This window comes from Candidatus Kinetoplastibacterium sorsogonicusi (assembly GCF_003072465.1).
GTDB lineage: Bacteria > Pseudomonadota > Gammaproteobacteria > Burkholderiales > Burkholderiaceae_B > Kinetoplastidibacterium > Kinetoplastidibacterium kentomonadis.
Genome location: NZ_CP025628.1, coordinates 265,172 through 495,857, shown reverse-complemented (window position 1 = coordinate 495,857; position 230,686 = coordinate 265,172). Strand labels below are relative to the sequence as shown.

210 protein-coding genes, 7 tRNA genes, 1 other RNA gene and 1 pseudogene (2 of these 219 cut by a window edge) are annotated in these 230,686 nt (G+C 24.2%); 127 read left to right on the top strand and 92 right to left on the bottom strand.

Annotation, left to right across the window (positions count from 1 at the left end):
- Together CKSOR_RS02355 and CKSOR_RS02350 are read left to right on the top strand one after the other, a co-directional pair.
- Positions 1-1,295, top strand: partial view of a complex I subunit 4 family protein gene (locus tag CKSOR_RS02355; RefSeq protein WP_108673990.1) — the 3' portion only. It extends 175 nt beyond the left edge of the window; only the last 1,295 of its 1,470 coding nucleotides appear in the window; its start codon lies off the left edge, out of view; the stop codon is at positions 1,293-1,295.
- Between the two features lie 33 nt (positions 1,296-1,328).
- Complete coding sequence (locus tag CKSOR_RS02350; protein ID WP_108673989.1) at positions 1,329-2,774, top strand: NADH-quinone oxidoreductase subunit N; 1,446 nt, start codon at positions 1,329-1,331, stop codon at positions 2,772-2,774.
- A 6-nt stretch (positions 2,775-2,780) separates the two neighbouring features.
- Here the strand turns inward: CKSOR_RS02350 and mfd are convergent, their stop codons facing one another.
- Positions 2,781-6,230 carry a transcription-repair coupling factor gene (mfd, locus tag CKSOR_RS02345; protein ID WP_108673988.1) on the bottom strand — a complete coding sequence of 1,150 codons (3,450 nt, stop codon included), beginning with the start codon at positions 6,228-6,230 and terminating at the stop codon, positions 2,781-2,783.
- 47 nt (positions 6,231-6,277) lie between these two features.
- On the opposite strand from mfd, the gene CKSOR_RS02340 reads away from it, so the two are divergent.
- Together CKSOR_RS02340 and ispF are read left to right on the top strand one after the other, a co-directional pair.
- The gene (locus tag CKSOR_RS02340; protein ID WP_108673987.1) at positions 6,278-6,967 is read left to right on the top strand and encodes an IspD/TarI family cytidylyltransferase; all 690 of its coding nucleotides are present in this window, start codon (positions 6,278-6,280) and stop codon (positions 6,965-6,967) included.
- Positions 6,957-7,448: a 2-C-methyl-D-erythritol 2,4-cyclodiphosphate synthase gene (gene ispF, locus CKSOR_RS02335; protein ID WP_108673986.1), complete on the top strand. Its 492-nt coding sequence runs from the start codon at positions 6,957-6,959 to the stop codon at positions 7,446-7,448. The genes CKSOR_RS02340 and ispF overlap by 11 nt, the downstream gene beginning before the upstream one ends.
- A gap of 16 nt (positions 7,449-7,464) precedes the next feature.
- On the opposite strand, the gene CKSOR_RS02330 is transcribed toward ispF, so the two are convergent.
- Together CKSOR_RS02330 and CKSOR_RS02325 are read right to left on the bottom strand one after the other, a co-directional pair.
- Positions 7,465-7,983 carry a carboxymuconolactone decarboxylase family protein gene (locus CKSOR_RS02330; protein ID WP_108673985.1) on the bottom strand — a complete coding sequence of 173 codons (519 nt, stop codon included), beginning with the start codon at positions 7,981-7,983 and terminating at the stop codon, positions 7,465-7,467.
- 10 nt (positions 7,984-7,993) lie between these two features.
- Positions 7,994-8,542: a peroxiredoxin gene (locus CKSOR_RS02325; protein ID WP_108673984.1), complete on the bottom strand. Its 549-nt coding sequence runs from the start codon at positions 8,540-8,542 to the stop codon at positions 7,994-7,996.
- 245 nt (positions 8,543-8,787) lie between these two features.
- On the opposite strand from CKSOR_RS02325, the gene tsaB reads away from it, so the two are divergent.
- The 4 genes from tsaB to ligA all read left to right on the top strand — a co-directional run bounded on the left by tsaB (position 8,788) and on the right by ligA (position 12,846).
- A complete protein-coding gene (gene tsaB / locus CKSOR_RS02320; protein WP_108673983.1) occupies positions 8,788-9,549 on the top strand; it encodes a tRNA (adenosine(37)-N6)-threonylcarbamoyltransferase complex dimerization subunit type 1 TsaB in 762 nt (253 codons plus the stop codon).
- Between the two features lie 7 nt (positions 9,550-9,556).
- Positions 9,557-10,027 carry a GNAT family N-acetyltransferase gene (locus CKSOR_RS02315; RefSeq protein ID WP_108673982.1) on the top strand — a complete coding sequence of 157 codons (471 nt, stop codon included), beginning with the start codon at positions 9,557-9,559 and terminating at the stop codon, positions 10,025-10,027.
- Positions 10,028-10,046: 19 nt separating this feature from the next.
- Complete coding sequence (locus CKSOR_RS02310) at positions 10,047-10,733, top strand: uracil-DNA glycosylase (protein ID WP_108673981.1); 687 nt, start codon at positions 10,047-10,049, stop codon at positions 10,731-10,733.
- 67 nt (positions 10,734-10,800) lie between these two features.
- Positions 10,801-12,846, top strand: coding sequence for an NAD-dependent DNA ligase LigA (gene ligA / locus CKSOR_RS02305; protein WP_108673980.1), 2,046 nt, complete (start codon positions 10,801-10,803; stop codon positions 12,844-12,846).
- A 9-nt stretch (positions 12,847-12,855) separates the two neighbouring features.
- Here ligA and CKSOR_RS02300 read toward each other — a convergent pair whose 3' ends face one another.
- The 6 genes from CKSOR_RS02300 to fdxA are packed head-to-tail and all read right to left on the bottom strand — an operon-like array spanning position 12,856 to position 15,896.
- Positions 12,856-13,116 (bottom strand): BolA family protein, encoded by a 261-nt coding sequence (locus CKSOR_RS02300; RefSeq protein WP_108673979.1) that lies wholly within the window; start codon positions 13,114-13,116, stop codon positions 12,856-12,858.
- 10 nt (positions 13,117-13,126) lie between these two features.
- A complete protein-coding gene (locus CKSOR_RS02295; RefSeq protein ID WP_108673978.1) occupies positions 13,127-13,639 on the bottom strand; it encodes an inner membrane-spanning protein YciB in 513 nt (170 codons plus the stop codon).
- A 15-nt stretch (positions 13,640-13,654) separates the two neighbouring features.
- The gene (gene nth, locus CKSOR_RS02290) at positions 13,655-14,275 is read right to left on the bottom strand and encodes an endonuclease III (protein ID WP_108673977.1); all 621 of its coding nucleotides are present in this window, start codon (positions 14,273-14,275) and stop codon (positions 13,655-13,657) included.
- Positions 14,276-14,283: 8 nt separating this feature from the next.
- Entirely contained in the window at positions 14,284-14,811 is a 528-nt protein-coding gene (locus CKSOR_RS02285) for an RnfABCDGE type electron transport complex subunit B (protein ID WP_108673976.1), read from the bottom strand.
- A complete protein-coding gene (locus tag CKSOR_RS02280) occupies positions 14,808-15,551 on the bottom strand; it encodes a ferredoxin--NADP reductase (protein ID WP_108673975.1) in 744 nt (247 codons plus the stop codon). Before CKSOR_RS02280 ends, CKSOR_RS02285 begins: the two co-directional genes overlap by 4 nt.
- 18 nt (positions 15,552-15,569) lie before the next feature.
- Positions 15,570-15,896, bottom strand: coding sequence for a ferredoxin FdxA (gene fdxA / locus CKSOR_RS02275; RefSeq protein ID WP_108673974.1), 327 nt, complete (start codon positions 15,894-15,896; stop codon positions 15,570-15,572).
- 121 nt (positions 15,897-16,017) lie between these two features.
- Between fdxA and pncB the strand changes: the two genes are divergently transcribed.
- The 4 genes from pncB to CKSOR_RS02255 all read left to right on the top strand — a co-directional run bounded on the left by pncB (position 16,018) and on the right by CKSOR_RS02255 (position 20,210).
- Positions 16,018-17,184: a nicotinate phosphoribosyltransferase gene (pncB, locus tag CKSOR_RS02270; protein ID WP_108673973.1), complete on the top strand. Its 1,167-nt coding sequence runs from the start codon at positions 16,018-16,020 to the stop codon at positions 17,182-17,184.
- Between the two features lie 100 nt (positions 17,185-17,284).
- Positions 17,285-18,481, top strand: a complete 1,197-nt coding sequence (gene trpB, locus CKSOR_RS02265) for a tryptophan synthase subunit beta (RefSeq protein ID WP_422666645.1) — start codon at positions 17,285-17,287, stop codon at positions 18,479-18,481.
- A gap of 14 nt (positions 18,482-18,495) precedes the next feature.
- Positions 18,496-19,356 (top strand): tryptophan synthase subunit alpha, encoded by an 861-nt coding sequence (gene trpA / locus CKSOR_RS02260; RefSeq protein ID WP_108673971.1) that lies wholly within the window; start codon positions 18,496-18,498, stop codon positions 19,354-19,356.
- Complete coding sequence (locus tag CKSOR_RS02255) at positions 19,353-20,210, top strand: acetyl-CoA carboxylase carboxyltransferase subunit beta (RefSeq protein ID WP_108673970.1); 858 nt, start codon at positions 19,353-19,355, stop codon at positions 20,208-20,210. The genes trpA and CKSOR_RS02255 overlap by 4 nt, the downstream gene beginning before the upstream one ends.
- A gap of 56 nt (positions 20,211-20,266) precedes the next feature.
- Here the strand turns inward: CKSOR_RS02255 and CKSOR_RS02250 are convergent, their stop codons facing one another.
- Positions 20,267-22,699: an Rne/Rng family ribonuclease gene (locus CKSOR_RS02250; protein WP_108673969.1), complete on the bottom strand. Its 2,433-nt coding sequence runs from the start codon at positions 22,697-22,699 to the stop codon at positions 20,267-20,269.
- 449 nt (positions 22,700-23,148) lie between these two features.
- On the opposite strand from CKSOR_RS02250, the gene CKSOR_RS02245 reads away from it, so the two are divergent.
- A complete protein-coding gene (locus CKSOR_RS02245; RefSeq protein WP_234411219.1) occupies positions 23,149-24,072 on the top strand; it encodes an RluA family pseudouridine synthase in 924 nt (307 codons plus the stop codon).
- Between the two features lie 5 nt (positions 24,073-24,077).
- Here the strand turns inward: CKSOR_RS02245 and CKSOR_RS02240 are convergent, their stop codons facing one another.
- On the bottom strand, positions 24,078-24,788 hold the full coding sequence (locus CKSOR_RS02240; protein ID WP_108673967.1) for an SAM-dependent methyltransferase: 711 nt from the start codon (positions 24,786-24,788) through the stop codon (positions 24,078-24,080).
- A 5-nt stretch (positions 24,789-24,793) separates the two neighbouring features.
- Complete coding sequence (locus tag CKSOR_RS02235; RefSeq protein WP_108673966.1) at positions 24,794-25,381, bottom strand: Maf family protein; 588 nt, start codon at positions 25,379-25,381, stop codon at positions 24,794-24,796.
- 166 nt (positions 25,382-25,547) lie between these two features.
- Here CKSOR_RS02235 and rpmF point away from each other — a divergent pair, with 166 nt between their 5' ends.
- From rpmF to recO, 9 genes are all read left to right on the top strand, one after another.
- Positions 25,548-25,724, top strand: coding sequence for a 50S ribosomal protein L32 (rpmF, locus tag CKSOR_RS02230; protein ID WP_108673965.1), 177 nt, complete (start codon positions 25,548-25,550; stop codon positions 25,722-25,724).
- Positions 25,725-27,069: 1,345 nt separating this feature from the next.
- Positions 27,070-27,303 (top strand): acyl carrier protein, encoded by a 234-nt coding sequence (acpP, locus tag CKSOR_RS02220; RefSeq protein ID WP_108673963.1) that lies wholly within the window; start codon positions 27,070-27,072, stop codon positions 27,301-27,303.
- A gap of 785 nt (positions 27,304-28,088) precedes the next feature.
- Complete coding sequence (locus CKSOR_RS02215; RefSeq protein WP_108673962.1) at positions 28,089-28,277, top strand: hypothetical protein; 189 nt, start codon at positions 28,089-28,091, stop codon at positions 28,275-28,277.
- Positions 28,278-28,576: 299 nt separating this feature from the next.
- On the top strand, positions 28,577-30,076 hold the full coding sequence (locus CKSOR_RS02210) for a Do family serine endopeptidase (RefSeq protein WP_108673961.1): 1,500 nt from the start codon (positions 28,577-28,579) through the stop codon (positions 30,074-30,076).
- A gap of 75 nt (positions 30,077-30,151) precedes the next feature.
- Positions 30,152-31,945, top strand: coding sequence for a translation elongation factor 4 (lepA, locus tag CKSOR_RS02205; RefSeq protein WP_108673960.1), 1,794 nt, complete (start codon positions 30,152-30,154; stop codon positions 31,943-31,945).
- 18 nt (positions 31,946-31,963) lie between these two features.
- Positions 31,964-32,803 carry a signal peptidase I gene (lepB, locus tag CKSOR_RS02200; protein WP_108673959.1) on the top strand — a complete coding sequence of 280 codons (840 nt, stop codon included), beginning with the start codon at positions 31,964-31,966 and terminating at the stop codon, positions 32,801-32,803.
- Between the two features lie 4 nt (positions 32,804-32,807).
- Positions 32,808-33,488, top strand: a complete 681-nt coding sequence (rnc, locus tag CKSOR_RS02195; RefSeq protein WP_108673958.1) for a ribonuclease III — start codon at positions 32,808-32,810, stop codon at positions 33,486-33,488.
- Between the two features lie 5 nt (positions 33,489-33,493).
- Positions 33,494-34,390, top strand: coding sequence for a GTPase Era (gene era / locus CKSOR_RS02190; protein WP_108673957.1), 897 nt, complete (start codon positions 33,494-33,496; stop codon positions 34,388-34,390).
- Positions 34,390-34,992 (top strand): DNA repair protein RecO, encoded by a 603-nt coding sequence (gene recO, locus CKSOR_RS02185; RefSeq protein ID WP_108673956.1) that lies wholly within the window; start codon positions 34,390-34,392, stop codon positions 34,990-34,992. The genes era and recO overlap by 1 nt, the downstream gene beginning before the upstream one ends.
- A 32-nt stretch (positions 34,993-35,024) precedes the next feature.
- Here recO and CKSOR_RS02180 read toward each other — a convergent pair whose 3' ends face one another.
- From CKSOR_RS02180 to CKSOR_RS02165, 4 genes are all read right to left on the bottom strand, one after another.
- Positions 35,025-35,723 carry a Bax inhibitor-1 family protein gene (locus tag CKSOR_RS02180; RefSeq protein WP_108673955.1) on the bottom strand — a complete coding sequence of 233 codons (699 nt, stop codon included), beginning with the start codon at positions 35,721-35,723 and terminating at the stop codon, positions 35,025-35,027.
- A gap of 74 nt (positions 35,724-35,797) precedes the next feature.
- Positions 35,798-36,253 (bottom strand): DNA polymerase III subunit chi, encoded by a 456-nt coding sequence (locus CKSOR_RS02175; RefSeq protein WP_108673954.1) that lies wholly within the window; start codon positions 36,251-36,253, stop codon positions 35,798-35,800.
- A gap of 10 nt (positions 36,254-36,263) precedes the next feature.
- Positions 36,264-37,748, bottom strand: coding sequence for a leucyl aminopeptidase (locus CKSOR_RS02170; protein ID WP_108673953.1), 1,485 nt, complete (start codon positions 37,746-37,748; stop codon positions 36,264-36,266).
- Positions 37,749-38,158: 410 nt separating this feature from the next.
- Positions 38,159-39,760 carry an electron transfer flavoprotein-ubiquinone oxidoreductase gene (locus CKSOR_RS02165; protein ID WP_108673952.1) on the bottom strand — a complete coding sequence of 534 codons (1,602 nt, stop codon included), beginning with the start codon at positions 39,758-39,760 and terminating at the stop codon, positions 38,159-38,161.
- Between the two features lie 192 nt (positions 39,761-39,952).
- Between CKSOR_RS02165 and CKSOR_RS02160 the strand changes: the two genes are divergently transcribed.
- Genes CKSOR_RS02160 through eno form a run of 3 tightly spaced genes read left to right on the top strand, consistent with a single transcriptional unit; the run spans position 39,953 to position 43,792 of the window.
- Positions 39,953-41,617: a CTP synthase gene (locus CKSOR_RS02160; protein ID WP_108673951.1), complete on the top strand. Its 1,665-nt coding sequence runs from the start codon at positions 39,953-39,955 to the stop codon at positions 41,615-41,617.
- Positions 41,604-42,443 (top strand): DAHP synthetase I family protein, encoded by an 840-nt coding sequence (locus CKSOR_RS02155; protein ID WP_161539539.1) that lies wholly within the window; start codon positions 41,604-41,606, stop codon positions 42,441-42,443. The genes CKSOR_RS02160 and CKSOR_RS02155 overlap by 14 nt, the downstream gene beginning before the upstream one ends.
- A gap of 59 nt (positions 42,444-42,502) precedes the next feature.
- Complete coding sequence (gene eno / locus CKSOR_RS02150; protein ID WP_108673949.1) at positions 42,503-43,792, top strand: phosphopyruvate hydratase; 1,290 nt, start codon at positions 42,503-42,505, stop codon at positions 43,790-43,792.
- Between the two features lie 22 nt (positions 43,793-43,814).
- On the opposite strand, the gene CKSOR_RS02145 is transcribed toward eno, so the two are convergent.
- From CKSOR_RS02145 to CKSOR_RS02135, 3 genes are all read right to left on the bottom strand, one after another.
- Positions 43,815-45,143 (bottom strand): THUMP domain-containing class I SAM-dependent RNA methyltransferase, encoded by a 1,329-nt coding sequence (locus tag CKSOR_RS02145; protein ID WP_108673948.1) that lies wholly within the window; start codon positions 45,141-45,143, stop codon positions 43,815-43,817.
- A gap of 176 nt (positions 45,144-45,319) precedes the next feature.
- Complete coding sequence (locus tag CKSOR_RS02140) at positions 45,320-46,312, bottom strand: malate dehydrogenase (RefSeq protein ID WP_108673947.1); 993 nt, start codon at positions 46,310-46,312, stop codon at positions 45,320-45,322.
- A 74-nt stretch (positions 46,313-46,386) separates the two neighbouring features.
- Positions 46,387-48,681 (bottom strand): NADP-dependent malic enzyme, encoded by a 2,295-nt coding sequence (locus CKSOR_RS02135; protein WP_108673946.1) that lies wholly within the window; start codon positions 48,679-48,681, stop codon positions 46,387-46,389.
- 510 nt (positions 48,682-49,191) lie between these two features.
- Between CKSOR_RS02135 and CKSOR_RS02130 the strand changes: the two genes are divergently transcribed.
- The 4 genes from CKSOR_RS02130 to trpS all read left to right on the top strand — a co-directional run bounded on the left by CKSOR_RS02130 (position 49,192) and on the right by trpS (position 55,902).
- Positions 49,192-52,044: a 2-oxoglutarate dehydrogenase E1 component gene (locus tag CKSOR_RS02130; protein ID WP_108673945.1), complete on the top strand. Its 2,853-nt coding sequence runs from the start codon at positions 49,192-49,194 to the stop codon at positions 52,042-52,044.
- Between the two features lie 61 nt (positions 52,045-52,105).
- On the top strand, positions 52,106-53,311 hold the full coding sequence (gene odhB, locus CKSOR_RS02125) for a 2-oxoglutarate dehydrogenase complex dihydrolipoyllysine-residue succinyltransferase (protein ID WP_108673944.1): 1,206 nt from the start codon (positions 52,106-52,108) through the stop codon (positions 53,309-53,311).
- 82 nt (positions 53,312-53,393) lie between these two features.
- Positions 53,394-54,821, top strand: coding sequence for a dihydrolipoyl dehydrogenase (gene lpdA / locus CKSOR_RS02120; protein ID WP_108673943.1), 1,428 nt, complete (start codon positions 53,394-53,396; stop codon positions 54,819-54,821).
- Between the two features lie 73 nt (positions 54,822-54,894).
- Complete coding sequence (gene trpS / locus CKSOR_RS02115; RefSeq protein ID WP_108673942.1) at positions 54,895-55,902, top strand: tryptophan--tRNA ligase; 1,008 nt, start codon at positions 54,895-54,897, stop codon at positions 55,900-55,902.
- A 3-nt stretch (positions 55,903-55,905) separates the two neighbouring features.
- Here trpS and bamD read toward each other — a convergent pair whose 3' ends face one another.
- Positions 55,906-56,583, bottom strand: a complete 678-nt coding sequence (gene bamD, locus CKSOR_RS02110; protein ID WP_108673941.1) for an outer membrane protein assembly factor BamD — start codon at positions 56,581-56,583, stop codon at positions 55,906-55,908.
- Between the two features lie 62 nt (positions 56,584-56,645).
- Between bamD and CKSOR_RS02105 the strand changes: the two genes are divergently transcribed.
- On the top strand, positions 56,646-57,626 hold the full coding sequence (locus tag CKSOR_RS02105) for an RluA family pseudouridine synthase (RefSeq protein WP_108673940.1): 981 nt from the start codon (positions 56,646-56,648) through the stop codon (positions 57,624-57,626).
- Positions 57,627-57,635: 9 nt separating this feature from the next.
- Here the strand turns inward: CKSOR_RS02105 and ssrA are convergent.
- The 3 genes from ssrA to CKSOR_RS02090 all read right to left on the bottom strand — a co-directional run bounded on the left by ssrA (position 57,636) and on the right by CKSOR_RS02090 (position 59,406).
- Positions 57,636-58,017: a transfer-messenger RNA gene (gene ssrA / locus CKSOR_RS02100) on the bottom strand.
- Positions 58,018-58,053: 36 nt separating this feature from the next.
- Complete coding sequence (gene ubiG / locus CKSOR_RS02095; protein WP_108673939.1) at positions 58,054-58,797, bottom strand: bifunctional 2-polyprenyl-6-hydroxyphenol methylase/3-demethylubiquinol 3-O-methyltransferase UbiG; 744 nt, start codon at positions 58,795-58,797, stop codon at positions 58,054-58,056.
- A gap of 27 nt (positions 58,798-58,824) precedes the next feature.
- Positions 58,825-59,406 (bottom strand): OmpA family protein, encoded by a 582-nt coding sequence (locus CKSOR_RS02090; RefSeq protein WP_108673938.1) that lies wholly within the window; start codon positions 59,404-59,406, stop codon positions 58,825-58,827.
- 324 nt (positions 59,407-59,730) lie between these two features.
- Here CKSOR_RS02090 and gyrA point away from each other — a divergent pair, with 324 nt between their 5' ends.
- The 12 genes from gyrA (at position 59,731) to rplS (ending at position 72,985) form a co-directional block, all read left to right on the top strand.
- Entirely contained in the window at positions 59,731-62,304 is a 2,574-nt protein-coding gene (gene gyrA, locus CKSOR_RS02085) for a DNA gyrase subunit A (protein WP_108673937.1), read from the top strand.
- Between the two features lie 6 nt (positions 62,305-62,310).
- Positions 62,311-63,405 (top strand): 3-phosphoserine/phosphohydroxythreonine transaminase, encoded by a 1,095-nt coding sequence (gene serC / locus CKSOR_RS02080; protein ID WP_108673936.1) that lies wholly within the window; start codon positions 62,311-62,313, stop codon positions 63,403-63,405.
- Positions 63,398-64,486 carry a prephenate dehydratase gene (gene pheA, locus CKSOR_RS02075; protein WP_108673935.1) on the top strand — a complete coding sequence of 363 codons (1,089 nt, stop codon included), beginning with the start codon at positions 63,398-63,400 and terminating at the stop codon, positions 64,484-64,486. The genes serC and pheA overlap by 8 nt, the downstream gene beginning before the upstream one ends.
- 59 nt (positions 64,487-64,545) lie before the next feature.
- Entirely contained in the window at positions 64,546-65,454 is a 909-nt protein-coding gene (locus CKSOR_RS02070; RefSeq protein ID WP_108673934.1) for a prephenate dehydrogenase, read from the top strand.
- A gap of 10 nt (positions 65,455-65,464) precedes the next feature.
- Positions 65,465-66,784, top strand: coding sequence for a 3-phosphoshikimate 1-carboxyvinyltransferase (gene aroA / locus CKSOR_RS02065; RefSeq protein WP_108673933.1), 1,320 nt, complete (start codon positions 65,465-65,467; stop codon positions 66,782-66,784).
- A 17-nt stretch (positions 66,785-66,801) separates the two neighbouring features.
- A complete protein-coding gene (gene cmk, locus CKSOR_RS02060; protein WP_108673932.1) occupies positions 66,802-67,467 on the top strand; it encodes a (d)CMP kinase in 666 nt (221 codons plus the stop codon).
- A 109-nt stretch (positions 67,468-67,576) separates the two neighbouring features.
- Positions 67,577-69,295, top strand: a complete 1,719-nt coding sequence (gene rpsA / locus CKSOR_RS02055; RefSeq protein ID WP_108673931.1) for a 30S ribosomal protein S1 — start codon at positions 67,577-67,579, stop codon at positions 69,293-69,295.
- 228 nt (positions 69,296-69,523) lie between these two features.
- Entirely contained in the window at positions 69,524-69,724 is a 201-nt protein-coding gene (locus CKSOR_RS02050) for a LapA family protein (protein ID WP_161539538.1), read from the top strand.
- A gap of 196 nt (positions 69,725-69,920) precedes the next feature.
- A complete protein-coding gene (locus CKSOR_RS02045) occupies positions 69,921-70,520 on the top strand; it encodes a bifunctional heptose 7-phosphate kinase/heptose 1-phosphate adenyltransferase (protein WP_108673929.1) in 600 nt (199 codons plus the stop codon).
- A 304-nt stretch (positions 70,521-70,824) separates the two neighbouring features.
- Positions 70,825-71,574 (top strand): electron transfer flavoprotein subunit beta/FixA family protein, encoded by a 750-nt coding sequence (locus CKSOR_RS02040; protein WP_108673928.1) that lies wholly within the window; start codon positions 70,825-70,827, stop codon positions 71,572-71,574.
- 2 nt (positions 71,575-71,576) lie between these two features.
- A complete protein-coding gene (locus CKSOR_RS03640; RefSeq protein ID WP_108673927.1) occupies positions 71,577-72,512 on the top strand; it encodes an electron transfer flavoprotein subunit alpha/FixB family protein in 936 nt (311 codons plus the stop codon).
- A gap of 107 nt (positions 72,513-72,619) precedes the next feature.
- Positions 72,620-72,985: a 50S ribosomal protein L19 gene (rplS, locus tag CKSOR_RS02030; protein ID WP_108673926.1), complete on the top strand. Its 366-nt coding sequence runs from the start codon at positions 72,620-72,622 to the stop codon at positions 72,983-72,985.
- Positions 72,986-73,026: 41 nt separating this feature from the next.
- On the opposite strand, the gene rsgA is transcribed toward rplS, so the two are convergent.
- On the bottom strand, positions 73,027-73,893 hold the full coding sequence (gene rsgA / locus CKSOR_RS02025) for a ribosome small subunit-dependent GTPase A (RefSeq protein WP_108673925.1): 867 nt from the start codon (positions 73,891-73,893) through the stop codon (positions 73,027-73,029).
- A gap of 100 nt (positions 73,894-73,993) precedes the next feature.
- Between rsgA and orn the strand changes: the two genes are divergently transcribed.
- Positions 73,994-74,563 carry an oligoribonuclease gene (orn, locus tag CKSOR_RS02020; protein WP_108673924.1) on the top strand — a complete coding sequence of 190 codons (570 nt, stop codon included), beginning with the start codon at positions 73,994-73,996 and terminating at the stop codon, positions 74,561-74,563.
- A gap of 14 nt (positions 74,564-74,577) precedes the next feature.
- Here the strand turns inward: orn and CKSOR_RS02015 are convergent, their stop codons facing one another.
- Together CKSOR_RS02015 and CKSOR_RS02010 are read right to left on the bottom strand one after the other, a co-directional pair.
- Positions 74,578-75,978, bottom strand: coding sequence for an MATE family efflux transporter (locus tag CKSOR_RS02015; protein ID WP_108673923.1), 1,401 nt, complete (start codon positions 75,976-75,978; stop codon positions 74,578-74,580).
- A 183-nt stretch (positions 75,979-76,161) separates the two neighbouring features.
- A complete protein-coding gene (locus CKSOR_RS02010) occupies positions 76,162-76,422 on the bottom strand; it encodes a type B 50S ribosomal protein L31 (RefSeq protein WP_108673922.1) in 261 nt (86 codons plus the stop codon).
- A gap of 162 nt (positions 76,423-76,584) precedes the next feature.
- Here CKSOR_RS02010 and ispH point away from each other — a divergent pair, with 162 nt between their 5' ends.
- On the top strand, positions 76,585-77,538 hold the full coding sequence (gene ispH / locus CKSOR_RS02005) for a 4-hydroxy-3-methylbut-2-enyl diphosphate reductase (RefSeq protein WP_234411218.1): 954 nt from the start codon (positions 76,585-76,587) through the stop codon (positions 77,536-77,538).
- Here the strand turns inward: ispH and CKSOR_RS02000 are convergent.
- Together CKSOR_RS02000 and CKSOR_RS01995 are read right to left on the bottom strand one after the other, a co-directional pair.
- A tRNA-Thr gene (locus tag CKSOR_RS02000) sits at positions 77,526-77,601 on the bottom strand. The two genes, ispH and CKSOR_RS02000, sit on opposite strands and share 13 nt — an antisense overlap.
- A 71-nt stretch (positions 77,602-77,672) precedes the next feature.
- Positions 77,673-77,749: transfer RNA gene (locus tag CKSOR_RS01995), tRNA-Met, on the bottom strand.
- 282 nt (positions 77,750-78,031) lie between these two features.
- On the opposite strand from CKSOR_RS01995, the gene CKSOR_RS01990 reads away from it, so the two are divergent.
- The 9 genes from CKSOR_RS01990 (at position 78,032) to CKSOR_RS01950 (ending at position 90,882) form a co-directional block, all read left to right on the top strand.
- Positions 78,032-79,306, top strand: coding sequence for a pseudouridine synthase (locus CKSOR_RS01990; protein WP_199919607.1), 1,275 nt, complete (start codon positions 78,032-78,034; stop codon positions 79,304-79,306).
- 207 nt (positions 79,307-79,513) lie between these two features.
- Positions 79,514-80,065 carry a ribosome maturation factor RimP gene (gene rimP, locus CKSOR_RS01985; protein WP_108673920.1) on the top strand — a complete coding sequence of 184 codons (552 nt, stop codon included), beginning with the start codon at positions 79,514-79,516 and terminating at the stop codon, positions 80,063-80,065.
- The gene (gene nusA / locus CKSOR_RS01980; RefSeq protein WP_108673919.1) at positions 80,022-81,497 is read left to right on the top strand and encodes a transcription termination factor NusA; all 1,476 of its coding nucleotides are present in this window, start codon (positions 80,022-80,024) and stop codon (positions 81,495-81,497) included. Before rimP ends, nusA begins: the two co-directional genes overlap by 44 nt.
- 34 nt (positions 81,498-81,531) lie before the next feature.
- Positions 81,532-84,393, top strand: coding sequence for a translation initiation factor IF-2 (gene infB / locus CKSOR_RS01975; protein ID WP_108674222.1), 2,862 nt, complete (start codon positions 81,532-81,534; stop codon positions 84,391-84,393).
- Positions 84,393-84,761: a 30S ribosome-binding factor RbfA gene (gene rbfA / locus CKSOR_RS01970; RefSeq protein ID WP_108673918.1), complete on the top strand. Its 369-nt coding sequence runs from the start codon at positions 84,393-84,395 to the stop codon at positions 84,759-84,761. Before infB ends, rbfA begins: the two co-directional genes overlap by 1 nt.
- Before the next feature lie 30 nt (positions 84,762-84,791).
- Positions 84,792-85,517, top strand: a complete 726-nt coding sequence (gene truB / locus CKSOR_RS01965; protein WP_108673917.1) for a tRNA pseudouridine(55) synthase TruB — start codon at positions 84,792-84,794, stop codon at positions 85,515-85,517.
- 14 nt (positions 85,518-85,531) lie between these two features.
- Complete coding sequence (gene typA / locus CKSOR_RS01960) at positions 85,532-87,355, top strand: translational GTPase TypA (RefSeq protein WP_108673916.1); 1,824 nt, start codon at positions 85,532-85,534, stop codon at positions 87,353-87,355.
- Positions 87,356-87,376: 21 nt separating this feature from the next.
- Positions 87,377-90,061 (top strand): DNA polymerase I, encoded by a 2,685-nt coding sequence (gene polA, locus CKSOR_RS01955; RefSeq protein ID WP_108673915.1) that lies wholly within the window; start codon positions 87,377-87,379, stop codon positions 90,059-90,061.
- 38 nt (positions 90,062-90,099) lie between these two features.
- Positions 90,100-90,882, top strand: a complete 783-nt coding sequence (locus CKSOR_RS01950) for a ZIP family metal transporter (RefSeq protein WP_108673914.1) — start codon at positions 90,100-90,102, stop codon at positions 90,880-90,882.
- Between the two features lie 28 nt (positions 90,883-90,910).
- On the opposite strand, the gene CKSOR_RS01945 is transcribed toward CKSOR_RS01950, so the two are convergent.
- The gene (locus CKSOR_RS01945) at positions 90,911-91,552 is read right to left on the bottom strand and encodes an epoxyqueuosine reductase QueH (protein WP_108673913.1); all 642 of its coding nucleotides are present in this window, start codon (positions 91,550-91,552) and stop codon (positions 90,911-90,913) included.
- Positions 91,553-91,574: 22 nt separating this feature from the next.
- Complete coding sequence (gene rho / locus CKSOR_RS01940; RefSeq protein ID WP_108673912.1) at positions 91,575-92,831, bottom strand: transcription termination factor Rho; 1,257 nt, start codon at positions 92,829-92,831, stop codon at positions 91,575-91,577.
- A gap of 341 nt (positions 92,832-93,172) precedes the next feature.
- Between rho and CKSOR_RS01935 the strand changes: the two genes are divergently transcribed.
- The 7 genes from CKSOR_RS01935 to trmD all read left to right on the top strand — a co-directional run bounded on the left by CKSOR_RS01935 (position 93,173) and on the right by trmD (position 99,803).
- Positions 93,173-93,943 (top strand): FAD-binding oxidoreductase, encoded by a 771-nt coding sequence (locus tag CKSOR_RS01935; RefSeq protein ID WP_108673911.1) that lies wholly within the window; start codon positions 93,173-93,175, stop codon positions 93,941-93,943.
- Positions 93,944-93,958: 15 nt separating this feature from the next.
- Complete coding sequence (locus CKSOR_RS01930; RefSeq protein ID WP_108673910.1) at positions 93,959-95,212, top strand: D-amino acid dehydrogenase; 1,254 nt, start codon at positions 93,959-93,961, stop codon at positions 95,210-95,212.
- Between the two features lie 20 nt (positions 95,213-95,232).
- Positions 95,233-97,866, top strand: coding sequence for an alanine--tRNA ligase (gene alaS, locus CKSOR_RS01925; protein ID WP_108673909.1), 2,634 nt, complete (start codon positions 95,233-95,235; stop codon positions 97,864-97,866).
- Positions 97,841-98,107, top strand: coding sequence for a sulfurtransferase TusA family protein (locus tag CKSOR_RS01920; RefSeq protein WP_108673908.1), 267 nt, complete (start codon positions 97,841-97,843; stop codon positions 98,105-98,107). The genes alaS and CKSOR_RS01920 overlap by 26 nt, the downstream gene beginning before the upstream one ends.
- A gap of 104 nt (positions 98,108-98,211) precedes the next feature.
- Positions 98,212-98,481: a 30S ribosomal protein S16 gene (gene rpsP / locus CKSOR_RS01915; protein ID WP_108673907.1), complete on the top strand. Its 270-nt coding sequence runs from the start codon at positions 98,212-98,214 to the stop codon at positions 98,479-98,481.
- 9 nt (positions 98,482-98,490) lie between these two features.
- Positions 98,491-99,096 carry a ribosome maturation factor RimM gene (rimM, locus tag CKSOR_RS01910; protein ID WP_108673906.1) on the top strand — a complete coding sequence of 202 codons (606 nt, stop codon included), beginning with the start codon at positions 98,491-98,493 and terminating at the stop codon, positions 99,094-99,096.
- The gene (gene trmD, locus CKSOR_RS01905; protein ID WP_108673905.1) at positions 99,096-99,803 is read left to right on the top strand and encodes a tRNA (guanosine(37)-N1)-methyltransferase TrmD; all 708 of its coding nucleotides are present in this window, start codon (positions 99,096-99,098) and stop codon (positions 99,801-99,803) included. Before rimM ends, trmD begins: the two co-directional genes overlap by 1 nt.
- A 35-nt stretch (positions 99,804-99,838) precedes the next feature.
- Here the strand turns inward: trmD and CKSOR_RS01900 are convergent, their stop codons facing one another.
- Positions 99,839-102,733 (bottom strand): valine--tRNA ligase, encoded by a 2,895-nt coding sequence (locus CKSOR_RS01900; protein ID WP_108673904.1) that lies wholly within the window; start codon positions 102,731-102,733, stop codon positions 99,839-99,841.
- A gap of 139 nt (positions 102,734-102,872) precedes the next feature.
- Here CKSOR_RS01900 and ndk point away from each other — a divergent pair, with 139 nt between their 5' ends.
- The 26 genes from ndk (at position 102,873) to CKSOR_RS01770 (ending at position 129,521) form a co-directional block, all read left to right on the top strand.
- On the top strand, positions 102,873-103,292 hold the full coding sequence (gene ndk, locus CKSOR_RS01895) for a nucleoside-diphosphate kinase (protein ID WP_108673903.1): 420 nt from the start codon (positions 102,873-102,875) through the stop codon (positions 103,290-103,292).
- A 7-nt stretch (positions 103,293-103,299) separates the two neighbouring features.
- Positions 103,300-104,433, top strand: coding sequence for a dual-specificity RNA methyltransferase RlmN (rlmN, locus tag CKSOR_RS01890; protein ID WP_108673902.1), 1,134 nt, complete (start codon positions 103,300-103,302; stop codon positions 104,431-104,433).
- A gap of 64 nt (positions 104,434-104,497) precedes the next feature.
- A complete protein-coding gene (gene ispG, locus CKSOR_RS01885) occupies positions 104,498-105,763 on the top strand; it encodes a flavodoxin-dependent (E)-4-hydroxy-3-methylbut-2-enyl-diphosphate synthase (protein WP_108673901.1) in 1,266 nt (421 codons plus the stop codon).
- A gap of 34 nt (positions 105,764-105,797) precedes the next feature.
- Positions 105,798-107,105 (top strand): histidine--tRNA ligase, encoded by a 1,308-nt coding sequence (gene hisS / locus CKSOR_RS01880; RefSeq protein ID WP_108673900.1) that lies wholly within the window; start codon positions 105,798-105,800, stop codon positions 107,103-107,105.
- A complete protein-coding gene (locus CKSOR_RS01875; RefSeq protein ID WP_108673899.1) occupies positions 107,102-107,731 on the top strand; it encodes a YfgM family protein in 630 nt (209 codons plus the stop codon). The genes hisS and CKSOR_RS01875 overlap by 4 nt, the downstream gene beginning before the upstream one ends.
- Positions 107,728-108,846: an outer membrane protein assembly factor BamB family protein gene (locus tag CKSOR_RS01870; RefSeq protein WP_108673898.1), complete on the top strand. Its 1,119-nt coding sequence runs from the start codon at positions 107,728-107,730 to the stop codon at positions 108,844-108,846. Before CKSOR_RS01875 ends, CKSOR_RS01870 begins: the two co-directional genes overlap by 4 nt.
- Positions 108,847-108,864: 18 nt before the next feature.
- A complete protein-coding gene (gene der, locus CKSOR_RS01865; RefSeq protein ID WP_108673897.1) occupies positions 108,865-110,217 on the top strand; it encodes a ribosome biogenesis GTPase Der in 1,353 nt (450 codons plus the stop codon).
- Positions 110,210-111,286, top strand: a complete 1,077-nt coding sequence (gene hisC / locus CKSOR_RS01860) for a histidinol-phosphate transaminase (RefSeq protein ID WP_108673896.1) — start codon at positions 110,210-110,212, stop codon at positions 111,284-111,286. Before der ends, hisC begins: the two co-directional genes overlap by 8 nt.
- Positions 111,287-111,375: 89 nt before the next feature.
- Complete coding sequence (gene hfq, locus CKSOR_RS01855; protein ID WP_108673895.1) at positions 111,376-111,594, top strand: RNA chaperone Hfq; 219 nt, start codon at positions 111,376-111,378, stop codon at positions 111,592-111,594.
- Between the two features lie 38 nt (positions 111,595-111,632).
- On the top strand, positions 111,633-112,718 hold the full coding sequence (gene hflX / locus CKSOR_RS01850) for a GTPase HflX (RefSeq protein ID WP_108673894.1): 1,086 nt from the start codon (positions 111,633-111,635) through the stop codon (positions 112,716-112,718).
- Between the two features lie 18 nt (positions 112,719-112,736).
- Positions 112,737-113,909, top strand: coding sequence for an FtsH protease activity modulator HflK (hflK, locus tag CKSOR_RS01845; protein ID WP_108673893.1), 1,173 nt, complete (start codon positions 112,737-112,739; stop codon positions 113,907-113,909).
- A 53-nt stretch (positions 113,910-113,962) separates the two neighbouring features.
- Entirely contained in the window at positions 113,963-114,808 is an 846-nt protein-coding gene (gene hflC / locus CKSOR_RS01840) for a protease modulator HflC (protein WP_108673892.1), read from the top strand.
- 62 nt (positions 114,809-114,870) lie between these two features.
- On the top strand, positions 114,871-116,034 hold the full coding sequence (locus CKSOR_RS01835) for an ATP phosphoribosyltransferase regulatory subunit (RefSeq protein WP_108673891.1): 1,164 nt from the start codon (positions 114,871-114,873) through the stop codon (positions 116,032-116,034).
- A gap of 36 nt (positions 116,035-116,070) precedes the next feature.
- Positions 116,071-117,366, top strand: coding sequence for an adenylosuccinate synthase (locus CKSOR_RS01830; RefSeq protein WP_108673890.1), 1,296 nt, complete (start codon positions 116,071-116,073; stop codon positions 117,364-117,366).
- Positions 117,367-117,526: 160 nt separating this feature from the next.
- Positions 117,527-117,739 (top strand): 30S ribosomal protein S21, encoded by a 213-nt coding sequence (gene rpsU, locus CKSOR_RS01825; protein ID WP_108673889.1) that lies wholly within the window; start codon positions 117,527-117,529, stop codon positions 117,737-117,739.
- A 19-nt stretch (positions 117,740-117,758) separates the two neighbouring features.
- The gene (gene dnaG / locus CKSOR_RS01820; RefSeq protein WP_161539537.1) at positions 117,759-119,579 is read left to right on the top strand and encodes a DNA primase; all 1,821 of its coding nucleotides are present in this window, start codon (positions 117,759-117,761) and stop codon (positions 119,577-119,579) included.
- Positions 119,580-119,738: 159 nt separating this feature from the next.
- Positions 119,739-121,922: an RNA polymerase sigma factor RpoD gene (gene rpoD / locus CKSOR_RS01815; RefSeq protein WP_108673887.1), complete on the top strand. Its 2,184-nt coding sequence runs from the start codon at positions 119,739-119,741 to the stop codon at positions 121,920-121,922.
- A 36-nt stretch (positions 121,923-121,958) separates the two neighbouring features.
- Positions 121,959-122,036 (top strand) — tRNA-Ile (locus tag CKSOR_RS01810).
- Positions 122,037-122,096: 60 nt separating this feature from the next.
- Positions 122,097-122,978 (top strand): DMT family transporter, encoded by an 882-nt coding sequence (locus tag CKSOR_RS01805; RefSeq protein WP_108673886.1) that lies wholly within the window; start codon positions 122,097-122,099, stop codon positions 122,976-122,978.
- A 33-nt stretch (positions 122,979-123,011) separates the two neighbouring features.
- Positions 123,012-123,941 carry a polyprenyl synthetase family protein gene (locus CKSOR_RS01800; RefSeq protein ID WP_108673885.1) on the top strand — a complete coding sequence of 310 codons (930 nt, stop codon included), beginning with the start codon at positions 123,012-123,014 and terminating at the stop codon, positions 123,939-123,941.
- A gap of 24 nt (positions 123,942-123,965) precedes the next feature.
- A complete protein-coding gene (gene dxs, locus CKSOR_RS01795) occupies positions 123,966-125,834 on the top strand; it encodes a 1-deoxy-D-xylulose-5-phosphate synthase (protein ID WP_108673884.1) in 1,869 nt (622 codons plus the stop codon).
- Between the two features lie 41 nt (positions 125,835-125,875).
- Entirely contained in the window at positions 125,876-126,685 is an 810-nt protein-coding gene (gene folE2 / locus CKSOR_RS01790) for a GTP cyclohydrolase FolE2 (protein ID WP_108673883.1), read from the top strand.
- Positions 126,686-126,847: 162 nt separating this feature from the next.
- A complete protein-coding gene (gene rpsF / locus CKSOR_RS01785) occupies positions 126,848-127,219 on the top strand; it encodes a 30S ribosomal protein S6 (protein ID WP_108673882.1) in 372 nt (123 codons plus the stop codon).
- Between the two features lie 63 nt (positions 127,220-127,282).
- On the top strand, positions 127,283-127,567 hold the full coding sequence (gene rpsR, locus CKSOR_RS01780) for a 30S ribosomal protein S18 (protein ID WP_108673881.1): 285 nt from the start codon (positions 127,283-127,285) through the stop codon (positions 127,565-127,567).
- A gap of 16 nt (positions 127,568-127,583) precedes the next feature.
- Positions 127,584-128,045 carry a 50S ribosomal protein L9 gene (gene rplI / locus CKSOR_RS01775; RefSeq protein ID WP_108673880.1) on the top strand — a complete coding sequence of 154 codons (462 nt, stop codon included), beginning with the start codon at positions 127,584-127,586 and terminating at the stop codon, positions 128,043-128,045.
- A 102-nt stretch (positions 128,046-128,147) separates the two neighbouring features.
- Positions 128,148-129,521: a replicative DNA helicase gene (locus CKSOR_RS01770; protein ID WP_108673879.1), complete on the top strand. Its 1,374-nt coding sequence runs from the start codon at positions 128,148-128,150 to the stop codon at positions 129,519-129,521.
- On the opposite strand, the gene pdxA is transcribed toward CKSOR_RS01770, so the two are convergent.
- Both pdxA and CKSOR_RS01760 read right to left on the bottom strand, forming a co-directional pair.
- The gene (pdxA, locus tag CKSOR_RS01765) at positions 129,518-130,516 is read right to left on the bottom strand and encodes a 4-hydroxythreonine-4-phosphate dehydrogenase PdxA (RefSeq protein ID WP_108674221.1); all 999 of its coding nucleotides are present in this window, start codon (positions 130,514-130,516) and stop codon (positions 129,518-129,520) included. The two genes, CKSOR_RS01770 and pdxA, sit on opposite strands and share 4 nt — an antisense overlap.
- Before the next feature lie 19 nt (positions 130,517-130,535).
- On the bottom strand, positions 130,536-130,928 hold the full coding sequence (locus tag CKSOR_RS01760) for an Mth938-like domain-containing protein (protein WP_108673878.1): 393 nt from the start codon (positions 130,926-130,928) through the stop codon (positions 130,536-130,538).
- Positions 130,929-131,119: 191 nt separating this feature from the next.
- On the opposite strand from CKSOR_RS01760, the gene CKSOR_RS01755 reads away from it, so the two are divergent.
- Complete coding sequence (locus CKSOR_RS01755; RefSeq protein WP_108673877.1) at positions 131,120-132,436, top strand: homoserine dehydrogenase; 1,317 nt, start codon at positions 131,120-131,122, stop codon at positions 132,434-132,436.
- A 49-nt stretch (positions 132,437-132,485) separates the two neighbouring features.
- Here the strand turns inward: CKSOR_RS01755 and CKSOR_RS01750 are convergent, their stop codons facing one another.
- The gene (locus CKSOR_RS01750; RefSeq protein ID WP_108673876.1) at positions 132,486-133,499 is read right to left on the bottom strand and encodes a class 1 fructose-bisphosphatase; all 1,014 of its coding nucleotides are present in this window, start codon (positions 133,497-133,499) and stop codon (positions 132,486-132,488) included.
- Positions 133,500-133,601: 102 nt separating this feature from the next.
- Positions 133,602-133,847, bottom strand: coding sequence for an aminopeptidase N C-terminal domain-containing protein (locus CKSOR_RS01745; RefSeq protein ID WP_108673875.1), 246 nt, complete (start codon positions 133,845-133,847; stop codon positions 133,602-133,604).
- 635 nt (positions 133,848-134,482) lie between these two features.
- Between CKSOR_RS01745 and tldD the strand changes: the two genes are divergently transcribed.
- From tldD to CKSOR_RS01725, 4 genes are all read left to right on the top strand, one after another.
- Entirely contained in the window at positions 134,483-135,949 is a 1,467-nt protein-coding gene (gene tldD / locus CKSOR_RS01740) for a metalloprotease TldD (protein WP_108673874.1), read from the top strand.
- Positions 135,950-136,155: 206 nt separating this feature from the next.
- Positions 136,156-137,214 carry a 3-deoxy-7-phosphoheptulonate synthase gene (locus CKSOR_RS01735; protein WP_108673873.1) on the top strand — a complete coding sequence of 353 codons (1,059 nt, stop codon included), beginning with the start codon at positions 136,156-136,158 and terminating at the stop codon, positions 137,212-137,214.
- 84 nt (positions 137,215-137,298) lie between these two features.
- The gene (mnmA, locus tag CKSOR_RS01730) at positions 137,299-138,381 is read left to right on the top strand and encodes a tRNA 2-thiouridine(34) synthase MnmA (RefSeq protein WP_108673872.1); all 1,083 of its coding nucleotides are present in this window, start codon (positions 137,299-137,301) and stop codon (positions 138,379-138,381) included.
- Positions 138,382-138,440: 59 nt separating this feature from the next.
- Positions 138,441-139,244: a sulfite exporter TauE/SafE family protein gene (locus CKSOR_RS01725; protein ID WP_108673871.1), complete on the top strand. Its 804-nt coding sequence runs from the start codon at positions 138,441-138,443 to the stop codon at positions 139,242-139,244.
- Positions 139,245-139,246: 2 nt separating this feature from the next.
- Here CKSOR_RS01725 and CKSOR_RS01720 read toward each other — a convergent pair whose 3' ends face one another.
- The gene (locus CKSOR_RS01720) at positions 139,247-139,843 is read right to left on the bottom strand and encodes a glutathione S-transferase N-terminal domain-containing protein (protein ID WP_108673870.1); all 597 of its coding nucleotides are present in this window, start codon (positions 139,841-139,843) and stop codon (positions 139,247-139,249) included.
- Positions 139,844-140,007: 164 nt separating this feature from the next.
- Here CKSOR_RS01720 and purB point away from each other — a divergent pair, with 164 nt between their 5' ends.
- A complete protein-coding gene (gene purB, locus CKSOR_RS01715) occupies positions 140,008-141,363 on the top strand; it encodes an adenylosuccinate lyase (RefSeq protein WP_108673869.1) in 1,356 nt (451 codons plus the stop codon).
- On the opposite strand, the gene CKSOR_RS01710 is transcribed toward purB, so the two are convergent.
- Positions 141,364-141,440 (bottom strand) — tRNA-Met (locus tag CKSOR_RS01710).
- Positions 141,441-141,517: 77 nt separating this feature from the next.
- Positions 141,518-141,602, bottom strand: a tRNA-Leu gene (locus tag CKSOR_RS01705).
- Between the two features lie 90 nt (positions 141,603-141,692).
- Here CKSOR_RS01705 and rnr point away from each other — a divergent pair.
- The 4 genes from rnr to CKSOR_RS01685 all read left to right on the top strand — a co-directional run bounded on the left by rnr (position 141,693) and on the right by CKSOR_RS01685 (position 144,771).
- Positions 141,693-143,426: a ribonuclease R gene (gene rnr / locus CKSOR_RS01700; protein ID WP_108673868.1), complete on the top strand. Its 1,734-nt coding sequence runs from the start codon at positions 141,693-141,695 to the stop codon at positions 143,424-143,426.
- 6 nt (positions 143,427-143,432) lie between these two features.
- Positions 143,433-144,188 (top strand): 23S rRNA (guanosine(2251)-2'-O)-methyltransferase RlmB, encoded by a 756-nt coding sequence (gene rlmB, locus CKSOR_RS01695; protein ID WP_108673867.1) that lies wholly within the window; start codon positions 143,433-143,435, stop codon positions 144,186-144,188.
- Between the two features lie 143 nt (positions 144,189-144,331).
- Positions 144,332-144,604, top strand: coding sequence for an HU family DNA-binding protein (locus CKSOR_RS01690; RefSeq protein ID WP_108673866.1), 273 nt, complete (start codon positions 144,332-144,334; stop codon positions 144,602-144,604).
- Positions 144,605-144,695: 91 nt separating this feature from the next.
- Positions 144,696-144,771: transfer RNA gene (locus tag CKSOR_RS01685), tRNA-Val, on the top strand.
- 23 nt (positions 144,772-144,794) lie between these two features.
- Here CKSOR_RS01685 and argF read toward each other — a convergent pair.
- Positions 144,795-145,721 carry an ornithine carbamoyltransferase gene (gene argF / locus CKSOR_RS01680; protein WP_108673865.1) on the bottom strand — a complete coding sequence of 309 codons (927 nt, stop codon included), beginning with the start codon at positions 145,719-145,721 and terminating at the stop codon, positions 144,795-144,797.
- 140 nt (positions 145,722-145,861) lie between these two features.
- On the opposite strand from argF, the gene rdgB reads away from it, so the two are divergent.
- From rdgB to recG, 5 genes are read left to right on the top strand one after another with little or no spacing between them, the layout of a single operon-like run.
- Complete coding sequence (gene rdgB / locus CKSOR_RS01675) at positions 145,862-146,497, top strand: RdgB/HAM1 family non-canonical purine NTP pyrophosphatase (protein ID WP_108673864.1); 636 nt, start codon at positions 145,862-145,864, stop codon at positions 146,495-146,497.
- Positions 146,490-147,692: a radical SAM family heme chaperone HemW gene (hemW, locus tag CKSOR_RS01670; protein WP_234411232.1), complete on the top strand. Its 1,203-nt coding sequence runs from the start codon at positions 146,490-146,492 to the stop codon at positions 147,690-147,692. Before rdgB ends, hemW begins: the two co-directional genes overlap by 8 nt.
- Positions 147,693-147,722: 30 nt before the next feature.
- Entirely contained in the window at positions 147,723-148,496 is a 774-nt protein-coding gene (locus CKSOR_RS01665; RefSeq protein ID WP_108673863.1) for a ferredoxin--NADP reductase, read from the top strand.
- Positions 148,497-148,533: 37 nt separating this feature from the next.
- A complete protein-coding gene (locus CKSOR_RS01660) occupies positions 148,534-148,920 on the top strand; it encodes a RidA family protein (RefSeq protein WP_108674219.1) in 387 nt (128 codons plus the stop codon).
- Between the two features lie 26 nt (positions 148,921-148,946).
- Positions 148,947-150,971, top strand: coding sequence for an ATP-dependent DNA helicase RecG (recG, locus tag CKSOR_RS01655; RefSeq protein WP_108673862.1), 2,025 nt, complete (start codon positions 148,947-148,949; stop codon positions 150,969-150,971).
- Between the two features lie 9 nt (positions 150,972-150,980).
- Here the strand turns inward: recG and asd are convergent, their stop codons facing one another.
- Positions 150,981-151,844 carry an archaetidylserine decarboxylase gene (asd, locus tag CKSOR_RS01650; protein WP_108673861.1) on the bottom strand — a complete coding sequence of 288 codons (864 nt, stop codon included), beginning with the start codon at positions 151,842-151,844 and terminating at the stop codon, positions 150,981-150,983.
- Between the two features lie 349 nt (positions 151,845-152,193).
- Here asd and CKSOR_RS01645 point away from each other — a divergent pair, with 349 nt between their 5' ends.
- From CKSOR_RS01645 to guaA, 4 genes and pseudogenes are all read left to right on the top strand, one after another.
- Positions 152,194-154,257 (top strand): carbon starvation CstA family protein, encoded by a 2,064-nt coding sequence (locus tag CKSOR_RS01645; RefSeq protein ID WP_108673860.1) that lies wholly within the window; start codon positions 152,194-152,196, stop codon positions 154,255-154,257.
- A 15-nt stretch (positions 154,258-154,272) separates the two neighbouring features.
- Entirely contained in the window at positions 154,273-154,494 is a 222-nt protein-coding gene (locus tag CKSOR_RS01640; RefSeq protein WP_108673859.1) for a YbdD/YjiX family protein, read from the top strand.
- 70 nt (positions 154,495-154,564) lie between these two features.
- Entirely contained in the window at positions 154,565-156,025 is a 1,461-nt protein-coding gene (guaB, locus tag CKSOR_RS01635; protein ID WP_108673858.1) for an IMP dehydrogenase, read from the top strand.
- A gap of 25 nt (positions 156,026-156,050) precedes the next feature.
- A pseudogene (gene guaA, locus CKSOR_RS01630) lies at positions 156,051-157,641 on the top strand (glutamine-hydrolyzing GMP synthase).
- 37 nt (positions 157,642-157,678) lie between these two features.
- Here the strand turns inward: guaA and CKSOR_RS01625 are convergent.
- Genes CKSOR_RS01625 through tmk form a run of 5 tightly spaced genes read right to left on the bottom strand, consistent with a single transcriptional unit; the run spans position 157,679 to position 161,216 of the window.
- On the bottom strand, positions 157,679-158,461 hold the full coding sequence (locus tag CKSOR_RS01625; RefSeq protein WP_108673857.1) for a lipoate--protein ligase family protein: 783 nt from the start codon (positions 158,459-158,461) through the stop codon (positions 157,679-157,681).
- A complete protein-coding gene (locus CKSOR_RS01620; protein ID WP_108673856.1) occupies positions 158,454-158,744 on the bottom strand; it encodes a lipoate-protein ligase small subunit in 291 nt (96 codons plus the stop codon). Before CKSOR_RS01620 ends, CKSOR_RS01625 begins: the two co-directional genes overlap by 8 nt.
- A 13-nt stretch (positions 158,745-158,757) precedes the next feature.
- Positions 158,758-159,534, bottom strand: a complete 777-nt coding sequence (locus tag CKSOR_RS01615; protein WP_108673855.1) for a TatD family hydrolase — start codon at positions 159,532-159,534, stop codon at positions 158,758-158,760.
- A gap of 5 nt (positions 159,535-159,539) precedes the next feature.
- Positions 159,540-160,583 carry a hypothetical protein gene (locus CKSOR_RS01610; RefSeq protein ID WP_108673854.1) on the bottom strand — a complete coding sequence of 348 codons (1,044 nt, stop codon included), beginning with the start codon at positions 160,581-160,583 and terminating at the stop codon, positions 159,540-159,542.
- A gap of 6 nt (positions 160,584-160,589) precedes the next feature.
- Positions 160,590-161,216: a dTMP kinase gene (gene tmk, locus CKSOR_RS01605; RefSeq protein WP_108673853.1), complete on the bottom strand. Its 627-nt coding sequence runs from the start codon at positions 161,214-161,216 to the stop codon at positions 160,590-160,592.
- 91 nt (positions 161,217-161,307) lie between these two features.
- On the opposite strand from tmk, the gene ygfZ reads away from it, so the two are divergent.
- Positions 161,308-162,291, top strand: a complete 984-nt coding sequence (gene ygfZ / locus CKSOR_RS01600) for a CAF17-like 4Fe-4S cluster assembly/insertion protein YgfZ (RefSeq protein ID WP_108673852.1) — start codon at positions 161,308-161,310, stop codon at positions 162,289-162,291.
- Here ygfZ and CKSOR_RS01595 read toward each other — a convergent pair.
- From CKSOR_RS01595 to CKSOR_RS01585, 3 genes are read right to left on the bottom strand one after another with little or no spacing between them, the layout of a single operon-like run.
- Positions 162,288-162,977 (bottom strand): VIT1/CCC1 transporter family protein, encoded by a 690-nt coding sequence (locus tag CKSOR_RS01595; RefSeq protein WP_108673851.1) that lies wholly within the window; start codon positions 162,975-162,977, stop codon positions 162,288-162,290. The two genes, ygfZ and CKSOR_RS01595, sit on opposite strands and share 4 nt — an antisense overlap.
- Before the next feature lie 15 nt (positions 162,978-162,992).
- Positions 162,993-163,286, bottom strand: coding sequence for an RnfH family protein (locus tag CKSOR_RS01590; protein ID WP_108673850.1), 294 nt, complete (start codon positions 163,284-163,286; stop codon positions 162,993-162,995).
- Positions 163,283-163,720, bottom strand: coding sequence for a type II toxin-antitoxin system RatA family toxin (locus CKSOR_RS01585; RefSeq protein WP_108673849.1), 438 nt, complete (start codon positions 163,718-163,720; stop codon positions 163,283-163,285). The genes CKSOR_RS01590 and CKSOR_RS01585 overlap by 4 nt, the downstream gene beginning before the upstream one ends.
- 46 nt (positions 163,721-163,766) lie before the next feature.
- Between CKSOR_RS01585 and smpB the strand changes: the two genes are divergently transcribed.
- Positions 163,767-164,213 (top strand): SsrA-binding protein SmpB, encoded by a 447-nt coding sequence (smpB, locus tag CKSOR_RS01580; RefSeq protein WP_108673848.1) that lies wholly within the window; start codon positions 163,767-163,769, stop codon positions 164,211-164,213.
- 54 nt (positions 164,214-164,267) lie between these two features.
- Here the strand turns inward: smpB and ppsA are convergent, their stop codons facing one another.
- A complete protein-coding gene (gene ppsA, locus CKSOR_RS01575; RefSeq protein WP_108673847.1) occupies positions 164,268-166,628 on the bottom strand; it encodes a phosphoenolpyruvate synthase in 2,361 nt (786 codons plus the stop codon).
- Between the two features lie 202 nt (positions 166,629-166,830).
- Between ppsA and ppsR the strand changes: the two genes are divergently transcribed.
- Positions 166,831-167,664, top strand: coding sequence for a posphoenolpyruvate synthetase regulatory kinase/phosphorylase PpsR (gene ppsR / locus CKSOR_RS01570; RefSeq protein WP_108673846.1), 834 nt, complete (start codon positions 166,831-166,833; stop codon positions 167,662-167,664).
- A gap of 2 nt (positions 167,665-167,666) precedes the next feature.
- Here ppsR and CKSOR_RS01565 read toward each other — a convergent pair whose 3' ends face one another.
- From CKSOR_RS01565 to rpsB, 11 genes are all read right to left on the bottom strand, one after another.
- A complete protein-coding gene (locus CKSOR_RS01565) occupies positions 167,667-168,461 on the bottom strand; it encodes a TrmH family RNA methyltransferase (RefSeq protein ID WP_108673845.1) in 795 nt (264 codons plus the stop codon).
- Positions 168,427-169,053 carry a ribonuclease HII gene (locus CKSOR_RS01560; protein WP_108673844.1) on the bottom strand — a complete coding sequence of 209 codons (627 nt, stop codon included), beginning with the start codon at positions 169,051-169,053 and terminating at the stop codon, positions 168,427-168,429. The genes CKSOR_RS01565 and CKSOR_RS01560 overlap by 35 nt, the downstream gene beginning before the upstream one ends.
- Before the next feature lie 165 nt (positions 169,054-169,218).
- Positions 169,219-169,755, bottom strand: a complete 537-nt coding sequence (locus CKSOR_RS01555; protein WP_108673843.1) for an OmpH/Skp family outer membrane protein — start codon at positions 169,753-169,755, stop codon at positions 169,219-169,221.
- Positions 169,756-169,803: 48 nt separating this feature from the next.
- Positions 169,804-172,170 carry an outer membrane protein assembly factor BamA gene (gene bamA, locus CKSOR_RS01550; RefSeq protein ID WP_108673842.1) on the bottom strand — a complete coding sequence of 789 codons (2,367 nt, stop codon included), beginning with the start codon at positions 172,168-172,170 and terminating at the stop codon, positions 169,804-169,806.
- On the bottom strand, positions 172,170-173,399 hold the full coding sequence (gene dxr / locus CKSOR_RS01545) for a 1-deoxy-D-xylulose-5-phosphate reductoisomerase (protein WP_161539536.1): 1,230 nt from the start codon (positions 173,397-173,399) through the stop codon (positions 172,170-172,172). Before dxr ends, bamA begins: the two co-directional genes overlap by 1 nt.
- A gap of 2 nt (positions 173,400-173,401) precedes the next feature.
- Entirely contained in the window at positions 173,402-174,235 is an 834-nt protein-coding gene (locus CKSOR_RS01540; RefSeq protein WP_108673840.1) for a phosphatidate cytidylyltransferase, read from the bottom strand.
- 2 nt (positions 174,236-174,237) lie between these two features.
- Entirely contained in the window at positions 174,238-175,008 is a 771-nt protein-coding gene (uppS, locus tag CKSOR_RS01535) for a polyprenyl diphosphate synthase (RefSeq protein ID WP_199919614.1), read from the bottom strand.
- Between the two features lie 53 nt (positions 175,009-175,061).
- Entirely contained in the window at positions 175,062-175,622 is a 561-nt protein-coding gene (frr, locus tag CKSOR_RS01530; protein WP_108673839.1) for a ribosome recycling factor, read from the bottom strand.
- A gap of 20 nt (positions 175,623-175,642) precedes the next feature.
- Positions 175,643-176,359, bottom strand: coding sequence for a UMP kinase (gene pyrH / locus CKSOR_RS01525; protein ID WP_108673838.1), 717 nt, complete (start codon positions 176,357-176,359; stop codon positions 175,643-175,645).
- Positions 176,360-176,426: 67 nt separating this feature from the next.
- Positions 176,427-177,311 (bottom strand): translation elongation factor Ts, encoded by an 885-nt coding sequence (tsf, locus tag CKSOR_RS01520; protein ID WP_108673837.1) that lies wholly within the window; start codon positions 177,309-177,311, stop codon positions 176,427-176,429.
- 31 nt (positions 177,312-177,342) lie between these two features.
- Positions 177,343-178,077 carry a 30S ribosomal protein S2 gene (gene rpsB / locus CKSOR_RS01515; RefSeq protein ID WP_108673836.1) on the bottom strand — a complete coding sequence of 245 codons (735 nt, stop codon included), beginning with the start codon at positions 178,075-178,077 and terminating at the stop codon, positions 177,343-177,345.
- 254 nt (positions 178,078-178,331) lie between these two features.
- On the opposite strand from rpsB, the gene map reads away from it, so the two are divergent.
- The 3 genes from map (at position 178,332) to CKSOR_RS03650 (ending at position 180,535) form a co-directional block, all read left to right on the top strand.
- On the top strand, positions 178,332-179,153 hold the full coding sequence (gene map / locus CKSOR_RS01510) for a type I methionyl aminopeptidase (RefSeq protein WP_108673835.1): 822 nt from the start codon (positions 178,332-178,334) through the stop codon (positions 179,151-179,153).
- Between the two features lie 201 nt (positions 179,154-179,354).
- Positions 179,355-180,044, top strand: coding sequence for a MarC family protein (locus CKSOR_RS01505; protein ID WP_108673834.1), 690 nt, complete (start codon positions 179,355-179,357; stop codon positions 180,042-180,044).
- Entirely contained in the window at positions 179,972-180,535 is a 564-nt protein-coding gene (locus CKSOR_RS03650; protein ID WP_108673833.1) for a disulfide bond formation protein B, read from the top strand. Before CKSOR_RS01505 ends, CKSOR_RS03650 begins: the two co-directional genes overlap by 73 nt.
- Positions 180,536-180,540: 5 nt before the next feature.
- Here CKSOR_RS03650 and purF read toward each other — a convergent pair whose 3' ends face one another.
- From purF to rph, 5 genes are read right to left on the bottom strand one after another with little or no spacing between them, the layout of a single operon-like run.
- Positions 180,541-181,995, bottom strand: a complete 1,455-nt coding sequence (purF, locus tag CKSOR_RS01495) for an amidophosphoribosyltransferase (RefSeq protein WP_108673832.1) — start codon at positions 181,993-181,995, stop codon at positions 180,541-180,543.
- Positions 181,996-182,019: 24 nt separating this feature from the next.
- Entirely contained in the window at positions 182,020-182,496 is a 477-nt protein-coding gene (locus CKSOR_RS01490; RefSeq protein WP_108673831.1) for a CvpA family protein, read from the bottom strand.
- On the bottom strand, positions 182,489-182,956 hold the full coding sequence (locus tag CKSOR_RS01485; RefSeq protein WP_108673830.1) for an SPOR domain-containing protein: 468 nt from the start codon (positions 182,954-182,956) through the stop codon (positions 182,489-182,491). Before CKSOR_RS01485 ends, CKSOR_RS01490 begins: the two co-directional genes overlap by 8 nt.
- Before the next feature lie 20 nt (positions 182,957-182,976).
- The gene (gene folC / locus CKSOR_RS01480; RefSeq protein WP_199919613.1) at positions 182,977-184,266 is read right to left on the bottom strand and encodes a bifunctional tetrahydrofolate synthase/dihydrofolate synthase; all 1,290 of its coding nucleotides are present in this window, start codon (positions 184,264-184,266) and stop codon (positions 182,977-182,979) included.
- A gap of 21 nt (positions 184,267-184,287) precedes the next feature.
- Positions 184,288-185,004, bottom strand: coding sequence for a ribonuclease PH (rph, locus tag CKSOR_RS01475; RefSeq protein ID WP_108673829.1), 717 nt, complete (start codon positions 185,002-185,004; stop codon positions 184,288-184,290).
- Positions 185,005-185,043: 39 nt separating this feature from the next.
- Between rph and CKSOR_RS01470 the strand changes: the two genes are divergently transcribed.
- Positions 185,044-185,964 (top strand): endoribonuclease YicC domain-containing protein, encoded by a 921-nt coding sequence (locus CKSOR_RS01470; protein WP_108673828.1) that lies wholly within the window; start codon positions 185,044-185,046, stop codon positions 185,962-185,964.
- 3 nt (positions 185,965-185,967) lie between these two features.
- Here the strand turns inward: CKSOR_RS01470 and purL are convergent, their stop codons facing one another.
- The 4 genes from purL to CKSOR_RS01450 form a co-directional block, all read right to left on the bottom strand.
- A complete protein-coding gene (purL, locus tag CKSOR_RS01465) occupies positions 185,968-189,963 on the bottom strand; it encodes a phosphoribosylformylglycinamidine synthase (RefSeq protein WP_108673827.1) in 3,996 nt (1,331 codons plus the stop codon).
- Positions 189,964-190,127: 164 nt separating this feature from the next.
- Positions 190,128-190,913, bottom strand: a complete 786-nt coding sequence (locus tag CKSOR_RS01460) for a TatD family hydrolase (protein ID WP_108673826.1) — start codon at positions 190,911-190,913, stop codon at positions 190,128-190,130.
- Positions 190,914-190,924: 11 nt separating this feature from the next.
- The gene (locus CKSOR_RS01455) at positions 190,925-191,614 is read right to left on the bottom strand and encodes an ABC transporter ATP-binding protein (RefSeq protein WP_108673825.1); all 690 of its coding nucleotides are present in this window, start codon (positions 191,612-191,614) and stop codon (positions 190,925-190,927) included.
- Positions 191,615-191,620: 6 nt separating this feature from the next.
- Positions 191,621-192,889 carry a lipoprotein-releasing ABC transporter permease subunit gene (locus CKSOR_RS01450; RefSeq protein ID WP_108673824.1) on the bottom strand — a complete coding sequence of 423 codons (1,269 nt, stop codon included), beginning with the start codon at positions 192,887-192,889 and terminating at the stop codon, positions 191,621-191,623.
- Between the two features lie 56 nt (positions 192,890-192,945).
- Here CKSOR_RS01450 and CKSOR_RS01445 point away from each other — a divergent pair, with 56 nt between their 5' ends.
- Positions 192,946-193,890: a hypothetical protein gene (locus tag CKSOR_RS01445; protein WP_108673823.1), complete on the top strand. Its 945-nt coding sequence runs from the start codon at positions 192,946-192,948 to the stop codon at positions 193,888-193,890.
- A 26-nt stretch (positions 193,891-193,916) separates the two neighbouring features.
- Entirely contained in the window at positions 193,917-195,578 is a 1,662-nt protein-coding gene (recJ, locus tag CKSOR_RS01440; RefSeq protein WP_108674216.1) for a single-stranded-DNA-specific exonuclease RecJ, read from the top strand.
- Here recJ and CKSOR_RS01435 read toward each other — a convergent pair.
- Genes CKSOR_RS01435 through aceE form a run of 5 tightly spaced genes read right to left on the bottom strand, consistent with a single transcriptional unit; the run spans position 195,571 to position 204,198 of the window.
- Complete coding sequence (locus CKSOR_RS01435) at positions 195,571-197,235, bottom strand: NAD+ synthase (protein WP_108673822.1); 1,665 nt, start codon at positions 197,233-197,235, stop codon at positions 195,571-195,573. The genes recJ and CKSOR_RS01435 overlap by 8 nt on opposite strands.
- Before the next feature lie 11 nt (positions 197,236-197,246).
- Complete coding sequence (locus tag CKSOR_RS01430; RefSeq protein WP_234411230.1) at positions 197,247-198,425, bottom strand: mechanosensitive ion channel family protein; 1,179 nt, start codon at positions 198,423-198,425, stop codon at positions 197,247-197,249.
- A 22-nt stretch (positions 198,426-198,447) separates the two neighbouring features.
- The gene (lpdA, locus tag CKSOR_RS01425; RefSeq protein ID WP_108673820.1) at positions 198,448-200,181 is read right to left on the bottom strand and encodes a dihydrolipoyl dehydrogenase; all 1,734 of its coding nucleotides are present in this window, start codon (positions 200,179-200,181) and stop codon (positions 198,448-198,450) included.
- Between the two features lie 15 nt (positions 200,182-200,196).
- On the bottom strand, positions 200,197-201,501 hold the full coding sequence (locus CKSOR_RS01420; protein ID WP_108673819.1) for a 2-oxo acid dehydrogenase subunit E2: 1,305 nt from the start codon (positions 201,499-201,501) through the stop codon (positions 200,197-200,199).
- Positions 201,502-201,513: 12 nt separating this feature from the next.
- On the bottom strand, positions 201,514-204,198 hold the full coding sequence (gene aceE, locus CKSOR_RS01415; RefSeq protein ID WP_108673818.1) for a pyruvate dehydrogenase (acetyl-transferring), homodimeric type: 2,685 nt from the start codon (positions 204,196-204,198) through the stop codon (positions 201,514-201,516).
- A gap of 301 nt (positions 204,199-204,499) precedes the next feature.
- On the opposite strand from aceE, the gene folD reads away from it, so the two are divergent.
- Positions 204,500-205,366: a bifunctional methylenetetrahydrofolate dehydrogenase/methenyltetrahydrofolate cyclohydrolase FolD gene (folD, locus tag CKSOR_RS01410; RefSeq protein WP_108673817.1), complete on the top strand. Its 867-nt coding sequence runs from the start codon at positions 204,500-204,502 to the stop codon at positions 205,364-205,366.
- 260 nt (positions 205,367-205,626) lie between these two features.
- On the opposite strand, the gene CKSOR_RS01405 is transcribed toward folD, so the two are convergent.
- The 6 genes from CKSOR_RS01405 to CKSOR_RS01380 form a co-directional block, all read right to left on the bottom strand.
- Entirely contained in the window at positions 205,627-205,839 is a 213-nt protein-coding gene (locus CKSOR_RS01405; RefSeq protein ID WP_108673816.1) for a hypothetical protein, read from the bottom strand.
- Positions 205,840-205,924: 85 nt separating this feature from the next.
- On the bottom strand, positions 205,925-208,369 hold the full coding sequence (gene pheT, locus CKSOR_RS01400; protein WP_108673815.1) for a phenylalanine--tRNA ligase subunit beta: 2,445 nt from the start codon (positions 208,367-208,369) through the stop codon (positions 205,925-205,927).
- Positions 208,370-208,380: 11 nt separating this feature from the next.
- Positions 208,381-209,400, bottom strand: a complete 1,020-nt coding sequence (gene pheS, locus CKSOR_RS01395; protein ID WP_108673814.1) for a phenylalanine--tRNA ligase subunit alpha — start codon at positions 209,398-209,400, stop codon at positions 208,381-208,383.
- Between the two features lie 105 nt (positions 209,401-209,505).
- Positions 209,506-209,865, bottom strand: coding sequence for a 50S ribosomal protein L20 (gene rplT / locus CKSOR_RS01390; protein WP_108673813.1), 360 nt, complete (start codon positions 209,863-209,865; stop codon positions 209,506-209,508).
- 13 nt (positions 209,866-209,878) lie between these two features.
- Positions 209,879-210,079, bottom strand: coding sequence for a 50S ribosomal protein L35 (gene rpmI / locus CKSOR_RS01385; RefSeq protein WP_108673812.1), 201 nt, complete (start codon positions 210,077-210,079; stop codon positions 209,879-209,881).
- A 147-nt stretch (positions 210,080-210,226) separates the two neighbouring features.
- Positions 210,227-210,481 carry an accessory factor UbiK family protein gene (locus tag CKSOR_RS01380; RefSeq protein ID WP_108673811.1) on the bottom strand — a complete coding sequence of 85 codons (255 nt, stop codon included), beginning with the start codon at positions 210,479-210,481 and terminating at the stop codon, positions 210,227-210,229.
- Positions 210,482-210,723: 242 nt separating this feature from the next.
- On the opposite strand from CKSOR_RS01380, the gene CKSOR_RS01375 reads away from it, so the two are divergent.
- Complete coding sequence (locus tag CKSOR_RS01375) at positions 210,724-210,969, top strand: cold-shock protein (RefSeq protein ID WP_108673810.1); 246 nt, start codon at positions 210,724-210,726, stop codon at positions 210,967-210,969.
- 75 nt (positions 210,970-211,044) lie between these two features.
- Here the strand turns inward: CKSOR_RS01375 and CKSOR_RS01370 are convergent, their stop codons facing one another.
- Positions 211,045-211,629 carry a superoxide dismutase gene (locus CKSOR_RS01370; protein ID WP_108673809.1) on the bottom strand — a complete coding sequence of 195 codons (585 nt, stop codon included), beginning with the start codon at positions 211,627-211,629 and terminating at the stop codon, positions 211,045-211,047.
- 427 nt (positions 211,630-212,056) lie between these two features.
- Here CKSOR_RS01370 and CKSOR_RS03605 point away from each other — a divergent pair, with 427 nt between their 5' ends.
- The 6 genes from CKSOR_RS03605 (at position 212,057) to CKSOR_RS01345 (ending at position 216,208) form a co-directional block, all read left to right on the top strand.
- Entirely contained in the window at positions 212,057-212,224 is a 168-nt protein-coding gene (locus tag CKSOR_RS03605; protein WP_150130248.1) for a Trm112 family protein, read from the top strand.
- A 541-nt stretch (positions 212,225-212,765) separates the two neighbouring features.
- Entirely contained in the window at positions 212,766-213,416 is a 651-nt protein-coding gene (gene adk, locus CKSOR_RS01365) for an adenylate kinase (protein WP_108673808.1), read from the top strand.
- Between the two features lie 16 nt (positions 213,417-213,432).
- Positions 213,433-214,971, top strand: coding sequence for a murein biosynthesis integral membrane protein MurJ (murJ, locus tag CKSOR_RS01360; RefSeq protein WP_108673807.1), 1,539 nt, complete (start codon positions 213,433-213,435; stop codon positions 214,969-214,971).
- Between the two features lie 98 nt (positions 214,972-215,069).
- On the top strand, positions 215,070-215,333 hold the full coding sequence (rpsT, locus tag CKSOR_RS01355; RefSeq protein WP_108673806.1) for a 30S ribosomal protein S20: 264 nt from the start codon (positions 215,070-215,072) through the stop codon (positions 215,331-215,333).
- 11 nt (positions 215,334-215,344) lie between these two features.
- A complete protein-coding gene (gene xth, locus CKSOR_RS01350) occupies positions 215,345-216,124 on the top strand; it encodes an exodeoxyribonuclease III (protein ID WP_108673805.1) in 780 nt (259 codons plus the stop codon).
- Positions 216,125-216,132: 8 nt separating this feature from the next.
- Positions 216,133-216,208: transfer RNA gene (locus tag CKSOR_RS01345), tRNA-Ala, on the top strand.
- A 20-nt stretch (positions 216,209-216,228) separates the two neighbouring features.
- On the opposite strand, the gene CKSOR_RS01340 is transcribed toward CKSOR_RS01345, so the two are convergent.
- Positions 216,229-217,725, bottom strand: coding sequence for an AMP nucleosidase (locus CKSOR_RS01340; RefSeq protein ID WP_108674215.1), 1,497 nt, complete (start codon positions 217,723-217,725; stop codon positions 216,229-216,231).
- Positions 217,726-218,020: 295 nt separating this feature from the next.
- Between CKSOR_RS01340 and gmk the strand changes: the two genes are divergently transcribed.
- Genes gmk through pyrF form a run of 3 tightly spaced genes read left to right on the top strand, consistent with a single transcriptional unit; the run spans position 218,021 to position 219,802 of the window.
- A complete protein-coding gene (gene gmk, locus CKSOR_RS01335; RefSeq protein WP_108673804.1) occupies positions 218,021-218,650 on the top strand; it encodes a guanylate kinase in 630 nt (209 codons plus the stop codon).
- 59 nt (positions 218,651-218,709) lie between these two features.
- Positions 218,710-218,916, top strand: coding sequence for a DNA-directed RNA polymerase subunit omega (gene rpoZ / locus CKSOR_RS01330; protein ID WP_108673803.1), 207 nt, complete (start codon positions 218,710-218,712; stop codon positions 218,914-218,916).
- A 37-nt stretch (positions 218,917-218,953) separates the two neighbouring features.
- On the top strand, positions 218,954-219,802 hold the full coding sequence (pyrF, locus tag CKSOR_RS01325; RefSeq protein ID WP_108674214.1) for an orotidine-5'-phosphate decarboxylase: 849 nt from the start codon (positions 218,954-218,956) through the stop codon (positions 219,800-219,802).
- Here pyrF and CKSOR_RS01320 read toward each other — a convergent pair.
- The 6 genes from CKSOR_RS01320 to ftsY are packed head-to-tail and all read right to left on the bottom strand — an operon-like array spanning position 219,792 to position 224,405.
- Positions 219,792-220,256, bottom strand: a complete 465-nt coding sequence (locus CKSOR_RS01320) for a phosphatidylglycerophosphatase A family protein (RefSeq protein ID WP_108673802.1) — start codon at positions 220,254-220,256, stop codon at positions 219,792-219,794. The genes pyrF and CKSOR_RS01320 overlap by 11 nt on opposite strands.
- 18 nt (positions 220,257-220,274) lie before the next feature.
- Positions 220,275-221,234 (bottom strand): thiamine-phosphate kinase, encoded by a 960-nt coding sequence (gene thiL, locus CKSOR_RS01315; RefSeq protein ID WP_108673801.1) that lies wholly within the window; start codon positions 221,232-221,234, stop codon positions 220,275-220,277.
- A gap of 37 nt (positions 221,235-221,271) precedes the next feature.
- Positions 221,272-221,733 carry a transcription antitermination factor NusB gene (nusB, locus tag CKSOR_RS01310; protein WP_234411229.1) on the bottom strand — a complete coding sequence of 154 codons (462 nt, stop codon included), beginning with the start codon at positions 221,731-221,733 and terminating at the stop codon, positions 221,272-221,274.
- Positions 221,734-221,746: 13 nt separating this feature from the next.
- Complete coding sequence (gene ribH, locus CKSOR_RS01305; protein WP_108673800.1) at positions 221,747-222,175, bottom strand: 6,7-dimethyl-8-ribityllumazine synthase; 429 nt, start codon at positions 222,173-222,175, stop codon at positions 221,747-221,749.
- An 11-nt stretch (positions 222,176-222,186) separates the two neighbouring features.
- Positions 222,187-223,293 (bottom strand): 3,4-dihydroxy-2-butanone-4-phosphate synthase, encoded by a 1,107-nt coding sequence (gene ribB, locus CKSOR_RS01300; protein WP_108673799.1) that lies wholly within the window; start codon positions 223,291-223,293, stop codon positions 222,187-222,189.
- Positions 223,294-223,340: 47 nt separating this feature from the next.
- Positions 223,341-224,405: a signal recognition particle-docking protein FtsY gene (ftsY, locus tag CKSOR_RS01295; protein ID WP_108673798.1), complete on the bottom strand. Its 1,065-nt coding sequence runs from the start codon at positions 224,403-224,405 to the stop codon at positions 223,341-223,343.
- Here ftsY and CKSOR_RS01290 point away from each other — a divergent pair.
- Positions 224,389-224,967: an RsmD family RNA methyltransferase gene (locus CKSOR_RS01290; protein WP_161539534.1), complete on the top strand. Its 579-nt coding sequence runs from the start codon at positions 224,389-224,391 to the stop codon at positions 224,965-224,967. The two genes, ftsY and CKSOR_RS01290, sit on opposite strands and share 17 nt — an antisense overlap.
- On the opposite strand, the gene CKSOR_RS01285 is transcribed toward CKSOR_RS01290, so the two are convergent.
- Entirely contained in the window at positions 224,964-226,898 is a 1,935-nt protein-coding gene (locus CKSOR_RS01285; protein WP_108673796.1) for a SurA N-terminal domain-containing protein, read from the bottom strand. The two genes, CKSOR_RS01290 and CKSOR_RS01285, sit on opposite strands and share 4 nt — an antisense overlap.
- A gap of 150 nt (positions 226,899-227,048) precedes the next feature.
- On the opposite strand from CKSOR_RS01285, the gene CKSOR_RS01280 reads away from it, so the two are divergent.
- Complete coding sequence (locus CKSOR_RS01280) at positions 227,049-227,912, top strand: 23S rRNA (adenine(2030)-N(6))-methyltransferase RlmJ (RefSeq protein ID WP_161539533.1); 864 nt, start codon at positions 227,049-227,051, stop codon at positions 227,910-227,912.
- Positions 227,913-227,915: 3 nt separating this feature from the next.
- Here CKSOR_RS01280 and CKSOR_RS01275 read toward each other — a convergent pair whose 3' ends face one another.
- The 3 genes from CKSOR_RS01275 to tsaD form a co-directional block, all read right to left on the bottom strand.
- Positions 227,916-228,710, bottom strand: coding sequence for a peptidoglycan DD-metalloendopeptidase family protein (locus tag CKSOR_RS01275; RefSeq protein WP_108673794.1), 795 nt, complete (start codon positions 228,708-228,710; stop codon positions 227,916-227,918).
- A gap of 69 nt (positions 228,711-228,779) precedes the next feature.
- Complete coding sequence (surE, locus tag CKSOR_RS01270) at positions 228,780-229,523, bottom strand: 5'/3'-nucleotidase SurE (RefSeq protein ID WP_108673793.1); 744 nt, start codon at positions 229,521-229,523, stop codon at positions 228,780-228,782.
- Between the two features lie 390 nt (positions 229,524-229,913).
- Positions 229,914-230,686: the 3' portion of a tRNA (adenosine(37)-N6)-threonylcarbamoyltransferase complex transferase subunit TsaD gene (gene tsaD / locus CKSOR_RS01265; RefSeq protein ID WP_108673792.1), read on the bottom strand. It continues 265 nt past the right edge of the window; only the last 773 of its 1,038 coding nucleotides appear in the window; its start codon lies beyond the right edge, outside the window; its stop codon occupies positions 229,914-229,916.

The following is a 230,686-nucleotide window of genomic DNA, read 5'->3' as shown; positions in this document are numbered from 1 at the left end:
ATCCATATATGCAATTTACATATAAAGCTAAGTGGATTGATACTCTCAATATTAATTATCATATTGGCATAGATGGTATATCTATATTTTTTGTTCTTTTAACTGCTTTTATTAATTTTTTAGTTATTTTGTATGCATATAGAAAAGATGACAGTATTAATAATATTGCGCAATATTTAGCCTCATTTATGCTTCTTTCTGGTCTTATGGTAGGTGTTTTTGTTTCTTTAGATGCTATATTATTTTATATCTTTTTTGAATCTACATTAATACCAATGTATATTATTATTGGTATTTGGGGTGGTAAAAATAGAATATATGCAGCTTTTAAACTTTTTATTTATACTTTTTTTGGATCATTATTACTATTTATTTCATTATTATATTTATATAAAATATCTGGTACTTTTTGTATAATTGAATGGTATAATCTAAATTTAGATTACAGTTCACAAATTTTGTTATTTATAGCTTTTTTAATAGCTTTTGGAATAAAAATACCTATTTTTCCCTTCCATACTTGGTTACCAGATGTACATGTAGAAGCACCAACTACTGGATCTATTGTATTAGCTTCTATTATGTTGAAGTTAGGTGCATATGGATTATTAAGATTTTCATTACCTATTGTCACAGAAGCTTGTTTAAATTTATCTTGGATTATTACTATAATTTCATTAATCTCTATAGTATATGTAGGTTTAATAGCTATAGTACAAAAAGATATGAAAAAGTTAGTAGCTTATTCTTCTATTTCACATATGGGTTTTGTAACCCTAGGAATTTTTATGTTCAATGATTTTGGAATAGAAGGAGCTTTGATTCAGATGATTTCACATGGACTAATTTCATCTGCTATGTTTTTATGTATAGGTATACTATATTCAAGAAATCATTCTAGAGAAATTTCAGATTATGGTGGCATTACTAATACAATGCCAAAATTTGTAACATTTTTTGTTTTGTTTTCTATGGCTAGTGCTGGATTACCTGGTACAAGTGGTTTTGTAGGAGAATTTTTGATAATTATAGGATCTATGAAAAATAATATTATTATTTCTATAATTGCAGCTACTTCTTTATTAATAGGTGCCTCATATTCTCTTTGGATGCTAAAAAGAATAGCTTTTGGTTGCAATAATGTTGTCAATTTTCAAGATTTAGATAAAATTGAATTTTTCATTCTTGTAGTATTGTCTATATTAGTAATATATATAGGAATATATCCTAAACCAATAAACGAAATTTTTCATAATTCTGTACATAATTTATTAAATAATTTGATCGATAAATAAAAATTTACTAATGTTATTGTTAAAATAAACACTATGATACTATCCTATTTAGATTTTTTGCTCATATCTCCAGAAATTATATTATTTTTATTTGCTTCATTTACATTAATTATTAATATATTTTATGAAAATAAAAAAAATAATATTTTATTTTTTAGTATAATTTTTATTTTAATTATTCTTTTAATGATATTTTACTATCAATATATAAATAAATTATTCGGTACTGCTTTTTATGATTTACTAATTATTGATAAATTAACTTTATTTTTGAAATGTGTAACTACATTAGTAACATTATTATCAATTATTTATGGATATGATTATATAAAAAATAATATTGAAAATAATAAAGGAGAATTTTATGTATTAATAATGTTTGCTTTAATTGGACAAATGTTATTAATATCAGCTAATAATTTGGTAGTTATATATCTAGGTATAGAGTTAATGTCACTATCTTTATACCCATTAATTGTAATTCAAAAAAATAATAAATTAGCTATAGAAGCAGCTGTAAAATATTTTATTTTAAGTTTGTTATCATCCGGTATTTTATTATATGGATTTTCTATATTATATGGAATAACTGGAACTTTAGATATCAATTCCATGTTTACAAATATATCTAATTTTAATAAATTATACAATTTTTCATTTACTTTTATTATTATAGGATTAATTTTTAAATTAGGTATTGTACCTTTTCATATGTGGATGCCTGATGTATATCAAGGTGCGCCTACAATTATTACTTCTATAATAAGTTCTGGTCCTAAAATAGCCATTATAACTATACTTTTTAGATTATTAAATTTATTTATAGAAGTAGATAAAGATTATATTTCTACAATAATATTATATTTGTCTATTGCATCAATTATTTTAGGTAACATATTAGCTGTTATGCAAAGTAATTTTAAAAGATTATTAGCATATTCAGCTATATCCCATATGGGTTTTGTTTTATTAGCATTAGCTAACAATAATATAGAATTTGCTTTATTTTATTTAATATCATATTTATTAACATCTATACCATGTTTTGGAATAATTATGTATTTATCATATAAAAATTTTGAATTCCAAAATATTCGAGATTTTAATAAATTATATAAATATAAACCATTTCTATCATTTTATATTTTAATGATAATGTTATCAATGGCTGGAATTCCTCCTATGATAGGATTTTATGCAAAATTAATAATTTTTAAAAATTTAATTGATTTTGGTTACACATATATAACATTGATTATTGCAATCTCTTCTGTAATAGGTGCTTATTATTACCTGAATATTATTAAAATAATGTATTTTGATAATATTCAAAGTAACTATGATGGTATTTTGAATATTAAAGATAAAAATAATTTTCATTTATCTAAAATAATTTTATTATTGAATTTTGTTTTATTATTAATAATAAGTATATTACCTAATTTATTACTTGTTACTATAAATAAATTATATTTGTAATATATTTTATATATATAATTTTTCTAAAAAGTTACAAATATAATTTACTTGTAACTTTAAATTTTCATTATTTAATAATATTTCTATTTTATTATCTTTCTTAAAATTTAGGTTATATTCTTTATTAAAAGATATAAGCTTAATAATTTTAGTTGATAATGAATCTATATTTGACTCAGATATTTGTATTATAGCTTTATTTTTATTTAAATTAATTTTTAATATACCTAATTTATCTCCCAAAATTCTAATTTGATGTGCAAATAATAAATTATTTGTATATTCTGGAATTTTACCAAATCTATCTATTAATTCATATTTAATTTCTAATATACCATCTAAATTATTTGTATCAGATAATCTTTTGTAAATAGATAATCTTGAAGAAACATCATTACAGTAATTTTCACTAATTAATGTCGGTACATTTAGATTTACTTCACAATTTGATGTAAGTAATATATTTTCGCTGCTAATTGATTTTGTATTTTGTAAATCTTTAATTGATTGATCAAGCATTTCATTATATAGGTATAAACCTATTTCTTGAATATTACCAGATTGCGAGTCTCCTAAAATTTGACCAGAACCACGAATTTCTAAATCATGTATAGCTAAATAAAATCCTGAACCCAAATTTTCCATATTTTTAATAACATCTAAACGTTGTTGTGCTTTTTTATTGATTTGATCATCATCAGGTACAATTAAATATGCATATGCTTGATGATGTGATCTACCTACTCTACCTCTTAATTGATGCAATTGAGCTAATCCTAATTTATCTGCTCTATTTATAATAATTGTATTAGCATTTGGAATGTCTATACCATTTTCTATTATTGTAGTACATAGCAGAACATCATATTTTTGTCTATAAAATCCTTGCATGGTATATTCTAATTCTTTTTCTGGTAATTTTCCATGTACAATACCAATTTTTATTTCTGGCATAATAGATTTTAAAATAGATTGTTGTGCATATATTGTATCTATATCATTATGTACGAAATAAATTTGACCTCCTCTATTTAATTCTCTTGTTAATGCCTCTTTAATATTATCTTTATAATTTTTTCTAATAAAAGTTTTTATAGATAATCTTTTTTTTGGTGGAGTAGAAATAATAGAAAAATCTTTTATTCCTTCTAATGTCATACTTAAAGTTCTTGGTATAGGAGTAGCTGTTAATGTTATTATATCTATATCTTTTTTTAATTCTTTTAAAGTTTCTTTTTGAGCTACACCAAATCTATGTTCTTCATCTATAATTAATAAACCTAAATTTTGAAATTTTATTTTCTTTGATAAAAGTTTATGAGTACCAATAATTATATCTACTTGCCCTTTATTAATTTTAGATATGGTTTCTTGATTTTCTTTTAAAGTTTTAAATCTAGATAGTTCTATAATATTTACAGGCCAATTAGCAAATCTTTCAGTAAAAGTTTCCATATGTTGTTCAGCTAATAATGTTGTAGGACATAAAATAGCTACTTGTTTATTATTAGCTACTGCAACAAATGCAGCTCTTAATGCTATTTCTGTTTTACCAAAACCTACATCGCCACAAATTAATCTATCCATAGGTTTTTCAGATTGCATATCTTGCAATATCGAATCAATTGCTGATAATTGATCAGGAGTTTCTTCAAAACCAAAAGAATCACAAAAAATTTTATAATCTTGATCTGGAATTTTAAATTGAAATCCTTTTTTTATAGATCTTTCTGAATATATACTTAATAATTCAGCAGCTATATCTTTAATTTGTTTTTCAGCTTTTAATTTAGACTTTTTCCATCTATCAGTACCTAAATTATTAATTATTAAAGAATCCTCATTTAATCCTTGGTATCTAGATATTTTATTCAAATTTTGAATAGGCACATATAAATTATTTTTATTTGCATATTCTATTTTAAGAAACTCAGTTTCTTGATTATCTATACTTACATGAACCATACCATTATAAAGTCCTACACCATAATCTATATGTACTATTGGATGACCAATTTGAATTTCTGAAATATCTTTATATATATTACTGTAATTTATTTTTTTAGTATCTTTATTATTATGTATATTTTTTTTATGAAATTTGTTAAATATTTCATATTCACTAACGAATATAATATTTAAATGTTTTAAATAAAAACTATTATAAATATTTAACTTAGATAAAATTACATATTTTTTAGAATTTAATGCTTTTTTGATAGAATCAACTTCTTCATAATCAATATTGTAATCATTTAATATTTTTAAATAAATTTCATATTTTCTTTCAGAAGAAAAAGAAAATATAATTTTTTTACCCTCTTTAGTTATTTCATCAATTTTTTTAATAATATCAATATCTTTAATATCTTTTGAAAATTTGTATTTATCTAATAAATTTTTAATATTTTCATTATTAATATTTTCAAAAATTAATAGTTTAAAACTATATAATATATCTATAAATTCTTGTGTTTGTAAAAAAACTTTACTTGGTTTTAGTGCTGGCAGTTCAATATTATTTTTTAAAAATTCATATCTTGAATTGACATTATCAAGAAATTGAATAATTTTATGTTTAATATCATCATTAACAATACATAATGAATTTTTATTAATATAGTCAAATATTGTTGAAGTATTTTCAAAAAAAAGTGTTAAATAATATTCTATTCCAGGAAAATTATTATTATCACTAATTGATGTATATGGAATTGTTTTGGATGGATTCCAAGAAAATTCTTCTCTTAGCTTAGTTCTAAAATAATTTTTAGAATTATTATCTAAAGGAAATTCATGTCCAGGTAAAATATTTATTTTTTCTATTTTTTTTATACTTCTCTGTGTTTCTATATCAAATGTATAAATAGTTTCTATAATATTATCAAATAGATCTATTCGATATGGATATATTGATCCCATAGGAAATATATCTACAATATTTCCTCTAATACAAAATTCTCCTTGTTCTATAACTTTTTTAGTATGTATATAATTTGCTATAATTAACTGATTTTTTAATAATTCAATATTCAATTTATTGCCAATTTTAAAATAAAAAGTATATTTAGCTAAAAATTCAGGAGGACATAATCTATGCATAGCTGTAGAAATTGATAATATTAATATATCAGTTTCATTATTCATTAATGAATACAAAGTTTTTAAACGATTTGATACTATATTTTTGCTAGGAGAAAATGCTTCATAAGGTAAAGTTTCCCAATTATCTAAATATTTTATATTTGCATCAATAAAAAATAGCTTAATTTCGTCCATTAAACGTATAGTTTCTAATTGATTACTTGTAAATATTACAATTGGTATTTTTTTATTATATATAGATGCAATTTGTGATATTAACCATGAATCTCCTGATAAAGATGGTTTAGAATATGAAAAATGTTTATGTTTTTTTAAATTTAAAATAATATTGCTAACAATTTTATCTTGCATATTAATGATCGATATGTTTATTATAAGGTTTTTTAAATAAAAATTATATGAATAATTCTATAGTTGCAATAGTTCCTGCTTCTGGTATAGGCCATAGGGCTTCAAATGAACAAAATGATATACCTAAACAATATAAAAAAATTGCAGGCATTCCAATTTTACGTCATACAGTTACGAAACTTTTATTAGATTCTAGAATATCACATGTTAATGTAATTATTAAACAGGATGATTGTTTTGCAGAACAAATACTAGATAACTTAAATAAAGTTAATATTATCAAATGTGGTGGTAAACGTCGAATAGATACTGTATATAATGCAATAAATTTAATAAATTTAAATAAAAATGACTGGATTATAATACATGATGCTGTTCGTCCAGGATTTTCTATTAATTGTTTAACTAAATTTATAGATCAATGTTTATATGATAAAGTAGGTGGAATATTAGCTATTCCAGTTATAGATACTATTAAAAAAGGTAGCATTAGAGTACATCATACTATTAATCGTGATGATCTATGGTTAATACAAACACCTCAAATGTTTAGATTTGGCTTATTAAAAAAAGCACTATCTATAGCTATACAAAATAACTTACCTGATATTACTGATGAGGCGTCAGCTATAGAATACATAGGACATAATCCTTTAATAATAAAAGGTAGTATAAGTAATTTTAAAATTACATGGCCTGAAGATTTTGCATTAATGGAGAAATTATATGGATTTTAATATAAGAATTGGTCAAGGATTTGATGTACATAAATTAGTTAAAGGAAGAAATTTAATAATAGGTGGAGTTGATATACCATATCATAAAGGTTTATTAGGACATTCTGATGCAGATGTATTGTTACATGCAATTAGTGATTCTTTATTAGGTGCAGCTTCTATGGGAGATATAGGACAATTATTTCCTGATTCTGATTTAGAATATAAAAATATAAATAGTAGAAAAATACTTAAAAATATATGTGATCAATTAAAAAATAAAGGATTAAAAATTATTAATATAGATGCAACAATACATGCTCAAGCACCTATGATGAAACCTCATATACCTTTTATGATTGAAAATATTTCAAAAGATTTGAATCTTTCTTACAATAATATTAATATAAAATCTAAAACAAATGAAAATCTAGGTTATATTGGTAAAAGTAAAGGAATCGCTGCAAGCGCAATTTCATTGATTTCTTACAGCAATTCCTAATTTTAATAATAAAAAATTATTGCAATGTATTTACATATATAGATAATGATCTTATTACAGCAACAATTCTACCAATATTTTTAAGATTTTCTTTATCTACATCATTAGATTTTATTAAATTATTATAATGAGATATAGTACAAAATCTACACTTACCTATTATTGAAGCTGCAAGAACAAATTGTTCAAATCTATATTTTTCAATATTACTGTTTGATGTATAAGAACTCATTCTAAAATTTGGTTGCCACTGTTCTGTATTATTAGTATCTACCATATGTACATATTCGTACCATGTATTAGTCATTCCCATAATCAATGCAGCATTGATAGCAGCTTTTGCATCTAGTTCATTTAGCTCATCTTGAAAAATTTTAATTAATATTTTATTTCCTATAGTACAAGCAGCAGATAGAGATATACCCATCACATCATTTCTTGGTAAAGATGATCTAAAAACTATAGAATCTAAATTAAGATATAAATCTTTATCAATATTAGGAAATTGAAATTTTATCTTTTCTAATAAGTTCATTATTATATTCTTATAAAGTATTGTCACCTATTTGACGATTGCAAGCACATAATTCTTCAGTTTGTAATCCATCTAATATACGTAAAATTTCTTCTGGATTTCTACCAACACTTAAAGTATTTACTGAGACATGTTGTATAACATTATTGGGATCTATAATGAAAGTTGCTCTTAAAGCTACTCCAGCACTTTTTTCTCTTATTCCCAATTGATCTATTAAATTACCTGTTATATCACTAAATTGATAGTGAGAGATGTTACTTAAATCTTTGTTTTCTCTTCTCCATGCTAATTTTACAAATTCATTATCTATGGAACCACCCATTAAAATTGCATCACGATCATGAAAATTATTAACAAGTTTATCAAATCCTATTATTTCTGTTGGGCAAACAAATGTAAAATCTTTAGGATAAAAATAAATAATTTTCCATTTATCTGGGAATGAACTATCTGTAATTTCTTCAAAAGCAGAGACTCCATTTTCTTCATATTGAAGAAATCCAGGTTTAACACCAATTACTTTGAAAAACTCAAGTTTATCACCAACTGTTTTCATAATAAAACTCCTTTTAAAATTTACATAATATTCTATTAATTATATATAGTTAAATTATATATAGTTATTATTAAAAATACCTAATAATAACTATAACTTTTAATACTGTAGTTTCTACATATGTATCTTTTATATAAAATCAATAAAAATTGTTATACTTATAACTGTTTTTATTAATATAATAAATATCACAATAATATTTATTATATTATCATCTCTTAAATTATAAAATAACAATTTTTAATATGAAATTTAATTTGTTAGCTTTTGAATCATCATCTATGTTTACTAGTGTTGCCTTAATAAAAGGTAATTCACATATTTATCAAGAATTTAATATGTGCAATGATAATTTAATATATAAACATGCAGAAAACATTATTCCAATGGCATCTAAATTATTAAATGATGCTAATATTAATATAAAAGAATTGACATTATTATCTTTTGGAAATGGACCAGGAAGTTTTATAGGTACCCGTATAGCTTGTGGGATAACTAATGGTATATCATTAGCTCTAGATATTCCAATTCTTTCTTTTTCTTCACATGAAATTATGTTAGAGGAAATTCATATTGAAAAAGAATCGATAATTTTTATCGCCTCAGAAGCTGGTAATGATGAAATTTATTTTTCTATCTATAGTGCTTATAAAAATTACAAGCAAAATATATTTTTTAAACAATTACAAGAAATAATATTAATTTCTATAAAAAAAATTAATGATTTTATTCAAAATTTTGATAAAAATAATGATTTCATAAATTTCAATAAAATTATTATTGGTAACGCTTTTAGTAAACATAAAGATCTGTCGTCATTATTTACAAATGCACAGTATATTAATATATATATTCCTAAAGCTAAATATTTAGCAAGATTATCTAAAAAAGTATTTTTTCAGAGTGATAAATTACCTATTAATTCTAATTTACCTATATATATACGTAATAAAATAGCATTTACTATAAAAGAACGTAATGATTTAAAATTAAATCAAATATAAAAAAATAATGAAAAGAAAATCGAAATTTATAATATCTTCAATGGTACAAAATGATATTAATGATGTATTAATTTTAGAAAATAAAATACAAAAATTTCCTTGGAGTAAACAAAACTTTATAGATGCTTTACTATCTTCTTACTATTCTAAGGTTATAAAATATAATGATATAATAATAGGATTTATAATTGCTATGTTTGCACCTGATGTAACTGATATATTAAATCTAGGTATAAATAATAATTTTAGAAGACAAGGGTTAGCAACTAAAATACTAAAATTATGTGAAACTCAATCTTTATTATTAGGTAATAACATTTTAATAATAGAAGTTTGTAAATCTAATTTAGATGCTATTAAATTTTATAAATTTCACAATTTTTTTCATATAGGTACTAGATTTAATTATTATAAATGTAAATTGAAAAATATTAATTATATGGAAGATGCATTAGTTATGAAAAAACTAATTTATTAAAAATTATTTAGGTATTAATATGAAATACATACTAAATGATTTACAAAAATTATGGTTAAAAGAATTAGGTATTTCAGAATATTTTTTAAAAACTAAAAATATTAATAAATCTGCAAAATGTAGTCAGCAATATTTAAAAGAAAATAGTAATAAACTAAAAATACTACAAGAAACTGTTAATCATTGTAATAAATGTCAATTAAATAGATTTCGTAAAAATACTGTTTTTGGTATAGGTTTAATATATAAACCAGAAGTTTTTATTATAGGAGAAGCTCCAGGAGAAAATGAAGATCTTATGGGCTTACCTTTTGTAGGTAAATCTGGTAAATTATTAGATAATATGTTGAAGACTATAAATCTAAGTAGAGATAAAAATATTTTTATTACTAATATAATAAAATGTAGACCACAAAACAATAGAAATCCTAAAGAAGATGAAATACAATCTTGTATTAATTATCTTCATGAGCAAATAAAAATAATTCAGCCTAAAAAAATTTTAATTTTAGGAAAAATTGCTGCTAATAATATTATAAAAAAATATGAAAAAATTTCAAATATAAGGGGAAAAATTTATAATTATGAAATTTCTAAATCATATAAAATACCAATAGTAGTTACCTTTCATCCTTCTTATTTGCTTAGATATCCAGAAGAAAAAAAATTAGCATTATTAGATTTAATTTTATTAAATAAAATATAATGAATATTATAAATTCAATGAAAATTAATCAAAAATAAACTAACATTTTATACAAAGTATTCATAATATGAGCTCAAGTAATAAAAAAATAGATGATTATAAAAGAATAGAATTTCTAAGAAATGAAATTAATAAACATAATATATTATATTATGTTTATGACAATCCTGTTATTGATGATCATGCATATGATGCTTTAATGAAAGAACTAATAGCATTAGAAAGTAAATATCCTGATTCAGTAAATTCATATTCTCCAACACAAAGAGTAGGAGGATCTCCAGTTTCATACTTTAAAAATATTAAACATTCTATTCCAATGCTTTCATTGAATAATGCTTTTAATATAAAAGAAGTAGAATCATTTGATCAACGTATGATGAAATATATTGATCAATACAAGTTTGATTCTAATATAAATAAATATTTTTGTGAATTAAAATTAGATGGATTAGCTATTAATATTAGATATATTAATGGTATTTTGGAATATGCTTCTACAAGAGGTAATGGTTTAATTGGAGAAGATGTTACATCTAATATAAGAACAATCAAATCTATACCATTAAAATTATCTGGAACGCCTCCTAAAATATTAGAAGTTAGAGGAGAAGTCATTATGGAATATAATGACTTTCATAAACTCAATCAATATCAAATTAGTATTGGTAATAAGCCATTCGTAAATACTCGTAATGCTACTGCTGGTACTATAAGGAATTTTGATCCAAATATTACTTATCAAAGATCATTAAAATTTTTTGCTTATGGATGTGGTTTAATTGAAAATAATGATAAATTTTATGTATCTTCAGTAGATGATCAATGTAATTTATTAAATTGGTTATCTTCGTTTGGTATACCTGTAAATGTTAAATACAGTAGCTATGCAAATACTATTGATGAATTAATTAATTTTCATAAAAAAGCTTATGATTTAAGAAGGAATTTACCATATGCAATTGATGGAGTAGTATATAAAATTAATTCTTTAGAATTACAAAATAAAATAGGTTTTTCTTCTCGTGCACCAAAATTTTCAATAGCTCATAAATTTTTAGCAGAAGAAGCAATAACTAAATTATGGAAAATTGAATTTCAGATTAGTAGAACTGGAATAGTAACACCTGTTGCTAAATTAGAACCAATTTTTGTTGGAGGTGTAAATATATCTAGTGCAACACTACATAATGAAAATGAAATTATTCGTAAAGATATTAAAATAGGAGATTTTGTTATTGTTAGACGTGCTGGAGATGTTATACCTGAAGTTGTAGGTCCAGTTTTAAATTTAAGAAATAAAGTAGAAGATTTTCATATGTTAAATTTTTGTCCTATATGTAAATCTAAAATTGTTAAATTTACAGGCGAAAATGTATATCGTTGTACTGGTAAATTATTTTGTAAAGCACAGTTAGTACAACAATTATTACATGCTTCTAGTCGTAATGCACTGAATATAGTTGGGTTAGGTGAAAAAATCATAAGTCAACTTGTAAATAAAAATATTGTGAAATCTATTACAGATATCTTTAATCTTTCATTAGAAAATTTAATACAATTGGATAGAGTATCTAATAAATTAGCAGAAAAAATCTTATTATCTATAAAAAAATCTAAAAATACTAGTTTAAATAAATTATTATTTGCTTTAGGAATTGAACACATAGGTGAACATATTTCTAAAGAATTATCCAAAAAATTTAATAATTTAGATGATATTATTTCTGCAAAAGAAGAGGAATTACTCTCAGTAAATTGTATAGGAAAAGTTGCTAAAGAATCTATTCTTACATTTTTTTCTATACCTGAAAATATTAAAATTGTTAAAGAATTAGAAAAAAATGGAGTAGTTATTTCTAAAATTTCTAATAAAATTTTAAAAAATTCAATCTTTAAAGATAAAATTATAGTCTTGACAGGAAAAATTGAAAATTTATCTCGAGTAGAAGTAGAAAATATTGTAAATAATTTAGGTGGCCGAGTTAATAATTCAATATCAAAAAATACATCTTATTTAATATATGGTAATAATTATGGTGAAAAATTTTATAAAGCTGACCAATTAGGCATTAAAAAAATTTATTACAAAGATTTTTTAAAAATGATTTAGATATATAATTTAAATAATTTTAATAGAAAGAGCATGTATATATTTAGGGAATAAATCAATTAGTGCATTATATACAATTTTATGTTGATCTATAATATTTTTATCATCAAATAATTTTGAAGTTATTTTAATGCAAAAATGACCAGCAATATTACTATTATTTAAATGATTCTTATGTTTAGATGATTCATCTATTATTTCAAGATATGATGGTGATAATTGCTCAAGTCTTTTTTTTATTTGCTGAATAGTATTATTTATATCTTTCATATTAGAATCATTAATTTTTTATTAAAAAATAATATTGTAACATTGTAAAAATTAAAGTTATTAATATAATTCCACAAGTTTTAAAAAATATCCATTGAGATTCACTAAAATAACCAGAAAATGCTATAAATATATTAATTATAGATAATAATATAAAAAAACCTATCCAACTTATATAAAGTTTATTTACTATATGAATATCAATTATATTTATAAAAATATTATTTTTATAAATATAATTAATATATAAATATAAACTTAATAAAATATATATAAAAGTTGGTTTTAATTTTATATATATATGATTTTTTGTATATAGTGTTAAAATTCCAAATATAAGTATGACCGCAAAGCTGATAATATTTAATATATCAAAGGATTTTTTACTAACTAATATAAATAACATTTGACATAATGTAACTAACAAAATTAATTGAGTAGTAATATAAATATCTTGATAGTATTGATAAGATACTAAAATTGTAGTTAAAGGTAACAAATAATTTAAAATTTTTAATGGCATAATATTAAATATAAATTATAATTTATGTTTACAAAATTTTTTTATAGGGCATGATATACATTGTGGCGTTTTTGCTTTGCATATATTTCTTCCAAAATTTAACAAAACATTATGAGCATTTTTTAGAAATTGCTTAGGTACATTATTAATTAAATCTTTTTCGACTTCAATTAATTTATCTGAATCACTTATTCCTATTCTCCTAGATACCCTAAATACATGAGAATCTACTGCAATAGTACTATACCCAAAAACTTCATTTAATATTAAATTTGCAGTTTTTCTGCCAACACCTGGTAATTTTATTAAATCATTAAAATTATTTGGTATATTACTATTAAAATTAGTAATCAATATTTGACATAATTTTATAATATTTTTAGATTTTATATTATATAAACCAACATTTTTTATATATATTTTGAGTTTTTCTTCTCCCAAATTGATTATGGATTCTGGACTTTTATGATAATTAAAAAATTTAGAAGTAGCTTGATTAACTATTTCGTCATTAGTTTTAGCTGACAAAATAACGGCGATTAACAATTGAAATTGATTAGTATAATTTAATCTTATTTTTGTATTATTAAATATATGATTTAATATATAAAATATATTGTATATATTTTTATTCATATTATTAATTAATCTTTTAATAATTTATTTTTCATTAAACTTTGTTGTTGAAAATTTTTTTTCATACGTATTAGTTTATTATTGTACCTAGATCTAGATAAATCAGCATGTTTTTTAGTCCATTTTCTGTTTATGTTTTCTAAATTAATACAACTAACTGGACATTTATCTACACATAATCCACATCCTGTACAATAATCTGTTATTATTATATGCATTCTTTTATTTGCTCCTAAAATTGCATCTGTAGGACATTCAGCAATACATATTGTACATCCTATACATTTTTCTTCATCAATAGATGCAACATTAAAAATTTCAGGACTACCTCTACTTGAATCTAATGCAATAAATTCTTTATTAAGTATTTTAGATATTTTTTTTATAGTATGATCACCACCTGGAGGACATCTATTTATAGATTCTTTATCATTAACTATTGCATTTGCATAAGATAAGCAATTATCGTAACCACATTTAGTACATTGTGTTTGAGGTAATATTTCGTCTATTGCTTTAATTAAAGGGTTTATCATTGCCAATATTTTTCAAAAATTACATGACCTATTTTATTTAATCTACTTGTTTGAAAATTTAAATTTTTAAGAATTAATCTCATATCATTTACTAAAGATGGATTACCACAAATCATCATACTAGTATTTTCAGGAGTAATTTGTTCGTCTAAAAATTTATTTATTTCACCTGTATCAAATAATACTGTTAATCTTTTTTTCATTATAAATGTATTTTTTTCTTGAGTCACTATAGGTTTATATATAACTAATTTTTTATTTACATAAGATAATATTTCTTGTTTATATCCTAATTCATTTTCATACTTTACTGTATGTATAATAATAATTTTTTTAAAATTTGACCATATTTTATTATTTCTTAATATTGAAATATATGGAGATAAACCAGTACCAGAAGCTATAAGTAGTAGATTTCTATTTGGCATAATATTATCTATTGATAAAATACCATATGATTTTTTATCAATAAAAATTTCATCGTTTGGCATCAATTTAGCTAAAAATGGAGTTAAATAACCATTATTAATTACATTATAATAAAATTCTAAATATTTTTCTTTTGGAGAACTTACTATGGAATATGCTCTAAATATATTATTATTTTCAATTGACAAACCTAATCTAGTAAATTGTCCAGGTGTAAATTTATGAAAGTTATTGTTGGTTATAAAAATAGAATATAATTTATTAGGTATCCATGTATATATTTTTTGTACTTTTTCTATAGAAAATTCCATAATATTTCTTATTTAAAATTATTTTTGCTTTAAATATTTAATTTTATCTTCTACCCCATTCCATTTATCAGCATCAGGTAAAGGATTTTTAGATCTAGTAATATTTTTAAACTTTTTAGATAATTGTTTATTAATTTCTATAAAATTAATCATATTTTTAGGTAAATCTTCTTCATGAAATATTGCATTTGCTGGACATTCAGTAACGCATACTGCACAATCTATGCATTCTTCAGGATCAATAACTAAAAAATTTGGTCCTTCACGAAAACAATCTACTGGGCAAACATCAATACAATCTGTGTATTTACAATTAATACAATTGTCTGTTACTACATGTGTCATTTTTAATATGCTCCATTTATTAAAATATAATAATTATTATGTTTATTATTATTATATTGTTAGTATAATTTATATTAGACATTATATTTATACATAACTTTACACTAATTATAATAAAATCATGATAATAAATTCATTATTAGATACAGATTTATATAAATTTACTATGATGCAAGTTGTATTGCATCATTTTCCTGCTGCACATGTTGAATATAATTTCAAGTGTAGAACTAAAAATATAAATCTTGTTCCTTATATTAATGAAATAAAAGAAGAAATACATAATCTTTGCAAATTAAAATTTACTGAAGAAGAATTATTTTATTTAAGTAAATTAAGATTTATTAAAAGTGATTTCATAGATTTTCTACGGTTATTCTATTTACCAGAAAGATGTGTAACAATAAAATCAAATTTATCAGGAGAAATCAATATAATCGTTAAAGGTCCTTGGTTGCATACTATTTTATTTGAAATTCCAATTTTAGCTATAGTAAATGAAGTATATTTTCGCAACAATTTTTATAATATAAATTTATCTGAAGGTAGAAAAAGATTACAATCCAAAATTCAATTAATAAAAAATAATAAAATTTTGCATAATAATTTTAAAATAGCTGAATATGGTACAAGAAGAAGGTTTTCAAAATTATGGCATGAAGAGGTTATAGAAACTTTACAAACGTCTATACCAAATAATTTGTTAGGAACTAGTAATTTACTACTATCTAAAAAATATAATTTGATTCCTGTTGGTACTATGGGACATGAATATTTACAAGCTTGTCAAGCTTTAGGTCCTAGATTAAGAGATTCTCAAGTATTTGCTTTTGAAATGTGGGCTAAAGAATACAGAGGTGATTTAGGTATAGCATTATCAGATGTATATGGTATGAATGCTTTTTTAAAAGATTTTGATATGTATTTTTGTAAACTTTTTGATGGAGCTAGACATGATTCAGGTGATCCATTTAAATGGGGAGATATGTTGATTGAGCATTATCAAAAAAATAAAGTAGATAACAAAACTAAGACTTTAGTTTTTTCAGATGGATTAACTTTTTCAAAAGCAATAGAATTATTTATTTATTTTTATGGAAGATGTAAATTATCTTTTGGTATAGGAACCAATTTAACCAACGATATAGGTGTAACACCATTGCAAATAGTAATGAAAATGACTAAATGTAACGGACAACCTGTAGCAAAATTATCTGATAATCCAGAAAAGATTATGTGTGATGATAATGCTTATTTAGAATATTTACGTAAAGTCTTCAATATGTAATATTTTAATATAATATGTTATATGAAAATAATTTTCATATAACATATTACTGTAAAGAAAAATTTTTTAAATTATTTAATATCTATTAGGAGGTATAGTGATATCTTATAATTATCCTGATGAAAATGGGCATTTTGGTCCATATGGTGGTGTTTTTGTACCTGAAACATTAATTTATGCATTAAATGAATTGCGTACAATGTATGATATTTGTAAATTAGATTCTAAATTTCAAGAAGAATTTCAATATGAATTGAAACATTTTGTTGGACGTCCAAGTCCTTTATATCATGCTGATAGATGGTCTAAAATTTTAAATGGAGCACAAATTTGGTTCAAAAGAGAGGATTTAAACCATACAGGAGCACATAAAGTTAATAATTGTATAGGACAAATATTATTAGCAAAAAAAATGGGAAAAAAAAGAATTATTGCAGAGACTGGTGCTGGTCAACATGGAGTTGCTACAGCTACTGTAGCAGCTAGATATGGTATGGAATGTTGTGTTTATATGGGTAGTGAAGATATTCGTAGACAAGAAACTAATGTTTATAGAATGAAATTATTAGGAGCTAAAGTTATACCAGTTGAATCAGGTTCTAAAACATTAAAAGATGCATTAAACGAAGCTATGAGGGATTGGGTAACTAATATAGAAAATACTTTTTATATAATAGGTACAGTAGCAGGACCTGATCCATATCCAAGAATGGTACGTGATTTTCAATCTGTTATAGGTTATGAATGTTTAGAACAAATGCCTAAAATTATAAATCGTCATCCTGATTACATAGTTGCCTCAGTAGGTGGAGGTTCTAATGCTATTGGAATTTTTTATCCTTATATTAAATATAAAAATGTAAAATTAATAGGAGTAGAAGCAGCTGGAAGTGGAATAGATACAGGAAAACATGCAGCTTCTTTAGAAGGTGGTTCTATTGGAGTACTTCATGGTAATAGAACTTATTTAATGCAAGATCAATATGGCCAAATTATTGAAACTCATTCTATTTCAGCTGGTTTGGATTATCCTGGAGTAGGTCCTGAACATGCATGGTTGAAAGATATTGGTAGGGCAAGATATGAATCTATAAAAGATGATGAAGCCATTAAAGCATTTCATGATTGTTGTAAAATAGAAGGAATTATACCAGCACTAGAATCATCACATGCAATTGCATATTCAGTGAAGATTGCACCTAATCTTCCAAAAGATAATATCATATTAGTAAATCTTTCTGGTAGAGGGGACAAAGATATGCATACGGTAGCTGATTATGATGGCATTAAACTTTAAAATTGGTAAATATTATGTATAACAAACCTGATCGTATAAAATCAACATTTTCAAAAATTCATAATAAATCAGCAGCATTAATTCCATATATAGTGGCTGGTGATCCAACTAGTAGCATTACTGTAGATTTAATGCATGCTATGGTATCATCTGGTGCTGATATTATAGAATTAGGGATTCCTTTTTCTGATCCTATGGCTGATGGTAAAACAATTCAGCATGCTATGGAAAGAGCTATTCATAATAATGTACATTTACCACAAGTATTAGAATATGTAAGACTTTTCAGAGAAAAAGATTATAATACTCCAATTGTTTTAATGGGATATGCCAATTCTATTGAACGTTTAGGACAAATAGAGTTTATTAATCAAGCATCTTATGTTGGTGTAGATGGTGTATTAATTGTTGATTATTCACTAGAAGAAATAAAGCCTTTTGCAAGTGCACTTAAAGAGAAAAATATTGATCCAATATTTTTATTATCACCTACTTCTGACGAAAAACGTATTAAATTAATTTCTGATATTGCTAAAGGTTATGTATATTATGTTTCTCTAAAAGGTGTAACTGGAGCTGGAAACATTAATATAAATGAAATATATAATAAATTAAATCTCATACGTAAATATGTAAATATACCAGTAGGTGTTGGTTTTGGTATCAAAGATATAGAAACTGCTTGCAATATTAGTAAAATTGCAGATGCAATAGTTATTGGTAGTAAAATAATAGAAGAAATGCAAAACTCTATATCTACAACAATGTCACTAGATATAAAAAACAAAATGTCTATAGATGCAGTAAAAAATTTTATTAAAACTATTAAACTAGCAATGCATGCTCAAATTAACTCAAAAAGTAGTACTTTATGAGTTGGTTAAATAAAATTTTTCCAATAAATATTAGCAATAGAAAAGTATCAGAAGATTTATGGATAAAATGTATATCATGTGCATCTATCTTATATAAAGAGGATCTAAAATTAAATCTATATGTATGTCCTAAATGCTCATTTCATATGAAAATAAGCGTTATAGATAGAATTAATTCAATTTTAGAAAAAAATAACAGGTTAGAAATAGCTAATCATATATCTTCTATAGATATTTTAAAATTTACTAATACGAATAGATATACAGATACTAATAGATATACAGATCTTTTAAAAGAATCAATTATAAAAACAGGTAATACAGAAGCTTTAATAGTAATGAGTGGTTTAATATCAAATATACCTATCGTACTAGCATGTTTTGATTTTAATTTTATATATGGTTCTATAGGATCTGCTGTAGGCGAAAGATTTAGATTAGGTGTAGAGTATGCTATATCCAATTTTATGCCATTTATATGCATAATTTCATCTAGTGGTGCTCGTATTGAAGAAGGTGTAATTTCATTAATGCAAATGGTGAAAATTGCCGCAATTTTAACAAAACTTTCTGAAGCTAAATTACCTTATATTAGTATATTATCTAATCCAACTATTGGTGAAGTTACAGCCAATTTTGCTTTTTTAGGAGACATAATTATAGCAGAGCCAAAAGCATTAATAGAATTTAAAAGAAGTAAAACAGTATCACAAATTTCAAAAGAAAAAATATCTAATGAATTTCAAAATTCTGAATTTTTTTTACAAAAAGGAATTATAGATATGATAATAGATAGAAGAGATATCAAATCAAAATTAATTAGTTTATTATCTCTTCTATTAAAATATAACTGATTTAATTAATGAATATGAAAGATAAACGATATCTTTTATGTTCATTAATATTTCTATTATTTATTTAAAGTTTCAATTTGAATAAATTTATCAGATTGATTTATATTTTTATTTTTTTGTTTTCTAGGTCTTCCTAATATAATTGTTTGTTTTTCAATAAGATTTTCATTATCACTTGTTATTTTTGTTTCTATCATTTTTAAATTTTTATTAATTTTTTCGTCTTTTTTAGTATTAACTATTTCATTTTCAATAGATTTTAAGCTATCTTGATTAAAATTTTCAATACTTTCTTTTACAGTATTAATATCATTGTTATTTAATATTAAATTAGATTCAGATTCGTTATTAACAGATTTCTTTTTATTATTAAAATAATTTTTTTTATTAAGATTTTTTTCAATATCTACTTTATTTTTATTAATTTTATTTTTATGTTTTTTTATTTTTTTATCTGTTTCTATAATATTAGATTTATTTAATTTACTATTTTCTTCATAATTATTAATATTATTTTTTGGTATAATATTTTCTATCTTATCATCTATAAAATTTTCAAATTTTTCATCTTTATCTTTATTTAAACTTGCAGATTGTTTAGATGCTAAATTATTACGAATATATTTATATTTATTACTTTTCGTTTCATTATTATTTTTCACTAATATATTTGAATTATTAATATAATTTTTATATGATTTTTTATCATGCTCAGAAATATTTGATGCTGAATGTTTAATATTTTCTATATGATTAATATCAGAATTATTTTTATTTATATTACTAATACCTGTATTATTACAATTAACAGATTTTTTGCGTGTAATAAATGAAAAAACATTTTTTATTTTCTGTATAAATATACTTTTACTTTTATTGATAGGTGCTTGTTTCAAATGATTAATACTTTTAACTAAAGCTTCTTGTTGATATTTAATATCATTTTTTTTGTTATCTTTTAAAAGGTTATTAGCTGAATTTATTAATTCAGAACTAGTTTTGATGTTATCCAAATATGGATCATCATGTTTGATTCTTTCAATTTTATAATGTGGTGTTTCTAGCTGTTTACTTGGAATGAATAATAAATTAACAGATAATTTGTTTTCTATTGCAGATATATCAGCACGTTTTTCATTTAATAAATATGCAGCTACATCTAAAGGTATATAAACATGTACTATTGCAGTACCATCTTTCATTGCTTCTTCTTGTACTAGCCTTAATACTTGCAAAGAACTAGATTCAGCATCTCTAATAATACCTATTCCATTACATCTAGGACATTTAATATGAGATCCTTCAATTAATGATGGTTTCAATCTTTGTCTAGAAAGTTCTATTAAACCAAATTTAGAAATTTTACCCATTTGCACTCTAGCACGATCAAGGCTTAAAGAATCTTTTAATTTATGTTCTACTGCTCTTTGATTTTTATTTTCTTCCATATCGATAAAATCAATAACAATTAATCCACCTAAATCCCTTAATCGTAATTGTCTTGCTACTTCTTCAGTAGCTTCTAAATTTGTACGTAATGCAGTTTCTTCTATATCAGATCCACGAGTAGATTTAGCTGAATTTACATCTATAGCTACTAGTGCTTCTGTTTTATCTATTACTATAGATCCACCTGATGGTAGTTGTACAGAATCAGAGTAAGCTGTTTCTATTTGATGTTCAATTTGAAATCTAGAAAAGAGCGGAATATCATCACTATATATATGTATTTTATTCGCACTATCAGGCATTACTAAACTCATAAATGACTTAGCTTGCTCAGCAATTTCTACTTTATCTACTAATATTTCATTTATATCTGGAGAAAAATAATCTCTAATAGCTCTTATAACTAAACTAGATTCTAAATATATTAATACAGGTGATTTATTATCTAAAGCAGCTTTTTCTATGGCATTCCATAACTGTATTAAATATGATAGGTCCCATTCTAATTCTTCAAGATTTCTTCCAATTCCAGCAGTTCTTGCTATTATACTCATTCCTTGAGGTATATTTAGTTTTTCTATTAAATCCTTTATTTCTTGTCGTTCTGCTCCTTCTAATCTACGAGAAATTCCACCACCTCTAGGATTATTTGGCATCAATACTAAATATCTTCCAGCTAAAGAAATAAAAGTTGTTAATGCTGCACCTTTATTACCTCTTTCCTCTTTTTCGACTTGTACAATAATATCTTGCCCTTCTATAAGAACTTCTTGAATTTTCGGATTTTTAATGTCTAAATTTTTTTGAAAATAAATTTTAGTAATTTCTTTAAACGGTAAGAAACCATGTCGTGTTTCTCCATAATTTACAAAACAAGCTTCCAATCCAGGTTCTATTCTAGTAATAATACCTTTGTATATATTACCTTTACGTTGTTCACGACCAAAGCTTTCTATATCTAAATCTATTAATTTTTGACCATCTACAATAGCAACTCTAATCTCTTCATGATTAGTTGCATTAAATAGCATTCTTTTCATATTAATGTTATTCTCCATTGCTCTAATCTATCAAAAAATTATCCATATTCATGGTCTTTAATCTTTGATTTCAATAATGCAATTTATAGGATTACTTATCAATTTTATTGATTAAATTTTAAGCAATAATTTATTTTGAGAACAAACAACAAAAATGTATAAATCTAATTCATAAATACTGATTAATTTGTATTTATTTTATAATTTTAATTAGTTATTATTAAACATGATGTTGATTTATTCTATTTTTGTATATGAATGTCAACACATTTAACATCCAAATATTAAAATTTTAATTTAGTTATTCTGTTATTATTACTTATATAATAACACATTGTAGAAGTTAAATATTATAATATTGTGATATCTAATAAGTGTTATTTATTTTAAATAATTAAAAAAATTTTTAATTTTAAAAAAATCATGTAAATTTTATAATGAATCTATATATGAAAAATGTTCAATCTGATAGTAATGTTTCTTATAAAATAGTTGATATAGAATATCAAAATCAAAGAATAGATAATTTTTTATTTAATAAATTAAAAAATATACCTAAAGCAAGAATATATAAAGCTATAAGATCAGGTGAAGTTAGGGTAAATAAATCTAGAATTTCTAATACTTATAAAATTCAAACAAATGATATTATAAGAATTCCTCCAATCAAAAGTACAATTAATCTATCTAAAATAAATAATTATGTTGTTTTAGAAAATAAGAATTTACCTAATACTATTTATGAAGATGAATATTTATTAGTGATAAATAAACCTTCTGGATTAGCAGTACATGGAGGTAGTGGTATAAAAATAGGACTTATAGAACAATTACGATCGTTTTATTGTCAATATAAATTTTTAGAATTATGTCATCGCATAGATAGAGATACTTCTGGAATAGTTATGATTGCCAAGAAGCGTAGTTTTCTTTTAAAAATACATGAGTTATTTAGAGAAAATTATATTAAAAAATATTATGTTGCTATTGTAAATGGTAATTGGGTAAATAAAAGACAACATATTAAATTGAAATTATCAAAATGGCTTACCAAAACAGGAGAAAGAAGAGTAAAAGTAGATCATGAAGGAAAATTTTCTCATACAATAGTGAATTTAAGAAAGTCTTATAAAGACTATAGCATACTTGATATTGAACTATGTACAGGACGTACTCATCAAATCAGAGTACATTTGTCTCATTTAGGTTTTCCAATTATAGGAGATGATAAATATAATAAATATGAATCAGATAAAATTAGCAAAAGATTATATTTGCATGCAAATAAAATTTGTTTTACTCATCCAATTTCTGAAAAAAAAATAGAATTAATAGCACCTCTTCCAGAAGAATATAGTAAATTTATCAAATAAATATTCTAATTAGACATAAATAAAAAAATTACAGGCATTTTATTTAAAACTATTTGCTCATAATCATTTTTCCATTCTTTTATAGATTTAGTTTTTATATATTCATTTTCTGAAAGTATATAGCGGGCTATACACAGTTTAGTATCTTCTTTTAAGATATCAATCATTGTTTTAAATATGGATTCGTTTCTGTATGGTGTTTCTATAAAAATTTGAGTTTGATTATTCAATTTAGACTCTTTTTCCCAATTTAATAAAGTTTTAATTCTAATATCTGATTTTATAGGAGGGTATCCTCTAAAACAAAAATTTTGACCATTCATACCACTAGACATTAGTCCAAGTATTATAGAAGAAGGACCTACATGTGGCTTGATTATAAAATTCATAGAATGTGCTACTGATATGATTAAAGATCCTGGGTCAGCTATAGCTGGACATCCTGCTTCTGAAATTAACCCAATATTATGAAATTTTAAATTGTTTAGAAATTGTTTAATTTTTTGATATTCAATAAAGTCATTTATATTGTATATATTTATATCATGTATATTTTTCATTATACCAATTGATTTAAGTAATGCTCTAGCAGTTTTAGGTTTTTCAACAATAAAATGTTCTATTGTTGATATTAAATTTCTAGTTTTTTTTGGCATCCAATATTCAGGTGGTAAATGACTAATACTCATTGGAATTAAATGAATAATGCTTTTCATATTAATTAAATAGCCCTAATGTTGAAATTACTTAATATTTTTATTAATTTAATCATTGGAAGGCCTAATACTGCAGTAGGATCATTACTTTCTATTTTATCAATCAGAACTATACCTAAACTTTCAGTTTTTATGCTTCCTGCTACATCATAAGGATTATCTATTTTTAGGTATTTTTCTATTTCTTCAGTAGTTAATTTTTTTATTTTACATTTTGTCATAACTGTTCCAGATTTTTGCAATTTACCACGTATGACAGTAACAGATGTGTAAAATCTTAATATTTTGTTTGATAAAAATTTTAATTGTGATACAGCTTTATCAAAATCATATGATTTACCTATGATTTTACCATCACAAACTCCAACTTGGTCAGAACCAATTATAATTTGTTCATTTGATAATTTTTTTTGAACAGAATGAGCTTTAGCAATAGATAATATTAATGATAATTTTTTAGGTGATGGGTGGTAAAAAGCAGATTCATCTACATTTGGTAATATTACTTCAAAGTTAAGATTTAATTTTTTTAACAAATTAAATCTATATTGGGAACTAGAAGCTAAAATTAATTTATATTGAGATTTGTTCATTATTATATTAAATATATTAGTTATAGATATTATCTTAATGTATAATTTTAATTAAAATATTATATTTTATATATATGTAATTAAATTTTTTAATAATACATAATTTAGTAAGATTATATATTATTAAAATTGGTATTTATCTACTATTTGAATTTAGGAGTTTTAAATGGCTGTACAACAAAACAAAAAATCACCATCTAAAAGAGGTATGCATCGTTCTCATGATAATTTGAAAATTCAAGCATTATCTATAGATTCTAAAACTGGAGAATTACATTTGCGTCATCATATTAGTCCAAACGGATTATATAAAGGACGTAAAATTATAGAAAAAAAATTTTAACTACTATAAAACATGAGCCTAAACTTAATATTGTAAAATGTCTAAATTAATTATATAGTTTTTAATTTAGACATATATGTTATTAACGATTAATATTGTTTTTATATTGTAAAAACTATTTTAAATAAATTTAATTTATATATTGAAAACAATTTGTATTATAAAAAAATATTTATAAAATATCTATTTTGTAAAATTTTTATATGAAAATTGCTGAAAATTTTTCACAAAATAATCATTATTTTTATAATTATGGTAAAACATATATTTCTATTAAAAAATTTTTATTAAAATCAAACTCACAATTTTTTATAACTTTATTTTTTTATTAAAAATTAGTTCAATACTATTGAATTTAGGTTTTAATATAACAAATAATCATACTAATAAAATTTGAGTTATTATGATTGTTATATCTTTTCAAAAAATTGTTAATATGTTAAAAACATTGAATATTTATTATATGAAAATCAATGATTTTAAGATAATATTAATACTATTAAAAATGCTACATCATAAAAACGATTTAATAAATAATGCTAAAAAAATGTATTACTTATATTATGAAATTGTAACTAAATAGAATTACTAAAATATTATATTTTTATCTAAAGATTCATAATCTCTAAATAAAATTTCAGCAATTCTTAATGATTAATATATCGATTAAAAAGTAAAAAAAGCTTTAGTAACTAAAGCTTTTGGATTCTGTAGCATTAAAATTATTTAAAGTAAGTTGAATAATAGATTAAGCTAAATCTGAAATAGAGAAAAATATTAAATATTCTCAATAACACTGGCTATTGTGTCCAATTTTATTTTTTAAATATATCTTGTGAAAAATATAACAATATTTTAAATATAAATTTATCATCAATATTTCTATCTAAAATAATCTCAAAAAACATGATTTAAAAAAATTATAAATATTTCTTTAATAATAATTTTTATTGAAGTCTTTTTGCTTCAATAAAATTTTTAATTGATATATATAAATCATTTGCTAAGTGATTAGTAGACATATAACAATTATATTGCTCTTATATTATAAATATGATTAAAATGCTAAATAAGTATAATCTATATCAAATAATTTTCAAGAAATTTAATTTAACTATAAAAATTACTAAATCATTATAAATTAGTAGATTTTTTAGATACCAATAATGCTAATTATATTACAGGTAATACATTATAAATTAATGGTAGTATGATATATATCATATCAATATTGTTAGAATAGATAATAATTATCTATTCTTCTAATTATTATTTTGATAGCAAGTATAATTTTATTTTGATATATTTAATATAATTAATAAAATTGAATAATTTGGAGGAATAAATGGAAAGTATTGAGCAGCGAATTAATAATATTGTTGCTGAACAGCTAGGTATTAATAAAAATGAAATTAAGAAAGAATTTTCTTTTGTAGAAGATCTAGGAGCTGATTCGTTAGATATGGTTGAATTAGTTATGGGATTAGAAGATGCATTTGAAATAGAGATATCTGATGAAGATGCAGAAAAAATTACTACTGTACAACAAGCAGTTGATTATATAAAATCTAAAAAATAATTTTAATAAACAATATTGATGATTATTTATGTTTGTAGCACTATTATGTGAAAAAATATGCCGTATCTTTCATAATAAATGGTTATAAAAATCAATAAAATGTCTCATTTTGATACTTTTAATATAAAATAGCAAATAGCTAAAAAAGTAAAAAATTTGAAATTTATTTTCATATATATTACCTTAAAAAAAGTTAATATAGATGGATATATTTATGTATTATGAGCTATTACTTAATCCTTGTTAATAAAAGAAGATTATTAAAATTAATGATCAATCAAATAAAATAGGAGTTATTATTTAGTCTAAAATCATTTGTTTATCCAAAATAAAAAAGATACAAATAATTTAAAAAAGAAATCATTAAAAAATTCCTTTTTATAACTAGTGTGTTTATTAATTTAGATCATATTTATATTAAATATAGCATTAGATATTTTACTTATTTTATTATTGTCTAAGCTTATATCACATAGTTGTATCATATTTATAATTTTAGTCAATTGGTCGAATATTTTGACTTAGATGTAATGACAGGCAGTTCTGAATCCAATATATTACATTTAGGTATTGGTATTTTTTTTCTGCTATAAGAAAATTGTCTATACATAACGAAAATTTATTAACAACCTCTTGTTCATGAAATTTGTTTTTTATAGGAGATGATGAATAAATTTTATTATTAGAATAATATCATCATGCTAAAAAATTGAAATAAAAAGATATTATTAATTGTTAAGATATATTTTTATCATATTAATTATCCTAATAAATAAGATTATTCTATGAAAAATGCTAAAATTAATATAAATCAAATTAATTTTATAACTGTTCATGATACATCTAATAAAATTTATTATAAAAATGAAATTTATTTTATAAAAATAGCATTTGGTAGTTATGCATATGTTTTATTTTTAAGTTTCACAAAATCTATGATTGGTAATGTATTAAGTACAAAGGGATATGTTTAAGAAATGTTTTTAGCTTTTTCTATTTTTAATAAAATATTTCCCTATAATATAAATATATAAATTTTAGTAATGATTATTATTCTAATGCAGTTAGCTCAATGAATATACAGTCAGTTAATGCTAATTTTTTTGATTTTGGCGGAACTAATGGTACTATCATTTTTTCTAAAATATAAAAATTATATATATTAAGTGTAATATAATATTTTTATAAAATATTATATTATTTTATTATGTTGTATTTTATTTTTTAATAAAATTAAATATATGAACTAAATACTATGCTAAGGAATTATTAAATGCATAATTGTAATAATTACTATGGATTTATAAAATATAAAATATTATTTATATTGTTTACAGCTATTTTTTTTATTACTAATAATTTAGTATTAGCTAGTAATATAAATAATGAATCTAAAAGTAAAGAAATTAATAGTGCTATACCATTAGATTTTACTAGTATTGTTGAGAAAGTTGATTCATCAGTCGTAAATATACGTACTATTACTAAAACTAATAAAGAGACAAATTTATTGTATAATGATCCTTATGAAATGTTTCGTTGGTTTTTTGGTCCTAATTTTCCTAATAATATTCCAATTCCTGATAACCAGTATATACAACCACAACAAGAAGAAAAATCTATACCTAAAGGTTTAGGATCTGGATTTTTTATATCAAACGATGGATATATATTAACTAATAATCATGTTATTGTTGATGCAAATGAAATTTTAGTAACTTTATATGATGGACGTGAGTTTAAAGCTACTGTAGTTGGTTCTGATGATCGTACAGATATAGCATTAATAAAAATTAATATAAAAAAATCTAATCCATTAAAAATTGGTAATTCAAATATCTTAAAGAAAGGGCAATGGGTTTTAGCTATAGGTTCTCCTTTTGGTTTAGATTTTACTGTTACTGCAGGAATAGTTAGTGCTATAGGGCGCGATACTGGCGATTATTTGTCTTTTATACAGACTGATGTAGCAGTTAATCCTGGTAACTCTGGAGGTCCATTATTGAATTTAAATGGTGAAGTTGTTGGTATCAATTCACAAATTATTTCACGTAATGGTGGTTTTATGGGTATATCGTTATCAATTCCAATCGATGAAGCTATGCGCGTTGCAGATCAAATAAGGAAAACAGGTAAAGTAGTGAGAGGTAAGATTGGAGTTCAAGTTAGTGAAATAAGTAAAGAGGTTGCAGAAGCAATAGAGTTACCTAGATTTGGAGGTGCTTTAGTAAGTTTTGTAGAAAGAGGAAGCCCTGCAGATCAAGTTGGTATACAACCAGGTGATGTAATTTTAACATTTAATAATTTAGAAATTAAAAAATTATCTGATTTACCTCGTTTAGTAGGTCAAACAAATCCAGGAGTTTCTGCAAATATAGATATATGGCGTCGAGGTAAATTAATCTCTTTTATTGTAAAAGTAGGAGAAATTAAATCAGATACAGTATCGAAAAAAGAAATACATAAGAAAACTATTAATAGTAATAAACCATCTAATATTATACTTGGTTTAGAATTAGAAGAGTTGTCATATGAATTAAAGGCTAAATTGAAAATTAATGGCGGAGTATATATTGAAAATGTTAGTGGAGTATCTCTTAAAGCTGGATTACATAAAGGAGATATTATTACAGTAATAAATAATACTTATATTACTAGTGTTGACCATTTCAATTCAGTATTAGAAAAAATTAATAATATTAAAAAACCTATAGGTTTATTAGTGTATCGTGGTGATAATGCACAATGGATTATAATTAATCCTTATAAATAATCAATTATAATCAACAACTATTGAGCTCATAATTATTTTTATTAAAAGTATGAGCTTACTTTTTTTACTATTAAAATGAAATATATACGTAATTTTTCTATTATAGCTCATATAGATCATGGTAAATCTACTTTGGCTGATCGCATAATACAAATTTGTGGAGGATTAGCTGATAGAGAAATGTCTGAACAAGTTTTAGATTCAATGGACATTGAAAAAGAACGTGGTATTACTATAAAAGCACAAACAGCTGTATTAAAATATTTATCAAAAGATGGTAATTTATATACAATGAACCTTATAGATACTCCTGGTCATGTTGATTTTTCGTATGAAGTTAGTAGATCATTAGCTGCTTGTGAAGGGGCATTATTAGTTGTGGATGCATCTCAAGGAGTAGAAGCACAAACAGTTGCTAACTGTTATACAGCTATAGAACAAGGACTCGAAGTAATACCTATCTTGAATAAAATTGATTTGCCTCAATCTAATATTGATTTAGTAAAAGATGAAATTGAAGAATTAATAGGTATAGATGCTAAAAATTCTATTTTGATTAGTGCAAAAACTGGTCAAGGTGTAGAGGAAGTATTAGAAGCTATTATATCAAAAATTCCTGCACCGTCTGGCAGTCAAGTAGCACCATTACAAGCATTAATAATAGATTCATGGTTTGATAATTATGCAGGTATTGTTATGTTAATCAGAGTCATGAATGGTAATGTAAAACCAAAAGATAAATTATTATTTATGGCAACTAATTCTATTTATTTTTGTGAACATGTTGGGATTTTTACTCCTAAATTAGAATATAAAAATATTTTATCAGCAGGTGAAGTAGGTTTTATAGTAGCTGGTATCAAATCATTAGAACATGCTAAAGTTGGTGATACAATTACTAACTTTAATAAACCTTGCAATATTCCTTTACCTGGTTTTAAAGAAGTAAGACCTCAAGTTTTTGCTGGTATTTACCCTGTAGAAGTATCTGATTATGATCATTTAAGAGATTCATTAGAACGTTTAAAGTTAAATGATTCATCAATTATGTTTGAGCCAGAAACATCACAAGCTTTAGGTTTTGGATTTAGATGTGGTTTTCTTGGGTTACTACATATGGAGATTATACAAGAAAGATTAGAAAGAGAGTTTAAAATTAGTATTATAACTACAGCTCCATCTGTAATATATGAAGTAACATTAAAAAATAAAGAAATTATTCAAATACAAAATCCATTTAATTTGCCTGAACAAAATTTAATTTTAGAAATTAAAGAACCAATAGTTAGATTAAATTTATTTTTGCCTCAACAATATATAGGTGCAGTTATGACCCTTTGTAATTATAAAAGAGGTCAACAAATTAATATTGAATATCATGGCAAACAAGTACAGTTAATGTATGAAATACCATTAGGTGAGATAATATTAGATTTTTTTGATAAATTAAAATCTTTATCAAAAGGTTATGCTTCTATGGATTATTATTTTATAGGATATAAATCAGCAGATATTGTAAAAGTAGATTTAATTATAAATAATGATCGAGTAGACGCATTAGCAATTATGCTGCATAGGGCTAATGCTAGATATAAGGCTAGAAGTTTTGTTAATAAAATGCAAGAATTAATACCAAAACAAATGTATGACGTTGCTATACAAGCTGCAATAGGTCATGAAATTATTGCAAGAGAAAATGTTAAAGCTTTACGTAAAAATGTACTAGCTAAATGTTATGGGGGAGATATCACTCGTAAGAAAAAATTATTAGAAAAGCAAAAAGAAGGAAAAAAAAGAATGAAAAAAATTGGAAAAGTAGATATTCCACAAGAAGCTTTTTTGGCAATTTTACAAATTGAAGATAAATAAATTATCTGGTTTTATTGTATGAATTGGAATTTTTCTATTTTTTTATTTCTAATAATAATTTTAACTGGTATTTCTAGAATACTTTATAAATTATATAATTACTTTCATAATACACGAAATATTTATTATAAAAAAATTTTTTTATATAAATTTTTAAAACAAAATCAAAAATCTTTATTTTATTTAGAACAGTTAAGTTCTTTATTTCCAGTATTACTAATTGTATTTTTATTGCGATCTTTTATAGCAGAACCTTTTAGAATTCCATCTGGATCAATGATGCCAACTTTAGAATCTGGGGATTTTATTTTAGTGCAAAAATTATCATACAGCATAAAAATACCTATCATAAATTATGATATATTTTCTTTTAATACACCAAAACGTGGCGATATAGTAGTTTTCCGCTATCCAGAAAATCCTAAAATTGATTATATTAAACGTATAGTAGGATTACCTGGAGATGAAATTATTTATAGAGACAAAAAATTATTTATAAATGGTATTTTAATTCCAACTAAATTAAACGGTTTATATTATGACTATGATAAATCTTCATTTACTAGTAAATATAAAGAAAATCTTTTTGGTGTATATTATGATATTATTATAGAGGATAATAAATATACTTCTATTTTTCCTATTTGGAGTTTTCCTTGGGTTCATTCTTTTAAATATTCTGAAAACGGTTTGAGTTGTAGAATACCAAATGGTAACTATTTTGTAATGGGAGATAATAGAGATAATAGTTCTGATAGTAGGTATTGGGGTTTTGTTCCTTTTAATAATATAACTGGAAAGGCTTTTCTTATTTGGATGAATTTTAATAATTTTAAACGTATAGGTTTTATAAAATAAAATTGTGAATATAAAGAATTTAGAAGATATTCTTGGATATTATTTTAATAATAAAAAATTATTAAAAATAGCATTAACACATAGAAGTTTTGGTGCTTATCATAATGAAAGATTAGAGTTTATGGGTGATTCTATATTAAATTTTATTATATCATTTTTATTATTTAAAAAATTTCCTAATTTAAATGAAGGTAAATTATCTTATTTTCGTGCTAATTTAGTTAATAAAAATACTTTACTAAAAATTGCAAATGATCTTAAGTTATCTAATTATATTAGTTTAGGAGAAGGAGAATTAAAAAGTGGTGGTATGTTTCGTTCTTCAATATTAGCAGATACTGTAGAAGCAATAATAGGTGCAATCTTTATTGATTCTAATTTTTTAAATACATTGAATATAGTAGAAAATAAATATAGCTCAATAATTAAAGATATTGATTCATTTGATAATTGTAAAGATTCTAAAACTTTATTACAAGAATATTTACAAAAAAGAAAAAAAATACTACCTAATTATAAAATTATTTCTATATATGGAAAAGCTCATAATCAGAGATTTGAAATTGAATGTTCAATAGATCAATTAAATATAAAAACAAAAGCAATAGGAAATACCAGAAAATCTGCTGAACAAGAAGCCGCAAAAATTGCATTAGCAAATTTAGTCAAATTTAAAAAAAATTAATTTATATGGATATAATATCACGCTGTGGTTATATAGCAATAATTGGAAAACCTAATGTTGGAAAATCTACTTTAATTAATGCATTAGTTGATATGAAATTATCAGCTGTATCAAGAAAAATGCAAACTACTAGACATCGTATTAATGCAGTATTATCGTTGAATAATACTCAATTTATATTTGTAGATACTCCTGGTTTTCAAAATAAACATCATAGTTTATTGAATAAAATCATGAATAAAACTGTTTTTAATGTTTTATCTGATGTAGATGTAATTTTACATGTTGTAAATGCATGTCAATGGACACAAGATGATGAAAAAATTTCAAATTTTATATTTCAAAATAATGATATTCAAAAAATTTTAGTAATAAATAAGATTGATAAATTGAAAAATATTAATATATTATTACCATATATAAAAAATATAAATCCAAAATATAACTACAATTCTATTATTCCAATTAGTGCTAATAAAAAATATCAATTAAACACTTTATTAGATAATGTATCTCAATTATTACCATTGAGAAATTTTATATTTGATGAATCATTTATAACAGATAAATCAGAAAGATTTTTAACATCTGAAATTATAAAAGAAAAAATATTTAGGCTTGTTGGTGACGAATTACCTTATAAATGCACAGTATTTATAGAAAAATGGCAAGAAGTAAAAAATGGTATTATAAATATATTTGCATGTATCATAGTTGAAAGAAATTCACATAAAATAATTTTATTAGGCTCTAAAGGGCAACATATAAAGAAAATAGCGAGCGAAGCTAGAAAAGATATAGAAATTTTATTAAATAAAAAAATATATTTGGAGGTATATATTAAAGTATGCAAAGGATGGTTAGACAATAAAAAGTTATTACATGAATTTGGATATGAATAATGATTAATGATATATTTGATTTTCAAGATTGTTATTCTTATACTTTAAAAACTATAAATTGGAAAGAAACATCTTTAATAGCGCACATATTTTCAAAAGATTATGGAATTATAGATGTTATGGCTAAAGGAGCTAAAAAACCTTACTCTTTAGTTCGTCCTATAATTTTCATTTTTCAGCCTTTATCTTTGTCTTGGAAAGGTAAAGGTGATATAAAAATACTTACTAAAGCTAATTCAGAAGGTATAAATAATTTATCAGGTAATTCTTTTATAGTTGCTTGGTATATTAATGAATTAATTATAAATTTTTTGCCAAAACAAGATCCCCATCCAGTAATATTTGAAACATATCACAAAACACTTATTAAATTAAGTTTACACATAGAGCCAATATGGGTTACTTTGTGTTATTTTGAATGGATTTTTTTGAGAGAAATTGGATATGGTTTAGATATAGATTATCCAAATGATTTTAATAATTTAAAAAAATTGAAAATTCAATTGAATAAACACATAGAAACTCATTTATGTGGAAAAAAATTAAAAACAAAGAAAATTTTGACGGATTTATTAAAATTGTATAATAAAAAGCAGAAATAAGATATTTTATTCCTGCCTTTTAATTTTTTAAATTAATCTTCTCTATTATTCATAAATCCAATTAATATCAATAAATTAGAAAATAAATTATATATATCTAAATACAAAGTTAAAGTAGCTGATATATAATTATCTTCTCCATTTTCTATTATGCGTTTTAAATCAACCAATATAAAACCAGAAAATATTATAGTAGACATAATAGAAGTAGTAATCATTATGCTACTCATTTTTAAAAAAATATTAAATAAAGATATAATAAATAAAACTAATAATCCAGAAAATAAAAATTTATGTAAATTTGATAAATCGCTTTTTATTTTATTTGACAATATAGACATTGTACCAAATATAATAGAGGTACTTCCAAATGCTGTCATCACGAGTTGAGACCCATTATGCATACCTAAGATTATTCCTAATAATCTAGATAGCATTAATCCCATAAAAAACGTAAAAGTTAATAATAAAATCACTCCATAACTGTTATTTTTATTTTTTTCTATTTGAAACATTAAAAATATTGTTCCTATAAAAAATAACAAAGATGAAATTCCATTTCCAGCTAATAAGGTATTGTGAATTCCAGAAAAAATACCTATTGCAGCTCCCAGTACAGTTGGAATTAAAGAGATTGATAATAATAAATATGTATTTCTTAATACTTTATTTTTTATAGATCCATCATTCTCTATAATTATGTACTTTTTATTTGTGCTATAATCATTCATTTTAGCTCCCGGTACGATAATTAAAATTTATTCAAAATGTTTAGTTAGATATAAAAAAATTAATCTCATCATAGTTACGAATTTAATATATAATTATTTTTATAACTATTAATTTCGCAATAAGATCTTTGTTTATATTCTTTCCACCTTTTTCTTGCTTTTGATTTATCTGATTCTTCTTTAGATACTATTTCAAATATAGTTTTAAAATTTAAAAAATGAACATAAAAATTTTCAGTTAGATTAATAATAGTATTGTAATTCTTGTAGATGTTTTTATTTATTAATTTAGATTGATCGTTCATTAAAATAATTGGCATAAATTCATCTAAGTTTTCACTAAATATAGCATGAGGTATAAAAGAAATATCATCAAAACTCCATAAAAATTTATCTAATATTTTCATACTTTCATATTCATCAAACACTATTACTATTCTACAATTAATCATTGTATATAAATTATTAACTATTTTGCAAGTTGTTAATTGTTTATTATCAACTTCGTATATAAAATTAACTTTATTCATTTAGCAAAATTTATAATTTATTTAATAAATATTGCATAATAAGTGAAACAGGTCTTCCTGTAGATCCTCTATTTTTGTTTTTTTCCCAAGCAGTTCCTGCAATATCAATATGTGCCCAATTATCTATTTCGATAAAATTAGATAAAAAAGATGCTGCTGTTATTGCTCCTGCATATGGTCCACTAGAATTTGCTAAATCTGCATAGTTAGATTTGATGCATTCATTATAATCTTCATCAAGTGGTAATTCCCACACTGGATCTAATATTTCTTTACCAGCAGTAATTAATTCTTTTGTTAAATTTATATTATTAGAAAATAATCCACTATGTACATTACCTAAAGATACCACACATGCACCAGTTAAAGTGGCTATGTCGATAATAGTAGAAGGATCAAATTGCTTAGCATAAGTTAAAGCATCACATAATATTAATCTTCCTTCTGCATCAGTATTAATAATCTCAATAGTTTTACCTGACATGCTAGTTATTACATCACCTGGCTTATTAGCACTACCACTTGGCATATTTTCACATGCTACTATTATACCTATAACATTAATATTTAATTTTAATTCTGCTAAAGCACGAAAAACACCTATTATAGTTGCTGCTCCACACATATCATATTTCATTTCATCCATTGAATTAGATGGCTTAATAGAAATACCTCCAGAGTCAAAAGTCACTCCTTTCCCTACTAAAACAATTGGCTTAGTATTATTATTTTTGTCACAATTATAATTCATTAATATTAATCTAGGTGGTTCTAAAGAACCTTTTGACACAGATAAAAAAGATTGCATATTTAGTAGTTCTATTTCTCTTTTTTCAAAAAGTTTAGTATTAATTGTTGGAAAATCTTTAGTTAATTTAGAAGCCAATTTTCCTATATAAGTTGGAGTGCAAATATTACTAGGTAAGTCACCTAATAATCTACTTAAATTCATCCCATTTACTATAGCTAAACCTTCTTTTGATCCAATATTTATTTCTTCTATATCAATAGGATCTACTAAATATGAAACATTAAATTCACTATCTATATAATATTTATTATTACATTTTTTGCTATCATATTTATATAAATTATAACCTATAGATATAACATCTATTTTTGCAGTAAGCTTTTTATTTGTTTGATGATTTAGTATTAAAGTAGAGATAATATTTTTAATATTATTAGATAAACAATTTGATATTAAAGATTGAATAACTTTTTTATGTGCTTTATGTGAATATTTATTTTTATCTCCTAATCCAATAAGCATAATTTTTTGACTTTTTAATTCAGAAATCAAATGTAATGTAAGTATATTTCCTAATTTAGGATTAAAATCTGTATTTATTGTTGAAATTAAGTGATCAGAAAAATTTTTTATAAGATTATTTATTTTTTCGTTGAAAGTCTTATCTGAAAATACACCTATTACTAATACCTCTGTCGATAAATTGTCTATAGACATATTAATAGATTTTATACTAAATTTCATAATTTTTATTAATCCTTAGAATTAACGTTATTTATATATTAATATTAGTTTTAACAATTATTTTCATTCTCTCAGTTACTAATTATTAAAAATTAATGTCATTATTTAGAAGCTTTATTAAAAAATAAATATATTCGTAGCTATCTATGTTTGAGTATATTATTATAATTCTTTTTTAATATTAAAAATGTATATTAAATATTAACTTAGTATCTAGAATAATAATTTTTTCTACAATAACAGCTCTATCTATAATATTAACAATTTCTATTTTTATTGCAACTTTTATGAATATTATAGAGTATACATAAATGCTAACAACATTTAAAATATTGTTAGCATTTCATGTGTTGAAATTAGTCTTTACCTTTTCAAAACCTATTTTATTGATTATTAAAATATTCAATAAATCACATATCGTTATATATAGGTCCACTACCTCCATTTGGTGGAGACCATTCTATATTTTGTTGAGGATCTTTTATATCACATGTTTTACAATGAATACAATTTTCTGGAGATATTTTTAATATTATATTATTGTTTTTATTTTCATATTTATAAACACCAGCAGGACAATATCTAGTTTCTAATTGCCCATACTTTTCATTATTTATTTTCGTATTATCTATAATGTTATGTACAATCAAATGATTTTTCTGATTTTTATCATATTTTATATTAGATAAATATATGGAGCTTTCAATATCAAAAGTTGTTTTATTATCATGTATTGGATATTTTATATTTTTATATTTATTTTTGTTTTGTGTAAATAAATGATCACTAATTTTTTTGTGTATATTCCATATAAAAAAACCATTTAAAATTTTTTGCTCTATAAAATTCATAATAATAGCTAATATTGTACCTTTAGAAAACCAATTTCTATAATTTCTAGCTTTATATAGATCTTTATATAAATCAGAATTTATAAAAATACTATGTATCTCTTTGTTGATATCTATAGACTTTAGTTGTAATTTTGAAAAAATACTTTCAGCGACCATTTGACCACTTTCTATTGCACTATTGATACCTTTCATTTTTGCATTATTTAATAATCCAGCATTACAACCTATTAATATACCACCTTTGAAAGTCAATTTAGGTAAAGAAAATAAACCACCAGAAGTAATAGATTTTGCACCATATGAAATACGTTTACCATTTTTTAAAATATTTTTGATAAATGGATGTTTTTTGAAATTTTGAAATTCTTCAAAAGGAGATAACCATGGATTTTTATAATCTAATCCTATAATTGTACCTATAGATAATTGATTGTTACTCATATGATATATAAACGACCCTCCATATGTATTATAATTTAAAGGCCATCCAAATGTATGAATAACATGTCCTGCTTGGCTATTTTTTGGAGAAATTTCCCATAACTCTTTTATTCCAATCGAATAAGATTGAGGATCACTATTTTCATCCAAATTAAAATATTTTATAACTTTTTTACCTAAATGACCTCTAGATCCCTCACTTAATATACTATATTTAGCTAATATTTCTATAGTATTATTAATACCTTCTACTTTAATACCTTTAACACGATTATCATCAATAATAAGGTCTTTAGCAGCAAAGCTAGAAAATATATCTACACCTAAATTTTCTGCATATTGTGCCATCCATTTAGTAAAGTGTGTTAATTTGATCAAATAACATTCTTTATTTTTTAAGCTATTTGGTATAAAAAAATTATTTATTTTAAAAGCATTTTTTTGATTTAAATAAAAAAATTCATCTTTTGTAACTATAGATTCTATAGGAGCACCATATTTTTTCCACTGAGGTATTAGCATATCAATACCTCTTGTTTCTAATAAAGCGCCTGATAAAATATGTGCCCCTATTTCAACCCCTTTTTCTAAAATACATACACTTAAATCTATTTTTTTTTCTAAAGATATTTGTTTAAGCCTAATTGCAGCAGATAACCCAGCAGGACCACCACCTACTATTAAAATATCATATTTGATTTGTTCTGATTTTAACATAACGATAATTAGTTAGTTGTAATAATATTTATTATATTAAATATTAATTTTTTTAGATCATTAAAATAATTAATAGAATTTTATCTTTATTAATGAATAGTATAATATATTATTCAATTATAAGCCTCATCAAATAATAAATTAATTTATAATATAAAAAATTTATATATCAAATATACGGTAAAAATTAATATGACTAAATATATTTTTGTTACAGGCGGTGTTGTTTCTTCAATTGGAAAAGGTATTGCTGCAGCGTCTTTAGCTGCAATACTAGAATCACGTGGTTTAAAAGTAACTATTTTAAAGCTAGATCCATATATTAATGTAGATCCTGGAACAATAAGTCCTTTTCAACATGGAGAAGTTTTTGTAACTGAAGATGGTGCAGAAACTGATTTAGATTTAGGACATTATGAACGTTTTATTTCTATAAAAATGAAAAAAACTAATAATTTTACAACTGGACAAATATATGAATCTGTTATTCGTAAAGAAAGAAAAGGCGAATATTTAGGAAAAACTGTACAAGTAATTCCACATATTACTAATGAAATACAGGAATATATTATTAATGGAGTAAATGCTTCTACTAATAATGATGAAGATAAAATCGATATTGCTATAGTAGAAATTGGTGGTACAGTTGGTGATATAGAATCTTTACCATTTTTAGAAGCTGCACGTCAAATGAGTTTAAAACTTGGTAAAGAAAATTCTGTATTTGTACATTTAACTTTAGTACCATGGATTTCTACAGCTGGAGAATTAAAAACAAAACCTACTCAACATTCTGTACAAAAACTTAGGGAAATAGGTATTTATCCTAATGCTATATTATGTAGAGCAGATAGAAAAATTCCAGAAGAAGAAAAATTTAAAATTTCTATGTTTTCTAATGTACCAGTTAATGCAGTAATATCTATGTGTGATACAGATTCAATCTATAAAATTCCTTCCATGTTACATAAGCAAGGATTAGATTCAATTATATTAAAAATTATGAAGCTTGAAACTAAATTAGCTAATCTTTCAGTATGGGATAATTTAGTACATAATTTAGAAAATTATAAATATTGTATTAACATAGGAATTGTTGGTAAATATATTGATTCTAAAGAATCATATAAATCTTTAATAGAAGCATTATCACATGCTGGGATTCATACGAGTTCAAAAATTAATATTAAATATATAGATGCTGAGGAAATAGAAAATAATGGTTGTCAATGTTTAAAAAATTTAGATGGGATATTAGTTCCTGGAGGTTTTGGACAACGTGGAGTAGAAGGTAAAATTCTATCAATAAAATATGCTAGAGAAAATAATATACCTTTTCTTGGAATATGTTTAGGAATGCAACTTGCTATTGTAGAATTTGCTAGAAATGTATTAGGATTAAAAGAAGCAAATAGTACTGAATTTGATGCAAATACTAAGTACCCTATTGTGTTATTATTAAGTGAATGGGTAGAAACAAATGGCACAGTTCAATTAAGAGATGAAACATCTGATATAGGTGGCACAATGAGAAAAGGTGCTCAAAAAGTTGCAATTAAGCCAGGTACTAAAGCATTTGATATTTATGGTAAAGAAGTTAATGAAAGACATAGGCATAGATTTGAAGTAAACAAAAATTTTTTACATGATTTAGAAGCTAATGGTTTATTAGTAAGTTCTAAAACTAATTTAGATTTACCTGAAATTATTGAAATACCTAATCATTATTGGTTTATAGGAGTACAATTTCATCCAGAATTTACTTCCACACCAAGAAGTGGTCATCCATTATTTTCAAGTTATATTAATGCAGCTATAAAATACAATGTTCAAAAGGCACATTATGAAAATTCATAATTTTGAAATAAATAATCTTTTGACGCCATTATTTTTAATATCAGGTCCTTCCACAGTAGATTCTAAAAATCTTATTTTTGATACAGCTAATTATTTACAAGAGATAACTAATAAATTACATATAAATTTATTATTCAAATGCTCTTTTAATAAAGATAATAATATTTCAAATAATTCCTTTAGATGTTTAGAGCTTGATAAAGGTTTAGAAACTTTATATGAAGTAAAAAATAAATTAAATATTCCTATTATTACAGATGTAAATAATTTATCACAAATTGATTTATTTTCTTCTATAGTAGATGTTTTACAAATTCCAGAATTTTTATGTAAACAAATAGATTTTATATCTAAATGTGTATCTACTTTAAAACCTATAAATATTACAAAAGGTCAATTTTTGTCCCCATATGAAATGAAATTAATAGTTGACAAAGCTCGTAGTATTTCTATTAGTTCTGGTGGTGATGGTAAAAATATAATGATATGTGATAGTAGTGCTATTTGTTGTGGTTATAATAATATAGTCTCAGATATTAGGTCCATTATGATTATGAGAGAAAATAATTGTCCTATTATTTTTGATGCTAATTATTTATTACCAATAAACAATTTTAATACTAATATATTATCTCTTAGTAAAAATATAGAATTCGTCTCTGCATTGTCTCGTTCTGCAGTTGCTACAGGAATTTCTGGTATTTGTATAGAAACAGATATTAGAACAAAAACAGATTCTCTAAATTTTATGCCTTTATCATCAATGGAAACTTTATTAGAATCTTTATTAGAAATTGATTACTTAGTAAAAAATAAATTTTTATAAAAATATATTTGTATTATATACTTTTATATATATCTTATATGATGAGAGGATTTAAGATTATGAATACAATTGTAGATATTATTGGTAGAGAAATTCTTGATTCTAGAGGACAACCTACTGTAGAGTGTGATGTTATACTTGAATCAGGCATAATAGGAAGAGCTTCAGTTCCATCTGGAGCTTCTACAGGATCTAGAGAAGCTTTAGAATTACGAGATGAAGATTCCAATCGTTATCTTGGTAAAGGTGTTTTAAAAGCTGTAGAAAATATAAATAATGAAATTTCAGAATCTTTAATAGGCTTAGATTCACAAAATCAAAAACTTATTGATAATATTTTAATAGATTTAGATGGTACTGAGAATAAGGAAAGATTAGGAGCTAATGCTATTCTTGCAACAAGTATGGCTGTTTTAAAAGCTGCTGCTCAACAATCTAATTTACCATTATATAGGTACTTAGGAGGTATAGGTCCCATAAGCATGCCAGTTCCTATGATGAATATCATTAATGGTGGTGCTCATGCAAATAATAATTTAGATATTCAAGAATTTATGATTATTCCAGTAGGAGCTAAAAGTTTTAGAGAAGCTTTACGTTGGGGATCAGAAATTTTTCAAATTCTGAAAAAAATTATTCACAATAAAGGTCTGTCAACTGCTGTTGGAGATGAAGGTGGTTTTGCTCCTAATATATCTAATCATGATGAAGCAATAAAATTAATTATAAAAGCAATTATTGATGCTGGATATGAGCCAGGAAATCAAATATTTTTAGGGCTAGATTGTGCTTGTTCTGAATTATATCATGATGGGAAATATGTATTAAAAAGCGAAGGTAATTTATCTTTAAATTCAAAAGATTTTGTAAATATATTATCAAATTGGTGTGATCAATATCCTATTATTACTATAGAAGATGGTATGTCTGAAAATGATTGGGATGGTTGGGCATTATTAACTGAAAAGTTAGGTAGCAAAATACAATTAGTAGGTGATGATTTATTTGTAACAAATTCAAAAATTTTAAAGGAAGGAATAAATAAAAAAATAGCAAATTCTATTTTAATAAAAATTAATCAAATAGGTACAATTACTGAAACTTTTGAAGCTATTGATATGGCTAAACGTAATGGATATTCTTCTATAATATCTCATAGATCAGCAGAAACTGAAGATACCACTATTGCAGATATAGCTGTAGGTACTAATGTAATGCAAATAAAAACTGGTTCGTTATCAAGATCAGATAGAATGGCAAAGTATAATCAACTATTACGTATAGAAGAAGAGCTTACTACTTCATCAATATATGCTGGTTATAATGCTTTTTCTAAATTTAAAATTTAAATGTGTTAATAACAATAGAATGCTATCTATTGTTATTAAATATTTTGAATATAAATATATTACATGATATCTTTCCATTATAAACTTGAATTTTTTCATTTGGTATCATTCCTAAATATTTAGGTAAATAATTATCATCTGATAATATAGATAATTTCCAAAGCGGAAATTGATTTTTTAACTTTGTAGACCAATTTTTTAACCATATCTTATCATTTATATTTTCATATTTATCTATATGCATCCTATAACCATATGGAATATTTGTAATTAATAGTCCATTTGAGCATAAATATTTATTATTTATTTGATTAGCATCTTGACATATAAATTTAATATTTTTTTTGACCAAAGCTCTTTCTGCATTTTCATTACATATATCTATAGCTTTGGGATTTATATCAGAAGCGAATATAATTTTATCAGTCTTTTGTAAAATATTAGAATAAGCTTCTTCTTTTATTATTTTCCAATTATAATTATCATGATAAATTAAATTTTCAAATCCAAATGATCTTAAAATACCTGGTGGAATATTTAATAATGATTGCGCAGCTTCAATAGCAATAGTACCACTTCCACAAAAAGGATCTAAAATTATATTTTGATTTGAATAAGACATAGCAAGAAATCCTGATGCTAAATTTTCTTTAATCGGTGCATCTATTTTTGCAAATCTCCAACCTCTTTTAAATAATGGTTCTCCTGAAGAATCTATATACAATGTAGCAATATTTTTATTTAAAAATAAAAATATACGAATTTTAGGATTTTTTTTATCGACATCAGGTCTAACACCTTTAATTTTTCTTAATCTATCACATAATCCATCTTTCACTAAAAGATTACAATATTCTAGATTTTTAATAATAGATGCATGACCAGTAGTATCTATTCTAATAGAATTAGTATGTTCAAACCAATCTTCCCATTTAGTATGATAAGCTAATTCTCTTATATCGTTTTCTTTATTTATTTCAGCAGTTTTAATTTTAATAAATATTTTTGTGGCTATACGAGAGTATAGATTAGCTAACTGAATTCCTGTCCAATCAGATAATAAAGAACATCCTCCAATTTCTATAAAAATATTTGAAAAATTTTTATAAATTTTTTCTAGCTCTTTTTTTAGTACAAGTTCATTACCTATATTACATGATGCAAATACATTAAATGTTTTTTTTATATTTAAAGAATTAAAGGATGTAAAATTATTTTTTTTAATATAATTTGGTTCATTAATATCAAACTTTTTTCTATTATTTAGTAATTTATTTTTTTGATATATTCTAGCACCATTATTTTTATAATAAAAAACATTATTGATTTTATTAAAATTATTTGATGACATTGATATTTAATAGTAACTTTTTAAAAAATAATGTTGAACTTCAAAATTTATGATAAAAAATTATAATCTTGAAAAGCAATAAATATTAAAAAGAAAATTTAATTTTTTATCTAAATTTACCAAAATAAAATAGCTCTAAATATTAATATTTAGATAAAAATAAATCTATTTTATTTTCATTTTATAAAAGATTTAACAGCTTCTTGTTCTTTAAGTAACTCTGCTATATTGGTTTGTAACATAGTTTGAGAAAAATCATCAATAGCAAGATCTTTAACAATAACATAATCTCCTAATGATGTAATCAATGGAAAACCAAATATCATATCTTCTGGTATATTATATGAGCCATCTGATGGAATTCCCATGGTTACCCAATCTGAGTTTACATTACCTATTATCCAATCATGCATATGATTGATTATAGCATTAGCAGCTGATGCTGCAGAAGAAGATCCCCTTGCTTCTATAATAGTAGCTCCTCTATTACCAACACTTGGTATAAAAACATCTTTATTCCATTTTTGATCATTAATAATATCAGAAACTTTGTTATTACCAATAGTTGCAAATCTATAATCAGGGTACATACTTGGTGAATGATTACCCCATATTATCATTTTTCTAAAATTAGTAACTGGTGCATGTATTTTTGATGCTAATTGAGATATTGCTCTATTATAATCTAACCTTAAAAGTGCGCTAAAATTTTTTTTAGGCAAATCTTTTGCAGATTTCATTGTAATATATGTATTAGTATTAGCTGGATTTCCTACTACTAATACTTTAACATTACGATTGGCAACTTCATTCAATGCTTTACCTTGTATAGAAAATATTTCTGCATTTATTGATAAAAGATCTTTCCTTTCCATACCTGGACCTCTTGGCTGTGCACCAATTAGTATTGCCATATCTGCATCTTGAAAAGCTTTTTTAGGATCAGTGTTTATTGTAACATCTTCTAATAATGAAAAAGCACAGTCATCTAATTCCATTAATAAACCCTTTAAAGCTTTTTGTTTTTTAGAATTAGAAACTTCTAATAATTGAAGGATAATAGGCTGATCTTTACCTAACATTTCTCCAGAAGCAATTCTAAATATCATTGAATAACCTATTTGACCTGTTGCTCCTGTAATAGCTATACGCAATGCTTTTTTAGACATATTTATCTCCATTTATCCTTTAATTATTGAATATAGTGTGTAGCACTATATTCAATAATATAATTATTTATCTATTATAATTTTTTAGATATTTCTATACATTCTTGTTGAGCATCTATAACTGCTAATGCAGTCATATTCACTATTCTTCTTACTGTAGTAGTATTAGTAAGTATATGTACAGGTCTGGATGATCCTAATAATATAGGTCCTATAGTAACCCCAGCCCCCCCAATCATTTTTACAAGATTATAAGAAATATTACCTGCATCTAAATTAGGCATAACTAATAAATTAGCTTTTCCAGTTAATTGACTATCTGGCATAGATATTTTTCTAATATTTTCAGATAGTGCTGCATCTGCATGCATCTCACCATCAACTTCTAAATCTGGACTTATATTTTTAATTATAGAAACAGCTAAAGACATTTTTTTAGCAGATTCATTAGATTTGCTACCAAAATTTGAATTAGATAATAATGCTATTTTTGGTATTAAACCAAATTTTTTAACTTGTTTAGCTGCTTGAATAGTAATATTGGCTATTTCTTCAGAAGTTGGATTTTCATTAACATGAGTATCTGTAATAAATAATATTTGATCTTGTAATAGTAGGACATTGAGAGCAGCATAAGTTTGACCATCTTTTTTCTTAATAATATCATCTACATATTTTAATTGATTATCATATTTACTGGAAACTCCACATAATAAAGCATCTCCATCACCTTTGCGAAGAAGCATGGCCCCTATAATAGTATTATGTTTTCTAATCATAGATCTTGCAATATCAGGAGTTACTCCGATTCTCTTTTTAAGATCATAGTAATCTTTCCACATATCTTTGCATTTGAAATTAGTTTCAGGATCTATAATTTTAATGTCTTGATCTACTTTAATTCTAAGACCTAACCTACTAATTGTTGCAGTAATTACATCATTTCTACCAATTAGTATTGGATATGCTAACTTTTCATCTACAATATTTTGTACTGCTCTTATAACTTTTTCATCTTCTCCATCAGCATAAATTACTCTCTTAGGGTCTTTTTTAGCTTGTGAAAAAATAGGTAGCATAGTTTGTCCAGAACGATAAACATATGACATAAGTTTCTGTTTATATTCTTCAATATTTTGTATTGGTCTTGTAGCTACACCTGACTCTGATGCAGACTGAGCTACTGCAGATGCTATATATACTATTAATCTTGGATCAAATGGTTTTGGTATGATATATTCTGGTCCAAAAGTTAGATTTTGACCAGCATATGCTAATGCAACTTCATCATTTTGTTCTTCTTGGGCTAATTTAGCAATTGCTTTTACACATGCTAATTTCATTTCTTCTGTAATATGAGTAGCACCACAATCTAATGCTCCTCTAAAAATAAAAGGAAAACAAAGAACATTATTAACTTGGTTAGGAAAATCTGATCTACCAGTTGCAATTATACAATCAGGCCTTGCTTCTTTTGCTAAATTAGGTAAAATTTCTGGTTCAGGATTAGCTAAAGCCAATATTAAAGGTTTAGGAGCCATTGTTTTAACCATTTCTTGAGTTAAAACTTTTGCTTTAGAGCATCCAAGGAATACATCAGCTCCTTTAATTATATCTGATAGTGTTCTATCAGATGTTTTTTGAGCATAACGTTTTTTAGTAATTTCCATATTACTATCACGACCATCCCATATAACACCTTTAGAATCTGCAACATAAATATTTTCTACTTTAGCTCCTAATTTAACTAGAAGATCTAAACATGCTATAGCTGCAGCACCTGCCCCAGAGCAAGCTATTTTTACATTTTTTAAATCTTTATCTAATACTTTTAATCCATTTAGTATAGCAGCTGAAGAAATTATAGCGGTACCATGTTGATCATCATGAAAAACAGGAATTTTTACTTTTTCTTTTAATTTTTTTTCTATATAAAAACATTCAGGTGCTTTGATATCTTCTAAATTTATTCCTCCAAGAGTTGGTTCTAATGCAGCAATTATGTCTACTAATTTATCAGGATCTTTTTCATTTAGTTCTATATCAAATACATCAATACCAGCAAATTTTTTAAATAAACAACCTTTACCTTCCATTACTGGTTTAGATGCTAACGGTCCTATATCACCTAAACCTAATACAGCCGTTCCATTAGAAATAACTCCAACTAAATTAGCACGTGAAGTGTATTTAGCAGCAGCTATATCTCCATGCTCATAAATTTCCATACATGGTACTGCTACTCCAGGAGAATATGCTAAAGATAAATCATCTTGATTTGATAAAGGTTTAGTAGGATTAACTGATATTTTACCTGAGCTTGGGTACATATGATAATCCAATGCTCTTTTATTTAAGTTATTTTTCATAAATTTATTCGATTAAAAAATTCTTCATTAACAAATTATTGCTTCTTTATCATTGGGAAAAAAATTTATAGATACAAAATACAAGTTTCAAATGCATAATATATTATAATCTGTTATTATTCATAAGAACAGATTTAATTTAAAATCTGATTTGAGATATGTATATTAATCGTATACTCATAGTATTTATAGTTTTATAACATAAACAAATATTCTTCAATACTAAAATTTTATAAACTTGCTGTTTGCTGTTATTATGCAACTTGTTTTACATGATATTAATATAGTATTTTATTTGATATCTTCAAAGGTTTATAATTAATTGATCAATATTGTATATGCATCGTAGCTTTATAAGATTTATAGTGTATATACGTTGTAGTTTTATTTGTGTATTGTATAAATAGTCTAAAATTATATAAAATATTGTTGTAGTTTTACATGTTTTATAAAAATATTTTTTTACACCAAGAATTGCATCGTGGGATGTTCGAAAAGGTGAAGCAAATTATGTCATCAAATAAAGATTTACTTTCAAATTCATATTTATTCGGAACAAATGCGTCATATATTGAGGAACTTTATGAGAATTATATAAAGAACCCTTCATCTGTAAAAGGTGAATGGCGTAATTTTTTTGATAAAATCCAAAATTCTTCTAATAATGAAGAATTAACCAATAACAAAGATATTATTCATTCTTCTATAATAGATCATTTTATTCAAATATCTAAAAACAGAAAAAAATATATTTTCAAAAATACTCATGAATCTGAAATTAATGATAATTCAGAGATTTTCAATTTAATAAATGCATATAGATTACTTGGTCATCATAATGCTAATTTAGATCCTTTAAAAATAAAAATTAAAGATAATTTACCTGAATTAGATCCATTAAATTATAATTTAACAAAAGATGATTTAAATAAACCATTTAATAGTAAAAATACATATTTTCAAAAATCTAAATTATCACTTAAAGAAGCAATAGAATTATTAAAAAAAACATATTGTTCTTCTATTGGTTTAGAGTATATGCATATTTCTAATGCTTCTGCAAGAAATTGGATTCAAGAAAAAATGGAATCTACTTTAGCATCTAAAGAGTTTAATAAAAATGAAAAAATAAATATATTAAATCAATTAACAATATCTGAAGGTTTAGAAAAATTTTTACATACTACATATGTAGGTCAAAAAAGATTTTCACTAGAAGGTGGAGAAAGCTTTATAGTTTCTATGGATGAAGCTGTAAATAGTGCAGCTAAGCTAGGTGTTGAAGAAATAGTAATAGGTATGGCTCATAGAGGTAGACTAAATCTTTTAGTAAATATTATGGGCAAAAGACCTAGAGATTTATTTGATGAATTTGAAGGCAAATATGCTCAAAACTGTACTGATGGAGATGTAAAATATCATAATGGATTTTCTAGTGATGTTACTACTAGATCTGGAAATACTATACATTTATCCTTGGCATTTAACCCATCACATTTAGAGATTGTTAATCCAGTTGTAGAAGGTAGTGTACGTGTACGTCAAGAAAAGAGAGAAAAGGAAAGTTTCAATAAAGTATTACCTATATTAGTGCATGGAGATTCTGCATTTGCTGGTCAAGGTGTAGTTATGGAAACTTTAAATTTATCACAAACTCGTGGCTATACAACCGGTGGAACTTTACATATTATTATTAATAATCAAATTGGGTTTACTACATCTAATATAAAAGATACTAGATCTACAGAATATTGTACAGGTATAGCTAAATCATTTGATGCTCCTATATTTCATGTTAATGGAGATGACCCAGAGGCAGTAGCATTTGTTACACAATTAGCATTAGAATATCGTATGATATTTAATCACGATATTGTTATTGATATTATATGTTTTCGTAAGTTAGGTCATAATGAGCAAGATACTCCATCTTTAACACAGCCAATTATGTATAAACATATTGCTCAGCATCCAGGTACTAGAAAATTATATGCAGATAAGTTAGTTGCAGAAAAAATTTTAGAAAATAATGATGTTGATAATTTTGTAAAAAATTACAGAGATATTTTGAATGATGGTTCTAAAACCATAGTACCTATTATTAGTTCAACTGATAGTCAATATTCTGTTAACTGGTCTTCTTATTTAAATATAGCATGGACTAATGATGCAAATACTGCAGTACCATATGAAAAATTGAAACAATTAGGTCATAAAATAACTACTGTTCCAGAATCTTTTAAATTACATACATTAGTTGCTAAATTAATAAAAGATAGAAGACGTATGATAGATGGTGAAATAAATTTAGACTATGGTATGGGAGAACATCTTGCATTTGCAAGTTTATTAGATGATGGATATCCAGTAAGAATTACAGGTCAAGATTCTGGTAGAGGTACATTTACACATAGACATGCAGTATTACATAATCAAGACAATTCGGATACTTACATACCTTTACAAAATTTATCAGAATATCAGGCAAAATTTAAAGTTGTTGATTCAGTTCTTTCTGAAGAAGCTGTACTAGGATTTGAGTATGGTTATTCATGTTCTGCTCCTAATATTTTGACTATTTGGGAAGCACAATTTGGAGATTTTGCTAATGGAGCGCAAGTTGTAATAGATCAATTTATAAGTTCAGGTGAAGCAAAGTGGGGACGTCAGAGTGGTTTAACAATGATGCTACCTCATGGCTATGAAGGTCAAGGACCTGAACATTCTTCAGCTCGCATAGAACGTTTTTTACAATTATGTGCTGATAATAATATGCAGGTAGTTCAGCCTACAACTGCTGCACAAATATTTCATTTGTTACGCCGTCAAATGGTTAGACTTATTAGAAAACCTTTAGTAATTTTTACTCCCAAATCTCTTTTGCGTAATAAAGATGCAAGTTCTATTTTATCTGATTTTACTGATAAAAATTTTCAGCCTATTATAGGTGAAATAGACAATTCTATACAGAATAGTTCTGTAAAAAAAATTATATTTTGTTCAGGTAAAGTATATTATGACTTATTGCACTATAGAACAGAAAAAAATTTAAAAAATGTTGCGATAATTAGAATAGAACAAATATATCCTATTACTGTTAAAGATCTTAATTTAGAAATTAATAAATATTTCAATGCAGTTGATATCGTTTGGGTTCAAGATGAACCAAAAAATCAAGGTGCCTGGTCATTTATTAATAAATATATATATGATGCTATGCTAAATGGTCAAAAATTAAGATATTCTGGTCGTATAGCTTCATCTTCTCCAGCAGTTGGATATATGTCAAAACATCAAGAACAGCAGAAATCACTCATAGCAAAGGCATTTTCTAACGATATTGAGATTTTTTTATCAAAATGATAATTTAATTATTTAAATGATATATTAGTATTTAATTTTTATAAAATTTATGGAATTTATTATGTCTATAATCGAAGTTGTTGTACCTCAGCTTTCAGAGTCTATCTCAGAAGCAACAATGCTAAATTGGAAGAAAGCAGTTGGTTCTTATGTTGAATTAGGAGAGATATTAATAGAGCTTGAAACTGATAAAGTAGTACTAGAAGTTCCAGCTCCATCATCTGGAATATTGGTAGAAATTATTAAATCTGATGGTAGTGTCGTCACTTCAGGTGATTTAATTGCAAAAATTGATAAATCAGCTACTATAGTTACGAGCAATAAATCTAAAGATACTATTCCTAATATAGAAAACAATCTATCTAACAATGATAAGGATCATCATCAAAAAGAAAAAATAGCTTCTCCATCAGCAACTAAAATATTAGCAGAAAAAAATATAAATATTGATTCAATTAATGGAACTGGTAGAGATGGAAGAATTACAAAAGAAGATGCCTTAAATGCAAATAGTATTTTGCAAACAAATCATCTATCACAGGAAAATATAAATAGTGATATAAATCTTAGAGATGAACAACGTGTTCCTATGAGCAGATTACGTGCACGTATAGCTGAGCGTTTATTACAATCTCAAAGAGAAAATGCTATATTAACAACATTCAATGAAGTTAATATGCAATCTATTATTGAATTGCGTAAAACTTATAAAGATAAATTTGAAAAAAAACATGGTGTTAAATTAGGTTTTATGTCATTTTTTGTAAAAGCTGCTGTGGAAGCTTTAAAACAATATCCTCTTATTAATGCATCTATTGATGGTAAAGATATAATATATCATGGATATTTTGATATAGGTATAGCTGTTGGAAGTCCTAGAGGTTTAGTTGTCCCAATATTACGTAATGCTGATCAACTTTCTATTGCTGAAATAGAAATGAAAATATCTGATTTTGGGAAAAGAGCAGCAATTGGTAAATTAGATATTGAAGAAATGACAGGTGGAACTTTTTCCATTTCTAATGGAGGAGTATTTGGTTCTATGTTATCAACACCAATTATTAATCCTCCACAATCAGCTATATTAGGTATTCATGCTACAAAAGAAAGACCTGTAGTTGAAAATGGACAAATTGTAATCCGTCCAATGAATTATCTTGCATTATCATATGATCATCGTATTATAGATGGTAGAGAAGCTGTTTTAGGATTAGTAGCTATAAAAGAATCTTTGGAAGATCCACAAAGATTATTATTAGATTTATAAGATATTTGATAAATACATATTGAATTATAAATAATAATTCAATATGTATTTTATTTATGCTAATATTTTGAATAGGAACATTATGAATAATAAATTTGATCTAATTGTAATAGGTGCTGGTCCTGGTGGTTATATAGCAGCTATTAGGGCATCTCAGTTAGGAATGTCAGTTGCATGTATTGATGCATGGAGTAATATTAATGGTAATCCGGCACCTGGTGGTACATGTACAAATGTAGGATGTATACCATCAAAAGCTTTATTACAATCTTCAGAATATTTTGATCATGTAAATCATTCATTTCATACTCATGGTATAGAAATTTCTAATGCAAAAATCAATATAAATAATTTTTTAAAAAGAAAAGATAATATAGTTAAACAAAATAATGAAGGTATTCTATATTTATTTAAAAAAAATAAGGTATCATTTTTTCATGGTAAAGGATCTTTTTTTGGTAAAGAAAATGATCAATGGTTAATTAAAGTTAAAAATAAAGAAGAATCTATATTATCTGCTAAAAATGTTATTATAGCAACTGGATCAATAGCTAGAGAATTTCCTAATATTGCTTTTGATGAACAAACAATATTATCTAATGATGGTGCATTAAGTATAAATACAGTTCCTAAAAAACTTGGAATCATAGGTGCTGGAGTTATAGGTTTAGAGTTAGGAAGTGTATGGAGAAGATTAGGTGCAGATGTAACAATTTTAGAATCTGCTCCTAATTTCCTTGCAGCAGCAGATTCTCAAATATCTAAAGAAGCTTTTAAATTATTTACAAAACAAGGATTAAAAATTAATGTAGGTATTGAAGTTAAAGATATTAGTTATTCTAAAAATTCTGTTTCTGTTAAATACAAAGATTCTTCCTCAAATAATCATGAAATAATTTTCGACAAATTAATAGTGTCTATAGGGCGCATCCCATTTACAAAAGATTTAAATGCAGAATCTGTAGGATTAACTTTAGATAGTAAAGGTTTTATTTCTGTTGATAATTATTGCAAAACAAATTTACAAAATATTTGGGCTATTGGTGATGTAGTAAGAGGACCAATGTTAGCTCATAAAGCAGAAGAGGAAGGTGTTTTCGTTGCAGAAATGATTGCAGGACAAAAAGGACATTTAAATTTTAACAATATACCTTGGGTAATTTATACATCACCAGAAATAGCTTGGGTTGGTAAAAATGAGCAACAATTGAAAGAATTAAAGAGAGATTATAAAATAGGTAGTTTTCCATTTATAGCAAATGGTAGGGCTCGTGCTTTAGGTGATACATCTGGTTTTGTTAAAATTATAGCTGATAAATATACAGATGAAGTATTAGGTGTACATATAATTGGTGCTATGGCATCTGAGTTAATTTCTGAAGCTGTTACAATTATGGAATTTAAAGGTTCATCTGAAGATATTGCTAGAATTTGGCATGCTCATCCTACATTATCTGAATCATTAAAAGAAGCAGCTTTAGCATTAGATAATAGATCTTTAAATTATTAAAACTTAAAAAAAGTTAACTATTAAAATAGATAATAGTTAACTTTTTTATTAAAAAATATTTCTATTTCTTTATATGAAACAACGCATTTTAACTGGTATTACAACTTCTGGAACACCTCATTTAGGTAACTATGCAGGTGCAATTCGTCCCGCAATAAAAAATAGTAATTTATCTAATATTGAATCTTTTTTCTTTTTAGCTGATTACCATGCATTAGTTAAATGTCAAGATGCAAATCGTATTCATCAATCATGTTTACAATTAGCAGCTACTTGGTTAGCTTCTGGTTTAAATCCTGAAAAAGTTATATTTTACCGTCAATCTGATGTAATAGAAATTACTGAATTATCATGGATTTTAACATGTGTAACAAATAAGGGATTAATGAATAGAGCACATGCTTATAAATCTTTAATAGATCAAAATATATTAAATGGGTTAGATAAAGATTATGGAATCAATATGGGTCTCTACAATTATCCTATATTGATGGCAGCTGATATATTGCTATTTAAAGCAAATCGTATACCAGTAGGTAGAGATCAATTACAACATATTGAAATAGCAAGAGATATTGCTATAAAATTTAATAATATATATGAAGTTAATTATTTCGTTCTTCCAGAAGCATATATTTCTAAAGATGTAGAAATATTACCAGGTCTTGATGGAAGAAAAATGTCTAAAAGCTATAATAATACTATACCTTTGTTTGAATGTAACTCAAAAGATTTATATAAATATATAATGAGTATTGTAACAGATTCTAGTAAACCTGGAGAGTATAAAGAATCTAAAAATTCTATTATATATTTATTATACAAAGCATTTTCAAATCATGAAGACTCTAGTCAATTTTATAAAGATTTAAATCAAGGAATGTCTTGGAAGGAAGCTAAATTATCATTATTCAATCTTATTAATAGAGAAATAGAACCAATGAGAGAGAAGTATATTGAATTAATATCAAAGCCATCATTTTTAAAAGAAATTTTATTGAATGGAGCAAAAAAAGCTAAGATTATTGCACAAAAAAATATAAATCAAGTTAAGGAAATTATAGGAATAAATGATTTTTAAGTTTTATAATTTATTATGAATATAAACTTTATTTATGATTAATTGAGCCTCGTTAACATAATGAGAAGAACTAAAATTTTTAATCACATCTTGTGACCTTTTTATTGCAGCTAGATATTCTTTTTTTCTATAATAAAAGTTTGCTATATTTAATTCTCTATATGCTAATATATTATCTAAATAATATAAATGTTTTTTAGCATTAGAGAAATATTTGCTTTCAGGATAATTGATAATTAGTTCATTCAATTTGCTGTAGGAAAATAAAATTTTTCTATTTTCTAAATCATATTTTTTTCTTATTTTATAAAATATATTTTTTTTATTTTTGTTTAAATATGTAGTTCCTTGTAAGTATAATAAATAATCGTTCATAGTGTCAGGATATAATATATTTATTTTATTTACTAATTGCTCTAATAATTGTATGTCTCCAGTATTTGAATATATATAAGCTAAATCTGTTAAGATAATTTTGATTTCATTGCTATTATGAGATTTACTTTTTAATATTAATAGTATTTTTATTGCATCTTCCCAATTACTATTCTTTATATATGTTTGTGAAATTTCATATAAAGACTTAAATTCTTGATTTCTATTATTAGCATAACTTTTATTTAATAAAAATATAATACATATAAAAAAAATACATACATGTTTGATGAAATTAATAAACATAAGTAATAATACAAATATCCTTTTTTAAAATATATTAAACAATAAATTATACAATTATTTTTATGTCTCATTCACAAATAAATAAATCTAATGAAAAAAACATAAAATATTTTTGGGTGTCTAAAAATCTAGAACTTAATAGATTAGATAAAATTTTAAATATTTTATTACCTAATTATTCTAGATCAAAATTACAAATATTGATAAAATCCGGCTATATTTTTCTTAATAATAAACAAGTAAAACCATCAGAAATAGTAAAACTTAATGATGTAATTTCAATATTACCACACCAAGATTTTAATGAAGATAATTCTTTTATCCCTGAAAAGATTGATATAAATGTAATATATTCAAATAATAATTTTATTATTATAAATAAACCAGCTGGATTAGTAACACATCCAGGTGCTGGTAATTGGCATGGTACGTTAATGAATGCTTTGTTATTTCATTTTCCAGAATTATGTTCATTACCAAGAGCTGGTATAGTACATAGACTAGATAGAGATACTTCAGGATTAATGGTAATAGCACGTAATGAGCTATCTCAAAATAATTTATCAAAACAATTACAGTTGCGTACTGTAAAAAGAGAATATATTGCAATAGTATCTGGACATCTTTTAAAATCTGGAACAATAAAACTTCCAATAGGAAGAGATAGAGTAAATAGAATAAAAATGACAACTAATCTTAAACATTTAAGATCTTTTAAAGAGGCTATTACACATTACGAGGTTATATCTGTTGGAGAAATGGACAAAAAAAATATTTCTAAAATTATTTGTAAATTAGAAACAGGTCGTACACATCAAATAAGGGTACATATGTCTAGTATTAATCACCCTATATTAGGAGATTCTACTTATGGACCAGCAAATAGTAATAATTTACAAAATATTAAAAGACAAATGTTACACGCATATTATTTAGAATTTTTAGATCCTAGTAATTCAAGCAATAATAAATATAATTTTAAAATAGATTTACCTAAAGATATGTTATTACTTGAAAAATCAATATTATGGAATAATTTTTGAATCAAATTATGGTGGAGTCGGGGGGAATCGAACCCCCGTCCGCTAATTCTTCACAATCACTTCTACATGTTTAGTAAATTAATAATATTTAACTTTACTTTTATTAATTTACAAAATTTAGTAAAGCTAGTCATTTAATTTAAAAAGATATCATATGACTATAACATCTTTCGATTCCTTTATATGTCGTTGCTATGAATATTAATTTGGTATTACTAAATATATTCAAATGATCCAAGGAAAAAATCAATGCAACGGCTAATAGACTAAGCTGCTAGCTTGTAACGCGAATCGTTTGCGTTTATATTGTTCAGATAAATTTTTACGAGATAATCTGATACTCGACATGCCGTAAATTGTTGTTAAATCAACGTCGAATCCAGTCGACCCCATAAATAACATAATCGTTAATTATATATCAAAATAACTAATAATTATAATTCTTTTTTTTTATCATCATCATATAATTTATATTAACATCTTTAGATAAATAAAATTTTTCTAAAAATGGATTATAAGAAATACCAATAATATCTATTAAATCTAAACCATGATGAATAATTATTTTATATAGTTCACTAGGTTTTATAAATGATTCATATTTATGTGTACCTCTAGGGAGAATATTGAATATATACTCTCCTCCCAAAATAGCATATAAAAAAGATTTTAAATTTCTATTTATTGTTGATAATACTATTACTCCATCATCATTTAATAAATTTTTACAGCTATTTATGATAGATATAGGATTATCTACATGTTCTAGCATTTCCATACAAGTAATTATATCAAATTTCTCTGAAGATGTTTTTTCAAATAATTCTATACTAGTTCTATAATATTTTGGTTTAACATCATAATTTCTACAATGGTACTTAGCTATTTCTATAGATTTTTTAGACATATCTATACCTGTTACAAGACCACCTAAAGATGATAAAGTTTCAGATAAAATTCCTCCACCACAACCTACATCTAATATTTTTTTATCTTTATAAATATTAACAAAATCATTAATCCATTTTACTCTTATATCATTTAATAAATGTAAAGTTTTAAATTTACCATCTTTAATCCACCAAGAATCAGCTAAATTATCAAAATGAGAAATTTCTTCATAATTTACATTATCTCCAAAATTTTCATTTAAATAATTTTGATTTTCCATAATATTGTCTTTATCAAATATGTTTTTTTAACGATTATTACCTATAATTTCAATTTTAACTCTACGGTTTTGTGCTCTTCCTTCACTAGATGCATTAGAAGTTTTTGGTTCTTTAGCACCTTTACCATATGCAGAAATTATATCCTCACTTAAGTTACTATTATTTAATAAGTAATTTTTTACAGAATTAGCACGTAATTCTGATAATTTATTATTATATGAATCTTTTCCAGTTGAATCTGTATGACCTATAGAAATAATTTCCTTAATATTTAAATTGGAAGATAATTCTAATAATTGATTTATTAGTTTTTGTGATTCTAACTGTAAATTATAATCATCAAATGCAAAATTTGTTTCTATATTATATTTACAATAAGCACCATCACAAATTTTTGAAGCAGTTTGTTCACTCCAATTAGAATTACGCCAACATAATCCATTACTATTTTTCCAATTTTGTCCAAAATTTCCTTGCCAGTTATTATTAATAATAGTATCAGCATAGATGGATTTTGATATTACAAAAAAAGCAATTAGAAATAATAGTATTTTTATAATATAGCCTTTTACAATACATTTTTTTTTCATATCACATTTTTTGTTCATTTTTATTCTCCCAATTTTATTTTAAATATATTTTTTTCGATATATTAGGGTAATATTCTGATAAATTATTAATCATAATACGAATAATACTAAAGTATTTATTGATTTTTTGTTAAAATATATTAAACAGATTAATTATTTATGTATTTATTTTTAAATGAATATTTAACATAGTTGTTGATTACGTGCAACTAAATTATATATAAAATTATTTTATATATTTACATTTAATTAATTAAGTTCAAATTTTTATTAAATATTATATATTTATTTAAAGCTATATATATTTTACATCTTTTTTATTTATGATTGATTTTAAATTTTATGAATTCATTTGCTAAAGAAACTCTTCCTATAACAATAGAAGAAGAAATGCGCCGTAGTTATTTAGATTACGCAATGAGTGTAATTGTTGGAAGGGCACTTCCTGATGTCAGAGATGGCTTAAAACCAGTTCATAGAAGAGTATTATTCGCTATGAATGAATTAAATAATGATTGGAATAAACCATATAAAAAATCAGCTCGTATAGTAGGAGACGTTATAGGTAAATATCATCCTCATGGCGATCAATCGGTATATGCTGCTATAGTAAGAATGGCTCAAACATTTTCAATGAGAAATACATTGATAAACGGTCAGGGTAATTTTGGATCAATAGATGGTGATAGTGCTGCAGCAATGAGATATACTGAAATTAGACTTTCTAAAATAGCTCATCATATTTTAGCTGATATCGATTTTAATACTGTAGATTTTATTGAAAACTATGACGGAAGTGAATATGAACCAGTTTTATTACCATCAAAAATTCCTAATTTACTTTTAAACGGTAGTTCAGGAATAGCTGTTGGTATGGCAACTAGTATACCTACTCATAATTTAGGTGAAGTTATAGATGGTTGTATTCATTGTTTACATAATCCAGAATGTTCTATTGAAGATTTAATGGAATTTATTCCTGCACCAGATTTTCCTACAGGTGGAATTATATATGGTATATCTGGTATTAAAGAAGGTTATAGAACAGGTCGTGGTCGTGTAATTATGAGGGCAGAAACTCATTTTGAAAAATCTAACAAAGACAATAAATATTCTATTGTTGTAGATAGTTTACCTTATCAAGTAAATAAAAAAACATTACAAGAACGTATTGCTGAATTAGTTAATGAACATAAAATAGAAGGTATTTCTGATATTAGAGATGAATCTGATAAAGATGGTATGCGACTAGTAATTGAACTTAAAAGAGGAGAAATACCAGATATTATTTTGAATAATTTGTATAAATATACTCAATTACAAGATTCTTTAGGAATTAATTTAGTTGCTTTAGTAGATGGACAGCCAAAATTATTAAATTTGAAGGAAATTATAGTTTATTTTTTAAAACATAGAAAAGAGGTAGTTACTAGGCGCACTATGTTTTTATTAAATAAAACTAAAGAAAAAGCGCATATTTTAGAAGGATTAGCAGTAGCAGTAGAAAATATTGATGAATTTATCAGTATTATTAAATATTCATCTAATTCTAATGATGCTAAAAGAGATTTAATGAATAAGTTATGGAAATCTTCTATAGTATCTAAAATGATTGTAGATCATAAAATTATCAATAACTATCAAACAGATATAAATAATGAAATAGGATTAATAAATGATTGCTATTATAAAATTAGTGAAATACAAGTTCAAGAAATATTGAATATGAGGTTACAGCGTTTAACTGGATTAGAAAGAGAAAAAATTTTTCATGAATATAATAGTGTAATATCTGAAATATTAGATTTTGAAGATATTCTTAATGATAATAACAGAATTATAAATATAATTGATAAAGAATTAAATCAAATTAAGAAAGAATTTTATTCTGATATTAATGATTTTAGAAAATCAAAAATTGAATTTAATGCATATGAATTAGAAACTGAAGATTTTATTAAACCAAAAGATATGGTTGTAACTTTATCTCATTATGGATATATAAAAAGTCAATTATTATCAGAATATCGATCTCAAAAAAGAGGCGGACATGGAAAACAAGCTACCTCTACAAAAGAAGATGATTGGATAGATCATATTTTAATAGCAAATACTCATGATTTCTTATTGTGCTTTTCAAATAAAGGAAGAGTTTATTGGTTAAAAGTATGGGAAATTATACCTCAAGGTTCTAGAAATTCAAAAGGTAAGCCTTTAATTAATATTTTAAATTTATCTGAAAATGAAAAAATTACTACTATTTTACCTATAAAAGAATTTAGTACAAATAAATATATATTTATGGCAACTGCACGTGGAATTGTAAAAAAAACACCATTATCAGAATTTTCAAATCCACGTAAAAAAGGAATAATAGCTGTTTCTTTAGATTTAGATGATTACTTGATTGGAGTAGATATTACAGACGGTAATAATGATATTATGCTATTTTCAGATGCTGGTAAAGCAGTTCGTTTTAAAGAATCTGATGTAAGACATGTTGGTAGAAATGCTAGAGGCGTACGTGGCATGTTATTAAATAAGCAACAAAAAATAGTATCATTGATCGTTTCTAATAATGAAAATTGTAGCATATTAACAGTTACAGAAAATGGATTTGGTAAACGCACTTCTATATCAGAGTATACAAGACACGGTCGTGGTACCAAAGGTATGATTGCAATACATAGTAGCCTAAGAAATGGTAAATTGGTTGGAGCAATTGCAGTTAATTATATTGATGAAATAATGTTAATTACTAATAGTGGTATTTTAGTAAGGACTAGAGTTTCTGAAATTAGAGAAATGGGAAGATCTACACAAGGAGTAACACTGATCAATGTTAATAAATCTGATGTTCTTTCTGCTGTAAAACGTGTTGTAGAACATGAAGGTAATATTAATAAAAATGATTAACTTAATATGAATAAAGGTTGGAATTTTTCTGCAGGTCAATCTATGTTACCTAGTGAAGTAATTAATCAAATTTCAAATGATGTTTTTGATTTTAATTCATCTGGTATGTCTATTTTAGAAATTAATCATAGAAGCGATGATTTTGCTAATATTATTTATGAAGCTGAAAAAAATTTGATGCATCTTTTAGATTTACCTGATCATTATGAAATTTTATTTATGCAAGGTGGTGCTTCTGTTGCTAATGCTATGATTCCTATGAATATTAGTTATAATTCAGTAGCAAATTTTATATTGTCTGGTTACTGGTCTAATAAATCAAAAAATGAAGCTTCTAAATATTGTCAAGTACATATAGCAGCTGATTCTTTTTCTAATAATATTAATAACTATTATTTTCCAAAGATAGAAAATTGGAAAGTATCTAATAATCCTTCATATTTACATATATGTAGTAATGAAACAATTACTGGTTTAGAATTTGTAAATTGGAATGATTATTCTCAAAAAAAAATATCCTTTGTAATAGATGCAACATCAAATTTTCTTTCAAGAAAATTTAATATGAATAATGTAGGAATACTATTTGCAGGATGTCAAAAAAATATTGGTATATCAGGCTTAACAGTAATAATTATTAATAAAAATTTATTAAATAGGCACCCTTTAAAAACATGTCCTACAGTATATAATTTTCATAATATGTTTTTAAAAAAATCTATAGTTAATACTCCTCCAATTTTTGCCATTTACGTAGCAGGATTAATTTTTAAGTGGTTATTGAAAAATGGAGGTATTGAAAAATTTGAATCTAATAATATTAAAAAATCTGAGATATTTTACAAATATCTAGATTCTACTAAATTCTATATTAATTATGTGGAACATAAATATCGTTCTAGAATGAATGTAACTTTTAATTTAGTTGATGAAACTAAAAATAAGAAATTTTTTGATAATGCTAGTGATGCATTATTATATAATTTAAAAGGTCATAGAAATTTAGGAGGATTTAGAGCTTCTATATATAATGCTATGCCAATTGACGGTATTCATGCTTTAATAAACTTTATGAAGGATTTTGAGTGTCGATATGGATAATCTTCTAATTTTAGAAAAATTAAAACCATTTAGAAAACAAATAGATGATTTAGATAAAAGTATAGTTAAATTATTAAATCAAAGAGCTAATATTGTAAAAAAAATAGGAAAAATCAAACATGAATTTCATTCTAAAGATCCAATTATACGACCTGATAGAGAAGCAGCAATAATTAGCAAATTACAAGAAGAAAATACAGGAGATTTCCCAAATGAAGCTATATCTTCTGTATGGTGTGAAATTATGTCTGCTTGTAGAAATTTAGAGAAAAATATTACAATTTCTTATTTAGGACCAAATGGTTCTTTTTCAGAGCAAGCTGTCTTTGCATTATTTGGTCATTCTATAGATCAATTACCTTGTGACTCTTTTGATGATGTTTTTAAGTCAGTAGAATTAAAAAAAGCTGATATAGGTGTTGTACCTATTGAAAATTCTACTGAAGGAGCTGTTAATAGAACTTTAGATTTACTTTTAAATACATCATTAAAAATTATTAATGAAAAGACTTTGCCAATTAAACATTGCTTAATGTCAACAGCAACATCTACTCAAAATATAAAAATTATTTATGCACATCCTCAAGCATCATCTCAATGTATTCAATGGTTAAACAAAAATTTTCCTAATATAGAATTAGTAGCAGCTTCTAGTAATTCTGATGCAGCTAGAATGTCTTTGTATAATAAAAATGCAGCTGCTATAGCAGGTGAAATAGCTGCAAAAGTCTATAATTTAAATATATTAAAATCAGGTATACAAGATGATATTAATAATCGTACACGTTTTATATCTGTAGGAAATATTAAAACATCTCCTAGTAAAAGTGATAAAACTAGCTTAATTTTATCTGTTCCAAATAAACCAGGTGCAGTCTATGAAATGTTATTTCCTTTAGTAAATCACAGTGTGTCAATGACTAGATTAGAATCAAGACCAGCTCGTAATGGAAAATGGGATTATTTTTTCTATGTTGATATCGAAGGTCATTGTGATAGTCCAAATATTTCTATAGCTCTTAAGGAGCTAGAAAATAATGTAGAATTTTTTAAATTACTTGGCTCTTATCCAACAAACTGAGATAAAGAATTAAAAATGATAGTATAAAATTTTTATACATAAATTAAAACTATTTATATATGAATAATAATATTTTAAATGATGATGAAAAGTATCATAAAAATGGTTTCTTTGTTCCAATTTTAGGTATCATAGGTGTTGGCTTAATAGGAGGTTCTTTTGCATTATCTTTGCGTAATAAAAATCGAGTAGGAAAGGTAATTGGTGTAGGTAGAAATAATGATTCGTTAATAAATGCAAAAAATTTAGGTATAATTGATGTTATTTCTTCTTTAGAAGAGGTATCTAATATAGCTAATATGATTGTCATATCTACACCTGTTAGTTACTTTAGTTCTTTATTTAAAAAAATTTTGCCTACATTAAATGATAGTGTTATCATCACTGATGTTGGAAGTACTAAAGTAGAAGTAATTAAACAAGCTCGTTTAATTCTTGGTAAAAAAATTTCACAATTTATACCAGCTCATCCAATGGCTGGATCTGATGAAAGTGGCCCTCAAGCAGCTAATGCTGAACTTTTTCAAAATCGTAAAGTTATCATTACTCCTTTAGAAGATAATTTACCAAGCGATATTAATTATATAAAAAATGCTTGGAATATTTGTGGTGCAAATGTATTAAAAATGTTACCTAAAGAACATGACGATGTTATGGCTGCAGTTAGCCATATTCCACATTTACTCTCTTCTATATATATGTCTTGTATTACAAAATCGGAAAATGTAGATTTGCTATTATCTATAGCTGGTAGTGGATTTAAAGATTTTACTAGAATTGCAGGTAGCTCTAGTGAGATGTGGTCTGACATATTTTTATCTAATAAATCTGCAGTATTATCTTATATGAATTCAATTCAATTAACTATCTCAGATTTCATTAAATTAATAGAAAATAATGATATTAATAAATTAAGATTTTTACTAAACCAAAGTTCTGATAAACGACGTAATTGGCATAAGGATTAAATTAATAATCATGAATGATAATATTTTGAATTTACAAACTATAAAATTAGCTAAAGGTGTTATTACTTTACCAGGTTCAAAAAGTATATCAAATAGAATACTTTTATTAGCAGCATTATCAAATAATGAAACAAATATTAATGATATATTATTTTCTGAAGATACAGAAATAATGATGAATGCTTTAAAAACTTTAGGAGTCAAAATAGTATTAAATAATGATAGATCAATTAAAGTCATTGGTAATGACTTTAATTTTCCTGTCAAAGAATCAAACTTATTTTTAGGTAATGCAGGAACAGCTTTCAGACCATTAACTGCAGTTTTATCAATAATGGGTGGTTCATATATATTAAGTGGTATAGATAGAATGCATGAAAGACCAATTAAAGATTTAGTTGATGCATTGTGCCAAATAGGTGCTAATATAAAATATTTAAAAAATGAAGGCTATCCACCTATAAAAATTAAAAATCCTAATTTCACTAATAATCATATCAACATTAAAGGTAATGTTTCTAGTCAATTTTTAACATCTATATTATTATCAGGTCCTATATTTAATTATAAAACACAAAAAAATTTATCTATATATATAGATGGTGATTTAATTTCAAAACCTTATATTGATATTACTTTAAATTTAATGAAGAGATTTGGTGTAGATATACAACATAATAATTTCAAAAGATTTGAAATATTAGCAAATTCTAAATATACAAGTCCTGGAAATATTTATATAGAAGGAGATGCTTCTTCTGCATCTTATTTATTATCTATGGGTGCAATTGGTTTAGGTCCTGTTAGAGTATATGGAGTTGGAAAAAATAGTATACAGGGCGATATAGAATTTACAAAAATATTAAATATTATGGGAGCTTCAATATCTTTTGGCGATAATTGGATAGAAAGCAGAGGCATCAAAGTACATAGTGGAGAAAAATTAAAAGCTTTTAATTATGATTTTAATTTAATTCCAGATGCTGCAATGACTGCAGCTGTTTTAGCAATATTTGCTGATGGTCCTTGTAAATTAAATAATATAGGTAGTTGGCGAGTTAAAGAAACTGATAGAATATATGCAATGCAAAATGAATTACAAAAAATTGGAGCAAAAGTTATATCAGGTAATGATTGGATGATTATATATCCAATTAATGATAATGAATGGAAAGATGCTACAATAGATACATGGAATGATCATAGAATAGCAATGGCTCTTTCGTTAGCAGCATTTGGAAAATCTAAAATTACTATATCTAATCCTAAGTGTGTTAACAAAACATTTCCAAATTATTTTGATGTATACAAAAATTTAATAATAAATTAATAAATAATTTTTATTTTATGTTAAATATTATTACAATTGATGGTCCTACTGCTTCTGGAAAAGGTACAATATCTAAAAAATTAGCAAATAAATTAAATTGGAAAATTTTAGATAGTGGTTCAATATATAGAGCGATTTCATATATGGCTCTGAAAAAGAATTTGTCTATTTTTAATATTCAAGAAATTTTGCTTTTGATTAAAGATAGTAAATTAATTTTTAAAGATAGTAAAATTTTTTTAGAGAACGTAGATATTTCTCAAAAAATCAGGACTGAAGAAATAGGTAGTTTTGCATCTAAAATATCCAAATTTAACAATATTCGTAAAGTACTAATAGATTATCAAAGAAGTTTTTATACAAATACGGGATTAGTCGCAGATGGAAGAGATATGGGTACTGTGGTTTTTCCAGAAGCAAAATTAAAAATTTTTCTTACTGCTAATATTGAAATAAGAATAAAAAGAAGATTTAATCAATTGACCAAAAAAGGTGTTTCTGCTAATCTTAAAAATCTAGCAAAATCTATTAAAGATAGAGATTTAGCAGATATTAATAGGTCATGTTCACCTTTGATAATAGCTAAAGATGCATATGTTATAGATTCATCCTATATTGATTCTGACAAAGTCACGAATTACATATTTAATATTTGGATGAATAGGTTCTGTTGTATTAAGTAATAACATTTAATACAGTCAGTTTTTTAATTTTTTTTATTTATATTTATTAGTGTAATAAAATAACTAATATATTATATAAGATATATTTAGGCATATAGGTTAAATATAAATGTCGTCAACTATAAATAATTTTGATAATAATGAGAGCTTTGCTGATTTATTTGCTCTAAGTTTGAAACAACAAGATATGAAATCTGGTGAAGTTATTACTGCTGAAGTAGTAAGAATTGATCGTCATTTCGTAATTGTAAATGCTAATTTAAAGTCAGAATCTTTAATTCCAATAGAAGAATTTTTGAATGACCAAGGAGAATTAGAAGTTAATCCTGGTGATTTTGTATCTGTTGCCATAGATTCATTAGAAAATGGTTATGGTGATACTATATTATCTCGAGATAGAGCTAAACGTTTATCAGCATGGTTAAAATTAGAACAAGCTTTAGAAAGTGGTGAATTAATTAATGGTACTATTACTGGTAAAGTTAAAGGTGGATTAACAGTAATGACCAATGGAATTAGAGCTTTTTTACCAGGTTCTTTAGTAGATATTAGGCCAGTAAAAGATACAACTCCATATGAAGGTAAAACCATGGAGTTTAGAGTTATTAAACTAGATCGAAAAAGAAATAATGTTGTATTATCAAGACGTCAAGTATTAGAAATTAATATGGGTGAAGAACGTCAAAAAATAATAGATAATTTATATGAGGGCGCTATTGTAAAAGGAGTAGTAAAAAATATTACTGATTATGGTGCTTTTGTAGATTTAGGTGGTGTTGATGGTCTTCTACATATTACAGATATGGCATGGCGTAGAGTTAGACATCCATCTGAAGTGTTACAGGTATGTCAAGAAGTAGAAGCTAAAGTATTAAAATTTGATCAAGATAAAAATAGAGTATCTTTAGGAATTAAACAATTAGGTGATGACCCATGGGTAGGATTATCTCGTAGATATCCACAAGGAACTAGAATTTTTGGTAAAGTGACAAACTTAACAGATTATGGTGCATTTGTTGAAATAGAAGATGGTATTGAAGGTTTAGTACATGTTTCTGAAATGGATTGGACTAACAAAAATGTTGATCCTAAAAAAGTTGTTACTTTAGGTAATGAAGTAGAAATTATGATTTTAGAAATCAATGAAGAGCGTAGAAGAATATCTTTAGGTATGAAGCAATGCAAGCCAAATCCTTGGGAAGAATTTGCGGCAAACTTCAAACGTGGAGATAAGGTTCATGGAGCTATTAAGTCTATAACTGATTTTGGCGTATTTGTTGGATTATCTGGTAATATTGATGGTTTAATACACTTATCTGATTTATCATGGTCAGATTCAGGTGAAGAATCTGTACGTAATTTAAAAAAAGGCGATGAATTAGAAGCTGTAATATTAAGTATTGATACTAATAAAGAACGTATCTCTTTAGGTGTAAAACAATTAGAAGATGATCCTTTTAATGCTTTCATTAATATGCATGAAAAAGGTACTATTGTTTCTGGAAAAATTAAATCAGTAGATCATAAAGGTGCTGTTGTTACTTTATCTGAAAATGTAGATGGTTATTTAAAATCTTCAGAAATTTCTGTTGGTAAAATTGAAGATGCTTCTGTATTATTAAAGGTAGGAGAGAAAATAGAGGCATCTATTATAAATATAGATCGTAAAGCAAGAACAATTCAATTATCTATTAAAGCTATGAATGTTATAAATGAAACAACTGAAATAGTACAACAACGTGTAATTGATTCTAGTGCTTCTTCAGGAACGACTAATCTAGGGGCTTTATTAAAAGCAAAACTTGATCAACAAAGAAACGAAAATTAGTAATTTCAATAAAGATTAAATTTATTTAATTATTAAATTTATAATGTTATTTTTAATATTATTAATAATATTGAAAATAACATTATTTAGTTATAATATTAATTATTTAGTAAATAATTGGTTTTAATTTATTTTCTATACATTTTTTCATTATTAAAAGTGGATAATATGTATTACTTTTCTTTATTTTTTAAATTTATCTTTTTTATTATTATTTTAATTTTTGCCTTGATTAATCTTGATCATGTTAATATCAAGTTATGGCACAATTTAATTATCAAAGATGTTCCTGTAATAGTGGTAATATGTATTTCTTTTTTTTCTGGTATTCTATACCATTGGTTATTTACATTTCCTATTTTACTTAAACTGAAAAACCAAATTTTTAAATTACAAAAAGAACTAAAAAATATATCTAAAAATCAGTAATTTTTTGTATAAAATTTAGCATGGAAGTTTTTTTAATTTTTCATAATTAATGTATAATTAAAATTAACTATAATACATATCAAATAAAATCATCTTCCAATTATAAAACAAATAAAATTTTGCTTAAAATAAATATTTATAACTATTAAATTTTAATCAAACATATTAAATAAATATGATTATTTAAAATTTTACTATGATATTTCCTATAAATGACATTAAAAAACATAAAGTATTAATAGTAGGAGACATTATACTTGATACTTATTGGTTTGTTAAAAATCATAAATTATCATATGAAGCTATGCCTATACATGTTGCAAGTAAAGAAGATCAATTAGGTGGAGCTGGAAATATTGCAAAAAATATAACTTTATTAGGCGCATTTACTACATTAATAGGTATATGTGGTGATGACGAATCTGGAAAATTGATAAATTCTTTGCTAAAAAAATATAATATATGTTCTAAAATTATTTTTGAGAAAAATAATATTACAACATTACAAATGAAAATATTAGATAAAATACACCAATTATTAAGTGTAGATTTTGAAAATATGCCTGACAAAAAATCTATAAATAAATTATATAAAATTTTTATTAAAGAAGTTCAAAATCATGACATAGTAATATTTTCAGATCATAATAAAGGATCACTTATTCAAATTGATAAGATGATATCATTTGCAGAAACATTAAAAATCCCTATTTTAGTTGATCCAATAGATATTTTATCTAAAAAATATACAGAAGCAAATTTTCTAACGTTTGATAAATTAGAAATAAAAAAATAATTGGAGATTTTAATAATTAAAGATATTTCAATAATAACATATCATTATTAAGAAAAAAGTTAGTTACTACTAAGTTAGTAACAATTTTTAAATATTGTATGACATTTTTTGATAAATATAAAATCTCAATTTAATCAAATTATTGAAATGTAATATTTTATTAATACTATAATTACAACAATTACAGCATATAAATATATTTGCTGAGTTAATTTTAATTAAGTATTAAGATAAGAAAACAAATTGGTAATTCATGAATATATTAGAATTATAAATTTTATTAATTATAAGGAGATTATCTACTTTGAAAATTTTAATACCTATAAAAATGGTAGTGGATCATAATATAGCTATTCAACTAAAAAACGATAAATCTAGTCTTGATATTGAAAATTTAAAGATGTCTATCAATCCTTTTGATGAACATGCAATAGAAGAAGCAATACGTCTAAAGGAAAATGGGATTGCTAAAGAAATAATTTCTATTTCTTGTGGATCTTTAAAGGCACAACAAATACTTAAAACATCTATGTCAATGGGTATAGATAGAAGTATTCTTTTTGAATGTGATTCTGATCTTGAACCTCTTGCTATCGCTAAAATATTAAAATATGCAATAGAATTAGAAAAACCTGATTTAGTAATTATGGGTAAACAAGCTATTGATGATGATTCTAGTCAAACTGGTCAAATGTTAGCTGGTTTATTAAATTGGCCACAAGCTACTTTTGTAAATAAAATTGAAAATATCAATAATAATGAAATTATAATAAAAAGAGAAGCTAATCATTCATATGAAATATTGTCTATTAAATTACCGGCTATTATTACTGTAGATTTGAGTATTAATGAACCAAGGTATATTTCATTAACTAATATTATAAAAGCTAAGAAAAAAAGTTTAACAATAATTGATGTTAAAAAATTAAATTTAAATTTAATCAATAGATTAAAAATAAATAATTTTCAAGAACAAATCTTAGAAAGATCAGTGCAATTAATTTCTAATGTAGATGAATTAATAGAAAAAATAAAAAATAATAATAAGGGTTAAGAATGACAGTGTTAATCATTGCTGAATATAATAACAATCAACTAGAATCTTCAACAATTTCTACAATAAATGCTGCAAAATTAATTGAAAATGATATACATTTAATGATATGTGGATCAAATTTAAAAAATTTAATATTAAATATACATAAATTAGATACAGTTTCTAAAATAATTATTATTGAAAATGATAATTATTTTTATATTTCAGCAGAAACTATGACTAAAGAAATATTAAATATTTATAAAAAATATGAGTATATTTTATTTGCATCGACATCTTTTGGAAAAGATATTGCACCAAGATTAGCAGCATTATTAGATGTATCACCAATATCTAATGTGATAGATATAAAATCACCTAATATTTTTTTAAGACAAATATATTCTGGAAAATTTTTAATTGAAGTTGAAATTAATGAACCTATAAAAATTTTAACAATTTGTACTAGTTCTTTTAGTTCTCACATTAACTACGATAATGATAATATATTTTTAGAGTATCTAAATCATAAATTTGAACCATATCCATATAAAAATTTAATAAATAAAAGTATTGTATCTAATGAAAAAAATTTTTCTAACTCTAATATTATAGTGTCTGGAGGTTATGGTATTGGTAGTGCAGAAAATTTCAATAATTTAATTCAAAAATTAGCTAAAAAATTAAATGGTGCAGCTGGGGCTTCTAAGGCAGCTGTTGATGCTGGTTATGCTGATAATAATCTTCAAATAGGACAAACTGGCAAAACTGTATCTCCTGATATATATATAGCAATTGGTATATCAGGAGCTATTCAGCATATTGTTGGGATGAAACAATCTAAAATAATAATTGCTATTAATCAAGATCCAGAAGCTAATATTTTTAAAATAGCAGATTATGGTATGATAGGCGATTTATTTGAGATTATTCCATTAATAATAGAAAAAATATGATATATTATGTACTTGTTATGAATTTTAAAATTCATCCTCTGCTAGTGTAATACAAACATAAATAAATATACATGCTAGTATATAAAATTGATGATAATGGACTCAATATGAATATTATATCTATAATAGAAAAAGAAGAAATAGAAAGATTAACTAAAAACAAAAAATTAGCTATATTTAATCCAGGTGATACTATAGTTGTAAATTTAAATGTAGTAGAAGGGACAAGAAAGCGTATTCAAGCATATGAAGGTGTAGTAATAGCTATACGAAATCGTGGACTAAATACTTCTTTTATAGTTCGCAAACTATCTTCTGGTGAATCAGTAGAACGTACATTTCAGATGTATTCTCCACAAATTGCTAGTATTGAACTAAAGAGACAAGGCGATGTCAGAAGAGCAAAATTATACTATCTCAGATCAAGATTTGGTAAATCTGCTCGTATAAAAGAAAAACTAATTAAAAAATAATTGATTAATAAATAATAGAAATATTAAATTTGATATTTCTATTATTTATTAATCATAATGTTTTTATATAATTCATACCTATATTCATAAATTATATTATTTTTGATTGCTTCCTTAATGCCACATTCTTTTTCATATATATGTTTACAATTATAATATTTACAGTTTTGAAAAAATGGTTCAAATTCATAAAATGCCTTCAAAATTTCTTTTTCTGTAACATGATTTAACCCAAATGTTTGAAATCCTGGAGCATCTATTACAGTAGCATTTATTTCAGAGATTTTATAAGATTTAATAAAACTTGTTGTATGTTTTCCTGTATTTAATTTTTGAGAAAATTCCCTAGTTTTAATATCAATATCATTATAAATAGTTTTTATTATAGTTGATTTACCCATACCACTTTGTCCTAAGAAAAGATTTTTTTTGTTTTTTAATATTTTATATAGTAGTAATTTTGTATTTATAGTATCATGAGCACATATTTTGACAATATTTATCTTTAAATTAGAAAACATTTCTAATATTTTATTTAAATGTTTTGACTCTTTTAAATCTATTTTATTTAAAATAATAGTAGATTCAATAGATGATCTACTAGCTTCTATTAAAATTCTTTGTAATAAATTTACAGAAAAACTAGGTTTGACTGCAATAATAATCAAAATTTGATCTATATTAGCAGCGATAAACTTAGATTTACTAAATAAAGATCTATATACTATATTCCTTCTATCAATAATTTTTTCTATAATATTGAAGTTGTTCAATACAACAATATCACCTACTACAATACAATGTTTTATATTATTGGGAATAATATATGTTTCTAATTTATTATCTATATCTATCACAAAAGATGATTTATTTAATGATACAATTGTTCCTATTTTTTTTGTGTACATTTTTATTTCCTAATATTTATCAAAATATTTTAATTCTAGTTTTCATATTTTTGTGTAAAATATGATTTTTCACTATCATATTTTTGATATATAAATATTTATGCATAAATTTTTAAATAAAAATAATTTTAAATCTTCTAATTGGGTTTGGATAGATATGGAAATGACTGGTTTAAATCCAGAAATTGATTATATACTAGAAATAGCTATTGTAATTACTGATTACAATTTAAATATAATTGCCGAATCTCCAAGCATAGTAATATATCAACCGGATAGTATTCTAGATACTATGAATGATTGGAATTATAATACTCATACAAAAACTGGGTTATTAAAACATGTAAAAAAATCTAATACGAACGAGCAAACAGCTGAAATTTATTTACTAAACTTTATTTCTAATTTTGTTGCTATGAAAGAATCACCTTTATGTGGAAATACAGTAAGTCAAGATAGAAAATTTTTGACTAAATATATGCCAATTCTTGAATCTTTTTTTCATTATAGAAATATTGATGTCAGCTCTATCAAAGAAATAGCAAAAGCATGGTATCCAAATGATTTGATTAATTTTCAAAAAAAAAATAATCATAGCGCATTATCTGATATATATGAATCTATAGAAGAATTAAAATTTTACAAAAAAAGGATTTTTAAATTTCTTTAATATAAATAGTTTCTTCAAGTTTTTTTTATAACCGCAATCCAATAATAAAAATAAAGTATTATAGAAGATATTGTTAAGCTCAAAAGTGACATTATCCACATACAACCAGCACCTAATGGAGCGTTTGGTAATATAATATTTTTTATATGTATAAAATTTTCTAAACCTGGACCAAAACTAAACCACCATCCACCTAGTACTCCTATAAAACCTAAACATATGCTTTGAATGATGAATGGTACTATTATTATTTTATAAGATCTTAATAAATAAGAAGCTAAGCAATGTAATGAATCTATAATATGAAATACTGGCAATATTGGTATTAAAGAAATAGCTATTTTGATTATTTGAGAGTCATTAGTATAAATATTAACTATAAAATTTTTAAAACATATTAATAGTATAGCTGTAAATATAGATCCTATTAAAGTAAGTAATAGACCTGAATATCCATTTATTAATGCATATTTATATTTTTTTGCTCCTATTGATTGTCCAGTAACAGCTGAAGTTGCTGCAGCAATAGCCATAGGCATCATATAGCAAATAGAAGATAAATTAATCATAATTTGATGACCACTAGTAATAATATCACCCTCTCTTGCAATTAGTAATGCCATAAAAGTGAACACTAGTATTTCTGTAAGATATGCTGCTCCTATAGGAATACCAATTTTTAATAATTCTATAATGATCTTATAATTAGGTAGGGCAATATGTAAATTAAACTTATTATAGTAATCATCATTTTTTATTATTACTATTCCCATGATTAAACTCATCCATGATACTATAACTGTAGATAAACCAGCGCCTATAGCTCCCATAGATTTAAATCCTAATAAACCATAAATAAAAATAATATTTAAAATAAATTTTATTAAGATAGAAAATAAGCTAATTATCATTACTAATTTAGGCTTAGATATAGAAGTGCTTAATATATAAACCGCTCTAAAAATAATTAATGGTGGTAAAGCAAAAACTAAAACTTTTAAATAATCACAAATTTTATATTTTAACGTCTCATTAATTTCACCTGAAATAGATAACCATAAATCTATTCTTGTCATTACTAAAGATCCCAATGCTGAAATCAATATAGCTAGCCATATTCCTTGCCCCCAATATTTGCCAATATCAGAATATTTTTTTGCTCCAAAACTTTGAGATAAAATTGGTATTAATGAATTCATTATACCAATCAAAGTTACAAATACAGTAGCATTAATAGATACAGCTAATGACATAGATGCTAAATCTGCAGGACTAATATGACCTGTCATAGTAGTATCTATAAACCCAAATAAAATTCCAGCCCATTGTGAAATTAAAATAGGCCATGCTTGTTCCAATATATTTTTTATAGATTTAAAAAATATATTTGTTTTTTCTGTAAAAAAAATTTTCATATTATTATATATACTTAATCAATATTGCATATTAAAAATCTTAACAATTAATTTTCAAATAAATAATAATACAAAAATTAACTACTTTGTATTAATAAATATTAATTTAATACAAAGTAAATTTAAAATATTATTTTTATTAACATGAGTATAATCAAGTTTTAATAATTTATATTAAATATATTAATTTTTTTGTTTTCCTGTAGAATTAGCAAAACGAGCTCGAAATTTTTCTACGCGACCTGTTTCTACTATTTTAGTTTGTGCACCAGTATAAAATGGATGTGATTCTGATGTAACATCACATTTGAATAAAGGTAAACTAGAACCATTTATTTCTATTTTTTCTTTTGTTTGAACTGTTGATCTAGTAATAAATTGTTTACCAGTTTGTGTGTCTAAAAATACTACTTCTCTATAATCTGGGTGAATATTTTTTTTCATAATTTTACCTGTTAATGTAAATAATTAATTTTGCTATTATACAAATAGATATTTTATAAATATATAAAATTTTATCATGTTGTAATTATATTTGTTATATAAGTTTTTTAATGTATATAATTATATATTTAAATTATAATTCTTATAAGGTAGATTTTTTTAGTGAAAATTCAATCTGAAACTGAAATTATATTAGCTAATCCTAGAGGTTTTTGTGCTGGAGTAGAAAGAGCCATAAATATAGTAGAAAAAGTTTTAACATTATATAATCCTCCTATATATGTAAAACATGATATAGTACATAATAAGCATGTAGTTTCTTATTTTAAATCAAAAGGTGTGATTTTTATTGAAGATTTGTCTCTAGTGCCAAATGAAGCAATAATTATTTTTTCTGCTCATGGTGTTTCTAAAAAAATAAAAAAAGAAGCTAAATTTCGCAATTTAAAAATATTTGATGCAACATGTCCTTTAGTTACTAAAGTGCACCTTGAAGTAGAAAATATGAGAAAAAAAAATAAAAAAATTATTATGATAGGACATAAAGGACATCCAGAAGTTGAAGGAACATTAGGTCAGTGTAAAGATGGAATTTTTTTAGTAGAATCTTTTGAAGATATAAAAAAATTAAATTTTAACGAATATGAAAATTTAGCTTTAATAACCCAAACTACCTTATCAATAGATGATACTAATGAACTATCTAATAAAATCAAATTTAGGTATCCAAATATAGAAGAACCTAAAAAAAGTGATATTTGCTATGCTACACAAAATAGACAAGATGCCATTAAAATTTTAACTAAATTTTGTGATTTAATTATTATTTTAGGAAGTAAAAATAGTTCTAACTCTAATAGATTATATGAAATAGCAATAAAATCAAAAATAGAAAGTTATCTTATAGATGATTTTAGTGATTTTAAAGAAGTATGGCTAATTGATAAAAAGAAAATAGGAATAAGTGCTGGTGCTTCTGCTCCGGAAAATTTAATAAATGATTTATTAGATTTTTTATGTAAAAAAGGTATTAAAAAAATTAGTACTATAAATAAACAAGATGAAAATATGTCATTCAAATTACCTATTGAACTAATTAATATTGGCGCCGACTAGAGGAGTTGAACCTCTGATCTTCGCATTACGAATGCGCTGCTCTACCAACTAAGCTAAGCCGGCATATGAGAAATATTTATAGAGACAATAGATAAAAGAAGATATAACAGATATTTAGTATAGATGAAAATTCATGGTTGCGGGGGCAGGATTTGAACCTGCGACCTTCGGGTTATGAGCCCGACGAGCTGCCAGACTGCTCCACCCCGCGTCGATATTTGTATAATACAATAATTTTTATTAAATGTCTATTAAAATTATTTTAATTTATGATCAAATGATTTTATATGAGATAATATGTTATAGATTATATCTATAATATTTTTATATATTATTTATTTAATATATAATATATTTTCAAATCTTTAAATTATTCATCGAAATTAATATTATTATTTTTATAAAAATTCGTAACATGAGTTGTTATAAAATAATTCATAAAAATTAAAACTAAAAATCCTTGTTTTTAATAGGATATTAAATAATATAAATAATGGTTGATAACATCAAAAATATTAAATTAAATTCTAATAAAGTAACAGAATCAAATAAAAATATAGTGAAAAAAACTATTCAAATACATAATTTAAGAACTCCATTTAGACTTCATCGTCGTAATATTCCTAAAGTTATAGAATATAAATCTGATTCTGAAGAATTTAGTATGAATCCATATGATTTATATAGACCATTAAATTTCAAAAAAAATATAAAAAATGATTGCTCAAATACATTGCCTCATTTAACATCATTATTTCATATGAAACATAAATTAGAAAAACATTTAGATACAGAAAAAAATACTTGTCAAAAATTACATAAAGTTTTAGCTAGTTCTGGGATTGGGTCTAGAAGAGAAATGGAAGATCTTATAATATCTGGTAGAGTTTCTGTAAATGGTGAACCAGCACATATAGGACAACGCATTAAATTAAATGATAAAGTTAGAGTCAATGGTAAGTTAATAAACAATAATTTTTATAATAAAATTCCTAAAATGATTATTTATCATAAACCAGCAGGGGAAATTGTGACTCATGATGATCCTAATGGTAGAATAAATGTATTTTCACATTTACCAAAATTAACAACAGGTAAATGGTTGTCTATAGGAAGATTAGATATTAATACAGAAGGATTATTAATATTTACTGATTCTGGAGAATTATCTAATCGTTTTATGCACCCAAAATACGGTATTGAAAGAGAATATGCTATTAGGATTTTAGGCGAAATAGATCATTTAAAAGAAAAGTTATTATTGAATGGCATTAATTTAGAAGATGGTTTAGCAAAGCTAGAATCTATTAATTATTTAGGTGGAGAAGGTACTAATCGCTGGTTTCAAATTGTCATTAAAGAAGGTCGTAATCGAGAAATAAGAAGGATTTTTGAGAAAATTGGATTAGTTGTTAGTAGATTAATTAGAACTAGGTTTGGTGATATTATTTTACCTAGATCTTTAAAAAGAGGAAAATGGATTTCATTAGATGAAGATACTATTATTGCTTTAATGTCTAAATTAAATCTGAATATTAATTCAATAAATCATATAAATAACAAAAATAAACATTTAGCAGAACTTAAAATTAGAAATAATATAGTATGCCCTTCTGATCCTTATGGCACTGGTATTATACAAAACAATGCATATGCTAATGGATATCCAATATTAAAAGATTCTAAAAATTACAAATTTTCAAAAAAAAGCCATAATAAAAATAAAATTCCTGATAATAAGAAAATAAAAATGAAAAAATTTTTGTAAAAACAAAAACAAATAAATAAATATTTGTTTTCTATTGTAAAGTCATGAGACAAAATCAATGTTTGTCTGATAAAATAATATAATTAAAGTATAATATTGATATTATTGAGTTTATTAATATAAGTAGTAAATTTAGTAATAATTTATAAATTTCGGTCTGTATATTTATTCAGATCAATTGTTCTATTTTTTTATTTAATTGTAAACATGGTTGATTTATTTAAATTGGTTAATAATGTATTAGTCAATACAGATATTGAGTTAGTTGATATAGAAAGATCAGCTAACGGTTTACTCAGAGTTATTATTGATAAACCATGTGGTATACAGATAAACGATTGCGAACTAGTAACTCGAGATTTAATGAGGGTATTAGAAGTATATAAAGTTGATTATAATAGATTAGAAGTAACATCTCCAGGTATAGATAGATCTTTAAAAAAAGAATCTGATTTTTTAAAATTTATTGGTCATCGTATTGAAATTAAATTTCATGAACCTATAAACGGATGTAAAAATTATTTAGGTATTCTATACTTAATAAACTCTAATCCAGAAGATATTAATGAAGGTATTGATTGCAATTATCAAAATAATATTATATTTGGTTTAGAAGTTGAAAATAAAAAAGAAAAATCTAATATTATTAACTTTACATTTAACTGTGTGGATCGGGCAAAACTTGCTCCTATTCTTGATTTCAAGGGAAAAAAAGATGAGTCGCGAGATTCTTCTACTTGTAGATGCTTTAGCACGTGAAAAAAATGTTACTCGTGAAATAGTTTTTATTGCTTTAGAAAATGCACTATCTTTTGCAATGAAAAAACATTTCAAAGAAGATATTGATATAAGAATTTCTATTGATCGTAATAATGGTTCATATGAAGTATTCAGGCGTTGGTTAGTAGTATGTGATGAATTTGGCTTACAAGAACCAGATAAACAGGAAATTTTATCTGATGCGATTGAATTATATCCTGATATTTGTGTTGGAGAATATATAGAGGAAAAATTAGAACCAATTGAATTTGGTCGTATTGGTGCACAAGTTGCTAAACAAGCTATTTTACAACGTATTAGAGAAGCAGAAAAAGAACAATTATTAAATGATTTTTTAGATAAATCAGAAGGTATTATATCAGGTACTGTTAAAAGGTTTGATAAAGGTGATGTAATAGTTGAAACTCATAGAATTGAAGTTAGATTACCAAAATCTGAAATTATTCCTAAAGAAAATTTGCGTATTTCTGATAGAGTCAAAGCAGTATTTTTAAAAATTGATAATAATATATCACGAGGTAAACAAGTAATTATATCAAGAACTTCTCCTGATTTTATAATCAAGTTATTTGAAATAGAAGTTCCTGAAATAGAACAGGGTTTATTAGAAATCAAAGGTGCTTCTCGTGATCCAGGTATAAGAGCAAAAATAGCTGTTATAAATCATGATAAAAGATTAGATCCTATTGGTACATGTGTTGGTATAAGAGGCTCTAGAGTCAATGGAGTTAGAAGTGAATTAGGTGGAGAGCAAATAGATATAGTATTGTGGTCTGAAGATCCAGCTCAATTTGTAATTAATGCATTAGCACCAGCAAGTGTAGACTCTATTTTTATTGATGAAGAAAATCATGCAATGGATGTTGTAGTTGATTCTGATAATTTACCAAAAGCTATTGGTACTAAAGGGCAAAATGTTAAACTTGCATCTGAGTTAACTAAATGGAAAATTAATATCGTTACTAAAGAAGAAAATTTAGATCGACAAAATAATGAAATTATTAATATCAAAAATATTTTTATAGATGATTTAAATATAGAGGAAAATATCGCTGATATTTTGATAAATGAAGGATTTACTAGTATTGAAGAAATAGCTTATGTGCCAATACAAGAATTATTAGATATTAAATTTTTTGATAAAAAAATAGTTGATAATTTAAGATCTAAAGCACGTAATTTTCTATTAACTGAAGCAATAGCAAATGAAAAAAGATTAGAAACTAGTAATTTGCTTGAAATAGAAGGAATTACAGTTGATTTAATTAAAAAACTATCAGAAAAAAATATACTTACTAGAAATGATTTAGCTGAGCTATCTACTGATGAATTGGTAAATTTTACTGGCTTGAATGAAAAAGAAGCAAGCAGAATTATAATGCTCGCTAGAGCACCTTGGTTTGAAAAATAATATAAAATATAATATAAATTATAAAAGGAATTTAATGTCTATTTACACAGTAGAACAATTTGCTTTAGATCTTAAGATGCCAGCTAATATACTTTTAGAGCAATTACGTTCTGCTGGTGTATATGTAAATTCTATAGATAGTCAAATTAGTGAAGAAGATAAATCAAAATTACTTTTGTATTTACAAAAGTCTAGAGGTATTGAATTTAATAGAGATAAGATTACTTTAACTAGAAAAAAAACATCTGAAATACATCAATCTGATGTAATGGGTCGATCTAGAACTATTCAAATTGAAGTAAAGAAAAAAAGAACTTTTCTAAAAAAAGATGAAAATAATTTAAATAATCAATTAAAAGATAAAGAAAACTTTGACTGTAATAAAAATTATAACTCTAATAATTTTGAAAATTTAAACTTCAATAATATGGATAAAATAACATCAAATGTTAAGAATACAGAAAACTTCAAAAAAGAAGATTTACAAGGAATTTCTAGTATGGTAAAAGATAATGAAGGTAACTCTAAACCTAAGATAAAAAATAAAAAAATCATGGAGAATTCAGAAATCAATTCTTCTAAAGAGAACTTAAAATCTAAATCAACTAAAAATATTAATAAATCTGATAAATTTTATACAAATAATAAAAAAAATATAGATAATTCATTAAAGAATTCTTACAAAAAAGATACTATAATTGATACAAAATTACATACCAAAAAAGAATCTCAAATATATAAAGCAAATCCTAATTCTGTTAGTGATTCTAGAATAGAGGTTGAAAATGAATCTGCTGCTTTGAGAGCTATGTTAAATCGTCCAAGAAAAGTTTTAAAAGTACCAGAAAGTGACTTGATAAATGAAAAACATATAGCAAAACGTTCACTCTCTTCCAATAAAAAAGATATAAAAACTAATTCTTCTAAAAAAATTGGTAAAATTAGTGAAGGCATATCACGATGGAAAGATGAAGAAACTTATAAAAAGCAAGAAAAAATAAATAAAGGATTCATTTCTACAATAAATGAATCTAATAAATGGAAAATTAATAATACAAAAAATATAAATAAATCTAGTAAATTACGTAATAATATATTAAATAAATCTTCTGTAATACAACAACCAGTTATACAAGAATTTATACAGCGCACTATACATATTCCTGAAACTATTACTGTTTCAGATTTGGCTCATAAAATATCAATTAAAGCTGCTGAAGTTATAAAAAGTTTGATGAAATTAGGTCAAATGGTAACTATAAATCAGGTATTAGATCAAGAAACAGCAATGATAGTAGTAGAAGAATTAGGACATATATCTGTTGCTGCTAAATTAGATGATCCTGAAGCTTTTTTAGATGAACCTGTAGCAAAAAATTTGCATTTACAATCTAGAGCACCTGTAGTAACAATAATGGGTCACGTTGATCATGGAAAAACTTCCCTATTAGATTATATACGTAAAGCTAATATAGCTAGTGTAGAAGCTGGGGGTATTACTCAACATATTGGTGCATATAATGTAATTTTAAAAAATGGATCTATAACTTTTCTTGATACCCCTGGGCATGAAGCTTTTACAGCAATGAGAGCAAGAGGCACTAAAATTACTGATATAGTAATTTTAGTAGTAGCTGCTGATGATGGTGTTATGCCACAGACTAAAGAATCTATTAAACATGCAAAATCAGCTAATGTTCCTATTATTGTAGCTATTACTAAAATAGATAAAAATACAGCTAATTATGACAAAGTTAAACAAGAATTAATTTCTGAAGATTTAATACCTGAAGAATATGGTGGTGATGTACCATTTGTGTTAATATCATCTAAAACAGGTGTAGGTATTGATGATTTACTTGATAGTATTTTATTACAAGCTGAAATGTTAGAGTTAAAATCTGCAATAAATGCAAAAGCTAAAGGCACTATAATAGAAGCTAGATTAGATAGAGGAAGAGGTCCAGTAGCTACTGTTTTAATTCAAAGCGGAACATTAAATAGTGGAGATATTGTTGTTGCAGGAGCTAGTTTTGGTAAAATTAGATCTATGGTAGATGATAAAGGTAAATTAGTAAAAACTGCAGGTCCTTCTATACCAGTTGAAATTCATGGGCTTACTGGTATACCTTCTGCTGGTGATGAATTAATATCTTTAAATGATGAACGTAAAGCGCGTGAAATAGCTTTATTTCGACAAGGTAAATTTAGAGATGTGAAATTTGCAAAACAAAATGCAGCTAAATTAGAGAATATGTTTGATGATGTTAATAACAATGAATTTAAAGTTTTATCTATAATAGTAAAAGCTGATTTTCAAGGCTCACAAGAAGCTATTTCTTCATCATTGATAAAATTATCTAATGAAGAAATTAAGGTACAAATTATATATTCTGGTGTAGGTGGAATATCTGAAAGTGATGTTAATTTAGCTATTGCATCTAACGCAATTATTATTTCATTTAATGTTCGTAGTGAAATTAATGCGAAAAAAATAGCAGAAGCTAATGGAATAGATATTCGCTATTACAGTATTATATACGATGCAATAAATGATGTAAAATCAGCTATGTCTGGTATGTTAAGCCCAGAAAAAAAAGAAGAAATTATTGGATTAGCTGAGATTAGAGAAATATATAACATTTCTAAAATTGGTAAAATAGCTGGTTGTATGGTATTAGAAGGAATTGTTAAAAAAGATGCTAAAGTAAGACTTATTAGAGATAATATTGTTCATTGGACAGGACAAATAGAGACATTACGCAGATTTAAAGATGATGTTAAAGAGGTAAAATCTGGATTTGATTGTGGTATTACTTTAAAAGCATGTCCTGATATTAAAATAAATGATAAAATAGAAGTTTTTGAGATAAAAGAATTTGCAAGAAGTTTATAATGAAAATATCTATTAATAAAAAAAATTTTTCTTTAAATTCTAATAGAAATTTAAGAATATCAAATCAAATAAAAAAAGATTTATCATTATTTATAAATAAAGAGATTCCTCATAAATATGGTTTTATTACTATTACAGATGTAAATTTAACTGTTGATTACGCTTATGCAAAAATTTTTTTTACAGTATTTGGTGGTAATTCTGTAGAGGAAACTTTAAATATACTCAATAAAAAATCAGGAATAATGCATTCGTATTTATATAAAAACTTCCATATTCATACAATTCCCACAATAGAATTTATATATGATAATAGTATTGAATATGGCATGAAAATTTCTCAATTAATTAAAGAAGCTAATAAATAATTTTTTATTTATATTAGCTAATATTTGATAATGTCTAATAGTCTTTATAATCCAATAAATAAAATATTATTACTAGATAAAAACATAAATATATCTAGTAATAATATTTTACAATATGTCAAAAAAATAGTTAATGCTAAAAAAGCAGGGCATACTGGTACTTTAGATCCGTTTGCTACAGGATTATTAATTTGCTGTTTTGATGCAGCTACAAAAATATCAAAATATTTTTTAAATTCAAATAAAACATATATAGCAACTATTCAGCTTGGTTCTGAAACAGATACATGTGATTTAACAGGCAAAATAATAAAGTTTATTGATTTGGAAAATTTTGTTTTAAATGAAAATTTAATAACAGATATTATTAGTACATTTCATGGAGAAATAGAACAAATTCCACCAATGTTTTCTGCTATTAAGAAATCTGGTATACCGCTATACAAATATGCAAGAAAGGGAATAAATTTTGAAATTACTCCTAGAAAAATATTTATATATAAAATATTAATATTAAATATTCAGCAATATCAAATTACAATAGAAATAACTTGTAGTAAAGGGACATATATCAGAGCATTAGCTAGGGATATTGGACAAAAATTAGGTTGTTTTGCACATTTGCTTGCATTACGTCGAACTCATATAGATCATTTGTCTGTTAATGATGCTATAACTTTAGAAACTTTAAAAAAATCCTTAAATCCAAAAGAATTTTTGAGAAATATCGATGATATTTTAATTATAAATAAATAATGAGGATGAATTATATGTCAAAACGTTTAAGAAACGTTGCTATTATAGCTCACGTTGATCATGGTAAAACTACTATGGTAGACCAGTTATTACATCAATCTGGTACATTTAGAGCTAATCAATCTATTAATGAAAGAGTAATGGATTCTAATGAATTAGAAAAAGAACGCGGTATTACTATTTTATCCAAAAATTGTGCAGTAGAATATTCTAATACTCATATAAATATAATCGACACTCCAGGTCATGCTGATTTTGGTGGAGAGGTAGAAAGAGTTTTGTCTATGGTTGATGGTGTATTATTATTGGTAGATTCAGTAGAAGGACCTATGCCTCAAACAACTTTTGTAACAAAAAAAGCTTTACAGTTAGGTTTAAAACCTATAGTTGTTATTAATAAAATTGATAGACCTGGTGCAAGGCCAAATTTTGTAGTAGATGCTACTTTTGATCTCTTTTATCGATTAGGTGCTACTGAAGAACAACTAGATTTTCCAGTAATATATGCATCTGGTTTATCTGGATATGCCGGATTAGATAGCAATGTACGTTCTGGTGATATGAAACCATTATTTGATGCCATTTTAAAATATGTCCCTCAAAATAATTCTAATCCTAATGAACCATTTCAAATGCAAATAAGTTCTTTAGATTATAATAATTATGTTGGTAAAATAGGTATAGGACGCATTAATCGAGGTCGTACATATACAGGTATGGAAGTATGTTTATGCAGTGAATCTGATGGAGTTATCACTAAAGCAAAAATTAATCAAATATTGAAATTTAATGGACTAGAAAGAGTTGTAGTCAATGCAGCTGAGGCAGGTGATATAGTTTTAGTTAATGGAATAGAAGATATTTCTATAGGTATTACTCTTACAGATATAAATACACCAGAAGCTTTACCGTCTATTAATATAGATGAACCTACATTATCTATGAACTTTATGGTTAATACTTCACCTTTAGCTGGTAGAGAAGGGAAATTTGTAACAAGCAGACAGATACGAGATAGGTTATATCGTGAATTAAAAACTAATGTAGCTTTACGAGTAAAAGATACTAATGATGATACTGTATTTGAAGTTTTTGGAAGAGGTGAGCTACATCTAACAATATTAATTGAAAATATGCGAAGAGAAGGGTATGAACTTGCTGTATCAAGACCTCGTGTAATATTTAAGGAAATTAATGGAATTATGTGTGAGCCATTTGAATCTTTAACTATTGACATAGATGATAATTGTCAAGGAAATATTATGGAAGAGATTGGCCGTCGCAGAGGTGAATTAAAAGATATGGTTTCAGATGGTTTAGGGCGTACCAGACTTGAATATATAATACCTGCAAGGGGTTTAATAGGTTTTCAAAATGATTTTTTAACAATTACCAAAGGCACTGGATTAATAAGTCATATATTTTATAAATATGATCAAATAAAAGAAGGAATGTTGGGGGAAAGACGAAATGGATCTCTTATTAGTCAAGAGTCAGGTAATGCTGTAGCTTATGCTTTATGGAAACTTCAAGAACGTGGAAAAATGTTTGTTAAACCAGGTGATTCTGTATATGAGGGTATGATAATTGGTATACATAGTAGAGATAATGATCTTGTAGTTAATCCAATTAAATGTAAACAATTAACAAATATACGTGCATCTGGTACAGATGAAGCAATTCGTTTGATTCCTCCGATTAATATGTCTCTTGAATATGCTGTAGAATTTATTAATGATGATGAATTGGTTGAAATTACACCTAAATCTATACGTATTAGAAAAAGACATTTATTAGAAAATGAAAGACGCAAGTTTGCTAGACAACAACAACATTAAATAATCTTTTAATATTTCAAAATGGATATTTTACTATTAATAGATGCTTCTAGTTATTTATATAGAGCATTTCATGCTATGCCTAAATTAAAAAATAGTAATAATGAACCTACTGGTGCTATATTAGGCGTTATCAAAATGTTACAAAAATTACTAAGCCAATATAATCCAAAATATGTAGCATGTGTGTTTGATTCGCATAATAGTAATAATGTCCGTAAAAAAATATTTCCACAATATAAAGAACACAGAAAAAAAATGCCAGATGAATTAATAATACAGCTTGATAATATAAAAGAAATTATTAGTTATCTGGGATTACCTATAATAATAAGTAATGAAGTAGAGTCCGATGATGTAATAGGCACATTAGCATATATGGCAAAAAAAGAAAATTTAAATACAGTCATATCTACTGGTGATAAAGATTTAGCACAGTTAGTAAGCAATAATATTACTATTGTTAACACAATGAATAATGAAATATTAGATGAAAAATTTGTACTTAAAAAATTTGGTGTTTCTCCAAATATGATAGTAGAATTTTTAATGTTAGTAGGAGATAATTCTGATAATATACCAGGTGTTAATAATATAGGACCTAAAACTGCAATTAAATTATTGAATACGTATGGTTCTTTAGATGGCATAATTAAATCTTTAGATACAATCAAAAGTTCAATTTCTGAAAATATTAGAAAATCTATACCATTCTTTCCTATTGCTAGGTCTTTAATAACTATACAAACTAATTGTTATATAAAAGATCAAATTAAATCATTTGATGATTTTTTAGTTAAACAGCCTAATTATGAAAAATTAAAAAATAAATATCAAGAGTTAAATTTCGATATATTATTAAAAGATATAAATAAACATAATTTTCAGCAAAATTTATTATCAAAAGAAAAATTTGAGTTTTTCAAATTTCAAATTATTGAAAATTGGGATGATTTTGTTATTTTTTTTGAAAAAATTTCTAATGCAAAATATGTTGCTTTACACTTTATTACTACATCTTTAGATTTTATGAAATCTAAAATTTCAAATATTTCTATTTGTATAGATAATAATCTTATCTATCATATTTGTTTTGAAAGAGATAATAATTCTAAATTTTTATTAAAAAATGAAGTGTTAAATTACATGGCATCATGGTTATCTGATAAAAATAAGAAAAAAATTTTGTATGATGCTAAAAATATATTACATTTACTTGCAAATGAAGGTATATCTATAGATGGATATGAAGATATAATGATTCAATCTTATATTTTAGATACTCATTCTAGTATAAAAATAAAAGATCTTTCTCGTAAATTTTTAAGATATAATTTATTATTTAGCGATATTAATAAACAAATACATCATGAAAAAAAATATGAAAAATTTAGTGATATTAATCATATCTATAACTCTATAGAAAATGTTAACATATATTATCAATTATTCATGATATTTAATCAAATTATTCAAACTAATACAAAATTGTTGAAAATATATAATTTAGAATTATCTATTTCTTTAATATTATTTAATATTGAACGTTATGGAGTTTGTATAGATCGTAATGAATTACAATTACAAAATAATTATATAAATTCAAAAATTTCTTCTATAGAAAAAAATATATTTAATATTGTTGGTTATGATTTTAATTTAAATTCTCCTAAACAGATCAGTGAAATTTTATTTACAAAATTAAAATTACCAATTATTAAAAAAACACAATCAGGACAACCATCTACTAATGAGGATGTTTTAAAAAAATTATCAATACAATATGATTTACCTAAATATTTGCTTGAACATAGAAGTTTAAATAAGATAAAATCTACATACACTAGTAATTTACCTAAAATGATTAATGAATGTACAGGTAAATTACATACACATTATTCACAAGTTTCTGTTATTACAGGAAGATTATCTTCTTCTAACCCAAATTTACAAAATATTCCAAACCGTATAGGAATTGGAAAAAATGTTCGTAAAGCATTTATACCAGAAAAAAATATTTTGATCTCAGCAGATTATTCGCAAATTGAGCTTAGAATTATGTCATATCTATCTGGAGATATAAATTTACAAGATGCTTTTTTTAATAACCAAGATATACATACAGTTACTGCCTCTGAGATTTTTCATATACCATTAAAAAATGTCAATAATAATCAACGCCAAGCTGCTAAAAGCATTAATTTTGGACTTATATATGGTATGAGTGCTTTTGGTTTATCTGTAGCTTTAAATATCAGTAAAATTGAAGCTAATGAATATATTAAAAAATATTTTAATAAATACCCTAAAGTGCTTGAATATATGAATAATATATGCTTATTTGCACATGAAAACGGATATATTGAAACAATATTTGGCAGAAAATTACTAATACCAGATATAAATAATAAATCAATAATAAGTCAAAAAACAGCTGAAAGATTAGCAATTAATGCTCCGATACAAGGAACAGCATCTGATATTATCAAAATTGCTATGATCAAGTTAAATGATTGGATTAGTAATAAAAAATTATCTTCAAAAATAATCATGCAAGTACATGATGAATTATTATTAGATGTGGAAAAAAATGAAATTGATGATATACTTTTCAATCTACCTGATATAATGTGCAAAATACAAGATTGTGATATTCCTCTTAAAATTAATATTGGTAAAGGTTATAATTGGCATGATGCACATTAAATTAACAAAATATTTTTTATTTAAAACTATCTAATTATATGCTTTTTTATATTTTTATATCTACAATATCTAGCGGAATAATAGCATTAATAATAGCTAATTTTTTAACTTATGCTAAAATTTTTAGTAAATATTTGAATAATATGGTAAGTTTTTCTGTTGGCGTATTATTGTCAGTATCTTTATTACATTTATTACCAGAAGCTTATGATCATTATATAAATGATTCTCATTTATTATTCACAATAATGTTAATATCTTTTATATTTTTGTTTAGTTTGGAAAAAATTTCTTTATTGAGACATAATCATCACCATGAAGGAGATGGTCATAATCATATTTCAGGTTATGATCAATATGTAGCCGGTAAAGGTGGTTATTTATTACTTATTGGTAGTTCATTACACAATTTATCAGATGGAATATTAATTTCAGCTGCTTTTTTAAGTAATACTGAATTAGGATGGCTAACTTCTATTTCTATAATGGTACATGAAATTCCTCATAAATTAAGTGATTTTATTGTTTTACGTAATGCTGGTATCAATACAAAAAATTCATATATTTTAATTTTAGGTTCTAGTTTATTTTCAATATTAGGTGGATGTACTGGATATTATGTATTAAAAATGAGTGAAATAATATTGCCATATTGCTTAGTTATAGCTGCTAGTAGTTTTATATATATAGCAATAGCTGATCTTATGCCTCAAATGAATGAAAAAACTTCATTCAAAGAGGTAATATTTCAATTAATGTTAGTAATATTTGGAATTTTATTAATATTTTTTATCACTAATTCTTTACATGGATGTCATTGAATTATTATAGTAATAAATATTTAATAATTTAATTTTTATAAAAATTTATCCCTATTTGTATTTTATTTTTGCCATGTTGAATTCTATGTATATTAGTATCTCTTAAAGAATAAGAACATCCACAATATTCTTGTTTATAAAAATTTTCACGCTTACTAATTGTTATCATTCGTTGAGAACCACCATTTTTTCGCCAATTATATGTCCAATATTTTAAATTTTTATATTTATTGGCAACTAACAAACCAATACGATTTATTTGTTCTAAATCTTTCCATCTAGAAATACCTAAAGAACTAGTAATGATATCAAAACCATTATTAATAGCATATTGAGCTGTTTTTTCAAACCGCATATCAAAACAAATTGAACATCTTTCTCCACGCTCTGGACATTTTTCAAAACCTTTAACTTTATTAAACCAATTTATTACATCATAATCAGCATCAATGAATTCTATATTATGTTTTTTAGCGAATTTTATATTTTCTTCTTTTCTAATATTATATTCTTTTAAAGGATGTATATTAGGATTATAAAAAAATATAGAAAATTTTATTTCAGAAAAAATTAAAAATTCGATTAATTCACCTGAACAAGGCGCACAGCAAGAATGAAGTAATAATTTATTACATCCATCAGGCAGGCTAATTTTATCTTTATATTGCATAATCTTTATTAAATAAAATTTATTAACGTTTCATCATTTCAAAAAATTCAGAATTATTTTTAGTAGATCTCATTTTATCTAAAATAAATTCTATTGATTGAATTTCATCCATATCATGTATAAATTTTCTTAATACCCAAGCTTTTTGTAATAAATCATTTTTAATTAATAATTCTTCACGACGAGTACCAGATTTATTTAAATTTATAGCTGGATAAACTCTTTTTTCAGCTATACGTCTATCTAAGTTAACCTCTAAATTACCAGTACCTTTGAATTCTTCATAAATTACATCATCCATTCGGCTACCAGTTTCTATAAGAGCAGTACCTAGTATTGTTAAAGAACCGCCTTCTTCTATATTTCTAGCTGCACCAAAAAATCTTTTTGGTCTTTGTAGTGCATTAGCATCAACTCCACCAGTTAATACTTTACCAGATGAAGGTATAACTGTGTTGTAAGCCCTTGCTAATCTTGTTATTGAATCTAAAAGTATAACTACATCTTTTTTCATTTCTACTAAACGTTTAGCTTTTTCTATAACCATTTCAGCTACTTGTACATGTCGAGTAGCTGGTTCATCGAAAGTAGATGCAACTACTTCACCTTTTACAGTTCTTTGCATTTCTGTAACTTCTTCAGGTCTTTCATCTACAAGCAAAACTATCATAAAAGCTTCAGGGAAATTAGCTGCAATTGCATGTGATATGTGCTGCATCATAACTGTTTTACCTGATTTAGGACTAGCTACTATTAATCCTCTTTGTCCTCTTCCTATTGGTGCAAAAATATCTAGAATTCGGCCAGTAAGATTTTCTTCACTTTTTATTTCTCTTTCTAATTTTATGTTTTTATTTGGGTGTAATGGAGTAAGATTTTCAAACATAATCCTATGTTTTGCTTTTTCTGGTGTAGCTCCATTTACTTTTTCAACTTTCACTAAAGCAAAATAGCGCTCACCATCTTTAGGAGTTCTTACTTCTCCTTCTATTGAATCTCCAGTATGTAAATTAAATCTACGAATTTGAGATGGAGATATATATATATCATCAGTACTAGCTAAATAAGAAGTTTCAGTTGATCTTAAAAACCCAAATCCATCAGGTAAAACTTCAAGAACACCATCACCAAAAATTTGTTCTCCTTGTTTAGCTCTTTTTTTCATAATTGCAAACATCAGTTCTTGTTTGCGCATGCGGTTTGCATTGTCAATCTCTAAGTTGGAAGCAATTTCTAATAATTGAGATACATGCAACGTCTTTAATTCATTAAGGTGCATTTTTTGAAGAAAAATTGAAAATGTTTATCTGAGACTGTTTATTTAATTTAAAAAACATAAAAATAAACTATCTTAAATTTATAATAGAAATTATATAATAAAAACTTAATAAAAATTTAATAAAAACTTTATTGAAAGTTTGAAATATTTTACATAAAAAATATTATACTATAATAAAAAAATACTATTTCATAGAATATAATCTTACATTATAAATTACAATTTTGCTACATATATTAACACACTTGTTATTATTTTTAATTTAATATTTGAAGTTTATTAATTTTAATATAAATATAATTGTTGTTAACATATAGCAAGATTTTAATAAAAATAAATATATGAAAAATAATCATTTAATCAATATTAATAATGAATTACAAAATAATTATAAAAAATATAATGTAAAAATAATTTCATTAAAATACATATCAAATTATATAATAATATTAAAATTAAAAATAGTTGATATAAAAAAATTTTTTTATAATCCTGGCCAATATATAAAATTATATATTGATAAAGATATTAGGCAATATTCTATTGCTGATTACATTGATGAATATCAGATAATAGAATTGCATATTAAATATTCATATAATGGAATATTTTCTAAATTTCTTCATGAACATAAAAGAAATAATATCTATCAAATAGAAGGACCATTTGGAAATTTTTATATAAAAGATATTAATAATAATAATCAAATTATAATTTTTATAGCTGGAGGAACAGGATTTGCAGCCATTAAAGCTATTATTAATAATATAATAAGAAATAATTATTATTATAAAAAAATATATTTTTATTGGGGTGTATCTGACATTAATGACTTTTATATGCAAGATATAATATATTATTGGCAAAATAAAAATAAAAATTTTGAGTATATACCTGTAATTTCAGCATATAATAAATTTAAATATTCATCACATTATAAATTTGGACATTTACATGATGTTGTCATGAATGATTTTGATGATTTATCAGCAATTCAATGTTATGCTTGTGGTTCACCAGATATGGTAAAAATTATATATGATAATTTAATCAAGTACAAAAAATTATCGCACGATAATTTTTATAGTGATGTTTTTATTCCTAAAAAATAATATAGGATTATATAAATGAAAATAACAGTCTTAGGTAGTGGTATACAAGGAATATGTAGTGCTTGGTGGTTAACTAAATTAGGACATGAAGTTACTGTTATAGATAAATGTTCTAGTGCAGCTTTAGAGACTAGCTTTGCAAATGGAGGTCAAATATCTGTTTCATATGCAGAACCTTGGTCACATTATAAAAATATATATAAGATAGTAAAGTGGTTATTTCAATCTGATTCACCATTATCATTTAAAGCAAAATTAGATATCAATCAATGGAAATGGATATTTTCTTTTTTTAAAGAATGTTTACCAAGTAATTTCGAACACAACCTTTCATCAATGATAAAGTTAGCACATTATAGCAAAATTACATTAGATGAATTAAATAATGAATTAGATATCAATTATCAAAAAAGCAAATGTGGAATTATACGTTTATATTCAAATCAAAATGATTTAGAACAAGCAAAAAAATTTATCAAAATTATGAATTCTTTAGGTGTAAACAGGGAGATAATTTCTAAGGAACATATTTTAAATCTAGAACCAAACCTAAAATCTTATATTAATTGTATTATAGGTGGTGATTATACATCTAGTGACGAAAGTGGAAATGCTTTTTTGTTTACAAAAAATTTAGCTGAATTATGTAAACAAAATGGTTGCAAATTTTTATATAATACCAATATTAATCAATTAATTATTAAAAATAATAAAGTAGAAAAAATTGAATTAATTAAAGATGATGGTTATTATGATTATATTTATTCTGATGCTTATGTAGTAGCATTAGGTAGTTATAGTTCTATACTTTTAAGACCTATAGGAATAAATTACAACATATATCCAGTAAAAGGATATTCTGCTACTTTTAATATCGTTAATGATCAATTAGCACCTAAAATTAGTTTAATAGATAATAATAATAAATTAGTTATTTCACGCTTAAATGATAAATTAAGAATAGCTGGTTTTGTTGAACTATCTGGATATTCAAGATCTCTAAATATGAAAAAATGTCAAATGATAACTAATTTAGCTAATAAATTTTTCCCTGATGCGCTGGATATAAAAAAAGTGCATTACTGGGCTGGTCTTAGACCAGCAACACCATCTGGTGTTCCATATATAGGCAAAACTAAATTTTGTAATTTATATATTAATTCAGGACATGGCCCTCTGGGATGGACTATGGGTATAGGTTCTAGTAAAGCTTTAGCAGATATCATTAATGGTAATAAACCAGTTATAGATTTCCCATTTTTGGGTTAAAATTTTTATAAAATTATATTATGAAATCATCTCATATTAGAAAAGAATTTTTGCGTTTTTTTGAGTCAAAAAAACATATTTGTATTCCATCTTCTTCTTTAATACCAAATAATGATACATCAATATTATTTACTAATGCTGGTATGGTTCAGTTTAAAGATATTTTTACTGGGAAAAAAAATATAAATAGTAAACGAGTTACCACTATACAAAAGTGCTTAAGAGCTGGTGGTAAACATAATGATCTTGAAAATGTTGGATATACTAATAGGCATCATACATTTTTTGAAATGTTAGGTAATTTTAGTTTTGGTGATTATTTTAAGCAAGATGCAATTATTTATGCATGGAAATTATTAACTGAAATTTTTCATATAGATGCAAATAAATTATATGTAACTGTTTATTATGAAGATGATGAAGCTTTTAATATATGGCATAAAATTATCGGGTTAAATGATAATAGAATTATTAAAATTAAAGATAAAAATAATCAGAAATATAATTCTGATAATTTTTGGCAAATGTCAGATACAGGACCATGTGGACCTTCATCAGAAATTTTTTATGATTATGGTCCTAGTATTCATGGTGAATTACCTGGTTCAGAGAATGATAATGGTGGAAGATATGTAGAAATATGGAATTTAGTATTTATGCAATTTGATATGAGCATAGATAGAAAATTACATAAATTACCAAGACCTTGTGTAGATACTGGTATGGGTTTAGAAAGAATATCTGCAGTATTACAGAATGTTTATTCTAATTATGAAACTGATTTATTTAAAAATATTATTAACTATTCTAAAAAAATATTAGATGTTAGGAATAATAATAATATCAATTCTTTACAAGTAATTGCTGATCATATTAGATCTTCAGCATTTATGATTGCTGATAATATTATGCCTAGTAATGAAGGTAGGGGTTATGTACTAAGAAGAATTATCAGAAGAGCTTTAAGGCATGCATATAAATTAGGTAATAAAACATCTTTTTTTTATAAATTAGTACCAATTTTATTAAATGATATGGGAAAATTTTATAATGAATTGATAAAAAATCAAGATAAAATAAGTAAAATTATACAAGAAGAAGAAAATAAATTTTCTCACACATTAGAACATGGAATAAAACTATTAGATTTTGAATTAAATAAATTAGAAAATAATAAAATTTTAGATGGTAATATTGCTTTTTTATTATACGATACTTATGGTTTTCCATTAGATTTAACTGAAGATATATGTAAAGAATATAATATTTCAGTAGATAAGAAACAATTTGATATTACTATGCAGAAACAAAAAACATTATCTAGATCAAATAGTAAATTCAATACATTAATAAATATTTCATATACAGGACCTAAAACTATTTTTAATGGTTATAAAAATTTTGAAAATAAAAATTCAAAAATATTAGATATATATGTTAATGGTATAAAAACAAATTATGTTTCCTGTAATAATGAAAATGTAATGATAATATTAGATATCACTCCATTTTATGCTGAATCTGGAGGTCAGGTAGGTGATACAGGAGTATTGTCATTTAAAGAAAATAAATTTGTTGTTTTAGAGACAAAAATTATTAATAATGGCACATTTGTACATTATGGTTTTGTAGAAAGTGGAATTATTTCTATAGGTGATTTAGTTAATGCAAAAATAAATATTAATAATAGAAAAGCTATTTCATCAAATCATTCAGCTACCCATTTATTACATCAAGCTTTATGTAATATTTTAAATAATGAGATCCAACAAAAGGGTTCTTATATTGATGCAGAAAAATTAAGGTTTGATTTTAAGTATGATATTAATCTTACTGAAGAACAGATTCAGTCAATAGAATTTTTAGTAAATAGAGAAATTATTAGTAATAGTATTGTTTATGAAAATCAACTTCCTTATCAAGAAGCAATTGATATTGGAGCAAAGCACTTATCAATAGAATCATATGAAAATATAGTAAGGGTAATAAGTATAGGTTTTTCTAAAGAATTGTGTGGCGGAACTCATGTTATGAGAACTGGTGATATTGGATTATTTAAAATAATATCTGAAACTAGTATATCATCAGGTATACGAAGATTAGAAGCATATACTGGTTATAAAGCATTAAATTATGTGAATCATAATTTAAAAATATTAAAAGAAAGTGCATATATTTTAAATACTAATGCAAATATTATAATAGATAAAATTTTAAAAATAAAAAATGATATAAAATCTTTAGAAAAAGAAAATTTTCAACTTACTCAAAAAAATTTGATAAATATTTCTAATAAGCTTTTATTCAAATGTAAAAATTTTAAAGATATTTCTATATTAATAGAAACTATTGATGATGAAGTGAATAATCAGCAATTGAAAATTATATTAGATAATATAAAAATGCATAAAATAGATACAATAATTGTTTTAATTTCTTTGAGTAAAATAGATTTTATAATATCAATTCCTAAAAAAATGATTAATTTAATAACTGCTAAAGAATTAATTAATAAATTGGTTATAAAAACAGATGGTAAAGGTGGAGGTAATAATGAATTTGCAATGGGTAGTGGCAAAAAAATTGATAATTTAGATATTATATTAATCGAAATTCAGGATTTTATTTATGAAAGAATTAAAAATAAATATTGATGAAGTATATGATTTAAATGTAAATATTAAAATTGATACTTCTAAATTAGTATGTCCATTACCATTACTAAAAACTAAAAAAGCTCTATCAGAAATGAAAAGTGGTGAAATCATAAGTGTTATCACAACTGACGAAAATTCTTTGAAAGATTTTAGATTTTTTTGTGAAAAAACTGGTCATATATTATTAAAACAAGAAAAAATATCTAACAAGTATGTACAAATTATAAAAAAAAAATAAATAATTAAATTTTTTCTCTTTTTATTTATTTTTTATATTTGCTGTTAAAGCAAAAGCACTGTTATAATTAATAATTTGAATAACTATTTTAAGGTATATATACTATGGTGGTAATTCGTTTATCTAGAAGTGGATCAAAGAAACGCCCATTTTATAATTTGGTTGTTACTGATTCACGTAATAGACGAGATGGTCGATTTATAGAAAATCTTGGTTTTTATAACCCTATAACTAATAAAGATATTGATAAAAAACGTGTTTATTTAGAACGTATTCAATATTGGATTAATAACGGTGCTAAGATTACATTAGCAGCTAATAAGGTCATAAGTATTGCATCTAAAGAAAATAAAAAACAATCTATAGAAAATTGATTTTTATTTATGTCGAACAATCAGTTATATACTAAACTAAAATATTCTAATTTGGTAGAACTTGGTTTTGTTTATTCAGCTTATGGAATTAAAGGTGCAATAAAAGTAAAATCATATTCTAAACAAGCTGAAGTTTTGCTCACTGTAAATCAGTGGGGTTTAGCTTGTTTAGGAAAAACTTTTTCTTCTAATATTAATAACAACAATATGACAGTTAAATTTTTTACTGTCGTAAATTCTTTTATATATAAAGAATATATCATTGCGTATTTATCAAATATCAATAATCGTAATGAATCTGAAATTTTGCAAGGATGCAAAATATATGTACAAAGGGATGCGTTTCCAAATCTAAATAATGATGAATATTATTATGTAGATTTAATTGGTTGTGATTTTTATGGGGTATTAGGAAATAATATAACAAAAATTGGTATTGTAAATGATATATTAGACAATAATGCTCATCCTATATTAAAAATTCATGCGCAAAAAAATACTTTGAAGAAACAAAATAAAAATATAGAAATATTAGTTCCATTTGTTAAAGCATATATTGAAGAAGTAGATCTTCAAAGAAATATAATTATTAGTAATTGGTTAATAGAAGAATAATGCGTATTGATGTCATCTCTATTTTTCCTGAAATATTTGATTCTATAAAATCATATGGCATTACAGCTAAAGCATTAAATAAATCTTTGTGGATGTTAAATATTTGGAATCCTAGATTATTTGCTAAATATCCAAATTATAGAGTCGATGATCGTCCGTATGGTGGTGGTCCAGGTATGGTAATGTTAGCAGAGCCATTAGAAAAAACAATTGAAGCAATTAAAAAAGATAGATTATGCTATGAAAAAAAAATAGATATACCTATTATTTATCTAACACCAGCTGGAAAAACTTTCAATAATACAATTGCTAATGATTTATCTACAAAAGATGGTTTAATAATTATTTGTGGACGATATGAGGGTATTGATCAACGCTTAATAGATAAATATGTAAATTTAGAACTATCTATAGGTGATTTCATATTATCTGGAGGAGAAATAGCTGCTATAGCTATTATAGATTCTATAATAAGATTTTTACCAGGTGTATTAAATGATAAAGAATCTGCTCTTCAAGATTCTTTTGGAGCAAAAATATCAGGTTTATTAGATACTCCTCATTATACAAGACCAAGAATATATAATGGAATTAATGTTCCTGATATTTTATTAAATGGAAATCATAAAGATATTTCTCAATGGAGAAAAATGCAATCAATAAAAATTACGAAAAAAAGAAGACCTGATTTATTGTTAAAAAAATGAATGTATTTTTTAAAATACATTCATTTTAATTGATATTAATTTTCTTGATTTTTATAAACAGAATATTGATATTTTAATTTATTTAATAATAATAAATTTTTCTCTAATAGCATTTTTTCTTTATCTATAATATTTTTTGGAGCTTTTTTAATAAAATTAATATTATTAAGTTTTTCATGAATTTTTGAAATTATATTTTGAATATCAAATATTTCTTTTTCTATTTTTAACATTTCATCAAAAATATTTATCTTAATATCAAGCATAATACGATTTTTTTCAATAACATGCACAATAGAATCATTATTAGGTAAATCATTAACTATATCTAGAGAAGATAATTTAGATAATGAAATTATATAATTTTTATAAATTTCTAAATTATTTGTATCTTCAGTTTCAATAAAAGCTGATATTTTTTGAGCTGGTGATATATTCATTTTGCTACGTAAAATTCTTATGCTTTCAACATATTTTTTTAACATTAGCATTTTATTAATTGATAATTGGTCAAGATTTTTTTCTTGAAATACAGGATACTCTTGAATACAAATACTAGTATTTTTAGTACCATTTATATTATGAATAACCTTTTGCCATAATTCTTCAGTTATATAAGGCATTATAGGATGTAATAACCTTAATATCTCTTCAAGTACAGTTATCAAGGTAAAATATGTAGCTAATATAGTATTTTTATCTCCAATTTTTAATTGTATTTTTGCACATTCTAAATACCAATCACAATATTCTTCCCATATAAATTTATAGATAGAATTAGCTACATTATCTAATCTATTGTCTTCAAACCCTTTTTTTATTTCTAATTTGAGATATTGTAATTCTGATAAAATCCAGTTATCAATAAATGATAATTTATTTTTTTCAAAATATTTGAAATTAAGAGACTCTTTAGGTCTATTTATTAAAACAAATCTAGTTGCGTTCCAAATTTTATTACAGAAATTTCTATATCCTTCACATCTTTTAATATCAAAATTAATATCTCTACCTAAACTAGCATAAGAAGCCATTGTAAATCTTAAAGCATCAGTACCAAATGATTGTATGCCATTGGGAAAATTTTTAATAGTATGCTTTTTAATTTGTTCTGCTAACTTTGGATTCATTAAGCCTGTAGTTCTTTTTATAATTAACTTATCTAATGAAATACCATCTATTAAATCAATTGGATCTATAGTATTACCTTTAGATTTACTCATTTTTTGGCCTTCATGATCCCTGATTAATCCATGTATATATACATTATGAAATGGTATATTTCCAGTTAGATAAGTGGTTAACATTATCATTCTTGTTACCCAAAAAAATATAATATCAAAACCAGTCACCAAAATAGTTGATGGGAAATATTTATTTAAATATTCACTATTATTTGGCCATTTTAAACTAATAAAAGGTACTATTGCAGAGGAAAACCAAGTATCTAATACATCCTGATCTCTTCGCAATTTTCCAACAACACCAGCTTCTTTAGCTAAAATTTCAGCCTCTTTTTCATTTCTAGCAACAAATATTTTTCCATCTTCAGAATACCAAGCAGGAATTTGGTGACCCCACCAAATTTGTCTAGAAATACACCAATCTTGAATATTATTCAACCATTTATTATATATTTTAGTCCAAGATTCTGGGTAAAATTTAATACTGTTATTTGATACTACATTCAATGCTATTTCTGCTAAACTTTTTTGATAAAAAGACCCAAAATTTGTCTTTTTGTTTACTGCAACAAACCATTGATTTGTTAACATTGGCTCTAAAGTTACTCCTGATCTATCACCTATTGGAACTGTAGTTTTATATGTAGATACTTTGAATAAAAAATTATTATCTTCTAATTCTTTGATAACCTTTTTACGTGCTATATATCTATCCAATCCACGAAATTTTTCTGGTACTTGATCATTTAAATGAGCTTGTTTTGTAAATATACAAGTTAATGGTAAATTATGTCTTTTAGAACATTCATAATCATTAAAATCATGGGCACCGGTAATTTTTACACATCCAGTACCAAATTCTTTATCTACAAAATTATCACTAATGATTTTTATTTTTTTATTAGATAATGGTATTGCAACATATTTTCCAATTAAATGTTTATATCTAGAATCATCAGGATGAACGCAAATAGCAGTATCAGCAAATATGGTTTCAGGTCTAGTAGTAGCTATTAAAATTCCTTTAATTTTATTACCATTTTGATCTATTATTTCATCATTTTGATCTATAAATAAATATTGTATGTAATACATAGAGCAATTGACTTCTTTGTACTGTACTTCTAAATCTGATACAGCTGTTAATAATTTAGGATCCCAATTTACCATTTTAGTACCTTTATATATTAATCCTTGATTATAAAGTCGTACAAATGTTTCAATAACTCCTTTTGAAAAATTATCGTCCATAGTGAAATATTCTTGAGACCAATCAGCTGATATTCCAAGACGTTTTATTTGATTTGTGATATTTGATTTAGATCTATTTTTCCATTTCCAAATTTCTTGAATAAACTGTTCTCTACCTAAATCATTTTTAAAAATATTATTTGCTTCTAAATTTCTTTCTACTACTATTTGTGTAGCAATGCCAGCATGATCTGTGCCTGGAATTAATAGAGCATCTTTCCCATGCATCCTATTATAACGAATAAGAATATCTATTATAGTATTATTAAAAGCATGTCCCATATGTAAAGTACCTGTAACATTCGGTGGAGGTGATTGAATAACATATGCTCCATGATTTTCACATGCTTTATTAAAATCTGCCCTGAAATATCCATTTTTTTCCCATTGAGAATAAATTTTTGTTTCTATTTCATTCGGATCAAAATTTTTTGCAATATCTGCATCATTAATTGATGTATTATGATTTAATTCATTTTTTGTATTTAATATCATTTGTATAAACTTCTATAATATGGATAAATTAATTTAAATAGTATTAAATTAATTATAGATCTTTTAGTTAAAATATTGTATGTATATAATAAATAATAATTTTTATAATAATTATTATTTTACTTAATAAGAGAAAATCATGTCTAAAAATCAATATACTTTATCAATTATAAAACCAGATGCTGTTTCTAAAAATTGTATAGGTCAAATTATAAGTCGTTTTGAATCTGCAAACTTAAAAATTGTAGCGGCTAAAATGATTCATTTAACAAAAAATGAGGCAGAGCAATTTTATATTGAACATATTAATCGTCCATTTTTTAAAGAGTTAGTAAACTTTATGATCTCTGGACCTATATTTGTACAAATATTAAAAGGTGTTAATGCTATTCAAAAAAATCGTGATATTATGGGTGATACTGACCCTAAAAAAGCATTAAAAGGTACAATTAGAGGTGATTTTGCTGATAATATTGATGCTAACGCCGTACATGGATCAGATTCAAAAATTTCTGCTGAACGTGAAATAAAATTTTTTTTCCCAAATTTTAAAGAGTAATTAATATATGGAGCAAAAAGAGAATATTAATTTATTAGGATTAAATAAACTATCTTTAGCAAGATTATTGAAAAATATTGGAGAAAAAGAATTTCGCTCTGATCAGTTAATTAAATGGATCCATAAACATAATTATGATTCATTTGAAAAAATGTCTAATATTTCTTTAAATTTAAAAAAAAAATTAACTGAAATATCGCATATAAAATCTATACCTTTAAAAGATGAGTATATTTCTAAAGATAAAACTATTAAATGGATATTTAATATAGATAAAAATAATGCTATAGAAACAGTTTATATACCTACAAAAACAAGACGTACTTTATGTATTTCTAGTCAAGTAGGATGTGCAGTAAACTGTAGTTTTTGCTCTACAGGTAAACAAGGATTTAATAGAAATTTGTCTACTCATGAGATAATTGGTCAATTATGGTTTGCAAAAAAAGCTATTAATAATTTACAAAATAATGATTTTTTTGGATTTAAATCATTAAATATTAATAATAATAATATTATTACTAATGTTGTAATGATGGGTATGGGAGAGCCTTTATTAAACTATGATCAACTATTACCAGCATTAAATTTAATGTTAGATGATAATGCTTATGGTTTATCTCGTAGAAAAATTACAGTTTCTACTTCTGGCATAATCCCAATGATATATAAATTAGCCAAAGATTGTCCTGTTTCTTTAGCTATTTCTCTTCATGCTCCAAATAATAATTTACGTGATATTTTAATGCCAATTAATATAAAGTATCCTATTGAAGAACTTTTAAATGCTTGTGAAACTTATGTGAGATATAGTCCCAAAAATTTTATTACATTTGAATACTGTATGATAAAAAATGTAAATGATTCTAAAATGCATGCTTATGAACTGATAAATATATTAAAAAATCTAAATTGTAAAATAAATATAATTCCATTTAATAGTTTTCCTAATTCTAAATTTGAATGCTCAGATGAAAATACGATATCTGATTTTGTAAACATATTATCTCAAGCAGGATTAATAACAACAATTAGAAAAACAAGAGGAGATGATATATATGCCGCTTGTGGTCAATTGGCTGGTAATGTACAAGACAAAACAAAAATAACATTCATTAATAAAAGCAAAGAATTTTTGTAAATTATTAAAATACTCATTATATGGTAGAAACTTTCATATAGTTATTCTAAGGTCATAATATACGATGAAAAATAATTCACTTCTAATAAAAGACTCAATCTTAAACAAAAACCATAAATCATATTATGTAAATATTTGCTGGAAAAATAACTATGTAAAAATAGGAAAAGGTTATCCTATTATTATACAGTCTATGACAAATACTGATACCGCTGATATTGAATCAACTGTAAATCAAATAAAAGATTTAGTAGATGCTGGTTCAGAACTAGTAAGAATAACAGTAAATAATGATAAAGCTGCTAAAGCAGTGCATAAGATTAGAAATTTATTAGATAATAATGGTATATTTGTACCTTTAATAGGAGATTTTCATTTCAATGGACATAAATTATTGAATGAAAATCCAAATTGTGCAAAATCTTTATCTAAATATAGAATTAATCCAGGCAATGTAGGACGTTATAAGACCAAAGATAATAATTTTGCTCAAATGATAAAAATAGCTAATTTATATAATAAACCAATAAGGATTGGTGTCAATTGGGGCTCATTAGATCAAGATATTTTATCATCTATAATGAATGAAAATAATAAATTAGCTAATCCTTTAGACTCTACACAAATTATGAAAGAAGCTATGATTTCTTCTGCAATAAATAGTGCATTATACGCAGAAAAATTAGGTATGAAAGCTAACAATATTATACTTTCTTGTAAAGTTAGTCATGTTAATGATCTAATTTCTATATACCAAGAACTTTCTAAACGCTGCAACTATGCACTACATTTAGGATTGACAGAAGCTGGTATTGGCATTTCTGGTATAATAGCTTCTACATCAGCATTGTCAATTTTGCTTAATCAAGGTATAGGTAATACTATTAGGGTATCTGTTACTAATCAACCAAAAGAAAAGCGCTCTTTAGAAGTTTTGATAGCAAAAAACATTTTACAAGTACTTAATTTAAGATATTTTTCTCCAAAATTAATTTCATGTCCAGGATGTGGTCGTACTAACGGATTATTTTTTCAAAAACTTGTTAGTGATATACAATTATATTTAGAACAAAATAGTTCTATATGGATGAAAAAATATATTGGTGTTGAAAATATGACTGTTGCAGTTATGGGATGTGTAGTCAATGGACCAGGAGAAAGCAAACATGCTAATATTGGTATTAGTTTACCTGGTAATGGAGAATTCCCAGTTGCTCCTGTTTATATAAATGGTATTCACCATACTACTATTAAAGGAAATGATATATATCATCAATTTATTAATATATTAAATCAATATATTAATAAAACTTATAAAATAAAGATGTAATATCAGTATATAAACATTAACTTATGTAAAAAATATGACCAAAGATAATAAAATTTTTGCAGTAAGAGGTATGAATGATGTTATACCAAAAGATAGCTTTAATTGGAATAAATTAGAAACATTAATTCAAGAATGGTTATCTAATTATGGATATTTAAATATTAAAATACCAATTCTTGAATATACTGATTTATTTGTTAGAGGTATAGGTGAAATTACAGACATAGTAGAGAAAGAAATGTATTCTTTTAATGATGGTATTAATGGACCTTCATTAACTATGCGTCCTGAGATAACAGCAGGCATAGTTCGTTCTGTAATAGAAAATAATTTATTATATGATGGTCCTAAAAGATTATATTCTTTGGGGCCAGTATTTCGTCATGAAAGACCACAAAGTGGTAGATATCGTCAATTTCATCAAATAGATGTAGAAGCATTTGGATTTGCAGGACCAGATATAGATTTTGAAATTATTTCTATGTTATCTCATTTTTGGCAAAAGCTTGAAATCCTTGAGTATGTACAACTGGAGATTAATTCATTAGGTGATATTCAAGAACGCAAATTACATAAAGATGCTCTTATCAGTTATTTTCGTAAATATTTAGAATATTTAGATCAAGATAGTAAAAGAAGATTAGAATTAAATCCTTTAAGAATATTAGACTCTAAAAATAATAATATGCAAGAGATTATTAATAATGCTCCAAAATTAATTGATTTTTTAGGATATGAATCTAAAAAACATTTTGATTTATTATGTAATTTTTTAGAAAAAACTAAAGTTAAATATTTAGTTAATCATAGATTAGTCAGAGGATTAGATTATTATAATAATACTGTTTTTGAATGGATATCTGATGATTTAGGTGCAAAAAGTACTTTTTGTGGTGGTGGCAGATATGATAAATTGATAGAAAATTTAGGTGGAAAATCTACACCAGCAATAGGTTTTGCAATAGGTTTTGAGCGTTTATTATACATATACAATAAATTACATAAAAGTAATATAAATAAACATGAGTTAAAACAGTGTGATATATATATAGTATATAGTAGTACAGAAGCATATATATATGGATATAATATTGCAAATAAATTAAGACAATTAGGTAAATCTGTAATTTTACATGCAGGTAATAATAATTTTAAGCAACAATTTAAAAAAGCTGATTTAAGTGGTGCTATTTGGGCATTAATAATAGGCGAGCAAGAATTATTAGAGAAAACAATTAGTATTAAATGCCTCAGAGCTGAACATAAAACAAATAAATTAGAGCAAATAAAAATATCTTATGAAGAAATTATTAACTTTTTTACATATAATCAAAATATATGAAAATCAAAAATAACTATATCAAAATAATGAAAAATTTTTTAATTAAAAATTTATATAAATTTTTAATAGTTATTTCTTTAATATTACTTCCTATATTATCATATTTATTATATATTTATATTGATAATAAATCACAATATATTAATCCTAACAAAGTATTAGAAAATATAGAATTAGCTAGTTTTGATGAAAAAACATCAATAGAACATATTACAAATTTAGAAAATATATTAGCTAGCAATTTTAATAAAAACCTATGTTATCCATATGGAACTTTCTTAGCAACTAGATTTTTATCGTCTCAAGGCCATATTCAAGAATCAATTGATATGTTGAATATTTATATTCAACAATCTAAAAATAGTATATTAAAAAATGTAGCATTGTTTCGAAAATCTGGCTTACTACTAGAACAAAAAAAATATGAAGAAGCTATTTTTCAATTAAATAATCCTAATAAATATTTTGAAAATTTATTTAATGATAGAAAAGCAGATATTTTAATCTGTCAAGGTAAAATAAAGGAAGGTTTATTTTTATTAAATAAAATTTTAGAAAAATTAGATAAAAATGATCCATTAATAAAAATAATATCTTTGAAAATTGATGCACTAAAATCTTTATGAAATATATTTATATCTTATTAATTTCATGCTGTTTGATGTCATGTTCTTTACATAATAAGATCTATCATATAAATGATAAAGAATTTTTTATTAAAAAAACTATTATAAACAATCATTTTTTTAATAAAATAAGTAGCTCAATTATATCTATAATTATTCAAAAAGATTATTTGTATTATGCTTATAACAATGGACAAATATCTAAATTAAATATAAAACTTGGAAAAATATGTTGGACTAACAATATAAACCACCAATTAATATCTGGTATATGTGTAAAAGATAATTATATAGCTACTATTACAAAGGATGGATATTTATTTATTTTAGATATAAATGGAAAAATTATTTGGAAAAAAAATATTAACAGTTCAAGCAACTATATACCAATAATTCATAATGATTTAGTAATTATTAGAACAGATAATAATAAATTAAAAGCATTTTCTATAATTAATAAAAAATTAATATGGAATATATATTCTCCACTATTTGATTTTAATATAAAAGAAGAAACATATTTTTGTTGTCATAATGATTTACTTATTGCATCAATACCTGATAAAAAAATAATAATTATTGATTTAAAACATGGTAATACTATATGGGATTATAGTGTACCTGTTAAAGAAGGATATGATGATATAGAAAGAATAAATAATGTTTATTCTTTTCATGTTATTAATAATATTTTATACATTGTATCTTACAATGGTGATTTATTAGCTATTGATTTAATAAATCAATTTAAAAAAATATGGCATAATTCTTTAAATTTAACTATAAAACATTTATTAGTAGAAAATAAGAATTTATATATTACTGATCAAAATAATATCATTAGATGTTTTAACTCTAATAATTGTGAATTATTATGGAAATATGAGAATTTTTGTAATAAAAATATTAATAAACCTATTTGTATTAAAAATTATTTACTTGTATCAGATAATAAAGGCTATATTTATTTATTAAATAAATATTCTGGCACAATGTATGGTAATATTAAATTAAATCATTACAATAATTCATTTACACTAATCAATGATAATAGCTTCATTATTAATTCTAATAATAGAAAATTATCTTTGGTGGAAATTAAAAATTTTTTATAAATTTATACTTTATTTATCGTGTATTTTAAACCAATTATAACTTTAGTAGGTCGTCCAAATGTAGGTAAATCTACATTATTTAACCGCCTAACAAAATCTAGAAATGCTTTAGTAGCTGATTTTCCAGGTCTTACAAGAGATCGAAATTATGGAGAATGTAAAATATCTACCAAACCTTTTATTGTGGTAGATACTGGTGGATTTGAGCCAGTTATCAAAAATGGTATTGAAAGTGAAATGTCTAAGCAAACAAAGGAAGCTATTTTAGAATCTGATATAATTTTATTTTTAGTAGATGTACGTTCTGGTCTTAATAATACTGATTATGATATTGCAAAATTACTGAGATTATCAAGCAAAAAGCATATTATAGTTGTTATAAATAAATCTGAAGGTTTAGAAACGTGGCAATCTAATAATAATTTTTATGAGCTAGGTTTTGAAAAATATTTTTCCATATCTTCTGCTCATGGCCATGGCATAGATAAAATGATAAATTATATTTGTAGCATAATTCCAGATTATCAAAGTAATAACAATGTATCAAATAATATAAATTACAATAAAATAAAATTAGCAATCGTAGGTCGTCCAAATGTAGGTAAATCTACTTTTATAAATACTATAATAGGTGAAAATCGAGTTGTAGTATTTGATATGCCTGGTACTACTAGAGATATAGTTAAAATAGACTTTTGTAAAAATAAACAAGAATATATAGTAATTGATACAGCTGGTTTGAGAAAAAAAGGTAAAGTATTTCATACTATAGAAAAATTTTCTATAGTAAAAACATTACAAGCTATAGAAGATAGTAATGTAGTTTTATTAATTGTTGATCATCAAATTCAAGAACAAGATTTACACATAATTAGATTTATAATAGAATCAGGAAAATCTATAGTAATAGCTATTAATAAATGTGAAAATTTAAAAATGCATGAAATGCAAGAATTAATACTTAATTGCAGAAGAGAAATACATTTTTTAAATTTTGCAAAAGTACATTGTATTTCTGCTTTAACTGGTAAAGGTATAAATAATATTTTTCATTCAATAGAAAATGCATATGCTTCAGCTTTTAAAAAATTATCTACTCCATTATTAACTAGAACTTTACAATCAGCAGTTTTACATCAACAACCACCCAAAAAAACAAATTTTCGTCCTAAATTGAAATATGCTCACCAAGGGGGTCATAATCCACCTGTAATTATTATTCATGGTACATCTTTATATTCAATTTCTAATGATTACCGTCGCTTTTTAGAAAAATACTTTCGTGAAAAATTTCATTTAGAGGGAACGCCTTTAAGAATAGAATTTAAATCTTCAAAAAATCCTTATTTTAATAGAGAGAAAAATGAATAATTATTGGAGTGCAATTGTCAATAACTTAGATCCTTATGTGCCTGGAGAACAAACTAAACTATCTAATGTAATAAAACTTAATACAAATGAAAATCCTTATGGACCATCCTACAAAGTTTTAGATGCAATTAAAAATTCTTGTAATAATCAATTAAGGTTATATCCTGACCCTGAATCAATAAGTCTTAGAGATCAAATAGCTTCTTTATATAATTTAAATATAGATAATATTTTTGTAGGTAATGGATCGGATGAAGTATTAGCTCAATCATTTTTAGCTTTCTTTCAAAAAGAAAAACCTATCATATTTCCTGATATTACTTATAGTTTTTATAAGACATACTGCCAATTATTTAATATTGCATATAAAACAATTCCATTAGACGAATATTTTAATATTAAAATATCGGATTATTTACCTAAAATACATAAAAATTATATTGGTGGGATAATTTTTCCTAACCCTAATGCTCCTACAGGAATTAATTTAGAATTAACAGATGTAGAAAAAATTATTTCTAGTAATAAAAATATTGTAGTAGTAATAGATGAAGCTTATGTAGATTTTGGATCTACATCAGCAGTTAGCTTAATTAATAAATATGATAATTTATTAATTGTTCAAACATTTTCTAAATCTAGGTCTCTAGCTGGCTTAAGAATAGGTTTTGCTATTGGTAATAAAAATTTAATTAATGGTTTAATTAGAGTAAAAAATAGTTTTAATTCATATCCAGTTGATAAATTAGCATCTATTGGTGCTATAGCTGCATTTCAAGATATTGATTATTTTAATTTTACATGTAATTCAATAATAAAGTTAAGAAATAATTTGATTAATGATATGATTAACTTAGGTTTTGAAGTACTCCCATCTAAAGCAAATTTTATATTTGCAAAGCACAATAAATATGATGCAAAAATCATTTATGAAAAATTAAAAGATAATAATATCCTTGTTCGTCATTTTAATAAAGATAGAATTAATCAATATTTAAGAATAAGTATTGGTATAGAAGAACATTTATCTCAATTAATTTATATATTAAATAAAATAGTAAATAACTAGAAACATATCAAGATATTTGATTGTATAATTGATGATTAATATCAATAAAAAAATATTATAGCCAATAACATATGTATGGAGCATAATCAATGTTTAATAATAATCAAATATTACAAGACCAATTTTTAAATAAATTAAAACAGGATAAAATACCAGTTTCAATTTATTTAGTTAATGGTATTAAACTGCAAGGTCAAATAGAATCTTTTGATCAATATATTATTTTATTAAAAAATACAGTTACACAAATGATATATAAGCATGCAATATCAACTATTGTACCAACAAAAAATATTATTTTTACATAGAAATATTTAAATATTAAAGATAAGTTTTTTTAAACAATATGAAATCCATTATAGTTAATGTCAATTTTATGAATGAGGTAATATCAAAATCTCAAATAGATGAATTTTTCATGTTATCTAATACTTATGGCTGTCAAGTGATTAATACATTTAATATTAAAAGAAAAGAACCTGATATTAAGTATTTTATTGGCATTGGAAAAATGAAAGAGATTTATAATTTTATTATTGAATATTCTATTGATATTATATTATTTAACTGTGAATTATCAGCTTCGCAGCAAAGAAATATTGAAGATTATTTAAAAATTAAAGTAATTGATAGAGTATATTTAATATTAGAAATTTTTGCTATGAGAGCAAAAAGTTATGAAGGAAAATTGCAGATAGAATTAGCTCGCTTAACTTATTTGTCTTCTAGATTGAAGAATATGTGGACACATTTAGAACGACAAAAAGGTGGTATAGGTGTTCGTGGTGGACCTGGAGAATCTCAAATTGAATTAGATCGTAGGATGATTAATAATAAAATTAAATCTTTAAAAATTAATTTATCTCATCTAGAAAAACAAAGACATATTCAAAGAGAAAATCGTAAAAAAAGTAGAGCTTTTTCAATATCTTTAGTTGGATATACAAATGCAGGTAAATCTACATTGTTTAATTCTTTAACAAAAAAAAATACTTATGTAGCTGATAAATTGTTTGCTACATTAGATACTTTATCTAGAAAAATGTGGATAGATAAATATAATATTATTATATCTGATACAGTTGGATTTATCAGAAATCTTCCTCATAATTTAATTGAAGCATTTAAATCAACATTAGAAGAAGTAACTTATGCAGATCTACTTTTACATGTTATAGATGCTTCAAGTGAAAATTATATGGAAGAAATAATTGCTGTTAACAATGTACTGAAAGAAATAGGAGCAATCAATATACCAACTCTTATGATTTATAATAAGATAGATTTATCTCATATAGAATCTAGAATAGAATTTGATAATAATAATTCAGTTAAAAATATATATATCAGTGCTTTGAATAATAATGGATTAGATAAAATAAAGGATGCTATTTTAAAATTAGTATCTATAAAGTTGAAAAATATAAACTAATTAATTTAAAAAACTAATATGATCAATCAATATAAAAAATTTAAAAATATAGCTATAGACTTTTATCATAGACAAGAACCACCAGATTTAGAAGAAATTTGGATGAATTTTAATAAAAAAATACGCTCTATATTTCATATTAATACAAATTTTTCAGAAAATCATAATAAATCATATTTTATTTTTATTTTTTTGATTATATTAATTCTATGGCTTATAAGTGGTTTTTTTATTGTACAAGAAGGTAAAGTAGCTGTTTTAACAAGATTTGGTAAATATATAAAAACTGTGCAATCTGGTATACATTGGAAATTTCCTTCTCCAATAGACAGTTATGAAATAGTTAATATATCAAGACTTAGAACATTAGAAATAGGTTATAGAGGTAATTCTGCTAATAAAATATTACCAGAATCGTTAATGCTCACTAATGATGAAAATATTGTAGATATGCAATTTGTCGTACAATATAGATTAAGAAATGATGGTGCTCCTAATTACTTATTTAAAATTAGTGATCCTAATAATTCAGTTAGACAGGTTGCTGAAACTGCTATGAGAGAAATAGTAGGTAAAAGGAATATGGATTTTGTTTTATATGAAGGTAGAACTTTAGTTTCTCTAGATGTTCAAAATCTTATGCAACATATTCTTGATAATTATAAAACAGGTATACAAATAGACACAGTTGCTATACAAAATGTACAACCTCCAGAGCAAGTACAAGCAGCTTTTGATGATGCAGTAAAAGCAGGTCAAGACAGAGAAAGAAAAATTAATGAAGGATATGCATATGCTAATCATATTATACCATTAGCTAGTGGTCAGGCTTCAAGATTATTAGAACAAGCAGAAGGTTATAAAACTAAGATTATTGAGGAAGCTAAAGGTAATGTATCTAGATTTGATAGTATCTTAAAAGAATATGAAAAAAATCCAGATATCACCAGTTCACGTATATATTTAGAAGGTATGGAAGAAATTTTTTCTCAAAATGATAAAATCATAATTAATAGCGATAATAGTACTATTCTTATACCAAATGAAAGAATTAATAAAAAAGCATTAAATAAATATATTCAAGACAAAGATGATAATAAAAATTTACCCAAAGATAATGTTGCAGAAGATATTAATTCTAATTATCAAAATATAGTTCGCAATGAACAAATTTTATCTAGAAATCGTTAATTTATATTCAATAATATCAAGGATTGGCTGTGAAGAAGTTTATCATTTTAGTTATGTCTATATTACTATTTACTATTTTACCGTTATCAATATTTGTTGTACATGAAAGATCATGTGCTATTGTTTTTACGCTTGGAGAAATAAGTCGAGAAATACATGAGCCGGGTTTTTATTTTAAATTACCTTTACCATTTCAAAATGTTATTAAATTAGATAAAAGAATTTTAACTATTGAATCTAAAAATGCAGAAAGAATACAAACATCTGAAAAGAAAAATTTATTAATAGATTCATTTGTAAAATGGAAAATAGTCAACCCTCGTTTATTTTACATAACATTTGGAGGAAGTGAAAAATCAGCTCATGAGCGTTTACAAGCACAAATTAGAGATGCTTTGAATGCATCTGTAAACGTTAGAACTGTAAAAGATGTATTATCTCTAGAGCGTGGAAAAATCATGTCAGAAATTTTGACTAATGTTGCAAAAAGAGCTGAACCTTTTGGTGTAGAAATAGTAGACGTGAAGTTAAGACGTATAGAATTTGCTCCAGAAATATCTCAATCAGTATATAAAAGAATGGAAGCTGAAAGAACAAAAGTAGCAAATGAATTAAGATCTATTGGTGCAGCAGAAAGTGAAAAAATTAGAGCAGAAGCTGATAGAAAAATGGAAGAAATTATTGCTAAAGCAAATTCAAAATCTAAAATTATTATGGGTAATGCTGATGCTATTGCTAGTGCTATATATGCAGAATCTTATAAAAAAAATCCTGATTTTTATAAATTTTATAGAAGTTTAGAGGCTTACAAAAAATCTTTTAATTCTAATAATGATTTATTTGTTATAAATCCTAAATCAGAATTTTTTAAATATATTAATAAATCTAAATCTAATTAATAGTATCAAAAAAACAACAAATTTTTATAAAAAAATAAAAAAATTTCCTATAGAGATAAGCTATGAATAAATGGTTATTACCAGAAAATGTTGCTGATGTTTTGCCTTTTGAGGCTAGAAAAATTGAAGAGCTTAGATTTAAAATATTAAATCTATACAAAACTCATGGTTTTGAATTAGTATTTCCTCCTTTAGTAGAATACATAGATTCTTTATTATCTGGAACAGGTAGCGATCTTAATCTTCGTACATGTAAATTAATAGATCAAATGTCTGGAAGAACTATGGGTATTAGAGCAGATATTACTCCTCAAATTAGTAGAATAGATGCACATCTTATTAATAGCAAAGGAGTTACAAGATTATGTTATTGTGGTAATGTACTTCATGCAAAACCAATGGGTTTATTTTCTAGTAGAGAATTATTACAGATTGGAGCTGAAATATATGGTTATAATGGAGTAGAAGCAGATATTGAAATTATTAGATTAGTATTTGCAACATTAGAAATAGCATATGTAAAAAAACCACATATGGATTTATGCCATCATGGAATAATAAGACATTTTTTAGAATTAGATAATGTTTTATTGAATAATTCAGAAATCATTATATCTCTTTTAAAAGAAAAAGATATAACAGGTTTAAAAGAATTATTTACAAATTTAAATTATGTAAATAATGAATTAAAAGAATCAATATTATGTTTACCTTTTTTATATGGTAATTCTTCTGTAATTTTAGATGCAAAGAAAAAATTTGCTAATTATCCTACTGTTTTATTATGTTTAGATGAATTACAATTATTAATAGATTCATTGCCTGATTTAAATATTGGTATAGATTTGGCAGATCTTGGTGGATATGAATATCATTCAGGGGTAACTTTTTCTGTATATGCTCAAGGTTGGCATGATTCATTAGTTAGTGGTGGTAGATATGATGATGTAGGTCTTGCATTTGGTAGAGCTAGACCTGCTACTGGTTTTAGTTTAGATTTACGTAAATTATCTTTAGGAAGGTTTATCGATGCTAACAAATATCATGCTATTAAAGCACCTTGGGTTAATAATGATATTACTCTTACTAATTTAATAAATGATTTAAGGTCTCAAGGAGAAATTGTAGTTCAATTATTTCCAGAAGAAATTTTAGATGAAAATGGATTAGTATTTGATAGAGAATTAGTTTTAGTAAACTCAATTTGGAAATTATTATCAATTTAATTTAATTAAATTAAATATAAAATATTGGTACTTTATATGAATAAAAATATTGTTATCATAGGCACTCAGTGGGGTGATGAAGGTAAAGGCAAGATTGTAGACTGGCTATCTGAATCTGTAAAAGGAGTAGTACGTTTTCAGGGAGGTCATAATGCTGGTCATACTTTATGGATTAATGGTAAAAAAACTATTCTTCGTTTAATTCCATCTGGAATTATGCATCCTAATATTACTTGTTTCATAGGTAATGGAGTTGTTTTGTCTATAGAAGCTTTGCTTAAAGAAATTGATGAGCTTGAATCTACTGGTATTTTAGTGAAAAATAGACTTTATATATCTGAAAATTGTCCATTAATTTTACCTTATCATATTGCTTTAGATACTGCCAGAGAAAAGCAAAAAGGAGTTAATAAAATTGGTACTACTGGTCGTGGAATTGGTCCTGCTTATGAAGATAAAGTAGCAAGAAGAGCTATTAGATTAAAAGATATATTTAATCCAAAATTATTAGAAGAAAAACTTGAAGATAATGTAAATTATTATAATTTATTATTAACTAAATTATTTAATGAATCAGAAATAAATTTTTCTTCTATAAAAGAATATTTAACTAAAATTGCACCTATTATAGAACCTATGATAAAAGATGTTTCGAATTGTTTATATGATATGTGTGAAAAAGGAGAAAATCTTTTATTTGAAGGTGCACAAGGTGCACTTTTAGATGTAGATCATGGTACATATCCATATGTTACAAGCAGTAATTGTATATCAGGAGCTGCTTCTACTGGTTCTGGAGTAGGACCTAAAAATATTGATTATATTTTAGGTATTACTAAAGCTTATACTACTAGAGTTGGTTCTGGACCATTTCCTACTGAATTAAATGATGATATTGGTATAAAGTTATCTACTATTGGAAAGGAAGTTGGATCTGTAACTGGCAGACCTCGTAGATGTGGATGGTTAGATGCTGCAGCATTAAAAAGATCTGCTAGAATAAATGGTATTTCTGGATTATGTATTACTAAATTAGATGTATTAGATTCTTTTGATTATATTAAAATCGGTGTAGGATACCAAATAAATGATACTTTTTATGATGTATTGCCGTATGGAATTAGTAATTTGAATAATATATTACCAATTTTTGAAACTATATCAGGATGGAAAAGTTCAACAGCAAGTATTACTGAATTTGATAAATTACCTGAACAAGCTAGGTATTATCTTGGTAGAATAGCTGATATATCTGGAATACCAATAGATATAATTTCTACTGGACCTGACAGGAATGATACTATAGTGTTAAGAAATCCATTTATGATATAAGAACATCATATATTTTATATAATAGTTTTAATAAAAATAATGAAACTATTATATAAAAATAGTATAATATTCTTCATTACATTGAAACAAAGTATTTCTCTCTATAATTATAATGTCTTAATTATAGAATTATCTTAAATTAATAAATTAAATATAATATATGCCTATAGTTAAATTAAAGGAGCATGAACCTTTTGAAGCTGCTCTTAGACGTTTTAAACGTACAATTGAAAAAACAGGATTATTAACAGAGTTACGTTCTCGAGAATTTTATGAAAAGCCTACTGCTGAACGTAAACGTAAATTAGCTGCTGCAATTAAAAGACATTACAAACGTATACGTAGTCAGCAATTACCACCAAGAATGTATTAATAATAGTATAGTTTTTTCTTTGATTTCACAAAAATTTATTCAAGATCTACTATCTAAAATCGATATAGTAGATCTTGTTCAACAATATATATCTATAAAAAAATCTGGATCTAATTATTTAGGATTATGTCCATTTCATGATGAAAAAAGTCCATCTTTTACAGTAAATTCAGAAAAACAATTTTTTCATTGTTTTGGTTGTGGAGAACATGGTAATGTAATTAATTTTTTAATGAAATATAATGGATTAAATTTTATAGAAGCATTGAAATATTTATCAGAATTATTAGGAATAAAATTACCACAAAAAAATTTTTCTGTACTAACAGAAGATAGTAAAAAATCAAATCTAGTAAATATTTTAAATCAAGCTAAATCAAGATATTTACTAATGTTAAAAGATTCTAAATCTGCTCAAGCTTATTTAAAATATAGAGGTATTAGTAACAATGTTATTAATATTTATAATATTGGTTATGCTAAAAATAATAATCAATTATATGCAGAATTAAAAAATTATTATGATAATAATGTTTTATTAGATTCAGGTCTTATTATAAAAGATAGTAATAATTTTTATGATAGATTCCGTAATAGAATTATATTTCCAATATATAATATTGAAGGTATCTTAATAGGTTTTGGTGGTCGTGCTTTGGGAAATAATTTACCTAAATATTTGAATTCTCCTGAGACTAATTTATTTAAAAAAGGCCAAGAATTGTATGGTTTTTGGGAAGCAAAATCTGTTATTAAAAAAGAAAAAACTATTTTGATAGTAGAAGGTTATTTAGATGTCTTAAAATTAGTACAACATAATTTTTTAAACGTAGTTGCTACATTAGGTACATCTATTACTATAGACCAAATAAAAAAAATAATTTTTCAAGGTATAAAAAAAATTATTTTTTGTTTTGATGGTGATTTTGCTGGTAAAAAAGCAGCTCAAAGAGCTTTACGCGTATGTTTATCAGAGTTAAATGATAATTTTGAAATTAGGTTTTTATTTTTACCAGATTCATATGACCCTGATTCATTTGTAACTAAATTTGGTATATTTGAATTTAAAAATAAAATAAATCAATCTATTCCTTTGTCTCAATTTTTATTAAAAGAAATATCTGAAAAATATAATATGAATGAAGCAGAAGGTAGAGTAGCATGTTTAAATAATGCAATAAAAATAATAGATTGCATTCCTAAATGTATTTTACGTACACAAATAGAAAAAGATTTATCTGAGTTAGTTCATATTACTCAAAAAGAACTTAATTTTTCTATATTAAAAAATAAAAAACAAAGTAATTATTTTATAGATCAAAAATCTTTCCATAGAAAACATTTTATAAATGAAAAAATTGGTAAACAAAATACACTACAAAAAAAAGATTTAAATACTATTAAAATAAATAATAAATATTATTCTTTAATATCGAAAAAGTTAATTAATTTATTAATACAATATCCATATCTATTAAATACAATAGATTATGATCAAATAAATATTATTGGAAAAGATGATGATTTGGAAAATATAAAAAACTTTATTTTATTTGTTAAAAACAATGAAAATAAACAATATAATAGTTTATTAGAATTAATAGACCCAAATTCAGATATGTATAGATATATAAAACAAATATCTTCACATAACAGTATGATTAACATACCTAATCCTGAATTGGAATTAAATTCAATTATATCTTATATAGAAATTAATAATATTAAAAAGGAAATGGAAAAATTATCTAATAAGAAAGATTTTTCTACACAAGATGCAATATTATATAAAAATCTTTCTAAAAAATTAATCGATATTAAAAATAAAGACCATTCATAAATATAATATTTATGTTAAATATGATAAAAATTTAAAATATTCAATAATACTATTATAATGGCTTAATTTTTAATAATATTAAATTATATATTTTAAATAAATTTCAAATAAAATATAATTATTCATAATAAATTTTAATAGAAAAAAGTAACTAATTCTATGAATAACTCTTCAAAAAAATCTAATAACAAAATTCAATCTAACGATTGTTATTCTATTTCAGAAAAAAAAGATTTTAAGGAATCACAATCTACTACTTTAAAACATATTAAAGAAAAAAAAACGAAAAGCAAATCTGATTCGAAAAAAATTAAAAAAAATAAACGTTCATTAAAACAAAATAATGATATAGATATTGATAATGATTACTATGAGCATGAATCTATAAATGAAAATATTGTAAAGCATGATGATTTCGATGATATTTATGATGTAGACATACATGTAGTATCTAATACTAAACGTAAACGTATTAAAAATGAAGTAAAAACATTAATATCAAATAGTCATACTATATCTCAAGAAGAATATGAAGCTCGTCGCAATAAAATTAAACAATTAATTAAATTGGGAAAAGAAAGAGGATATTTAACTTACGGAGAAATTAATGATCATCTACCAGATGAATTAGTAGATAATGATACTTTAGATGGTATTATTAGTACTTTTGGAGATATGGGTATATATGTATACGAAAGAACTCCAGATATTGAAACTTTACTAATGAGCGACAATACTCCTATATCATCACATGATGATGATGAAGAAGAGGCAGAAGCAGCTTTAACTACGGTAGATTCAGATTTTGGTCGTACTACTGATCCTGTTAGAATGTATATGAGAGAAATGGGTAGTGTAGAGTTATTGACTAGAGAAGGAGAAATAGAAATAGCTAAACGAATAGAAGATGGATTAAAGCATATTATTATGGCTATTTCTGCATCACCTATTACTATACAAGAAATTTTATATAATATCTCAATTGTACGCAAGGATGAATTAAGAATTGATGAAATTATTGATGGTTTAATAGATTTAGATAGTAATGAAGATTATGAGAATATTGTATTACCTATCGAATATGAGTTAGAAGAAAATTCATCTAGTGGTATGTCTGATGCACAATTAGAAGAGTTAAAACTTAAAACTTTTCAAAAATTTGATAAAGTTGAAAAATATTTTGAACAAATGAAAATTGCTTATAAGCAATCAGGTTATAAATCAGCAGATTATATAGAAAACCAAATAAAAATTCAAAATGAATTAGTTAGCATTAGATTTACTGCTAAAATGGTAGAAAAATTTGCAAATACGCTAAAAATTCAAGTAGATGAAATTAGGCAATTAGAAAAGCTTATGATGGATATTTGTGTAAATAATGCATTTATGCCTAGAATAGATTTTATTAAATCATTTACTGGTAATGAAATCAATTTTGAATGGGTACACAAAGAAATAGCTGCAGGAAAAGATTATTCTCATTATTTAGTCAGACACATACCTGCTATACAAGCGATACAGCAAAAATTTTTAGAATTACAAAATAAAGTTTCATTATCTTTACAAGATTTAAAAGATATAAATAAACGTATGATAGCTGGTGAAACAAAAGCTAGAAAAGCTAAAAAAGAAATGACTGAAGCTAATTTAAGATTAGTAATATCAATAGCAAAGAAATATACTAATAGAGGATTACAGTTTTTAGATTTAATACAAGAAGGCAATATTGGTTTAATGAAAGCTGTTGATAAGTTTGAATACAGACGTGGTTATAAATTCTCTACTTATGCAACTTGGTGGATACGTCAAGCTATTACAAGATCAATAGCAGACCAAGCACGTACTATTAGAATACCAGTACATATGATAGAAACTATTAATAAAATGAATAGAATTAGTAGACATATTTTACAAGAAACTGGTATAGAACCTGATGCAGCTGTATTAGCACAAAAAATGGATATGCCTCAGGATAAAATAAGAAAAATATTAAAAATATCTAAAGATCCTATATCAATGGAAACACCAGTTGGTGATGATGAAGATTCACATTTAGGAGATTTTATAGAAGATGTAATGACATTAGCTCCTGCTGATGCAGCATTACATGGATCTATGAGAGAAATAGTAAAAGAAGTTTTAGATTCATTAACTCCAAGAGAAGCTAAGGTATTAAGAATGAGATTTGGAATAGAAATGAGTACTGATCAAACTTTAGAAGAAGTAGGTAAACAATTTGATGTTACTAGAGAACGCATACGTCAAATAGAAGCAAAAGCTTTAAGAAAATTAAGACACCCAAGTAGAGCAGATAAATTAAAAAGTTTCTTGGAAGAACATTAATTTTTATGTTACAATAATGAAATGAATGTGATGTAAGGGCCTCTAGCTCATGCTGGTTAGAGCAGCGGACTCATAATCCGTTGGTGCCGAGTTCGACTCTCGGGGGGCCCACCATAGGAAATTATTAATTTTTTTCTTATGTGTTTCTTTTATTAAAAATATTAGTATTTATTTATGCCAGTAGTAAAACAAATTCTCTGGATGTTACTATCAACCTTGATGTTTGCTTTAATGTATTTTTTTATTAAAGTAACAGCAGACAAAAATATCTCTTTACCACAAATAGTTTTATTTAGGGGTTTTATACCTTTTATCATAATATTTTTTTGGGGTATTTATAAAAAAAAAATATTATTTCCTAATAATTGGAAGTTACATGTTATAAGATCTTTATGTGGTACTTTATCAATGTGGTTAGGTTTTTGTGCAATATCAAAATTAACTTTATCTACATCTACATGTTTAAATTATACAGGTCCTATCTTTATAGGAATAGGTAATTTTTTATATTTCAAGCATAAAAAACTAGATTATTTAATATATATACCAATTTTACTTGGATTTTTAGGTATATTATTGATTTTGCAACCTAGTATTAATAATAATGAATGGTTATATGTTTTATTTGGTATAGGAGCTGGTTTTTTGTCAGCAATTTCTATGTTACAAATCCAACAACTACATTTAATAAATGAACCAGAATGGAGAATAGTTTTTATATTTTCAATATTTATTTGTATAACTAGTTTATTATATTTATTAATTTCTGGTTGGATATGTTTGGACTTTATATCTCTATGTTATTTGACATTAGTTGGAATATTTGGTCTTTTGGGTCAATTATTTATGACAAAAGCTCTTAGCATTGGATCTTTAATAATCCCTGCTTCTATTCAATATGTAACAATAGTATTTTCTACAATTATAGATTTTCTAATACTTAAAGAAAAAATAGGAATGTTATCTTTATTAGGAATAATTTTTGTAATAATATCAGGTTTATTTTCTGCTTTTTTAAATTATAATAAAAATATAAAAATTATAAATAAATCTTAAATTATCCATTTTTTAAATATATCAAAAAATTATATGCTAATAGATAGAAGTAACTATATAACATTTGACTCTTGGAAAAAAGAGTATATTAAACATATAGATATCACTATTAGTAAGTTTATGCCACAAGAAAATACAAAACCATGTTTATTACATAAAGCTATGCGTTATGCAGTATTAAATGGCGGAAAAAGAATTCGTGCTTTATTAGTGTATGCTTCTAGTGAATTATGTTCTTTATTTTGTGAAATAGATCATAAAGAGTATTATGAATTTTTAGATAAAATAATGGTAGCTATAGAATTAATACATGCATATTCTCTTATACATGATGATTTACCTTGTATGGATAATGATGACTTGAGAAGAGGTTTACCATCAACTCATATAAAATTTAATGAAGCTTTAGCTTTATTAGCAGGAGATGCATTACAAGCATTAGCATTTAATTTATTATCAAATATTAATATTTCTAATAAAGATATTATAATAGAATCTATTCAAATTTTATCTCATTCAATAGGTAGTTTTGGAATGGTAGGAGGTCAATCTATAGATATAAATAGTAATAAAATGTTATTATCTTATGAAAATTTAAAAGAAATGCATATGATGAAAACTGGTAATCTTATATCTTCTAGTATAATATTGCCTTCTATTATTTGCATGTTAAAAAAGGATAAAAAAAATATATTATTACAATATGCAAATTTATTAGGATTAGCATTTCAAATTACTGATGATATCTTAGATATAACTTCAGAAACACATATTATAGGTAAAACTAAAAATAAAGATATTAAGCAATTAAAAAATACTTATGTTTCATTATTAGGGGTAAAAAAAGCTAAAGAACATGTTGTTAATATTATCGATCATTCTAATATTTTATTAAAAAAATTAACTAAAGAACATACTAGATTATCTGATATAGCAAATTTTATTTTATATCGAAATAATTAAAAGATTTATACTTATACCATCAAAATGCATACTCCAACTTTAGATAAAGTATCTTCACCAGAAATATTAAAATATTTTTGTTTAAATGAATTAAAAGAACTAGCTAATGATTTAAGAAAAGAAATAATAGATATTGTTTCCAAAAATGGTGGACATTTATCATCTAATTTAGGTATTGTTGAATTAACTATTGCTATATATAAAATATTTAATTTTCCTGAAGATAAAGTTATATGGGATGTTGGACATCAATCTTATGCTCATAAGATATTAACTGGTCGACGTCATATAATGCAAACATTACGGAAAAAAGATGGTGCTGCTGGATTTCCACAACGTATTGAATCAAAATTTGATATATTTGGTACAGGGCATTCTTCTACATCAATTTCAGCTGCTTTAGGCTTAGCAGTTGCTGCTAGAAATAAAAATATTAATAGAAAAAATATAGCTATTATAGGTGATGGAGCTATGTCAGCAGGAATGGCATTTGAAGCTATTAATAATGCAGGAGTTACTAAAGATATTAACTTATTAGTCATTTTAAATGATAACTCAATGTCTATTTCTCCACCAGTAGGTGCTTTAGAAAATTATTTAGCATATTTAACATCAAAAAATTTATTTAATACTGCTGCAAAATATATAGGTAAAACTATATTAGATAGAATACCTAAAGATATTTTATTTAATTTAAAAAAATTAAGAAAAAAAGCAAAAAAAGTAATTTTGCCTAGTAATATTTTTGAAAATTTTGGTTTTCAATATATAGGTCCTGTAGATGGTCATAATTTAGAAGAATTAATAATAAATTTAGAAAAAATTAATTCTAAAAAAGGTTTATTTTTTTTACATGTTATAACAAAGAAAGGTATGGGCTATAAACCAGCTGAAATAAATCCTGTTTTATATCATGGTCCAAGCAAATTTGATCCTATAATCGGTATTCAAAAACAAATTTCTAAATCTTATACATTTACACAAATATTCAGTAAATGGTTATTAAATAATGCATCAAATGATCAAAGGCTTGTATGTATTACACCAGCTATGAAAGAAGGTAGTGGTTTAGTAGAGTTTGCTAAAAATTTTCCAAATCGTTATTTTGATGTTGGTATAGCTGAACAACATGCTATAACATTTGCTGCTGGTATGGCGTGTGATGGTATGAAACCAATTGTTACTATATATTCTACATTTTTACAAAGAGGATATGATCAGTTAATTCATGATGTTGCTATTCAAAATTTAGATGTAACTTTTGTAATAGATAGGGCTGGATTAGTTGGATTTGATGGAGCAACTCATTCAGGAAATTATGATATTGCCTTTTTGCGATGTATACCTAATATAATCATATCCACTCCTTCTAATAAAAAAGATTTATTAAATTTGCTATCAATATGCTATAAATATAATGGTCCTAGTGCTATTAGATATCCAAAAGATATATGTTTAGATATTAATTTTGTAGAAATTTCTAATAATATTAATATTATTGGCAAATCCAATATTATTAATTCAGGAAAAAATATAGCTATTCTTGGGTTTGGTCCAATATTAAATAATGCAATATATGCTTCTGAAGAATTAAAAGCTACATTAGTTGATATGAGATTTGTAAAACCATTAGATGAAAACTTAATTATTGATATAGCAAACACACATAAAGCCATTGTAACTATAGAAGATTCAGCTATACATGGAGGAGCTGGAAGTGCAATAAGCGAATTTTTAAATCAATCAGGTATAAATATACCAATATTTCATATTGGTTTACCAGATAAATTTATCGATCATGGTGAGAGATCATTATTAATGAAAGATTTGTTTCTTGACGAAATAGGTATATTAAAAACAATTAAGAAAAAATTTAGTCATTATATAATTTGATTATTTTAGATAAAATTAACTATTTTAATGAGAGTAATTATATGAAATTTAATAATAATGAAAAAACTAATATTGAAATACCTGATATTCAAAATTATGGAGATATTAGAAGCATAAGTATAGATAAAGTAGGTATAAAAAATATCAAAATACCTATTAATGTATTGAAAACAAATAATACAGTATTATCTACTATAGGCATATGGAAAGCAACTGTTGCTTTACCATCAGATAAAAAAGGTACTCATATGTCTAGGTTTGTATCTATTTTAGAAAAATATAAATATTTAAATATTAATCAAAGAATTTTTTCTGATATGGCTTTAGAAATGATCAAATTACTTGAAGCAGAAACAGGAGAAATATGTGTTAAATTTGATTATTTTTTAGAAAAAGAAGCACCTTTATCTAAAACTAAAAGTACTATGAATTATAAAGTTAAATGGATAGCTACAATCAATAATAATAATATTAAATTTAAATCATTTATTAATATACCTATAACAAGTTTATGCCCATGCTCTAAAGCTATCTCTAAATATGGTGCACATAATCAAAGATCTAAAATAACAATATCAGTTAGACCTCATGATAATTCAATATTAAATATAGATCATATTATTAAATTAGTAGAAAAAGAAGCTTCTTGTGAGCTATGGAGTTTATTAAAGAGATCAGATGAAAAATATGTTACTGAAAGGGCATATAATAATCCCAAATTTGTTGAAGATTTAGTACGTGATATTGCTGTACAACTAAATAGTCTTCAAAACATACAGTGTTATACGATAGAAGCTGAAAATTTTGAATCAATACATAACCATTCTGCTTATGCAAAAATAGAAAAATAGATCTCAAATTATAAAATTATATCTTGCACTATACTAATCTCTAATAGATAATATTATATATTACTCAACATAAAATTTATTATTCATTCTTGCTCGAAATATAATAATATTTTGAGCTGTTTTTTATTTATTAAATTAAAAACATCCTAAAGGAGATTTAAAATGCGTCATTATGAAGTTGTTATTATTATTCATCCAGATCAAAGTGATCAATCATTATCTATGATAGATAGATATAAAAATATGGTTACTAATAAAAATGGAATTGTTCACAGATCAGAAGATTGGGGTAAAAAACAATTAGCTTATCCAATTAAAAAATTAGTAAAAGCTCATTATATATGCTTAAATATAGAATGCAATAATGAAGTTCTTTCAGAATTAATGGAATCATTTAAATATAATGATGCTATTTTACGCCATTTAATAATTAAAAAGAAGAATGCTTGTACTTCACCATCCATTATGATGAAAACTTTAGAAAAAGAAGATTCCAAAAAAAATAATACAAATGATAAATCTAATGAACAATAAAATTCATTAAGACATATTTAAATTAATGATAATTAAAAATTATATAAAATTAAAGGAAGAGAAATGAACTTTTCTGGAAAGTTTAAAGATAAACGTAAATTTACACAACAGAAACAACAAAATCCTTTATTCAAAAGACGCAAATTTTGTCGTTTTACTGCTGCTAATGTTGAAGAAGTTGATTATAAAGATATAGATACTTTGAAAGATTTTATACAAGAAAATGGGAAAATTATTCCTGCAAGATTAACAGGGACAAGATCCATATATCAAAGACAAGTAGGATTAGCTATAAAAAGAGCTCGTTTTTTATCTCTTATTCCTTATACTGATAATCATAATTCATAACTAATTGTGTGTTAATATGCAAATAATTCTATTAGATAAAGTTAAGCATCTTGGAAATTTAGGTGATGTTGTACGTGTAAAAGATGGATATGCAAGAAATTATCTTATTCCTCAAAAAAAAGCTAAAAGTGCTACTAAACAAGCTTTAAAAGAATTTGAATTACTTCGTACTGAGTTAGAAAAAATTCAAATTGAAAAACTTAATAATGCTATTGAGATATCTGAAAAGTTATCAAAAATAGAGCTCAATATTTTACAAAAAGCAGGAGTAGACGGACGCTTATTTGGTTCTGTAACAAACATTGATATTTTAAATGCTTTACAAAATAAAGGGTTTAAAGAAATCAAAAAATTCCAAATTGTCATATCTGAAGGCCATATAAAATATATAGGTACTTATAATGCTCAAATAACATTACATCCTGATGTAATTGTTGATGTACATTTTAATGTATTAGATGAATCATCTACAAAATAAAAAATTAATATATTGTTTTATGTTTTACAAGTTATATTTTAAATATAACTTGTAATTTTAAATATTATAAAATATACAATAAATTAATATTGTATTAAAAATATGATTTCAGCAGATAGCCATAATAATTTTGTTAATTTACGTACACCACCTCATTCTATTGAAGCAGAGCAATCAGTACTTGGTGGTTTGCTATTAGATAATAATACTTGGGATCGAATATCAGATATAATTTCTGAGGAAGATTTTTATCGTAATGATCATCGCTTAATATGGCACCATATTGCAAAATTAATTAATTCATCAAAACCAGCAGATGTAATTACTATTCATGAATCTTTGATAAGTGTTGGTAAATCAGAAAGTATTGGTGGTTTAAGTTATTTAAATACTTTAGCTCATAGCACACCATCAGCTGCTAATATAAGAAGATATGCTGAAATAGTACGCGAAAGATCTATGCTGAGAAAGCTAATTAGTTTAGCTGATGAGATATCATCTTTAGCATTAGATCCTAAAGGCAAAGAAGTACGTCAATTAATTGATGAAGCTGAATCTAAAGTATTTAAAATAGCACAAGAAGGATATATTAATAATTCAGGATTTCAAGAAATACAACCATTATTAACACAAGTTGTAGAACATATAGATGAATTATATAATAAAGGTGGTAGTTCTGATGTAACAGGTGTTCCAACAGGTTTCTTAGATTTAGATAAAATGACATCAGGGTTACAATCTGGTGATTTAATAATTGTAGCTGGTAGACCATCTATGGGTAAAACATCATTCTCTATGAATATAGGAGAGTATGTTGCTATCGATCAAGGCTTACCAGTAGCAATTTTTTCTATGGAAATGGCTGCAATTCAAATAGTAATGAGAATGATTGGTTCAGTTGGTATGTTAGATCAGCATAAAATGAGAACAGGTAAATTATCTTCAGATGATTGGCCTAAAGTAACACGTGCGGTACAAATTATACAAGATGCACAAGTATATATCGATGAAACTCCAGCTTTAAATGTTATTGAATTAAGGGCTCGTGCCAGAAGATTATCTCGTCAATGTGGTCAATTGGGTTTAATCATTATTGATTATATTCAATTAATGTCTAGTAATCGTATTGAAAATAGAGCCACAGAAATATCAGAAATTAGTAGATCTTTAAAAAGTCTTGCAAAAGAACTCAATTGTCCAATAATTGCATTATCTCAACTTAATAGAAGTTTAGAACAAAGACAAAATAAAAGACCTGTAATGAGTGACTTACGAGAATCTGGAGCAATAGAGCAAGATGCAGATTTAATATTATTTATTTATAGGGATGAAGTATATAATAATGAATCTGTGGATAAAGGTATTGCAGAAATTATTATTGGTAAGCAAAGAAATGGACCAATAGGTACAACTAAATTAACATTCAATGGCTCTATGACTAAATTTTTAAATTTTGGTAAAAATGATTCTTATTAAACTTGCAGATTATCAGCTAATGTAAAAGCTGATTCTAAAGAAGAAGAACTAGCTATCCCCTTCCATGCTATATCAAAAGCTGTACCATGATCTACACTTGTTCTTATAAATGGTAATCCAATAGTCAAATTAATACCATTATCTAATCCATTTAATTTTATAGGTATGATGCCTTGATCGTGATATTGTGATACTATAATATCAAATTCACCTCTATTAGCTTTCATAAAAATAATATCTCCAGACCATGGACCAGATACATTAATGCCTTCATTAAAAGTTTGTAAAATTGCTGGTTTAATAATTTCTATTTCTTCTTTTCCAAATAAACCACCTTCTCCACAATGTGGATTTAATGCAGCAACTCCTATTTTAGGATGTTTTATACCCATTTGTAGACAAGCTTTATTTGCTAATTTTATGCTATTTATTTCTAATTCTATAGTTAAATTTTTACTAACTGAAGATAAAGGAATATGTCTAGTAACTAATAGTACTTTTAAATTATTATTTAACATAACCATAGCAAAATTTTTACTATTAGTAGCTTCAGATAAAAATTCCGTATGGCCAGAAAATCTTATTCCAGCTTGATTTACTGATTCTTTATTAATAGGAGCAGTTACTATAGCTTTAATATCTTTATTTAATATATCATTAATAGAATTGACTAAATATTCGTAAGATGCTTTTCCACATATAGAATTAGCTATATTTTTATTTGAAAAATAATTTTTAAAATTGTAATCATTAAAATGATTTTTTTTTGAAATAATATTTAAATATATATCTTTGAACTTTGCTTCTGTTATATCATTACATTTAATAATTTTTAAATTATTATTTTTTACTAATTGAAGAGCCTGTTGCATAACATAAGGATCACCATATACTACATATGGTGATTTAAATTTTTTACAAGCACGAGCTATAATTTCAGGACCTATACCACAAGGATCTCCCATTGTGATTCCTATTGGTAATTTTTTAAACATATTTTTATTCATTATATTATTAATTGAAAGGTAATATACCTATTGAAATATTTTTATCATTATCTGAAATAAGTGTATAAGTATAAATTGCAGTAACAGTTGACATAATTTCTACACCTATACCTTTATTTAATAAAGGTGTGATTAAATTCCTTGATATATATTCTTGCTTTCTTCCAGTACCTATAATTAAAAGTTCAGGGTAATCATTATTATTAATAATATTACAAGATTCCCATAATTGAGAAATACTTATATTTTGAATATTTTCAATATTCCATGTTTTTATATTACTATTAATATTAAATGTAATAGGATGAAAGTATTTTTTGTTATTAATTTCTATATAACCATCACCATAAGAATTAAATTTATTTTTTATATCTTTATTATCATGAACAAAATGTAACATTGAAGTAAAATTGTAAAATAATCAAAAAATGTAGTTTAAATGATAATAAAATATCATAAGTTGATATAATATAGCTTTAAATTATACATTATTATAATATTTAAATATATTTAATAATATAAAATTAGGTAATAATTAAGACGCATAGTGATAATTAACATTCTATTTAATAATTTAAAAAGGTCTTGTAAATGAATTCTATGAAGGTAGGTTTATTAGGTTTTGGAGTAGTAGGTAGTGGTACTTGGGAAGTATTAAAAAACAATGCTGAAGAAATTGCTCGTAGAGCTGGGAAAAAAATTGAAATAGTAAGCATAGCAGATAAAGATGTAAATAAAGTTAAAAGTAGATTAAGTGCATACGATTTAAATAATATATCTGTATTAAATGATGCTTATTCTTTAATTAATGATCCTAATATTGATATAGTAATTGAACTTATAGGTGGTGATACTGTACCTTTAGAATTAATTTTAAAATCCATAGAAAATGGCAAACATATTGTTACTGCTAATAAAGCATTATTAGCAAAACATGGTAATAAAATTTTTTCTACTGCACATAAAAAAGGAGTAATGGTATTATTTGAAGCAGCTGTAGCAGGCGGTATACCTATAATTAAAGCAATAAGGGAAGGATTAACTGCTAATAAAATAGAATGGATTGCTGGTATTATTAATGGTACAACAAATTTTATTTTATCAGAAATGAAAAATACTGGTATGAATTTTGAAATAGTACTGGCTAAAGCTAAAGAATTAGGATATGCAGAATTAGATCCAACTTTTGATATAGAAGGAATAGATGCAGCCCATAAAATCACATTATTATCTTCTATAGCATTTGGTATACCAATACAATTTGATAAAACTTATATCGAAGGTATATCTAAATTATCACAAATAGATATTAATTATGCAGAACAATTAGGATATAGATTAAAATTAATAGCAATTACAAAAAAAAGAGATAAGGGAATTGAAATTAGAGTTCATCCTACTTTAATACCAGAAAATTGTTTATTAGCTAATGTAGAAGGTGCAATGAACGCAGTATTAGTACAATCAGATGCTGTAGGACCAACAATGTATTACGGTCAAGGTGCTGGTAGTTTTCCAACAGCATCTGCTATTATAGCTGATTTAGTAGATGTTACTAGATCATATAAAGTAGATCCACATTATCGAGTTCCTTATTTAGCATTTCAACCTAATTCATTATCTGACTATAGAATCTTACATATAGATGATGTAATAACATCATATTACTTAAGAATTACTACTATAGATAAACCAGGAGTATTATCTGATATATCAAAAATATTGACTGATTTTAATATTTCTGTTAAGTCAATGGTACAAAAATCATCTAATAAAGAAATTACAGATATTGTATTTCTTACTCATGATGCAATTGAAAAAGATATAAAGAATGCAATTTCTAAAATTGAAATTTTATCTTTTGTAAAAAACAAAATAACTTGTATACGAGTAGAAAAATTAGTATAGATAGTTTTAAAAAAATACAAAGGTATTTTACCTTTGTATTTTTTAAAAATTAGCATTTATTATTGTTTTTATAATAATTTTTTATTATAGAAACTTCTTTTTCAGATCCCAAAATTATTCCTATTCTTTCGTGTATATTTTTAGGTATGATATCTAAAATCCTATCAATACCATTAATAGCTGATCCTTTAGCTTGCTCTATAATAAAGCTTATAGGATTTGCTTCATACATTAATCTTATTTTACCAAATTTATATGATTCTCTAGAATCTGGAGGATATATAAAAATTCCACCTTGAATTAATATTCTATGTATATCTGATACCATAGAACCAACCCATCTCATATTATAATTTTTTCTTAAAGGACCTTTATTACCAATTAAGCAATCTTCTATATATTTTTTAATAGGATTATTCCAATAATTCATATTTGACATATTTATAGAAAAATTATTTGTACTTTGTGGAATAGTAATATTTTCATGAGTTAAAATCCAATCATTAGTATTTATATCTAATGTAAAACCATATACTCCTTTACCTAAAGTAATTACTAGTATGGTTTGAGGACCGTAAAGAGCATATCCAGCAAATATTTGTTTATTACCAGGTATTAAGAAATCTTTTTTATTAACTAAAGAATTTTCATTGTAATTATTATTTAAAACTACTGAAAATATAGAACCAATAGAGACATTTACATTAATATTAGAAGAACCATCTAAAGGGTCAAATATCAATAAGTATTTACCTTTTTTATTAGATGAAATTTGATATATATCTTCCATTTCTTCAGAAGCCATCCCGCACAATGTCCCGCTTTTTTCATTAATTTTTAAAAAAATTTCATTAGCTATAACATCCAATTTTTTTTGTTCTTCACCTTGAATATTAATATGTCCTATATCACCAAATATATTCTCTAAAGCACCTTTGCGTATTAAAGAAGATATCTTTTTACAAGAACAAGATATTGTTTCTATTAGCAAGCATAATTCGTTATCTAAAATTTCATTTACTTTTTTTTCAAATATATATTCTTTTAAAGTTTTATGTCTCATATGATTACCTGGATAAATTTAACAAATTATTAATAATTTCTAAAATATGTTTGGATAAATTAAGAGTGATCTTATAATTTATTTAAAATTATAAGATCACTCTTAATTTATTGTGTCAATCTTTATTATATAACTCATCCAAAAATTGTAATCAGAACCATCTATTTTATGAAATGATCTTATATTATTAATACAAAATTTAAATATCAATGCTTTGACTCTATTTATATCAAAGATACTTATATATCTAGAACTTGCTTGTATAGCAAAACATTTATCTATTGTATGATTATATTTATATCTTTTATAGAAATCTTCTAATAACTGCTCTGCAATATGTTTTTTCAAAAATTTAAATCAATGATAATGCATTTATTTGGATTATTATGTTATTTTCATGTATATATTATTACAATTTTTTCTACTACATCAAATTTTATTGATACTAGATATTTTAATGATACATTTAATAGAACATTATTCCAATATTTGTAAAAGAAAAGTTTTTATTATATATAAATAAAATCTGAAAATATTTTGTTTGTTAAATATATTATAAAAAATTCTATTGATTTTATTAATTATACTAAATTAATATTTTGGCTTTTCTATATTAGTTATTTTTTAATAGAAATTACTAAAAATAGTTAACAATTTATAATTATGCCTTATACACTGAATCTATTTCATTTGATTAGATAAAATATCTAATAAATATTTGTTATTTAAACGGCACTTTTATTTGTTATGTATTTGCAATATATATTTATTTAATAAATTTTGTACAATATACCATTGAGAAAAACAATCATTATAATGTAATAAAATTATTAAATTTTGCTATGAATAATTATAATTAACAATAACAGAAAAAATTTTGCTAATTTAAAATTAATTTATTATAAATACATGCTGGATTCATTGTAACCATAATACATGGTAATATAATAACTTTCCAAGATAATTATAGTTTTAAAAAATATATGAAAATTAATGATAATTCAATAAATAATTTTAAATTAGCAAAATTTTTTCTGCTTGATCAAAATGATTTAAAAGAAGAAGATTTATTTCAAATCATAAATGAAATACTTTTATATAAAGTAGATTATACTGATATATATTTAGAGTATTCATCTAGTGAAACTTGGAGATTAGAAGAAGGAGTAGTTAAAAATGGAACTTTTTCTATTAAACAAGGATTTGGCATAAGAGCCATATATGGAGAAAAAACTGCTTTCTCATATTCAGACTCCATTAATAAAAAATCGTTGCTTTCTTCTGCTTATACTGTAAGAAATATTTCTAGTAGTGGTTTTGATAATAGAAAAATTTATATTAAAAATCAATATAATAATCAAAAATTTTATAATAGTAAAAATCCTTTAGAAAATATTGATACAAAATATAAAATATCTATTTTAGAAAAATTAGAAAAATATGCTAAAAAAATTGATAATAGAATATCCCAAGTAATAACTAGCTTACAATCAGAATATGATATCGTATTAATTGCTCGAAGTGATGGACAATTAGTTACTGATATTAGACCTTTAGTACATTTATCTATTACAGTAATAGCAGAAAATTCTCTTGGTCATCGTGAAAAAGGATATGCAGCTGGTGGTGCTAGGAGTGATATTAAATATTTTTCAGATGAAATTTTATTGCAATATGCAACAAGAGCTGTTAAAGAAGCTATCAATAACCTTTCTTCTAAAGCATCTCCAGCAGGAGAAATGCCAGTTGTATTAGCATCTGGATGGCCTGGTATTTTATTACATGAAGCAGTTGGACATGGATTAGAAGGTGATTTTAATAGAAAAAAATCTAGTATTTTTTCTGATAAAATTGGAGAATTAGTCACTTCAAAAAATATCACAATTTTAGATAATGGTACTTTAGAAAATAGAAGAGGTTCTTTAAACATTGATGATGAAGGTAATGAAACAAAATCAAATGTATTAATAGAAAATGGTATTCTTAAAGGTTACATGCAAGATATTTTAAATTCAAAATTAATGAATACTACACCAACAGGTAATGGAAGAAGAGAGTCATTTGCACATATTCCATTACCTAGAATGACTAATACTTATATGCTCTCTGGTGAATACGATCCTCAAGAAATTATTACTTCCGTAAAAAAAGGTATTTATGCAGTTAATTTTTCAGGAGGTCAAGTAGATATTACAAATGGTAAATTTGTTTTTTCTACTTCTGAAGCTTATTTAATTGAAAATGGTAATATTACGCATCCAATAAAAAATGCTATGATAATAGGTAATGGACCTGATGTGATGAAAAAAATATCTTTAATAGGAAATGACCTGAAATTAGATTCAGGAGTTGGTACTTGTGGCAAAGATGGTCAAAATGTCCCTGTTGGAGTCGGAATACCAACTTTATTAATAGATAATATTACTGTTGGTGGTACACATAATAATTAATTCATAATTGTGTACAAATTGCATTTATATACAACGACTATCGTATTAGTATATATAATTTAACATATATTTTTATATTATTACATATTTTTAAGTTATAGTTATAATAGTTAATTTATGAAATTTATATTATTTCTTTTTGAATTAGTAATTAAATTTCATTATTTTGTTAAATAAAGTAACTAATCCTTCTGGAGTTTATTATTGTGTCTCATAATACAGATGATATACGTATACGTGAAATTAGAGAACTTAATCCACCTTCTCATGTTATGAGAGAATTTCCTTGTAATATAGAAGCTGCAAAAACGGTTCATAATTCACGCAAAATAATACATAAAATATTACATAATCAAAGTAATAAATTAGTATTAGTTGTTGGACCATGTTCTATACATGATGTTAAAGCTGCAATTGACTATGCTAAACTTTTAAAAGAATTAAAGATCAAATACTCTAATGATTTAGAAATAGTTATGAGAGTATATTTTGAAAAACCAAGAACTACGATCGGATGGAAAGGTTTAATTAATGATCCTGATATGGATAGAAGCTTTCAAATTAATAAAGGATTAAAACTTGCAAGACAATTATTATTAGAAATAAATACTCTTGGACTATCAGCTGGTTGTGAATATTTAGATATGATAACTCCTCAATATATTGCGGATCTGGTTTCGTGGGGTGCAATTGGTGCAAGAACAACTGAAAGTCAGGTACACAGAGAACTTTCTTCTGGTCTTTCATGTCCTGTAGGTTTTAAAAATGGTACAGATGGAAATATAAAAATAGCTATAGATGCTATCAAATCTGCATCAAATCCTCATAACTTTTTATCTGTAACTAAAGGAGGACATTCAGCTATCGTATCTACAAATGGTAATGAAGATTGTCATATTATATTAAGAGGTGGGAAAAAACCAAATTATGATTCTGAAAGTATCAATTTAGCAGCTAATGCTCTGAAAAAATCTAATTTATTAGAAAAAATCATGATAGATGCAAGTCATTCTAATAGTAATAAAAATTATGAAAATCAACCTATTGTAATAGAAGACATAGCAAAACAAATAGAATCTGGTGATAATAGAATTTTTGGTGTTATGATCGAAAGTAATTTAAAAGCTGGTAGACAAGATTTATTAGATCCTAGATCTTTAATCTATGGATTAAGTATAACTGATGGTTGTATTGATTGGGAAACAACAGAAAAAGTTATTGATAGACTTGCTAAAGCTGTTAATAAAAGAAATAAAATTTCATAAAAACTATTTAAAAATATCAAATATAAATTTAAAATTAAATTTATATTTGATTAAAATTATTTTATTTGAGAATTTTTTAGAAAAATGCTTAAAAAAGTTGTGATTGGTATGTCTGGTGGAGTAGATTCTTCTGTTGCTGCTTGGATTTTAAAAGAACAAGGATATAATGTCCTTGGTATATTTATGAAAAATTGGGAAGATGATAGTTCTAAATATTGTTCTACTAGACAAGATTTTTTAGATGCTGTTAGTGTTGCAGAGACTATAGGAATAGATTTTGATGTAGTTAATTTTTCCAAAGAATATATTGATGAAGTATTTAATATTTTTTTAAATGAATATAATCAAGGTAGAACACCTAATCCAGATATACTATGTAATAGTACAATAAAATTTAAAGCATTTTTAAATTATGCATTAAATATTGGTGCTGATTATATTGCTACAGGACATTATGCTAGGATTAAAAAATATCAAGAAAATAATCAAATAAAATTTAATTTATTAAAAGCTCTTGATCAAAATAAAGATCAGAGCTATTTTCTTTGTCAATTAAATCAAGAACAGTTATCTAAAATAATTTTTCCATTAGGTGAATTAACAAAAAAAGAAGTAAGAGTGTTAGCCAATAAAATAGGATTGCATAATGCAAATAAAAAAGATTCTACTGGTTTATGTTTTATAGGTGAAAGACCTTTTAATGAATTTTTAGGTAAATTTATAAAAATCAATAAAGGAGATATTTTTGATATTTATAATAATAAAATAGGAGTACATAATGGGGTTTCTTTTTATACTATAGGGCAAAGAAAAGGTCTTGGAATTGGTGGTAGTAACAAATATACAAATGATGCTTGGTATGTAGCAAAAAAAGACATAAAAAATAATATAATATATGCTGTTCAAGGACATAATCATCCTTGGCTATTGTCTAATCATTTAACAACAAAAAATGTTAGCTGGATTGCTGGTGTTTTGCCTGATATAAATAAAATTTATACTGCTAAAAATCGTTATCGTCATAAAGATGAAGAATGTTATTTATCTATAGAAAGTGAAGATAAATTTATATTACATTTCAACCAACCACAGTGGGCTATAACACCTGGTCAGTATGCTGTAATTTATGATGGTGAAATATGCATTGGTGGCGGTACCATAGTATAGTACTATTCTAGTACTATACTTATAATATTATAAAAATTCAAGTATAAGAGAATATAATTATGGACACCTATTTTATATTACATCTATTATTATTAGGTGGACTAACTGGATTTACATCAGGATTACTTGGTATTGGAGGTGGAACACTATTGGTTCCTTTATTGAATATTTTATTTTCTTTACATGGTATGCCAGAAAATATATTAATGCATTCTTCTGTTGCTACCTCAATGGTTTCAATTTTTTTTAATTCCTTAATAGGTTCATTTATTCACAATAACAATAATAATATTCAATGGAAATTTATTTATTTCATGATTCCTGGTATTATTTTAGGTGGAATTTTTTCTAGTACTGTAATATTTTCTAATATTAATTCATCTATTTTATCTTTAATATTTAGTATATTTGCTAGTTATTCTGGTTATAAAATGTTATTAAATAATCCATCTATCATTAATTACAAAATAATGAATAAAGAAATTATATTTATAGGTGTATTAATAGGTACTATATCTGGTCTTATTGGTGTTGGAGGAGGTTTCATATCAATACCATTCATGGTTTCTAGGGGTATAAATCTTAATCAAGCTATAGCTACATCATCAGTATTGTGTTTACCAACATCTTTAATAAATACTATTGGATATATTATTTCTAAATCAAACTGCTCATATCAATTACCATGGATGATTGGCTACATACATTATGGTGCCTTAATTGTATTAGTATCTATAGGATTAATAGCAATACCATTAGGAATAAGAACTTCTAAAGCATTAAAAACTATTTTTTTAAAAAGATTATTTGCTATTATATTATTTACTATTTCCTTATATATGATAATAAATAATATTTTATAAATTTATTTATTATTAATATACAAAGATTCAAATAATTCAAAAAATTTAGACAAATTTTTATAATTTTCTCTCCATAAAATATCTTTAAAACGTAAATCTAAAAATTCTAGAGCACAAAACAATGAAATATCAGCAACATTTATATTATTAATAGATATAGTTAAATAATTTTCATTGTATAAATTGTTAATTTTTATTAATGATGATATTATTTTTTTATGTTGTCTATTTATCCATTTATAGTCTATATATTGATTTTCTCTATTATTTTCATAATAAATTAAGACAGAAGCATCTATAATACCATCTGATATTGCTTCTAAACACTTTACTCTAATTTTATCTTTGTCTTCTAAAGGTATTAATCTTGGTAATGGTTTTAAAATATCAAGATATTCAATTATTACTCTAGAATCAAAAATAGATTCTTGATTATCGGTTAATAAGCAAGGAATTTTACCTAAAGGATTATAATTTTCTATTTTAGAATCTAAAGACCAAACATTTTCTAATTGAAATTCATAAAGAATTTTTTTATAGGACATTGCAATACGAACTTTTTTTACAAATGGACTAGTAGAAGAACCTAATAATATCATATCAAATTTATAAAAATTAAAAAAATATTTTAACTATGTACAATAGCATAATAATACAACAGTATAATAACTATATATGTAATATATTTATGATTATGCTGATAATATTATATTTTATACAAATTTAATTAGCAATTAGTAAAATTTTTAAGAATATAAATAATATGGATAATATTAACTCACTTTCACCTTTAGATGGTAGATATTTTAATATATCAAAAGAATTAAGGAATTTTTTTTCTGAAACTGCTTTTATAAAACATAGAATTGAAGTAGAAGTAAAATGGTTTAAATCATTATTTGATGCAAATTTGCCTGGATTACCAATTTTATCAAAAAAAGCTAAAAGTTTTTTAGATGATATTATCTTAAATATATCTACAGATGATTTTCTAAATATTAAAAATATAGAAAAAGTTACAAACCATGATGTTAAGGCTATAGAATACTGGCTAAAAAATAAGATTAAAGAAAATCATGAGCTTGTAAAATTTCAAGAATTTGTTCATTTTGCTTGTACTTCAGAAGATATAAATAATACTGCTTATGCTTTGATGTTATTTAGATCTAGAGAATCAATTATTCTGCCTACTTTAACAAAAATTTATACTATACTATCTGATATGTCATGTAAATATGCTGATCAACCTATGTTATCTAGAACACATGGTCAACCTGCTAGTCCAACTACTACTGGAAAAGAATTAAAAAATTTTTCAGTTAGATTATATAAAGAGATAGAAACTATTAAAGATATTAAAATTTTTGCTAAAATGAATGGTGCAACTGGAAATTATAATGCACATGTTATTACTTACTCTGAAATTGATTGGAATGAATTTAGCAAAAATTTCATTAATTCATTAGGTTTATTACAAAATACACATACAACCCAAATAGAGCCCCATGATTGGATTTCTAATTTATTTGATTCTATTACTAGGGCAAATAATATTTTATTAGATCTAAATAAAGATATATGGGGATATATTTCTTTAGGATATTTCAAGCAAATTATTAAGGATGGAGAAATAGGGTCGTCTACAATGCCTCATAAGGTCAATCCTATAGATTTTGAAAATTCAGAAGGTAATTTAGGATTATCAAATGCTATTATGAGACACATGTCAGATAAATTAACTCAATCTAGATGGCAACGCGATTTAAGTGATTCTACTGTATTGAGAAATTTAGGAGTTGCTATTGGTTATTCGCTTATTGCATGGAAATCTTGTTTACGTGGTTTAAATAAATTAGAACTAAACAAAGTGCGCATTGATGAAGATATAGATAATTGTTGGGAAATTTTAGCTGAACCTATACAAACAATAATGAGAAGGTATAATATTGAAAATCCATATGAAAAACTAAAATATCTCACTAGAGGAAAGATCATTAATAAAGAAATGATTCATGATTTTATCAAAAATCTTAACCTACCAAAAGAAACTATAGATTTATTATTGAAACTTACTCCTAGATCTTATATAGGATTAGCGCATACATTAGCTAAACATTAATGGTGGCGCATCCCTGACTCGAACAGGGGACCTGCGGATTATGATTCCGTCGCTCTAACCGACTGAGCTAATGCGCCTAACATTTATAAAGTTATTTCATATTATAGTATATAAATATAAAATTATAAACATAATTTTATATTTTATACTATAATGGTGCCCAGAAGAGGACTCGAACCTCCAATCTTTATAGAGCATGGATCTGAACCATGTGCGTCTACCAATTTCGCCATCTGGGCCGCAAAATATTAATAATTTTAACATTAAATTTTATAAATTTCATATAAATATATGAAATTTATAAATATGTATAATTTACTTGGAGAAAAATGTATAAATATAATAAAAATAATGATTTATTAATAGGACAATTTTTTTATAACAAAAAACTATCTTTTGTATTAACTGAAAATAAAGATTTAATATATATTGAAAACAAACATATTAATCGTACTGATAATAATCAGTTTGTATTGATAAAAATTATTAACGAAAAAATTACTTCGAAAAAATCTAAAAAATTTGGATTAATAAAGAAAGTATTAGGTAATGAAAATGATATTAATACATGTATTAATATAGCAATAAAAAAATATAATTTAATCACAAATTTTTCTAAAAAAACAAACTTAGATATTAAATATTTAAATGATGATATTTCATCTGATATGATATCAAAGAGAACTGATTTACGTCATTTACCGTTTATAACTATAGACGGTAAAGATGCAAAAGATTTTGATGATGCTATTTATTGTGAAAAGATAAATATTAACTCTAATTCAGAATATAAATTTAAATTGATAATCGCAATAGCTGATGTCAGTCATTATGTTTCAGAATTTAGTAATATTGATCAAGATGCTTTTAAAAGAGGTACTAGTATATATTTTCCTAACAAAGTTATACCTATGTTACCTAAAAAATTATCAAATGACATTTGTTCTTTATTACCTAATAAAGATAGATTAACGCTTGTTTGTGAAATAATTCTTGATATGTTTGGTGTAATAGATTCATACAAATTTTATGAATCTATTATAAGATCTAATTTTAGGTTTAATTATGAAGATGCTTATCAATTAGTAACTAATATTAGTGATAATAAATTTATTTCTAATAAAATTCATCAAAATATATTTAATATATATAATATATATAAAATTTTAAAACAAAAAAAATATAATAATAAAAATATGAATTTTGATTTGAATGAAATCAAATTTAACATTAAAAAAAATCGTATAAATAAAATTGAAATACTAGAACGCAATGATATGCACAAAGCTATTGAAGAGTGTATGTTAACTGCAAATATATGTGCTGCTGATTTTCTTATCAACAATAATAGTGATGCTTTATTTCGTATTCATGAAAAGCCTAATGTAGATAAAATAGACAATTTATTTAAATTCTTAATATCTATTGGTATTTCTATTGAAAAATATAAAAAAATGAATCTACATGAATTATATTTTGATTTATTAGAAAACACTAAAAATCATGCACAATACAAATTAATTCAATCAATGTGTTTACGATCTTTGCAACAAGCTAAATATAGCTTTGTTAATATAGGACATTTTGGTTTATCTTATAAAGCTTATGTACATTTTACTTCTCCTATAAGAAGATATCCAGATCTTCTTATACATAGATTTATTAAATCAATTTTAAAAAATAACCAATGTAAAAATATCGAAAATAAAAGTATAGATGATTTGATGTCATCAAAAGAACGTTTAGCTGAAGAATCCTCTCGTTTTGTGTCTTCTTGGTATAAATGTTTATTTGCTAAATCCTATATAGGTCAATTATTTAGTGGAGTAATCACTAGTATTGTACAGTTTGGGTTATTTATATCATTAGATGATATTAATATTGAAGGAATGATACATATTTCATCATTAGGAAATGAAAAATTTAAATTTGATAAAAATAATCATATTTTATTAGGAAAATATTCCAAGAAAACTTTTTGTATTTCTGATAAAATTTTGGTAAAAATAGAGAAAGTAGACTTGTTTTTTAGGAAAGTTTACTTAATACCTGTAAATAGATAAAATGATATGAATTATAAAAATATAATATGTGGTTTTCATGCTATCAATTCTCGTCTAAAATACTATCCTGATTCTATTAAAGAAATATATATAGATGAAAATAGAAAAGATAAAAGAATATTAAGCCTCATAAATTTGATAAACTTAAATAATTTGACAATAAATTATATTAATAAAGAAGAACTTTATAAAATATCACAAAAAAATAATAATCAAGGTATAGTTTGTATATGTGATAAATTAAATTCTAAAGTAAAAAATTTAGATGAAATATTAAATCAAGAAACTAATGACTTACTTTTATTAATACTAGATGGTATAACAGATCCTCATAATTTAGGAGCATGTTTGCGTACAGCTAGTGCAGCTGGTGTTGATGCTGTTATTGCCCCTCGCAATCGCTCTGCTACTATTAATGAAACAGTAGAAAGGGTATCTTGCGGAGCGTCTGGATTGGTTCCATACATACAAGTTACTAACTTAGCTAGAACTATGAGAGAATTAAATGAAAGAAATATTAGCTTAATAGGAACTGATTCTATAGCAAATTATAGTATTTATGATATAGATGCTACAACATCAATAGCTTTTGTTATGGGAGCTGAAGATAAAGGGATGAGGCGACTGTCTCGTGAAATTTGTAGTAAAATTGTACAAATTCCTATATATAGTAGTATTGAAAGCTTGAATGTAAGTGTGTCTTCTGCTATATGTTTATATGAAGCAATTAGACAAAGAAAATTTAATAATATATCAAACTAATTATTTTTTAATATAAATTATTTATTTTGAAAAATAACTTTTAAGCTGTATTATTAATGAAGGATCATATAAATACTGTAAAAAAATTTTGCAGTAAGTTTATATAATTTAATAATTATAATTATATTTGGAGATTAAAGTTAATGAATAAAACAGAACTAATAGATCAAATTTCTAATAAAGTTGATGTATCTAAATCTTCTGTCAACAAAATAGTTGATGCATTTATAGAAACAGTAAAAGAAACCATTAAAAATGGTGATTCTGTAACATTAATAGGTTTTGGAACTTTTGAAACTTCAATAAGAGCTGAACGTAATGGTAGGAACCCAAGAACAGGCGAAATGATGAAAATTAAGAAAAGTATAGTACCTAAATTCCGTCCAGGTAAAGGGTTAAAAGAAGCTGTTAATTAATTTAACTAATATTTAATTATTTTTAAATATTATTATTTATTGTATATAAAATTGTGTTATAATCATACTGTATTGAAGGTTTTATATATGTGGGTGCTTAGCTCAGTTGGTAGAGCGGCGCCCTTACAAGGCGTAGGTCACAGGTTCGAATCCTGTAGCACCCACCACATAATATGTGTATTATTATATGCTATAACTTACCTAATAACATAAATTCCATTAAAGCTTTTTGTACATGTAATCTATTTTCTGCTTCATCCCATACTACGCTTTTTGAACCATCTATTACCTCCGCAGTTACTTCTTCTCCTCTATGTGCAGGTAAGCAATGCATAAATAGTACATCATTATTTGCATATGACATCATTTCTGATGTAACACACCAGTCTTTGAAATCATTAATTCTTTTATCTTTCTCTGATTCATATCCCATGCTAGTCCAAACATCAGTAGTTATCAAATCTACATTTTTACAAGCTTCTTTAGGATTATTAAAAATCTTTAAATGATTTTTAAATCTCTTTTGATCAATTTGAGATAAATTTATATTATATCCAATAGGTGAAGATACATTGAGATAAAAATCAAATAATTCTGCTGCTTGTAACCATGTATAAAGCATATTATTTGTATCACCTATCCAAGTTACAGTTTTTCCTTTTATTGATTCTCTTTTTTCTATATATGTAAATATATCTGCAAGTATTTGGCAAGGATGAAATTCATTAGTTAAGCCATTTATTACAGGTACTCTTGAATATTTAGCAAATTTTTCAATTCTAGATTGATCAAAAGTTCTCATCATAACTATATCAACCATTCTTGATATAACTCTAGCTGTATCCTCTATAGGCTCTGATCTACTTAATTGAGAATCATGAGAAGTAAGATTTATTACTGATCCACCCATTTGATACATCCCTGCCTCGAATGAAACTCTAGTACGAGTACTTGCTTTCTCAAAAATCATAGCTAAAGTTCTATCATGTAAAGTCATGTGTGTTTCATATTTCTTGAATTTGTCTTTGATTATTTTAGTTCTATTTAAAATATAAATTAAATCATCTAATTTAAAATCATCAAATTTCAAAAAATGTCTTATATGTTTATTTATCATACAATACCTATTTTTAATTAAGAATTATTTGCATATTTTATAGTAGTATATAAATATATAAATTATAATAAAAAATTATCTATATATAGCTATATAGTTTTTTTATTATTCAAAATTGCAACAATTTAATAAATTTATATATGATAAAAAAAAATATAAAAACACCTATAGTATTAGCATCTAGTAATGATGGTAAGATAAAAGAATTTAGTAATTTTTTTAAATCTATAAATATAGAAATTATTCCTCAAGATAAATTTTCAATAAAAAATATTGAAGAACCATTTATTACATTTGTAGAAAACGCTTTGCACAAAGCTAGATATGCTAATAATATAACAAATTTACCTGCAATAGCTGATGATTCAGGACTATGTGTATTATCATTAAATGAAAAGCCTGGAGTATTATCTGCACGATACTCTATAAAAGAAAATAATAATTGTAAAAATTTAGATTCTAAAAATAATAAATTTTTAATAAAACAATTAGAAAATATTTCTGATAGAAGAGCATATTATATATGTACTATTGTTATGGTAAGATATTTAAATGATCCTAATCCCATAATAGTCAATGGCTATTTAAATGGTTTGATTATTGATAAACCTATGGGAAATAATGGTTTTGGATATGATCCACATTTTTTTGTAAAAAAATTCAATAAAACTATTGCATCTATGACTTTAGATGAAAAAAATAAAATTAGTCATAGATGTAAAGCTTTAAATAAATTATTAAAAATTTTAAAAAGAAATTATTTATATAATGATTAATAAAATATCATTTGCTAGATTTAATAATATGCATGAAGTAGTAAATTTTTTTAAATTACCTCCATTATCACTTTATGTACATATTCCTTGGTGTATAAAAAAATGTCCTTATTGTGATTTTAATTCATATTCTGTGACATCTATTAAAAGCATAGATGAAGATTTATTTTTTCAAACATTACAACTAGATTTAGAGCAAGCTTTACCATTTATATGGGGAAGGAAAATAATTTCTGTATTTCTTGGAGGAGGTACACCAAGTATTTTGTCAGAATATACAGTAGATAAAATACTAAATATGATAAGAAAATATTTGCCACTCATTCCTAATGCAGAAATTGTATTAGAAGCAAATCCATCATCAATAGATTTTAAGAAATTTGTATCTTTTTCAAAAAGTGGTATTAATCGTTTTTCATTAGGTATACAAAGTTTTGATGATAAATTTTTGAAAATTTTAGGTCGATCTCATAGCTCAAATGATGCCAAAAAAGCAATAGATATAGCTCAAAAAACAGATGCTAGAGTAAATTTAGACATTATGTTTGCTTTACCTAATCAAACTATAGAAGAAAGTTTGTTAGATATTCAGCAAGCACTATCATATAATACAGAACATTTGTCTATATATCATTTGACAATAGAACCGAATACTAATTTTTATAAATCAAAACCTATATTACCTAATGAAGATATTGCAATGATGATGGAAAATAATATAGAAAAAACTATGTTTAATCATAATTTTGAGCAATATGAAGTATCTGCATATGCTAAAAATAAAAAATATTCTATTCATAATATGAATTATTGGACATTTGGAGATTATTTAGGTATTGGCCCAGGAGCACATAGTAAAATATCTAATAAAAATTGTGTTATTCGAGAAGTCAGAGCATACAATCCTAAATTATGGACAAAATTAACTAATAAAAATGATAAATCACATATAGTAGAAACAAAAATTCTTAATAAAAAAGATTTAATTTTTGAATTTATGTTAAATGTGCTACGATTAAAAAATGGTATTGATATTACTTTATTTCAACAAAGAACTGGTTTAAATGTTACAGAAATTATGAAAAAAATTCAAACAGCAAATGAACTAAATTTATTAGAAATCAATTCCACAAATATTAAACCTACCTTAAAAGGTTGGAAATTTTTAAATGATTTACAATCTTTATTTTTATAAAATATAATATTTATTTACTTATAATACACTATGTCAATTTTTAGCAAAGAAAAAATTTTAGAAGTATATCATTGGAATAATAGTTTATTTTCTTTTAAAACTACTAGAAATAGATCTTTAAAATTTAATAGCGGTCATTTTTTAATGATTGGCTTAAATATTAATAATTCAATTATAAGTAGAGCTTACAGTATAGTTAGTTCTACTTATGATGAATATTTAGAATTTCTTAGCATAAAAATTAATAATGGTCAATTTACTTCTGTATTACAAAATATAAAAAAAAATGAAGAGATATTAATAGGTACAAAACCTGTAGGAACATTAACTATTGATAATCTTTTACCTGGTAAACATTTATATTTATTAAGTACTGGAACTGGTATTGCACCATTTCTTAGCATAATTAAAGATTTTGAAACTTATGAACTTTTTAACAAAATTATATTAGTTCATTGTGTAAGATATATAAAAGATTTAGTTTATCAAAATTATATATTAAATGATTTGCCAAATCATTTAATATTAGGTGATATTATTAAAAAAAAATTAATATATTACCCTATTGTAACTAGAGAAAATTTTGAACATCAAGGAAGAATTACTGATTTAATTGATACAAATAAAATTACTCAAGATATAAAACTTCCTGAATTAAATTATTCTCATGATAGAATCATGATATGTGGAAATCCACAAATGATTTATGATATTAGTAAAATACTAGAAAACAAACAATTTTCTATGTCTACTAATTCTAAAATTGGAAATTATGTAATTGAAAGAGCATTTGTTTCTAAATAATTATTAATTGAAACAAAATGAAAATAATAAGGATTTCATTATGAAAAAAGTTATTCATACTAACAAAGCACCAAAAGCAGTAGGACCATATTCACAAGCTATATCACTTACTAATAATAAGCTTGTTTTTTTATCAGGACAAATAGGATTGGATCCTTTAACTGGAAAAATAGTTTCAGATAGTTTTGAAGACCAAGTACGCCAATCTTTTAAAAATATGTATGAAGTAATTAAAGCTTCTGGTGGTACACTTGATAATATTATAAAACTTAATTTATTTCTTACAGATTTAAATAATTTTTCTATAGTTAATAATATTATGTCAGAATTATTATCTCAACCATATCCTGCTAGATCAACAGTAGAAGTAAAAGGGTTACCAAAAAATGCTAAGTTTGAAATAGAAGCAATAATATCATTATAAATAATATTGGCATATTTAATATTTTGATGAAAATTAGCAATTCATTAAATAAAAATGAGATTGGTTATTCAGATTTTATTTCGTCAGAGAATTTCTTATTTTTTTTTCCTATTAAATATCAAAATTTAACTATTATTAGCAAAATTATAGATCTAAAAATAGGTGAAAAATATCAAATAGAAGGTATAATTAAAAATGTTAATATAACTTTAAGACCACGTAAACAGTTATGTGCTATTGTAGCAGATGATACTGGTGAATTACAAATAAGATGGCTCAATTTTTATCCTAATTTAATAAAAAAGATAAAAATTCATAACAAAATAAGGTTATCAGGAACTGTTAGAAAACATATAAATAATATAGAAATTGTCCATCCTGATATCATCAATGAAAAGAGTATTTTGCCAACTAAATTAACTCCTATATATTGTAATATATTTGGTCTGAAGGTTAATGATATTAAAAAAATCATTTATAAATTAATAAATGAAAAAATATTACAAGAAACTTTGCCAAAAAATATTATTGAATCATATAATTTGCTATCAATAAATGATGCCGTACATACTATACATTTTCCTGAAATATCTAGTGATATAAAATCTTTAATTAATAAAACTCACCCAGCTTGGTTAAGAATAAAATTTGATGAGTTAGTAGCTAGAAATTTATCTATATTATCAAAAAAAAATATTAGATTTAATTGTAGAGCTATTCCATTAATGAAAAAAGAAACATCAATAAATAAATTTATTAACAATTTACCATTTTCTCTAACTAATTCACAAATAGATGTAATAAAAGAAATATCTAATGACTTAACTAAACCATATCCAATGCATAGAATTTTACAAGGTGATGTGGGTAGCGGTAAAACTATAGTAGCTGCAATAGCTATATTGCAAGCTATTAAAAATAAAACACAAGCTGTTCTAATGACACCAACTGAAATATTATCTGAGCAACATTTTAAAAAATTTTCATCTTGGTTTAATAAACTTGGAATTAATATAGGAATATTAACTTCAAGTCAAAAACAAAATCAAAAAAATATTACAATTCAAAAAATTGTTACAGGTGAAATAGATTTAATAATAGGAACTCAAGCAATTTTGCAAGATAAAATTATATTTAATAGATTAGGTTTATCAATTATAGATGAGCAGCATAAATTTGGTGTATGGCAACGTTCTTCATTAAAATATAAGAATTTTAATAATAAAGAATATAGTTATATACCTCACCAATTAGCTATGAGTGCTACTCCTATACCTAGAACTCTTGCTATGGTAATATTATCTGATATAGATATATCAACAATTTATGAACTTCCTAAAGGAAGAAAACCAATAACTACAAAATTAATTTCAAATAATAAAAAATATGAATTAATAAAACGTATAAAAATTGAAATTTCTTTAGGAAAACAAGCTTATTGGGTATGCCCTATAATTGATCAAAGTAATAAACTTACTTTACAGAATGTAATGCATACATATCAAGAAATATCATCTGCATTACCTGATATAAATATAGGTATTATACATGGAAAATTAACTCAAACAGAAAAATCTGCTGTTATGAATAGTTTTATAGAAGGGAATATTAAAATATTGGTTGCTACTACTATAATTGAAGTTGGTGTTGATATAGAAAATGCTTCTATAATGGTTATAGAAAATGCTGAAAGATTTGGTTTAGCACAATTACATCAATTGAGAGGTAGAATAGGTCGTGGTACACAAAATTCTACTTGTATTTTATTGTACCAAGATCCTTTATCAGAAATAGCAATGGATAGATTAAAAGCTATGTTTTATACTAATAATGGTTTTGAAATAGCAAAAAAAGATTTACAACAAAGAGGTCCTGGTGAATTTTTAGGAACAAAGCAATCTGGTGATATATTATTTAAATTTGTAGACATAGAATTAGATAAAAATTTAATTGAACCAGCAAAACAAGCATCTATATATATATATGAAAATAATAAAGAATTAGCAAATAAACATATTGAAAGATGGAAGTTTATATCTTACTTAAGATAGAAGATCATACTATATTATAAATTGACCTATTTTTTCTCCCATTTTAATTTGATTAGAAAAATTACTAAAATCTTTCCAAGATATTTTTTCTTGATCAAATAAAATAATTACAGTAGACCCTATATAAAAACTTCCTATTTCCATTCCTTTTTTTATAAAATAATTTTTTTTAGAAAAATTGTATTCTAAAGGTCTTTTAGAATCATTTTTTATTAATTTTGTCCAAATTGTACTGATTGAAGAAACTATTATAGCACCTACCATAATTATTGCTATATCACCATAATTTGTATTAAATAATAATATAACACGTTCATTTTTAGAATAAATATTTGGAATATTTGTAATTGATTTATTATTAACAGAATATAATTTTCCAGGTATATGTAATATTTTTTGTAATTTACCATCTATAGGCATATGAACTCTATGATAATCTTTTGGTGATAAATAAATAGTTATAAAATTTCCTTTAATAAATTTTTTATAATTTATTAAAATACTATTTCCACCTAATAGTTCAAAAATATTAAAATTATGATTTTTTGCTTGAATTATTTTATATTTTTTAATATTACCAAATTGAGAAATATAACCATCTACTGGAGAAACAATATTCGAAATTTGATAATCTATTTGTCTATACTGTAAATCTATTTTTCTAGTAAAAAATTCATTAAAATTTTTATAATGATTAATATTTTTTTCTAAAGCTATCGTCATATCAATTTTGTAAAATTTAATAAATATATTAATGAAAATATTTTTAATGAAAGAAGTTTCATTATAAGCAAAAAAACCAAATATTTTTGATATAAGTTTTTTAGGAAGTATATACTGCGATAAAATAAAAAATTTTTCTAAAATATGCATATTTTTATGATAATTATTATATGGTAATTGTATTAATATTATTTATATCAACAACATCTTTAAAAAAGATTCGTTCAGATTAGTAACAAATTAGATTTTTTTTATAAAAAAATATTATAATCATTAATAATACAAAATATTAAATTTATTGATCATAATTATATAAATAATTTTTTATTATCAATAATATGCATATGTTTTAAACCATATGTTACAAATTGTAAACCCACAAAGTAAAAATAATATAAGCTACAATTTCATTTTTTATTCAGAAATATTTACATCAAATTTTTATCAATTGAATTAAATCTTTAATTTTTTAAAGGTTTTGTTAGGAGGATTATTTATTATGCAGGAAAAAAAGAAAAGAATTTGCGATTATATAATATGGACATTTATTGCAATTCTAGGTTCTTTTGCTCTTGGCGTGATTGCCTTGTCGAGAGGAGAAACAATTAATGCTTTATGGATTTTAGTAGCTGCAATATGTGTTTATTTGATAGCTTATCGATATTATAGTATGTTTATTGCTAATAAAGTATTCAAATTAGATCAACATAGAATGACACCAGCTTTTGTTCATAATGATGGTTTAGATTATGTACCAACTAATAAGCATGTATTATTTGGGCATCATTTTGCAGCAATAGCTGGAGCTGGTCCTTTAATAGGACCAGTATTAGCAGCACAAATGGGTTATTTACCAGGCATGCTATGGATATTAGCAGGTGTTGTATTTGCTGGTGCTGTACAAGATTTTATAATATTATTTCTTTCTATAAGAAGAGATGGTAAATCTATGGGAGATATGATTAAAGCAGAAATAGGAAATATACCTGGAGTTATTGCTTTATTTGGTATCTTTATGATAATGGTAATTATTTTAGCTGTCTTAGCTTTAATTGTAGTCAAAGCTTTGATGCATTCTCCTTGGGGTACTTTTACTGTAGCTTCTACAATACCAATAGCTTTATTTATGGGCTTATATTTAAGGTATATTAGGCCTGGTAAGGTAGGTGAAATATCCATAATAGGTTTTTTATTTTTAATATTAGCGATAGTATTTGGTCAATATGTTGAACATATACCTTTTTTAAATTTTTTATTTAATTTAGATGGTGAGACTTTAACATTAGTTTTGATTATATATGGATTTACTGCAGCAGTATTACCTATATGGCTTTTACTTGCTCCTAGAGATTATTTATCAACTTTTCTAAAGTTAGGTACTATATTAGGATTAGCATTAGGCATAATTGTAGTAGCTCCTGAATTAAAAATGCCAAGTATAGTTTTTCAATTTATAAATGGAGGTCCAGTTTGGACTGGTAAATTATTTCCATTTTTATTTATTACAATTGCATGTGGTGCAGTATCAGGATTTCATGCATTAATTTCTTCTGGAACAACACCTAAGTTAATTGAAAATGAAATTCAGGCTCGATATATTGGTTATGGCGGTATGTTAATGGAATCATGTGTTGCTCTTATGGCTTTAGTAGCAGCATGTATTATTGAGCCAGGTATATATTATGCCATGAATAGTCCAGCTGCAATAATAGGAGTTACTCCTGAAGAAGTTGCTCTAACAGTATCTAGTTGGGGATTTTTAGTAACACCTGAAGATTTGATTAATACTGCAGAAAAAGTAGGTGAAAATACTATTATATCTAGAGTAGGTGGAGCTCCAACTTTAGCTGTATGTATGGCAAATATTTTTCATCAAGTAATTGGTGGGGATTCTATGATGGCTTTTTGGTATCATTTTGCTATATTATTTGAAGCTTTATTTATACTAACTACAGTAGATGCAGGTACACGTTCTGGAAGATTTATTTTACAAGATTTATTAGGCTCTTTTCTACCTTATTTTAAAAAAACAAATGCTTTATTGCCTAATTTGATTGCTACTGCATTATGTACATTATCTTGGGGATATTTTCTTTACCAAGGGGTCGTAGATCCTTTAGGTGGTATTAACACATTATGGTCACTTTTTGGAATTGCTAATCAAATGTTAGCAGCTATGGCTTTAACTTTAGGAACAGTAGTTTTATATAAAATGAAGCAAGATAAATATGCTTGGGTTACATTAATGCCAACTATTTGGTTATTAATATGTACTTTGACTGCAGGTTGGATGAAATTATTTGATAACAATCCAAATGTTGGTTTTCTTGCACATGCTAAATTATATAGAAATGCAATTGAAAGTAACACTATTATTCTACCAGCTAGATCTATTGATGAAATGTATAGAATCATTACTAATGATTATATAAATTCATCATTATGTTTTCTCTTTATGGTGATTGTTATTTTTATAGTATTATCTGGCATAAAAGCCATTATTATAGCTAAAAAAAACCGAAATATTACAACCAAAGAATCACAATATAATTTTATAAACTGATAGGAAGATAATCAAATGTTATTTAATAATATAAAAAATTTTAAATTAAAAATTATTATAAGTTATCATTATTTTACTAAAACATTAAAAATGATTATTGGAATACCAGATTATGAAAATTATTTATTACATATGAAAAATAAACATCCAAATATTAAACCAATGAATTATGAGGAATTTTTTAAAAATAGACAAATATCTAGGTATGGTAGTAATGGTGTTGTAAAATGCTGTTAATAAAAAAATTATTTAAAAAATCTTACAATTAAGAGATAATAGATGATTTAATAATTTAAGGAGTATAAAGATGCGTCTTTTAAAAAAAGCATTAACATTTGATGATGTATTATTGGTTCCAGCTTATTCTAGTATATTACCACGTGACGCATCTTTAAAAACAAAATTAACACGCAATATTAGTTTGCATATACCACTTATTTCTTCAGCAATGGATACTGTTACAGAATCTAAATTAGCAATTACACTTGCTCAAGAAGGTGGTATAGGTATCATCCATAAAAACATGTCAATAGAAGCACAAGCAAGAGAAGTTGCTTGTGTTAAGAGGTTTGAATCTGGTATTGTAAAAAATCCTATCACTGTTACTCCTAATTTAAAAGTACGTGATGCTATTGATTTACAAAAAAATAATGGTATATCTGGTTTACCTGTGATAGAAGGTAAAAAGTTAGTTGGTATTGTAACAAATAGAGATTTGAGATTTGAAGAAAATTTAGATCAACCTTTAAGTAATATCATGACAAAACATGATAAATTAATTACTATAAAAGAGGGTTCTACAATAAAAGAAGCTCAATATTTGATGCATAAACATAGATTAGAAAGAGTTTTAATAGTAAATGATAAATTTGAACTTTGTGGATTAGCTACTGTAAAAGATATTATTAAAAACACGGAGAAGCCATCTGCTAATAAAGACGTTCATGGACAATTAATAGTAGGAGCTGCAGTAGGCATATCTAAAGATACAGATGAAAGAGTAGCTAAATTAGTTGATGCTGGTGTAGATGTTATAGTTATAGATACAGCTCATGGCCATTCTCAAGGAGTTTTAAATACTGTAAAAAGAATTAAAAATGATTACCCTAAAATAGATCTAATTGCTGGTAATGTTGCTACTAGTGAAGCAGCTTTAAGTTTAATAAATAATTTTGCTGATGGTATTAAAGTTGGGATAGGACCTGGTTCTATATGTACCACTAGAATTATTTCAGGTGTTGGAGTGCCGCAAATTACAGCAATATTAGATGTATCTGAAGCTTTAAAAGGATCTGGTATTCCAGTAATATCTGACGGTGGAGTAAGATATTCTGGTGATGTAGCTAAAGCTATTGCTGCTGGCGCTTCTTCTTGTATGATGGGTAGTATGTTTGCTGGTACTGAAGAATCTCCCGGAGAAGTTATATTATTTCAAGGAAAACGTTATAAAGCATATCGTGGCATGGGTAGTATTGGAGCTATGGCTACTGGATCTGCAGATAGATACTTTCAAGATCATCAAAAAGATGATAGAAAATTAGTTCCTGAAGGTATAGAAGGAATGGTTCCATACAAAGGCAGTGTTTTAGAAATTATTTATCAATTTATTGGAGGTATTAGAGCAGCTATGGGTTATTGTGGTTGTGCTTCTATAAAAGAAATGCAAACTAAAACTGAATTAATTGAAATTACAGCTTCAGGTGTAAAAGAATCTCATGTACATGATGTACAAATTACTAAAGAAGCTCCAAATTATAGATCTATATAAAAATATTTTAAAATTTAATACATATATGAAAAGCAACATACTAATAATTGATTATGGATCTCAATTTACACAGTTAATAGCAAGACGTGTAAGGGAGTTAGGCGTTTATTCTATAGTTTATAATGGTAAAAATATAGACGAAAATAGCTTATTAGATTATATAAACAATAATTACGTTAAAGGTATCATCTTATCTGGTAGTCATGAATCTACTTATAACAAACATTCTAATAATATTTCTGAAATGATTTTAAATCATGGAATACCTGTATTAGGTATATGTTATGGAATGCAATCTATTATTCAAACTTTAGGTGGTAAAGTTATTAGTTCTATGCATAAAGAATTTGGATGTACTAAAATTGATATTAAAAATAGTATTTTATTTAAAAATTTAGATGAAATTGATTATACTTCTGCAGGAAATCATCAATTAGAAGTATTAATGAGTCATGGAGATAAAGTCACTGAAATACCAGATAATTTTGAAATTATTGCATCATCAAAAAATTGTCCTATTGCTGCTATTGAAGATAGCAAAAGAAATATATATGGATTACAATTTCATCCAGAAGTTACAGATACTATTAGTGGTAAGCAAATTCTTAATAATTTCATAAAAATAATATGCAAATGTAAAGAGTCATGGAATATTTATGATTTTCTTGATAAAAAAATTAATGATATTCAAAAACAAATTGGAAATGATGAAGTTATTCTTGGTTTATCTGGTGGAGTAGATTCATCAGTAGTAGCTGCTTTATTACATAAAGCAATTGGTAATAGATTAACTTGCATATTTGTAGATCATGGTATGTTACGTTTAAATGAAGCAAAAAATGTAAATAAAATTTTTTCTAAAATGAATATAAAAGTTTTATATATTGATGCTTCGAACCAATTTTTAAAAAAATTAGCTAATATTCAAGATCCTGAAACAAAAAGATTGATTATTGGTAAAGAATTCATAGAAGTATTTCAAAAAGAAGCATAATATGAACAATATTAAATGGTTAGCACAAGGTACTATTTATTCTGATGTAATAGAATCAGCAAAAAATTTTGACGGATGTTCTGTTACAATAAAATCTCATCATAATGTTGGTGGATTACCTGAAAATATGAAATTTAAACTCATAGAACCATTAAGAGATTTATTTAAAGATGAAGTAAAAAAATTAGGATCTATGTTGGGATTACCAGACTTGATTTTAAATAGGCATCCATTTCCTGGTCCTGGATTAGCGATTAGAATAATTGGTGAAATTAAAAAAGATTATATTCAAATATTACAACAAGCTGATAATATTTTTATTGAAGAGTTAAAATTGTGTAATTTTGATGAAAATTCAAATTGGTATGATAAAATATCACAAGCTTTTGCATTATTTTTACCTATTAAAACAGTTGGTGTAATGGGTGATTACAGAACTTATGATTATGTGATAGCATTAAGAGCAGTACAAACTTCTGATTTTATGACAGCAAAATGGGCACAATTACCATTTGATTTATTAAAGAAAATATCTACTAGAATTATAAATGAAGTGCCAAAAGTTAATAGGGTAGTTTATGATATCTCTAGTAAACCTCCTGCTACTATAGAATGGGAATAATATATATAAATTATACTATCCCATAAAATAATAAATATCAAGGGATAGTATATAGCCATTCTTTTTTTTGAAATTTTGATTTACTCAATTGAATTGCTTTATTAATTATATTTTCATTTAACTGATTATTAAATGTAGCATTGTAATTTTTTTGAAAAAAATCAATCATACCTTTTATAATATTTGTTCTTGACTTATTTGTATAATTAATAAGAGGATCTACTCTTTTAATAGCGCTTTCTATACCTTTATCAGATAATTTTTCCTTACCTATCCGCAATATTTTCATCATATGTTCATAGTTCATTTTGTAAGATATTGTAACATGATGTAATATAGCATTTTTTTTTCTAGATTGAGCAGCTCCACCAATTTTACCAATATTAGTACATATATCATTTAATGGTTTATAATAGGCTTCTATACCAATAGAATTAAAAAAATCTATTACCCAAGTGTCTAAATATTTATAAGATTCTTGAAAGCTCATATTAATAAAATGTTCAATAGGAATAATAATAGAGTATGTAATAGTATTTTCAGGTTCTACAAACATAGCACCTCCTCCAGTAATTCTACGCACTATTGGTATATTTAGGATATTAGATTCTATAATATTTATTTCATTTTTTACAGATTGAAATCTACCAATGATTACAGCAGGTGAATCCCATTCCCAAAAACGCAAAATAGGCATAGAGTCAGGTTTCATTACTAATTCTTCTAATAATACTTCATCTATTGCCATATGTAAAAATGGGCTTTGTGGCTCCATATATACTATATTCCATTTTTTATATTTATGAAAAATATTATTCATTTGTAAATGCCTTTAAAATGGTTATTGCTATAGATTCAGGAGAAAATCCAAAAAATACAGTATTTTCTGGTATAGCTCGATTAATTATAGTTTTGATTTCTTGCATATTTGTTTGAATTGATAATCCTATTAATGCTTTATTTATCATTTCTAATACTATAGGAGGTTCTAAAAAAAAATCACCAGAGATCTGTATCTCTTTTATCAAAGAATCTTCTATAACAATATCAGCGATTATTAATTTTCCATTAGGAACTTTATATTTACTATGTAAAGTTTTCATTATATAAATTTGATTATTGATTATAAGATATTTTTTTAAATAAACTGAAAAAATTATTTGTAGTATTTTTTGCTACTACATCAATTGGAATATTTTTAATTTCTGCTACTTTTTTTGCAACTATTGTAACATTAGATGGTTCATTTATTTTACCTCTGTATGGTTCTGGAGATAAAAATGGAGAATCTGTTTCTATTAATAATTTATCTAAAGGAATATACTTTATAATATCTCTTAAATTTTGAGCATTTTTAAAAGTAATAATACCAGATAAAGAAATAAAAAAATTCATATCTAATACTTTTTTAGCAAAATCCATAGTTTCTGTAAAACAATGAATAACACCATTAAAAGCTTTTTCTTGATTTAAAATATCAATCGTATCATTAGCAGCATTTCTAGTATGTATAATTAAAGGTAAATTTGAATTTATACTAGCTCGTATATGATTACAAAATCTATTTTTTTGAATTTTATAAATTTCTTTTGAATTACAATTATAAAAATCTAGACCAGTTTCTCCTATGGCAATTACTTTTTCATTTATTGATAAATCACATAATTCATTATATGTTAAATCATCATTTATATGAGAATTAGGATGTGTTCCTATAGAAGCCCATAAATTTTTATATTTTTTCACTAAATTAATAATCAAATTTGAACTTTTATTATCTATACCAACAACTAAAGCATTAGATACTTTTTTAATTTCCATATTTTTTATTATAGAATCGATATTTTTTAACAATTCAGGAAAATTTATGTGACAGTGAGAATCTATATACATAAGTATTAATCCGTAAAATATAATTTTTTCATGTTTTTTAAGATATTGATTATTAATAATTTATTATTTAAATAATGTGTTGAAAATATTTTTTTTTCTCTATAAAGCAAATTCCACATATATACGAAACTATTAATAGAATATTTATTTTTAATTTTAATAATTTCTTTATATCTTTTTATAAAAAATTGGATTTTTAATCCATAACTAACTTGAATTAAGTCAAAGTACAATTTTTGCAAAATAGAAATACATTCTAAAGTACCTAATTTATCAAATAAATAAAAAACTTTATTTTCGCTTATATAACCTAAAATTAAAGCATTTATGATTATATCAAGAAAATCTTGATATAATTTATAATCATCACCATATAACATGATATGTAGTGGTGAATTACCATTTATATAAATATGATCGTCAATATTATTTATATTATTATCAATTAACCATTTTTTTGATTCATCATAAGATGGTGATTTCAGTAATAATCTGCTACATCTAGATAATATAGTTGGAATAACATCATCAGTGTATTCTGAAACTATTAAAAATATTAATTTTAAATTAAAATCTTCTAATATTTTTAATATTGCATTAGATGATACTGTATTCAAACATTTACCTGGATAAATAATCACTATTTTAGGTTTATTATTTATATATGTAAATCTATAAAACCATTCTTTTAAATTATGTATTTGCTCTATACGTATTTCTTTAGATAATTTTTTGTTTACATAATGACTATTATAACTAATATAATTATCTTTATTATATAAGTTATCCATACTTAATATATCTGGCAAAATAATTTTTAAATCTGGGTGATTACCAGACTTTATTAATAGACATGATTGACAAATTTCACAAGCTAATAAATTATTTGGTGAATTACATAAAATACTTGCAGAAATAGAAAGAGCAAAGTGGAATTTTCCAATACCTTCATGTCCATATATAAACCAAGAATGTATAAATTTATTCTGTAAATTTTCTAAAAAATCTAAAGCTATTTTTTTATGCCAAGGTAGGAATTTTAAATTCATATATATTTATGATGTAAAATTTTTAATTAATGTAATTAGTTTATTCATTAAAATATTTCTGATATCAATGATAGATTTAGATCCATCAATTAACATTATTCTGTTTGAATGTATTTTTGCTAAATTAATATATTCGTTTCTAACTTTTTCAAAAAAATTTGAATTTTCTGATTCAAATTTATCTAAAGACTTTTTCTTTAATCTATTTTTAGAAATATCAATTGAAATATCAAACAATAAAGTTAAATCAGGAATTAAATCAATATTTGCATATTTTTCTAATTTATCTAGAATTATATTATTAATACCTCTACCACCAGCCTGATAAGCATACATAGAATCATTAAATCTATCTGATAGTACCCAAATACCTTTTTTTAAAGTAGGTTTTATAACTTTTTCAATATGCTCTTTTCTAGCTGCTATTGAGAGTAGTGATTCTGTGAATGCATTCATATTATAATTAAGAAAAATATCGCGTATTTGATTTCCAACTATGGTTCCACCAGGTTCTCTCGTTTTTATAACATTTATATTATGTACTTTTAAAAATTTTATGCACCAATCAATATGTGTGCTTTTTCCTGAACCATCAATACCTTCAAAAGTAATAAAAAATCCATATTTATGCATTTAATTTTTAATCCTAATTTATGATTAAATTTGTATTAATAAAAAATATATTATATATTTAATCATATTTAATTTTTTTAAACAAAATAATATGAAAAATTTGCAAGTTAATATTGAATGTTTATCAAAATATTCTATTATTATTTTAAATGGTAAAGATGTACTAAGCTTTTTACAGGCTAATTTAACTCAAGATTTTAAAAATATAAAGAATGATGAAGCCAAATTTTCAGGATACTGTAATTCAAAAGGTAGATTATATGCAAATATGCTTGTATGGTTTGAGTTAGATACAATTAATCAAATTCATCAACAAGCATACATTTTTGCATTAAAAGAAATTATAGATAGTCTGATAAAAAGATTGTCTATCTATATTTTAAGAAAAGATGTAGAGATAAAAATTCATGATTGTAATATTTATGGAATATATATAAAAAATATTAGTAATATTACTAATATACCTGTAGAAAATTTAGAATATAAAAAAATATTTAAAACTAATTTTGATAATGATACTGCTATATTTATACCAATGAAGAGTAAAAATGAGATTAGATTTATTTATATTACTCGAAAAGATGATGAGGTATATGATCTCATAGAAAAAAACTTTTTAAAAAATAATTATATAATTGATAAAAAGTTAATATGGGATTTTTTAGATATATTATCAGGTATTGCATGGATTAATAAATATAATCAAGAATTACTAATACCAAATGATATAAATTTAGATCTTTTAAATGGAATTAGTTTTACTAAAGGATGTTATCCAGGACAAGAAATTTTAGCTAGAATAAAATATATAGGAAAGATAAAAAATAGAATGTTCTATGGTAAAGTTAATTTTAATTTATTAAATTTTCATGAAAATTTAATAAATCAGGATATCATAAGTACACATAGTGATCCATCTCCATGTGGAAAGATTGTTAATTATACAATATATGATAATTATTTACATTTTTTATTAGAAATTCCTACAGAAGAATATTTTAAAATAAACAACAAATTTTATTTAGATATTAATAAAAAACTAAAAATAGATCTAAAAGAAATTTCATATAATTAAGTTCCAAATAACTTACCTATTAGTGCTGTTATAGCCATTGCAGCAGCTCCTACAAAAGATACTCTTGTTGTAGCTGGTAATATTTTAGCTCCTCCTGTATGAGCTGATATAATTCCTAATGTAGCTAACCATAATACAGAACTAGTAATTATAGAAAATATCATATGTTCTACAGGGCTTAATAATGCAACTAACATTGGTAATGTTGCACCAGTTGAAAATGAAAAAAAAGATGCTATTGCAGCTTTAATAGGATTGGCTCTATTATGCATAGATATACCTAATTCATCTCTAGCATGAGCATCCAAAGCGTTGTGTTTTGTTAAAGATACCGCAACATCATAAGCTAATTTTTTTGATAAGCCTCTATCTATATAAATTTGAGTTAATTCTTGTAATTCATATTCAGAATTATTTTTTAATGATAATGCTTCTAATTTCAAATCTGCTATTTCTATATCTGATTGTGAACATACTGATACATATTCTCCAGCAGACATGGATAAAGCTCCAGATATAAGGCCAGCAAAACCTGTTGTAATAATAATGTTATAATCAGAATTAATTGCGGCCATCCCAGCAATTAAACTAGCTGTGGATATTATGCCATCATTTGCACCTAAAACTGCAGCGCGTAACCAACCTGCTCTAAAAATTTTATGATTATGATATTCTTTATCTTGCATGATTAATTAATTAAATTATTTTTTAAATTTTCTAATTTTAGATCTTAATAAATGAGGATCGAAAATTAAGGGTCTACATATATCTATTCTATCATTATTTTCTAATATATAATCTTTACTTTGTATTTTACCAAAAATACTGATTCCATTCTCAATAGGATTTATATTTGGAAAGTATATATTAAAATCTGACATTAATAAAGCCTCAGAAATATTAGTATTATTAGGTAATAAAAGTACTTGTTTCCATAAATGATTTTTATTATGTGAATAAAATATTTCAACTGTAATTTTTTTAGATATATTCATATTTTATAAACGCAATTAGCTCTTTTAATAAAATTACCTATCATATGAGATGTAATATTATTAAAAAATGGTTGAATTATTAAGCTCATAATAGAATTTTTAAATTCATATTGCATTTTAAAATCTACTTTACATGAATTGTATTTTATATCTTCAAATAACCATAGTCCATATAAATAAGAAAATGGTCCTTCTAATAAATGTAATTCTATTTTATTAGGCATATAATAAAAATTTTTAGTTTGAATAAAATAAGTTACTCCAATAAATTTCATATATAATGAAACAACATTATTATTTTCGGAAAAATACTCATTTATTTCTGATGTTTCACACCATGGCATAAATTCTGGATATTTTTCCACATCAGCAACTAATTGAAATATTTGGAATGCACTATATGGCATAGTAATTGTTTGATGAATATTATGCATAATTACCTTATATAATAAAACTATCTTAAACTTAACATTTAAAATTATGAATATTACAGAAAATAGAAAAGCTTATCATAATTATTTTATAGAAGATAAATATGAAGCAGGTATTTCTTTACAAGGATGGGAAGTAAAAGCCATAAAACAAAATAGAGTACAATTACAAGAAAGTTATATTATAATAAGAAATAGTGAAATATTTATTGTAGGTATGCATATTAGTCCCCTCCATACAGCTTCAAAAATAACAGATATTGACCCTAAAAGAAATAGAAAAATGCTATTAAAAGCAAAAGAAATTAATAAATTAATAGGTAAAGTAGATCAAAAAGGGTATTCATTAGTTCCATTAAATCTTCATTTTAAAAATAATTTAATTAAAGTTGAATTTGCTCTTGGTAAAGGCAAAAAATCTTATGATAAAAGAGAAAGTTTAAAAAACAAGGAATGGAATAGAGAAAAAGAACGGTTATTCAAATTTTCAAGATAATTAAATTTGTATCTTTAGATACAAATTTAATTATTTTACAAATCTCTCTTTATACTAATGATTATGTAACATTTTCCAAGTATCTATTACAGTATCAGGATTTAAAGAAATAGACGTAATGCCTTGATTCAATAACCATTTTGCAAAATCAATATGATCACTAGGACCTTGACCACATATACCAATATACTTTTTCTTATCAACACAAGCTTTGATAGCTAAATGTAAAAGCATTTTTACAGCATCATTTCTTTCATCAAAATCAGCAACTAATTCTGCAATGCCTGAATCTCTATCTAAACCTAACGTTAACTGTGTCATATCATTAGAACCAATAGAAAATCCATCAAAAAATTCTAAAAATTGATCTGCTAAAAGTGCATTACTTGGTAATTCACACATCATGATAATTTTTAAACCATCTTTTCCTCTTGTTAAGCCATTTTTTTCTAAAAGATTAATAACATGTTTAGCATTATCAATAGTTCTTACAAATGGTATCATGATTTCTACGTTAGATAATCCCATATTATTTCTAACTGTTCTAATTGCTTCACATTCCATGCTAAAACAATCTTCAAAATCTTTAGAAATATATCTAGATACACCTCTATAACCTAACATAGGATTTTCTTCATCAGGTTCATATCTAGATCCACCTACTAATTTTTTATATTCATTAGATTTAAAATCAGACAATCTGACAATCACAGGTTTTGGCCAAAAAGCTGCTGCAATAGTAGAAACTCCTTCTACTATTTTTTTTATATAAAAATCTTTGGGATTTGAATAACCTCTAGAGGAAGATTCAATAGCTTTTTTTAGTGTAGAATCTAAATTAGGATAATCTAGTATAGCTTTTGGATGGATACCTATATTATTATTAATAATGAATTCTAGCCTTGCTAAACCAACACCATTATTTGGTAATTGACTAAATTCGAAAGCTAAATGAGGATTACCAACATTCATCATAATTTTTACATTTATATCAGGCATAACACCTCTATGAACTTCTTCTATATGAGTTTCCAATAATCCATCATATATTCTGCCTTCATCTCCTTCTGCACAAGATACTGTTACTATTTCTTTAGTAGATAATATTTCTGTAGCATTTCCGCAACCTACAACAGCAGGAATTCCTAATTCCCTAGCAATAATCGCAGCATGACAAGTTCTACCTCCTCTATTAGTGACAATAGCAGATGCTTTTTTCATAATTGGTTCCCAATTTGGATCTGTCATATCAGTTACTAATATATCACCATCTTCTACTAAATTTATTTCTGAAACTTCATGGATAATTTTTACTTTACCAGATCCTATTTTTTGTCCTATTGCTCTTCCAGTAATAAGAAGATTTTTATCATTAGTTTTTAATCTATATCGTAACTGTGAATTATTTTCTACTTGTTGAGATTTTACAGTTTCTGGACGTGCTTGTAATATATATAATTTTCCATCTAAACCATCTTTTCCCCATTCTATATCCATTGGACGGCCATAATGATTTTCTATGATTACAGCATATTTTGCTAATTCAATAATTTCTTTATCTGTAAGAGAATATTTATTACGATCACTAACATTAACATCAATAGTTTTCACACCATTAGAATTTTGATCGAATTCCATTTTGATCAATTTTGAACCGATTCTACGGCTTATTATAGAATCTTTTCCTACAGCTAAAGTTGGTTTAAACACATAAAACTCATCTGGATTAACAGCACCTTGTACAACTGTTTCTCCAAGTCCATATGAAGATGTAATAAATACTACATCTTTAAATCCACTTTCGGTATCAATAGTAAACATTACACCAGCACTACCAATATCAGATCTAACCATTCTTTGTATACCAGCTGAAAGATATACTTGAGTACCAGAATATCCTTTATGTATTCTATATGATATAGCTCTATCATTATATAATGAAGCAAATACATGCTTTATTTTATTTAAAATATCATCTATACCTATAACATTTAAAAATGTCTCCTGTTGTCCTGCGAATGATGCATCTGGTAGATCTTCAGCAGTAGCTGAAGATCTTACTGCAAAGGAGTAATTATTATTAGAATTTAATTGAGCAAAAGCATCTCTTATTTCTTTTTCAAATTTTTTAGGAAAAGGAGTATCTATAATCCATTGACGAATTTTAGCTCCAGCAGATGTTAATTCTTTTAAATTATCTGCATCTAAATTTGATAAACACTCATTAATACGATTATCTAAATTAGATTGTTTTAGAAAATCACTAAATGCTTGTGCTGTTGTAGCAAAACCACTAGGTACTCTTACTCCTGCACAAGATAATTGACTAATCATTTCACCAAGAGAAGCATTTTTACCTCCGACAGAATCAATGTCAGACATGCGAAGATCTTCAAAAGGAATTATATAAGACATTTAAAACACCCTAAAATATATTAAAAAAATAAGTTTAATAAAAAATTATAAATTTTTTTATTAAACTTATTTACAAAAAACTATGAATATATCAGTATAATTGATACATTATAAAAAGAACGAAAAAATAAAAATATCTATGATATTTATCATATCATTTGATAACAAATAACAACAATCAATTTTTGTTTTATAAAGAACAATGAATAAATTAATTGAAAGAACTGTTTATATAATATCTGATAGTACTGGAATAACAGCAGAAACTTTTAGTAATTCTATATTATCTCAATTTGATAGCATCAGATTTAATCAAATCAGAATACCTTTTATTTCTTGTATAGAAAAAGCTAAACAAGTTGTAGAAGAAATTAATAACAATGCAATACAATATCAACAAACTCCAATAGTATTCAGTACTTTAGTGGATCCTATTATAAAAAACATGATTAAAAATGCTAATGGAATATTTATAGATTTATTTGGTACTTTCGTTGAATATATTGAAGAAAAAATAGGAATTAAATCAAGTAATTCTATAGGTAGAAGTCATACAATGAATGATACTGAAAAATATAGAAATAGAATCGATGCTATAAATTTCAGCTTATCACATGATGATGGACAATTTATTGATCAACTAAATAAAGCTGACGTTATATTAATAGGCGTATCTAGATGTGGTAAAACACCTACTAGCTTATACTTAGCTATGCAATATGCTATAAAAGCTGCAAATTTCCCATTAACTCCTGATGATTTTGAAAGAAAATCTTTGCCATCTACAATAATACCTTTTAAACCTAAATTATTTGGGCTTACAATTCAAGCAGAAAGATTATCTGAAATTAGAAATGAAAGAAGACCTAATAGTCAATATTCTAATTTCAAACAATGTCAATATGAAGTTTTAGAATCTGAAAAAATAATGAATAAAGAAAAAATACCAATATTATCCACTACAAATAAATCTATAGAAGAAATATCAACTACAATTTTGCAGCAAATTGGATTAAGCAAAAATTTGATTAACTGAAATTATTTGTTATATAAATAAAATTGACGTCTGTGTTCAAATAAACATATGGCTGCTGCTGATGTTACATTTAATGAATCTATATTATTATGCTTTATGCTAATTATTAAATTAGCTTTTAAATTCATTTCATGAGAAATACCATTTCCTTCATTACCAAATAACCATGCGCAAATTTTAGGTAATTTTGTATCATATAAATTCATAGAATTTTTTATCAAAGAAGTACTAATTAAAGGTATATTTAATATATTGATAATATTATTTAAATCACTATTTTCATATATATCTATAAAAAAATGAGCACCTTGAGAACTTTTTAATACTTTTGAAGACCATGGAGTTGCACATTTATCGTTTAAAAAAATTTTTTTTATACCAACAGCAGCACAAGTTCTAATTATATTACCTACATTACCTGGATCTTGGATATTTTCAAGTATTACACAATTATCATCAATTCTATTCCCTAAAAATTCTGGCTTAGGCTTATTTACAATAAAAATTATGTCTTTATTATATGTTCCTTTAGAATTTATTAATATATTCATTAATTGATTATTTATTAATAAAATATTTTTTATATTTTTATTATTAATTATATTTGTAATTTGTTGGTTATGAATATGATCATTATTAATTATAATTTTTTCTGGTAATCCATAATTGTCTAACCATAAAGAACATAGTCTTAATCCTTCTATAATAACTTTATCTTTCTTCCCAAAATATTTATACAATTTTGATAAATATTTAAATTCTTTATTTTCTTTTGATGTTATTAGTTTCATTTTCATTTTTATAGAATCTCTTTATAGGATGAAAATTTTTTCTATGGATATTACAAGGACCTAATGATTTCAAAATTTTTATATGAAATGCAGTACCATATCCTTTATTTTTATCAAACTGATATTGTGGATAAATTGTATGTAATCTTATCATTTCTAAATCTCTAGCTGTCTTTGCTAAAATTGAAGCAGCAGAAATTGTAGGTATAAACAAATCACCCTTTACTATAGTAAAGATTTTTGTATTTTTATTATAGTTAGCAGGAGCATGTAACCCATCTATTAAAATATGACTAGGAATATATTTTAAATTTTTAATTGCTCTATTCATAGCCAATAAAGATGCATATAATATATTATTATTATCTATTTCTTCCACAGAAGAACATGCTATAGACCAATCTATAGCATGTTCTTTTATTTTTTCTGATAAATTTTGTCGTTTTATATGTGATAGTAATTTAGAGTCTTTTAATTCAGATATACATTTTTTATAATTTATTATAACTGCAGCAGCATAAACAGGACCTGCTAAAGCTCCAGTTCCTACTTCATCTACACCTGCAATTAATAAAATATTATTTGATAATAATTTCATAATTGATTTTATATTATAATAATGTCTTATATATAATCATTTATTTGTTATCCAATATTATTAATAAATTTTCATCATATATATAATATAAGATTTTCTATTTGAAAAATTTTATAAGTTATTATTTTTTTTAATATGTAAAAATAGCTTATTTAAGATTACATATTATTTAGATAAAGTTATCATAACTTTTTCTGTTATATCAATTTTAGGATTTACTGTAACAGCATCTTGAATAATCAAATCATAATCTTCTTGTTGTGCAATACGTTTTATAGTTTCATTTGCTTTTGATACTATAACAGAAAATTCTTCATTTCTACGACGATTAAAATCTTCTTGAAACTCTCTACGCTTTCTTTGTAAATCATTATCTAAATTACTTAAATCTCTTTGAAATTTCATTCTTTCATGATCAGATAATATAGTAGATTCTCTATCAAATTCTTCTAATTTTTCACGTAGTTCACGAGATAATTTTTGTAATTCATCATCTCTTTGTTTAAACTCAGATTCTATTTTCTTTTGTGAAATTTTTGCTGGCTCTGAATCTCTTAATATACGTTCTGTATTAACAAAACCTATTTTAATATATTGAGAATAAGCTATATTAGAAAAAAATATAAATATTATAAATAAAATTATATTAAAAAATTTATGAAATATTTTAATATTATTAAATAATTTAAGTGATGTTTGCATTTTTAATCCTACTTTAGTAAATAATTTATAAAAATTAATGATGTAATTTTAAAAATTTGTACCTATTTGAAATTGTAAATTTTGTATAATATCACCTTTTTTCTTATTTATAGGGTAACCATAAGACACTTGAATCAAACCAATAGGTGATATCCAAGAAAAACCAATACCATATGAAAGTTTAAAATCACATGGATTTTCAATTTTATTTTCTAAATTACCACAATTATTCTTTAAATCTGTATATGCTGATATTTTACCTGCATCTCCAAAAATAAACCAACGTAAATCATTACCAAGATAATATTTTTTAGATACTGGCATATAAAGTTGAGCATTAGCTACTATGCGTTTTGTTCCACCTAAAAATTCACCAGTTTTATTATCTCTGGGACCTAACGATCCAGTGCTGTATGAACGCACAGTACCTATACCACCAGCATAAAAATTTTTTATAATAGGAAAATCTAGATCACTATAACTAGTACCATAATCTAAAAGGCTATTTAAATATAAAATGTATTTATTATTATTAAATGGAATATAATATTGAAATTGCATACTAGTATGATAATATTTTAGATTTAATGTAGAAGTGTAGATATTGAATTTTGTAAAATATCCACAAGTTGGTAATATTAAACTATCTCTAGTATCAATATTTAATCCAGCATTTAATATCAAAGAATTAACAATATGTCCATATTGATTTATATATTTTTTTAAATAATCAGATGATCTATTAGTTAAATAAATTTTATCATTTTCTAAATAGCTTCCAATCAATAAATTTTGATATTTTGCATAAGGAATATTAAAATCTATATTTATGCCCTTAGATTTAATATAGTAATTATTATTACTCCAAGTATTATTAGTTTTATAAAAACATGATAAATTTTGAATAATTCCATTTTGTGTAAAATATGGGTTTTTATAAGAAATACTTCCTATTCCATTATATTGACTAGTATTTAGATCTATGGATAAACTTTTTCCACTGCCAAATAAATTAGCTTCATTTATATTACCTGATATTATTAATTTATCTTCAGCTCCATAACCAATAGCAAAATTAATAGATCCAGTATTTTTTTCATTAATATCAATATTAATATCTACAAAATTTTCTAAATTGTTAGCTGGTGTAATAATATAATCAATATTATTAAATAAACCTAAACGATTTAAACGTTTTTTAGAGCTTAAAATATTATTAGGATTAAATATTGAAAACTCAGATTGATCAAGTTCTCTTCTAATAACAATATCATCAGTTATTGTATTTCCATTAATTTCAATACGATTGACGTAAATACGATTATTTAATTTAATATGAAATATAATTTCAACTTCATTTTTATAATAATTTTTTTTAGTTGTAAAATTTACTTCTGCAAATGCATAACCATTTTTGTTAAGATTTTCTTTAATATTTTGAATACTATTATTAATATTAGTGATAGAAAATAAATCTCCTTTTTTGATTTTTAATAAATTTTCTAGATCTAAATTTTTTTCTATATTATTAATATTTTCTTCAATTTTTATAGAGCTAATATTATATATATTACCTTCATTGATATTTAAAGATATGAAAGCATATTTCAAATCATTTGAAAGCAATATTTGCGGTTTTTCAATAAATATATCTAAATATCCTCTATTTAAATAAAATTTATACAAATTTTTAATATCTATATTCAATTTATTTTTTTGAAATTTATCATTATGATTATACCAACTTAACCAATTAGTTTCTTTTAGTTCCATGATATTAAATAAAATTTTATTGCTAAATGCATGATTTCCTATAAAATTTATATTTTTTATAATGGGTACATTACCTTCAGAGATATTAATGCTAATAGATACTTTTAAAGTATCTAACTGTTTAATTTCAATATTAACCTGTGTATTATATTTTCCAATATTTATATACTGTGTTTTTAACGAAGATATTGCTTCTTTTAGAAAATTTGGATTCAAAAATTCTCCTTCTATAACTGAAAAAGATGAAAAAGATTTTTTAATTAAATTAATATCAAAACTTTTTATACCATTAAAAGAAATAGAAGATATAATTGGAAATTCATCAAGAGTTATATTAACGATATTATTTTTAATATCAAATTGTATATTATCAAATAATCCAGTTTTGTATAATAAATTAATTGATTTAGATATATCTTCTTTTTTAATATATTGATTTTTAGAAAAATTAATATTTTTGTATATTACATTTTTATCGATATTTTGTAATCCTAATATATTTATATCTTTAATATAAATATTATCTAATGAATATACTTCAGTTACAAAAAAAATACATAAGATAAAAATTATAAACCTAATAAAACATCTAGTTATAAAAAACATCATTCTATTTAAACTCCAATTCGATTTATTACTCATTAAAGTTTATTAATATTTTTAGATATAAATGATTCTGTAAATTTACGAATTTCATTATCAATTAGCAAAATTTCATCTAAATTAGAACAATCTTTGGAAAATTTATTTATATTAATTATGTACCAATTTATAGCTTCTATTATTACTAAATATATAGAAGTAAATTTTATTGTATTTTTCAAAAACCAATTTACTGCTATTTCATTAGCAGCATTCATTGCTACACAACCTCCTTGACCAATATTTAAAACAGTTTTATATAAAGATAAGCAAGGAAACTTAATAATATCTGGTTTATAAAATTCTAAATTTTTAACTTTGCTTAAATCTAAATGAAATGCTTTATTATGTATTCTTTCTGGAAATCCTAAAGCATATGATATTGGAATCCTCATATCAGGATTACTTAATTGAGCTAAAGAAGAACCATCAATATATTCTACAATTGCATGTACAATACTTTGAGGATGTACTAATACATCTATATTATTATAATCTATATTAAATAACCAATATGATTCTATAATTTCTAAGCATTTATTAAATAACGTAGCAGAATCAACCGAAATTTTTTTTCCCATCTTCCAAGTAGGATGTTTACAAGTATCTTCTGCTGTAACATTTTGCAATTGATGAGTAGTATATAATCTAAATGGCCCTCCAGATGCTGTAAGCCATAGTTTATTTATATATTTTACATTATTATTATTTTTATTATATTTGCTAGAATAATTAAGACATTGAAAAATAGCATTATGTTCACTATCTATAGGAATAATTTCTGCTTTATGAATTGAAATGGAGTTCATAAATAAATGACCAGCAGCTACTAAAGATTCTTTATTAGCTAATAATATTTTTTTTCCAGCATTAGCTGCTGCAAGAGTAGATGATAATCCAGCTAAACCAACGATAGCCGATACAACTATATCACAATAACTATCACTTACTATATCAATTAGTGCTTGATTACCTATAAGTATTTTAGAAAAAATAAAACCATATTTATTTTTACAATATTCAGAAAAATATTTATATGATTTTTGGTCTGGTACTATTACAAATTCAGATTTATATTTAATTGATTGATATGCCAATTTATCTATATTAGAAAATCCACTTATACAAAATAAATTTAATTTATCAGGATGATCATTAATAACATCTAAAGTATTACTACCAATTGAACCTGTAGAACCTAAAATCACAACATTTTTTATATTTTTCAATATTATACTCCACATAATATTATTGCTATTGGAGCAATAGGTAATATAGAATCTAAACGATCATATATTCCACCATGACCTGGTAATAATTTACCTGAATCTTTACAATCTTTACATCTTTTTAATAAAGATTCAAATAAATCCCCAATAATAGAAATAAATCCTAAAAATACAGCAATTATTAAAGTAATTTTTAAGCTATATTTTTCAAATAGAAAAAAACCAAAACTTCCATTAAAAAAAGTATGTATATATATACATATTATAGATCCTAAAATACCTGAAATATATCCTGATATGGTTTTATTCGGGCTAATATTATATGTTATATTATATCCACCAAATAACTTACCTATAAAATAAGCTAAAATATCGACACTCCAAACTACAGAAAATAATGTAACAATAAAAAATCCACCAAATTGTTGATAAAAATAAATTATAGAAAACCATGCAGATACACAAGCTGGTAATGCAAAAAATGACCAAAATAAATTCAATTTATATTTTTTTTTACTAATTATAATATATAAAATATAAGGAGTTATAATGAATAACCATATTAAAACTACTAAAGGAATAACAAAATTATAAATTAATGGGACTAATATATTATTTTTTTCAAAGCAATAAAATATATAAAACATTAGTAAAATTGAAATTATAAAAATATGTATATCATAATTATGATTGTTATATATAGTAAGAGAAAGCCATTCTATTAATAATAATGAAAAAGTCAATGTCAGTAATATAGCAAAAAAATAATAATTTTTGAAAGATATCAATAACACTAAAACTAACATAATAGAAGTTAAAATTCTGTTTATTAACATTTTTATTGCACTTTCAATATTTTATTTTTATTGACATTTAGTCCTCCAAAGCGCCTTTCTCTTGTACTATACCAATTTAAGGCTAATTCTAAATCAATAGAATTAAATTCTGGCCAAAATTTATTAGTAAAATAAATTTCAGTATAAGCTAAATTCCAAATTAAAAAATTAGATATTCTTTGCTCTCCACCAGTTCTAATAATAAGATCAGGGTCTGGTGCCCAAGACATAGATAAATAATTAGAAAAAAACTTTTCATCTATAATATCCATATTTTTATGAATATCTTTATTATTAGATAACATTGATTTTATAGCTTGTAATATATCCCATCTACCACCATAATTTATAGCTAAAGTCAAATATAATTTTTTATTATTCAATGTTTTATTAGTTGCTTCTAAAATTAATTTTCTTAAATTAATATCAAGTACTGATAGATTACCTATAACATTAAAACATATACCACTATCAGTGATTCTATCCATTTCTGCTTTTAATACATTGATAAAAATTGTTATTAAATTAGTAATTTCTTCTATAGGACGTCGCCAATTTTCAGAACTAAAAGCAAATAGTGTAAGATATTTTACTTTGTAATGTAAGCAATCTTTTATAATTTTATGAACAGTATGTACACCTTCTAAATGTCCTGAATGTCTAGACAGAGATTTTTTTAAAGCCCATCTCCCATTACCATCCATAATTATCGCTAAATGTTTTGGAATACTCTTATCAGGAAAAATTTTATTTTTTTTAATATCAGAATGCATAAGAAATTAAGCTATATCTAATAAATAGATATCAATATATAAAGAAATAATGACTATATAGTCATTATTTCACGTTCTTTTTTTATGATTATTTTATCTACTTCAGATATATGATTATTAGTTAATTTTTGTATATCTTCTTGAGATCTTCTTTCTTCATCTTCTGAAATAAGTTTATCTTTTAAATATTTTTTTAAAGACTCATTAGCATTTCTACGTAAATTTCTAATTGATATTTTAGTATCTTCAGCTTCTATTTTAACTAATTTTACTAAATCTCGTCTACGTTCCTCAGTCAAGCTAGGCATAGGTACTTTTATCATATTACCTAAATTTATGGGATTAACACCTAAATCAGATTCTCTAATAGATTTTTCTATAGTAGATAAAATATTCTTTTCATATGGCTGTATTGCTATAGTTCTAGAATCAAGAAGATTAAGACTAGCTAATTGTTTTATTGGTACATTAGATCCGTAATATGATACATTAATATGATCTAAAATTCCAACATGTGCTCTTCCTGTTCTAATTTTCATTAAATTTATATTTAAATTTTCTATAGATTTTAACATACGTTCATTAGTGGATTTATACAGTTCATTTATAAGCATAGGTTTCCTTATTAATTTTATTAAATATGAACTAAAGTGCCTTCATCTTTTCCAGTAATAACTCTTAAAAGAGCATTAGCTTTATTTATAGAAAAAACTTTGATTGGTATTTTTTGATCTCTGCACAAAGCAAAAGCTGTTGCATCCATAACGGCAATTTGCCGTACTATTGCTTCATCAAAACTTATATGTGAATAACGTATTGCGTTTACATCTTTTATAGGATCTGTATTATATATACCATCAACTTTAGTAGCTTTAATTACAACTTCAGCACCAATTTCAGCAGCTCTTAATGCTGCAGCAGTATCTGTAGTAAAAAAAGGGTTTCCAGTACCAGCAGCAAATATTACTAATTTACCTTCATCTAGATAACGTAATGCTTTTGGTCTAATATAAGGTTCGACTATTTGTTCTATATTTAGAGCTGATTGTACACGAACATCAATACCGCTATATTTAAGTGCATCTTTTAATGCTAAAGCATTCATTACAGTAGCCATCATACCCATATAATCTGCTGTTGCTCTGTCCATACCTTGAGCTCCAGGAGCAACACCTCGAAAAATATTACCACCACCTATAACTATAGCTAAAGAAATACCCAAAGACATTACTTTGGTAATTTCATCAGTAATTCTTATAATACTAGAGCGATTTATACCAAAAGAATCTTCTCCCATTAAAGATTCACCTGATAATTTTAATAAAACTCTTTCATATGTTCGATTGTTCATAAATAATATTCACATTATATATGTAATAAAAATAGCTACTCTAAAAATTTATTTGCTATACAATTTTTTATTTTTTAATATTTGCTACTGTTAAAGCTACTTCATCTGCAAAATTATTTTCTTTTTTTTCAAATCCATCACCAACAATATATAAACTAAAATTATATATTTTAGTATTATGTGTTTGTAAAAATAATTTTACGCTTACATTTTCATCTTTAATAAATGCTTGATTTAATAATGTAATCTCTTTTAAAAATTTGTTTATTGAACCATCAATAATTTTTTTAATAATTTCTACAGGCTTGCCAGAATCCTTGGCTTTTTTTTCAGCAATAGTTCTTTCAAATTCTACATCTTCACTATTAACATCTTTAATATCTAAAGCTTTAGGTTTATTAGCTACTATATGCATAGCAATATCTTTAGCTACATTAATATCACCATCAAATGTAACTAATGCACCTAACCTACTGTTATGTACATAACCTATTATTTGGTTATTAGTCTCCATTCTATTAAAGCGTCTGATAGATATATTTTCTCCTATTTTAGCAATTAAATTCAATCTCATATCATTTACTGATAAATTATCAGAAATTTTCATTTTTGATAATTCATCAATATTATTTGGATTATGAATAGCAATAATTTGAGCAATCTTATTTGTAAAAGAAATAAATTCATCATTTTTTGTAACAAAATCTGTTTCACAATTTATTTCTACTAATACACCTACTTTATTGTCATTTGAAATATAATAGCCTATTAGTCCTTCTGTTGCTAATCTAGAAGCTGTTTTACTAGCTTTTAATCCTAGTTTGATTCTTAAAATTTCTTCAGCTTTGATCATATTACCATTTGCTTCACTTAATGCTTTTTTACATTCCATCATAGGAGCATCTGTTTTTTCTCTCAGTTGCTTAACCATTACAGCACTTATTTGTATCATTGATTTTAAAACTCCATTTTTATAAAAAATATTATTTAAACTCTATAAATTCTGCATTATTATCTATTTTTTCTAACATATTATTTAATTTTTGTTCTTTAGCATGAATAATTGAATCAGCAATACCTTTTACATATAAAGAAATTGCTTTAGTAGAATCATCATTTCCAGGTATTATATAATCTATATTATCAGGAGAATGATTGGTATCTACAATTCCTATTACAGGAATACCTAATTCTTTAGCTTCTGCTACTGCAATTTTATGATATCCAACATCTACTATAAAAAGTGCATCAGGTAAATTAGACATATCTTTAATGCCACCAATAGATTTATTTAATCTATCTAATTCACGTTGAAATAATAATCCTTCTTTTTTAATCATTTTATTAATAGAACCATCTGATACAAGTGATTCCATTTTTTTTAGTTTTTTAACAGAAGTTTTTACTGTTTTGAAATTAGTTAATGTTCCACCTAACCAACGAGAATAAACATAAGGCATGCCACAACGTACTGCTTCTTGTGATATAATTTCCCTTGCTGCTCTTTTAGTACCAACAAATAGAATATTACCATTCTCTGATATCAATCTTTTAACAAAATTATTAGCTTCTATATATTTTTCAACAGTTTTTTCTAGATTGATAATATGAATTTTATTGCGATGTCCAAATATGTAAGGAGCCATCTTAGGATTCCAATATCTAGTTTGATGTCCAAAATGTACACCTGCATTTAGCATTTCTTTCATTAATGACATAATGATTCTCCAAGGGTTATAACTTATAGCACTTTAGCATTGAACTCTCAACACCCTTGATTTTGTGCTATTGTTTTTTTATTATTAAATATAAATGACTATCAAATATATTATATTATTTCTAATAATCTTTTTTATATACATCCATAATGGAGTATTGATATAATGAATATTATTAGAATAATAAAAACATATTAATTATTATTTTACTATTTTTATTATCTTTTAACTACTTAAGTTTTTAATAAATTAAAATGACTATTATCAAAAATCAATCTGACTTAGATGATATGAGGCTAGCTTGCCAAGGAGCAGCAAAAGTTTTAGATTTTATAACTCCTTATGTTCAAGAAGGAATCACTACTGCAGAATTAGATAAATTATGCTTAGAATATATAACAGAAACATTAAAAGCAAAATCTGCAACTATTGGTTATGGAAATCCACCATTTCCTAGTTCTATATGTACTTCTATTAATCATCAAGTATGCCATGGTATACCAAGTAATAAAAAATTGAAAAAAGGTGATATACTTAATATAGATGTAACTATTATTAAAAATGGATGGTTTGGCGATACTAGTCGTATGTTTTATGTTGGTGAAGTATCAATTTTGGCAAAACATTTATCAATGATCTCTTATGAATGTATGTGGAAAGGTATTGAAAAAGTAAAAAATGGTGCTTATCTTGGTGATATAGGACACGCAATTCAACAACATGCAGAAAAATCTGGTTTTTCAGTAGTTAGAGAATTTTGTGGTCATGGTTTAGGCAAAAATTTCCATGAAGAACCACAAGTATTACATTATGGTACACCTAAAACTCAAATGAAAATTTTTACTGGATTATTATTTACTATAGAACCTATGATTAATGCTGGTAAAAAAGAAATTAGTCACTTAAATGATGGTTGGACTGTTATTACAAAAGATAGAAGTTTATCAGCACAATGGGAACATGCAATATTAGTAAAAGATTCTGGATGTGAAGTTTTAACAATTTCAGCTAATATGCCGAAAATTCCTAATTTTATTTCTAGTAATAAAAATATAACATTTAGCTCCTTATTATAAATAAATATAACAATATAATGATTATTATCTTTTATTTTATATAATTAAAATTTTATGGAGGAGGAATTTTATAGAAAAATTTTAAATAATTACTTTTGAATTTATTTAAAAAAATAGTTTACTACAAAATATAAAAATATTTTTTCTTTTAAGATTGTAGTGTTTATATAAATATATAACTAATTTTTACTGATTAAACATATGATACTTCAAGAATATTCAATGTCTTTAACAAAAGGGTTTTTTTTTACATTAGCCACTTTACTGCCATTTTTAAATCCACCAGCTATAGCTCCAATATTTTTAGCTGTAACTGAAAATTTATCCCCTGAAACAAGATTAATTTTAGCTAAAAAAATTTCTATTAATATAGTATTAATGCTAACAGCAGTAGTACTTATTGGTAGTACTATATTAAATTTTTTTGGAATTTCTTTATCTATAGTAAAGATAGGAGGTGGTTTATTAATAGCTTATAGCGCATGGAAATTAGTAAACTCAAATGAGCAAGAAAAATTATCTCATGAAAATAACAAAGAGGAATTATCAAAAGATCAAATACAAGCTTTATCATTTTATCCATTGACGTTCCCTATAACTTGTGGTCCAGGTGCTATAGCAGGATCGATAACGATAGGTGTTACTATACTAAGTAATAATACATATAGCTTTATACCTAGCTTATTAGGTATAATATCAGGTATAACATTAGCAGCTATTTCACTATATATATGTATGAAATTTGCAGCACAGTTACTTGATAAATTAGGTAAAAGTGGTACTGCTGTTTTTATTAAAATATCATCTTTTATAATGCTATGTTTAGGTATACAAGTATCTTGGGATGGTTTAAAAGATGTTGTTTCTGCTATGTTATTAAGTATTTCTTAGATATGAAAGATAACAACAGTAAATTCATAAAAAGATTATTAGTAAATACAATACTTTCTTTGTTTGCTGTTGTTATATCTTTTATTGGTCAATTTTTCTTTGAAAATACTTTATGTTCTTGGTGTATATTCCAAAGAATAATATACATATTAATATTTTTTATATCACTATTATTTTATAGACTATTTTTTATTAAATTTTTAAATAATTTTTTGAAAAATATATATAATTTAATCTCAATATTATTAATTTTAATATGGTTAATAATAACATACATACAAATTAATTCATTAAATCATAATGATATATGTAGTACAAATATTATAGAAATATTAATAAATAATTTTAAATTAGACTCCATTGCTCCAAATATATTTGGTATATACACCATATGTTCATCAGAAAATATTTATTGGTTTTTTATGAGTATTTTGTACTTTTTAATATTAATAACTATTAATATTAAGTTAATATTTTTGTCAAAGAATTAACTATGTTAGTTATTTCTATTGCTTATTTTATTAAAATAGTTATCATCTATATCTCCTGTAATATACTTTCCATCAAAACATGAAGCATCAAATTCATTAATTGAATTATTAAATTTTTGTATAGATTTTTTTAAATCATCTATATTTTGATAAATTACACGATCTGCTTTAATAGATTTAGCTATTTCTTCATTAGTTTTATTATGTGCAATAAGTTCTGTTTTATTAGGCATATCTATGCCATAAACATTTGGAAATTTTACCTGAGGTGCAGCAGAAGCAAAATATACTTTTTTTGCACCAGCTGCTCTAACCATCTCCACAATTTCTAAACTAGTATTTCCTCTAACAATTGAATCATCTACTAAAAGTACATTTTTATTCTTAAATTCTGATCCAATAGCATTTAACTTTTGTTTAACAGATTTACGACGAGAAGAATGTCCAGGCATAATAAAAGTACGGCCTATATAGCGATTTTTAATTAATGCTTCTCTATAATTTATATTTAAAAAATTTGCTAATTGCATAGCAGATGGTCTGGAGGAATCAGGTATAGGTACTACGATATCTATATCCATAAGATTAATAGTTTTTGCAACTTGCATAGCTAAATATTCACCCATACATAAACGAGCTTCATATATTGATACATTATTCATTAATGAATCTGGGCGAGCAAAATAAACATATTCAAATAAACATGGTATTAATTTAGGATTATTAGCACATTGTTTATGAGAGAAATCACCATTTAAATTAATAATTATTGCTTCTCCTGGATTAACATCCCTTACAATATTAAAACCATTACCTTCTAACGCTACAGATTCAGAAGCAATCATCCATTCTTTACCTTTTTCTGTATTTTGATATCCAAAACATAAAGGCCTAATTCCATAAGGATCTTTAAATGCTACTATACCATACCCTGAAATTTCTAAGATTACAGAATAAGCACCTCTCACTTTTTTATGTAATTCTGAAACTGCCTTAAAAATTATATCATCATTTATATAATTAAAATTTAAACTAGCGTAACTCAATTCATCTGCAAATATATTAATTAATAATTCTGAATCAGAAGTAGTATTTATATGCCTTTTTGAATTTTTATATAAATATTCTCTTAATTCATCGGTATTAGTTAAGTTTCCATTATGTGAAAGAGTAATACCAAAAGGTGAATTTACATAAAAAGGCTGAGCTTCTTCACTTGAACTGGATCCAGCTGTTGAATATCTTACATGTCCTATCCCACTATGACCTAATAATGATAACATTGCTTCTTTATGAAAAACATCTTTTACCAATCCTTTAGATTTATATAGATAAAATTTATTATTATGTAAAGTTGCAATTCCAGCAGCTTCTTGACCTCTATGTTGTAATAATAGTAAACTATCATACAACAGTTGATTAACTGGTGATTTACCTATAACTCCAACAACTGCACACATAGAAAGCTCCTAATAATGAATTGTTTATATCAAAAAATAAATTTGGTAATAACTTTTTAAAAATTGATTTAATTGATTAATTAACTTAATAAATAAAGAATTTGACCACCACAGTTCATAAATTATTGGTGTCATATTTATTATAAATATTATCATAGAAAGTATTAATATACCTCTAATAGCACCAAAAATACCACCTAAAGTATGATCAATTGATGAAAAACCAGAATATTTAATAAAAATTAACAAATTTTTATTTATTAAACCTAGTAAGATTATTACTAAAAAAAAAATAATTAAATAGGAAAATATGTTACATACAATACCATCATTTATATACTTAGATATAAATAAATATAATAATGGTGAATATAATATAGATACATAACATGATAATATAAAGAATAATAAAGACATAGCTTCTTTAATAAAACCTTTGCATAATCCTATTGTTGTTGATATTAATAATATTGCTAATATCAATATGTCAAGTTTATTCACTGTTTAAAATTACACTATTATTGTAGCCTAATATAAATAATTTATTTTTTACATTATTAGCTACTTCTATATTTCTAAAAGGTCCTACAAGTAAACGAAATTTTATTTCATTATTTATTAAAACTTTTTCTATAAAAGCATTTAAGCAAAATTCATTTTTAAATATTCTATATCTATTCCAAGCTTCATTCTCAGAAGAATAAGTAGCTACTTGTATTACAAAAAAATTTATATTATGTTTAATAAATATTTTATTAATATAACTTCTTTTATAAAATTCATTATTTTCTATAATATTAACAAATTTATTTGATTTTATATATTTTTGAACAATATTTTGATCATTTTTTATGTAATAGTTTATATATGAAAACATCATACAAAATATTAAAAAACAATAAAAAATATTTACTTTTTTTAAAATAAAAAAATAATATATAATTTGTTTATTTTTGATCATAATATAATTATCTCATAATTTTAAATTAGTTGTAATTTTTCTAAAATTGGAGAAACTGTTAAAAATGAGCCAAATACGATAATTCTATCGTATTCACTAGATTTTTGCATAGCATTCATAAATGCTATTTGAGGATTATCAAATTTATATATATTAGTATTTTTACTTATTTTATCAGAAATTTTATTATAAATTTCATCACTTGTTAACCCTCTAAAATGTTTTAAACTTGTACAATTCCAAATATCTATTATATTTAAAAATTTATCTATTACTATATCTATATCTTTATCTTTTAACATTCCAAAAACAGCATAAGTTTTTTTATAAAAAGATTTCATATTATTTAAATTTTCAAATAATATATTTGCAGCATGACCATTATGTGCTACATCTAATATTATTGTTTTTTTATCAATTGTAATTATTTGAAAACGTCCTGGAATAAAAGCATTTTGTAGACCAATATTGATAATATTTTTCTCAATTTTTAATACATTAGACATCATATCAAGAGCTGCTAAAGAATTACATGCATTGATAATTTGATTGTTTCCATGCATTTTAGGAAAATTTATATAATCTAAAATAAAATTTTTTCCTTTATATGTCCATGTATTATCATTAATTGAATAATCAAAATCTATACCTAATATAAATAAATTAGCTGATAATTTTTTTGCATAATTTAATAATGAAATAGGTGGATTTGTATCTCCACATATAGCTGGTTTATTCGCTCTAAAAATATTAGCTTTTTCAAAACCGATGCTTTCTATATTATTACCTAAAATTTCTGTATGATCTAAATTAATATTACTAATAATAGCACAATCTGTATTAATGATATTTACGGCATCTAAACGACCACCTAATCCAATTTCGAGAATTATAATATCTAATTTTTGAATATAAAAAATATATAATGCTACTAAAGTTGTAAATTCAAAATATGTTAAGCTAATGTTACTTCTTACTTCTTCTATTTTTATAAAAGCTTCTAATAACAAATTATCATCAACTAGCTGTCCATCAATTTGAATTCTTTCATTGAATTTAATTAAATGTGGAGAAGTATATTTACCAACTCTATATCCTGCGGCTATTAATATAGATTCTAAAGTAGCACATATAGATCCTTTACCATTAGTACCACCTACTGTAAATTTTATTGTATTATTAAAATTTAAGTTTAATTTTGAAAATACAATATTTATTCTCGATAAATCCATATCAATATTTTTATTATGTATATTTTCTATATAAAATAGCCATTCTTTAACAGAATTTTTTATATTTAATTTTTTCACAAATAATGTTCCTATTTTTTATTATTTAAAATTATGGTTTATTATTTGATTAATACCTTGAAAAGCTAAATCTAACATTTTATTTAAACAATTTCTACTAAATTGATTTTTTTCACTAGATCCTTGAATTTCAATAATATCTCCTTTATTGTTCATAACAATATTCAAATCTACTTCACAAGAAGAATCTTCTGAATAATCCATATCTAATAGTAAAACATTATTATTTAATTTCCCTACAGATACTGCTGCTATAATATTTTTTATTGTATCATCAGTATCATAATCTAATTTTTTAATAGCTTCATAAGTTGCAATAAAACCACCAGTAATGCTTGCGCATCTTGTACCTCCATCAGCATTTAATACATCACAATCTATATGTATAGTTTTTCCATGTATTTTTTTAAGATTAACTGAAGATCTAATAGCTCTCCCAATTAAACGTTGTATTTCTTTTGATCTTCCAGATTGTTCTCCTAAAATAACTTCTCTAATATTTCTTTGCAAAGTAGAACTTGGAATCATACTATATTCAGCAGTAATCCATCCTTGTTGTTTTTCATTGATAAAGTTAGGTACTTTATTTAATATAGTTGCATTACAAAGTACTTTTGTATTACCCATTTCAATTAAAACAGAGCTATCTGCATTTTTAGTAAAATTATGAGTAATTTTAATTTCACGTAATTGATCATAATAACGACCTGATTGTCTTTTAAAGATTGAATTATTCATATTTTATATAGAAAATTATAAACATTAAGGAGATATAAGATGATTAATAGTATGACATCAAGTAGTCATAATTCATTAAATTTTAGATATGGCAAAATATATATAGATATTAAAAGCATTAATAGTAGATATTTAGATATTCATATAAATATTCCTGAAGAAATTAATCATTTAGAAACTAAAATACATAAAATAATTAATAAAAATATATTAAGAGGTAGAATATATCTAAAAATAGAAATTATATATTATGATGATTATACATTTAACAATATAAATGTTGAAAAAATTCATGATTTATCGAAAAAAATAAATTTAATTAAAAGTATTATACCTAATACACAATATCCAGATTTTTTAAAAATAATAGATTTTTGTCAAAAAAATCATAAAAATTCTAATAATATAGAATTAGATAGTATTTGTGAAAATTTACTTAATAATTCTATAGAAGATTTAAAAAATGGTAAATCTAAAGAAGGTAAAATATTATCTGAAATACTTATTAAACAATCAGAAGAATTTGAGATAATTTTAGAAAAAATTTCTAACTTAATGTTAGAATCATATAATATTTATCAAACAAATATATTTAATAAATTAAATGAAAATATTAAAAAATTAACAAACTTAACTAAAAATCATATTAATGAAAATGAATTGAAAGAAAGAGTTATTAATGAAATTTATTTATATTTAATAAAAACTGATATTCATGAAGAAATTTCTAGATTAAAAATTCATATTTTATCTATACGAAATATTTTAAAAAATAAAGATATTAAAAATCTTGAATTAAGAAAAAGTCCTGGAAAACAATTAGATTTCTTAATTCAAGAATTACAAAGAGAAATAAATACTATGATGGCTAAATCGTTCTCTATTGATATAGTAAATCTATCATTAAAATTAAAACTTTTAATAGAACAAATGAGAGAACAAATTCAAAACTTAGAATAAAAATTATTTTATCCAAGCTCTAATATTTTGAAACATTCTCATCCATGGACTATAATCTATATCATTACATCTGTTAGTAAAAGTATTACTAGGATTCCAAGAAAACATAACATTTCTAGTTACTCGTTCTGGGTGAGGCATTATAATAGTAGCTCTGCCATCAGCTGATGTCAAAGAAGCCAATCCATCATAACTACCATTAGGATTATAAGGATATTTATCAGTATTATTTCCAAAATGATCTACATAATGAGCACAAGCAAAATATTTTGGCAAATGATTAAAAGATGAAAAATCAGCACAACCTTCTCCATGTGCTACAACAATTGGAATTCTCAATCCTTCCATACCAGAAAAAAATAAAGAAGGTGATTTACATATTTCTATATTTATTAATCTAGATTCATATTTTTCAGATTTATTTCTTATAAATTTTGGCCAAGATTCTGCTCCTGGAATTAAATCAGATAATGATGACATCATTTGACATCCATTACATATTCCTAATGAAAAAGTATCTTTTCTTGTGAAAAATTCAGAAAATTGGTCAAATAATATTTGATTATATCTAATTGTCTTAGCCCAACCTTGACCTGCACCTAATACATCACCATAACTAAACCCACCTACAGCAACTAGTCCTTGCATATTTTTTAAGCTAATTTTTTTATCTAATAAATCTGACATATGAACATCTATAGCATCAAAACCACATGAATCAAATGCCCAAGCAGTTTCAATATGGCTATTACAACCTTGTTCTCTTAATATAGCTACTTTAGGTTTTGAAATACTAGATTTTATATAAGGCATAGCAATATTTTTCTTGTAATCAAATGGTATAATATAATTTAGTCCTGGATCATCTGTATTATTCCATAATAAAAATTCTTCTTTTGCACAAGAAGGATTATCTCTTAATTTAGAAATTTGATAACTATTTTCACTCCAAGCTAGTCCCAAATTTTTTATCTCTTCTGACAAGATGATTTTATCTTTACTTAATATTTCAATGTTCTTATTTTTGTTTAATTCAGCTACTTGATAAGAACAATTAAATAAATTAAATTTTTTCAGAATATTTTGAACTAAATTTAATTTATATTTGGAAACTTGAATAACAATTCCAGCTTCTTCATTAAACAATGATTTGATAATAAATTTTTCATCTATATTAGTAGCATCTTTTATAAAATTATCTAAATTTATAGTCAATCCTATTCTACTACACAAAGACATTTCTATTAATGTTACTAAAAGACCTCCATCTGAACGATCATGATAAGATAAAATTAAATTTTCATCTTTTAAAGTTTTGATTGCATGGAAACACATTAATAAATCATTAGGATTATCTAAATCCGGCATTTCATTGCCAAAATCTTCATATATTTGCGATAAAATAGAACCTCCAAGACGATTTTTATTTTTGCCTAAATCAATTAATAATAATATAGTATCAAAATTATTATTAAGTTGAGGTGTTAAAGTTTTTCTAACATCATTTACTATAGAAAAAGCAGATACAATTAAAGATACTGGAGAAATTACTATTTTATCATTCCAACTAGTTTTCATAGATAAAGAATCTTTACCTACAGGTATAGATAAACCTATTTTTTGACAAAAAATGCTTGCTGATTCTACTGCTTCATATAAAGCAGCATCTTGTCCTGGAGAACCACAAGATGCCATCCAGTTAGCTGATAATTTGATATCATTAATATCATTAATATCTGCGGATAAAATGTTAGTAATAGCTTCTGTAATTGCAATACGAACAGACGCAGAAGGATTAATTATTGATAATTGAGTCCTTTCACCTATTGATAAAGCATTACCATAAAATTCGTCATATCCTGATAAAACTACAGCACAATCAGATACTGGGATTTGCCATGGTCCAATCATTTGATCTCTAACAACTAACCCTGTAACACTTCGGTCACCAATAGTAATCAAAAAAGATTTACTAGCAACAGTTGGATGACTTAAAATTTTATTTAAGATAATTTTTAAATTATCTTTAATTTTTGATAAATCAATTTCATCATTTATTATGTATTTTTTGTATACATTACGTGTTATTTTAGGAAAATCTCCAATAATTGCATTCATTGATAAATCAATATATTTTTTAGTATTACTTTCTATTTTATTTTTAAAATATTCAATATCTATTTTTTCAATTGGATAATTGATCTTATCAACTAATTGTAATTTTCTTTCATCAGTAACAAATCCTACAATTGCATAGGGACATTTTTCTCTATTAGCTATTGCTTTAAAATAATCTAATTTATCCAAACTAACAGCTAATACATATCTTTCTTGTGATTCATTACACCATATATCAGATGGAGATAAACTATAATCTTCTATTGGTATTTTACTTAAATCAAAAATAGCACCTTTTTTCGAATCATTTACTAATTCTGGAAATGCATTAGACAATCCACCAGCACCAACATCATGTATGGAAATTATTGGATTTAAATCTTTATTTTGATAGCATCTATTTATGACTTCTTGAGCCCTTCTTTGCATTTCTGGATTATCTCTTTGTACAGAATTAAAGTCGAGATATTCTAAATTATCTCCAATATTTGAACTAGAAGCAGCACCACCACCTATACCAATTTTAAAACCAGGACCTCCTAATTGAATTAGTACAGATGAATCAGAATTTATTAAATTTTTATGTGATAATTCTGCATCTATTTCTCCTAATCCACCTGCTATCATAATAGGTTTATGATAACCCCAGTGTACTCCTTGAATTGTTTGTTCAAATACACGAAAATATCCTAAGATATTAGGACGACCAAATTCATTACTAAAAGATGAGCATCCAATAGAGCCTTCTATAATAATTTCTAAAGCATTAGAAATATTTGATGGAGGATGAATACTATTTTTTTCCCAATCATGAAAAAAATCTTCTATACATAAATTAGAAACTGTAAAACCAGATAAACCAACTTTTGGTTTAGAACCTCTACCTGTAGCTCCTTCATCTCTAATTTCACCTCCAACTCCAGTAGAGGCACCATAAAATGGAGCAATTGCAGTAGGATGATTATGAGTTTCCACTTTTATAATACTATGCATAGTAGTAACATCATGTTGATATTTATTATTGTTAATTAAATCAAATGATGGGTAAAATCTAGTAATATTTCGACCTTTGATTATTGCAGCATTATCTGAATATGCAACAATTGTATTTTTTGGTTGAGAATTGTGAGTATTTTTGATAAGTTCAAATAAAGAATATTGTTGTTTGATACCATCTATAATCCAATTAGAATTAAAAATCTTATGTCTACAATGTTCACTATTTGCTTGAGCAAACATCATAATTTCAGCATCAGTAGGATTTCTATTTAATTTAATAAATGTATTAAATAAATAATCTATTTCAATTTTTGATAATGATAATCCTAATTCTTTATTAGCATTCTCAAGTTCTATGATGCCATTTTTGATAATATCAAGTATCTTAATTGGATTAGGTTTGTATTCTAAAAATATTGATTTTAAATCAAAATTATTATCTACCAATCTTTCTGACATTTTATCGTATAAATATTTATCTACAGATAAATTTAATAAATCATTAAATGATATATTTTGCTGGTTTTGCATCAAAAAATAATAACTAATACCTCTTTCAATTCTTTTTACTACATTTAAACCACAGTTATGCAAAATATTAGTCGCCTTGCTAGACCAAGGTGATACTACACTAGGTCTAGGAATTACTAAAAATTCTAAATCAAATTGATTATTGAATGGAATATTGTCATTTAATGACAATATTCCATTCAATGTTCTTTTCTCTGTATTATTTAATTCTTTATGTAAATGAACAAAATATTCATATCTTGTATAAATATTTTGTATATTAATACCATTTTCTTTTAATTTTCTTATAAGCATTTCTATACGAAATGATGATAATGCTACAGAACCAGATATTTTTTTAATAAACACGATAATAAACTCTCTGTATTAGATAAATAAAACTTTCAAGATAAAAAAGATAATTTGATCTTTATAATATATTTATATTGATATATAAAATCATATGATAGTAATATAAAATGCAATAATATTACTTAAAAATACAAATATATATATCTATTCTATCAGAAAAAATATCATATTAATTTTGATAATCTTGGTAATGCTTTAAGAATATTAAATGTTGTTGTTTTTTCTATTTCACATAATGTAATATTTTTAATATTAGATAATGCTTTTGCAATATTAACAATTTCTTTAGGTTCATTTTTTTGGTTAAATAACCATGATGGTGGTATAAAAGGTGAATCTGTTTCTAATACTAAATATTTATTATCAATTAAAGATATATTTGTTTTAATTTTATTAGCATTTTTATAAGTTATAGTTCCACTAACACCTAAAAAAAATCCTAATTGAATGAAGTTCATAGCTTGTTGATAGCTTCCATGAAAAGAATGAATAATTCCACCATGAGAAAAATTAATTTTTCTTAAATATTTTAGGACTCTGTCATAAGATTTAACAGCATGTATGATTAATGGAAAATTTAAATTTTTTGCGACTTTTATTTGTTCTAAAAAAATGTATTCCTGTAAATTAATGTCTACATTATTTTTTTTAGAAAAATCTAAACCTATTTCACCAATACCAACAAAATGATTATCATCTTTATGATTAACTAAAAAATTTTTAAATTTCAAAAAATTAAATGTCTTGTATTGATTGATAAACAAAGGATGTATGCCAATTGTATATGAATAATTGTAATATTTAGCAATATTTATAACTTTATTAAAATTAGTAAAATTAATAGTAGGTATTACAATATGCCCTACATTGTGTAAGATATTATCTGATATTATTTTAGATAATTCTTGTTTTTTAAAAAAATCTAAATGACAATGAGAATCAATAAACATATATATTTATTTTATAATTTTGTTAGCTTTCCATTATTAATAGAAAATTTATTATCTGCAATTTTAGATAGTTTATTATCATGTGTCACTATAATAATAGAAGTGTGTTTAGTATTATTGATATATTTAAATAATTCAATTATATGTTGTGAATTTTCATAATCTAAACTACCTGTTGGTTCATCAGCTAATATACAAATTGGTTGTGTAATTAAAGCTCTGGCAAATGATACTCTTTGTTTTTCACCTACAGATAGTTGATATGGATATAAATGTCCTTTTTTTAATAATCCTACTTTTTCTAATTCAAAATAAGCTGCTTTACGAGCTTCTAAAAAATTTTTTCTATGTAACAACAATGGCATAGCTACATTATCCAAGATATTTAGTTCTGATATTAAATGATGTGTTTGATAAATAAAGCTTATTTTAAACTTTTTTAAATAATTTATATTTGAATTATCTTGATAATTAATATCATGATTGCAAATTTTTAATGAACCAGAATTTGGCTTATCAATCAATCCTATTATTTGTAATAATGTACTTTTACCAGACCCAGAAATCCCAACAATACTAATTATTTCTCCATAAGAAATACATATATTTATATTGTCTAAAATTCTTATCAAAGTTTCTCCATCTTTATAAAATTTAACTAAATTGTTAGCTTCTATTAGATAGTTTTGTTTAATTTTCATATTGAATTAATTATTACGTAATATATGAGCAGGTTGTGTTTTAGAAGCCTGCATACTTGGATAAATAGTTGCCAAAAAAGACATAACTAAAGTAAGGCAAATAATTTTAAATATATCTATAATTCTTATATCATAAGGTATCTTATCTAAAAGATATATCTCTTTAGGCATAGGATTAAAACCTATAATATTTTCAAGAAATATAAAAATTATATCTAAATTTGTAGTTATTAATATCCCTAAAATAGATCCTAATGTTATGCCAATGATACTAATTATTAAACCTTGTATAACAAATATATATGATATATTTATAGCTTGTGCACCAAATGTTCTTAAAATAGCTATATCTTTTTCTTTGTCATTTACTGTCATTACTAAAGAGGATAATAGATTAAATACTGCAATTAATACTATTATCATTAATATTATAAACATAATTTTTTTTTCTGTTTGTATAGCAGAAAACCAATTTTTATTAGTTTGAGACCAATCTATAGCTAACATAAAATTGGGTAATATACTATTAATTTTTTTAGATATTAAAGGTGCAATATACATATTATCAGTTTTTAATTTAATACCATATAACGATGATTCGCCTGCTATATTAATAGCATCTAATATGTTAATAATGACCATATTCATATCATATTCATAATATCCTGAATCGAATATTCCAGTAATATTAAATTTTTTAATATTTGGAGTAAATCCAATAATATGAGAAAAACTATTTGAAGAAATTAAATATATAGAGTCTCCAATATTTGCATCAATTGCATTAGCTAAATTTTTTCCTATAACAATATTATACTTTCCATGTATAAGGTCTTGTATTTTTCCATGTATCATATAATTTGTAATATCAGATATATTATTTTTATCTTGAATATCTATACCATTTATTAGAACTCCATTTAATATTTTGTTTTTCATAATGATAGCTTGAGAAGATACAAATGGCGTTCCTGATTTTATGTTATTAATATCTTTAATGTATTTATCAAAAATACCTTTCCATGAATTAATAAAATCTATTGCATTAACTTCTTTCACATATACTTCTATATGTGGTAAAAATGATAACATGCGATTACGAACTTCTTTTTCGAAACCATTCATAATTGATATTACAATAATTAATGAAGCCACTCCTAAAGCTATACCTAATGATGATATAAATGATATAAAAGAAATAAAATTTTTGTTTTTATTAAAAATAGAAATTTTTAAAAATTTAAATGCTAACCAAAATTCATATGGTACTTTCATGATAAAATTTTATAAATTATATTAAAATAATTATTTTAATATAATTTATAAATATAATGCATTTAATAATTACTCATATATTACCACCAAAAAATATTGCTAATGAAATAGCAAATATATTACCAGAAAAAGCTCCTAATTTATTTAAATTGATACAGTCTTATAATGTAAATGTATCTCATTTAGATTTAAACTATTTAAGTTGTACGGCTTTAGAATCTGTAATTTTAGAACTAAATGGATATAAATCAAATAATAAATTTAGAATTGGTCAATGGTTAGGTCAAATGAATATTAAAAATTATATTTATGATATTAATATGAATCCTATTTGGCTAATTGAATTAGTTAATTTGGATTTTATAAATGGAAATATAAGGTTGTATACTGCAGATGATTTAAATATTCAAAAAGAAGAAAGTCAAATTTTATTTGATAGTTCTCAACATATATTTAATCATTATGGATTTAAAGTATTCTTTGAAAATAAAAATTTTTGGGTAATATCATTACCTAAAAATTTTCATCCAAAGCTATGTATGAGTCCACAACTAGCAAAAAATTACTTTATTAACAATATATTTGATATTACACCATATAATAATATCTGGAGAATTTTGTTAAATAATATTCAAATACACTGGACATCTCATAAAATAAATAATAATAGATTCAAAAAATATTTGTTACCGATAAATTCTATATGGCTTTATGGTGGTTGTATACCAGATAAAATTAAAAAAACGTATGATCAAAATATTTTAATAATTAAAGATTTAGATAAATATTATAAAAATAATGATTGGAATATGTGGTTAAATGCTTTAACAGAAATAGATAATAAATATATATATAAGTATATTAATAATACTTGTGTTACTGATAATCTAATTTTACTTGGACATGATTATAGAGTCGATTTTAAATTAAATAATCATAAAAATATTTTTCAAAAAATTTTATATAAAAATTGGAGATATTGGTGGAATCAAGAAATTTAATAACAATTAGAGATATTCCATTAAATATGTATAATCATTTATTAAAAAATGGTATACATCCTATATTAGCCAAATTATGGTCTTCTAGAGGTGTAACAGATATTAAACAAATATCTAAAAAATGGATAGATATGATATCGCCATTTAAGATGTTAAATATTATAGAATCAGCTAATACATTAGCTGATTCTATAATAAATCAAAAAAAAATATTAATAATAGCTGATTATGATTGTGATGGCGCAACAGCTTGTGCTGTTGCTATAAAATCTTTAAAAAGTATGAATGCGAATGTTGATTTTTTAGTACCAAATAGATTTGAAACTGGCTATGGTTTATCTAATAAAATAGTTGATATAGCTTATAATCATAAAAATGGTAAACCAGATATAATAATAACAGTAGATAATGGTATATCTAGTATAGATGGAGTTAGATCAGCAAATGAAAAAAATATTTCTGTAATTATTACTGATCATCATTTACCTGGAAAAATATTACCAGATGCATTACATATAATAAATCCTAATCAAGCTCAATGTGCATTCCCATCTAAAAATCTTGCTGGTGTAGGTGTAATTTTTTATTTAATGATAGTATTACGTTATATTCTTAGAAAAAGAGGTATATATAGTCATAAAGGTGGACCTCAATTAGAAAAATTATTAGATTTAGTTGCTTTAGGTACAATAGCAGATGTAGTAAAATTAGATGATAATAATAGATTACTAGTATCTAAAGGATTACAACAAATAAGAAGGGGAAATGCTCAAAAAGGATTAAACGCATTAATCAAATTATTAGGCATAGATTACAAAAATATCAATGTAGATCATCTTGGATTTAATATAGCTCCAAGAATTAATGCTGCAGGTAGATTAGATGATATTAGTATAGGAATAGAATGTTTAATTACTGATGATGATGATGTAGCTAATAAAAATGCTATACTGTTAGATCAAATAAATACTAAACGCCGTTTGATAGAAAAAACTATGAATCAAGAGGCAATAGAAATTACTAAAAATTATAAAAATCATAAAGATAAATTTTCTATATGTATATATAAACAAGAATGGCATCAAGGTATAATAGGATTAATAGCATCTAAATTAAAAGAAAAATTTTGGAAACCTGTTTTTGTTTTTGCAGAATCTTCAACGTTAGAAATTCGTGGTTCTGGAAGATCTATACCAGGAATAAATTTAAGAAATATTTTGGAACAGATATCTCTAGAATATAGAATCTTGAATTCATTTGGTGGACATGCAATGGCTGCAGGAGTGACTTTAAATAAATATAATTTTAAAATTTTTAGTGAAGCTTTTGAAAAAATTATCAATAACATATTTGATTCTGATACTTTTAAGCATATTATAGAAACTGATGGCGCTTTAGATATTGAATATATGAATACTTTTACCAGTGATTTAATTAATCAAGAAGTTTGGGGTAATGGATTTCCAGCCCCTTTATTTTTTGACGAATTTGCAGTAATAAAACAAGAAATTTTGAATAACAGTCACTTAAAAATGATACTTAAAAAAAATAATCAATTATTAACAGCAATATTTTTTGGTAAATGTTGTAAAATTTCTAATAATATTAAAGCAGTTTATAAATTAACAACTCAAACTTGGAAACAAAAAAGTTACTTTCAATTAATAATAATTGATATTATCAATTAAAAAAATTGAATTTATTTGTAATCGGAAATATCCAATCTGAAGAAAAAGATTGTTTTGTTAATATAGGACCCAAAATTCTTTGATATCTTTTGAATTCACTAGATTTTACTAAACTTAACACATGCTTTACATCTTGAGGTGAATAATTAAGACTAATTATTTCCTCATAAGTTTTTTTATTTTCTATAAAGTTTTCTAAAATTCCATCTAATATATCATATGGAGGTAAACTATCACTATCTAACTGATTTACTTTTAATTCAGCTGATGGTTTACGATTTATTATATTTTCAGGGATTACTATAGAAATAGTATTTCTATATTTAGCTAATTTAAATACCATTGTTTTGCTTACATCTTTCAAAACTGAAAATGCACCTATCATATCTCCATATAAAGTACAATATCCAGTAGCAATCTCTGATTTATTACTTGTATTTAATACAATAGCATTCATTTTATTAGATAAAGACATAAGTAAATTTCCTCTAACACGTGCTTGTATATTTTCCTCAGTTTTATCATTTTCTATACTATTATGAATATCAAATATATTAAATAATGTACTTTTTATAGATGAAACAATACTATCTATTTTTATATAAATATGTTTATTACCAATTATATCTGTCATTTTTTTAGCATCATTTATAGACATTTGAGATGTATATTTATATGAAAGCATTACTGTAGTAATTTTATCTTTACCAAGAGCATCTACAGCTATTGCTAATACTAATGCAGAATCTATTCCACCTGATAAACCTATAATAACATGATTGATATTATTTTTATGAACAAAGTCACGTAAACTTAATACTAAAGCATCCCAAATATTTTTATATAAGAAATCTTCATCATATAAATATTTATAACAATTTTTATTATCATTAAAGAATTTGATATTATCATGATCTAATTTTATTGTGATAAATGACAAATTTTCAATAAATCTAGGTAAGGTTATTATACTTTCTTTTTTATTATCTATTGCTAAAGAAGATCCATCAAAAATAAGGTCATCTTGTCCACCTACTAAATTTGTATAAATTAACGAACATTTATGTATATCTATATATTTTGAAATGATATTAAAACGTTCTTGATCTTTATTAATATGATATGGAGAAGCATTACATACTAATAATACTTGAACTCCAATATTATCAATTTTAGGTATTTCTATGCCTTTCCAAAGATCTTCACATATTATTACACCAAAATTTATTTCATTTACTTTAAAAATTAAAGGCTTTATATAACTAGCAGTAAAATAACGTTTTTCATTAAATATGGAATAATTTGGTAAATTATTTTTATAAAATGAAGTAATAATTTTTCCATTATATATTATAGAAATAGTGTTATATAACATTCCAGAAATAACGCTTACATGTCCTATTAAAACATATAGATCATTTAGTATTTTTAACTTATTAATTAATTCAAATAGTTTTTTATTTTGATAATCAATAAATTCTTTTCTCAATAAAAGATCATAAGGAGGATATCCTATTAAAGATAATTCTGGAGTAACAAATATATTTACATTATTTTTTTTAGCTATTTTTGCATTTTCTAAAATTTTATTAATATTACTATCTATATCACCAACACATGCATTCATTTGAAAAATAGCAATTTTTACATTTTTCATTAATCACCAAATTAAATAATCTTATTACGTAAATCATATCCAGATAAACTTTGATATGGTCGCAAAGATAAAACAGGGAGCATAGTAATCATATGATCCAAAATTCCACATTGAATCCTTTCATATTCTACCCATGCTGTTAAAGATGTAAAACAATAAATTTCAAAAGGAATTCCATCAGATAATGGTTCTAATGTTCTAACTATAATAGGTAAATCTTGTCTAAGCTCTTTATGAGATTTTAAATAAAATATAATATAATCTCTAAATATAGCTATATTAGTAAAACTAGAAAATTGTATTTTGTTGTTAATATTAAATTTTAAAAATATATCAAAATTTTCATTGTTAATACTATTTATTTCATTTTCATCTAAACATTTAATACTATTAATATCTATTTTTATATGTCTTTTAATTCTTCTTCCACCAGATTCGAACATATTTCTATAATTACGGTATGTTTCTGAAAATAATTTATAAGTTGGTATATTTGTAATAGTATTATCCCAATTTTGTACTTTAACTGTATGTAGTGCTATATCTTTTATAAAACCATCTGCATTAGATTGAGGCATTTCAATCCAATCACCTATTCTTAACATATCATTAGTAATTAATTGAGTACTAGCAACTAGTGATAACAAAGTATCCTTAAAAACCAGTAATAAAACTGCTGATATAGCACCTAATCCTGATATCATCCAAAGTGGAGATTTATCCATTAATATTGACAAAGATAAAATTGTGCAAATTATTATTAATAATAACTTAGCTATTTGTATATAATTTTTTATAGATTGAGTTTGAGCTCTAGCGCTAGAATCATATAAATCTTGAAATACATTTAATATACCTAAAAAAGCAGCAAAAATATAATACCATATAAAAACATGAGATATTCTAGAAATTATAACCGACATAATTCCTATATTTGGTACAAATTCTATTCCCATAAAAATTACAAAACATGGAACTGCATACAATATATTTTTATAAATATTATGTTGAACTAAATATTTATTATAATATTTATTATCATTAATTAATATTATTTTGTTTTTTGAAAACCAAGATATAAACTTATTGATAATCATTTTCGTTAAAAGAGAAGTTATAACTAATATAAATAACCATAATATAGTTTCAATATAATTAAATTGAGTTATATATTTATAATATTTTGACATTTTTATTAAATCCTTTAACTATTTATATATTTTTTAGTATAGGAGGTAAATCTGTACATATATTTTCTGCAGATTCGGCTGCCATAGCTATAGATTCTATAAAAGTTGGATGTGGATGTATAGTATTTGCAATATCATCAATATCAGAGCCCATTTCAATAGCTAATGCTATTTCACCAATGAGATCTCCAGCATGAGATCCTACTATACCTCCTCCAATTATTCTATTTGATTGAGAATCAAATATTAGTTTTGTCATACCATTAGGACAACCATTAGATATAGCTCTACCTGAAGCATTCCATGGAAATAGACCTAATTTTATAGATATGTTATTTTTCTTAGCTTCTAATTCAGTTAAGCCTACCCATGCAATTTCAGGATTCGTATAAGCTACTGATGGAATTATATTAGTGTTACAAAAAGAATTTTTTCCTGATATTACTTCAGCTGCAATATGCCCTTCATGTACTGCCTTATGTGCTAACATAGGATGGCCTATAACATCTCCAATAGCAAAAATATTAGGTATATTAGTCCTATACTGATTATCTACTTTTATAAAACCTTCTTTTGATATATTTAAATTTAAATTTTGTAAGCCAATATTATCAATATTAGGAGATCTACCTATTGCTTGTAAAATTAAATCATATTTAATGATTTGATCTGGAGCATTTATTCCTGTAAATTGAACATTGATGCCTTGATTATCAACTTCAACTTTTTCAATTTTAGTATCTAACATGATATTATCAAATCTATGTATATTCATGTTTTTCCATGATTGTACTAAATCATTATCTACACCTTTTAGTATAGAATTACTAGATTCAACTAAATCTAATCTTGCACCTAAAGATGAATACACCGTTCCCATTTCTAATGAAATAATACCTCCACCTATTAATAACATTTTTTTAGGAATAAACGGTAAATTTAATGCTGTTGTTGAATCCAAAATTCTATCATGTTTTGGCAAACATGATAATTTATTTGCAGAACTGCCTGTAGCAATAATAGCATATTTAAATTTAATAACATTGATAGTTTTGTCTTTATTAGTAATTGATAAATTGCATTGATCAATAAATTCACCAATACCTTGAAAAATTTTTACATTTCTTAACCGAGCAAGACTTAAAAGACCATTAGTTAATTTATTGATTACTTCATCTTTATGTTTTTTTAATTTTTGTAAATCTATTTTAGGTTGATCAAATAATATACCATTTTTTGATAAAGATTTTGCAACCTCAATAATATTTGTATTGTATAACAAAGTTTTAGATGGAATACAACCTACATTTAAGCAAACTCCACCTAAATTTGAATATTTTTCTACTATAGCTGTTTTTAACCCTAAATCAGCAGCGCGAAATGCTGCAGAATATCCACCAGGACCACCTCCTAGTACTACAACATCAAAATATATTTCTTTTGATGTACTTATATCATCGCATATTTCTTTTGATGTGCTTGCTTTTGCAGTACTTATATTATGGAAATCGTTCGATAATATTTCTAATTCTGCAATAATAGAACCAGTAGAAACCATATCTCCTACTTTCACAAAAATATTTTTGACTATACCAGCAATATTTGATGGAATTTCTATAGAAGATTTTTCAGATTCTAATACGATTACAGGGTCTTCTTTATTTAAAAAATTTCCTTCTTTTAATAATACTTCTATTACACATACTTTCTTAGAAGTGCCTATGTCAGGTATTACTATTTGTTTAGTATTTTTCATAAATATCTGTTCTCATCAAAGAATTACACGACTAAATTCAGCTAATAATTTACATAGATATACATTAAATCTAGCAGCTGCAGCTCCATCTATTACACGATGATCATATGATAATGAAATAGGTAATATTAATTTAGGTATAAAATCTGTACCATTCCATACTGGTTTATAATAATTTTTAGAAATACCTAAAATTGCGACTTCTGGTGCATTTATAATAGGAGTAAAGAAACTGCCACCAATACCACCAAGTGAAGATATAGAAAAACATCCACCGCTCATATCATCTGACATCAATTTATTTTCTCTAGCTTTCATTGATAATTGATTTATTTCTAACGTAATATCAATAATATCTTTTTTATCAACATTTTTTACTACAGGAACTAATAAACCATTTGGTGTATCTACCGCAAATCCTATATTATAATATTTTTTTAAAATCAATCTATCATTTTCTAAAGAAGAATTAAATTCAGGTATTTCTTTTAGAACTTTGGCAACTGCTTTCATTATAAATGAGAGCATTGTAATTTTTATATTCTTTTTTTTATATTCTTCATTCAGTGAAATACGTAACTTTTCTAAATTAGAAATATCTGCTTCATCATGATTAGTAACATGAGGTATTAATAACCAATTTCTATGTAAATTAGATTTGGCAATTTTTTTAATTCTTGATAAATTTTGATATTCAATTTCACCAAATTGCTTAAAATCAATATTAGGCCAAGGAATTGTACTTATATAATTTAAATCACCTGATATATCATGACTATTTTTTTGTAAAGATTTTTTTACAAACAATTTTACATCATCAAAATTAATTCTATTTTTAGGACTTGTACCTTTTACTAAAGAAATATCTACACCAAGTTCTCTTGCAAATTTACGTACAGATGGGGAAGCATGTGAAACTATATTTTTTAAATCATTTGTTAATTCAAATTTATTTATATTTTCATCAAAATAATTGTCTATTTTCTTATCAACATTATGTTCTTTTTCAATATTTATATCAACATTTTCTTGCATAACGTTACTATTAAAATAGTGTTTATTAGTTTTATTTTGATCAATAATTTTTTCAAGTTTGATAATAGTAGTACCATCCTTTACATTATCTCCAACATTGACTAATATATCTTTAACAATACCATCAGCATTTGAAGGTATTTCAACTGAAGCTTTTTCTGATTCTAATGTAATTAAACTTTGACCATTAGAAATAGTGTCATTAATATTTACTAGAATTTCTATTACTTTAAAAGTATTATTTTTTTCCATTCCTGAAATTTTTATTTCTAATATTTCACTCATTTAATTTTCTCTTTATGCATAATGTGGATTCATTTTATTTATATTGATATTGTATTTTTCAATTACTTCTAAAGATTTAGAAGCAGGTAATTTACCATCTTCTATTAAAGCATTAATTGCTTCTAATACAATAAATTTGCTGCTAATTTCAAAATGATCCCTTAATTTATTACGAAAATCTGAACGTCCAAATCCATCGCTACCTAATACTTTATAAATACGATTTTTAGGTATAAACTGTCTAATTTGATTAGCAAAAGCTTGAACATAATCTGTAGATGCAATGATAGGTCCTATAGTATTATTTAATTTTTCTGTAACATATGGTATTTTTTTATCTGTTGCATTTAACATATTAAATCTTGATATATCCATACCTTCACGATTTAGCTCAGTAAAGCTTGTTACACTCCAAATATCAGATCCAATATTCCAATCATTAAGCAAAAGTGATTGTGCTTCTATTACTTCTTGTAAGATAGCTCCACAACCCATAAGTTGTATACGATGATCTTTTTGTTCAGAAGAATTAAACATATACATGCCTTTAATTATTCCATCTTCATCACCAAATTTTAAGCCTGGATGTTCATAATTAGCATTCATGACAGTAATATAATAGAATACATTATCTTGCTGTTCAAACATCCTTTTTAAGCCAGAATGTATTATTACAGCTAATTCATGTGCAAATGCTGGATCATAAGAAATACAATTAGGTATTACTGAAGATAATATATGACTATGTCCATCTTCATGTTGTAAACCTTCACCATTTAATGTAGTTCTACCAGATGTACCACCTAATAAAAATCCTCTTGCTTGCATATCACCTGCAGCCCAAACCAAATCTCCTACTCTTTGAAAACCAAACATAGAATAATATATGTAAAATGGTATCATGGCATAGTTATTAGTCGAATAAGATGTAGCAGCAGCTATCCATGAACTCATTGCACCAGCTTCATTAATTCCTTCCTGAATTAGTTGACCATTTTGCTCTTCACGATAATACATTACTTGATTTTTATCTTCAGGGATATATTTTTGTCCTTCAGGAGCATATATAGCTATTTGACGAAATAAACCTTCCATCCCAAATGTTCTTGCTTCATCTGCAATAATAGGTACAATGCGCTTACCTAAATTTTTATCACGTAAAAGCTGGTTTAAAATTCTCACAAATGCTTGAGTAGTAGAAATTTTACGTCCTTCAAAAGTAGGTTCCAATATAGATTTAAATATATCAATAGAAGGTATTATAAGATTTTGAGTGTTAGTACGTCTTTTGGGTATATAACCACCTAAAGAAGCACGACGCTGTTTCATATATACCATTTCTGGAGAATTTTCTTTTGGTTTAAAATAAGGTAAATCTTTTACTTTGTCATCAGGTATTGGAATTTTAAAACGGTCTCTAAAATCTAATAAATCTTGTAATTCTAATTTTTTATGTTGATGTGTCGGGTTTTTAGACTGTGTTAAGTAACCTAACCCATATCCTTTAATAGTTTTTGCTAGTATAACACTAGGTTGATTTTTATGTGTTACAGCAGCTTTGAATGCGGCATAAACTTTAAAAGGATCATGACCTCCTCTATTTAATCTCCAAAGATCATTATCAGACATATGAGCAACTCTTTCTAATAATTTAGGATGTTTAGCAAAAAAATGTTCTCTAACGAATTTACCATCATGTGCTTTATATGATTGATACTCTCCATCAACTGTATTTTCCATAACCTGTTTTAAAATTCCATCAAAATCAGATTCTATTAAATCATCCCAATATCCACCCCATATTAATTTGATAACATTCCAATTAGCACCTATAAAGTTACTTTCTAATTCTTGTATAATTTTACCATTACCTCTAACTGGCCCATCTAGACGTTGTAAATTACAATTAACAACAAAAATTAAATTATCTAATTTCTCACGTGATGCTAAAGAAATAGCTCCTAATGCTTCTGGTTCATCCATTTCACCATCACCACAAAATACCCATACTTTACGGTCACTTGTATCTAAAATACCACGAGCATGTAAATATTTTAAAAATCTAGCTTGATATATAGCCATTAAAGGACCTAATCCAACAGATACCGTAGGAAATTGCCAAAAATTAGGCATTAATTTAGGATGAGGATATGAAGATAATCCCATGCCATTTACTTCTTGGCGAAAATTATTTAAATGTTCCTCTGATAAACGACCTTCTAAATAAGCTCTAGCATATATTCCTGGAGAAGAATGACCTTGAAAATATATTAAATCTCCTAAATGATTTTCATTATCAGCTTTCCAAAAATGATTTTGTCCACATGAAATCATAGTTGCTAATGATGCAAAAGAAGATAAATGTCCACCTAAATTTCCACCATCATCAATTTTATAACTATTAGCCTTTACAACCATTGCCATAGCATTCCATCTTATATAAGAATTTATTTTTGATTCTAATTTAAAATCGCCTGGGTAATCAGGTTGTAATTCTTTAGGTATTGTGTTGAGATAAGGTGTATTTGTAGTTTTTTGTTTATATATGTTTAAACTAGAAGCTTTATTAATTAAAGAATTTAATAAAAAACTGGCTCTTTCTTTACCTGAAAATTTAATTACAGAAAGTAGTGCATCAAGCCATTCTTTAGTTTCTTGAGAATCTTCATCTTGTTGCATTTGATTTAAAGATGACATGATATGTCTCCTACATAATATTAGTATTTATACATTAGCCAATAAATATATAATTTTTTATTTATTTAATTTTGATAAAAATATATTAGACATATAAATTTAAATTTATATGTCTAATATTAATTAGAATTGTTGACTATATTTCATATTACTTATAATTAGATAAAATCTATATATAAATAAATTTTGATATCATGATATCATATGCTTTATTAAATTAATAAATAACATTAACTATTGTTTTAAAAAAACATTATATTTTGATAATATCCCTAAACTAAATTAAAAAAATTTAAAAATTATGAATAATAATGCCAAAATCATAGACGGACATGCTGTATCAAAACTAATATATAATGATATTGATATTAAAATTAAAATGCTTGCTAAAAAAAATATCATACCAGGATTAGCTGTTATTGTAGTTGGCAATGATCCAGCTTCAAAAATATATGTAAAAAATAAAATAATAGCTTGTCAAAAATACGGAATTTTTTCTATGAAACAAGAATTTTCAGAAGATATAACTGAAAATGAATTATTAAATTTTATAGAAAAATTAAATATAAATTTAAAAATACACGGTATATTAGTACAATTGCCGCTTCCTAAACATATTAATAGTAAAAAAATAATTGAAGCAATTAATCCTAAAAAAGATGTTGATGGATTTAGTCCTAGTAATATAGGACGTTTAGTAACAAATGATCCTTTATTTATACCTTGTACTCCATATGGAATTTTAAAAATACTAGAAAATCAAAATATTGATTTTAAATCTCTAGAAATAGTAGTAATAGGTACAAGTAATATAGTTGGTAAACCAATTGCTATGCTAATGTTAAATAAAGGTGCAACAGTAACATTATGCAATTCTAAAACCAAAAACTTATCTTTACATACGAAAAATGCAGATATAGTTATAGTAGCTACTGGAAAGATAAACACTATAAACGGATCTATGATAAAACAAGGAGCCATTGTAGTGGATGTTGGAATTAATCGCAATAAAGAAGGTAAAATATGTGGTGATGTAGAATTTACATCAGCAAGTCAAATAGCTAGTGCAATTACACCTGTGCCTGGTGGTGTCGGACCAATGACTATTGCAATGCTAATTTACAATACTGTAAGATCAGCAGAAATACAACAAAATTTAAATAATTAATTTAATTTTTATAAAAAAATAAATTATTAAAAAATGTAAAAATCAACATATTGAAAAAGATATATTTTATGAAAATTTTTTAATTTCTTATATTTGCTAATACAACTATTATTAATAATTGGATAAATATAAATTATAATTTAGATATTTTTCATATTTATGTCTTTTACTCTTCAATATTTTATTAAAATTAATCTGTTACATAGCAAAAAATTTCATCAATTTTTTGATAATGATTTTCAATCATAGCTAATCAATAACTAAGAAAGCAAATTTTCTGCTACCCAATTCTTAGCAAAATTTTCCGCTAAATATCTTGCTTCATACAAAGATTCACAAGATCCAAGATAAGAAAATGTAGTACCTATCTCCGTACCACCTTCTGCAGTAACAGTTAAAAATACACCATAACCGCCTGTATCTATAGCAGCAGTAGAAACATCTACTAATAATTCCTGATCTTTAAATTGCATATAATATAAAACTCCATATCAAATTAATATTAGTCAATATCATATTCATAAAATATTTATCAATATTATTTAAAATAAAAACATATTATATATGATTATATATTATTGATAACTCATGAGAAATAATATTCATACAATCATTAATAACAATATCTTCTAATGTTTTATATTTACTTTGAAAATAAAATCTAAGCCCAATGTTTTTTAAATTATTAGAAGAATTTTCCCATACGTCAAATATATTAAAATTATTTAGTATGGAAGATATTTTTTCATGCTTATTAATAATATTATTAATATTATCTAATATCATCTGATAAGATATTTTTTTATCAATTTTAATTGATAAATCACGTATAATAATTGGAAAATGAGAAATATTTTCTACATTTATAATATCTTTTTCAACTAAATAATTAGTATTGAGTTCGAATACAATAGGCGACAAAGGTAAATCTATTAATTTCGTTAAAGTAGGATTTAATTCTCCTATAAATCCTACTTCTTCATTATCAATATAAATTTTTGCTCCACGACCTGGATGTAATATTTTATTAAAACAAGCTTTAAATATAAGTTTTCTTTTTTTTGAATTAAACAATGTCTCTATATCACTTTTAATATCATAAAAATCAATATTTCTATTCTTTAATCCCCATTGATCTTCAAATATAGAACCAAAACCAGCACCAGCTAAAAAAATAGGTTGATCAACCCCATTTATATGAAAATCATTACTTTTGATATTATTATTTTTAATAAAAACTCTACCTATTTCAAACAACTTTATAGAAGATTGTTGCCTATTAAAATTATATTTTATTTTGTTAATTAATCCAGATATTAAAGATGTTCTCATTACAGATAAATTATTTGATATTGGATTTAATATATTAATATGATCACAAGATTCTGAAAATTGTAATTCATCTTTTAAATCTATAAAACTATAATTTATGATTTCATGATAGTTACGTCCTGACATTATTTTTCTTAAATCATGCAAAGTAAATTTATATTCAAAATCAGGTTTAAGAATATTAGGAGCTTTTACACTTATTTCGGGTATATTATTAAAACCATAAATTCTTGCTACTTCCTCTATTAAATCTTCTTCTATATTTATATCAAATCTATAAGATGGAGGTATAACATTAAAAGTATTATTATTTTCTTTAGTAAAATGAAAACCCAAATTATCAAATATTTCTTCGATATTAGATACATCAATATTGATACCCAAAATTTTATTACATCTACTTGTTCTAAATAATATTGGATTTCTTTTAGGCATAGAGTAGCAATAATCATCTATAGTATCTATATTTCCACCACAAATTTCTGATATTAAACTAGAAATAATTTCCATAATGTATATAGAATCTTGATAATCAACACCACGTTCAAAACGATAGCTAGACTCTGAAGTAATTTTATATTTTTTTGCTTTACCTATTATAGCTTTAGGATACCAAAAAGCTATTTCAATATAAATATTTTCTGTATTTTTACTAATAGAAGATTGCATTGAACCCATAATACCAGCAATACATTCAATCCTATTATTTGAAGAAACAACAGCAACATCTTGATCTAAAGATATTATTTGATCATTTAATAAATGTACTTTTTCATTTTGTTTAGCAAATCTTATAATAAATTCTTTACCATTAATTTTATCAAAATCATATATATGCGAAGGATAACCATATTCAAGCATAATATAATTAGAAATATCTACTAATGCAGAAATACTTTTTATACCAGAATATTCTAAGCGTTTTTTTATCCACAAAGGAGACTCAATATTATTATTAATATTACGTATAATTCTTCCAGTAAATCTTCCACATACATTATCTATGTTTATATGTACTGGAAAATTTTTTTTCTTTGATAAATTACCATTTTCCAAAAAATTTGATTTATTTTCAAATAAATTTATTTTTGTATTAGTTAATGCTGATAATTCTCTTGCTATACCAATCATAGATAAACAATCAGATCTATTAGGTGTAATTTTTAAATTAAATATAGAATCAATAAACAAATTATCTATATCATTCAATTTAGTACCGACAGAGATATTTTTGTTAATGACTATAGCATCTTGATTAGAAGATAAACCTAAATCTATATTTGAACATATATGGCCATTATAATTGATTCCATTCAAATTTTTAGATACAGTTTTTATACCATTTGGCAAAATAGTATCATTTATAGCATAAATAAATTTTTTATATTTAAAATTGCCAAGTTTTGTAAAAGATTTTTTTCTACATAATACTTTTTGATAATTTTCATTGCCACAATGTACATTGCATACAAGCATATCATCTGATTGATTATGTACATAATAATCAACAATTTCTACAACTATTAAATTATTATAATCATGAAATTGATGTGATATATATTCAATGTTATCGACTTCTGACCCAGACATTGTAAGCAAATTAGCAATTTCTTCAGTAGTAAAGTTATTAAGATTTATAATTTCTCTCAACCAAGATTCTAAAATTTTCATAATATATTAAATTACTTTATTTGAGATAAAAAACGCAAATCACCTTCATAAAAATTACGTAAATCACTAATACCATAACGTAACATTGTTAAACGCTCTAATCCAGAACCAAAAGCAAAACCCATATATTTTTCTGGATCTAAACCAAAATTACGAATAACATTTGGATGAACTTGACCAGCACCTGATATTTCTAGCCATTTGCCCTTATTAGGGCCAGTTTTAAACATCATATCCATCTCTACAGAAGGTTCTGTAAATGGAAAAAATGAAGGTCTAAATCTAACATCCAAATTTTCTTGTTCAAAAAAACAACGCAAAAAATTAATATATATAAATTTTAGATTCGCAAAAGATATATCTTCAGATATCCATAAACCTTCAACTTGATGAAACATAGGTGAATGAGTAGAATCATTATCTACTCGATAAGTTCGACCCGGAGAAATTACTTTTATAGGTGGTTTATGAGATTTAGCATACCTAACTTGCATAGGGCTAGTATGAGTTCTTAATAAAAGTTTTTTACCATAATTATCATTCATATCTAAATAAAATGTATCCTGCATTGATCTTGCTGGATGATCAATAGGATTATTTAATGCAGTAAAATTATTCCAATCATCTTCTATTTCAGGTCCATCAGCAACATCAAATCCTATAGAATGAAAAATTTTTTCAATTCTAGCCCATGTTATCATTATAGGATGTATACTACCGCCTAAAAAACCTCTACCTGGTAAAGTAACATCTATATATTCTTTATTTAATTTGTCATTTAAATAAACATTAGAAATATGATTACGTCGATTTTTTAATAAATTTTCTATTTGAGATTTACAAGAATTAGCATAAATTCCAAATTGTTTTCTATCTTCTTTTTTTATTTTGCTTATATTTTTTAATAATTTTGTTACGCTACCTTCTTTTCCTAGAAATTTAGATTTTATTTGTTCTAGAGAAACTAAGTCGTTTGTATTATTAAATTCTATATTAGCATTAGAAACTAATTCTTCAAATAATTTCTTCATAATTATAAATTAAAATAAGACGTAATATAAAAATTAATTATATCACGTCTTTAAAACACCAAATAAGGATTATTTGTTATATTGTATGAATATTATTATGATATTTTAAGATACAATAGATGATTTAACTTTATTTACAATAGCAGCAAAACCTACTTTATCTCTAATTGCTAAATCAGATAATACCTTTCTATCTAATTCTATCATTAATTTTTTCAATCCAGCTATAAAAACACTATATGACATATTATGTTCTCTAACAGCTGCATTAATTCTAGTGATCCATAATGCACGAAATGTCCTTTTTCGATTACGACGATCTCTATAGGCATATTGTCCTGCACGCATCACTGCTTGTTTTGCGATACGAAATACATTATTACGGCGTCCACGATACCCTTTAGCTGCAGTAATGATTTTTTTATGGCGAGCATGAGCAGTGACACCACGTTTTACTCGAGGCATGATTTAATCTCCATTATAAAGCATAAGGCATCATATTTTTAACTAAAGCAACATCAGATTTATGCACAGATGTTGTACCACGCAATTGACGTTTAAGTTTGGTATTCTTTTTTGTCAATATATGACGTTTAAAAGCTTGTCCGCGCTTAATGGAACCGCTACCTCTAATTTTAAAACGCTTAGAAGCGCTTTTTTTAGTTTTCATCTTAGGCATATTAATTCCTAAACACTTTTAATAATTATAGATTAAGGTGTTTATTAAAAATTTATTAATAAATCTTATTTTACCAAAAAATCTATTTCTTTTTGAAGATATATTGTAACTCGAAAAACTAAATAAAATAAATAAAATATGAATATTTTATTGATTATTTTCTAATTTAATAATTTTTTCTTCTAATTGTTTCAATTGTAAAGATAAATCATGTACTTTATTTATTAAATTTTCTAATATTTCTGTTTGAAGTTCAAATTCATCTTTGGTAACAAGATCTAATTTTTTTAAAGATTCTAATCCTATATTATGTAAATTATTTTTAATAGATACCAGATCACTATTGTTTACTAAATTATTAAATTTTTCCAAAATATTATTTAAAAACGGATTATGAATCATAAATACTCCAATTATGTGTATCTTAATAGTTTAATACAAAAAATAAATTAAATATGTAATATAAATATCATATAAATATGATTTACCTATTCAGTATAATCTTAAAATTATATATAATAAGTATGTTTGTAAAAAACAAATTATATATTTATAATATTCCTGAGAGTATTATAACTCTCGATGTAGTATCTTTTATATAATATATTTAAGATTTTTGATTTATAGTTAAAGAGGTTTTTTAAATGTCTGAAATTAACAATAGCCATAGTTCTGGAAATACAGAGAAATCCATAGGTACAGTAAAATGGTTTAATAATTCTAAAGGATTTGGCTTTATTGCTCCAGATGATGGTGGTGAAGACATATTCGCACATTTTTCATCAATTCAAATGAATGGATTTAAAGCATTAAAGGAAGGTCAAAGAGTATCTTATAAAGTTGTTCCTGGACAAAAAGGTAAACAAGCTATTGATATTAATGCAATTTAATCGCATAGGTATAGATACCTAATTTACCTAATATTCCACATATTTATAATATATGTGGAATATTTTTGTAAATAATTATTTCATATTAAAATTTTCATTGACGAAATCCCAGTTAATTAAATCCCAAAAAGATTCAAGGTATTTAGGACGTGCATTTCTATAATCAATATAATAAGCGTGTTCCCATACATCACATGTTAATAATGGAATATCAGATGTAGTAACCGGCGTATAAGCATTACTAGTATTCACTATTTCCAAATCTGAATTTTCTTTTTTTACCAACCATGTCCATCCAGAACCAAAATTACTAATAGCCATATTACTAAAATCTTTTTTAAAATTATCTAAGCTTTTCCATTTAGATATAATTGCATTTAGTACTAAATCAGATGGTTTTTTTTTATTTGGAGATAGACTATTCCAATAAAAATTATGATTCCAGACTTGTGCTGCGTTATTAAATAATGCTCCAGAAGATTTTTTAATAATTTCTTCTAAAGTTGCATTTTCATAAATTTCATTATTAGAAATAAGATTATTTAAGTTGTTTATGTACGTTTGATGATGTTTTCCATAATGAAATTCTATAGTTTCTTTAGATATTAATGGAGATAATGCATTAACATCATATGGAAGTTCAGGTAAAGTAAATAACATATATATACCTTTTAAGTATGATTATTTGAAAAAGTCATTTTTAATAATTAATGTATATTTTATAAATATTAGTATAGCATTATAAACACAAATTATATTTATAAAAAAATTATCAAATTAGTACAAACATACTATTAATATAATTAATAATTATGTTATACACAAACTTATCAACAGAAATTGTGGATATTTTTTTAATAAATTTAGAATAATTTTACTATTTATAAAAAATAAAATATTTTATTTGAATAACTTATTTTAATAGATATATTAGAATATTAAAAATAATATAATAAAATATTTGCATTAATAGTATTTACAAAATTATCAAATAAATATAAATATAAGGTTTTATGTATAATTAAAAATATATTGCTATAATATAAAAATAATGTATTGATTTAAAAAAAATAGAATAATATAAATTATGAAGACTAATATTTTAGAAGTTTTAGTTTGTCCTATATGTAAGAATAAGTTTGATATAGATTTACAAAATAACAAATTAATATGCAAATTAGACTCTATTGATTTTTATATAGAAGATAATATCCCTATATTACTTAAACCAGAAGATTGTTTCATGAAAAATTAATTTCAATAATTTAGATATTATTGTAAATTTTTTATTATGATAATTAGAAGTAATCTATTTTGTTTTGGCATTACCTTAATGGATAAAAATATTTGAAATTAACATTCATTATTAATAAAAATTAAATTACATAACAATAAAACTTTAATATTCTATAAAATTAGATTATAGAGTTTTTGTAAATATTTATATTTATTAACTATTAATTAATAATTAATTTTGTAAATATCAATAAACTAAAAGCTATTTGTAATAGTAACCTTTTGTTGTTCCATAACTAAATTTAACAAATAAATTTTAAATCAATATACAAAGCTATAGAATACAGCATATTTATATGACAATTTTTTATTAAAACATAATTTAGAAAAAATTAAATATTGAGATTTGTTTAATATTTAGTTTTATAAAATAGTATTTTACAGTTATGACATATAAAAATAATATTTATAAATTGATACATTAAAAGAGATTACAAAAAAGTATAAGGAAAATTTTTAAATCTGTAAATTTTAGTAAATACTATAATAGGAGATAGAATATGCGTCTTATATTGCTCGGACCCCCAGGAGCAGGCAAGGGCACCCAATCTGTATTTTTAACAAAATATTTTCATATTCCACAAATTTCTACAGGTGATATGTTAAGATCTATTATGCAATCTGATTCATCCATAGCTAATGATATTAAAAACATAATAAATGCTGGTAAATTAGTTAGTGACGAGTTGATTATTAAATTAGTAATAGATCGAATTTCACAGAATGATTGTCAAAATGGATATTTGCTTGATGGTTTTCCTAGAAATGTTTTTCAAGCTCAGGCATTAGAAAAAATAAATATTAAAATAAATTTTGTAATTAATATTGAATTGTCTGAAAAAATAATAGTGGATAGAATTAGTGGTAGATTAATACATCCAGCTAGTGGTAGAACTTATCATATAAATTTAAAACCACCAATTAATCAAGGTATAGATGATATAACTGGAGAACCTTTAATACAAAGAGATGATGATAAAGTCGAAACAGTCAAAAATAGATTATCTATATATTATCAAAAAACTAAACCGCTAATTGATTACTATTTATCTTTATCTAAATTAAATAATAATGCACCAAAATATTTGCAAATTTCTGGATTAGGTACTGTAGAGGAAGTAAGAGATAGAATATTAAGCCATATATTGTAACTAATTTTGATGTAATATGAATATAATAAAATCAACTTTAATTATTAGCATTATTACGTTTTTTTCTAGAATTAGTGGATTATTTAGAGATATATTAATTACTTATACATTTGGTTCAAATTATTTAACAGATTCATTTTGGATTGCTTTTCGTATACCTAATATGTTAAGACGTTTATTAGCAGATGGATCTTTTGCACAAGTATTAACGCCTGTAATTAGTAATGCTAAATCTAATTTTAATGAATATAATTTTCAATTATTAATTAATAAAATATTTACAATATTAATATTATTTTTAATATTTTTAACGGTATTAGGAATTTTATTTGCGCAAATTATTGTTAGTTTTATAGCTAGTGGTACATTATATAAAGAAGATTTTTTATTGATTACTAATATGACTAGAATTATGTTTCCTTATATAATGTTTATGTCTATAGTAGCTTTATATTCTTGTATATTAAATGTTTGGAAAAAATTTTTTTTGACTGCATTTACACCTATTTTACTAAATATTGCTATTATTTTTTGTTGCATGTTATATAAAAAATCCATATATATATTATCAATAGGAGTATTAATTGGTGGATTTTTACAATTATTAGTACAGTGGTTATATCTATATTATTATAATTTATCTCCAAAGTTTGATATTAATATATTTGAAGCATGGAAAGATAAAAATGTACAAAATATACTTAGCAAAATGCTTCCTGCTTTTGTTGGAGTATCAATAATTCAAATATCTTTAATAATTAATACTAATATAGCTACTTGGTTAAGTACAGGAAGTATTACATATATTACATTAGCTGATAGAATCATGGAATTTCCAAATGCTATGCTTGGAATTACTTTAACTACTATTCTATTACCGCTTTTATCTAAAAAATATTATGAAAAAGATTATGAAGGATATAATAAAATTCTTAATTGGGCATTAAGTTTAGTTATATGTATTGGAATACCTATAGCTATATTTATGGCAATATTATCAGAAGGATTAGTATCTGTATTATTTTATTATGGAAAATTTAATTTTTATGATGTAAATCAAACACAGAGCATTGTATGTGCCTATTCTATAGGAATTATTAGTTTAATATCTATTAAAATATTAGGATCAGCTTTTTATGCAATGCAAGATATTAAAACTCCTTTAAAAATTTCTATAATCTCTTTAATAATTACACAATTTTTTAATATAATATTTGTCCCCATATTTGATTATGTTGGTTTAGCAATTTCAATAAGCTTAGGTGCAATATTAAACTCTTTATTATTAATTAAAAAATTAATAAAATTTAATATTTTTAAACCTAATAATCAATTAAAAAAAATAATATTTTCTATATGCCCTTCTGCAATAATATTGATTATTTGTACTAAATTTATTAATACTAATATATATTGGATATCTTTAAATGATAATTATGTCTTAAGATTTGTTATACTTATATCAATTTTATTAATTTGTTTATTTATTTATATTTTATCATTATTTATTTTTGGTATAAAATTAAAAGATTTTTCATATATTAATAATTATTAATTTAAATAAACTAATCACTTAAAATTGCAATTTTATCAAAATTTGATAAAATTCAAAAAATATAATTTTAAATGTAAAATTTTCTTAAAGATAAAAAAATGGCTAACACTATTCAAGCTCGTAAACGTTCTAGACAATCTGATCATCGCAATAAACATAATTCTAGCCTACGTTCGATGTTACGTACTGCTATTAAGAGAGTACGTCAATTTATTGATTCTGGAAATAAAGATAATGCTACTGAATCTTTCAAAAAGGCTAATAAAACTATTGATATAGTTGCTGATAAGGGTATTATTCATAAAAATAAAGCTGCTAGACACAAAAGCAGGTTGTCACATGCAATTAAAAATATGAAATAAATACTTAAAATATGATTATTGCTACATGGAATGTTAATTCATTAAATGTTAGATTAAATCAGGTATGTGATTTTTTATTAAAACAAAATATAGATATTCTTTGTTTACAGGAAATAAAATTACAAAATAATAATTTCCCAATAAAAGATATAAATAATATAGGATATCGTGCATATTGGAATGGACAAAAAAAATATAATGGAGTAGCAATTCTAAGTCGATATCCTTGTTTTAATATAATTGATAAATTAAATAATTCTATTGATGAAGAAAAACGCTTTTTAGCATTAGATGTATTCATTAATTTAAAAAAATTGAGAATCATTAATATATATTGTCCTAATGGGCAAAATATTAAATCTCAGAAATTTGAATATAAAGTTGCATGGTTTAAAACATTAATTAATCATTTGCACTATGAATTAAAATTTAATAAAAATTTAATTTTAGCTGGAGATTATAATATTGCTCCTAATCAAACAGATATCTATGATTTTAAGTTATTAAAAAATAAAATTTTATGTTCCGATAAAGAAATAAAAATATTTAAAAATATTCTCGACATTGGATTAAATGATACATATGAATTATTTGCTCCATTAGATAAAAATTTTACGTGGTGGGATTATAGATTTAATTCATTTAAACGTAACTTAGGAGCTAGAATTGATCATATATTAATTTCAGATAATATTAAAAAATTTTGTAACAGTTATATTATTGACAATAATATAAGAAATAATCATAGACCATCAGATCATGCACCAGTAATAATTAAATTAGCTATATAATAATATAGGGGGTGATAGCTCAAAAGGTAGAGTTTCGTGTTCGCAATGCGAAGGTTGGGAGTTCAATTCTCCCTCACTCCACCAAATAATATTAATATTTGATATTATTTAAAAGCAGTTTCCATAAAAGTACGTAATTTTCTAGAATGTAATTTTTCTGGAGGCATATTTCTGAGTAATTCCAAAGTTTTTATTCCTATTTCAAGATGCTTATTAACTTGTTGAACATAAAATTTACTTGCCATACCAGGTAATTTTAATTCTCCATGGAGAGGTTTATCTGATACACATAGTAAAGTACCATATGGAACTCTTAATCTAAAGCCATTTGCTGCTATAGTTGCTGATTCCATATCTAATGCAATAGCTCTAGATTGAGAAAATCTTTCTACTAATTCATGATTATCTCTTAACTCCCAATTCCTATTATCAATAGTAGCTACTGTACCAGTTCTCATAATTTTTTTTAACTCCCATCCTGATAAACCTGATACTTCTTCAACAGCTTTTTCTAATGCAACTTGTATTTCTGCTAATGCTGGTATTGGTACCCAAGTAGGTAAATCAGAATCTAATACATGATCATCTCTTACATAAGCATGAGCGAGCACATAATCTCCTAATTTTTGAGAATCTCTTAATCCTGCACAATGACCTAACATTAACCAAGCATGAGGACGCAAAACTGCAATATGATCAGTAATTGTTTTTGCATTAGAAGGTCCAACACCAATGTTTATCAATGTAATTCCTGAATGATTTTTCCTAATTAAGTGATAGGCTGGCATTTGTGGTATTTTTTTAGCATTATTTTTAATATTATCAATATTTTTATTATCTTTAGTAGTAATAATATTATTAGGTTCAATTAATGCTTCATATTCACTATTACCAGATAGTATCAATTTTTTAGCTATAGTACAAAACTCATCTACATAAAATTGATAATTAGTAAAAAGTATATAATTTTGAAAAAAATCAGGTGATGTAGCAGTATAATGTTGTAAACGATGTAATGAATAATCAGTACGAATTGCTGTGAAAGGTGCTAATGGCTTAAAGTCATTATGCGTACTTTTTTTCCAAGTCCCATTAACTATATTATCATCCGTAACTGATAAATCAGGAACATCAAAAACATCTCTTAAAGGTCTTTTTATAGAATCAATTTTATAACCTTCCACATGAGACCCATAAGGTAATGCAAAATGTAAAGGCATAGGCAAGTCTGATTCACCTATAAATACAGGTACTTTATGATTTTGTATTAACAAATTTATTTGATCCAAAAGATATTCTTTAAAAAGCTTCGGTTGAGTAATAGTAGTTTGATAAATTCCTGGTCCTGCTACACTACCATAAGAAAATCTTGAGTCTAGAATATCATGAGTACGCACAAATATTCTTATAGCTGGATAATAAGCTCTTACTCTTGATGTAGTAAAATTTTTTTTATTTAAAATGTCATTAAAAGTATTTTGTAAAAATTTAGTATTTTTATCATATATTTCTATTAATAATTTTATTGCATGTTCAGCATTTTGACAGCCTTGAAATGATATAGCAGGTGGACTATAAAATGTTGAATTGTGAGTTTCCATATCAATTTTAGTATTATGCATAATAAATTACCTTACATTTAATTATCAATATTATGAAAAAAGTTTCATTATTGTATATTGAATTTTGAATGGAATAAAATAATAATAATATTCATATTAAATTACTATAAAAAATATATTTAATATAATTGATAAAAAGTAATGTAAAATTTATATTAATAATTATTATCAAATTATATTATATATGAAATTAATAATATTGATAAAACAATATAATTTTGATGTAACAATATCATTAACGTTAAATAACTAAGGTAATTATACAAAATATATAATGAATATAGAAAATAATAGTATATTTATACTTGTTGCCCCTAGTGGAGCTGGCAAATCTAGTTTAGCTAAAGCTTTAATTAAAAAATATAATTCTATTTTTTTATCTATTTCTGTTACAACTAGAAATAAAAGACTAAATGAAATAGATGGCGTAGATTATCAGTATGTTTCACTAGAAACTTTTGAAAATATGAAAAAAAATAAAATGCTATTAGAATGGGAAAATGTCCATGGTAATATGTATGGAACTCCATTGCAACCTATTATATCAGCATTAAATAATTGTCAAGATGTTTTGTTAGAAATAGATTACAAAGGTGCGAAAAAAATTAAAAAAATTTTTCCTAATTTAATAACTATTTTTATTTTACCTCCATCATTATATGAATTGAAAAGACGTTTACAAAATAGAGCCCAAGATGATAATGATACAATTAAAAAAAGATTACAAAATGCTTCAAAAGAAATAAAATATACTCGAGAATGTGAATATGTTATTATAAATGACATATTTAATGATGCATTAACAGATATTGAACAAATTATTAGAACGGAAAAATTAAAATTCAGAGTGCAATCAAAAAAATATTTTAATTTATTTAAAGAACTCGGTATATTTGATATTTAAATAATAGATTTGTTTTAATATTAAATTTAATTAATTTAATCACTACAAAATATAAAAATATGGATTCTGTTACAATAGAAAGTTGTTTAAAAAATATAAATAATCGTTTTATACTAACATTAGTAGCCGCTCATAGAGCTAGAGAATTAGTACAAGGTCATGCTCCTAAAATGGAAACAAAAAATAAATATGCTATTACTGCACTTAAAGAAATTAGTAATAAATTAACTGGATTAGAAATGCTTGATAAGTTATTTTCTAAATAATTTCAAATTTTATTTAATAATAAATAATTATAGATATATGGATTTTTATAATAAATTAACAATATCCTGGAAAAAAAATAATTCACTATTAGTAGTGGGGCTAGATCCAGAACCTAGTAAATTTCCTAAAGAATTAATTGAAAAAAAAGAATCTATTTTTGAATTTTGTAAATGCATAGTTGATGCTACAAACAATTATGTTTGTGGATTTAAAATACAAATAGCTTATTTTTCTGCATATAAAGCTGAAAATCAATTAGAAAAATTATGTAATTATATAAAATTAAATTATCCTGAATTAATAACAATATTAGATGCTAAGAGAGGCGATATAGGGCATACATCAGAAAAATATGCTCAAGAAATATTTGAACGATATGAAGTTGATTCTGTTACTGTAAATCCATATATGGGATTAGATGCTATTTTACCTTTCTTAAATAGAAAAAATAAAGGAGTGATAATTTTATGTAAAACCTCAAATAAAAGTAGCAAAGATTTTCAAGAATTAATATTAAATAATGGGAATAGTCTATATTTACATATTGCAGATACAATTGCAAAAAAATGGAATTATAATAAACAATGTGCTTTAGTAGTAGGGGCTACATTTCCAAATGATATAAAAAAGGTTCGTGATATAGTTGGAGAAGATATGCCATTATTAATACCTGGTATTGGAGCTCAAGGAGGTAATTTAGAATCTACTATTAATGCTGGAATCAATAAATTAGGATCAGGAATTTTAATCAATTCATCTAGAAATATATTATATCCTTATATTGATAATATAAATATCAATTGGATGCAATATTCTGCAGATCAAGCTAAAGTACTAAATAATAAAATCAATAGTATTATTAATGATTCTTTTATTAAAAAATAATATTTATTATAAATATTGTAAATATTGCTGCAAATAAATCATCTAACATTATTCCAAATCCATTTTTAATAAATTTATCAACTATGTTGATTGGAAAAGGTTTAATAATATCAATTATTCTAAATAATAAAAAAGATATTAACTTTATATAAAAAATATCTTTTACTAATAATAACACTAACCAAAAAGATATAATTTCATCTATCACAATACTTGGATGATCACTTAATTTTAATTCATTATTTAATTGATCGCATATATAGCAACCATAAAAAAAACCTACAATAATTATTGTGATTATAAAACTTGAAGATAAAAAATCTGATAACAAATACCAAATTAACCAAGAAAATAATGTTGCAGTAGTTCCTGGAGCTATAAATAACCCACTTCCTAAACCAAATGCTAAAGCTCTATTTGGTTTTTTAAATATCCATTTAAAATTTATAATCATTTTAATATTATTTGATTCTTACTTAAAATGATCAAATCCATTAATATCATAATTTTTTTCAATACCATTAATTTTTAAAGTAGTATTAGAAGTAATATTGCCAATGACACTTAATTTAATATTTAACTGTTTTGCAATATCAACTATTGTATCATGTTTATGTAATGGAGCTGTAAAGCATAGCTCATATAAATCTCCACCATTTAATACAGCATATTTTTTTATATTTTCTGGTAATTTGATAACTTTATTAGAAATTGGGATAGCTTTATAATTAATATTAGCACCAACCTTACTAGCTTCTAAAATATGATTTAAATCTTGTATCAAACCATCAGATATATCTATAGCAGCATTTGCATGATCTATTAGTTCTTTACCTAACGTTATTCTAGGTATAGGCATTTCTAAAGATATTTTGATATTTTCTAAAATATTATCAATATTATGAATTTGACCAGACAAAATACGATATGCAATATCAGGTTCTCCAAAAACTCCAGAAACCCATATTTCATCTCCTATTTTTGCATTATCTCTTTTCATTGATTTGGTATTAGGTATATTTCCAAAAATAGTTACATTGATTATTATGCTTTTATTACTTTTTGTAGTATCGCCACCAATCAAAGGGCAATCATATTTTTCAGAAATATCATAAAAACCTTTTGAAAATTTAAATAACCATTCTTTATTAAATGTTGGTATACCAATACTTAATAAACAACCTATAGGATGCGCACCAACAGCTGCTAAATCAGATAAATTAACAGCTAAAGATTTATATCCTATATTATATGGATTGGTATTTGAAAAAAAATGACGCTTTTCTATTAACATATCAGTACTGATAGCTATTTTTTGATTTTCTTGTGCAGAAAATATAGCACAATCATCTCCAACACCTAATATTTCTTTATTAAATTTATTCCTAAAATATTTACTAAAATATTTTTTAATTATATGAAATTCAGACATAAATTATTTTTTATTAATTTTATTATACTTTTTTATTCTAAATTTTTATCATTTCGTCATTACGAAATTTATTTGCTAGTTTATCTAAAACACCATTAATAAATTTGAAACCATCAGAACCACCATATATTTTAGATAATTCTATAGATTCATTAATTACAACTTTGTATGGAATATCTTTTTTCATAATTAATTCAAAACTTCCGATTAATAATATAGCATGTTCTATAGGAGACATTTCTTGTAAAGATCTATCTATATACTCTAAAAAACTATTACGTAAAAAATTTGCATCTTTTTTGATACCTTCTAATAAAGTTTTGTACCATACAACATCGATATTATATGAATTTAATTCATTGAAATTATCATCATTTATATTGGTATTATCATTGACATTTATTAACCATGTATATAGATTTTGTAAAGCTAATTCTCTTGCACGACTTCTAGCTGATTTACGACTAAGATTATCATTATATTTTTTTTTCATATTCATAATATTTTAATTTTTAATATAATGATTTTATAAGATTAAACATTTCTACAGCAACTTTAGCACAATCAATACCTTTTTCTTTAGCTCTCAACAGAGCTTGTTGCTCATTATCTACTGTTAATACTCCATTTGCTATTGGAATACCAGTATTTAAAGATAGTGTAGAAATAGCACTTGCCATTTCATTACTTACTATATCAAAATGATATGTATCACCTCTTATTACTGCTCCTAATGCTATAATAGAATTAAATTTTTGTGACTGTATAATGTGGTAAATAGCAACTCCTAATTCTAAAGCTCCAGGCACATAAAATATTGATATATCATTTTTATTTAAACCAAAATTATATAATTCACTTAAACATGATTCTAGCTCTATTTTGCCAATATTTTCATTAAATTTAGACAACACTATTGCTATTCTTATTTTTTTATTCATAGATTACCTGATTAATAATTTTCTAAACTGTAAAACTCATTAATAGATTTATCTAATTTAACATTACTGATATTTAAATCATTTAATATTAAAGAAGTAATACTATTTAAAAACAAACTATTAAACTTAATATCATAAATATTTTTATAGAGATTAATTTTATTAAAATCTAAAAAATCAAAAATATATTCATAATTATATATTCTATATTCATTAAAAATATATTTAATAAAATTTACACTAGAATTCATAAAAATAGTAATTTTATTAAAGTTATCTATATTTTTAATAGCCTTAAAAAAATTATTTTTTTCATATTCTAAAGTTTTATTTATACAATCGCTATATATATTTAAATATATATTATCTCTATTATTAAAATTAATATTTTGTAAAAAAATAGTATTAATAGCTATATTAATACTATCATAATAAAATACAAACGTACCTATTTTAGTATTTATAAAATTTTTATTTATCTTTTTAAAAATTGATTCGGTTTTTAAACGATATTTTATTAAATCTTTGATTGTAGCTATTTTTATATTATGCTGAGTCGAAAATTCAGATATGTAAGGAAATTTAGCCATAGTACCATTGGGATGTAATATTTCACATATGACTGCAGATGGAGTTAATCCAGCTATAGATGTGAGATCACAACCTGCTTCTGTATGACCTGATCTTTCTAATACTCCTCCATTAAGTGCTTTAATAGGAAATATATGTCCTGGTTTTACTAAATCTGTAGGTCTAGCTGTTTTATTGATTGCTGTTTTTATAGTAACAGATCTATCATAAGCAGAAATACCTGTAGTAACCCCATGAGCAGCTTCTATAGATTGAGTAAAATTAGTACCATATCTAGCTGAATTAATCTCAACCATAGGTGTTAAATTTAATTTCTTACAAAATTCTTCATTTAATGTTAAGCAGACTAATCCCCTACCATACGTTATCATGAAGTTAATAATATCAGGAGAAACAAATTCAGAAGATATTAATAAATCACCTTCATTTTCACGTTTTTCATCATCCATTAAAATAATCATTTTTCCTTTACGGATCTCTTCTATTATTTCATGAATTGGTGTTATGTTATTATTAATATATGACATGTTTTACTCTTAAATATTTAATAATTTATATAAACAATTGAATTATTTTATATACCTAATAATCCATTTACAAAATCAGATGCAGAAAATTTGTATATATCGTTATTTTTTTCACCTACACCAATATAATAAATAGGAATAGGTTTAATATTGTTTATTCCTAAAGATAATGGAACAACAATTCCACCTTTAGATGTACCATCTAACTTAGTTAAAATCATACCATCTATTCCAATAATGGAATTGAATGAATTTATTTGAGATAAATTATTTTGTCCTATGTTACCATCTATTACAAGAATAGTTTCTTGTACAATTTTATCTGATGATTTTAATATAACACGTTTTATTTTTTTTAATTCATCCATCAAATTACCTTGATTATGTAATCTACCAGCAGTATCTATCATAGCTATATCATAAGAGTTATTAATTCCAAAATTTATTGCATCGAAAGCTACTGATGATGGATCTAATTTTTCACTAATAAAAGTTTTTATACCATTATTCATACCTAATTTTATTAATTGATCAGTAGCTGCTGCACGAAATGTATCTCCAGCAACTAATAATATTTTTTTTCTTTTTTGTTGCTTATGAATTTTATATGCTAATTTACTAATGGATGTTGTTTTACCTGACCCATTTATACCGACAAATAATAAAACTAATAATTTTTTATTATCATATAAAATATCTTTTTCTAAATTAATAAGGTATTTTAATAAAATATCATATAAAATTTTTTTAATTTGAATCATATCTGTTACATTATTAGATTTAATAATTTTAGATAACTCATCCAAAACTTTTTCAGTCGCATCAATACCCATATCTGATGTAATGAAAATAGTTTCGAGTTCGTCTAAAATTAAATCAAAATTTTTATGATTGATAAATAATCTATTAATAGTATTACCAATAATTGATAAACTTTTTTTTATAAAATTACTAGTAGGTATGAATTTATTATCTATAGATTGAAAATTTCTTTTTTCTTCATCTAATATAATATAATTTTTACATATATCTTGAATATTTTTTTTATCACTAATCAAATCTTTTTCATTAATAAGCGTTTTAGGAGTATTTTTCTTGAAAAAATTAAACATAAAAAATTTTGTTAAAATAATAAGTGGAAAATATAAACATACTAAACTTAAAGTAGCTAATATACCTGATTTAAGACCTACACCAAATAAAATTAGAGAAACTTTATTTAATTGGCTTAAAAATATATGGAATGCAGATTTTGATAAAAAGCATATAATAGATTTATTTGCTGGAAGTGGAGCTATAGGTTTTGAAGCTGCTTCACTAGGAGTAAAGCATATATATATGATAGAAAATCATATACAAGCAATTTTAAATATGCAAACCACAAAAAACAAAATAAATGCAAATACAATTAATATCTATCATGCTGATTCTACAAAATTTATTTATACAATTGATATTAAAATATTTGACTTAATCATTTTAGATCCTCCATTTAACAGTAATTATTTACAACAACTTTTACCATATATATCAAGCAATATCTCGAAAGAATCTTTGATATATATAGAGTCTAATAATAAAATAGAGAGCGATATTTTTTTATTAGACCCAATAAAACAATCAAAATTTGGTAATGTAAATTTTGGTTTATTTAGAACACGTCAGATAAATTAAAATGTTTGTAGTTCTAGTAAATTTTTTGTTGAATCTAAAATTTTTACTTTATATTGATCACATAATTCATGAAATATTGAATAAGCTTCACAATCACCATAAGAATTTGAAAGAAATGTATTAAATTCCTGTGTTAAAGCAAAATCATTTATATCTTCGACTTTTTCTATATAAATTAAAAAAAATCCATTATCATAAGGTAAACCAAAATATCCAGGTATTTCATTTAATGGTATTTTCATAACATAATCAATTAGTTTATCAGATAAATTATAACAATTACTATTTCTAGAAATTTCTATAATTTCAGAAAATTTTAGATTTTCTAATCTTCTATCACCATTTTTTAATAATTTTAACTCATTTTGGCCATATGATATAGCATTTTTTATTGAAATTTCATTATCTAATATAGATTGAATATTAAATTTAGCTTCTTCTAATGTAGGTAGATAAGAAAGATTATGTTTTATTACTTTGCATGCAATAAAGTTTTGATTTGATAATTTTATAATATCAGAATTTGATTTATTTTTTAAAAATTCAGGTTTAAATAGTTCTGAAATAATTTTGCTATTATTAAAAATCGAATGATTATCAACAGTCACATTTTTTTTAATATTTAATTTTTCGTATTTTAAATTCAAATTTTTTGCAATTTCTTTTAAATCAATATTCTTGGATATTTTTTGACTAAGCATATTATATTTTTCATAAAAAATTAAATTTGCTTTTTCTAATCTTAATTTCTGCTGTATCTTATCTTTTACAAGGTCAAAAGATAAAACATTAGCATTTTCTATGTTTTTAATTTCAAAAATATAAAAATCATTTTGGAAATCAATAATATTTGAAATCTCATTATGTTTCATTTTGAAAATATCATTTTTAATATTTATATTAAATTTATTAATAAATTCTTCCTCAGTTAAATAATTATCTAAAAATAAATCAATTTTGTTTATACCTTTTATTAACATTAAATCTTTTTTTAAATTATCAATACTATATGTTTTAGTATTAATATTTGCTTTTATATCAATAAAATTTTTTAAAATATTACTCTTTTCTAATTGAGAAATATTGTGATTTAAGAATATTTTAATATAATTAAATTTACGTTTTTCTGGAGTAATAAAATTAATTTTATTTTTTTTATAAAAAGATAATAATTCATCATTATTGATTACTAAATTTTTAATTATTGAATCAAAGTTTAATTCAATATATTCTAAATCAATGTTTTCAGGTAATATAAGTTTACTATTATATTTATAATACCAATCTTTAATTTCTTCATCAGTAAATGAATTTTTATCATTAAACATTTTAGATTGATAATCAATTATTTTTATAAATCTTTTTTGAAAAAAAGATTTAGCGTATAAATTTGCTAATGATTCTGGAAAATGAGAAGAAATTGTAATATTATTTAGTATTTGCTCAGCACTTAATTTATTTCTATAAAAATTTTCAAAAACATATGGATCAATGCCTCTTGTAGATAAAAAATTTGCATAATGATCAAAAGAAAAATTATTGTTCCCTTGACCCCAATCAATAGCTTTAATAGCATTACGAACAAAATCTTCAGAAACTTTAAAATTATTATCAGTAGCTACAATATGTAATAATTTCTCTCTAATCATATCATGCAAAACTTTAATACGCATATTAATAGTATCTAATTTTTTATAATCAAATTGATCACCTATTTCACTTTCTATTTTTTTGATAACTTTAATATATGTATTTCTAAAATCATCCAAAGAAATTGCATGCTTACCTATTACAACTAAATCTTGCTTAGTATATTTATCATATTTGTTTTCAGAAAAAGTATAAAAACTAGCTAAAATAAATGAAGGAATAATAAAAATTAATAATATTAATAAAAACCATTTTTTATAGTTACGCATGAATTCAAACATAGAATTTCCAAAATTTTTATTAAAATATATATATGTTTTAATAAATAATATTAGATAGTTAACAGAACCGTAATATTATTTATTAAAACATAAAAAAATATTATAATACATATTAACATTTTAAATACACAATATTATGGAGTATATTTTTTGCATAGCTATAGACATGAATTTCATTTTGGTAATCATGCTGATGTTTTAAAACACTCAATTCTCATAAACATTTTAGAATATTTACAGGATAAAAAAAAACCCTTTGATTTTATAGATACTCATTCTGGTGCAGGATTATACTGTATAAATAGTAATTGGAGTCAAAAAAATTGTGAATATAAAAATGGTATTGAAAAAATTTGGAACAGTAAAGAAAAATTACCTCAAATTATAAAAAATTACATAGATGTAATCAAAAAATTTAACTCTGTAAAATTAGAGAAATATCCAGGATCTCCTTTTATAGTTATGTCATTAATGAAATATGCAAAATTTTTAAATTTATTTGAAAATCATCCATCTGAAATTCATTTATTAAAAAATAATGTAAACTTATATCTTAATAAATTTAATAACATTAAAAAAAATATATGTATTAATTATGAAGATAGTTTTCAAAAATTATCTAAATTATTACCAATGAAATCACGTCGTGGATTAATTTTTATTGATCCGTCATACGAAAATAAATTAGATTATAAAAAAATTATATTAATATTAAAAAGTTCTTTACAAAAATTTCCAAATGGTATTTTTATGATTTGGTACCCCAAAATACAAAATTTATTTGCTATAAATTTATCTAGAAAATTGGAAAATATATTTGTCAATCATAAATGGTTACATACTAATTTATCTATACATAAACCATATAATATAGGAATGTATGGTAGTGGAGTTTTTATAATAAATCCTCCATGGACTTTATACAAAAATTTGCAAGAATCGTTACCTTTCTTAGTAAAAAATTTAGGTCAAGATAAATTTTCTAATTATAGTTTGAAAACTAATATCAAATAAAATTTACTTAATTGGTAAATAATTGATAGGATTAACTGGTGTACCGTTTGATCTAATTTCAAAATGTAATTTTGGTGTATTCATATTATCGCATAAGCCCATTTCAGCAATTTTTTCTCCCTTTTTAACATTTTGTGATTTTTCTACACAAATATTATCAATATGAGCATAAGCAGTAATAAAATTATTTTTATGACTTAATATTATTAAATTTCCTAATCCTTTTACTCCATTACCACAATAAACAACTTTTCCATCAGCAGCAGAAATTATAGGAGATCCAATATTTGCTGTTATATCTATACCTTTTTGATTAATACTAAAATTATTAATTATTTTACCTGAAGATGGCCATGCCCAATTTTCATTATTTTTTAAGTTAGAATGAATATTAGAATTACTGATTATTGGTTTAGAATTACTGATTATTGGTTTAGAATTATTGAATTTTTTAGTAGTAATTTTTTTATCATGGAAAATTAGAATTTGACCTACATTAAGATAATTAGAATTGTTTATATTGTTAATTTTTTTTAATTTTTCAATACTAATTTTATTATCTTGAGCAATTTTATATAATGTATCTCCTTCTTTTACTACATATATATAATCATAATTTGCTACAGCTGGTTTCATTTTAGACTGCGAAATATCATAAATTAAAGCTGAATTAGATATTTTAGAATGTACACATCCTTGCAATAAAATACAAATAAAAATAATATTTTTAGCAAAAAAGATTAATTTTATATATTTTTTAGATATAAGAAAAAATTTCTTTTGCAAAAACACATACATATATATCTCCCAAAAGTTTTTCTAAAAAGTATAGTGCTATACGAATAATAATTTTTTATAAAATCAAAATCATTTATGTATCCAATAATTAATATTGACAACTTGATCATGTTTAGTAAAATCTTGAATTAAAGGTGTAATAGAAACAGAATTGTTTGATATAGCATGAAAATCTGTTCCTATTGAAATATCATCTGGTAATCCTGATTTACCAATCCAATATACTTCTTCTCCATATGGAGTTTTGATTTTTAAAGGTGGCTCTGCTTTAAATCTTTTGCCAAGACGAGTAGATAATATAGATGTAATATTTTTATATGCACAATTAGGTATATTAATATTTAATAAATATGGTTCTAATATTTTATATTTCATTTGTTTTTCTACTATCTCACGCACTATTATTGCAGCAGAATCAATATGTTTCCATCCTTTTTCTACTAATGAGAATGCCATTGATGAAATATTAAATATATTTGCTTCTCTTGCTGCTGCAACAGTACCTGAATAAATAACATCCTCTCCCATATTAGCTCCATTATTAATACCAGATAATACCAAATCAGGTTTATAATCTAATAAATGTGTTAGAGCTATGTGTATACAATCAGCTGGAGTGCCATTGACAATAAAATAATTATCATGCAACTTTCTCACACACAAAGGTCTATTTAAAGTTAAAGCGCTAGAAGTGCCACTATGATTAGTTTCAGGAGCTACAACAACTACTTCACATAATCCTTCTAAAGCCTTTATTAAAGCATTGATACCTGGTGAAAAATAACCATCGTCGTTTGATATTAAAATTTTCATTAAAAACCTAAAAATATTATAATTATTAAATTAATAAAATTTTTTATTGATATGAAAAATTACATTTTTTCAATTATTTACACAAATATTATATTCAAAAAAATTTTAAAAACCTTAAATTTATGCAATATCAATTTTTAAAAATTAATAATATTTAAATATGTTTATAAAAAATTTTAATTTTATTAATATATTTTCTATGTTTTTAATTTTTAAAATATAATGACATAAATAAATATAATTTTTGATATTAATAAATTTTTTTAATATATCTATTAAATTTTCTAATATGCATAACTTATGTCTATATATTAATGTTATTTTATATATACAAAAGAATTATTGCAATATATTATATTATTGATGATAATATGACTACATAATGCGTAGTTAATAATTAATATCTTCTATATTAAATTTAGTATTAATTGATAAGTCGTAATTTTTTTGTAAACTAATATCTAACATATTATGTTTTAATCTCAAAGCTGCAGCAAAAGCTATCATAGCACCGTTATCTGTACATAATTCTGTAGGTGGAAAAAATACATTGCCTCCTATTTTAATAACTTCTTTAGATAATTTACTACGCAATAATTGATTTACAGATACACCGCCAGATACTAATAAGTTACTAATTTTTGTTAATTTTAAAGATTTTAAAGATTTGAATATAAGAATATCAATTATAGTTTCCTGTATAGATGCTGATAGATCTGATATAACTTGTAAATTCCATTCTTTTTTTAACTTTAAAGAATTTATTTTTAGTGATACTGCTGTTTTTAAACCGCTAAAGCTAAAATCTAAATTATTACTTTTTAATAATGGCTTAGGTAATATATATTTTTTGCTATCACCAAATTTTGCTAATTTTGCAATTTCAGGACCTCCAGGATATGATAAACCCATTAATTTAGCTGTTTTATCAAAAGCTTCACCTGCTGCATCATCTAAAGTATCGCCTAATATTACATATTCACCTATTTTTTTTGCTAATATTAATTGAGTATTTCCTCCAGATACTAATAAAGAAATAAATGGAAATTTTATACTACAATCTAACAATGGAGATAATATATGACCTTCTAAATGATTAATTTTTATTATAGGTATATCTAAAGCCCATGCAATAGAATTAGCTATTGTAGATCCTACCATTA

What these genes read in the sequence shown, in the direction of transcription:
- CKSOR_RS02350 (WP_108673989.1), top strand. Translation starts at nt 1,329, where the DNA reads ATGATACTATCCTATTTAGATTTTTTGCTCATATCTCCAGAAATTATA.
- mfd (WP_108673988.1), bottom strand. Translation starts at nt 6,230, where the DNA reads ATGCAAGATAAAATTGTTAGCAATATTATTTTAAATTTAAAAAAACAT.
- CKSOR_RS02340 (WP_108673987.1), top strand. Translation starts at nt 6,278, where the DNA reads ATGAATAATTCTATAGTTGCAATAGTTCCTGCTTCTGGTATAGGCCAT.
- ispF (WP_108673986.1), top strand. Translation starts at nt 6,957, where the DNA reads ATGGATTTTAATATAAGAATTGGTCAAGGATTTGATGTACATAAATTA.
- CKSOR_RS02330 (WP_108673985.1), bottom strand. Translation starts at nt 7,983, where the DNA reads ATGAACTTATTAGAAAAGATAAAATTTCAATTTCCTAATATTGATAAA.
- CKSOR_RS02325 (WP_108673984.1), bottom strand. Translation starts at nt 8,542, where the DNA reads ATGAAAACAGTTGGTGATAAACTTGAGTTTTTCAAAGTAATTGGTGTT.
- tsaB (WP_108673983.1), top strand. Translation starts at nt 8,788, where the DNA reads ATGAAATTTAATTTGTTAGCTTTTGAATCATCATCTATGTTTACTAGT.
- CKSOR_RS02315 (WP_108673982.1), top strand. Translation starts at nt 9,557, where the DNA reads ATGAAAAGAAAATCGAAATTTATAATATCTTCAATGGTACAAAATGAT.
- CKSOR_RS02310 (WP_108673981.1), top strand. Translation starts at nt 10,047, where the DNA reads ATGAAATACATACTAAATGATTTACAAAAATTATGGTTAAAAGAATTA.
- ligA (WP_108673980.1), top strand. Translation starts at nt 10,801, where the DNA reads ATGAGCTCAAGTAATAAAAAAATAGATGATTATAAAAGAATAGAATTT.
- CKSOR_RS02300 (WP_108673979.1), bottom strand. Translation starts at nt 13,116, where the DNA reads ATGAAAGATATAAATAATACTATTCAGCAAATAAAAAAAAGACTTGAG.
- CKSOR_RS02295 (WP_108673978.1), bottom strand. Translation starts at nt 13,639, where the DNA reads ATGCCATTAAAAATTTTAAATTATTTGTTACCTTTAACTACAATTTTA.
- nth (WP_108673977.1), bottom strand. Translation starts at nt 14,275, where the DNA reads ATGAATAAAAATATATACAATATATTTTATATATTAAATCATATATTT.
- CKSOR_RS02285 (WP_108673976.1), bottom strand. Translation starts at nt 14,811, where the DNA reads ATGATAAACCCTTTAATTAAAGCAATAGACGAAATATTACCTCAAACA.
- CKSOR_RS02280 (WP_108673975.1), bottom strand. Translation starts at nt 15,551, where the DNA reads ATGGAATTTTCTATAGAAAAAGTACAAAAAATATATACATGGATACCT.
- fdxA (WP_108673974.1), bottom strand. Translation starts at nt 15,896, where the DNA reads ATGACACATGTAGTAACAGACAATTGTATTAATTGTAAATACACAGAT.
- pncB (WP_108673973.1), top strand. Translation starts at nt 16,018, where the DNA reads ATGATAATAAATTCATTATTAGATACAGATTTATATAAATTTACTATG.
- trpA (WP_108673971.1), top strand. Translation starts at nt 18,496, where the DNA reads ATGTATAACAAACCTGATCGTATAAAATCAACATTTTCAAAAATTCAT.
- CKSOR_RS02255 (WP_108673970.1), top strand. Translation starts at nt 19,353, where the DNA reads ATGAGTTGGTTAAATAAAATTTTTCCAATAAATATTAGCAATAGAAAA.
- CKSOR_RS02250 (WP_108673969.1), bottom strand. Translation starts at nt 22,699, where the DNA reads ATGAAAAGAATGCTATTTAATGCAACTAATCATGAAGAGATTAGAGTT.
- CKSOR_RS02245 (WP_234411219.1), top strand. Translation starts at nt 23,149, where the DNA reads ATGAAAAATGTTCAATCTGATAGTAATGTTTCTTATAAAATAGTTGAT.
- CKSOR_RS02240 (WP_108673967.1), bottom strand. Translation starts at nt 24,788, where the DNA reads ATGAAAAGCATTATTCATTTAATTCCAATGAGTATTAGTCATTTACCA.
- CKSOR_RS02235 (WP_108673966.1), bottom strand. Translation starts at nt 25,381, where the DNA reads ATGAACAAATCTCAATATAAATTAATTTTAGCTTCTAGTTCCCAATAT.
- rpmF (WP_108673965.1), top strand. Translation starts at nt 25,548, where the DNA reads ATGGCTGTACAACAAAACAAAAAATCACCATCTAAAAGAGGTATGCAT.
- acpP (WP_108673963.1), top strand. Translation starts at nt 27,070, where the DNA reads ATGGAAAGTATTGAGCAGCGAATTAATAATATTGTTGCTGAACAGCTA.
- CKSOR_RS02215 (WP_108673962.1), top strand. Translation starts at nt 28,089, where the DNA reads ATGAAAAATGCTAAAATTAATATAAATCAAATTAATTTTATAACTGTT.
- CKSOR_RS02210 (WP_108673961.1), top strand. Translation starts at nt 28,577, where the DNA reads ATGCATAATTGTAATAATTACTATGGATTTATAAAATATAAAATATTA.
- lepA (WP_108673960.1), top strand. Translation starts at nt 30,152, where the DNA reads ATGAAATATATACGTAATTTTTCTATTATAGCTCATATAGATCATGGT.
- lepB (WP_108673959.1), top strand. Translation starts at nt 31,964, where the DNA reads ATGAATTGGAATTTTTCTATTTTTTTATTTCTAATAATAATTTTAACT.
- era (WP_108673957.1), top strand. Translation starts at nt 33,494, where the DNA reads ATGGATATAATATCACGCTGTGGTTATATAGCAATAATTGGAAAACCT.
- recO (WP_108673956.1), top strand. Translation starts at nt 34,390, where the DNA reads ATGATTAATGATATATTTGATTTTCAAGATTGTTATTCTTATACTTTA.
- CKSOR_RS02180 (WP_108673955.1), bottom strand. Translation starts at nt 35,723, where the DNA reads ATGAATGATTATAGCACAAATAAAAAGTACATAATTATAGAGAATGAT.
- CKSOR_RS02175 (WP_108673954.1), bottom strand. Translation starts at nt 36,253, where the DNA reads ATGAATAAAGTTAATTTTATATACGAAGTTGATAATAAACAATTAACA.
- CKSOR_RS02170 (WP_108673953.1), bottom strand. Translation starts at nt 37,748, where the DNA reads ATGAAATTTAGTATAAAATCTATTAATATGTCTATAGACAATTTATCG.
- CKSOR_RS02165 (WP_108673952.1), bottom strand. Translation starts at nt 39,760, where the DNA reads ATGTTAAAATCAGAACAAATCAAATATGATATTTTAATAGTAGGTGGT.
- CKSOR_RS02160 (WP_108673951.1), top strand. Translation starts at nt 39,953, where the DNA reads ATGACTAAATATATTTTTGTTACAGGCGGTGTTGTTTCTTCAATTGGA.
- CKSOR_RS02155 (WP_161539539.1), top strand. Translation starts at nt 41,604, where the DNA reads ATGAAAATTCATAATTTTGAAATAAATAATCTTTTGACGCCATTATTT.
- eno (WP_108673949.1), top strand. Translation starts at nt 42,503, where the DNA reads ATGAATACAATTGTAGATATTATTGGTAGAGAAATTCTTGATTCTAGA.
- CKSOR_RS02145 (WP_108673948.1), bottom strand. Translation starts at nt 45,143, where the DNA reads ATGTCATCAAATAATTTTAATAAAATCAATAATGTTTTTTATTATAAA.
- CKSOR_RS02140 (WP_108673947.1), bottom strand. Translation starts at nt 46,312, where the DNA reads ATGTCTAAAAAAGCATTGCGTATAGCTATTACAGGAGCAACAGGTCAA.
- CKSOR_RS02135 (WP_108673946.1), bottom strand. Translation starts at nt 48,681, where the DNA reads ATGAAAAATAACTTAAATAAAAGAGCATTGGATTATCATATGTACCCA.
- CKSOR_RS02130 (WP_108673945.1), top strand. Translation starts at nt 49,192, where the DNA reads ATGTCATCAAATAAAGATTTACTTTCAAATTCATATTTATTCGGAACA.
- odhB (WP_108673944.1), top strand. Translation starts at nt 52,106, where the DNA reads ATGTCTATAATCGAAGTTGTTGTACCTCAGCTTTCAGAGTCTATCTCA.
- lpdA (WP_108673943.1), top strand. Translation starts at nt 53,394, where the DNA reads ATGAATAATAAATTTGATCTAATTGTAATAGGTGCTGGTCCTGGTGGT.
- trpS (WP_108673942.1), top strand. Translation starts at nt 54,895, where the DNA reads ATGAAACAACGCATTTTAACTGGTATTACAACTTCTGGAACACCTCAT.
- bamD (WP_108673941.1), bottom strand. Translation starts at nt 56,583, where the DNA reads ATGTTTATTAATTTCATCAAACATGTATGTATTTTTTTTATATGTATT.
- CKSOR_RS02105 (WP_108673940.1), top strand. Translation starts at nt 56,646, where the DNA reads ATGTCTCATTCACAAATAAATAAATCTAATGAAAAAAACATAAAATAT.
- ubiG (WP_108673939.1), bottom strand. Translation starts at nt 58,797, where the DNA reads ATGGAAAATCAAAATTATTTAAATGAAAATTTTGGAGATAATGTAAAT.
- CKSOR_RS02090 (WP_108673938.1), bottom strand. Translation starts at nt 59,406, where the DNA reads ATGAACAAAAAATGTGATATGAAAAAAAAATGTATTGTAAAAGGCTAT.
- gyrA (WP_108673937.1), top strand. Translation starts at nt 59,731, where the DNA reads ATGAATTCATTTGCTAAAGAAACTCTTCCTATAACAATAGAAGAAGAA.
- serC (WP_108673936.1), top strand. Translation starts at nt 62,311, where the DNA reads ATGAATAAAGGTTGGAATTTTTCTGCAGGTCAATCTATGTTACCTAGT.
- pheA (WP_108673935.1), top strand. Translation starts at nt 63,398, where the DNA reads ATGGATAATCTTCTAATTTTAGAAAAATTAAAACCATTTAGAAAACAA.
- CKSOR_RS02070 (WP_108673934.1), top strand. Translation starts at nt 64,546, where the DNA reads ATGAATAATAATATTTTAAATGATGATGAAAAGTATCATAAAAATGGT.
- aroA (WP_108673933.1), top strand. Translation starts at nt 65,465, where the DNA reads ATGAATGATAATATTTTGAATTTACAAACTATAAAATTAGCTAAAGGT.
- cmk (WP_108673932.1), top strand. Translation starts at nt 66,802, where the DNA reads ATGTTAAATATTATTACAATTGATGGTCCTACTGCTTCTGGAAAAGGT.
- rpsA (WP_108673931.1), top strand. Translation starts at nt 67,577, where the DNA reads ATGTCGTCAACTATAAATAATTTTGATAATAATGAGAGCTTTGCTGAT.
- CKSOR_RS02045 (WP_108673929.1), top strand. Translation starts at nt 69,921, where the DNA reads ATGATATTTCCTATAAATGACATTAAAAAACATAAAGTATTAATAGTA.
- CKSOR_RS03640 (WP_108673927.1), top strand. Translation starts at nt 71,577, where the DNA reads ATGACAGTGTTAATCATTGCTGAATATAATAACAATCAACTAGAATCT.
- rplS (WP_108673926.1), top strand. Translation starts at nt 72,620, where the DNA reads ATGAATATTATATCTATAATAGAAAAAGAAGAAATAGAAAGATTAACT.
- rsgA (WP_108673925.1), bottom strand. Translation starts at nt 73,893, where the DNA reads ATGTACACAAAAAAAATAGGAACAATTGTATCATTAAATAAATCATCT.
- orn (WP_108673924.1), top strand. Translation starts at nt 73,994, where the DNA reads ATGCATAAATTTTTAAATAAAAATAATTTTAAATCTTCTAATTGGGTT.
- CKSOR_RS02015 (WP_108673923.1), bottom strand. Translation starts at nt 75,978, where the DNA reads ATGAAAATTTTTTTTACAGAAAAAACAAATATATTTTTTAAATCTATA.
- CKSOR_RS02010 (WP_108673922.1), bottom strand. Translation starts at nt 76,422, where the DNA reads ATGAAAAAAAATATTCACCCAGATTATAGAGAAGTAGTATTTTTAGAC.
- CKSOR_RS01990 (WP_199919607.1), top strand. Translation starts at nt 78,032, where the DNA reads ATGGTTGATAACATCAAAAATATTAAATTAAATTCTAATAAAGTAACA.
- rimP (WP_108673920.1), top strand. Translation starts at nt 79,514, where the DNA reads ATGGTTGATTTATTTAAATTGGTTAATAATGTATTAGTCAATACAGAT.
- nusA (WP_108673919.1), top strand. Translation starts at nt 80,022, where the DNA reads ATGAGTCGCGAGATTCTTCTACTTGTAGATGCTTTAGCACGTGAAAAA.
- infB (WP_108674222.1), top strand. Translation starts at nt 81,532, where the DNA reads ATGTCTATTTACACAGTAGAACAATTTGCTTTAGATCTTAAGATGCCA.
- rbfA (WP_108673918.1), top strand. Translation starts at nt 84,393, where the DNA reads ATGAAAATATCTATTAATAAAAAAAATTTTTCTTTAAATTCTAATAGA.
- truB (WP_108673917.1), top strand. Translation starts at nt 84,792, where the DNA reads ATGTCTAATAGTCTTTATAATCCAATAAATAAAATATTATTACTAGAT.
- typA (WP_108673916.1), top strand. Translation starts at nt 85,532, where the DNA reads ATGTCAAAACGTTTAAGAAACGTTGCTATTATAGCTCACGTTGATCAT.
- polA (WP_108673915.1), top strand. Translation starts at nt 87,377, where the DNA reads ATGGATATTTTACTATTAATAGATGCTTCTAGTTATTTATATAGAGCA.
- CKSOR_RS01950 (WP_108673914.1), top strand. Translation starts at nt 90,100, where the DNA reads ATGCTTTTTTATATTTTTATATCTACAATATCTAGCGGAATAATAGCA.
- CKSOR_RS01945 (WP_108673913.1), bottom strand. Translation starts at nt 91,552, where the DNA reads ATGCAATATAAAGATAAAATTAGCCTGCCTGATGGATGTAATAAATTA.
- rho (WP_108673912.1), bottom strand. Translation starts at nt 92,831, where the DNA reads ATGCACCTTAATGAATTAAAGACGTTGCATGTATCTCAATTATTAGAA.
- CKSOR_RS01935 (WP_108673911.1), top strand. Translation starts at nt 93,173, where the DNA reads ATGAAAAATAATCATTTAATCAATATTAATAATGAATTACAAAATAAT.
- CKSOR_RS01930 (WP_108673910.1), top strand. Translation starts at nt 93,959, where the DNA reads ATGAAAATAACAGTCTTAGGTAGTGGTATACAAGGAATATGTAGTGCT.
- alaS (WP_108673909.1), top strand. Translation starts at nt 95,233, where the DNA reads ATGAAATCATCTCATATTAGAAAAGAATTTTTGCGTTTTTTTGAGTCA.
- CKSOR_RS01920 (WP_108673908.1), top strand. Translation starts at nt 97,841, where the DNA reads ATGAAAGAATTAAAAATAAATATTGATGAAGTATATGATTTAAATGTA.
- rpsP (WP_108673907.1), top strand. Translation starts at nt 98,212, where the DNA reads ATGGTGGTAATTCGTTTATCTAGAAGTGGATCAAAGAAACGCCCATTT.
- rimM (WP_108673906.1), top strand. Translation starts at nt 98,491, where the DNA reads ATGTCGAACAATCAGTTATATACTAAACTAAAATATTCTAATTTGGTA.
- trmD (WP_108673905.1), top strand. Translation starts at nt 99,096, where the DNA reads ATGCGTATTGATGTCATCTCTATTTTTCCTGAAATATTTGATTCTATA.
- CKSOR_RS01900 (WP_108673904.1), bottom strand. Translation starts at nt 102,733, where the DNA reads ATGATATTAAATACAAAAAATGAATTAAATCATAATACATCAATTAAT.
- ndk (WP_108673903.1), top strand. Translation starts at nt 102,873, where the DNA reads ATGTCTAAAAATCAATATACTTTATCAATTATAAAACCAGATGCTGTT.
- rlmN (WP_108673902.1), top strand. Translation starts at nt 103,300, where the DNA reads ATGGAGCAAAAAGAGAATATTAATTTATTAGGATTAAATAAACTATCT.
- ispG (WP_108673901.1), top strand. Translation starts at nt 104,498, where the DNA reads ATGAAAAATAATTCACTTCTAATAAAAGACTCAATCTTAAACAAAAAC.
- hisS (WP_108673900.1), top strand. Translation starts at nt 105,798, where the DNA reads ATGACCAAAGATAATAAAATTTTTGCAGTAAGAGGTATGAATGATGTT.
- CKSOR_RS01875 (WP_108673899.1), top strand. Translation starts at nt 107,102, where the DNA reads ATGAAAATCAAAAATAACTATATCAAAATAATGAAAAATTTTTTAATT.
- CKSOR_RS01870 (WP_108673898.1), top strand. Translation starts at nt 107,728, where the DNA reads ATGAAATATATTTATATCTTATTAATTTCATGCTGTTTGATGTCATGT.
- hisC (WP_108673896.1), top strand. Translation starts at nt 110,210, where the DNA reads ATGAATAATTATTGGAGTGCAATTGTCAATAACTTAGATCCTTATGTG.
- hfq (WP_108673895.1), top strand. Translation starts at nt 111,376, where the DNA reads ATGTTTAATAATAATCAAATATTACAAGACCAATTTTTAAATAAATTA.
- hflX (WP_108673894.1), top strand. Translation starts at nt 111,633, where the DNA reads ATGAAATCCATTATAGTTAATGTCAATTTTATGAATGAGGTAATATCA.
- hflK (WP_108673893.1), top strand. Translation starts at nt 112,737, where the DNA reads ATGATCAATCAATATAAAAAATTTAAAAATATAGCTATAGACTTTTAT.
- hflC (WP_108673892.1), top strand. Translation starts at nt 113,963, where the DNA reads ATGTCTATATTACTATTTACTATTTTACCGTTATCAATATTTGTTGTA.
- CKSOR_RS01835 (WP_108673891.1), top strand. Translation starts at nt 114,871, where the DNA reads ATGAATAAATGGTTATTACCAGAAAATGTTGCTGATGTTTTGCCTTTT.
- CKSOR_RS01830 (WP_108673890.1), top strand. Translation starts at nt 116,071, where the DNA reads ATGAATAAAAATATTGTTATCATAGGCACTCAGTGGGGTGATGAAGGT.
- rpsU (WP_108673889.1), top strand. Translation starts at nt 117,527, where the DNA reads ATGCCTATAGTTAAATTAAAGGAGCATGAACCTTTTGAAGCTGCTCTT.
- rpoD (WP_108673887.1), top strand. Translation starts at nt 119,739, where the DNA reads ATGAATAACTCTTCAAAAAAATCTAATAACAAAATTCAATCTAACGAT.
- CKSOR_RS01805 (WP_108673886.1), top strand. Translation starts at nt 122,097, where the DNA reads ATGCCAGTAGTAAAACAAATTCTCTGGATGTTACTATCAACCTTGATG.
- CKSOR_RS01800 (WP_108673885.1), top strand. Translation starts at nt 123,012, where the DNA reads ATGCTAATAGATAGAAGTAACTATATAACATTTGACTCTTGGAAAAAA.
- dxs (WP_108673884.1), top strand. Translation starts at nt 123,966, where the DNA reads ATGCATACTCCAACTTTAGATAAAGTATCTTCACCAGAAATATTAAAA.
- folE2 (WP_108673883.1), top strand. Translation starts at nt 125,876, where the DNA reads ATGAAATTTAATAATAATGAAAAAACTAATATTGAAATACCTGATATT.
- rpsF (WP_108673882.1), top strand. Translation starts at nt 126,848, where the DNA reads ATGCGTCATTATGAAGTTGTTATTATTATTCATCCAGATCAAAGTGAT.
- rpsR (WP_108673881.1), top strand. Translation starts at nt 127,283, where the DNA reads ATGAACTTTTCTGGAAAGTTTAAAGATAAACGTAAATTTACACAACAG.
- rplI (WP_108673880.1), top strand. Translation starts at nt 127,584, where the DNA reads ATGCAAATAATTCTATTAGATAAAGTTAAGCATCTTGGAAATTTAGGT.
- CKSOR_RS01770 (WP_108673879.1), top strand. Translation starts at nt 128,148, where the DNA reads ATGATTTCAGCAGATAGCCATAATAATTTTGTTAATTTACGTACACCA.
- pdxA (WP_108674221.1), bottom strand. Translation starts at nt 130,516, where the DNA reads ATGTTTAAAAAATTACCAATAGGAATCACAATGGGAGATCCTTGTGGT.
- CKSOR_RS01760 (WP_108673878.1), bottom strand. Translation starts at nt 130,928, where the DNA reads ATGTTACATTTTGTTCATGATAATAAAGATATAAAAAATAAATTTAAT.
- CKSOR_RS01755 (WP_108673877.1), top strand. Translation starts at nt 131,120, where the DNA reads ATGAATTCTATGAAGGTAGGTTTATTAGGTTTTGGAGTAGTAGGTAGT.
- CKSOR_RS01750 (WP_108673876.1), bottom strand. Translation starts at nt 133,499, where the DNA reads ATGAGACATAAAACTTTAAAAGAATATATATTTGAAAAAAAAGTAAAT.
- tldD (WP_108673874.1), top strand. Translation starts at nt 134,483, where the DNA reads ATGAAAATTAATGATAATTCAATAAATAATTTTAAATTAGCAAAATTT.
- mnmA (WP_108673872.1), top strand. Translation starts at nt 137,299, where the DNA reads ATGCTTAAAAAAGTTGTGATTGGTATGTCTGGTGGAGTAGATTCTTCT.
- CKSOR_RS01725 (WP_108673871.1), top strand. Translation starts at nt 138,441, where the DNA reads ATGGACACCTATTTTATATTACATCTATTATTATTAGGTGGACTAACT.
- CKSOR_RS01720 (WP_108673870.1), bottom strand. Translation starts at nt 139,843, where the DNA reads ATGATATTATTAGGTTCTTCTACTAGTCCATTTGTAAAAAAAGTTCGT.
- purB (WP_108673869.1), top strand. Translation starts at nt 140,008, where the DNA reads ATGGATAATATTAACTCACTTTCACCTTTAGATGGTAGATATTTTAAT.
- rnr (WP_108673868.1), top strand. Translation starts at nt 141,693, where the DNA reads ATGTATAAATATAATAAAAATAATGATTTATTAATAGGACAATTTTTT.
- rlmB (WP_108673867.1), top strand. Translation starts at nt 143,433, where the DNA reads ATGAATTATAAAAATATAATATGTGGTTTTCATGCTATCAATTCTCGT.
- CKSOR_RS01690 (WP_108673866.1), top strand. Translation starts at nt 144,332, where the DNA reads ATGAATAAAACAGAACTAATAGATCAAATTTCTAATAAAGTTGATGTA.
- argF (WP_108673865.1), bottom strand. Translation starts at nt 145,721, where the DNA reads ATGATAAATAAACATATAAGACATTTTTTGAAATTTGATGATTTTAAA.
- rdgB (WP_108673864.1), top strand. Translation starts at nt 145,862, where the DNA reads ATGATAAAAAAAAATATAAAAACACCTATAGTATTAGCATCTAGTAAT.
- hemW (WP_234411232.1), top strand. Translation starts at nt 146,490, where the DNA reads ATGATTAATAAAATATCATTTGCTAGATTTAATAATATGCATGAAGTA.
- CKSOR_RS01665 (WP_108673863.1), top strand. Translation starts at nt 147,723, where the DNA reads ATGTCAATTTTTAGCAAAGAAAAAATTTTAGAAGTATATCATTGGAAT.
- recG (WP_108673862.1), top strand. Translation starts at nt 148,947, where the DNA reads ATGAAAATTAGCAATTCATTAAATAAAAATGAGATTGGTTATTCAGAT.
- asd (WP_108673861.1), bottom strand. Translation starts at nt 151,844, where the DNA reads ATGCATATTTTAGAAAAATTTTTTATTTTATCGCAGTATATACTTCCT.
- CKSOR_RS01645 (WP_108673860.1), top strand. Translation starts at nt 152,194, where the DNA reads ATGCAGGAAAAAAAGAAAAGAATTTGCGATTATATAATATGGACATTT.
- CKSOR_RS01640 (WP_108673859.1), top strand. Translation starts at nt 154,273, where the DNA reads ATGTTATTTAATAATATAAAAAATTTTAAATTAAAAATTATTATAAGT.
- guaB (WP_108673858.1), top strand. Translation starts at nt 154,565, where the DNA reads ATGCGTCTTTTAAAAAAAGCATTAACATTTGATGATGTATTATTGGTT.
- CKSOR_RS01625 (WP_108673857.1), bottom strand. Translation starts at nt 158,461, where the DNA reads ATGAATAATATTTTTCATAAATATAAAAAATGGAATATAGTATATATG.
- CKSOR_RS01620 (WP_108673856.1), bottom strand. Translation starts at nt 158,744, where the DNA reads ATGAAAACTTTACATAGTAAATATAAAGTTCCTAATGGAAAATTAATA.
- CKSOR_RS01615 (WP_108673855.1), bottom strand. Translation starts at nt 159,534, where the DNA reads ATGTATATAGATTCTCACTGTCACATAAATTTTCCTGAATTGTTAAAA.
- CKSOR_RS01610 (WP_108673854.1), bottom strand. Translation starts at nt 160,583, where the DNA reads ATGAATTTAAAATTCCTACCTTGGCATAAAAAAATAGCTTTAGATTTT.
- tmk (WP_108673853.1), bottom strand. Translation starts at nt 161,216, where the DNA reads ATGCATAAATATGGATTTTTTATTACTTTTGAAGGTATTGATGGTTCA.
- ygfZ (WP_108673852.1), top strand. Translation starts at nt 161,308, where the DNA reads ATGAAAAATTTGCAAGTTAATATTGAATGTTTATCAAAATATTCTATT.
- CKSOR_RS01595 (WP_108673851.1), bottom strand. Translation starts at nt 162,977, where the DNA reads ATGCAAGATAAAGAATATCATAATCATAAAATTTTTAGAGCAGGTTGG.
- CKSOR_RS01590 (WP_108673850.1), bottom strand. Translation starts at nt 163,286, where the DNA reads ATGAATATATCTAAAAAAATTACAGTTGAAATATTTTATTCACATAAT.
- CKSOR_RS01585 (WP_108673849.1), bottom strand. Translation starts at nt 163,720, where the DNA reads ATGCATAATATTCATCAAACAATTACTATGCCATATAGTGCATTCCAA.
- smpB (WP_108673848.1), top strand. Translation starts at nt 163,767, where the DNA reads ATGAATATTACAGAAAATAGAAAAGCTTATCATAATTATTTTATAGAA.
- ppsA (WP_108673847.1), bottom strand. Translation starts at nt 166,628, where the DNA reads ATGTCTTATATAATTCCTTTTGAAGATCTTCGCATGTCTGACATTGAT.
- ppsR (WP_108673846.1), top strand. Translation starts at nt 166,831, where the DNA reads ATGAATAAATTAATTGAAAGAACTGTTTATATAATATCTGATAGTACT.
- CKSOR_RS01565 (WP_108673845.1), bottom strand. Translation starts at nt 168,461, where the DNA reads ATGAAAATGAAACTAATAACATCAAAAGAAAATAAAGAATTTAAATAT.
- CKSOR_RS01560 (WP_108673844.1), bottom strand. Translation starts at nt 169,053, where the DNA reads ATGAAATTATTATCAAATAATATTTTATTAATTGCAGGTGTAGATGAA.
- CKSOR_RS01555 (WP_108673843.1), bottom strand. Translation starts at nt 169,755, where the DNA reads ATGCAAACATCACTTAAATTATTTAATAATATTAAAATATTTCATAAA.
- bamA (WP_108673842.1), bottom strand. Translation starts at nt 172,170, where the DNA reads ATGAGTAATAAATCGAATTGGAGTTTAAATAGAATGATGTTTTTTATA.
- CKSOR_RS01540 (WP_108673840.1), bottom strand. Translation starts at nt 174,235, where the DNA reads ATGTTAATAAACAGAATTTTAACTTCTATTATGTTAGTTTTAGTGTTA.
- uppS (WP_199919614.1), bottom strand. Translation starts at nt 175,008, where the DNA reads ATGCATTCTGATATTAAAAAAAATAAAATTTTTCCTGATAAGAGTATT.
- frr (WP_108673839.1), bottom strand. Translation starts at nt 175,622, where the DNA reads ATGCTTATAAATGAACTGTATAAATCCACTAATGAACGTATGTTAAAA.
- pyrH (WP_108673838.1), bottom strand. Translation starts at nt 176,359, where the DNA reads ATGAACAATCGAACATATGAAAGAGTTTTATTAAAATTATCAGGTGAA.
- tsf (WP_108673837.1), bottom strand. Translation starts at nt 177,311, where the DNA reads ATGATACAAATAAGTGCTGTAATGGTTAAGCAACTGAGAGAAAAAACA.
- rpsB (WP_108673836.1), bottom strand. Translation starts at nt 178,077, where the DNA reads ATGTCATTAATGAAAGAAATGCTAAATGCAGGTGTACATTTTGGACAT.
- map (WP_108673835.1), top strand. Translation starts at nt 178,332, where the DNA reads ATGACTATTATCAAAAATCAATCTGACTTAGATGATATGAGGCTAGCT.
- CKSOR_RS01505 (WP_108673834.1), top strand. Translation starts at nt 179,355, where the DNA reads ATGATACTTCAAGAATATTCAATGTCTTTAACAAAAGGGTTTTTTTTT.
- CKSOR_RS03650 (WP_108673833.1), top strand. Translation starts at nt 179,972, where the DNA reads ATGTTTAGGTATACAAGTATCTTGGGATGGTTTAAAAGATGTTGTTTC.
- purF (WP_108673832.1), bottom strand. Translation starts at nt 181,995, where the DNA reads ATGTGTGCAGTTGTTGGAGTTATAGGTAAATCACCAGTTAATCAACTG.
- CKSOR_RS01485 (WP_108673830.1), bottom strand. Translation starts at nt 182,956, where the DNA reads ATGATCAAAAATAAACAAATTATATATTATTTTTTTATTTTAAAAAAA.
- rph (WP_108673829.1), bottom strand. Translation starts at nt 185,004, where the DNA reads ATGAATAATTCAATCTTTAAAAGACAATCAGGTCGTTATTATGATCAA.
- CKSOR_RS01470 (WP_108673828.1), top strand. Translation starts at nt 185,044, where the DNA reads ATGATTAATAGTATGACATCAAGTAGTCATAATTCATTAAATTTTAGA.
- CKSOR_RS01460 (WP_108673826.1), bottom strand. Translation starts at nt 190,913, where the DNA reads ATGTTTATTGATTCTCATTGTCATTTAGATTTTTTTAAAAAACAAGAA.
- CKSOR_RS01455 (WP_108673825.1), bottom strand. Translation starts at nt 191,614, where the DNA reads ATGAAAATTAAACAAAACTATCTAATAGAAGCTAACAATTTAGTTAAA.
- CKSOR_RS01450 (WP_108673824.1), bottom strand. Translation starts at nt 192,889, where the DNA reads ATGAAAGTACCATATGAATTTTGGTTAGCATTTAAATTTTTAAAAATT.
- CKSOR_RS01445 (WP_108673823.1), top strand. Translation starts at nt 192,946, where the DNA reads ATGCATTTAATAATTACTCATATATTACCACCAAAAAATATTGCTAAT.
- recJ (WP_108674216.1), top strand. Translation starts at nt 193,917, where the DNA reads ATGTATAATCATTTATTAAAAAATGGTATACATCCTATATTAGCCAAA.
- CKSOR_RS01435 (WP_108673822.1), bottom strand. Translation starts at nt 197,235, where the DNA reads ATGAAAAATGTAAAAATTGCTATTTTTCAAATGAATGCATGTGTTGGT.
- CKSOR_RS01430 (WP_234411230.1), bottom strand. Translation starts at nt 198,425, where the DNA reads ATGTCAAAATATTATAAATATATAACTCAATTTAATTATATTGAAACT.
- lpdA (WP_108673820.1), bottom strand. Translation starts at nt 200,181, where the DNA reads ATGAAAAATACTAAACAAATAGTAATACCTGACATAGGCACTTCTAAG.
- CKSOR_RS01420 (WP_108673819.1), bottom strand. Translation starts at nt 201,501, where the DNA reads ATGAGTGAAATATTAGAAATAAAAATTTCAGGAATGGAAAAAAATAAT.
- aceE (WP_108673818.1), bottom strand. Translation starts at nt 204,198, where the DNA reads ATGTCATCTTTAAATCAAATGCAACAAGATGAAGATTCTCAAGAAACT.
- folD (WP_108673817.1), top strand. Translation starts at nt 204,500, where the DNA reads ATGAATAATAATGCCAAAATCATAGACGGACATGCTGTATCAAAACTA.
- CKSOR_RS01405 (WP_108673816.1), bottom strand. Translation starts at nt 205,839, where the DNA reads ATGCAATTTAAAGATCAGGAATTATTAGTAGATGTTTCTACTGCTGCT.
- pheT (WP_108673815.1), bottom strand. Translation starts at nt 208,369, where the DNA reads ATGAAAATTTTAGAATCTTGGTTGAGAGAAATTATAAATCTTAATAAC.
- pheS (WP_108673814.1), bottom strand. Translation starts at nt 209,400, where the DNA reads ATGAAGAAATTATTTGAAGAATTAGTTTCTAATGCTAATATAGAATTT.
- rplT (WP_108673813.1), bottom strand. Translation starts at nt 209,865, where the DNA reads ATGCCTCGAGTAAAACGTGGTGTCACTGCTCATGCTCGCCATAAAAAA.
- rpmI (WP_108673812.1), bottom strand. Translation starts at nt 210,079, where the DNA reads ATGCCTAAGATGAAAACTAAAAAAAGCGCTTCTAAGCGTTTTAAAATT.
- CKSOR_RS01380 (WP_108673811.1), bottom strand. Translation starts at nt 210,481, where the DNA reads ATGATTCATAATCCGTTTTTAAATAATATTTTGGAAAAATTTAATAAT.
- CKSOR_RS01375 (WP_108673810.1), top strand. Translation starts at nt 210,724, where the DNA reads ATGTCTGAAATTAACAATAGCCATAGTTCTGGAAATACAGAGAAATCC.
- CKSOR_RS01370 (WP_108673809.1), bottom strand. Translation starts at nt 211,629, where the DNA reads ATGTTATTTACTTTACCTGAACTTCCATATGATGTTAATGCATTATCT.
- CKSOR_RS03605 (WP_150130248.1), top strand. Translation starts at nt 212,057, where the DNA reads ATGAAGACTAATATTTTAGAAGTTTTAGTTTGTCCTATATGTAAGAAT.
- adk (WP_108673808.1), top strand. Translation starts at nt 212,766, where the DNA reads ATGCGTCTTATATTGCTCGGACCCCCAGGAGCAGGCAAGGGCACCCAA.
- murJ (WP_108673807.1), top strand. Translation starts at nt 213,433, where the DNA reads ATGAATATAATAAAATCAACTTTAATTATTAGCATTATTACGTTTTTT.
- rpsT (WP_108673806.1), top strand. Translation starts at nt 215,070, where the DNA reads ATGGCTAACACTATTCAAGCTCGTAAACGTTCTAGACAATCTGATCAT.
- xth (WP_108673805.1), top strand. Translation starts at nt 215,345, where the DNA reads ATGATTATTGCTACATGGAATGTTAATTCATTAAATGTTAGATTAAAT.
- CKSOR_RS01340 (WP_108674215.1), bottom strand. Translation starts at nt 217,725, where the DNA reads ATGGAAACTCACAATTCAACATTTTATAGTCCACCTGCTATATCATTT.
- gmk (WP_108673804.1), top strand. Translation starts at nt 218,021, where the DNA reads ATGAATATAGAAAATAATAGTATATTTATACTTGTTGCCCCTAGTGGA.
- rpoZ (WP_108673803.1), top strand. Translation starts at nt 218,710, where the DNA reads ATGGATTCTGTTACAATAGAAAGTTGTTTAAAAAATATAAATAATCGT.
- pyrF (WP_108674214.1), top strand. Translation starts at nt 218,954, where the DNA reads ATGGATTTTTATAATAAATTAACAATATCCTGGAAAAAAAATAATTCA.
- CKSOR_RS01320 (WP_108673802.1), bottom strand. Translation starts at nt 220,256, where the DNA reads ATGATTATAAATTTTAAATGGATATTTAAAAAACCAAATAGAGCTTTA.
- thiL (WP_108673801.1), bottom strand. Translation starts at nt 221,234, where the DNA reads ATGTCTGAATTTCATATAATTAAAAAATATTTTAGTAAATATTTTAGG.
- nusB (WP_234411229.1), bottom strand. Translation starts at nt 221,733, where the DNA reads ATGAATATGAAAAAAAAATATAATGATAATCTTAGTCGTAAATCAGCT.
- ribH (WP_108673800.1), bottom strand. Translation starts at nt 222,175, where the DNA reads ATGAATAAAAAAATAAGAATAGCAATAGTGTTGTCTAAATTTAATGAA.
- ribB (WP_108673799.1), bottom strand. Translation starts at nt 223,293, where the DNA reads ATGTCATATATTAATAATAACATAACACCAATTCATGAAATAATAGAA.
- ftsY (WP_108673798.1), bottom strand. Translation starts at nt 224,405, where the DNA reads ATGTTTAATTTTTTCAAGAAAAATACTCCTAAAACGCTTATTAATGAA.
- CKSOR_RS01285 (WP_108673796.1), bottom strand. Translation starts at nt 226,898, where the DNA reads ATGTTTGAATTCATGCGTAACTATAAAAAATGGTTTTTATTAATATTA.
- CKSOR_RS01275 (WP_108673794.1), bottom strand. Translation starts at nt 228,710, where the DNA reads ATGTATGTGTTTTTGCAAAAGAAATTTTTTCTTATATCTAAAAAATAT.
- surE (WP_108673793.1), bottom strand. Translation starts at nt 229,523, where the DNA reads ATGAAAATTTTAATATCAAACGACGATGGTTATTTTTCACCAGGTATC.